This window comes from Bradyrhizobium sp. McL0616 (assembly GCF_049993385.1).
GTDB lineage: Bacteria > Pseudomonadota > Alphaproteobacteria > Rhizobiales > Xanthobacteraceae > Bradyrhizobium.
Genome location: NZ_CP188255.1, coordinates 8,465,280 through 8,636,646 on the forward strand (window position 1 = coordinate 8,465,280; position 171,367 = coordinate 8,636,646).

The following is a 171,367-nucleotide window of genomic DNA, read 5'->3' on the forward strand; positions in this document are numbered from 1 at the left end:
GCATCGCCCTCGCGGCAGATCGCCAGCACTTCGGAGAGGACGGCGCGGGTGTCGCGCGGATCGATCACGCCGTCGTCGAGCACGCGGGCGCTGGTGGAGAACACGTCCATCTGGCCGTCGAACACGCCGATGATCTGCGCCTTCATGGCGTCGAGTTTCTCCTTCTCGACCGGCTTGCCGCGGCGCGCCGCGGCGGCTTCGGTCACGATCGCCATCGTTTCGGCTGCTTGCTCGCCGCCCATCACGGCGGTCTTGGCGTTGGGCCAGGAGAAGCAGAAGCGCGGATGGAAGCCGCGCCCGCACATGCCGTAATTGCCGGCGCCGAACGAGGCGCCGCAATAGAGGGTGATCTGCGGCACCGTCGCCGAAGTGACCGCCTGGATCATCTTCGAGCCGTGCTTGATCATGCCGGCTTCTTCATAGGCCTTGCCGACCATGTAGCCGGTGGTGTTGTTGAGATACAGCAGAGGCGTGCGGGTCTGGCAGCAGGCCTGGATGAAATGCGTTGCCTTGTTGGCGCCGGCAGGATCGAGCGGGCCGTTGTTGGTGATGATGCCGATGGCCTGGCGCTCGATGCGGGCATGGCCGCAGACAGTGGCAGGCCCGTAGTTCGGCGCCATCTCGGTGAAATCGGAATCGTCGACGATGCGCGCGATCACCTGCTTCATGTCCACGGAGCGTTTGTGGTCCATCGGCATGATGCCGAGCAATTCGTCCTGATCGTAGCGCGGCGGCTTGAATTGATTGGCCGCCCTGCCCGGCCGCTCCCATTCCAGCGCCGCCATGATCTCGCGCGCGATACGCAGCGCGTCGCGGTCGTCCTCGGCAAGGTAGTCGCCGAGACCGGAAACCTGCGTGTGCATCTCGGCACCGCCGAGCTCTTCTTCGGTCGCGATCTCGCCGGTTGCGGCCTTCAGCAGCGGGGGACCGGCGAGGAAAGCACGGGTGCGGCCGCGCACCATGACGATGTAATCGGACAGGCCAGTCTGGTAGGCGCCGCCAGCCGTGGACGAGCCGTGCGTGACCGTGACCACCGGCAATCCCGCTGCCGAGAGACGCGCGAGATTGCGAAAAATGTTGCCGCCACGGACAAAGTCTTCGACGCGGTAGCGCAGGAGATTGGCGCCGGCGCTTTCGACGAGTTGCACATAAGGCAGCTTGTTCTCCAGCGCGAGCTCCTGCACCCGCAACGTCTTGTCGAGGCCGTAGGGCTGCAGCGCACCGGCATCGATGCCGGCATCGTTGGCGCTGACCATGCAGCGGATGCCCGAGACGAAGCCGATGCCGGCGATGACGCCGCCGCCCGGCACGCTCTTGTTCGCATCGGGAACATCGAACATGTAACCGGCGAGCGTCGACAGCTCGATGAAGGGCGCGCCGGGATCGAGCACCAGCGCGACGCGCTCGCGCGGCAGCAGCTGGCCGCGCTTGTGGAAGCGATCCTTTGCTGCGGCAGATGCCGCGCGCGTGCGCTCTTCCAGCGCGCGCATGCGGTCGATCAGACCGAGCATGCCGTCGCGATTGGCGTGGTAGGCGGCGCTGCCGGAGGAAACGGTGTTTTCAAGAATGGACATAATTTGATCCTGCCCGTCATTGCGAGGAGCAAAGCGACGAAGCAATCCAGTGTGCGTCTGCGGAGAGATTCTGGATTGCCTCGCTTCGCTCGCAATGACGATTGAGGCTGCGCTCAGCGATTCGTCCCAAAGATCTTCCGCGCCTCGGCGGGGCTCGCGATCTCGCGGCCGGCGCGACGGGCACAGGCGGCGATGGCCTCGATCAACTGGCCGTTCGACGTCACCTTCTTGCCGTCGGCAAGATAGAAGGCGTCCTCGAGACCGGTGCGTAAGTGACCACCGAGTTCGGCGCAGCGCTGATGCAGCGGCCAGATCTCTTCACGGCCGATAGCGGTGACCTGAAAATGCGCCTCGGGACGCTTCAGCTTGATCAGGATCGGCAGCAGGTCCGGGTCCGACGGCATGCCGGACGCCACGCCCATCACAAAATTATATTCGAGCGGGCCTTTGTACATGCCGACCTGGGTGTACATGCCGACGCAGCGCACGATACCGACGTCGAAGCATTCGAACTCGGGGATGGTGCCGACCGCGTTCATGACGTCGAGATAGTCCTTCACCTTCTCGACCGCATTGTCGAACATCATCGGCGGCCAGGCCCAGCTGTTGTCGGCCTTCACCTTCAGATAATTCAGCGAGCCGGCGTTGCAGGCCGCGATCTCCGGCTTCGTCTCGCGGATGCAGTCGAGCGCACCGCCGTAGTTCGGCCCGGAAACGCCCGAGGTGTGGTTGATGATCACGCCAGGACAGGCTTCGCGGATCGCCTGCTGGATCTCCTTGCTGACGGCGACCTCCCAGGACGGCAGATGCCCCTTGTTCGGCGCCTGCTGGCGCAGATGGATGTGCATGACGCTGGCGCCGGCGTCGAACGCGGCCCTGGCCTCACGCGCCATCTGCTCGGGCGTGACCGGCACGTTGTGCTGCTTCGGGTCGGTGAGCACGCCGTTCAGCGCGCAGGTGATGACGGCCTTGTCGCTCATGCGTCAGATGTCTCACAGGTTGATCATTCAACGCTTGCGATCATGTGACGCGCGGCATGCGGCTTCTTGCGCGGAGAAGCTGGAAAGCGAGATGCCGTAGGGCGGCTTAGCGAAGCGTAACCCGCCAACGTTTTTCACCGCGGATGCAGAATTGGTGGATTGCGCCTTCAGCTATCCACCCTACGAAGCGCGCTAGCTCGCTTCCGCGAGCCGCACCGTCTCGCTGCTGCGATAGATCGCCAGATCCCGCGAGCCGACGAAGATCGCGCGCGGCTTCAATCCGTAGAAGCGGCGGATCGAGTGGCTGAAATGGGTTGAATCGGGATAGCCGATGTCCTGCGCGAGATGAGCGAGGTTGAGATCCTGGTTGGCGAAGTGCAGCAGGTGTCGCGCACGCTTCCAGGCGCGGAAGGAGCGGAAGGAGATGCCGGTCTCTTCCTTGAATAGGTGCAGGAAGCGCGAGGCGGAAAGGCTGGCTTCGGTCGCGCACGTGTCCGCCGTCACCGGCTCGCCCGTGAAGCGCCCGATGCGGGCGACGGCACGCATCACGCGCGGATCGAGCACGCGGCGCGGCAGCGCTTCGCCAAAGCACGTCTCGTCGAATTCGGCGGTGGTGATGTCGCCATAGCGGTGCTGCCGCAGCAGCGCATAGGCGGCGAGGATCTTGCGGGCATAGACGGCTCTGTCGGGTCCTGTCAGCCGCTCGGCCAAGGCCTCGATCACGCCGTCCGGCATGCTTTCCGGCTCGAGCGTCACGCTGATTGCAGTGCGGTAGTCGCTGGCGATGGAGTGTCGCTGGTTCGGCAGGGTGACGAACAGCTCGCCGGTGGCTTGGGTTTCGTCGATTGTCAGATGCAAATTGCCCTTCACCGCGACATAGACGTGGCAGCAGCCGGGGGTCCGCTTGCGGGGGCGGCCGAGCAGGCCGGCATAGAACACCCGCTCCGGCGTGATCAGCATCAGATGGTCGGATTCGCGACCTTTATCTTCCATTGGGATCCTCCTCGCGCGGCTCTATGGCCGCTGCGGACGGAAGTCACCTTAGCGGAAATTGGGGCGCTGTCACGACGGGATAGCGCTGTCATCAGGCGCAAAAGATTACTATTCCGGGACGATCGCAAGACGAACCCGGAACCCGTCGTGTTGTCGACCCGGCGAAGGCCGGGACGACAACGGAAATTACGCCCTTACCCGCGGCGCAACATTCTGCTCTGACCCGGCCTTCTGTTCCGCGGCAACCGCCCGCTTGAACCCGTCACGCTGCTGCAAACGCGCCCAATAGGCTGCGACATTTGGCCCAAAATCCTTGGCGAGCCCGATATTGTCGGCGAGCCGAAGCGCGTAGCCGATCACGATATCGGCGGCGGTGAAGCGGCCGGCGCACAGGGTTTCAGTATTCGCGGTCGCAGCCTCAACAGCGCGCAGCCGTCCCAGGAACCATTTGGCGTAGTCGGTGGCGACCTGCGGATTGCGGCGCTCCTCCGGCTCGAGCTGGGTGTAGCGGAGCACCAGCGTCTGCGGGAAGGTTAACGTCGCGTCGCTGAAATACATCCAGTTCAGGAAGGCGCCATAAGCGGGATCTTCGGGCCCGACCATCAGCGGCGTCGGCCCGTGCTTGATGCCGAGATAATGGCAGATGCCCGAGGACTCCGTCATCTTCGTCTCGCCGTCGACCATGAAGGGAATCGTGCCGAGCGGATTGAGCGCGAGGTATTCCTTGGCGAAGACCCGCGGCGGGAATGGCAGCATCTTCAGCTCATAAGGCAGCCCCATCTCCTCCAGCATCCAGAGCGGACGAAACGAGCGCGCGGCGTCGCAATGATAGAGCGTGATCATCAGGAAGTTCCTTTGCTGCCGGGCAGCGTGCCCATCATCTTGCACAGGACCATCAGCATGACCTCGTCGGCGCCGCCGCCGATCGAGGTCAGGCGGCTGTCGCGATAGGCCCGGCTGACCGGCGTCTCGTTGGTAAAGCCCATTCCGCCCCAATATTGCAAGCAGGCGTCGGTGAGCTCTCGCCGAGCCGGCCGGCCTTCAGCTTGGCCATGGTCGCAAGCTTTGTGACGTCCTCGCCCGCGACAAGCGCCTCGGCGGCGCGATAGATCAATGCACGCAACAGCTCGACCTCGGTCTGCATCTCCGCGAGCTTGAAGTGCACGACCTGGTTGTCGAGGATCGACTTCCCAAACGCCTTTCGGTTGCGAGTGTATTCGATGGTCTCGTTGACGATGTATTCGTGTGCCTTCAGACACGCAGCGGCGCCCCAGAGCCGCTCCTCCTGGAACTGGATCATCTGGTAGGTGAAGCCCTTGCCCTCCTCGCCGATCCGGTTGCGCTTGGGCACGCGGACATTGTCGAAGAAGATTTGGGCGGTATCCGACGAGCGCATGCCCATCTTGTCGAGCTTTCGCGCGACCGTGACGCCCTTGCTCTTCATGGGAACACAGATCAGCGACTTGTTGCGATGAACGGGCCCGTCGCCGGTGTTGGCGAGCAGGCAAATCCAGTCGGCCTGGGTGCCGTTGGTGATCCACATCTTGCCGCCATCGATGACGTAGTCGTCGCCATCGGAACGCGCATGGGTCTTGATCGAGGCGACGTCCGAACCCGCGCCCGGCTCGGAAACGCCGATGCAGGCGACGAAGTCGCCGGCAATCGACGGGCTGAGGAATTCGCGCCGCACCTCGTCCGAGCCGAACCGCGCCAGCGCCGGCGTCGCCATGTCGGTCTGCACCCCGATCGCCATCGGCACGCCGCCGCAGGTGATGGCACCCAGTTCCTCCGCCATCATCAGCGCGTAGGAATAGTCGAGGCCCGAGCCGCCGAACTCGACCGGCTTGTTCAGCCCGAGGAAGCCGAGGCTGCCCATTTTCTTGAACAGTTCGTGCGCCGGGAAGATGTCAGCCTTCTCCCAGTCATCGACATGAGGATTGATCTCGTTGGCGATGAAGTTTTGCAAGGACCGGCGGATATCGTCGTGGTCGGCGGTGAACAGCATTTCTTTCCTCGTCACAACCCCATCTGCCGGCTGGCGAGATCCTTCATGATCTCCTCGGTGCCGCCGCCGATGGCATTGACCTTGACCTCGCGGTAGATGCGCTCGGCCTTGATGCCGCGCATGAAGCCGGCGCCACCAAAAATCTGCACGGCTTCCGAGGCGCAGAACGCCATGGTCTGGGTCGCCTGGTTCTTCATCATACAAATTTCTGCGACCGGGCTCTCGCCCTGCTCCAGCCGCCAGGCCAGCATTTCCAGCATCGCCTGGCTCGCAGCGACCTTCTGCGCCATGTCGACGATCTTGTGGCGGATCACCTGGTGCTGGGCGAGCGGCTTGCCAAACGTCTTGCGTTCCTTGGCATAGGCGACAGCCTCGTCGAGGCAGACGCGGGCAAAGGCGGTGCAGCCGGCCGCCATGCCCATGCGCTCGCTGTTGAAATTCTGCATGATGATTTTGAAGCCTTGGCCCTCCTCGCCGATCAAATTCCCAGCCGGTACGCGGCACTCGTCGAAATGCAAGGTCGCGGTGTCGGAGGCCCACCAGCCCATCTTCTTCAATTTTGTCCGCGACAAGCCCGGCGTATCGCCCTCGATCAGGAGCAGGCTGACGCCGCCGGCGCCTTCGCCGCCGGTGCGCACCGCAACGGTCAGATAATCGGCGCGGACACCGGAGGTGATGAAGGTCTTTTCCCCGCTCACGACGTAGTGATCGCCGTCACGGCGCGCCTTGGTGCGGAGACCCGCGACGTCGGAGCCGCCGCCCGGCTCGGTGATCGCGAGCGCGGAAATCTTCTCGCCTGCCAGCACCTGCGGCAGCACGCGTGCCTTGACCTCGGGGCGCGCCGCGCGCGCGATCGGCGGCGAGCCGATGGTGTGGCTCATCAGGCTGGCACTGATGCCGCCCGCGCCCGCCCGCGCCAGTTCCTGGCTGGCGACGATCTTCATGAACTGGTCGGCGGCGATCCCGCCATATTCCTCGGGGAATCCGAGCCCCAACAGTCCGATCTCCGCCGCCTTGCGATAGAGCGCACGGGGGAATTCGCCAGCCTCGTCCCATTCATGGGCGAACGGGGTGATCTCCTTCTCGACGAATCGCCGCATGACGTCGCGAAAGGCGTCGTGCTCGGCGGTGTAGAACGGGCTCTTCATTGCAATCTCGCCTTCGACGACTCCTGTCGTTCCACCATGGCGGGAACATGGGTGGCTCACTTGCGCGGAGTGGCTGGACGGGAACGCCGCCTCCGACAGGTCAAATGGCTAGCAACTCAACGCAAGACGATTTTCGTCCCTCGCAGGCCAACTCCAAATCAAAAAAGAGTTGCTGCACAAAACTCCGGCTGGCCTCCCAGGGCCACGCCGGGCATGGTGCACGGCAATATGAAGGCAGGCGGCACAAGACCGCCACGGGAGGGATTTTTGGCCGTTCGTTACTACGACTGGATCGCCCATCATGGCCGCCGCACGCCTGGCAAGGTCGCGGTCATCGACCTCGCGAGCGAGCGCCGCTTCAGCTATTCGCAGCTGGACGCCCGGGTCTCGCGCCTCGCCTCACTCCTCCGCGAAGCGCTGAAAATCTCGCGCGGCGACCGCGTCGCGGTGCTGGCGCTGAACACGACCGATACGCTGGAGGTGCAGTTCGCTTGCGGGCGGCTTGGCGCCGTCTTCGTGCCGCTGAACACCCGCCTCACCGTACCCGAGCTTCAGTTCATCACCAGCGATTGCGCGCCGAAGGTGATGATCCACGATGCGGATCTGGCCGAGACCGCACTGACAGTGGCGAAGCTCTGCGGTGTTACGTCGAGCCTGCTGCTTGGCCCCGGCGGCGCCTACGAGGCCGGCGTTGCCGCTGCAAAACCGCTTACGGCAATCGAGGAGGTCACGCTCGATGACGTCTCGACCATCATGTACACGTCGGGCACCACGGGACATCCGAAGGGTGCGACCATCACCCACGGCATGACCTTCTGGAATTGCGTCAATCTCGGCGGCCCCGCCTGTATCGGGCCGTCTTCGGTACTGCTCACCGTGCTGCCGCTGTTCCACACCGGCGGTCTGAATTGCTACACCAATCCGGTGCTGCATGCCGGCGGCACCGTGCAGATCATGCGCGCCTTCGATCCCGGCACGGCGCTCGGCCTGATCAACGATCCCGCGCAGGGCATCAACGTGTTCTTCGGTGTGCCCGCGATCTACCAGTTCATGGCGCAGCATCCGGCCTTCGCGACGACTGACCTTACCCGGCTGATCGTCGGCGGTGTCGGCGGCGCGCCGATGCCGGTGCCGCTGCTGAAGGTCTGGGAAGCCCGCGGTGTCGCGCTTCAGCAGGGCTACGGCATGACCGAGACCTCGCCGGCCGTACTGGTGCTCGACCGCGAAGATGCGGCGCGCAAGGCCGGTTCTGCCGGCAAGCCGGTGCTTCACACTGAGGTGCGGATCGTGCGCCCCGACGGCAGCGATGCCGCTACCGGCGAGCTCGGTGAGCTCTGGGTCAAGGGGCCGAACATCACGCCGGGCTACTGGAACAGGCCGGAGGCGAACAAATCCTCCTTCACCGACGGGTGGCTGCACACGGGCGATGCCACCCGCGTGGACGAGGAAGGCTTTTACTACATCGTCGACCGCTGGAAGGACATGTACATCTCCGGCGGCGAGAACGTCTATCCGGCCGAGGTCGAGAACGTCCTGCACCAACTCACGGCAATCGCGGAAGCTGCCGTGATCGGCATTGCCGATCCGCAATGGGGCGAGGTCGGCCTCGCCATCGTCGCGGTCAAGCCGGGCCAACGGCTGACCGAAACCGATGTCTTCGCGCATTGCGCCGCCAATCTCGCGCGGTTCAAATGCCCGCGCCAGGTCCGCTTCGTCGATGCACTGCCGCGCAACGCTACCGGGAAGATCCACAAGCCGACCTTGCGCAAGGAATTTTCTGTGACCTCGGAAGTCGACAAGAAAGTCGCCAACGCCTGATCCAAGCGCCCCTCGCGGGCGCTTTTGTTTTTCGACGTGCCTGTCTCCAACCAAGAAACCCAAGGAAATTTCATGACGAGGAACCTCTCCCTGCTTGCTGCTGCAGCGGCCATGACATTGCTCACGGCCCAGGGCGCCCAGGCACAGAAGAAATACGACACCGGCGCGACCGACACCGAGATCAAGATCGGCAATGTCGAGGCCTATTCCGGCCCCGCCTCCGCCTACGGCATCATCGGCAAGACCGAGGAAGCCTATTTCAAGATGATCAACGACCAGGGCGGCATCAACGGCCGCAAGATCAACTGGATCTCCTACGACGACGGCTATTCGCCGCCGAAGACCGTGGAGCAGATCCGCAAGCTGATCGAGAGCGACGAAGTGTTCCTGGTGTTCAACGCGCTGGGTACGCCGACCCAGACCGCCGTGCAGAAATATCACAACGCCAAGAAGGTGCCGCAGCTGTTCCTGGCGACCGGCGCGAGCAAGTGGAACGACCCGAAGGGCTTTCCCTGGACCATGGGTTTCCAGCCAAGCTACCGGGTCGAGGCACGGGTCTTCGCGAAGTACATTATGCAGGCGAAGCCCGATGCTAAGGTCGCGATCTTCTATGCCAATGACGATTTCGGCAAGGATTACGTCGCCGGTATCAAGGAGATCTTCGGCGACAAGGCGTCTTCGCTCATCGTCGCTGAGGAAAGCTACGAGACCACCGAGCCCTCGATCGATTCCCACATCGTCAAGCTGAAGGACACCGGCGCCACTGTGTTCGTGAACATCGCGACGCCGAAATTCGCGGCACAGGCGATCAAGAAGATCGCCGAGCTGGAATGGAAGCCGATGCAGGTGATGACCGACGTCTCGATCTCGATCGGCGCGGTCATGCAGCCTGCGGGCCTGCAGGCCTCCGAAGGCGTACTGTCGGCGACCTATCTCAAGGATGCATCCGACTCGCAATGGAAAGACGATGAGGGCATGAAGAAGTTCATGACCTTCATCGACAAATACATGCCGGGCGCCAATGTCTCCGACCTCAACCTCGTCTACGGCTACGCCGCCGCGCAGACCATGGTGCAGGTGCTGAAGCAATCGGGCGACGAACTGACCCGGGAGAACGTGATGAAACAGGCCGCAAGCCTGAAGGACTTCGCGCCCGACGTCATGATTCCCGGCATCAAGATCAACACGTCGCCCAACGACTTCGCCCCGATCGAGCAGCTCAAGATGATTCAGTTCAAGGGCGGCAAGTGGGACCTGTTCGGCGACGTCATCAGTGCCGAGACCGGCGGCTAACGCCGCTCGACGTATCCGTTTGAAGGCACCGAATAGCGGCCGAAGGGCCGCTATTCTTTTTCGTCCTGCTCCACCTCGATCGCCACGATGGACAGGCCCAGACGGCGCGCATCGCCGACGCCTCTGAGCACGGGACATGCCCAGGCAAGCGTAGCGATGCCTGAGCGCGGCAGGTCGAGGCTCAGAGTATAGCTGCCGCGGCCGATCGCGATCGCGGCGGGATCGACGCGCGCGCCGTCGAGATAGAAATGCGCACCGATCTTCTCCAGCGGCGCGCGGAGGGCGGGACTTTGGATGCAGACCGTGTTGCGTCCCGGAGCGCCCGTGATGCGGACCGCCGCCTGCGGCTCGCTCCAGCGAAATGTGCAGCCGACTGACGATTCCACGGCGTGGAAGCCGGCCTGCGCGACGACGTTGTCGCCGAGCAGTCCCGTGGCAGGTCCGCGAGCGCGACGGATGCAATCGAGCCGCTGAAGCCGGATCAGCGATGCGATGTAGCGCTTCATCCCTCCTGCGATGGCTTCGCTCGACCCGACCACTGTCAGTATGGCCAGGACCGTGTGCGCATGCGCGACGGCGAGGCGCGCCGTGGCGCGCGCACGGACATCGCCGCACAGCAAGACCTCCGTCCAACGCCAGAAGGCGCGCAGCTTCTCGCCGGGCCGCTTCCAGCCTCGGCCAGCGAGGCTGTAGCGCACGAGCGCATTCAACGCATCGTGGGCAAGCGATACATCGAAATTGCCTCGTGTGCTCCACTCGACGGGAATTTCGAGCAGCTCGCTGCCGGGGTCGTGGCGCGCCTCGCTGAGATAGCGGATCTCACCCTGCACGAAATCGAGTGTGAACGCTTTCAGCTCGCCGATCCGGCCGGTGTAGTAGTGGTGGAAACGCGCGTCTTCGAGATAACCGATGGAATAGCCCCGCGCAAAATATCCGGCGGCGAGCACCCATTCGGCGAAATGGCCGAGCTCGGCGCGCAAGCCGCCGCATTCCTCGTAGACATCGCGCCGCGTCACGAAGCACTGGTCCAGCACCTTGCGCCAGGGATGCTGCGTCATGCCGAACTCGATGTCGGCCTGGTACATCGCAGCCTCTGCTTCCGAGAGACGGTTTTGGCAGATCGGGACCGACCGGCAGGAAAAACCCGCCCAATCCGGATGCGCGTCGATCGCGCGGATGCAGAGCTCGATCACGTCGGGCTCAGGCCGGCAATGCGATTCCGTGAAGAACAGATATCTGCCGTGGGCTTTCGCGGCGCCGAATGCGCAGAGCCCGACGTCGTGATCGGAGTTGGTGAATTCGAGGCGCGCTCTGCCGCCGGCGAGCGCCGTCAGCTGCTCGCGCGCCGTGAAATCGGGTGGCACGACCAGGATGATCTCGTAGAGAGATTGATCCGCGATCTGCGATGTCCAGCCGAGCCAGGACTGCTCCCACTGCCCGCGGTGAAATTCAAGCGGGATGATGATGGAGAACAGCGGAGATTCACCGCCGGATTTTGCGGGTAGGTCCAGCATGATCGCCTTATAGACGGATGTGCGGCGGATGCTGGACTATTCTGTTCGGATAATTAACTATCCCGGCAGGAACAACGCAAACGGTTCTTCCACCGTGCGGCGCAGGTGGCTTCGATACAATGCGTAGTTGACGTTGCCGGGCGCAATTCGCCCAAGCGTCGGCTCCGGAACGTTTCCAATCGGCACATAGGCGATTGGCGCGGCGATCGGCGTCAGCTGCGAGCCGGGGCCGGCACGCAACGACGAGATGATGCCGTACATCTCGCCAGCCACCGTCGGCCGCGACACCGTGATCACGCGATGCTGGCCGTGCTTGTTGATGACGAGATAAATGAAGCCGGACTGATGCGGTACCGCAACCTCGCCGGTGTGCTCATAGGCCGCATCCGTCCGCTCGCCCTCGCGGAAGACCAGCGCGGAGACCTTCGGCTCCCAGACGATCTCGGTGCGATAGGCGAAGATCGCATCCTTGTCGCCGAACGACGGCCTCAGCGTGATGTAGACATCCTCGATCCACGTCACCGCGCGATGCGAATAGGAGCCGAGGCTGTCGGGAGCGACATCGTTTCCGGCCGCGGGCGTCGGCGCAACCATACTCTTGCGCAAGGACACACCCAGCGCCTGCTCCAGCCGGACCGTGGTTGCCAGCGTGAACGGACGGCGGCCGCCGAGCGCCTTCTCCAGGGTCGACAGGCTGAGCTTGGCCTGCTCGGCCAGCGCCTGCCGCGAGATCCGGCGTCTGGCAATCTCTTCGCGGATCGTCTCCGCGACCTCGCGGCTTTGCTCGTCTGAAAGCTGCCCGTCGTTAAGTTTATCCGGCGTCTGCATCGTTAGCCCTGCTCCACGGACGCCAGTCTAGCAGGGCGGACAAGTCAGCACAAAACCGGACGTGACCGCCCGGGCGGCGGCCCGCCCAGGCCAGCCACGGCGGAACATTGCCGATCATTCTGCTCGCGAAAGCGGCCCTTCCCGACGGATGCTCCGTGTCGTCAACCACCCTTCGGGAGCAGGCCAAATGGACAATTACGACGCGGTCGACAGCAGCGAGCACCCTCTGCTGGGCAGGCTGATCAAGCTCGGACTGTTTCTCCTGGTGCAGGGCGTTGCCGTTCTGCTGGTCAGCTTCGTGGCGCTGCTGGTCAGCTTTGAGCCGGGCTGGTCGGCGACGACGGAGCAGGCGAGCCTGCTCCAGCCTGGCGATGCCAAATCCGGTAGCCTCCTGCTGAAGGAGGACGGCGCCTACACCGAAGCGATCCGCCTCGGCATCGACGTCGACATCACGGTGTCCGGACCGACGCTGCGTACCCGCGTCACGCAGGTCTTCCGCAACCCGACCAAGGACTGGGTCGAGGCGACCTACGTCTATCCGCTTGCCACCGGCGGCGCGGTCGACACGCTGAAGATGGTGGTCGGCGACCGCGTCATCGTCGGCGACATCAAGGAGCGCCAGCAAGCGCGAATCATCTACGAGGAGGCCCGCCGCGCCGGACAGAAGGCCGCACTCACCGAGCAGAAGCGGCCCAACATCTTCACCAACTCCGTCGCCAATATTGGCCCCGGCGAAACGGTGCTGGTCCAGATCGAATATCAGGAGCCGGTGCATCAATCCGGCAACGAATATTCGCTGCGCGTGCCGCTCGTGGTCGCGCCACGCTACAATCCGGCGCCGATCGTGCAGAGCGTCGACTTCCGCCGCGACGGCTCCGGCTGGGGCGCCACCAATTCGGACCCGGTGCCGGATCGCAACCGCATCTCGCCGCCAGTGCTCGATCCCGCCAAGAATCCTCCAGTCAATCCGACCAGCATCACGGTGCACCTGAAGGCCGGCTTCGCGCTCGGCGAGGTGAAAAGCCACCATCACAACGTCGAGATCGAGAGCCCGGACAACGCGACGCGCGTCGTCACGCTCGCCGACGGCACCGTGCCCGCGGACCGCGATTTCGAGCTGACCTGGAAGCCTGTCGCAGAGAAGGCACCATCGGTCGGCCTGTTCCGCGAACATGTCGGCGACGCCGATTACCTACTCGCCTTCGTCACGCCGCCCGCCGCCGAGCAGGCGACGCAGAAGGCCTTGCCGCGCGAGGTCGTGTTCGTGATCGACAACTCGGGCTCGATGGGCGGCACCTCGATCGAGCAGGCCAAGGCGAGCCTGCTTTACGCGCTCGGCCGGCTCCAACCGAACGACCGCTTCAATGTCATCCGTTTTGACGACACCATGGACGTGCTGTTTCCGGCATCGGTGCCGGCCGACGCCGCGCATCTCGGCGAGGCGACCTCGTTCGTCAGCGCGTTGCAGGCGCGCGGGGGCACCGAGATGGTGCCGGCGATGCGCGCGGCGCTGACCGACAAGCTTGGCGAAACCGGCATGGTTCGCCAAATCGTATTCCTGACCGACGGCGCGATCGGCAACGAGCAACAATTGTTCGAAACGATCACGGCGATGCGCGGCCGCTCGCGCATCTTCATGGTCGGCATCGGATCAGCGCCCAACACCTATCTGATGACGCGTGCCTCCGAGCTCGGCCGCGGCGCCTTCACCCATATCGGCTCCGTCGAGCAGGTCGAGGAGCGCATGCGCGGCCTGTTCGCCAAGCTGGAGAACCCCGCGGTGACCGGCCTCACCGTAAAATTCTCCGAGGCCAAAGCCGACGTGACGCCCGCGATCATTCCCGACGTCTATCGCGACGAGCCGCTGGTGCTGGCGGCGAAACTCGACAAGCTCGCGGGTTCGCTGGAGATCAAGGGACGTGTCGGAGACCGCCCGTGGTCGGTGACGCTGCCGCTGCAAAATGCCGCCGAAGGCAAAGGCCTGTCAAAGCTCTGGGCCAAGCGCAAGATCGGCGATGCGGAAGTGGCACGCACCCTGCGCGAGATGACGCCGGAAGATACCGACAAGGCGATCCTCGCGCTGGCGCTCGACCACCAGATCGTCACGCGGCTGACCAGCCTCGTCGCGATCGACAAGACGCCGAGCCGCCCCGAAGGCGCGCCGCTCAAGCTCAGCGAGCTGCCGATCAACCTGCCGGCCGGCTGGGATTTCGAGAAGGTGTTTGGCGAACGGCCGCAGCAGGCACCGCAGCTGCGCGAACGCCGCGCTGATGCAGGCCAGCCCGCGACAAGGCGGCCGGCACCTGTCGCGCCCGACACGATCCGTCTGCCCAAGACCGCAACCTCGGCCGAGCTGAAGATGATCGCAGGCCTGATCCTGATCGTGCTCGCCCTGATCCTGTTCGTATTCAACCGGCGTCAGCCCTTGCTCACTGACGCCGCTTGAGAGAGGAGCCTCCCCGAACTCCTCTTCTTCAGCGCGCGCGGCTGCCCGTCCCCATCCAAACAGCCGCGCGCGCCTTTTTTGTTGTCATTGCGAGGAGCGAAGCGACGAAGCAATCCAGACTGCCGCCGCGGAGACAGTCTGGATTGCTTCGCTTCGCTCGCAATGACGGAAGACATCATGCCCCGCTTCATCTCTCCTCTCGCTCTCGCGCTCATCGGCACGATCCTGTTCGGCGACGGTGCTCATATTCACGCCAAGGCGTGGCTCGCGCAGGTGCTGCTAGAGCGCGCGTTCGACAGGAGCGTGGCGAGCGGCGAGGCGGTCAAGCCATGGTCCTGGGCCGATACATGGCCGATCGCGCGGATCGAGGTGAGGCGGATCGGTGCCAGCGCCATCGTGCTCGCGGGCACGAGCGGCCAGGCGCTTGCCTTCGGGCCCGGCCATATCGACCAAACGGTTGAAGCCGGCGAACGCGGAATTGCTGTATATGCCGCGCATCGCGACACGCACTTCCGTTTCTTGCGGGATGTTGCCATCGGCGACGTGATCGAGATCACACGCGCTGACGGCAAGCATTTTCGCTACCGCGCGGACGCCTCAAGCGTGGTCCGTTTCGACGCATCGGGCATTGACCCGGCAACGCCGAACTATGAACTGGTGTTAACAACCTGCTGGCCGTTCGATGCCGTCACGTCCGGTCCTGAGCGCTACATCCTTCATGCCACGCTGATTGGAACCGGCAGCTAAGTTGTCCGTCGCGTCTTATCAAATCGCGCACAAATGCCGACTACATTCCGCAGGAGACGATGTTCCGGCGCAAGCGCGTGTGGGACAGCATTGGACCGATCGACGAAAGCTTCCACTACGCGATGGACTGGGACTTCATCCTGCAGCATCCTGCGGCGCAGGCCGGCGGGTTCAAGTTCGTGCGGATGCCGCGGTTTCTGTCCTCCTTCCGAATCCATGACGCTCAGAAGACGGCAGCGACTTACGCGGTCGGTGTCAGAGAGATGGGCATCTTGCGGCGCCGCGTCCTCGGATTCGACCCGACGCAGATGCAGATCCGGCGCGCCATCGCGCCTTATCTCGTCCAGCAACTCGCCTATGGCTACAAGTGGGGCGTGTTGCGCTGCTGACAGGACAACGCGAGACGGAGATTGAATCCATCGATTGCGATCAGCGTGCATCGCTGCGCATTCCGCCATACGGCATGCAGCCGTGCTGGTTGCCACTCCACGCAACTCGCCATACAACCACGTGACGCACCACCAAGAAGAACAACAGGTGAGGTAACACCATGGAAGCCCAGGTCTCTGCCAAGTCCGCTTCTTCCCGCCCATGGTCTCCCCCGCCCGATGCCAGCGACATCGTCAAGGGCATTCACGCCATGCTGCATCCGCACAACATCGTGCTGGTGGGCGCGACCGACAAGCCCGGCAACTATGCCGAGCGCATCTGGAACAATCTGGTCAAATACGGTTTCGAGGGCGGGCTCTATCCGGTCAACGCCAAGCGCGAAACCATCTGGGGCGTGCCGTGCTTCAAGGATTTCGCCAGCCTCCCGGAAAAACCTGATCACGTTCTGGTGCTGGTGCCCGCGCGCTTCGCCGTGCAGGTGATTCGCGATGCGGCTGCGGCCGGCGCGCGATCCGCCACCATCGTCACCTCGGGCTTCAGCGAGTTGCAGGACGAGGCGAGCCAGAAGCTCGCCGCCGAGCTGCAACAGGCTGTGCGCGAGACGGGCCTCGCCGTCACCGGCCCGAACTGCCTCGGCAATCTAAGCGCCGGCGAAAAGCTTTTCACCAATATCGACGACCGCATCGTCACCATGGAACAGGGTGCCGTGGCGATCGCCGGGCAATCCGGGGCCATCGTCATGGCGATCCGCCAGGCGCTGGAGGATCGCGGCGTCGGTGTCGGATACATGGTGACGACCGGCAACGAGACCGGGCTCGAGACACCGGATCTGATGCGCTATTTCGCCGAGGATCCGAGCGTCAAGGTGATCGTGGTCTATCTCGAAGGCGTGCGCAACACCAAGGCGTTTCGCGATGCCTGCAAGGCGGCGCGTGCCGCGAGCAAGCCGGTAATTGCGCTCAAGCTCGGATCGTCCGAGGGCGGCCGCGCCGCCGCAATGGCGCATACCGGCGCGCTCGCAGGCTCGATCGAGACATTCGACGCGATCGCAACCCGCGAAGGCGTGATCCGTGTCGGCGGGCTCGATGAGCTGATCGAGACCACCGAATGCTTCGTCCACGCCGCGGTGCCCAAGGGCGACCGGCTTGCGGCGGTCACACTGTCCGGCGGCAAGCGCGGCATGCTGATCGACGCCTTCTACGCGGCGGGCCTCAACTTCGCGCCGCTGAGTCCGCATGTCAGCTCCGAGCTTGCAAAGATGCTCGGCCCGGGCTCGATCGTCGGCAACCCGCTCGACGCCGGCTTTGCCGCAGTGGTCGATCCCTCCGTCTACATGAAATCGATCGAGCTGATGATCGACGATCCCGACATCGACATCGTCATCGTCGATGCCGAGCTTCCGAAGGCGCCGCATGAGCTGCGCGAGCGCAATTTGCGCATCGTCGACGAGATGGCGAGCAAAGCCTCGAAGCCCGTGATCTATATCAGTGCGATGTCGATCGGCTTCACCGACTTCACCAAGGGCTTGCGCAAATCGCTGCCGCATCTCGCGGTGATGCAGGGTATGGACCGCGCGGTGACCGCGATCAAATCGCTGCTAGCCTATGCGAAGCTGCGTAAAGAGGTGCCCGACATCGCTTCGAGTTCGAAGCCCGCCGCCCGCGCCGTGCTGGAGAAAGCGCTGAAATCGGCGACTGGAGCCGCGCTCGACGAGGTCGCCTCGAAGAAACTCCTGAAGGCCTATGGCATCCCGGTCTCGAAGGAGGGAATCGCGCGGACGGCTGCGGAGGCGGTGACGATTGCCAAGCAGATCGGCTATCCGGTCGTGGCGAAAGTCGTCAGCGCCGAGATTTTGCACAAATCCGATATCGGCGGCGTGGTGCTGAACCTCAACAGCGCGACTGAGGTGAAGAAGGCATTTGCCGACATCACCGCGCGGGTGAACAAGCTGAAGGGTAAGCCAAAGCTCGACGGCATCCTGATCGCACAGCAGGTCAAGGCCGACCTCGAGCTCGTCGTCGGCGCCTCGCTCGATGCCGAGATGGGACCTGTGGTACTGTTCGGCACCGGCGGCATCGACATCGAGCTGATGAAGGACGTGGCGCTTGCCGGTGCGCCGCTGGACGAGGCCGAGGCGCGGCTCCTGATCGGCCGCACCAAGGCCGGCATCAAGATGCGCGGCTATCGCGGCAAGCCGGCGTTGCACGAGGCCTCTGCGGTGAAGGCGCTGGTCGGCCTGTCCAATTTGATCGCGGATGCCGGCGACCGGATCGCCTCGATCGACATCAATCCGTTCCTGATCAACGCCAGGACCGGTGTCGCCGTCGACGCGCTCATCGTGCTGAACAATGCTGCGGCAAAACGTGCCGCCGGTCATTGACGTCGCGCAGGGCTGATTGGCGCGGCGTGATCCGCACTACTTACCATTGCGAACTGCTTCCAACTTTCCCGCTTTGGTCGTAGAAACAGCCTGCATGGCACGCGCGAGCAATCTGGTGATTGGAACGGCGACGCTGGCGGTGATCGCCGTGGCGTTCGGCGGCCTGCTCGGCGTGCAGAAATGGCGCTCCATCCAGAGCCGCAGCCAGTTGCGCGTGGTGTTCGAAGGCGGTTCCGCGAGCGGCCTGCGCCGCGGCGGCCCGGTCAATTTCGACGGCGTGCCGGCCGGCCAGATCCTGTCGATCAAGCTGGACAATCCCCGCAAGGTCGTGGCGCTGGTGCTGCTCGACAATTCCGCGCCGATCCGCAAGGACACCGTGGCCGGCATCGAGTTCCAGGGCCTCACCGGCGTCGCCGCAGTTTCGCTGATCGGCGGCGCGCCCTCCGCGCCGCCGGTGCCGCTGGACGAGGATGGCATCCCCGTGCTGACCGCAGATCTCAGCGACGCCGAAACGATCGTCGACACCCTGCACAGCGTCGACCGCACGATCGTCAGCAACGCCCCCGCAATCAAGGACGGCCTGCGCACGTTCGAGGACTACACGGCCGACCTCCGGAGCAAGGGCGCCGAGATCGATTCCGTGATGGCCAAGGTCGACAGCGCGTTTGTAGGATTCGACAAGGCGGTCACGAAGATCGAGGGTGTGGTGCCCGGCTTCGTCGACGGCAAGGCCGACGAGCTGTTCGAAAAGATAAAGGGACTGCGCGAACTCGCCGACACCATGAAGAAGAAATCGGCGAGCTTCCTCGAAGACGGCCGCAAGACCCTGCTCGACCTCAGCGAGGCCGCCAACAAGATGAGTGGGACGCCCGCGCCCGCCGTAGCCCCGCGCCCGCCACGCAAGCCTGCGCAGCCGAAGCGGTAGGGCCTACCACGCGTAGCGCACGACGCCCTTGCCGGCATAGGAGCGGGTGACGTTCGAGAACTCGCCCTCGAAAGTCAGTGCCGTGGACCAACCGTTCATCCAGTTCATTTGCACTGACGCCGTGGTCAGCGCGGAATCGTGCGCCTGCGCCGCGCCGTTCACAACGAAGGCCGCACCCGGCAATGTCTGGAACACCGCGCCAACGCTGCGGTCCGGATTGAAATCATGCGCCCAGGCGACACGACCGCGCAGCGTCACCACGCCGCCGGCGGCCGCAAACGCCTTGTCGGCGCGCAGGCCGAGCTCGGTACGGGTGTCGGTGACACTCTTGGCGGCGTAATTGAGCGCGAAACTGTTGTTGCCGACCACAGCGAACTCCGAGTAGCTCGGCAGGCTGAACATGGTGGCCTGGAGCGCGGCGTAGGGCGTCAGCCCAATCCACTGCGTCGCCTGGCGATAACCGCCCTCGATGCGGCCGGAGACGGCGTTGGCATTGAACTGCGCCCGCAGCTGATCGATGCCGGCCGCCGTGACGATGCGGTTGGTGGTAACGTCCTGCCAGCCATAGGCCAGCGCCGCCGTGAGATAGGCAGGTCCCGCGTTGTGACGCACGAAGGCACCGGCCTGGAACAAATCCGAGCGGCCCCAGCCGAGCCCGTTGACGCCAAAGCCGGTGCCGCCGCCGGCAAGCGCAAAGCCCGCGATCGTCGACGGCGAGAAGCGATAGTCGAGACCGACCGCGGTGCCGTAGACGCTGCTGGTGGTGTTGTTCGAACCGAGCGCCGTATTGCCGTCGGTGGTCTGCGAGCCGCCGAAGCCGGCAGCCCAGACGTTCCAGCGCTGCTCGAATGTCGGCGGCGGCGCCTTGCGATAGATCGAGGCGAAAGCGTCGCTGGGGCGCTTGCCGGTCGCGGCATAGGCCGTTGCGCTCGTCTCGTCGGCATATGGCGTTGCGCCCGGTGTGCCGCTGCGACCCGCGCTGAAGACATCGGTCAACAAGCCGATGAACTGATTCATCGCATTGAACGTGGTCTGCTGCGATCCCGTCGCGGATTCGCCCGAGGCCTGTGTCAGGCCGGCGGGACCAAGACCCGCGAATTCGGCCGGCAGGACGCCCTTGGCGTTGAAGAAATTCTGCAGCGTCGTGGCAACGTTCTGCTGGTTGATGTTGAGCGCGTATTTCGCGCGATAGTTCAGCGTGAAGTCGAGAAGGACCTCGTTCGACCCGACGGTCGTCGTGCCGATAAGACCACCCGGCGCCGCAACGCCGGTAAAATTGCCGGTGGCGGTGCCGAAGAAGTCCATGATCGAGTAGTGCTTCATCACCATGCTGCCGGGATACAGCGAGACGCCGACCGTGCCGTTCAACGTGACATTGCCGGTGACGAGCGCGTGGCTCGTGCTGGATCCGCTGCCGACCTGCACAACATAGACCGAGCCGGGCTGAAGGGTGAGATCGCCCTGAACCTGCATGCTCGAGCCCGGCCCGCCGTCGCCGGGCGCGTAAATGCCGCCGTTGGCGATGAATGTGTCGCCGACGATGCCGGCGCCATACAGCGCGGCGCCCGCATTCACCGTGGTCAGGCTCGACTGGGAGATGTCGCCATCGACGCGGAGGATGCCGCCATTCACGGTCGTCGTGCCGGTGTAGGTGTTCGTGCCGGAGAGGACCAGCGTTCCGCTGCCGACCTTTTCAAGGGAGCCCGGTCCGGCGGGACCGCAACCGCAGGGATTGAAATCGCCGATGACGCCGCTGACTTCGGTCGACAGATTGTTGCCGCCGACGACCAGCGTGTTGCCGCCACCGATGTAATAGAAGCCGCTGCCTTGGATCGATCCGGCGGTGATGCGGCCGTCGCTGTTCAAGCCGATGCTGCTGCCGAAATCGACAACGCCCGTACCGCTGGTGATGAAGCGCGCGTTGCCGCCGGTAGAATTGTCGAAGAACGAGGTCTGGCCGCCGCTCTTGGTGATGATCGTGGCATTGCCGGCCGTCGAGAAGGCGCCGAAATCGGTAATGCCGTTGGCCTCGTTGATGATGGTTGCGTTGGCGGCGGTTGCGGTGCTTCCCGGCACTGCGCCGAAGGTCGTGCCGCCAAAGTCCTTGTTGACGATGGTCGCCGAGCCCGCCGAGGCTTGATCGATGAACGCGGTGGTGCCGCTGTTCTGGTTGGTGATGCTGGCCGAGCCCGCATTGGTCTGGGTAAAGAAGGCGATCAAGCCGCCGTCATTGGTGATGGTCGCGCGTCCGGCCGTCGCGGTGTCGGTCCCGCTCCCGGTCGGATCGCCGAAATACAACTGGCCATTGTTGGTGATCGCCATGGAGCCGGCGGAGGTCGCATTGAGGAACATTGTCACGCCGGAGAAACCGTTCGTGAGCGACGGGACACCCGACATGTCCGCGTTGACGATCTTGAAGAGACCCTCGTTGGTGACCGCGCCGATGATGCTGGCGGTATGGGTCGCGTCACCAAGCTGCAATGAGCCGCAGGTGCAGATGAAGGTGTCACCGGTATAGGTATTGGCGCCGAGCAAGGTCAGGAAACCGGGTCCCTGTACGGAGATGCCGCCGGTGCCGACGATGCGGGAAGAGATCACGGCCGAGGGATCCCCCGTGCCGGTCACATCGTTGGTGACGAACGTGGTGCCACCCGGGGCCAGCCTGAGGTCACCGCCCTGGATGGTGTAGATCGAGCCGTCGGCGGTGAGGTCGAAGCCCACGAGGCTGGTCAGCTGCACGCCGCCTGGCGTGACCGTCACAGTGCCGCCTGTCGCAGGCGTCGAGGGACCGCTGCTGCCGAACTGCGTGCCGGCTGACGCGGGATCGTAAGCCGTGCTGGTCGAGCCGAAGAAGTCTGTCCAGTTGGTCGTGGTGTTGTCCCAGACGCCGCCTCCACCGTTGACGGCGCCGTTAGGTGTGGTTTGCGATCCGTTGAAGACCTGCTGCGCGGCCGTGGGGCTCGTCACTGCGGCCGCGCTCAAGGCGAGGCCAAGCCAGAGAGCCGCGCGAACCGCGGCTACACTCCGGCGCGAGCAACCCTGCCCGCTCGATGGCGACCCAGCCCCCACACTCTGCCCCTTACCCACGGCGCTCTTAGCAGCGCCGGGCGGAACGTAAGTCATGAGGGCGGTCAGTAGAACTAAGGCCGGGCGAGAATCCGCCAATGAGGCTGCAACTTAGGCAGATTCAATGGCTTATGTTGCAACCGAGCCACGTTTCGACACGGTCGCCTCCCATTCCGCGCATGCGAGGATGCGTCAGAATGTCCGACCATACGGACGGCCATTCACATCGCCGGTCATCCGATGCTCCGCTGCCTGCTCCGCGCGCGGACGACCCTGCAGCATCCAAACTGACTCAGTAATTGCTGGCCGCAGCTTCATTCGGAATCCCGTCGATCGGGCACTCATCGGTCCCCGGGGTCGAGCGGGTCATCGCCTCGACCAAGTCGCGCGTTCCTTCCGGATCGGCGATCCAGTTCTTGTAGAAATCATAGGGACAGGCCGCGACGCCGCGCGGGCTCTCGCCGGAATTGATCATCCCGGTGTAGCCGCGATGGACCAGCTTGTAGAGATGGTTCTGCGACTGGCCATTGCGGCGCGCGTCGCGGATCAGATGTTTCGACAGCTGGGCGTACTGGATGCCGTAGTCCTCCTCGCCGCATTCGCCGAGCGTGCGGCCATCGAAGCCGATGATCGCGGAATGACCGAAATAGGAATAGACGCCGTCGAAGCCGGCGGCATTGGCGACTGCAACGTAGACGTTGTTGGCCCACGCCATCGCCTTGGAAATCAGGATCTGCTGCTCCTTGGCCGGATACATGTAGCCCTGGCAGCGCACGATCAGCTCGGCGCCCTTCATGGCGCAGTCGCGCCAGATCTCCGGAAAATTGCCGTCGTCGCAGATGATCAGGCTGACCTTCATCCCTTTCGGGCCTTCGGAGACATAGGTGCAATTGCCGGGATACCAGCCCTCGATCGGCACCCACGGCATGATCTTGCGGTACTTCTGCACGATCTCGCCCTTGTCGTTCATCAGGATCAGGGTGTTGTAGGGCGCCTTGTGCGGATGCTCCTCGTGGCGTTCGCCAGTGAGCGAGAACACGCCCCACACCTTCGCCTTGCGGCACGCCTCGGCGAAGATCGCGGTCTCTTCGCCGGGCACAGCGCAGGCGGTCTCGTACATCTCCTTGGAGTCGTACATGATGCCCTGGGTGGAGTATTCCGGGAATATCACCAGGTCCATACCGGGCAGGCCGGTCTTCATGCCCACCAGCATGTCGGCGATCTTGCGGGCGTTGTCGAGCACCTCGGCCTTGGTGTGCATGCGGGGCATCTTGTAGTTGACCACCGCGACGCCGACGGTGTCATTGCTGCTGGAAATGTCGCCGTGAAGCATTTGGGCCGCTCCTGTTTTATTCGTTTGATGTTGGCGCGTGGCGCTAGTGGCTGATCATCCAGGGCCGCGCGGTGGGAAAGCCCTTGGCGCCGCTCTTGGTCTTGGTCACCAGCCGCGCCGGCTTTTTCTTGTCCGACGCATTCTTTGAATTCTTGCCCGACGAGCAGCAGCCGCAGCCGGGGGCGTGCGAGGCCTTGTATTGCGCAACCGTCTGCGGCGCATGCGAGCTTCGCTCGTTGACGGCATGCGCCTTGCGCTTCTCCGCCGGCATGCAGAAGAAATTCGGCGCGGTGAGGATCACCCGCGGCGCCATGGTTTCGCAGTGCGGGCAGGATTGGGGATCATCGCATTCCGCCATCGGGCGCAGATCCTTGAACGGACCGCAATCGTCACAGAGATATTCATAGACCGGCATCGCATCATCCCTACGCTGTTGCCTGTGAGAGATTGTCGCGCGGCGGATGCGGGGCGGCAGATACGCGCCGTCCCGCATCCTGTCGCGCAGGGATCATTTGTCCGGCGAGATCGGCATCTGGATGTCGCCCTTGATGTGCTTGATCGGGCCGGCCGACGACGGCATCACGTCGAAGTCGAAGATCTCCGTCGGCAGCCATAACGTGGCGCAGGCGTTCGGCACGTCGACCACGCCTGAGATGTGGCCCTGAACCGGTGCGGTGCCAAGGATCGAATAGGCCTGGGCGCCGGAGTAGCCGAACTTCTTCAGATATTCGATCGCATTCAGGCAGGCTTGGCGATAGGCGATAGTGACGTCGAGATAGTGCTGTTTGCCGGCTTCGTCGACCGAGATGCCCTCGAAGATCAGATAGTCCTTGTAGTTCGGCGTGATCGGCGACGGCTTGAAGATCGGATTCTTGACACCGTACTTCGCCATGCCATCCTTGATCACCTCGACCTTGATATGCAGCCAGCCAGCCATCTCGATCGCGCCGCAGAAGGTGATCTCGCCGTCGCCCTGGCTGAAGTGCAGATCGCCCATCGAGAGACCCGCGCCCGGGACATAGACCGGGAAGTAGATCTTCGAGCCGCGCGACAGATCCTTGATGTCGCAATTGCCACCGTGTTCGCGGGGCGGCACGGTGCGCGCGCCTTCCGCGCCGATCTTGTCCTTGACGTCGCCCTTGGCGCGGCCGCCATGGGCGGTTGGCGCGAACGGCGGATTGGCGAGACCGGGCACGCGGGTCGGGTTGGTTGCGATCAGCTCGGCCTCACGCTTGTTCCAGGTGTCCAGCATCTTCGGATCGGGCAGACAGCCGATCAGGCCGGGATGGATAAGCCCCGCAAAGTTCACGCCGGGAATGTGGCGCGAAGAGGTGTAGAGACCCTTGATGTCCCAGATGGACTTCTGCGCCAGCGGGAAATGGTCGGTGAGGAAGCCGCCGCCATTTTGCTTGGAGAAGAAGCCGTTGAAGCCCCACAGGCTCTCCTTCAGCGGACCGACGTCGAGCAGGTCAACGACGAGAAGATCGCCGGGCTCGGCGCCCTTGACGCCGATCGGGCCGGAGAGGAAGTGCACGATCGACAGGTCGATGTCGCGCACGTCATCAGCGGAATCGTTGTTCTTGATGAAGCCGCCGGTCCAGTCATAGGTCTCGATGATGAAATCATCGCCGGGATTGACCCAGGACACGATCGGGATGTCGGGGTGCCAGCGGTTGTGCACCATGTCATTTTCGTAAGGCGACTTGGTGAGATCGACCTTGATCAGTGTCTCTGGCATCGAGAAGCTCCCCTTTTGCACGGTTGGTTAGACGGACAGATATTTCGAGACCTGCGCGGCATCGACGGCGTCACGCGGATCGTCGCGCACGATTTCGCCGTTCTCGATCACCAGCACGCGGTCGGCGATATCGAGCGCAAAACTCAGGACCTGCTCGGACACGACGATCGACAGCCCCTTTTCGTCACGGATGCGCTTCAAGGTGCGCGCCATCTCCTTGATGATCGACGGCTGGATGCCTTCGGTCGGTTCGTCGAGCAGCAAGACCTTTGGCTTGGTCGCGAGCGCGCGCGCGATGGCGAGCTGCTGCTGCTGGCCGCCGGAGAGATTGCCGCCGCGACGGCCCTTCATCTCCAGCAGCACCGGGAATAATTCGTAGATATCAGCCGGCACCTCGGTCCCGCCGGAGACGACGAGACCGGTCTCGATGTTCTCCTTCACCGTCATGGTCGAGAAGATCATGCGGCCCTGCGGCACATAAGCGAGGCCCTTGGCCACGCGCTCGTAGCTCGGCAGGCCGCCGAGCTCGGTACCGTTCATGCTCACCGAGCCGCTCTTCGTCGGCAGGATGCCCATCAGCGATTTCATCAGCGTGGTCTTGCCCATGCCGTTGCGGCCCATGATCGCAACGATCTCGTTCGGCGCGACCTTGACGTTGAGTCCGTGCAGCACCTCGCTCTGGCCGTAGGCGACGTGAAGATCTGAAATAGCCAGCATGCGAGGCTCCTTAATGGCCCAGGTAAACTTCGATGACCTTGGGGTCGTTCTTCACCTTCTCCATGGTGCCCTCGGAGAGGATCTGGCCCTGGTGAAGCACGGTGACCTTGTGCGCGATGTCCTCGACGAACTTCATGTCGTGCTCGATCACCAGCACGGAACGGTTCTTGATGATGCGGTTGAGCAGTTCGGCAGTCTTGGCGCGCTCTGAGACACTCATGCCGGCGACGGGTTCATCCAGCATCAAGAGGTCCGGGTCCTGGATCAGCAGCATGCCGATCTCGAGCCATTGCTTCTGGCCGTGGCTGAGCAGATCGGCGTTCACGTTCAGCCGGTCCTTCAGGAAGATCATTTCGGCCACTTCATGCACCCGGTCGCGCACGGCGGCGTCGCGGGTGAAAGTCAATGCGCCGAACACCGAGCGGCCGCGGGGGTAGGAAATCTCCAGATTCTCGAACACCGTGAGATCGTCGTAGATCGACGGGTTTTGGAACTTGCGGCCGACGCCAGTCTTGACGATCTCGTTTTCCTTCATCCGTGTCAGCTCCTTGCCGCGGAACTGGATCGAGCCGGACGTTGCTTTGGTCTTGCCGCAGATCAAATCGAGCACGGTGGTCTTGCCGGCGCCGTTCGGGCCGATGATAACGCGGATCTCGTTCTCGTCGACGTAGAAGGAGAGATCGTTGACGGCCTTAAATCCGTCGAACGACACCGTCAGCGCAGAGACCGCGAGCAGGAATTCCTTGGGCTGGTGACCTACGAGCATGATGATCTCCTCACTCCGCCGGGGCGCCGTCGGCGACCGAGCCGTCGGTCCAGCCTTCGGGTTTTGGTTTGCGCGACGAGATCAGGCGATCGATGCGCGGCTGCACGTAGTCGCCCCAGATCCCGGCCAGGCCGTTCGGGAAGGCCAGGACGACGGCGATGAACAGGCCGCCCAATCCGAACAGCCACAATTCAGGAAACGTCTCCGACAGGCTGGTCTTGGCGAAATTAACCAGCAGCGTGCCGTAGACCGCACCGAGGATCGACAGCCGGCCGCCGACCGCGGTGTAGATCACCATCTCGATCGACGGCACGATGCCGACGAAGGACGGAGACATGAAGCCGACATTGAGCGCGAACATGGCGCCGCCGATCGCGGCGAACACCGCGGCGATGCAGAAGGCGAAGATCTTGAAGTTCGCGACGCTGTAACCGGAGAACCGGACACGGTCCTCCTTCTCGCGCATCGCGACCAGGATGCGCCCGAGCTTGGAGTGCCGGACGAACTGCGCGATCATGATGCAGACGAACAGGCATCCGACCTCGAAGAAATATAGTACGATTTTGGCGTGATCGGGTCGGATGTCCCACCCCTTCAGCGTCCGCAAATCGGTCATGCCGTTGATGCCGCCGGTGTAGCCCTGCTGTCCCACGATCAGGATGGTGAGGATGGCCGCGACCGCCTGGGTGATGATGGCGAAGTAAGTGCCGCCGACCCGGCGCTTGAACATCGCCGTGCCGATGATCAGGGCGAAGATGCCGGGCACCAGAATAATGGCGGCGATGGTAAAGGTGAGGCTGTGAAATGGTTTCCAGAACAGCGGCAGCGAGGTGATCTGATTCCAGTCCATGAAATCCGGGATTCCCGGCGTCGACTGGATCTTGGTGTTCTCGACGCTGGAGGCTTCCAGCTTGAGGAACATCGCCATGCAGTAACCGCCGAGCCCGAAGAACACGCCCTGGCCGAGGCTTAAGATGCCGCCGTAACCCCAGCAGACCACCAGCCCCAGCGCGACGAAGGCATAGGTCAGATATTTGGCGACCAGATTGAGCCTGAAGACATCGAGCGTGAGCGGAAGGATCACCACCAGGAAGACCGCGAGCAACAGAATTCCGATCAACTCCGATCGATTGAAGAAGCGATTGTCGGTCATTGCATCAGCCTTCCGTTTCTCACTTACGGACCTTGAGGGCGAACAGCCCTTGCGGCCGCAGCATCAGGATTCCGACAACAGCGAGCAGCGTCAGCACCTTGGCCATCGAGCCCGACAGGAAGAACTCGAGGGTGGATTGCGTCTGCGAGATCGAGAAGGCCGAGGCGATGGTGCCGAGCAGGCTCGCGGCGCCGCCGAACACGACCACCAGGAATGTATCGACGATGTAGAGCTGTCCCGACGTCGGCCCGGTTGAGCCGATCATCGTGAAGGCGCTGCCGGCGATGCCGGCGATCCCGCAGCCGAGGCCGTAGGTATAGCGATCGACTTTTTCGGTGTTGATGCCGACGGCACCGGCCATAATGCGGTTCTGCACCACGGCGCGGACCTGGCGGCCCCAGCGCGATTTGTACATCACATAGGCAACGCCGACGGTGATCAACACAGTAAGGCACATCACGAAGACGCCGTTGATCGGCACTTCGATGCTGTCGGTGACGTGCAGCGACCCGAGCATCCACTGCGGCAGCTCGACGCCGACCTCGCGCGCCCCGAACACGGAGCGATAGGCCTGCTGCAAGATCAGGCTGAGTCCCCAGGTGGCGAGCAGCGTGTCGAGCGGGCGCTTGTAGAGATGCCGTATCAGCACCCATTCCACCAGCATTCCCAGCGCACCTGCTGCGACAAAGGCCAGGATCATCGCGAGGAAGAAGTAGCCGCTGAACAGGCTCGGCAAATAGGTCTGGAAGAGATTCGAGGTCATCCAGGTGACGTAGGCGCCGAGGATCATGAACTCGCCATGAGCCATGTTGATGACGCCCATCTGGCCGAAGATGATCGCAAGCCCCAGCGCCATCAGGACGTAGACCGAGAACAGGATCAGTCCTGCAAAACCCTGCATGACGAAGATGGAGCCAAGGTCACCAAGCGAATAGTCGCCGAACATCGATGTCCTCCGTCAGGGATAAGGGTCCCGCGTCGCGAGCAGGTTCGCGACGCGGGGGTCTTGGGCGTGGATTTGCTGTCCACGCCAGGGAGCGGCTTGGTTTCTAAGAAGATCGCGGCAGATGCCGCGACTTACTGGTAGCCCTTGGGGAACGGATCCGGCTCGACGAGATCGGCAGTCTCGAAGATCAGCTCGAACTGGCCATCGAGCTTGGCGCGTCCCACCCGGGTCTTCGACCAGAGGTGATGATTTTCGTGGATGCGCACATAGCCTTCCGGAGCGCCCTTGAACTCGACGCCGGGCGAAGCCGCCGCGATCTTGTCGACGTCGAAGGAGCCCGCCTTCTCCACCGTCAACTTCCACAGCCACGGGCCGAGATAGGCAGCCTGGGTGACGTCTCCGATGACGGTCTTTTCGCCCCACATCTTCTTGAACGCCGGCACGAACGCCTTGTTGTTCGGATTGTCGAGCGACTGGAAGTACTTCATGCAAGCATAGGCGCCCGCGATGTTCTCGCCGCCGATGCCGTCGATCTCGTCTTCGGTCACCGAGATCGTCAGCAGCGCCTGCTTGGAGAGGTCGATGCCGGCAGCCTTGAGCTGCTTGTAGAAGGCGACGTTGGAGCCACCAACGACGTCGGTGAAGATCACGTCGGGCTTGGTCAGCTTGATCTTGTTGATGACCGAGTTGAACTGGGTGTTGCCGAGCGGATAATACTCCTCGCCGACGACCTTGCCCTTCAGCACGTTCTCGACATGCTTGCGCGCGATCTTGTTCGAGGTGCGCGGCCAGATGTAGTCGGAGCCGACGAAGAAGAACGACTTCGCGCCCTTTTCCTTGGCGATCCAGTTCAGGCCGGCGAGAATCTGCTGGGTGGCTTCCTGGCCGGTGTAGATCACGTTCTTGGACTGCTCGAGGCCTTCGTAGAAGGTCGGGTAATAGAGCATGCCGTTGTACTGCTCGACCACCGGCAGCACCGCCTTGCGCGAGGCCGAGGTCCAGCAGCCCATGATCGCTGCGACCTTGTCGTTGACCAGCAGCTTCTTGGCTTTCTCCGCGAAGGTCGGCCAGTCGCTGGCGCCGTCTTCCTGGATGAACTTGATCTTGCGTCCGAGCACGCCGCCCATGGCGTTGATCTGCTCGATGGCGAGCTTTTCGGCTTCGATCGAGCCGGTCTCGGAGATGGCCATGGTGCCGGTCGCCGAATGCAGGATGCCGACCGTCACCTCGGTGTCGGTGACCGCCAGACCCGTGGTGTTGACCGTCGAGGTCGCCGGAGCCTGTGCAAAAGACGCCCGCGGCAGCATCGTGATAGCGGGCACGGCCGCCATTCCCATCAATAGTTTGCGCCGGAGCGGCGACAATAGGCCCTTGGTTTTTTCGTCTGACATGAGCACCCCACTTTTGTTCGAGGACACGCGTTTGGTCCCGTGAGGATGGCTCGAATTTGTGCACCGCAAGCATACGCAAGATCGCGTATACTGCACCGCAAAATACCGACGTAGGCTTTTGGTACGGGATTTGCGAGTTGGCGAGAGGTTCTGAAGAGTTCGGGAGTGGGGTTAAGTGGCAGGGCGGCAGCGAATAGACCGCGTCAGGCGCCAGTACAATCAATGGGTGGCCAACCAGACGCTGGAAGACTACGCGCTGCGCTTCACCGCCAAGAGCGCGCGCCGCTGGTCCGCCGCCCGAGTTGCCAACACGGCGCTGGGCGCGATCTCGTTCCTGGCGATGGAGGCGATCGGCGGCACCATCACCCTCAATTACGGTGTCACCAACGCCACCGCTGCGATCCTCGTGGTCTCGACCATCATCTTCTGCTGCGGCGTGCCGATTGCCTATTATGCAGCCAAATGCGGCATCGATATTGACCTACTCACCCGCGGCGCCGGCTTCGGCTATATCGGCTCGACCATCACCTCGTTGATCTACGCCTCCTTCACTTTCATCTTCTTTGCGATCGAAGCCGTGATCCTGGCCTCCGCGCTCGAGATGTGCTTCGGGATTCCGCGCCCCGTAGGCTATCTCATCAGCGCCGTCGTCATCATCCCGCTGGTGGCCTACGGCATCACGCTGATCAGCCGCTTCCAGCTCTGGACGCAGCCGCTCTGGATCATCCTGCACATCATGCCGTTCGCGGCGATCGCCTGGCACAACCCGCACTCGTTTACGGAGTGGCGCAAGTTCTCGGGCGAGCACGGCGATCTCAACGGACATTTCGATCTGTTGCTGTTCGGTGTGGCGGCCTCGGTGGTGTTCTCTCTGGTGGCGCAGATCGGCGAGCAGGTCGACTTCCTGCGATTCCTACCGCGCGACAGCCGCGCCTCCAAGGCGTCATGGTGGATCGCGCTGATGAGCGCGGGTCCCGGCTGGATCGTGCTTGGCGCGCTGAAATTGCTGGCCGGCTCGTTCCTCGCCTTCTTTGCGCTCAGCCACGGAGTGCCGCCCGAGGAGGCCGCCGAGCCGGCGCATATGTATCTCGAAGCATTCCGATACGTGCTGTCGCAGCCCGACCTCGCGCTGGCATTGACCGGCACGTTCGTGATCCTGTCGCAGGTGAAGATCAACGTCACCAATGCCTATGCCGGCTCGATCGCCTGGTCGAACTTCTTCTCGCGCTTGACGCACAGCCATCCCGGCCGCGTCGTCTGGCTGGTCTTCAACGTCATCGTGGCGCTGCTGTTGATGGAGATAGGCGTCTACAAGGCGCTGGAGCAGACGCTGGCGCTCTATTCCAACGTTGCGATTGCCTGGGTCGGCGCGCTCGTCGCCGATCTCGTCATCAACAAGCCGCTTGGATTGCGGCCGCAGCAGATCGAGTTCAAGCGCGCGCATCTCTACGACATCAACCCGGTCGGCGTCGGCGCGATGACGATCGCCACAATTGTCTCCATCAGCGCCTTCTACGGCCTGTTCGGACCCACTGCGAAGGCGCTGTCGGCGTTTATCGCGCTGGCGGCCGCCTTCATCGCCGCACCCCTGATTGCCTGGGCCACCGACGGCAAATATTACATCGCGCGCAAACCGAAGCGGAGCTGGCAGAACATCGAAGCGATCCAGTGCTGCATCTGCGAGCACTCGTTCGAACCGGAGGACATGGCCTCCTGCCCTGCTTACGCCGGACCGATCTGCTCCTTGTGCTGCTCGCTTGATGCGCGCTGCCACGATCTCTGCAAGCCACACGCGCGCATCCAGGCGCAATTCTCCGAGACGCTGGGCAAGATCCTGCCGCAGCCGATTTACGCGCGGATCAACTCGCAGCTCGGCCACTACCTCGGCGTGTTCGTCGTTTCCGCCGGCCTCGTCGCGCTGGTGCTCGGGCTGATCTATCTCCAGACCTCGGCGAGCGTGCATGGCGAGAACATGCTCGTCTCCAACGTGCTGTGGAAGGTGTTCTTCTCGCTCAGCATCATCATCGGCGTCGTCGCGTGGCTGTTCGTGCTGGCGCAGCAAAGCCGCCGTGCGGCCGAGGCCGAGACACGGCGGCAGACCACGCTGCTGATCCAGGAGATCGACGCCCACAAGCGCACCGACGCCGAGCTCCAGCGCGCCAAGGAGGTTGCCGAATCCGCCAACCTCGCCAAGAGCCGCTATGTGGTGGGCCTGAGCCACGAGCTGCGTTCGCCGCTGAACGCGATCAGCGGCTATGCCCAGCTCCTCGAACAGGATTCGACGCTGAACACCAAGCCCCGCGATCAGGTCCGCGTCGTCCGCCGCAGTGCCGATCACCTCTCCGGCTTGATCGACGGCATCCTGGATATTTCCAAGATCGAAGCGGGACGGCTGTATCTCTCTCGCGACGAGGTTCGTCTCAGCGAATTCCTCGATCAGCTCGTCGGCATGTTCCGCCTCCAGGCCAGCGCCAAAGGCATCGACTTCGTCTTCAGGCGTCCCGCGACATTGCCGACCGTGGTCTATGCCGACGAAAAGCGGCTGCGCCAGGTCCTGATCAATTTGCTCTCCAACGCCATCAAGTTCACCCAGACCGGCAGCTTGCAGTTTATCGTGCACTACCGCAGTCCCGTCGCCGAGTTCGAAGTGACCGATACCGGCCCCGGCATCCGGAGCGACGACCTCGAACGCATTTTCGCACCGTTCGAGCGCGGCGCGCTCGGGGTTTCGCAGCCGCAAACGGGTACCGGCCTGGGGCTCACAATCAGCCGGCTGCTCGCCGGCGTGATGGGCGGTGACATCAAGGTCACCAGCACGGTTGGCCGCGGCAGCACGTTCAAGGTCAAGATGCTGCTGTCTGAAGTCGCCAACCCCAGGCGCATCGCGCCGGTGGAGGCACCGGTCTCCGGCTATCACGGTGCACGCAAGACCATCCTCATCACCGACGACGACCCCGTGCATCGCGATCTCTTGCGCGAGGTGCTAACCCCGCTGGGATTCATCCTGCTCAGCGCCGCCGACGGACCGGGCTGCCTCGCGCTGGCGCAGCATTGCCGGCCCGATCTGTTCCTGCTCGATATCTCGATGCCGGGCATGGATGGCTGGACCGTCGCGGAGCAGCTGCGCGCAGACGGCCATCATCAGACGCGCATCCTGATGGTGTCGGCGAGCGCGCTGGAGGCGCATGGCACGCCGCTGGCACAGCCTTTCCACGACGGCTATTTGATGAAGCCGATCGACATCCCGCGGCTGCTGGAAACGATCCGTCAGCTTCTGAAGCTCGAGTGGCAATACGGCTCCGACGAGATCGTAGTACCGCTGTGGCAGCCCGAGAGCGGCTCGCGGCCGCCGGTCAGGCACGTCGAGGCGTTGATCGGGCTCGGTCAGATCGGCTACGTCAGGGGCATCCAGTTGAAGCTCGACGAGATCGGCAGCGAGCATCCCGAGCACGCCGACTTCGTCGCCGAAATGCGATCGCTGGTCGATCGCTTCGATCTCGACCAATACATGACCACATTGAAAACACTGCATGCTTATGAGCATTGAGACGAAAAAGCGCGACGTCGCGCTCGTTGTCGACGATTCCCCGGAGACGCTGCGGCTGCTGACAGACGCGCTCGACGGCGCAGGGATGACCGTGATGGTGGCGCTCGACGGCGCATCCGCAATGCGCATCGTCGAGCAGATCACGCCCGACATCGTGCTGCTCGACGCAGTGATGCCCGGGCTGGACGGGTTCGAGACCTGCCGTCGACTCAAGCGCGACGCCGGTCTCGCCAACGTCCCCGTGATCTTCATGACGGGCCTCGCCGAAACCGAGCACATCGTGCGCGGATTGGAAGCCGGCGGCGTCGACTATGTGACCAAGCCAATCGTGATCGAGGAGATGCTGGCGCGCATCCGCGTCCACCTTGGCAATGCCCGGCTGACCCAGAGCGCGCGCACAGCCCTAGATGTCTCCGGCCGTTTCCTGTTCTCGGTCAACCGCCAGGGCAACATCCTCTGGGCGACGCCGCAGGCGCAGAAATTGCTGAGCGATCATCACGGCGCGCAGGTCGACGACTTCGTCCTGCCGCCATCGCTGCTGCAATGGCTGGAGCAGGTTAAGGGCAAGGGCAGCTCGAAGTCTCAGGCGGCCTCCTTGCCCGACAATCCGCAACTCCGGTTCTACTACATGGGCGAAACCGGGCCGAACGAGTTCCTGCTGCGGCTCTCCAAGGAATCCGGCACCGCGCTGCCGCCCGAATTCACCAGCGAGCTCGGCCTCACCACCCGCGAGGGTGAAGTGCTGGCATGGCTCAGCAAGGGCAAGACCAACCGCGACATCGCGCAGATCCTGGGATTGAGCCCGCGCACGGTCGACAAGCATCTGGAGCAGATTTACGCAAAGCTCGGCGTGGAGAACCGGACGGCGGCAGCCGCGATTGCGACGAATGCGACGCGGCGGAATTCGTAGTCATGCGCGAAATGAATCGAGACATTGCCCACCCAATAAAAGGTGTCGTCCCGGCCAAGGCCGGGACCCATAACCACAAGACGTAGTTTGGCGAAGACCCGTTATCGTGGGACTACCACCGTCCGCGATCGATAGATTCCGCGGTATGGGTCCCGGCCTTCGCCGGGACGACATTGTAATATGCGGCTAGCGCTTATCGCCCCTCACCCATACACAAACGCCCCATCATCCAGATCCGTCTTCGGGATCTCGTCCTTCTCGGTCCAGTAATCCTGGCTGTGCTGCCATTCCGGCTTGTCGCCGCGCTTGGGCAACAGATTCATGTCGCGCATAATGTAGCCGGGGTTGAAGTTTTCGGGATCGATCCAGGGCAGGATCGGCATGTTGTGGTCCTCGGCGCGCAAGCTCACCTCGACCTTCTTCGTCCCCTTGGCTTTCATGTGGCCGAGCAGCCGGCAGACAAAATCCGCGACGAGGTCAACGCGCAGCGTCCAGCTCGCGCGGAAATATCCGAACACCCACACCATGTTCGGCACGCCCGTGAACATCATGCCGCGATAGGTCACGGTGTCGCCGAAGGCGAGCGGCTTGCCGTCGATCTCGAAGGCGATATCGCCAAGCGCGGCCAGGTTGAAGCCGGTCGCGGTGACGATGACATCGGCCTCTAACAGCTTGCCGGATTTGAGCTGGATGCCGTTCTCGACGAAGCATTCGATCTCGTCGGTGACCACGGAGGCCTTGCCGCTGGCGATACCCTTGAACAGATCGGCATCCGGCACGAAGGCAATGCGCTGCCGCCACGGCCGGTAGCTCGGCGTGAAGTGGGTCTCGACGTCGTAGTCCGGCCCGAGCACCGCGCTGATCTGGCCGATCAGCTCTTTCTTCACCTGCTCGGGCTTGGAGAGGCAGAGCTTCGTAAACGCATCCTGCTCGAACAGGATCTTGCGCCGCACGATCTCGTGGATCCAGGCCTCGTCGACCTGGAGCCGGCGTAGCTCCTCCGCGATCTCGATGGCGTTGCGGCCAAGTCGGAAATAGGTCGGCGAGCGCTGGAGCATGGTGACATGCGCGCATGTATCCGCGATGTTCGGCACCAATGTCGCCGCGGTTGCGCCCGAGCCGATCACGACGACCTTCTTGCCGGCAAGGTCGATATCATCCGGCCAGGTTTGCGGATGGACGATGCGGCCCTTGAAGCGGTCGGCGCCCTTCCATTCCGGCGTATACCCTTCCGAATGGCGATAATAGCCCTGGCACATCCAGAGGAAGTTCGCGGTGAAGGTCTTCGCTTCGCCGGTGTCCGTCGTCATCGCCTCGATGGTCCAGAGATTTTGCTCGCTCGACCAGCTCGCGGAATTGATCTTGTGCTTGTAGCGAATGTGCCGAGCGATATCGTTGTCGTCGATCACCTCGTTCATGTAGGCGAGGATTTCCTCGGCGGACGCGATCGGCGGGCCGACCCAGGGCTTGAAGCTGTAGCCGAAAGTATGGAGATCGCTGTCGGAACGAATGCCGGGATAGCGATGCGTGCTCCACGTTCCGCCGAACGTCGCTTGCGTTTCCAGGATGACGTAGCTCGTGCCCGGTAGCTGCTTTGTGACGTGATAAGCGCTGCCGATGCCGGAGATGCCGGCGCCGACGATCAGCACATCGAAATGTTCAGAAGCCCGTTTGGTCGTGGCGTGACTGCGAACAGCGACATTCATTGTTGCTTCTATGCCTTGTCTTTTTCAGGCCGCCCTTGATGGGCGGCGCGTTTCCTCCGCGACGGGCATGGTCGCCCATCGCGCTTCCGCTTTAAAATGACATAGATCAAGTCGCGATCAAATCACAGAGCCGCACCCCAGCTCCGCGCGGTCTGCAAGATCCAGTCGCGATAAAGCGTGAGCGGCGTGACGCCGGTCAATCCGCCGCAGCCGGCGGCGCCATTCGGCCCGGTCGACCAGCTGATCACCCCGACGAGCACGGCGCCATTGGGCTTGTCCTCGAACACCGGACCACCGGAATCGCCGGTGCAGGCGCCAATTCCGTCGCGAACACCGTTGGTTACGGGATCGACGAGGCGGATCTGAAGGGTGCCGGGCTGGCCGGTGGCGACGAGTGCGGCCACGCGCGTCGTGCCACCGCTCTTGCCATCACCGCGCACGGTGACGCCGATGCCGACGATGGTGAAGCGGCCTCCGACCTGAATTGGAATATTTGGTGCACCGACCGGCACCGCCGATTTTCCCTTGAGTGGAATATCGAGTTGCAGCAGCGCCACGTCGGCCGTGGCGCGATGCGCCTGCATGGCCTGCATGTTGAAGTTTGGATGGATCGCGACGGAGCGGACGTTCAGCAACTGTGGCTGACCGTCGGCACCGCGATCGACGATCTTGTAGTCCGCCCCCGGCTGCACGCAATGGGCGACCGTCAAAACCAGCTTGGGCGCGATCAGGCTGCCGGTGCAGAAATTGCCGCGCGAACCGACGATGGTGACGATAGCGCGCGCAACGCCGTCGGTCTGCGGCGTGCCGCCGCCGACGATGGCGTGAGCGGGTGTGGCGAGTAGCAGTGCGGCTGCGATGAGTGTCGCGGACTTCTTCATGGGAACATGTCTTTGCGGTCGAAACGGTCAGGCCTGAGATGGGCTGGCCCTTACCGATATCGCATGCTAGCCGTTTTGGGAAAGCATTGGCGAGGGCAGGACATTGGCGATCGAAGCTGTGATCTTTGATTTTGGCGGCGTGTTGACGAGCTCGCCTTTCGAGGCCTTTGCGCGGTTCGAGCGGGAGCGCGGCCTGCCGGTCGACATCATCCGGCGCACCAACGCCGCCAATCATCTTGAAAACGCCTGGGCGAAGTTCGAGCGCGCCGAAGTCGATATCGATGCCTTCGACAAGCTGTTCGCCGAGGAATCTCGCGCGCTCGGCGCGGAAGTGCGCGGCCGTGACGTGCTGCCGCTGCTTCAGGGCGACCTGCGCCCCGAAATGGTCGAGGCTTTGAAGCGCATCAAGGCGCAATTCAAGACCGGCTGCATCACCAACAATCTGCCCGCCAATGCGATCGGCAGCATGACAGGACGCTCCCTCTATGTCGCCGAGGTGATGGTGCTGTTCGACCACGTCATCGAATCCGCGAAGATCGGCCTGCGCAAGCCCGATCCGCGCATCTACCGCATGATGGTCGAGACACTGAAGGTCGATCCGAAGGCTTGCGTTTATCTCGACGATCTCGGCGTCAACCTGAAGCCCGCGCGCGAGATGGGCATGACCACGATCAAGGTCGCCAGCGGCGCCCAGGCGATCGCCGAGCTCGAGGCGGCGACGGGATTGAAGCTGGGGTAACGTCAGCTACTCCGCGGCGGCGGCGATCCGTTCGGGAAAGGCGGCGGCGAGTGAGGCGCGGTCGGGCTTGAGCACGCCGCGTTCGGTGATAAGGCCGGTGACGAGGCGCGCCGGGGTCACGTCGAACGCGTAGTTCGCGACCGGTGAGCCCTCAGGCACGATACGCACCGTCTCGAGCCGGCCATCCGCGGTGCGGCCTGTCATATCGGTGACTTCAGCGCCGCTACGTTGCTCGATCGGGATGTCGCGAATGCCGTCATCGACCGCGAAATCGATCGTCGGCGACGGCAGCGCGACGTAGAACGGCACGTTGTTGTCGTGCGCGGCGAGCGCCTTCAGATAGGTGCCGATCTTGTTGCAGACGTCGCCATTGGCGGCGACGCGGTCGGTGCCGACGATGGCGAGATCGACCATGCCGTGCTGCATCAGATGGCCGCCGGTGTTGTCGGGGATCACGGTGTGCGGCACGCCGTGATGGCCGAGCTCCCACGCCGTGAGCGAGGCGCCCTGATTGCGCGGGCGGGTCTCGTCGACCCAGACATGGATCTTGATTCCGCGCTCATGCGCGAGATAGATCGGCGCCGTCGCCGTGCCCCAATCAACAGTGGCGAGCCAGCCGGCGTTGCAATGGGTCAGCACGTTGACGACCTCGCCCGGCTTCTTCTTCGCCACGATCGCCTCGATCAGCAACAGGCCGTTGCTGGCGATACCGCGGTTGATCTCGACGTCCTGCTCGACGATCTCGTCGGCGCGGGCGTAGGCCGCTTCCGCCCGTTCGAGCGGATCGATCGGCGCGAGCGTCGCGCGCATCTCGTCCAGCGCCCATTTCAGATTGATCGCGGTCGGCCGTGCCACGACGAGCGTCTCGTAGGCGCGCTTCAGGCCATTATCGGAGGCATCCTCGCGCATCGCGAGCGCCATGCCGTAAGCGGCGGTCGCGCCGATCAGCGGCGCGCCGCGCACCAGCATATCGCGGATCGCCACGGCCGCATCTTCGCACGAGGTCAGCCGAGCGACCACAAACTCATGCGGCAGCCTGCGCTGGTCGATGGCGCCGACCGACCAGCCGTCGCGCTCGCGCCAGATGCTGCGAAAATGTTTGCCGTCGACCTTCATGGCGTTTGCCTTTCGTCTCAGGCGCGCAGGATACGGCCCGCCACGGCGTCGAGCTTCTTCAGGAGCTCCGGATCGCGTGCCTCGGGCGCGGTGATCAGCGCGGTATCGAGCGCACGGTCCGAGCCGATCGGGCACGGTTCATGCTCGCGCGGGAACTCCTTTGCCAGCCGTGCCACCAGCGCCTTGGCCTTGTCGGCGTTTGTGGTCAGCACACGGATGATATCCTGCACAGTGACCGCGTCGTGATCGGGATGCCAGCAATCGAAATCCGTCACCATCGCAACCGTGGCGTAGCAGATCTCCGCTTCGCGCGCGAGCTTGGCCTCGGGCATGTTGGTCATGCCGATCACGGAATAGCCCAGTGTCTTGTAGGTCATGCTCTCCGCATAGGTGGAGAATTGCGGCCCCTCCATGCAGACATAGGTGCCGCCGCGTGCGACCGCGATGCCCTCGGCTTCGGCTGCGGCAGCAAGATGGATGCGCAGCCGCGGCGAGACCGGATGCGCCATCGACACGTGCGCGACACAGCCTCTGCCGAAGAACGAGCTCTCGCGCTTGTGGGTGCGGTCGACGAACTGGTCGACGAGAACGAACGTTCCGGGCGGCATCTCCTCCTTGAAGGAACCGCAGGCCGACAGCGAGATCAGGTCGGTGACGCCGGCGCGCTTCAACACGTCGATATTGGCGCGATAATTGATGTCGGAGGGCGATAGCCGATGACCCTTGTCATGGCGCGGCAGGAACACGATCGGCAGGCCGGCGATGGTGCCACGCCGTACCGGCGCCGACGGCTCGCCCCAGGGACTGCTGATCACCTCTTCGCGCGCGCCCTCGAGTCCCGGCAAATCATAAATGCCGGAGCCGCCGATGATGCCCAATACCGCCTGCGTCATGCCTGCTCCACCCGTTCGCCACCTGCGACATGGTTAAGCTATGCCAGTTTTGCTGCGGTTTTGGAACTGGGGTGGTGGGCTGGATGGCGGTGTCGTGAAGAGCGCAAGGCACTTGCCACAACGTCGTCCCGGCGAAGCGCTTAATTAAGCCGCGGTCGCGGGCTGCAACTGGCTTGCGACCATCCGCTCCAGCGTCTCAACCGACTGGAAATTCTCCGGCGTGATCTCGGACTGCGGGATGGTGAAGTCGAACTCGGCTTCGACACCCAGCATTAGATTGACCATGTCCATCGAGGTCAGGCCGACGTCGACCAGCTTGGCCTGTGGCGCGACATTGGCCGAGAGCGAATTCTGCTCGAGGATGCCCTTCACCAGCTTGATGATGCGATTGCGCACGTCTGTATCGAAGGCCTGCATCGGCAAATTCCCATATGTCTATCAAGTTCGGACCGGACTGCCGGATACGATGGGCAGGGCGAGCCGATCCCGCAATGGGCTCGACCAATACTTCGCGCTTCTTAGTAAACGATGACTCACGTTGATTAAAATTAGCGGCACTGCCAAATCGCTAATCGGACAATCGGAGTTTGCGAGGTCGGAACAACCGGACCTTAACTGTCCATTTGGAATTGGGGCGCGTTTACCCTGAATTTAATCGACTAATTTGAGTCAAATCCCTAGCCTCGCTTCAAACGTAAATAGGGTCGGATGGTCGTAAACAGCATCAATGCCGATGCCTGACGATCTCGAACGGCGAACCGGAGGCGGACGAGTATGAACGTGCGTGAAGCAGCTCTCACTGTCGACGAAACGCAGGCGAGCCTTCTCGAACAGGGCCCCTTCTTGATCGAGCGCGCAGCCCGTACCGCCACCGTGGCGGCGGCCGACGCCGACGGGGTCGACCGCGACGCCCGCTTCCCTCACGAGGCTTTCGACGCTGCGCGCGAGCAGAAGCTACTCGGCGTCATGATCCCGGTCGAGTTCGGCGGGCTCGGTGCCTCGATCTACGACGTCACCGATATCTGCTACACGCTCGGACGCGCCTGCGCCTCGACCGCGATGATCTACGCGATGCATACGACCAAGGTGGCCTGCGTGATCCGCCATGGCCACGGCATTCCCTGGATGGAAACCATGATGCGCCGGGTCGCTCGCGACCAGTGGCTGCTCGCCTCCTCCACCACCGAGGGCCAGAACGGCGGCAACATCCGCGCCAGCGCCGCCGCCGTCGACAACGCCGGCGACACCGTTTCGCTCGTGCGCGACGCCACCGTGATCTCCTACGGCGCCGAGGCTGACGGCCTCGTCACCATCGCGCGCCGCGCCACCGACGCCGCCGCCTCCGACCAGGTGCTGCTGGCGCTCGCCAAGGACGACTATTCGCTGAAGCGGACGCTGGGCTGGGAAACGCTCGGCATGCGCGGCACCTGCTCGACCGGCTTCGAGCTCAGGGTCGACTGCCCCGCCGACCGCGTCTTCCCGGAATCCTACGACAAGATCCATTCGCAGACCATGACGCCGTTCGCGCATCTGTGCTGGTCCTCGGCCTGGGCCGGCATCGCTGCAGCCGCAGTGACCCGCGCGCAGGCCTTCATCCGCAAGGCAGCCCGGAGCTCCGGCGGGCAGATGCCGCCGGCGGCCGCGCATTTCACGGCCGCGAAAATGTCGCTGGCAAAGCTGCGCGCGCTGATATCGGCCAATCTCGACGCCTTTGCCCGCGCCGAGCATGACGAGCGCGCGCTGGGCTCGCTCGACTTTCAGTCCTCGATCACGCTGTTGAAGGTGCAGGCCTCGGAGCTCGCGGTCGAGACCGTGATGCATGCGATGCGCACCACCGGCCTCTCCGGCTACCGCAACGACGGCGAATTCACCATGGGCCGCCACCTGCGCGACGTGCTGTCGTCGCCGATCATGATCAACAACGACCGCATTCTGGCCAACGCCGCCACATCGACGCTGATGAGCGGCATTCCGGCAAGTCTTCGGGACTGAGAAGTCTTCGGGACGAACAAGCCTTCGAGCTAACAAGAACAATTGCCGATAACAGGAAGTCGAACATGAACATTGCTGTTCTCCCCGATTCGCCCGAGACCGCGCCGCAGGCTGCCGATCCGCTCGATCATCTCGCCGATACGCTGTTTCATCCCATGGGATCGGACGGCGTCTATGCACGCACCGCGCTTTATGAGGGAATCGTCGAGCGACTCGCCGCGCTGATCACAAGCAATCGCGAAGCCGGCACCGAAGTGATGCGCTTTCCGCCGGTGATGAGCCGCGCCCAGCTGGAAAAATCCGGCTATCTCAAGAGCTTTCCAAACCTGCTTGGTTGCGTCTGCGGCCTGCATGGCACTGAGCGCGAGATCAACGCCGCGGTGAGCCGCTTCGATGCCGGCGGCGACTGGACAACGTCGCTGTCGCCGGCCGATCTCGTGCTGTCGCCGGCCGCATGCTATCCCGTCTATCCGATCGCGGCGAGCCGCGGCCAGCTGCCGAAGGGCGGCCTGCGCTTCGATGTCGCCGCCGACTGTTTCCGCCGCGAGCCGTCAAAACAGCTCGACCGGCTGCAATCGTTCCGGATGCGCGAATATGTCTGCATCGGCACCCCCGGCGACGTCGCCGATTTCCGCGAACGCTGGATGGTGCGCGCGCAGGGGATCGCGACCGATCTCGGCCTGACCTTCCGCGTCGACTATGCCAGCGATCCCTTCTTCGGCCGCGTCGGCCAGATGAAGGCCGTGAGCCAGAAGCAGCAGCAGCTCAAGTTCGAGCTCCTGATCCCGCTGCGCTCGGCAGAGCAGCCGACCGCCTGCATGAGCTTCAACTATCACCGCGAGCATTTCGGCGTGACCTGGGGCATCCAGGACGCCAATGGAGAGCCCGCGCACACCGGCTGCGTCGCTTTCGGCATGGACCGGCTCGCGGTCGCGATGTTCCACACGCACGGCACCGATCTCTCCGCCTGGCCCGCCAAGGTGCGGGACATTCTGGGTATGCAGCCGCTAGCTCCGGCTGACGCCCACGGCGAAGGCTGGCGCTAAGGTAAGAGGTCGACCATTTCCACGGGTAAGACGAGCGTGATCCATACCAAGGTCCGATGCCGCGAGATTACCGAGTCCGATGTCGAAGCCATCGCGGACTTGCTGACGCGTGGCTTCGTCGGCCGCTCGCGCAATTACTGGATCCAGGGCCTGCGCCGACAGGCCTTCCGGCCGGTGCCGGAGGGTTATCCGCGCTTCGGCTACATGCTCGACAATGACGGCACGCCGGTCGGCGTGCTGCTGCTGATCTACACCACGCGCAAGGACGGCAGAGAGACCGCCATCCAGTGCAATCTGTCGAGCTGGTATGTCGAGCCGGCCTATCGCAACTACGCGCCGCTGCTGACCAAGATCGCGCAGCGGCACAAAGACGTGACCTATCTCAACATCAGCCCGGCGGTCTGGACCTGGCCGATCATCGAGACCCAGGGTTTTCGCGCCTATTGCCGCGGCCTGTTCTTCTCGGTGCCCGCGCTGTCGCGCGCCCCGCGCTGGAGCAAGATCGAGGTCATCTCGCAGCATACCAAGCAGATCGAAGGGCTTTCCGACGAAGAGACCGAGCTTTTGACGCGACATGCGCGCTACAATTGCCTGAGCCTGGTCTGCCGCACGCCGAAGGGCACCTTCCCCTTCATCCTGCAAGCGGTGCGCATCCGCCGCGGTTTCATCGCACCGCCAGCGATGCAGCTCATCTACTGCCGCAGCGCCGCCGAATACGCCGCTTGCGCCGGCCGCATCGGCCGGCTGCTGCTGCGGCTCGGCAAGATCTCGGTGATCGTCGATGCCAACGAACCGATCCCCGGCCTTGTCGGTATTTATACCGAGCGCCGCGGCCGCAAATATTTCAAGGGCCCGCATCGGCCGAAACTGGCCGATCTCACCGATACGGAATTGGTGCTGTACGGTCCTTGAGGGTCGACGCGCCGGGGCGGTCATCGCTCCCCTGCGGCAAGATCCTCGCAATCGCGGCAAATGACCGGCGGGCACAGACACGGCTCGCTCCGCCATCGCAGAGCAACAATTCATCCCGCAACAGCGAACGTTTTAATTTGCGCCCGTGAGACGAGAGCTGAAAACTCTTTCTCCTTGTCAAAGCGGCCGTCGCGGAGTCAGAGTTCCACCACACCGCGCAATATTCGGCCGGTTAAAACAAAACAATTATTGGGGCGGATGGATGAATAGACTGTCGATCGGCGGCTACGCCGCGCTATTTGGCTTGGCTTGTTTCCTGCCAGCCACCGCTTACGCACAACAGGAAGTGAAGCAGGACTCCGTCGGCCCGGTGGGCACGGCCAACGTCACGCCAGTGACGCAGGCGATGCTCAATGCCGCCGACAAGAACGCGACCAATTTCCTGCTGACCAACGGCAATTACGCGCAGACCCGGTTTCACCCGGCCAAGCAGATCAACCAGAAAAACGTGAAGAACCTGCACGTCGCCTGGATCTACCAGACCGACGTCAAGGAATCGCTGGAGACCTCGCCCATCGTGGTCGACGGCGTGATGTTCGTGACGACCTCCTACAGCCACGTCTATGCGCTCGACGCCAAGACCGGACGCGAGCTCTGGCACTACAATCACAAGATGGGACCGATCACGACCTATTGCTGCGGCCCGAACAACCGCGGCGTCCAGGTCCTGAACGACATGGTCTATCTCGCAACGCTTGATGCAAAGCTGATCGCGTTGAGCGCCAAGACCGGCGACGTGGTCTGGAAGACCGATATCGCCGATCCTGAGCTGGGCTACAGCGAGACGATGGCGCCGACGGTGGTGAAGGACAAGGTGCTGATCGGCACCAATGGCGGCGAGTACGGCATCCGCGGCTTTGTCCGCGCCTATGATGCCAAAACCGGCAAGCAGGTCTGGAGCTTCAACACCATTCCGGACAGCACGGTCGGCGTCTGGGCCACCAAGGATGCCACCGGCCGCGACATGCATCGCGACATCGCCGCGGAAAAGGACGCGCTCGCCAAGAACGGCGATCCCTTCGCAAAACTCGGCGGCGGCGTCTGGCAGAATCCGGCCGTCGATCTGGCCTCCAACCGGATCTATTTCGTGGTCGGCAATCCCTCGCCTGACCTCGACGGCTCGACTCGTCCCGGCGACAATCTCTACACGGACTCGCTCGTCGCGCTCGACCTCGATACCGGCAAGTATGTCTGCCACTTCCAGTATATCGCACACGACGTCTGGGATCTGGACGCGGTGAGCCCGCCGGTGCTGGTCGATGTGAAGGACAAGAGCGGCAAGACCGTCCCCGGCGTGCTCCATGCCGGCAAGACCGGGCACATCTATGTGCACGATCGCAAGGATTGCAGCCTGATCCGCTTCTCCGAGGCGATGGTGCCGCAGGAGAACATGTGGGTGCTGCCGACCAAGGATGGCGCCCGCATGCTGCCGGGTGCGAACGGCGGCGTCGAATGGTCGCCGATCGCGACCGATCCGAGCCAGTCGCTGGCTTATGCCATCAACCTGCATCAGCCGATGACCTATCGTGTCGAGAGCTCGCCCTATCCGAATGGCAAGCTGTGGCTCGGTGGCGCCTTCACTGCCATTCCCAGCGAAAAGCAGTCCGGCAACATCACCGCCGTGAACTACGACACCGGCAAGATCAAATGGCAGGTGAAGACGCCGGAGCCGATGATCGGCGGCATCCTGGCAACCGCGGGCGGGCTCGTCTTCACGGGTGAAGGCAACGGCAAGTTCGCCGCCTACAACTCCGCCGACGGCAAGGAGCTCTGGAGCTTCCGCGCCGGCGCAGGCGTCAACGCACCGCCGTCGAGCTACATGGTGGGCGGCAAGCAGTACATCGTGGTCGGCGCGGGCGGCAATACCCAAGTCAATTTCAAGCGCGGCAACAACATCATCGCCTTTACGCTTGATTGAGCCGACAGCAATCCTATCGTGAACCAGGCGGGGCCGCACGCGGCCCCGCTTTCGTTAGAGCATATGGATTTATGGATTGATGCCATGGCGATGAAATTGCGTTCGGTCATTCTGCTCGGACTAGCGCTCTGCGCAGGCGCCGCACCCGCGATGGCGGACAACATCGCCGAGAAAGTCGAGGTCTGCGCCGGCTGCCACGGCGCCGACGGCAAACCGATCGACAAGACGATTCCGGTGATCTGGGGCCAGCTGACCGGCTACGTCTATATCCAGCTTCGCGACTTCAAGCGCGGTGACCGCAAGAGCGAGATCATGCAGCCTATCGCATCAGCCTTCGAGAGGGACGACATGCTGGCGATCGCGGAATATTTTTCGCAGAAGAAGTGGCCGGACCTTGGGCAGCCCCGCGCGCCAAAGGACGTTTCGAAGAAGGCGACCGACGCCGAGCATTCGGTCGGCTGTACCGGCTGCCATCTCGAGCAATTCCAGGGCTCCAGCACCACGCCACGGCTGGCCGGCCAGAGCCGCGAATATCTCGAAAAGACCATGGCCGACTTCCGCACCCGCGCCCGCGGCAACAATCCCGGCATGTCGGACCTGATGATCGCGACGCCGGAGAGCGATCTCACGGCGCTGGCGGAGTTTCTGGCGGGGTTGTGAGAGGCCGCGCCTTCTCCCTCAATGCGTCAACAGGCGCTCGCGCAGCGCTGTCAGCGCGGTGAGATCGGCAGCGCGCTTGCCGGCGTTGTCGCGGAGCGACGGGTCGGCGCCCCGCGCGAGCAAAATTGTCACGACGTCAGCCCGGCCGCCCTCCGCAGCGATCATCAGCGCGGTGCGGCCGCGCGCGTCGCTGTCATCGATATGCGCGCCGCCGTCGAGCAGAAAGCTGACGACCTTCACCACCTCGGCCTGCTCGACCTTCTCGTCGGCTCCAGCCGCCCACATCAGCAGCGTCAACTCGTGCGGATAGCGTGCATTGACGTCGACGCTGCGCGCGAGCAGCCGCTTCACGATGTCGAGCCGACCGCCGGCCGCGGCATAGACGATCGGCGGCTTGCCTGTTTCGTCCGCGGCGCGCTCGTCGGCTCCGTGCGCGAGCAAAATCTCGACGGTCGCATCACTGCCGGCATAGGCCGCCGCAGCTATGGGAGAGATGCCGCTGCGGCCGGCGAGCTTGACGTCGGCGCCGCGCTCGATCAGGCGCGCCACCACCGCGGCATGGCCGCGTTCGGATGCGGCATAGAGCGCGGTCGCGCCGGCGAGATTGCGCGCGTCGATCGGCGCGCCACGCGCCAGAAGCAGGTCGACCACATCAAGGTTACCAAAGCGTGCCGCGTGGCCGAGCGGCCGAGCCCCCAGCCGGTCGCGCGCATCGACGGAGGCTCCGGCGTCGAGGAGTTCGGTCTCTAGCGTAAGGCACCCGGAATCGGCGGCCGAAAACAGCAACAGCGACACCTCGATGGCCGTGATCTGCGCTTTGGTGCTCTGAAACTGGCGGGTCAGCTCCTGACAGCGCACGGCATCAGCGGCAGCGGTCGGCGAAACGGCGGCGAAGGCGGCTATCACAACTCCCAGCAAGACGGCGCGGCGATACACGGCAGTCACCTCCCTTTAAGATATCCCGGGACGCAAACGTGACACGGTACCGGGCCACTGCCAAGTCATCGCAATGCCAGCGGCTGCGGTTTGGCTCGCCTCGCGCAGGCTGCAGTCACCCTCCGTAAACTACGGCGCTTAAGGGAATTTTCCCGCCTCTTCGCTACGCTCAGTGGCTGAATTACGTTGCGTTAAGTCTATTGCCCGCCGAGATCCACCGATCCCATGATGTCGACCGACGACAACGAGCCTGGTCCACGCCGCGAGCAGGGTCCGCAAGCCCTGGTCGCGCTGAGCCAGCTTGCGCTCGATCGGATGGAACAGGGCGTCTGCGTCTACGATGCAGACAACCGGATCGTGCTGGTCAATCAGCGCTACCTCACGCTGTTCAACATGTCGGCCGAGATCGTGCGGGTCGGCACGAGCTACCGCGACGTGCTCGCCCACAGCGTGGCGCTCGGTAACATCCCGGCCGGGGAAGTCGACGCGCTCTACGCCGCGCGCATGGCGCGGATCGCTGCTGGCCAGCCGTTCCGCACCGAACAGCTCGCGGGCGGCCTCGTGATGTCGCTCGAACTGAAGCCGCTTCCCGACGGCGGCTGGATGACGGTTTGCGACGATGTCAGCCGCCTCGCCCGGCTCGAAGCGGAGCTGCGCCTGCAGACCGAGCGCAGTCAGCACGCGCTCGCCCACATGTCGCACGGCCTCATCATGTACGACGCCGACAACCGCGTCGTCGTCTGCAACGAGCGCTTCCTGCACCTCTACAACCTCGACGCCAACATCGTGAAACCGGGCGTCACGCACAGCACGGCGATCGACCATTGGCTCTCGCGCGGTAATCGCGCGGACATGTCCGGGGAAGAATTTCGCGATGCCCGGATCGACGATGTCCGGACGAGGAGTCCGAAAACCGTCCACGTGACGCGCTACGACGGCCGCAAGGTCCAGGCGATCTCCCGGTTCATGCCCGACGGCGGTTGGGTGACGGTGCATGAGGACGTCACCGAGCGGCTGCAATATGAGGAAACGCTGAAGCAGCAGAACTTGATGCTGGACGCCGCGCTGGAGAACATGGCGCACGGGCTCGCCTTCTACGACGGCGACATGCGCCTGCGCGTCTGCAATACCACGTACCGGACGATCTACCGGCTGTCGCCGGATGAGAGCAAGCCCGGCACGCATCTCGGCGAGCTGATCGAGCGGTCGATGGCGAATGGCGCCTTCGCTTCGGAATACAGCCCGCAGCAGATCCTCGAATCCGCCCGCGCCCAGATCGCTCGCCGCGACTCCTCGCCTATGCGACGGAGCATGTCGAACAACACCGTGGTCTCGGTCCGCTACTGCGCGCTGCCCGAGGGTGGCTTCGTCGCCACCTACGAGGACATCAGCGAGCGCGAGCACGCGGTCGAGGAGCTGAGCGAACAGTATCGCCGCTTCGACGCCGCACTGAACAACATGAGCCAGGGCCTGTGCATGCTCGATTCGAGCCTGCACGTGATCGTCTGCAACCGCCGCTACATCGAGATGTACGGGCTATCACCCGACATCGTGAAGCCTGGCATCTCGATGCGCGAGATCATGGAGCATAGCTGCGACCTCGGCATCCATCCGAACACGACCGCGGCCAAGCTCTATGCCGACTATGTCGAACGGCTGCGCGAGGGCGAGCACACCCTGCACCGCCACTTAAGCGACGGCCGCATCATCAAGCTCAATCACAAACGGATGGAGCATGGCGACTGGGTCGTCACCTATGAGGACGTCACCGAGCGCCACAAGGCCCAGGCCCGCGTCGCACACATGGCGCGGCACGATTCGCTCACCGACCTGCCCAACCGCACGCTGTTCCGCGAGAAAATGAGTTTCAGCCGCAGGTGCGGCTCGACGCAACCGAGCTCACCGGCTTCGAGGCGCTGCTGCGCTGGAAGCATCCGTCGCGCGGCCTGGTTTCGCCGGCCGAGTTCATTCCGATCGCCGAAGAAACAGGCCTGATCGTTCCAATCGGCGAATGGGTGCTGCGCACCGCGTGCGCGACGGCGGCATCCTGGCCGGACCTCACGATCGCGGTCAACCTGTCGCCGGTGCAATTCCACTCCCGCGGACTGGTGGCGATGGTGACAAGCGCGCTTGCGGAGGCCGGCCTGCCGCCGCAACGGCTCGAGCTCGAGGTCACCGAGACGGCACTGCTCGACGACAGCGAGGCGACGATCGAAATCCTGCATCAGCTGCGTTCGCTCGGCGTGCGCGTCAGCCTCGACGATTTCGGCGTCGGCTATTCCTCGCTGAGCTATCTGCGCAAATTTCCGTTCGACCGCATCAAGATCGATCGCTCCTTCGTCGGCACGCTGGGCGAAAGCCCGGAAAGCATCGCGATCGTCCGAACGATCGCAAGCCTCGGCGCAGTGCTCGGCGTCGAGACCACGGCGGAGGGCGTCGAGACGATCGAACAGCTCGACTTCGTGCGCGAATGCGGCTGCACCGCGGTGCAGGGCTATTATTTCGGCAGACCATGCCCGGCGGCGGAGGTCGGTCCTACCATCGAGCGGCTGAGCGCGGTCCGCCGCGTGGCGTGAGGGATTTCCGCCCAGTTTCCTGAAAACAACCCCATGCAAAGTAGAACGGCGTTGATTTCAAAAGGAAAATCGCAGCGTTTGCGACGCTGCGCGCACCCCACTCAAGCGGCGACGAAGCTTTACCCCGCTGCCGGCAGCGCGCTATCCGGCGATGCGACCCAAGGGCGGTCGGCCGACGCTAGCCCGATCAACCTGCCCTGGATGTAGTCGCAGCCCCAGTCGCGCAGCATGTTGGCCGCTTCCTCGTCCTGCACCCATTCGGCGACGGTCTTGATGTCGAGGCGGCGGGCGAGGTCGATCAGGGTCTGCACGAAAGCGCGGTCGTCGGCGGAATGGGTGATGTTCTGCACGAAGGCGCCATCAATCTTCACGATGTCGACGCCGAGCTTGCGCAAATTGCGGAACGAAGTGTAGCCGGCGCCGAAATCATCGATGGCGATGCGGCTGCCGAAATGCTTGAGGCGGCCGACGAAGGCGCGAACGTCGTCGATGTCCTGGATGGCGACGGTCTCGGTGATCTCGACGATCAACCGTTCGGCGACGCCCGGATGCGCGTGCATCAGCGATTCGATTCCGGCCCACCAGTCCGGATCCATCGTCGTGTCCGGCGAGATGTTGAGGCTGAGGCGGATGTCGGGCGCAGCCGCAAGCTCAGCGACCACGAGCTCGAGCACGCGATGATCGACCAGGCGAATGAGGCCGAGCCGTTCTGCGACCGGCACGATGTCGGGCGCGAGCAGCACCTGGCCGCCGCCCTGGTCCATCCGCACCAGGCATTCATGGAATGCGCCCTCGCGCGATCCGGCCGCCACCACCGGCTCATAGGCGAGCTTGATGCGGCGCTCGTTCAACGCGGTGACGATCTCGTCGGTGACGCGGATGTTGACGCGGCGCTGCGCATCGCGCGCGGCGTCCGGGCGCCAGGCGGCGAACGAGCCAGAGCGGCGTTTCTTGGCGGCGTCCAGCGTTTCATGGGCGCGATTGACGGCTTCGTCGGTGTTGCGAGCATAGCGCGGCACGCTGACCGCGCCGATCGAGGCGGTGACCGAGACCGGGCCTGATTTGGTCGGCACCACCTCGTCGCGGATGCCGGCAAGGAAGCGCTCGGCGGCGACGTTCATATCGTCGACGGTGCAGTTCTTCAGGATCAGGCCGAACTTGTTGCCGGAGAAGCGGCCGAGCACGTCGCCGCCGCGCAGTCGCAGGCGGATGCGCTTGGCGACGTCGAGGATCACGGCGTCGGCAACGTCGAAGCCGAAAGCATCGTTGACGCGGGCAAGGTGATCGATACTGACCAGCATGAAAGCTGCGGTCGAGCGGAAGCGGGTCGTCTCCTCGATCGCCTCGGCGAGCGCCGCGATCAGGTGGGAGCGGTTGAGCTCGCCGGTCAGGGGATCGAGCCGGGCGAGCTTGGTCAGCTCCTCGTCGCGGGCGTGGCGCTCATTGTTGATGCGGACGGAGCCGATCGCGCGCACCGGGCGGCCGTCGGCGCCGGCGAACCAGCGGCCGGTTTCCTCGATCCAGACCACAGGGTCAGAGGCGCTCACGCGGACGCCGTACTCGACCCGGTAGGGCGTGCCATCAGCGCCGTGCACGGCGACGGTCTGCGCCAGCGCGGCGGTCCGCAGCGTCTGCGCGGGCTCGATCAGCTTGGCGAACTCAGCGCCGGTCGCAAGCCGCTCAGCGGGAATGCCGGGGAAGACGGCGCCGGCCTGCTCGCCCCAGACGATGGCGTCGCTGGCGATATCCCAGACGAAAACGGCCTGGCCGAGGGCGGCCAGGATTTCGGCAGCTTGCGGCAATGCGGGGGTCAAAATCGCCTCGTTTCGGGACAGTGAAGAGTCCTGAGCCGGCACAGAATACGGCCAGATTCGCCCCCGACCCTAGGCAAAGTTCATAAACAATTTGGAAACCACGTTCCGAAACCGCTCGGGAACCAAACCGGCTCGGCCGGCATAGACCTTGCGAGTACATGACACGCACCGGCGCCAGCGTCTCGAAACGCGACAGGCTCCGCCGGATCAACGGTGATTGCGATGTTGAGTACCGATCGATCGGACGAAGCGGAAAACGGCACAGGGACAGCCCTGGTGCCGATGCTGCCGACGCTTGCGTGGGCTCACAAGGCGCCGCTGCCGCGCCCCGATCCGAGCTTCGTCGCCCAGCTGATCGCCAATGCCGAGCACCTGCCCCAGGCAAGCCGGCTGCGCCGCGGGTCTTCCGAGGACGCGCGAATGGCCTATGGCGGCAAGCGCCCGCTGGGAAGCGTCACCGCGCGCACGCGGCAGGTGGCGTAAAACCCGATCAGCGCGGCTCTCCAGGCGAGGACGGCGTGCCGTTGCCCGGCTGCAGATGCGGCGAGGGAATTTCCGGCGACGGCGCGATGCTCTGCACGGGCTTCGGCGCTGGGTGATCCATCAGCACCGATTCGGCGACCGATTGCGCTGAGGGCGCAGGCGGGACCGGCCCGGGCGGCGGCATAGGGACGGGATCAAGCTTCGGCTCGAACATCGAATTTCCAGCCGGCGCCTCGGGCTGCCGCTTGGCCTTGCGCGGCACCGGCACGGTCTCGGCGGCGACATAAGCGATGCGGCGGCGTGCGCGTTGGGCGATGCCGCCGAGGAAATCGGCCATCGCGAGCAACACCAGCAGGAAATAGGTGGAATTGCCGAATTTGGGCCAGATCACGAATTCGGTGGCAGCCGCGCCGAACAGGATCAGCGACAGCAAATGATCCATCAGGAATTTCGCGCCGGGCCGTGCGCCCTTGACCACTTCGAGCAGCAGCAGCACCACGCCGAGCGCGAGCAGGAGGTCGGCGAGCGTCACCGGCCAGGTCTCGCCGGTGATCATCGGCACCTTGAACAGCACGTCCGAGAAGGACACGCTGGGCATTAGGAAGGCGATGATGTTGTAGACGGCAAGCGGAATCAGAAGCAGCGGGAAACCGACCATCGGTAAAGCGCCTTCTCGATCAAGATGTCCGGGCAAGACAATGCGACGGCGAAGCAGTCGCTCCGCCGCCGTCACCGTCATATCTCATGTATTGGCCGAAATCAGGCAGGTCACACCATCCTGATTGAGGATAAGCCTGCCCGACGAAAAGTCCTGACTCAGGACTCTTTCTTCTTCAGGACCTGACGGCCCTTGTACATGCCGGTCTTGAGGTCGAGATGGTGCGGACGGCGGAGCTCACCGGAGTCCTTGTCCTCGACATAGGTCGGCTTCTTGATGGCGTCTGCCGAGCGGCGCATGCCACGGCGCGACGGCGAGGTTTTTCTTCTCGGAACGGCCATTTCAATATCCTCTAGGGATTGGTGTTGTCCGGGCATCGTCCGCAGGACGGCTCAGCACCCAAACGGGGCGAGCGAAATGCCGATCAAGGCCGGGCTTATAGATGAAGGCTGGCCGCAAAGCTAGGGTTTTGGACCGGAAAATGCGCCCGGAAATGGTTCAAAATCCGCGATTTTCCCGCCAGCAGGTCGAAAGCGAGGGGGCCTGGGCCCGCGCCACATAGGTTCCGGCCAGCCGCCGGACGCCTGGCCCGGGGGTCCTGGCGCTGCGTTTGACCGGATTCGGCAGGATCGACGCCAGAAGTGCCGCCTCCCGGGGGGAGAGGTTCGCGGCCGATTTGCCGAAGGCAAAGGTGCTGCCCGCCTCCACCCCGAACTGGCCCTGGGGGCCGAGCTCGGCGATGTTGAGGTAAATTTCCAGGATCCGCGCCTTGGGCAGGACGAAGTCGAGCCACAGCGCCAGCGGGAATTCCAGCGCCTTGCGGACAAAATCCCGCCCCTGCCAGAGAAACAGGTTTTTGGCCACCTGCTGGGTGATGGTAGAGGCGCCACGAAACGGCGTGCCGTCCTCCTTAGCGTCGTCGATCGCCTCGCGCAGGGCACCCCAGTCGATGCCGTGATGCTTGCAGAAATGGGCGTCCTCGGCTGCCACGACTGCGCGCGGCAAATAGGGCGACATGGCCGTAAGATCGATCCATTCCCGCTGCATCGGCGCGCCGCGGAGCGAACGCCAGGCCATCAGCGTCGAAACAGGATGGCCGGTGCGGTAGAATGGCGCGATCACATAGGGCGCCAACAACGCCACCGCGAGCATCACCAGCAGGATTTTGACGATGCGCAAATCGACCTTTCCGGCGCAAACTGAAACACGGCCACGGGGCCGGCCATTAAGCCTGTGATAATTCGGGCATTTTCCAGCACTTTTTAGGCCTTCCAAACGATTGACTGAGGCGGGCTCATAAAGGATTGTCCCGCCGAATTTTAGTTCTGGAGCCTTTCTTGATGACCGGCACGTCCCCGTCCGATTTCGCCAAACGTCTGGACAAGACCGCTGATGACACCGAAGCCCTGCTCGGGCGCCTCCTGGCGGATGACATTCTGCCCGATGAGATCGCGCGGCCCAAGCGGCTCATGGACGCAATGCGCTATTCGAGCCTGAATGGCGGCAAGCGCCTGCGGCCGTTCCTGGTAGTCGAGAGCGCGGCCGTGTTCGGCGTGCCCCGCGAGGCGGCGCTGCTCGCGGGCGCCGCGCTGGAGTGCATCCACTGCTATTCGCTGATCCATGACGATCTGCCGGCGATGGACAATTCGGACCTGCGCCGCGGCCGCCCCACCCTGCACAAGAAGACCGATGATGCGACTGCCATCCTCGCCGGCGACGGCCTGCTGACGCTCGCCTTCGACATCATCACCCGTGACGAGATCCATCGCGACGCCAATGTGCGGCTGCTGCTGACGCGCGCGCTGGCACGCTGCGCCGGCATCGGCGGCATGGTCGGCGGCCAGATCCTCGATCTCGCAGGCGAAGGCCGCTTTGGCGACCGCGAGCCGGTGGACGTGGCGCGCCTCCAGCAGATGAAGACCGGCGCGCTGCTGCGCTATGGCTGCATCGCCGGAGCGATCCTGGGCCAGGCCTCGCAAAAGCAATATCAGGCGCTCGACGATTACGGCCGCGCGCTCGGCGAGGCCTTCCAGATCGCCGACGATCTGCTCGACGTCGAGGGCGATGCGGCGGCACTCGGCAAGCCCGCGGGCCAGGACGCAGCGATGGGCAAGACCACTTTCGTCACCCAGCTCGGCATCGAGGGCGCCAAGCAGCGCGTGCGCGATCTCCTGGCGCGGGCCGACAGCGCAGTGTCGATCTTCGGCGACCGCGCCGCCGTGCTGCAAGCCGCCGCGCGCTTCGTCGCCGAGCGGAAGAGCTGACGGTGCGATGACGGGGATCGACAAAGAAGATCCCGTCCTCGCGCGCTTCCAAAAAATGTCGCGGCCGATGCGGCTGCTTTATGCGCGGCCGCGGACGTTCATCTCGCTGGCGGCCGGAATCCTGGTCTGCCTGCTGTTGCCAGGCTCGCACCGGCTGGTGACACGGCTGCTGTTCGGCTGGGATGCGCTGATCGCGGTTTATCTCGTGCTGGTCTACAGCATGATGCTTTGCAACGACCATCAGCACATCCGCCGTAGCGCCGCGATGCAGGATGACGGCCGTTTCGTGATCCTGCTGGTGACGGCGATCGGCGCGTTCGCGAGCATCGCGGCGATCGTCTCCGAGCTCGGCGCTCATCGCGGCGCCGCGGACCTGACGATCGCAATCAGCACCATCGCGCTGTCCTGGGCCGCCGTGCACACCATCTTCGCGCTGCATTACGCCCATGATTATTATCGCCCCCCGGTGGGCGGATTGCAGTTTCCAAGCGGCGACAAGGCAGACCACGCCGACTATTGGGACTTCGTCTATTTCTCTTTCGTGATCGGCATGACCGCGCAGGTCTCCGACGTCGGCATCACCGACAAGACCATCCGCCGCACGGCGACCGCGCACGGCATCGTCTCGTTCATCTACAATACTGCGCTGCTGGCGCTGACGGTGAACATTGCGGCGAGTGCGATTGCTACTTGACCGCCGTCCCGGCGAAGGCCGGGATGGCCGCGCGGCCCTAGTAACAAACCTCGGCATTGGCATCGTTGCCGGGGCCGCCACCGCCGCGATATTCAAGATGGCAGCCGCGGTTGACTGGACGGCAGCCGGTGTTGTTGCAGTACATCTGCCCGCCGCCTGAGGCGCGACCCGCACGAGCGGCGATGCCGCCAATGCCGGCACCATAACCGCCCGCCGCGCCCGTCTGCGGACGTTGCCGGGCCGGACGGTCGTCGCTGTCGTCGCGCCGCGAGGTCGCGGGCTTCGAGGTCGCAGGCTTGGCGGCACGCTGCTTCTCGCATTCATTGTCGTCGTTGATCGCATAGCCGTCGCGGCAGACGATCTTGGTGCAGCTGCCACCGTCTGCCTTGAAGCCGTGATCGCAGACCAACGGGCAGACGCGCGACGGTTTCGACTTGACCGCATCGAGTGCGTCGCTGCTGGCGACCTTCACATCGAGCTTGGTGCCGGCATAGCGGTTGAACTGCGACAGCGACCGCTGCGAGGACGTATTCCAATTGCCGTCGGCAGAGCCGGAGAAGCAGCCGACGCGGCCGAGCTCGGTCTGCACCGAGCGGCTGAGATCGGCAGGCTGCGTCGCGGGCGTCAGCGCGGCGACGTTGGTGCCCGCTGGGCTCGCCGTGCTTGCCGGCGTTGCACTCGGCACTGCTGCGGCGAGGTTGACGCGCTGCTGCTCGGCGGCGGCAGCCTGCTGCTGCGCCTGTTCCTTGGCCTTCTGCGCGACGAGCTGCGCCTGCTCAGCGGCCTTTGCATCGGCCGCAGCCTTGGCTTGCGTGTCCTTTTGCGCGCCAAGCGCGGCGAGACGATCGCGTTCGGCATCGGCCTGCTTCGCTTTCTCGATCGCCGCCGCATGAACCTGCTCGGCCTGGATCTTGTCGAGCTGGAGCTTGGCGAGGTTCGCATAGAAGCCGTCCGGATGCTGGGCCAGGAAGGCTTCCCACGCCGGCCTGTTGCCGACCTGGAGCGCAAGCTCGTAGTCGCGGCGCATATCGACCTGGGGATTCGGCGCGGGAGCCGCCGCAGTCGCGGCCTTGACCGGCACCAGCGGCACATCCTCGCCGCCGAGCGAGCCATAGACGAACGGTTCCTGCTTGTTGCCGGTCGACTTCAGCACGTCGTCGCGCACGAAACCGAAGGCGCGGCGGACGTCGAGGCCCGGCGTCGTCAGATGCTTCGACAGCGCGATGGTGAACGGACTGTTGGCGCCGTCGCCGTCTTGCGCGGTAAAGCCGGCCTTGGCCGAATAAGCAATCAGCGTGTTGGAGCTGGCCGGCTCGACCTGGGCCAGACCACGGCCGATGCCACGCGAGGCAAGCGTGCGCTTCATGGTCCTGCCGAAAGGATTGTCACGACAGGCGTCGAGGATCACCAGGCGAAGCTGCTTCGCAGGCTCGACTGCGACCAGGACGCGATCGAGCGAGAGCGCCTCGTCATAGACATCGGTGTCGCGCTCGAGCTTGGCATCGACCGGGATCAAATAGTTGGAGCCTTCGACTTCGATGCCGTGGCCGGCGTAATAGACGACAGCGATGTCGGCATCGCGGGTTGAATCGGCGAACTCGCGCAGCACGCGTCGCGTATCGAGCGCGGTCAGATCGTGGCGGGATTCGACGACATCGAAGCCGGCATCCTTCAGCGTCTTCGCCATCACCGCACCGTCGTTGACGGGATTCGTGAGCTGCGGTGCGTTCTGATAGGCGGAATTGGCGAGCACCAGCGCGACGCGTTTTCCGGCAAAGGCGGGGTCCGCGCCGAACAGCAGCACGAGGGCAAGGAGAAGCGGGCAAAATCTGAACAAGTTGCGCATGACACGACTTCCAAGAGTTCGGGGCAGTTCACACCCTCTGGAATTGCCTTAGCAAGATCCGCCGTCCGGGCTTGTGATGGAGGTCACGAAGACCGCGCCGACCACATGCCAAGCAACCCCATTTGTTAGTCGCGCCAGAGCGTTGGCGGTTCGCTGGCAACGGCTTGCTAGCCGGATTCCCCCTAGCCATCCCCGATGTGCCCCCGATACTGCGGCAGATTGTCCGTGATCTCGTGCCAAGGGGCCTTGGAGCCGACGAAAATATGGGCGCTCGGCCGGATCGAGGGGGCATCGACCAGGGTTCCCATGGCGACATGGACCCATTTTCCGTCGCGGACCCGGGAGTAGAGAAGCGAGCCGCAACGGGCGCAGTGCGCGTCATGGGTGACATCGTCGCCGAAAACGATCCGCTGGTCCTCGCCTCTGACGAGGCGGAGCTTGCTGTATTCGATGCCGGCGAACGGCTTGAAGGCGGCGCCGGTGGTGCGGCGGCAGTTCGAGCAATGGCAATTCATCGCATAGGAGAATGCGTCCGCCACCTCGTAGCGAACCGCGCGGCAGTAGCATTCGCCGGCAAGGATACGAGCGTTCGATTGTTGTGAACCTGTCATGACGCCGACCTCGCGCAAATGGCGGAGACAGCCATAGCGCAATTTGATGTCTACGACTAAGTTCGTTGTGCGCCATCGTTCAAAAGGATGACCCATGAGCCAGAATCGTTCGAGCGTCGAAGCCGTCGTGCAATCCTATTTTGACGGGCTCTACGAGGGCGACGCCGAAAAGCTGGGCGCCATCTTCCATCCCTCCGCCGATTTGCGCTGGATCGAGAAGGGCGAATTGCAGGTGCTGACCGTGCCGGACTGGCTCGACCGCGTGCGCAAGCGCGCCTCCGCCAAGGCCGAAGGCAAGCCGCGCGAGGATTTCATCGTCACTATCGACCGTTCCGATGACAAGACCGCCTTCATCAAGGTCAGATGCCAACTGCCGCCGCGCTTCTTCACAGACTATCTGGTCGCGATGAAGCTCAGCGACGGCTGGCAGATCGTGTCGAAATCATACCGGTATGACCTGAAGGAGTGAGGGGGCGCGTCTCGACCCCCTGCTGCCCGAAATTGAGCGCACTCGCCACCCACTCTCCGTCATTGCGAGCGTAGCGAAGCAATCCAGAATCTTTCCGCGGAGGCAGACCGGATTGCTCCGTCGCTTCGCTCCTCGCAATGACGATGCGAATGGGGCACGCCTCCATTCCGTCGACTCCCGCCCAAAGGCCCCCCATGCATCTCGATCGCCGTTCCCTGCTCGCTTCGCTGTGCTGGATTGCCGCTTCTCCCGCGCTCGCCGCAGACGCGCGGCCCGAGCTCGAATCCTATGAGCGCGAGAGTGGCGGGCGGATCGGGGTCTATGCGGAAAATCTCGCGACCGGCGCCAAGCTCAGCTGGCGGGCCGACGAACGCTTCGTCATGTGCTCGACATTCAAGGCCTCGCTGGCGGCCTGTGTGCTGGCGCGGGTCGACCGCGGCGAGGAGCAGCTTGCGGCGATGATCCCTTACGGCCAGACCGATCTGCTGCAATACGCGCCGGTCGCGAAGCAGAATCTTGCCGCCGGCGCGATGTCGGTCACCGACATGTGCAAGGCGATCGTCGAGCTCAGCGACAACACCTGCGCCAATTTGCTGCTGGCGCGGATCGGCGGGCCCGCCACACTCACCGCGTTCTGGCGGACGCTCGGAGACACCACCTCACGGCTCGACCACAATGAGCCCGAGCTCAACCGCTCACCGCCCGGCGATCCCCATGACACCACGACGCCGGCCGCGATGGCGAACAATCTGCGGCGGCTGGTGACAGGCGAGGCATTGTCGCAAGCCTCGCGCGCGCAGCTCACCGGCTGGATGGTGGACTGCAAGACCGGCGCGAACCGGTTGCGCGGTGGCCTGCCGGGACATTGGAAGATCGGCGACAAGACCGGCAACAACGGCAAGGACGCATCGGGCGATATCGCGGTCGTCTGGGCCAAGCCCGATACGCCGATCCTGATCGCGGCCTACACCCAGGGCGGCACGCCGACGGCCGCGCAGATCGAGGCGGTGTTCGCGCGCATCGGGCGCATGGTGACTGAACGGCTGGCGTGAGCCGTCGCGCATTGACCTGTTGGCCGCTTCCGGGCCAAGACAGGTCATGATCGAAGCGAAATTTCAGACCTTTCTCATCCTGCTCGCGGTGCTGGCCGGCACGGCGCTGGCCGCGCGCCGTCTGAATGTCGCGCCAGCCATTCTCCTGATGCTGGCCGGCGTCGGCCTCGCCTTCGTGCCGGGCATGCCGCCGGTGGAACTGCCGCCGGAGCTGGTGCTGCTGATGGTGCTGCCGCCGCTGATCTATTCGGCGAGCGTTGCGATGAGCTGGCGCGAGTTCAAGAACAGTCTGCGCCCCATCGTGCTGCTCGCGGTCGGCGCGGTGATCTTCACTGCGGCGCTGGTGGCGGCCGCCACCCACTACCTGATCGGCCTGCCCTGGACCATCGGCTTCCTGCTAGGCGCCATCGTCGCGCCGCCCGACGTGGTGGCGCCGCTCGCGATCGCACGCCGGCTGAACATACCGCGACGGATCCTGATCGTCCTCGAAGGCGAAGGGCTCGCCAATGACGCGACCGCGTTGATCCTCTACCGCTTCGCGCTCGGCGCGATCATGGTCGGCCATTTCTCGCTGCCGATGGCGGCCGGCGAATTTTCCCTCATCGTCGCCGGCGAGATCGCATTTGGCATCGGCGTCGGCTGGCTCTCCCTGCGCGCACGCAAATGGGCTCACGATCCGCAGGTCGAGCTGACGCTGTCGCTGATCACGCCCTACGTCTCCTATTGGCTGCCCGAGCATTTGGGCGGCTCCGGCGTGATCGCCACCGTGGCCTGCGGCCTCTATGTGAGCTGGAACGGTCCGCTGTGGATCTCCTCATCGACGCGGCTGCAAGGCATCTTCTTCTGGGACCTCATCATCTACCTGATCGAGGGTCTCTTGTTCCTGCTCACCGGCTTCCAGATGCGCGCGCTCTACGAGAAGTCGAAGGCGTTTCCGCTCGACGACATCATGATCGCGACCGCCATCGTGATGGTGATCATCGTCATCGCACGCTTCGCCTGGCTCTATCCCGCGGTCTATCTGCCGCGGATATTGAGCAAGTCGCTGCGTGCGCGCGATCCGGCGCCGCCCTGGCAATGGGCGTTCGCGCTCGCCTTCACCGGAGTACGCGGCGCGGTGTCGCTTGCGGCGGCGCTGGCGCTGCCGTTCACGCTGCCGGGCGGCGAAGCCTTTCCATATCGTGACCTGATCCTGTTCGTCGCCTTCGGCGTCATTTTCATCACGCTGGTTGGCATCGGCCTCACGCTGCCGCCGGTGGTGCGCTGGCTCGGCATCGCGGAAGCCGGCCGCAACGAACATATCGCCGAGCACGAGGCCGAGATCGCGGCACGGCGCCAGGCTCTCGACGCCGCGTTGAGGTCGCTGGACGCGCTGACCGAGAAGAAAGACGTATCCGATGAGGTGGTGAGCCTGCTGCGCGCGCGCCACGAGATCCGCACTAACCAGCTTCCGGACTCGCTCGACCCAGGCCGCCACGACGTCTCCGCCGCTGGCACCGCATTGACCCGCAACCTGATCTCCGCCGAGCGAAAATTCATCCACGACCTCCTGCGCGATGGCCAGATCACCGACGAGACGCGGCGCCGGATCGAGCGCGATCTGGATCTGGAGGAGGCGAGCTTGGCGAACAGGGAGTATCGGGGGGTGCCGTTGTAGCCCCGTCGTCATTGCGAGCGCAGCGACGGTTGTTGAAACGGCGGAGCAGACTACCGCCTCTCGCAGAACTCCCGCATCGCGGCCGTCACAGCCGTCGCAATCAGCTCCTGCCGCCGCGGCGAGTTCATCGCCATCTCTTCGTCGCGGTTGATGATGGAGCCGGCCTCGAGCAGGACCGCAGCGCTATTGGTCTGCGAGAGAACGACGAGCCCGTCATAGCGGTAGATTCCGACATCCTTGTCGAGCAATTGGTGCCGGTAGCGACCCATCAGCGGCAACGTGTATTGGCTGGCATATTGCAGGCCGCGGTCCTTCAGCTCCCTGCCCAGCAGCCGGGCGAAGGCGAGGCTTGTGCCGAAGTGCGGATTGCGCTCGGACACGAACAGCGAGTGGCCGCCAAAACGATCGCTGAAATAGCTCTTGGCACCTTCGAACTCCCATGGCTCGAGCATCTTGTCCGGCACGGAATCGTGGTGGATCGACAGGAAGAAATCGGCATGGGCAGCATTGGCGGTGCCGACGCGCTTGAGCAAGCTTGCTCTCGCCTTGCCTTCGGTCACGAGCACGCGGGTTGCGGCAAAGCCTGCGGACTTCAACCTCTCGCCGACGAGCCGCGCCAGGTGCAGGTTGAAGCCGAATTCCACGTCGTTACGCGCGCTCGTCGCGCCCTGCGATTCAGAGGTGTGTCCGACATCTAGGATGATCCGGAATTTGCGCGGCTCGCATATCTCCGGCGCCGGTGGCTTCGGCCTTGTTTTCGCGACCTTGCGGGCCGGCACGGCGCGGCCCGCGTCGACCCGCGCGAGCGATGATGCGACAAGCGACACCACAAGAGTTGCGACGATGCCCCGTGCCAGTGACAAGCCCTACTCCGCCGCTGCAATCCGGGGACGGCCGACGAAGCCCGCGGTATCGCCAAAGCGTTCCAGCATCACCGCGGGCAGATCCTTGATCTTGCTGGTGACGCAGGCGCCGGAGCGCACGGCGTAACGATCCTGATGCGCGGCTTGCGGCGGCGGCTCGCCTTGCTGAAGCGCGCGCGCCAGATCCATCACGACTTTTCGAAAATGCATGATGCCGAGATCGGTCGGGCCGAGATGCTCGCGGGTGCGGTCGGCGATCGGACCCTGGCTGTCCTGCACGGCGGCGTCCTGCTCGGATACGCCCTTGATGCCGGTGTAGCTTTTGGTCCTCTGGAGCTTGCGGTCGATCAGATAGTCGTTGCCCTTGTGACGCAGCGGCACGTAATTGTCGTCAACCTCCGCGATCACGCCGTTGCCGCGGTCGTAGGCGTCGCGCTCTCCCTGCTTCAGCGGCCGCTCGGGATTCCAGGCATAGGTATAGATCCAGCAATTGGTGTCGGTCACAGGCACGAAAGTCTGGCCGAAGATGTTTTCGCCCGGCATCGCGCTCGGCGCATAAGCGTGGAACGGCATCAGGAACTGCGCGATGCGCCAGTAGATGCTGTCGCTGCCGCTGAGCCGGCCGCCAGCTATGGTCAGCCCCGCCTCGTGCGGGGCGATCTTGATGACCGGCCGCGGGTCCTCGGCGATCCAGCGCATGTGGTCGCTCGACATCCGCGCGATCGGATTCACAAAATGCTTCTTGATGTCCAGAATCTCGTTCTCCTCCTTGTCGAAGGAGAGATGCGCGAAGGTGAAATGGGCGGTGTCGATCGAGCCTTCCAGCGCCTGCACCCAGTTGCAGTCCTGCCATTTCTTGCTGACGTAGCGGTGCGAGGCCGGCAGCAGCGCCATTTCGAGATCGGGCAGTTCGGGCATGACGTCCGCCGGACCCATATAGGCCCAGATCATCTCGCCCCATTCGCGCACCGGGTAGGACTTGATCCGGATGAGGTCTTTGGCGTCGAGATCGGGATAGGAGGTCGGCATGTCGACGCACCGGCCGTCGGTATCGAACTTCCAGCCGTGATAGACGCAGCGGATGCCGCATTCCTCAACGCGCCCAAGCCAGAGATTGGCGCCGCGATGCGGGCAGTACTGATCGATGATTCCGACCACGCCGCGGGAGTCGCGGAAGGCGAGCAGCTCTTCGCCGAGAACTGTGATCTTCTTGGGCTCGCCGTCGGGCTCGGGCAACTCTTCGGAGAGGGCCACGGGAATCCAGAAGCGCCGCAAGAGTTCACCCATGCCCGTTCCGGGGCCCGACTCGGTCAGGAATTTGTTGTCCTCGGCGCGGAGCATGCCAGATCCTCCCGATTTGTTTTTGGGAAGATTGGCGCGGGCGAAGGAGGACGTCAACGCAGGACAACCGCGAGATCTTGCCCTGGCGGTCCGTAACCCTCCCCCGCGGCCGGCCGGGGAGCCCACGGTCGATTTTCGGACACTGTTGCGAACGGGTGACGGAAGAGGGCCGCGACCGAGGCTAAAATCACGGTGGAAGTTATTGCCGTCGCAGACAATTTTTAATGGATTGCAAATGAGCAGACTCGCTCTGTTGGGAATCGCCGTCTCCTTGATGGGTGCAAGCTCGGCGTCCGCAGCCGACCTGGCTGCGCGGCCCTACACCAAGGCGCCGCCTCCGGTGGTTGCTGTTTATGACTGGACCGGCTTCTACATCGGCGGTCATCTGGGCGGCTCCTGGACCAATGAGCGGTGGATCAACACCGCGGACACCACCGCGTTCGGCGATCTCGCGCCGGGACAGGGCTTCGCGCAGCGCGGATCTGGCGTGATCGGCGGCGGCCAGCTTGGCTACAACTGGCAGGTCAGGAACTTCGTGCTCGGCCTGGAAGGCACGGTCTCCGGCATGAGCAACAGGGGCAGCGTGCTCAATACCGTATTCGGCGCCGGTCTCGACGACGTATTCAGCTGGCGGACGAATTGGATGGCGACCGTGGTTGGCCGCGCCGGCGTCGCCTTCAACAACAACCTGTTCTATGTGAAGGGCGGCTATGCCGGCGTGAACAACAAGCTGTCGGTCTCCGACACCGTTCCCCCCAATGTCGGCTCCGGCTCTCAGGCCACATGGCACAACGGCTGGACCGTCGGCGCCGGCTGGGAATACGGTATCACGCGTAACTGGATCGTCGGCTTGGAATACGATTACTCAGCCTTCGAGACCAAGAGCTATCAGCTCGCCGGCGCCGCTGCGCCCGCGGTCTATACGTTCGACGTGAAGCCGAAGGATATCCAGTCTGTGGTCGCCCGGGTGAGCTACAAGTTCGGCGGCCCGGTCGTCGCCAAGTATTGATCGAGCACTGACCGCACAAAAAAGCCCCCGGCATTGCCGGAGCCTTTTTCTTGGCCATCAAGGGCCGTGCCTAGACCGGCCGCTCCCCCTTCACGGTCACCCGCGTGCCCGAGCGCGTATGCGGCCAGTAGTCCCACATCGCGCGGTGCTGGGCGCAGCGGTTGTCCCAGAACGCGATGGCGTTTTCGGTCCAGCGGAAACGGCACTGGAACAGCGGGTTTTCGGCGTGCTGGTAGAGATAGGCCAGCATCGCATCGCTCTCGTCGCGCGGGATGCCGTTGATGTGACGGGTGAAGCCGCGGTTGACGTAGAGCGCCTTCTTGCCCGTGACCGGATGCGTGCGCACCACGGGATGCTCGGCGTTCGGATAGGACGGACGGTCGGCAACGCCGTAGTTCGCATAGAGCCCGCGATAGATCGGCTCGCCGTCATGCTGCGCGGTGAGGCCGTCGAGATAGGCCTTCATACGGTCGGACAGCGCCTCATAGGCCGCATACATGTTGGCGAACAGCGTATCGCCACCGCGCGGCGGGCACTGCTTGATGTAGAGGATCGAACCCATCGGCGGCTCGAGGTCGCAGGACACATCGGAATGCCAGCCTTCGCCATTGGCTCGCGGTGAGTTCGCATCCGCGTAGATCTTCATCAGCGCCGGGTCTTCATCCTCGTGGGGAGCCGCGGGATGAAAATGCAGCTCGCCGAACTTGCGGCCGAAGGCGAGATGCTGCTGCGGCGTGATGTGCTGGTCGCGGAAGAAGATGACGAGGTTTTCGGCGAGCGCGCGGTGGACCTCGTCCATCTGGCGATTGGAGCGCGCATCGTCGGAGACGAGCTTGCCGATGTCGACGCCGGAGATCTCGGCGCCGATGATCGGCGTCAACTTTTCGACCGCGATGGTCTCGTAAGGCGCGCCGTCCTCAGCCGTGTGGCGATAGCGCGGGCCCTGCTTGCCGGCGAGTGAGCTCATGGCATGTCTCCCGATCATTCTGATTAGGAGCATCGTAGCAATGTAGGGCGGCTTAGCGAAGCGTAACCCGCCACTTCGCGCACGCAAAAAAATAAGGCGGGTTACGCTACGCTAACCCGCCCTTCGATTTCAATGTTTGGAGACGCTTACTCCGCCGCGGTCACCGGCACCTTGGCGCCCTGGCCGTAGCGCTGGTCGATGTAGTCGATCACCAGCGCCTTGAAGTCGGCGGAGATGGTCGGGCCGCGCAGGGTGCGGAACTTCTTGCCGTCGACGAACACCGGCGCGGCGGGGGCTTCGCCGGTGCCGGGCAAGGAGATACCGATATTGGCGTGCTTGGACTCGCCGGGGCCGTTGACGATGCAGCCCATCACCGCGACGTTGAGCTCTTCGACGCCGGGATACTTCGTCTTCCAGTTCGGCATCTCGTCTCGGATGAAACCCTGGATCGATTGGGCCAGCTCCTGGAACGTGGTCGAGGTGGTGCGGCCGCAGCCGGGGCAGGCCGCAACCAGCGGCACGAAGGTGCGGAAGCCCATGGTCTGAAGCAGCTCCTGGCCGACCTGCACTTCGCGGGTACGGTCGCCACCGGGCTCCGGCGTCAGCGAGATGCGGATGGTGTCGCCGATGCCCTGCTGAAGCAGGATGCCGAGCGCGGCAGACGACGCCACGATGCCCTTGGTGCCCATGCCGGCCTCGGTGAGGCCGAGATGGATGGCGTAATCGGAACGGCTGGCGAGAACCTCATAGACCGCGATCAGATCCTGCACCGCCGAGACCTTGGCCGACAGGATGATGCGGTCCTTGGGCATGCCGAGCTCTTCGGCGCGCGCCGCCGAGAGCAGCGCCGACTGCACCATGGCTTCGCGCATCACCGCGCGCGCATCGCGCGGATTGGACGAGGCGGTGTTCTCATCCATCAGCCTGGTCAGCAGCTCCTGGTCGAGCGAGCCCCAATTGGCGCCGATGCGCACCGGCTTGTTGTTCTTGTTGGCGATCTCGATGATGTCGGCGAACTGCGTATCGCGCTTGTCCTTGAAGCCGACGTTGCCGGGATTGATGCGGTACTTGGCGAGCGCTTCGGCACAGGCCGGATAGGCCGCGAGCAGCTTGTGGCCAATATAGTGGAAGTCGCCGATCAGGGGCGTGGTGAGACCGAGCTTGAGCAGGCCGTCTCGGATGTGCGGAACGGCGGCTGCCGCCTCCTCGCGATCGACGGTGATGCGGACCAGCTCGGAGCCGGCGCGCGCGAGCGCTGCGACCTGGGCGATGGTGCCGTCGATATCGGCGGTGTCGGTGTTGGTCATCGACTGCACGACGATCGGCGCACCGCCGCCGACGGCGACGTCGCCGACCTTGACCTGGGTGGTGTGATGGCGCGGCGCAGGCCCCGCGATGTCGGAATCGATGGTGGTTTCGGGCTTGTTCATGGGGTCCAAATATCAGGTTTTGGTGACGTTCAGCAATGCATCACGCGGCGCCGCAGCCACTTGGCTCGGACGGTTAACCAGAAAAAGCCCAGCGATTACAAGGACCGCAGCAGCCCCGAAAGCCAGGCTCAGGCTGTCGTGCATGATGAAATAGCTACCCACCACGCCAAACAAAGGGGTGATGAAGGTAAAAGCGGACAATTTGCTGGCCGAATGGGCCTTCACCAGCGCGAACCAAAGCGTGAACGTGGTTCCCACCACCCAGATCGCCTGGAAGGCCATCAGGCCGAGCGACAGGGGCGACGGCGTGTGGGTGATGGTCTCCCCACACAGCCAGGCGGCCGTGCCCAGGATCGGGATCGAGGTCGCGACCTGATAGCCCAGCGCTTTCTCGGGCGCGGCGAAGCGCAGCCGCGTGCCTTTGGCGACCAGCGTCGTCGCCGCCCAGAGCGAAGCGCCGGCGACGATCATGAGGTCACCGAGCAGGACGTGCGAGTCGACATTGGCCTGCGGCACGCCGATCGCGAGGGCGACGCCGGCAAAGCTGATCGCCAAGCCCAGCCATTGCGTGCTGCCAAGGCGCTCGCCGAGCACCTGATAGGAGCCGAGCGCGACGAAGAACGGCGCGGTGTAGAGAAACACCACCGCGCGCGACGCGGAGGTCAGGCGCAGGCCCTGGAAGATCAGCACGAATTCGATGCCGAACATCAGCCCTGCAATAAGGCCCGGCTTCCACGTGCCGTCACGGTCGAAGAATTTGACGCCGCGCACGGTGCCGATGATGAACAGCACCGGCAGCGCGCCCATCGACCGGATCATCGCCTGGAGCATCGGCGGGACATCCGGCAGGACCAGCTTTATCGCGATCTGGTTGAAGGCCCAGGTTAGGCACAGCATGAGCATCAGGGCGATGGCGCCGGCGCTGAGGGGACGCCCGGCAGAGGGTATGGCTTGAGGTGAGGACATGTCTTCCCGAAATCCGGCTTCGCGCCGTTGTTGCTTCAAGACGTCTTCTGACAATGGGTGCAGATGCCCGTGATCTCGACCACGGACAGTTTCGGCGCAAAGCCGGAGTTGCGCGCCGCGGCGTTGAGGTCCTTGGCAAAGGACCCCGACGGGATCTCGCCGACCAGGCCGCAGCGCTCGCAGATCAGGAACGCCACCGCGGAGGTCGCGTCATGGTCGTGGGCGGCGCAGGCGAGATAGGCGTTGCGGCTTTCGATGCGGTGCACGAGGCCGTTCGTCATCAAAAAATCGAGGGCACGGTAGACCGTGATCGGCGCCGGCCGTGGCATCGATTTGGCGAGCTCGTCGATCACCTCATAGGCGCCGAGCGGGCGGTGGCTCGCGAGCAGCGCCGCCAACACCTGGCGGCGAATCGGCGTGAATTTCTGCGCCCGTTGCTGGCAAACCGCCTCGGCATGCGACAGCGCGTCCGCGGTGCAGCGGCCGTGATCATGGTCAGGCGTCGGAAATGCCGGCTTGGCGAGGGTCATGTCGCCTGCCTTCTAGCATTTCGGCCAGGGAACCCAAAGCACGACCGGGGCGGTGGCGGTCAGCCATGCTTTTGCTGCGGGACAGCATCGCGCTAACCCGCCATGAAATAATCATAAGCTTGCTTATTATAGCCAAGCTTATTGGAGACAACGTTTATGACCCGCGGGTCCGTCGACCAGAACTTCCTGTTCACGCTCGGTGAGCTCTACCGCCTCTTGCGCGTCCATGCCGACAAGGAGGCATCGCGCTTCGGCATCACCCGCGCGCAATGGGCGGTGCTGGCCAAGGTCGAGCGCAGCGAGGGCATGAAACAATCGGAACTTGCCGAGCTCTTGGAGATGCAGCCGATCACGCTGACCCGCCTGATCGACAAGCTCTGCCACAGCGACTGGATCGAGCGCCGCAATGACGCCTCGGACCGCCGTGTCAAACGCCTGCATCTGAAGAAGGCCGGCCGTGCACTGCTCGGTAAAATGAGCGGCCTTAAGTCGGAACTCACGGCGAACGCGCTCGACGGCATCAGCCCGGCGGACGCCCACCGTCTCCTCACCCAACTCGAATCCATCAAAGAAAACGTGCGTAACGCGATCCAGAGTAGCGGAGCGGAACAAGCGCGTAAGGAGCAGCGCTATGGCTGATCAGGTTCTCAAATTCCAGCCCGAACAGAAGATCGACAGCGGCAAGCCGACCAAGAAAGCCGGCACTAACCCGCGTCGCCGCCTGGTCGCGGGCCTGCGGCGCTATCGCCGCTTCCTGCTCATGGTCGTGCTGCCGATCGTCGTCGCGATCGTCGGCTTCACCTTCTATCTCAATGGCGGCCGCTATGTCGGCACTGACGATGCCTATGTCGGCGCGCAGAAGGTGCTGGTGACGCCCGACATCTCCGGCAAGATCGAGAAGATCGTCGTGAAAGAGGGCCAGATCGTCAAGCAGGGCGACGAACTGTTCGAGATCGACCCCGTGCCGTTCCGCCTCGCGGTGGACGAGGCCAAGGCGCAGGTCATGCAGGCGCAGTCGACCTATGACAACCTCCGCGCCAACATCAAGATTTATGGCGACATGCTTGGCCTCGCCCAGCAGGGCGTCGATTTGAAGCAGCGCGACGTCGAACGCAAGCAGTCGCTGGTGAAGAACAGCTACGGCTCGCAGCTCGACCTCGACAACGCGTCGAACGCACTGGTAACGTCCGGCTCTATCGCGCAATACGTCAAGCAGCAGATTTCGACGGCCAAGACGCAACTGCTCGGCGACACCGATCTGCCGCTGGAGAAATTCCCGCCTTACGCGCAGGCCAAGTCCAGGCTCGACAACGCCGAGCGCAATCTCGACCACGCCGTGGTGCGCGCGCCGATGAGCGGCGTGGCGACGCAGGTCGAGCAGATCCAGCTCGGCCGCTACGTCTCCGCCGGCATGGCGGTGTTCTCCATCATCGACGTCGCCCATCCCTGGGTCGACGCCAATCCGAAGGAGAGCGACCTCACCCACGTCACCGAAGGCCAGCCGGTCACACTCGAGGTCGACGCGTTCCCGAACCATGTCTTCAAGGGCAAGATCGGCTCGCTCTCGCCCGGCACAGGCGCGCAATTCGCGATCCTGCCGCCGCAGAACGCCACCGGCAATTTCGTCAAGGTGGTGCAGCGCGTGCCGGTCCGCATCTATTTCGACGAGACCGACAAATACGTGAAGAGGCTAAAGGCCGGCATGAGCGTCTATGCCACCATCGACACCGGCCACCAGCGCTCGCTCGCCGGCCTGTTCGGATTGTCGGCCACCGCGAACCAAGACAAAGACTGAGACAAGGACTGATCCGATGTCCAGTCCCAATGCCAGCCTGATGGTCCCCGGCCTGCGCCGGAACATGGTGACGATCTGCGCCATGACTGCGACCATCATGCAAGCGCTGGACACCACCATCGCCAACGTCGCGCTGCCCTACATGCAGGGCACGCTGTCGGCCTCGCAGGACCAGATCAACTGGGTCTTGACCTCCTACATCGTCGCCGCCGCGATCATGACGGCGCCGGTGGGCTGGATCTCCAACCGCTTCGGCCGCAAGCGCATCTTCATCATCTGCGCGGGCGGCTTCACCTTCGCGTCCGTGCTGTGCGGCCTCGCGCAGGACATCAACCAGATGGTGCTGTTCCGCCTGCTGCAAGGCGTGTTCGGCGCGGCGCTGGTGCCGCTGTCGCAATCGGTGATGCTCGACTATTATACGCTCCAGGAACGCGCCAAGGCGATGTCGATCTGGGGCATGGGCGTGATGATGGGGCCGATCATGGGCCCCTCGCTCGGTGCCTGGCTGACCGAGACCTATTCCTGGCACTGGGTGTTCTTCGTCAATTTGCCGTTCGGTGCGATCACCGTGCTCGGGCTACTCGTCTTCATGGACGAGACCAAAAAGGATCTCAGCCTCAGATTCGACTGGCTCGGCTTCGCGGCGCTGGCGGTGGGGATCGGCGCGCTCCAGCTCGCGCTCGACCGCGGCGAGCAGCTCGACTGGTTCGAATCGGTCGAAATCCTGACCGAGTTTGCCGTCTCCGCCGTCGCCTTCTACTATTTCTTCGCACACTCCCTGACGACCTCGCGGCCGTTTATCCAGTTCGCACTGTTCAAAGACCGCAACTTCCTCACCGGCTGCATCTTCATGACAGTGATGGGGCTCGTGCTGTACTCGACCATGGCGCTTGCCTCGCCCTACCTTCAGAACGTCATCGGCTATCCCATCATGACCGCGGGCGGGCTGCTTGCGAGCCGCGGCTTCGGGACTTTCTTCGCCATGATGATGGTCGGCCGCATCATGCGCTTCATCGAAGCGCGCACGCTGATCATCTCCGGACTGACGCTGACGGCGGCGTCGCTGTTCCAGATGACCGGCTGGACCGACCAGACCCAGGTGCCGGAAATCGTCGTCGTCAGCGTGATCCAGGGCTTTGGCTTCGGCTTGGTATTTGTGCCGCTCTCGACGGTGGCGTTCATGACGCTGCCGAACCATTTGCGTACCGACGGCACCTCGATGCTGACGCTGTTCCGCAACGTCGCGAGCTCGGTCGGTATCTCCATCGTCATCGCCCAGCTGACCCAGGGCACGCGCAAGACCTATGCGATCCTGTCCGAGCACATCAACCCGTTCAATCACGCGCTCCAGATGCCTGATGTCAGCGGCATGCTCAACCTCTCCACCGACGCCGGCCGCGCCATGGCCGACCGAATGGTCAGCATCCAGTCGCAGATCATCGCCTTTGCGCACGACTACCAGCTCGTGATGTTCTTCATCCTCTGCACCATTCCGCTGGCGCTGATGATCGGCTCGACCAAGGCCATGCTGCGCAAGCAGTCGGCGGGGCCGGAACATGCGGTGATGGAGTAGGACGAACAACGCGGCGGCGCCTCATACTCCTCCGTCGTCCCGGACAAGCGAAGCGCCGATCCGGGACCCATACGCCGCAGCAATAGTTTTGCGAAGATTCGGAGTTACCAGCTCGCCCCACAACCATGCCCTGTGGTTATGGGTCCCGGCCTTCGCCGGGACGACACTGAATTTGCTGCGCGAGCTGCTACAACAACTCCTCGCAGCCCAAATCCTCAACCGCCATCATCACGCGCTCCAGATTATTCCACCAGATCAGCGGCGGGATGTTGATGCTCCACTGCCAGACTGGCCTCGTGATCTGCCAGAGCACCGACCAGCGATAGTCGCGATCGAGCGCGCCGCGCGTGTAGTTGGTGATCCCGATGTCGAGCAACGTGTCGTGGTAGAGATTGAGCAGCGGCCGTTCGAGCGCCTGCCTTCGCTCCGGGTACCACATCATCGCCATCATGTAGGCGAGGTCGTTGGTCGGCACATTGATGCCCCAGAGATCGAAATCGAAGACGCGCACGGTATCGGTGACACCGGCGCGCGGCAGCAGGAAATTCCAGGTGTGGGCGTCGCCATGGGTGATGCTGAGATGACGGCGCGAATGATAGCGTTCGGATAGTCGAGCCGACTGATCGATGAGGCGGCGATAGAGGATGCGCCGTTCCTCGCTGAGGCGATCACCGAGCAGATCGGCAAAGCGGTCGTAATGACCGGCAAAGGTCTCCATGTGCTGCGCGCTGTCCTCGGCGCTTGCCCAGGTCCCGACGGTGTCGCCAAGATCCGGATGGTCCCACCATGCTGCGTGCCAGCGCGCGAGCGTCGTGACGATCGCCGCCGTCTCCGAACGCGACGGGGGCAGCGGCCATTGCGTCGCGACCGCATGGCTGTCGGTGAGATCCTCGAGCAGGAGATGCCAGGTTTGGCTATCCTCGTCGAAATGCCCGTCGAAGCAGCGCGGCACGAGTCCGGGCGGCATCCTCGGCGACAGCTGCGTGTAGTAGGCCACCTCGTGCCGGCCGCCGTTGGCAAGCGTCTCTGCAAACGCGGCATTCGCAGTCTTGAGGATCAGCGTCTGCGGCGCACCGGCGGATTCGCCGACATAGCGCAGGCGAAGGCGAATGATGTGCGACACGACGGTGTCGCGCTGATGCAGCACCTTCACCTCGCGCACGGCGCCAGCGTCGAGCACGCCGCCCCTGCGCAGTGCAGCCGTCAGTCGGGCGGGCTCAACGACCGCCGGCAGTTGTAGAGGTGTCATTAAGCGCCCCGGGTGCCGCGCGCATTCTGCACGATCACACCCGGCAGCGCCAGCCGCACTCCGCCGCCTTCACAGGAAGGCGGCGGCTGACGTCACACGTCGAAGAACACCGTCTCGTCGCCGCCCTGCAAACGCAGGTCGAGTCGATAGACCGTCTTACCCGCCTCGCGCACCGCGATCAGCGTCGCGCGGCGATCCGCCGGCACCAGTGCCAAGACGGGATCGGCGGCATTGCCGGCCTCGTCGCTGAAATAGATGCGGGTATAGAGATGCCGCAGCATGCCGCGCCCGAACACCGCCAAAACAATGTGCGGCGCCTGCGGCTTGCCATCGGGATCCGGCACCGCGCCCGGCTTGATGGTGTCGAAGGAATAATGTCCGTCCTTGTCGGTGCCGCAGCGGGCAAAGCCGCGGAAGCTGGCATTCGGCAACGCGCGCTTGTCCTGCGGATCGGAGAAGCGGCCCTGCGCGTCCGCCTGCCAGATCTCCAGCATGGCATCGGGCACAACGGCGCCGTCGCCGTCGAACACACGGCCCTCAATGTGGACGCGATCACCGGAGACGTCGGGCGTCAGCGTCGAGTTGGTGAACGCGTCGTTCCAGGCGTAGTCGCCGGTCGGCGTCAGGCCGTATTTGAAGAACGGACCGACGGTCTGCGATGGGGTGATACCGTTGTCCTGCACCTTAATGGTTCTCCATAGGGGTGGCGTTCTTGCCGCGTAGCACGATGTCGAAGCGGTAGCACAGCGCCCATTCGGGCTTGGTATTCTCCAAGTCGAACGACGACACCATCCGCATCCGCGCCTTCTCATCCGGCACCGAGTTGAAGATCGGGTCGAACGGGAACAGCGGGTCGTTCGGGAAATACATCTGCGTCACCAGCCGCGTGACGAAGGAATGGCCGAACACCGAGAGATGGATGTGCGCCGGACGCCAGGCATTGTGATGATTGCCCCACGGATAGGCGCCGGGCTTGATGGTGACGAAGCGGTAGTAGCCGGACGCGTCGCTTTGCGTGCGGCCCGCGCCGGTAAAATTCGGATCGAGCGGTGCCGGATGCTGGTCGCGGACATGGACGTAGCGGCCGCAGGAATTGGCCTGCCAGATCTCGACCAGCGAATTCGGCACGCCGCGGCCGTCCTCGTCACGAACATGGCCGTGCACGATGATGCGCTCGCCGATAGGCTCGCCTGTGTGCTGGGTGGTAAGGTCGTCGTCGCCATCGCGCACGGTCTCGTGGCCGTAGACCGGGCCGGTCAATTCCGACAGCGTATGGTGCATCGGGATCAAGGGCTTGTTCGGCGCGCGCTTGATCGAGCTCTTGTATTCGGGCGACAGCGGCAGCGGATGCGCCTTGTTGCTGTCGACGGGATAGATCAGTGTCATGGGCGAACTCCTCCCCGGCCATTTTGGTCAGCCGGTCAACGCTTCAGCCAATCATTATAGAATATAACTAATCTAGGGAAGCGGGTTTAGCGGGTCTCCTGCGCCCGACGCTATTTGATCGGCGGCCGCGGCAGCACGGCCTCTCCGGCCGCCAGCCGGTAGGTGTGGTCGAGTGAATACCAGGGCGTCGCGACGTCGGCCGCGCTCGGATGCGGCGAGTCGTGGCGCAGGAACTTGCCGATCAGCGCTTGTGTCACGCCGAATTGCACGTCGCTGTCGATGTGCGGATCGGCGGGGTCGTAGACCTGCGAGATCAGCACCTTGAATCCGGGCTTGAAGAACAGCGCGTGCAGATGCGCGGGACGATAGGGATGCCGGCTCTGCGCGTTCAGCAGGCGGCCGACCACGCCATCGGTCGGAATCGGATAGCCAATCATCATCACCGAGCGGAAGGCGAAGCGCCCATCCTGGTCGGTCGTGAATTTGCCGCGCAGGTTCATGTCGGCCTGCTCGGGATCCTGGTTCTCATAGAGACCGACCGGCGAAGCGTGCCAGACGTCGACCTCCGCGCCGGCGACCGGGCGGCCGTCCTTGTCCACGACGCGGCCACTGACGAACAACGGCGCCCCCCGCGTCTCGGAGCGGACGATCGATCCGCCATTCTCCATCAGCGGCGAGTTCAGGCGCCAGAACGGTCCGAGCAGCGACTGATCCGTTTCCGTGTTGCCCTGATCGCCATTGTTGAGCAGGCACACCAGCGGGGAGACGCCGAGCGAGCCAGCCATCAGCACGACTTCATTATGCGTGTCGGTCGAAAGCTTGCCGAGTTCGGCCACGATCGCGGTCGCATCGCGGAACTCCGCCTCGGTCAGGCGAACATCGCGGACGAAGGCGTGCAGGTGCTTGACCAGGGAGACCATGATCTGGCGCAGCCGCGGATCGGACGTCCGCTCCATCACCGCCAATGCCGCGGCCGTGACGTCCTGCTCGCGCTCGATGATCATGAGATGATCCCTGAAAGCCCTCTCCCCGCGAGCGGGGAGAGGGCGAGAGCTTAGTTCAGCTTCTCGATCGCAACCGCAACACCCTGGCCGACGCCGACGCACATGGTGGCGAGCGCGAGCTTGCCGCCGCGCTTTTCCATGCCGTGTACGGCGGTCAGTGCGAGGCGCGCGCCGCTCATGCCGAGCGGATGGCCGAGGGCGATCGCGCCGCCATGCGGATTGACGAAATCAGCATCGTCGGCGACGCCGAGCTGGCGCATACAGGCGATGCCCTGCGAAGCGAAGGCTTCGTTCAGCTCGATCAGGTCAAAATCGCTGATCTTCTTGCCGAGGCGCTCCATCAGCTTGCGGGTCGCGGGCACGGGCCCGATGCCCATGATGCGCGGCGGCACGCCGGCCGAGGCGAGACCGAGGATGCGCGCGCGGGGCGTGAGGCCGTGCTTCTTCACGGCAGCCTCGGACGCCAGGATCATCGCGGCCGCACCGTCATTGACGCCGGAGGCGTTGCCGGCGGTGACCGTGCCGGGATTGCGCACGATCGGCTTCAGTTTGGTGAGGGCTTCGAGCGTGGTCTCGGGACGCGGATGCTCGTCCTTGTCGACCGTGATCGGCCCGGCCTTGCCGCCGGGAATGATGATCGGCGTGATCTCCTCGGCGAAATAGCCAGCGGCAATCGCGGCGCCTGCGCGCTGCTGCGAGCGGATCGCAAAGGCATCCTGGTCGGCGCGCGAGACCTGGAATTCCTCGGCGACGTTCTCGCCGGTCTCCGGCATCGCGTCGACGCCGTATTGCGCCTTGAGCAGCGGATTGATGAAGCGCCAGCCGATGGTGGTGTCGAAAATCTCGGCGGAGCGCGAGAACGCTTCCTGCGCCTTGCCCATCACGAAGGGCGCGCGGGTCATGGATTCGACGCCGCCCGCGATCGCAAGCTCGATCTCGCCGGAGCGGATGGCGCGGCCCGCCGCACCGACCGCATCGAGGCCGGACGCGCAGAGCCGGTTCAGGGTCTGGCCGGGAACCGAATCCGGGAGCCCTGCGAGCAGCAGCGCCATGCGTGCGACGTTACGGTTGTCCTCGCCAGCCTGGTTGGCACAGCCGAAGAAAACTTCGTCCACCTGCGCCCAATCAAGGCTCGGGTGCTTCGCCATCAGCGCCTTGATCGGGGCAGCCGCCAGGTCATCGGCGCGCACCTTGGCAAGTGAACCGCCGAAGCGGCCGATCGGGGTCCGCACGGCATCGCAGATAAAGACGTCACGCATCGTTGTTCTCCCTGAATGCCGCGGTCCGGCCAAATTTCTTCAATTCCGGCGGAGTTTTAGGAGCGCGCCCGCGGCAGGTCAATTGACGGTTTCGCGCGCGATTTGCAGGGGACCGGCGTCCGCAACGCATGCCGCGGTGCGGACAACGTGGAAAACCTCCCCTCGCCGGCCAAAGCGATAGGAGCGAGGTGCGAAATTTTGTAGGTTGCGCCGCCTATGACCATGCAACAGCCCATTCCCGCGCCAGACCCCGAACCCACGGCCGCGCCGCAGGCGGACGCCGCCGCGCGCGTCACGCCGATGATGGAACAGTACCTCGAAATCAAGGCGGCGCATCAAGGCCTGTTGCTGTTCTACCGGATGGGCGATTTCTACGAGCTGTTCTTCGAGGATGCCGAGATCGCCTCGAAGACGGTCGGTATCGTGCTGACCAAGCGCGGCAAGCATCAGGGCGCGGATATCCCGATGTGCGGCGTGCCGGTCGAGCGCTCCGAGGATTATCTGCACCGCTTGATCAGCGCCGGCCACCGGGTCGCGGTGTGCGAGCAGACCGAGGACCCTGCCGCGGCCAAGGCGCGCGGCAACAAGAGCGTCGTGCGGCGCGGCGTGGTGCGGCTGGTGACGCCGGGCACGCTGACCGAGGACAACCTGCTCGACGCGCGCGCCAACAATTACCTGCTGGCGATTGCGCGTGCGCGTTCGTCTACCGGTGGTGATCGCTTTGGTCTCGCCTGGATCGACATCTCGACCGCCGAATTCATGGTGCTGGAATGTTCGGGCGGCGAGCTCGCCGCAACGCTGGCACGCATCAACCCGAACGAGGCGATCGTCGCCGACGCGCTCTACAACGACAGCGAGCTCGGGCAAACCTTGCGCGAACTGCCGGCGGTGACGCCGCTGACCCGCGACGTCTTCGACGGCGCCACCGCCGAGAAGCGCCTGTGCGATTATTTTGCCGTTGCGACCATGGACGGGCTGGCGCAGTTGTCGCGGCTCGAAGCCACGGCTGCCGCCGCTGCCGTCACCTATGTCGACCGCACCCAGGTCGGCAAGCATCCGCCGCTGTCGCCGCCGGCGCGCGAAGCCTCCGGCGCGACCATGGCGATCGATCCGGCGACGCGCGCCAATCTCGAACTGACGCGGACACTCGCGGGCGAACGCCGCGGCTCGCTGCTCGACGCCATCGACTGCACGGTGACGTCGGCCGGCTCGCGTCTGCTGGCGCAGCGGCTCGCCGCGCCGCTGACGGATGCAATAGCAATCGCCCGGCGGCTCGACGCCGTCAGCGCCTTCGTTGCCGATTCTGCGGCCCGCGAGGACATCCGCAGCATCCTGCGCGGCGCACCCGACATGTCGCGCGCGCTGGCGCGGCTCTCGGTCGGCCGCGGCGGCCCGCGCGATCTCGCCGGCCTGCGCGATGGCATCATCGCCGCCGACCAGACGCTGGCGCGGCTCGGCGAACTCGACCAGCCACCGCAGGAACTCGTAGCCGTGATGGCCGCACTGCAACGTCCGTCGCGCGAGCTCGCGGCAGAATTTGCCAGCGCGCTCGACGAGCAGCTGCCGCTGATCAAGCGCGACGGCGGCTTCGTTCGCCAGGGCTACGAGCCCGCGCTCGACGAAACACGAAACCTGCGCGACGCATCGCGCCTGGTCGTGGCCTCGATGCAGGCGCGCTACGCCGACAACACGGGCGTCAAGGGCCTCAAGATCCGGCACAACAACGTGCTCGGCTATTTCGTCGAGGTCACCGCGCAGCATGGCGACAAGCTGATGTCGCCGCCGCTGAATGCGACCTTCATCCATCGCCAGACGCTGGCAGGTCAGGTGCGCTTCACCACCTCGGAGCTGGGCGAGACCGAGGCCAAGATCGCCAACGCTGGCGACCGCGCGCTCGGGCTCGAGCTCGAAATCTTCGACCGGCTCTGCGCGAAGGCTCTGGCGATCAGCGATGATTTGCGCGCCGCTGCCCATGCCTTTGCGCTGCTCGATGTCGCGACCTCGCTCGCCAAGCTCGCCGTCGACGACAATTACGTGCGGCCCGAGGTGGATTCCTCCCTCGGTTTTGCGATCGAGGCTGGCCGCCATCCCGTGGTCGAGCAAGCGCTCAAGCGCAATGGCGAGCCATTCATCGCCAATGCCTGCGATCTCTCGCCAGGACCTGCGCAAAAGTCCGGCCAGCTCTGGCTGCTCACCGGCCCCAACATGGCCGGCAAATCGACCTTCCTGCGCCAAAACGCGCTGATTGCGCTGCTCGCCCAGATCGGCAGCTTCGTGCCCGCCACGCGCGCGCGGATCGGCATCATCGACCGCCTATTCTCGCGCGTCGGCGCCGCCGACGATCTCGCCCGCGGTCGATCCACCTTCATGGTGGAGATGGTCGAGACCGCGGCGATCCTCAACCAGGCCGGCGAGCGCGCGCTCGTGATCCTCGACGAGATCGGCCGCGGCACCGCCACCTTCGATGGCCTCTCGATCGCCTGGGCCGCGATCGAGCATCTGCACGAGAGCAATCGCTGCCGCACGCTGTTCGCGACGCATTATCACGAGCTGACCGCGCTCTCGGCCAAACTGCCGCGGATGTTCAACGCCACGGTGCGGGTGAAGGAGTGGCAGGGCAATGTCGTGTTCCTGCATGAGGTGCTGCCGGGCTCGGCCGACCGCTCCTACGGCATTCAAGTGGCCAAGCTCGCAGGCCTGCCGCCGGCCGTGATCACGCGCGCCAAATCCGTGCTGGCCAAGTTAGAGGCGCAAGATCGCGGCCAGACCGCACGCGCGCTCGCCGACGATCTGCCGCTGTTCGCCGTGCCCTCGCGCGCCGCAGCCGAAGCTGCGCCGCCGAGCGAGGCCGAACTTCTGATGGACGCAGTGAAAGCGCTGCACCCCGACGAGATGTCCCCGCGCGAAGCGCTCGAGGCGCTCTATGCGCTGAAGGCCAAGCTGCCGAAGCCGTAGCCCGAACCGGATGATCGTGCAGAAAGCGCGACACGGATTCCGCGAGTTCCATGTAAGTCAGCGATGCTGTCTAGTGGGTGGCTCGCGAGCGACAGTGGCCCGCCATAATCAATAGGCCGCGCTGTTTCCATATTTGCGGCGGTTTGCGCCTTGATCGTTGCCCTCGGCTCGCGATTCGATTGCGTGACCGACTGTAGGTGAACGTGCGCAAGCTTGGTGCAGCTCTTCAAAGTCTCGCGCCGCTCTTCTCTGGGCTTCGCCGTCTGCGTGTCGGCATACTGACGATTATGATCTGCGGGATGCTTGTCGGTGCCCCGCCAACTGTCCGCGCGCAATGCACCACATCACCCTCGAACGGCGGCATTGCGCAAAATGGCGGCGCGCCATGCACGGTCAGCACTCCGGTAACCGTCGGCTTCGGAACAGCCGTAGCCGCGACGAACAGCGCCGCCGTCACGACAAATGCCGCGGTCACAGCCCACGGATTCGGAACGGGGATCAGCGCGGCAACCAACTCTGTCGTCACCGTCAATGGACCCGTGACGGCGAGCGGCCTCGGATTGGGAGCCGCGAGCGGCGCCCGCATCGTCGCCAACGGCATCCTGCTTCAGAACGATGGCGGAGGCGGCGCGATCGCCATGAGCGCCAACAACGCCACAATCATAGCGAACGGCATCACTGTGGTCTGGCCCAATGGTGGCGGCCAGAGTCTGGTGCAGGCGCTGGCGGGCGGGCTTATCCAGTTCACACCCGGTTCCTCACTCACCGTGGCCTTTGGCGGGATTCCCTCCGCACTGCTCGCCAGCGGTACAGGAAGCCGCATCATTGCCGATGGCTTGACCCTTTCGATGGGTGGCTCGGGCGGTATTACCGCGGTCAGCGCCCAGTCGGGCGGCAATATCCAACTCACCGGGGGTAGCATCACATTCTCGGGTGGTGGTGGGAACACCGGCTTGTCGGCAACAGGTGCCAACAGTGCGATCTCCGCGACCGGCGTCAGCATCTTGGTAGGCACGGGCGGCGGCGATGTCGGCGCCAACGCCGCTTCAGGCGGCCAGGTGACGCTGATGGGCGGCAGCGTATCAGTTCTGGGTGGCGGTGGTGGCGAGACGGGACTTCGAGCAACTGGAGCAGGAAGTGCGGTCATCGCAAGCGACGTTGCGGTCACCGTCACAGGGAGCGGTGGAGATGCGGGGGTTGGCGCGGCAAATGGTGGTGCCGTCATCACAACAGGCGGCTCGGTATCCGTCGAGAACGGTGCGGGCGGGCTGTTGCAGAACGGTGGTACTGCAACAATGGCCGGCACGAACGTGACGGCTTCGGGCAACGGCGGCTACGGCTTTCTGTTCAACAACGGCGGGAGTGCCAATGCATTGCTGTACAGCAACGCGACAATCGTGGCGAGCGCCGCCTCCTTCTCGGTTCAGGGCGCCACGGCCAACATCAGCCTTAACAACGCGGTCGCGATCAAAAACAATAACACTCTGCTCGAAGCGGTATCGGGAAGCGCCACGACATTCAACGCGCAGGGATCGACCTTGGGCGGAGTGATCTCGACCCAGAGCGGCAGCACCAGCACGATCAATCTTGCGCTGCAGACCCGCTGGAGGATGACCGGCAATTCGACCGCAACCAACCTCACCAACGACAACAGCACGATTAACTTCACCCCGCCAACCGGCGACCCGACACAACTGTCGAGCTACAAGACGCTGACCGTGACCAATTACACCGGCGCGAACGGTCGGATCGGACTGAATACGTTCCTTGGCACTGACGGCTCGCCCTCGGACATGCTCGTCATCAACGGCGGCAATGCTTCGGGCACATCGCGGCTCAAAATCACCAACACCACCGGTCCCGGCGCCGAGACGACCGGGAACGGCATCCAGGTGGTTCAGGTGATAAACGGCGGCAAGACCGCAGCCGGCGCGTTCGCGCTCGCTGGCGAAGTGCGTGGCGGCGCCTTCGACTATTTTCTTTTCCGTGGAGGCCCCGTTGCCGGCACCGATCCCAATGACTGGTTCCTGCGCTCAACGTTCACGACCGGGGGAGGCGGAGGCGATGGAGGCGGTGGAGTCCTGCCTCCCGACCCGCCAGGACCTATTCTGCCGCCCGGCACCCACCCAATCATCGGGCCCGAACTTGCGACCTATGGATCCGTTCAACCGATGGCGCGCCAAATAGGTCTGACAACACTTGGCACGCTCAACCAGCGGATCGGCGACACCATGACCCTGTTCAACGCGGGCACCGATCCCAATGGTTGGGACCGCTCGGACTGGGCGCGAATGTTCGGTCAGCAGATCAATGGCCATTCTCGAGCCTTTGCCGATCCGCGCGCCAGCGGCTGGCTGGCTGGCTTCCAAGGCGGCGTTGATCTCTGGCGCGGCAGTACGATTCCGGGTCATCGCGACTCCGCCGGTCTCTACTTTGCCTATACCCAAGCGTCGGCCAACGTGACAGGGCTCGTCACCAACCCGACCGTCACCGGCTACATGCTGACACCCACGGGGACCAACGATATCGAGGCCTATTCGGCCGGCGGCTATTGGACGCATTACGGACCGACCGGCTGGTATCTCGACGCGATCCTGCAAGTAACGCTCTATCGCGGCAACGCCACCACGCAATTCTCGCAATTGCCGATCAAGGGCACCGGCTTGGCTGCCTCGCTGGAAACGGGCTATCCGATCCCGCTGCCGCTCGGCGCGGGCTTCACGCTCGAGCCGCAGGTCCAGATTATCTGGCAGCGGGTCGCATTCGACGATGCCAATGACGGATTAGGCCAGGTCGGGATGGGCACCACCTCGGGCCCGATCGGTCGACTCGGCCTGCGCGGCCAGTGGAATTTCCAAGCCAGCAACGGGACGCTCTGGCAGCCTTACGTCGGCGTAAACTATTGGCGCGGCTGGGGCGCGGACGCGACCACCAATTTTGGCGTCGACCAGGTGCAATTGAAGGAGAACATGCAGACAGTCGAGGCGTTCGTCGGCTGCACCGGGAAGTTCGGCAGGAGCTTCAGCGTCTACGCCCAGGGCGGCTATCAGTTCGGCGTCGGCAGCACGATCAATGCCGGTCCCCGGGGCGCTAAGGCCACCGCAGGTGTTCGATATAGCTGGTGAGTTGATCTCCGGCGCATCAGACGCGTGCGCTCCGCATGGTATGCACTTCAGCGCTTCTTGCGTCGTCCATTCCACCACAGCGTCAAATTCCACACGATACAGGTCGTGAGCGCGAGGCTGAGCCCGATCGCCGAGCCGAAATTGGCGGCGCCGACATGCAACACCGCGATCGCCATGCCGAATCCGAGCAGGCCCCAGGCGGAATTCGCAAGCACGGCGGCGGTCGGCGGACCGCCGATGCGCGGGTGCAGGATCACCATCATGCTGGAGAACACCACCGGATAGAGCGCGATGATGCCGCTGATGCGCGGGCCGACCCAGCCCGAGGTCGAGACCACGATGGCAACGAGGGTCGCGACCAGCGCCGCCCGCATCGGAATGTCGTACCAGCGGCGCGTCACCAGCGGCATCTTCACATGACGATAGCCCGCGAGCAGCGGAATGCAGATGCCGAACGCGATCAGATTGACGGCGAGCCCGGCGGTGAGCGACCAGTCGAACTGCTTGATGATCGAGGCGAGCACGATCCAGACCGCGACCGCGCTTCCGCAACTCACCAGCAGGCTGCGCCGCTGCGCCAGCACGACATAGGTGAGGCCCATGAAGATCGTTGCCGCGTTGACCGGAAGGCTCGACAGCGCACCCTGGGCGATGAAAGCGGCGTCATGATCGAGCGCGAGGAAGACGTAGGACGGACCGGCGGAGACCGGCAGGGTCGCAACCAGTGCGCCGATCACCGGCCCCGAGCGCTCGGTGATAGCAGAAGCCGACACGACGAACGCCGCCGCGATCGCCATGCGCAAGAAGAGGAGGAGGATGAGCTGGAGGTCGAGGGACATTTTTTTCTTGTTACCCTCCCCTGAAGGGGGAGGGTAAGAGACTCACATCCGCTGCATCGACACCGAAACCTTCGGGCCGTTCTTGATGGTCTGATAGACCACGCAATAGCGCTCGGTGAGCTTGAGCAAGAGATCGAGCTTGTCCTGCGGCGCCGGCGTGTCGACCTCGAAGCGCAGGCGAATCTCGGCGAAGCCGACCGGGGTCTCCTTGTCGACGCCGAGCGTGCCGCGGAAATCCAGATCGCCCTCGGCATAGACGTTAGCGGTCTTGAGCGGAACCTCGATCGCGGTCGCGACCGATTTCAGCGTAACGCCGGCGCAGGCGACCAGCGCCTCGAGCAGCATGTCGCCGGAGCAAAGCTCGAGGCCGGAGCCGCCGGTCGCGGGATGCAGACCTGCCATCGCGATGGCGCGGCCGGTCTCGACCTTGCAGGCGATGCCTTCGCCATCCGTTGAGCCCTTAGCCTTCAACGTGATCAGCGCGGTCTTGGGGTCAGTCTTGTAGCGTTCCTTGATCGGGGCCTGCATCTGGCGCAGTTCTGCGGCGTCCATCTTGTTCTCTCCCGGAAAATACGCCTCTCAACGTACCCTTGCGATGTACCGGCTTAGGGAGAGAATGTCACCACCACATGGCCTGACCGGGACCCTGGGTTGCGTCACGGTCGGGGACGTTGCGGTCGAGCGAACGGTCGAGTGACGTCAGCACACTTCGTTTGAAATTCTCGAACAGCGCCGAATTGCGGTCGCGCGGGCGTCCCAGATTGATCTCGATCTGGTCGAACATACGGCCCGGCCGCGGCCGCATCACTAGCACACGATCGGCCAGCACCACGGCTTCGTCGACGTCATGTGTGACGAGGATCAAGGTCGGCCGCGTGTCGGCCCAGAGATCGAGCAGATGATCCTGAAGGTCGCGGCGGGTGAAGGCGTCGAGCGCGGAGAAGGGCTCGTCGAGCAAGAGCACTTCGGGCTGCGGCACCAGCGCGCGGGCGATCGCGACGCGCTGGGCCTGCCCGCCCGAGAGCTCGCGCGGCCATGCCTGCGCCTTGTCGGCGAGGCCGACGCGGGCGAGCGCACGCGCCACTTTTTCACGCCGCTCGGCGGCGGGCAAATCGGCAAGTCCAAAACCGATATTGTCGGCGACGCTGAGCCAGGGCAAAAGCCGCGGCTCCTGGAAGATGATGCCGATCTTGGCATGGGGCGCTGCGATCGCCTCGCTGTCGAGCGTCACGGTGCCTGAGCTTGCCCGATCGAGGCCGGCGATGGCGCGGAGCAGCGTGGACTTGCCGCAGCCGGAGCCGCCGATGATGGCGACGATCTCGCCCTGCTTGATGTCGGCCGAGAAGCGCGCCAGCGCATGCACGCCGTTGGGATAGGTCTTGCTGACCCGGTCGAGCGCCAGCATCGCGTCAGGTTCCCTTCGCGCGGCCGAAGGCGTCCTGCCAGCGCAGGAACGGCGCGGCCCCGACTTCGATCAGCCAGTCCGTGAGCTTGCCGAGGATGGCGAAGATCACGATCGCAGCCAGGATCTGCGCGGGCTTGCCGAGCTGCTGACCGTCGAGCAGGAGATAGCCGAGGCCTTCGGAGGCGCCGATCAATTCGGCCGCCACCACGAACATCCATCCCAGACCCAGGCCGACACGCAGGGACACGACATAGGCCGGCAGCACCGCCGGCAGCAGGATGCGGCGGATCATGGCGGGACCGGAGAGACGGAAGGTGCGTCCGACTTCGACGATCTTGCGATCGACCGTCAAGATCGCGCCCATCACACCGAGATAGACCGGGAAAAAGACACCAACCGCGATCAGCGCGATCTTCGACGTTTCGAAGATGCCGAGCCAGAGGATGAACAGCGGCACCCAGGCGAGCGAGGGGATCGCGCGCAGCGCCTGCACGGTTGGATCGAGCAGCCGGCGCGCCAGCGACCAGTAGCCGGAGATGGAGCCAAGCAAAGTGCCCGCGGCGACGCCGAACGCGAAGCCGAGACCGACGCGCCACAACGTTGCGGCGATGTGGCGGATCAGTTCGCCGGAGCGGGCGAGATCAGCGATGGTGGCAAAGACCCGCGAGGGCGGCGGCACCAGCCGTCCGTTCGACCAGCCAAGCCAGACGATGAGTTCCCAGCCAAGCGCGAGGATCAATGGCAGCAGCAGTGACAGCATCGGCCGCGCATAGCGCGACAGCTGCGAGGGCGCGGCGGCGCTCTCGGCCGGTTCCGAAGATTGCTGCAGGACTGGCGCGTCGGAGCTCATGGCCGGTAGGAAGCGCGTCTTGTTAGGGAATGCAAGGGCGCCTCTTGCCCTCCCCTGGAGGGCAGGGGAGGGTAACGATCAATTCGTCGGCAGCGGGACCTGGTCGTCGATCAGGGCGTCCAGCGTCGCCTTCACGTCGACCTTGGCGTCGACGACGCCCGCCTGCTGCAAGGCAAGACCCGCAGCGAGGATCGAGTCGCGCTGGGGCGCGCCGATGCGGCTGTGGGTGAGTTCGGTGCGCTCCTTGAGCTGCTTGTCGACGACGGCCTCGGGAAGCTTCGTCACGGCGATGAAGGTCTTCTTGAGATCATCGTAATTCGCCAGCGAATACTTTCGCGCGTCCTCGTAAACCGCGAGCACACGGCGGGCGGCGTCCGGATAGTCCTTCAAGAACTGCTCGCGCACATTGAGGATGCCCCAGGTGTTGGCGTCGGCCTTGCGGTAGAAGAGTTCCGCGCCCTCCTCGACCTCGGCCTGCGCCATCATCGGATCGAGGCCGGCCCAGGCATCGACATCGCCGCGGATCAGCGCAGTCTTGCCGTCGGCGTGCTGGAGCAGCACCGGCGTGATGTCCTTTTCGGTGAGGCCCGTACCTAACAGCGCGCGCACCAGGAAGATGTGCGGATCAGTGCCGCGCGTCACCGCGACGCGCTTGCCCTTGAGGTCGGCGACACTTGCGATCTTGGAGTCCTTGCCCGTCACCAGCGCCGTCCATTCGGGACGCGAGTAGACATAGATCGACTTGATCGGGTTGCCGTTGATGCGGGCGACCAGCGCCGCCGAGCCCGCGGTCGAGCCGAAATCGATCGAGCCGGCATTGAGGAATTCGAGCGCCTTGTTCGAACCGGCCGACTGCACCCAGGTAATGGTGATGCCGTCCTTGGCGAACTCCTTCTCCAGAAGCCCCTTCTGCTTCAGCACCAGCGACACCGGATTGTAGGTCGCCCAGTCGATGCGGATTTCCTTGAGCGGATCCGCAGCCCTTGCCCCGGGGGCCACAGCGAGCGCCACGGCTCCCGCCAACAGAATGCGTCGTGAAATCCTGATCATGCCCGGCCTCCTCCGAATTTCATTGTTTTTCAATGAGTTATATCTAGAGGTCAACCAGAAAATCCCACCTTGAAAGCGCATCGACCGAGAACAACTTTGCCCAAAGCGGGCGTTTTTAAGCATGGAACGACTATTGCCAGAGAATGGCGGGTGACAGCGCCTGCCACCTCTTATATCCGGTGAGACATGGACAGCGTCACGACTGAGCACAAGGCTGAGGTGGATGATCGCTTCGACACCGCGCGGATCACCGCCGCGGTCGATGCGCTTGCCGAAAAGCACCAGGGGCGCGAGGACGCCTTCCGCACCGCGACCGCGCAATTGCTCAAGGCCGAACTGATGGCGGCGCGCGCGGCAGCGCAAACGATCCTGCTGAAGGACCGTCACGGAAGGCGCTGCGCCGAGCGGCTGTGCCACGTCCAGGACGAGATCATCCGCATCCTCTATTCGGCGGCGACCCGTCATCTCTACCGCTCGCCGATCCCGAGCGGCGCCGAACGCATGGCGGTGGTCGCGACCGGCGGCTATGGCCGCGGCCTGATGGCGCCGGAATCCGACATCGATCTGCTCTTCATCCTTCCCTACAAGCAGACCGCATGGGGCGAGCAGGTGGCTGAGGCGATCCTCTATTGTCTTTGGGACATGGGGTTGAAGGTCGGTCACGCCACGCGCTCGGTCGATGAATCGATCCGCCAGGCACGCGGCGACATGACCATCCGCACCGCGATCCTGGAGACGCGCTTCCTCACGGGCGACCAGCCGCTCTATGACGAGCTGGTCGCGCGCTTCGACAAGGAAGTGGTGCAGGGCACAGCGTCCGAATTCGTCACCGCAAAACTCGCCGAGCGTGAAGAACGTCATCGCCGCGGCGGCCAGTCACGCTATCTGGTCGAGCCGAACGTCAAGGACGGCAAGGGTGCCTTGCGCGACCTGCACACGCTGTTCTGGATTGCCAAATACGTCTATCGCGTGCGCGACACCGACGAGCTGGCCGAGCGCGGCGTGTTCGACGCGCAGGAGTACCGTACCTTCCGCCGCTGCGCCGACTTCCTCTGGTCAGTGCGTTGCAATCTGCATTTCTACTCTGGCCGCGCCGAGGAGCGCCTGTCCTTCGACCTCCAGCGCGAGATCGCGGTCCGCCTCGGCTACACCTCGCATCCCGGCATGCAGGACGTCGAGCGCTTCATGAAGCACTACTTCCTGGTCGCCAAGGAAGTCGGCAACCTCACCGCGATCCTCTGCGCCAAGCTCGAGGACCAGCAGGCCAAGCCCGCGCCGGTGCTGAGCCGGATGATGGCGCGGCTGCGCCCCACCCCCGTGAAGCGGCGCGTTCCCGACAGCGACGACTTCATCGTCGACAACAACCGCATCAACGTCGCCGCGCCCGATGTCTTCAAGCACGATCCGGTCAATCTGATCCGCATCTTCCGCCTGGCGCAGAAGAACAACCTCGCCTTCCACCCGGATGCGATGCGCGACGTGACGCGCTCGCTCGGCCTGATCAACGCTCAGATGCGCGAAAACCCCGAAGCCAACCGGCTGTTCATGGAGATCCTGACCTCCGACAACGCCGAGATCGTGCTGCGCCGGATGAACGAGACCGGCGTGCTCGGCCATTTCATCCGCGCCTTCGGCAAGATCGTCTCGATGATGCAGTTCAACATGTATCATCACTACACCGTCGACGAGCATCTGATCCGCTGCGTCGGCTTTCTTCAGGATATCGAGCGCGGCGGCATCGAGGAGTTCACCTTCGCCAGCGACCTCATGCGCAAGATCCGCCCCGAGCATCGTTCGGTGATCTACATCGTGACGCTGCTGCACGACATCGCCAAGGGAAGGCCGGAGGATCACTCGATTGCAGGCGCCAAAGTCGCGCGCCGGCTCTGCCCGCGGCTCGGCTTCAGCGCGGCCGACACCGAGCTCGTGGCCTGGTTGATCGAGGAACATCTGACCATGTCCACGGTCGCGCAGTCGCGCGACCTCTCCGATCGCAAGACCATCGAGAATTTTGCGGCCGTGGTGCAGTCGGTCGAGCAGATGAAGCTGCTCACGATCCTCACCACCGCCGACATCCGCGGCGTCGGCCCCGGCGTGTGGAACGGCTGGAAGGCACAGCTCTTGCGCTCTCTTTACTACGAGACCGAGCCGGTGTTGACCGGTGGCTTCTCGGAAGTCGACCGCGGAAAACGCCTCATCGCCGCACATGCCGAGTTCCGCATGGCTTTCGCCGAATGGCCGAGTGACGAGCTCGATGCCTATATCGGCCGGCACTATCCGGCCTATTGGCTCAAGGTCGAGCTGGCGCGAAAGATCCGCCACGCGCGCTTCGTGCGTTCGAGCGAACAGGCCGGCCACAAGCTCGCAATCAATGTCGGCTTCGACGAAGTCCGCGGCGTCACCGAATTGACGATCTTCGCCGCCGACCATCCCTGGCTGCTCTCGATCATCGCTGGCGCCTGCGCCTCGGCCGGCGCCAACATCGTCGACGCCCAGATCTACACCACGACCGACGGCCGCGCGCTGGACACCATCTCGATCTCCAGGGAATACGACCGCGACGAGGACGAGGGCCGGCGCGCCACCCGCATCGGCGAGATGATCGAGGACGTGCTCGAAGGCAAGCTCCGCCTGCCGGAGGTGGTGGCGCGGCGCACCGTGCGCAGCAAGGCGCGCCCCTTCGTGATCGAGCCGGAAGTGACCATCAACAACCAATGGTCCGACCGCTACACCGTGATCGAGGTGTCCGGCCTCGACCGCCCGGGCCTGCTCTACGAACTGACGACTGCGATCTCGAAGCTCAACCTCAACATTGCATCCGCCCATGTCGCGACCTTCGGCGAGCGCGCCCGCGACGTGTTCTACGTCACCGACCTGCTCGGCGCGCAGATCAACGCGCCGACCCGCCAGGCCGCGATCAAGAGCGCGCTGACCCATGTGATGGCGGGCGACAAGGCGGATCAGCCGGCGGCGTGAGGTAGCGGCGCGCCGCGCCGCTAAACCTCCACTCCCTCATGCCTGAGCAGCCAGCGTTTGCGCTCGAGACCGCCGCCATATTTCACCAGCGAACCATCCGCGCCGATCAGGCGGTGACAGGGCAGCACCACGCTGATCGGGTTGGAGCCGTTGGCGTGGCCGACCGCGCGAATGGCTTTGGGCATCTCGATCTTTGCAGCGAGCGTGCCATAGCTCAGTGTCGTGCCGACAGGGATTTGCGCAAGCGCGGTCCAGACCTTTTGCTGGAACGGTGTGCCGGCGATGCGCCACGCGATCGATGAGAGCTGCGCAAGGTCGCCCTGAAAGTAATCCGACAGTGCAGCCTTCATCGCAGCCGGCGCGGCCTGCTCGCGCAGATCCACCGCGCCGTAATGCAGCCGCAGCAATTCGCGCATCCGGTGCTCGTAGTCGTCCCAGTCGAGCGCGCGCAGCGCGCCCTCGGCATCGGTCACGAGCAGCGCGGTACCGATCGGCGTCGCCAGTCGATCGAGGCCAAAGCTTTCGGGAGCACGCGCTGATCGGCCGGCCATTGCGACACCTTTGCATCGAAACACACGTCGCACTTGCCACGCCGTCCATGCTAACGTCCACCCGAAAGCTGAGGCTTTTGGGGGGCTCAACTTGATTCTGATCGCCAATGTCCTGGTGGCGCTGGTCGCCGCACTGCACGCCTACTTCCTGATCCTCGAGATGTTTCTCTGGGACAAGCCGCTGGGCTTGAAGACATTCCACAACACGCCGGAGAAGGCCGAGATCACGAAAGTGCTGGCCGCCAATCAGGGCCTCTATAACGGCTTCCTGGCCGCCGGCCTGATCTGGGGCCTCGTGGACGGCAATCCGGCCTTCGCGTTCCAGATCAAGGCGTTTTTCCTGCTCTGCGTGATCGTGGCCGGCGCCTATGGTGCCATGACCGTCAGCACACGCATCCTGATCGTGCAGGCGCTGCCGGCTGCAATCGCGCTGATTGTCTTGTTCCTGGCCTGAGACGCTACGGCGCAGCGCCGCGATCCTTGCGCGCGGCCTGCCCTTCCTCCACACTCTTCGGCAGCGATGGCGACCGTTGGCAACCAACGGGAAAAGATCATCGACCGGAAAATTCCGTCAGGAGGAACAACCCAACATGAGCAATCGCAGAGCCTTCCTAGCTGCTACGGCGGCGCTCGCCTTCGCGTTCTCCGCCAGCCAGGCCCTCGCCCAGAAGAAATACGACATCGGCGCGAGCGACACTGAGATCAAGATCGGCCAGACCGTACCGTTCTCCGGCCCCTATTCCGTCTATGCCAATATCGGCAAGACCCAGGCCGCCTACTTCAAGATGATCAACGATCAGGGCGGCATCAACGGCCGCAAGATCAACCTGATCCAGTATGACGACGCCTATTCGCCGCCGAAGACGGTCGAGCAGGTCCGCAAGCTCGTCGAAGGCGACGAGGTGCTGTTCACCTTCCAGATCATCGGCACGGCCGCGAACGCTGCCGTTCAGAAATATCTCAACGGCAAGAAAGTGCCGCAGCTGCTGGCGTCCACCGGCGCGGCACGCTTCAACGATCCGCAGAACTATCCCTGGACCATCGCCTACAATCCCAACTATTTGTCCGAGGGACGCATCTACGCGAAGTACATTCTCAAGGAGCATCCGAACGCCAAGATCGGCGTGCTCTACCAGAACGACGACATGGGCCGCGACTATCTCGCGGGCCTCAAGAGCGGCCTCGGCGACAAGGCCGCCAGCATGATCGTCGGCGAGGTCTCCTACGAGGTGACCGATCCGACGGTGGACTCGCAGGTGGTCAAGCTGAAGTCGATGGGCGTCGACCTGTTCTATGATGCCTCGACGCCGAAATTCGCGGCGCAGGCGATCAAGAAGCTCGCCGACCTTGGCTGGACGCCGGTGCATATCGTCGACATCAATGCGAGCCCGATCTCGGCGACGCTGAAGCCAGCCGGCCTCGACATCTCCAAGGGCATCATCTCGACCCAATATGGCAAGGAGCCGGGCGATCCGCAGTGGAAGGACGATCCGGGCGTGAAGGCCTTCTTCGCCTTCATGGACAAGTATTTCCCCGACGGTGACAAGCTCAACACCGTCAACACCTACGCCTATTCGGTGGCCGAGCTGCTGGTCCAGGTGCTGAAGCAATGCGGCGACGACCTGTCGCGCGAGAACATCATGAAGCAGGTCGCCAACATCAAGGACTTCACCCCGAGCTTCGCGCTGCCCGGCATCAATATCAACACCGGGCCGAACGATTATCGCGTCAACAAGCAGATGCAGATGATGAAGTTCAACGGCGAACGCTGGGAGCTGTTCGGCCCGATCATCGAGGATTCGGGGCCGGCGGGTTAGTCGCTCGGACGAGAGCGTAGGGTGGGTTCGCGAAGCGTAACCCACCCTACGAATTACGGGCGCTTCCCCACCTTGCGTTGCAACAACACCTCCTCCACACTCCCGCACAGCGACGGCGTCGGGCGCGCAACAGCGCGTGCGGCAGACCATCGGCAATAACAAATCGAGGAAATTGCGAATGAGGAATGGAATTCTGCATCTGGCCACGGGTACGGCGCTGGCTTTGGCGCTGTCATTCTCAGCGACCAATGCCCAGAAGAAATATGATCCGGGCGCTAGCGACACCGAGATCAAGGTCGGCCAGACCATGCCGTTTTCGGGACCGGCGTCGGCCTATTCGTCGATCGGCAAGACCCAGGCTGCCTATTTCAAGATGATCAACGACCAGGGCGGCATCAATGGTCGCAAGATCAATCTGATCCAGTATGACGACGCCTATTCGCCGCCGAAAGCCGTGGAGCAGATCCGCAAGCTCGTCGAGAGCGACGAGGTGCTCCTGACCTTCCAGATCATCGGCACGCCCGTGAATGCGGCCGTCCAGAAATATCTCAATTCAAAGAAGGTGCCGCAGCTGTTCGCGGCGACCGGCGCCTCGAGGTTCACCGACCCGAAGAACTTCCCGTGGACGATGGGCTTCAATCCCAACTACTTCGTCGAGGGCCGCATCTACGGCCAGTACATCCTGAAGGAATACCCGAACGCCAAGATCGGCGTGCTCTACCAGAACGACGACCTAGGCAAGGACTATCTGAATGGCCTCAAGGCCGGCCTCGGCGACAAGGCCGCCAAGATGATCATAACCGAAGCGTCCTACGAAGTGTCCGACCCCACCGTCGACTCGCAGATCCTCAAGGTCAAGGACGCCGGCGCAGACCTGTTCTTCAGTGCGACGACACCGAAGCAGGCAGCGCAGGCGATCAAGAAGATCGCCGAAATGGGCTGGCATCCAGTGCAGATCGTCGACATCAACGCCACCTCGGTCGGTGCGGTGCTAAAGCCCGCAGGCCTTGATGCCGCCAAAGGCCTGATCAGCGTCAACTACGGCAAGGAACCGCTCGATCCGACGTGGAAGGACGACGCCGGCCTGAAGAGGTATTTCGACTTCATGGCCAAGTACTATCCGGACGGCGACAAGGATTCGAACTTCAACACCTATGGCTACAGCACGGCGCAGCTCCTGGTCCATGTGCTGAAGCAGTGCGGCGACGACCTGACGCGCGAGAACGTCATGAAGCAGGCCACGTCGCTGAAGGACGTCGCCAGTGACACCGCGCTGCCCGGCATCAAGGCCAACACCTCGCCGACCGACTACCGCGTCAACAAGCAGCTTCAGATGATGAAGTTCAACGGCGAACGCTGGGAGCTGTTCGGCCCGATCCTGGAGGATGCGGGTCCTGCGGGTTAGTGGTTGCCCGAATTCTGAAATGCGATCGGCGGCCTCCCGGCCGCCGATTTTTTTTGATCTTTGCTCAATCCATCACCGTCACCCCGAGGTGGCCGCCTCTTCCGCGGCCCTCGAAGGGCGATAGCCTGCTGGTGGCCGTGCATCCTTCGAGGCTCGCACGCAAGAGCTCGCACCTCCAGCGACAACGGCTTCGCCGTTGCGCGGGGATGACGGAGAAACAGGTCGCCGATTGCACCTACGCCGGTATCTCCCCAAAGTTCTTCCCCACCGGCAACACCGCATGCCGGATCAGCCGCGAATCCTCCACTGCCGCCTGTCGATGCTTCACCGCTTCGCGATAGACGGGGTCGCGGATCATCTCGACGAAGGCGTTAACGCTTGGGTATTCGGCGATGAAGCAATGGTCCCAGCGCTCGGTCTCGGGGCCGATCAGCATCAGCTCGAACCTGCCTTGCCAGATGATGCGGCCGCCGAGGCGTTCGAACACCGGGCCGCTCTCGCGACCATAGGCCGCATAGGCTTCCGCGCCGGAAGCTTTCCGTCCTTCCGGATAGGCTGCCTCTTTGCGCAAGCGCACCAGATTGAGCATGTGGATCGGGCCCGGGCGGGCGGTCTCCCGGAATTGCGCGAAAATCTCCTTGGTCGGATCGATATGGCCCATGCGAGCTCCCTCTTTTTTATGCCGGCGATCCTAGCTCCGGCGTCAAACGAGGGGAACTGCGGCCAGCGAATGCCGCACCTCCTAATCACGCGTTAAGCTCTGGGTAACCGGGCCTTAAACAGCCACCGCTAGCGTGCGGCGGGGCGGGCTGACCGGGCGTTTTGCGTATGGGGTTGGGAAAGAAAAAGGGTAAGCGGAAGGAGCCGTTGTTCGGCTTGCCCGCGGCGCTCGCCGATCTGCGCCTGACGGTCGCCGACCGCATCCCCAACGCCGAGGACAAGCCGAAAAAATCCGCGAAATCATCCGCCAAGCGTCGAAGCGAGGATTCCGGCGACGAGCCGCCGCGCGAGCCCAAAGCGCCGGCAAGTCGCAGCGGCGCCAGGCGAAGATCGAAATCGCGCATCAGCGCCGGGCTCGGCCGCCTGGTCTATTGGGGCGCGGTGCTGAGTCTGTGGGGCGTGATCGCCGTGGTCGGCGTCGTGGTCTGGGTTGGCGCCCATTTGCCGCCGATCCAGTCGCTGGAGATCCCCAAGCGGCCGCCGACGATCCAGATCGTCGGCATGGACGGCAGCATGCTGGCACAGCGCGGCGAGATGGCCGGCGCCAACGTGTCGCTGAAGGACCTGCCGCCTTATCTGCCGAAGGCGTTCATCGCCATCGAGGACCGCCGCTTCTATTCGCATTTCGGCATCGACCCGATCGGCATCTTGCGCGCGGCGGTGACCAACGTGCTCCATCGCGGCGTGTCGCAGGGCGGCTCGACGCTGACGCAGCAGCTCGCGAAAAACCTGTTCCTGACCCAGGAGCGCACCATGCAGCGCAAGCTGCAGGAGGCCGAGCTCGCGATCTGGCTGGAGCGCAAGCATTCCAAGAACGAGATTTTGGAGCTCTATCTCAACCGCGTCTATTTCGGCTCCGGCGCCTATGGCGTCGAAGCCGCCGCACAGAAATATTTCGGCAAGCCGGCGAAGAACGTCACGGTTGCCGAAGCCGCGATGCTGGCTGGCCTCGTCAAATCGCCCTCGCGGCTCGCGCCGAACCGCAATCCGGAAGGCGCGGAAGCGCGCGCTCAAATCGTGCTCACGGCAATGGCGGATGCAAAGTTCATCACCGATGCACAGGCGCAGGCCTCGATCGGCCATCCTTCCTACAATGTGAAGCCGGTCGGCGCCGGCACCGTCAACTATGTCGCCGACTGGATCGGCGAAGTCCTGGACGACCTCGTCGGCCAGATCGACCAGAGCATCACGGTCGAGACCACGATCGATCCAAAGCTCCAGAGCGTGGCGGAAGCCGCCATCATCGACGAGCTCGCGGCCAAGAGCGTGAAGTTCAATGTCAGCCAGGGCGCGCTGGTGGCGATGACGCCGGACGGCGCGGTGCGCGCCATGGTCGGCGGCCGAAACTATGCCGACAGCCAATACAATCGCGCGGTGACCGCGAAGCGCCAGCCGGGCTCCTCGTTCAAGCCGTTCGTGTACCTGACCGCGCTCGAACAGGGGCTGACGCCTGACAGCGTCCGCCAGGACGCGCCGATCGAGGTCAAGGGCTGGAAGCCCGAAAATTACACCCATGAATACTTTGGTTCGGTGACGCTGACCCAGGCGCTGGCGATGTCGCTCAACACGGTCGCCATTCGCCTCGGCCTCGAGGTCGGGCCGAAGAACGTGGTGCGCACCGCGCACCGGCTCGGCATCTCCTCGAAGCTCGAGCCCAACGCCTCGATCGCGCTCGGCACTTCCGAAGTTTCCGTGGTCGAGATGGTCGGCGCCTATGCACCCTTCGCCAATGGCGGCTACATTGCCGCGCCGCATGTGGTGACGCGGATCAAGACGCTCGACGGCAAGCTGCTCTACATGCGCCAGGCGGACGAGCACAACCAGGTGATCGAGCCGCGCTACGTGGCGATGATGAACGCGATGATGCGGGAGACGCTGATCTCCGGCACCGCCAAGAAGGCCGAGATCCCGGGCTGGCAGGCGGCCGGCAAGACCGGCACCAGCCAGGATTATCGCGACGCCTGGTTCATCGGCTACACCGCCAACCTCGTCACCGGCGTCTGGCTCGGCAATGACGACAATACGCCGACCAGGAAGGCGACCGGCGGCGGCCTGCCGGTGGAAGTCTGGTCCCGCTTCATGAAGACAGCGCACGAGGGCGTGCCGGTGGCAGCCCTGCCGAACTCGCAAGGCAATTGGGGGCCGGCGAACCTCGTGCAGATATCATCGCAGGTGTCGGCGCCGACACCGACAGCTGCACCGCCGGGACCGGCGCCGGCTCCGGTCAGCAATGGCGGCTATCACCCGCCGCCGACCCGCGCCAACGTACGGCCGCAAGCAGCGGCAGGGCTCGACGGCTGGCTGATGGACCGGCTGTTCGGCGGGAATCGATAGCTGCGGCTGGCCGTCTTTGCGACCTCACAACAAAAACCGCGAAAACAACCCCATGCACAGTAGACGGTGAGTGCTGGCGGGGTGCGCGGTGGATTGTTCGAAGGGTTTGGTGTGGCGGGGGAAATCGGGTGTACCGGGCAATCGTCCCGGCACATGCGAGAGTCGCGCGAAATACGCTGCACTCACCTCATCCTCGGTGTCGTCCCGGCGTAGGCCCGGCCTTCGCCGGGACGACACCGAGTATGTCTGACGAGCGAGGCCCTAATCCTCGACCCCGTACCGGTGCAGATCATTCCCGTGCGTATCGAGCCACTTCTTGGCGCGCTCCATCGACGGGCAGGCTTTTCCGCACACGCGCCAGAACCGCGCCGAGTGGTTCATCTCGACGAGATGGGCGACCTCGTGCGCGGCGAGATAGTCGAGCACGTAGGGCGGCGCGAGGATCAGGCGCCAGGAGAACGACAGCGAGCCCGCCGAGGTGCAGGAGCCCCAACGGCTGGACTGATCGCGGATCGACAGACGCTTGACCTTGACGCCGAGCTCGACGGCGTAGGCCTCCGCCGAGCGCTGGAGATCGCTGCGCGCCTCGCGCTTGAGGAAGTCATGGACGCGGCGGTCGGCATGTTCGACGCCGCCCGCGACGCAGATGATGCGTTCGCCGCTATCGCGCACCTCCGTCCACACCGTGCCGCGCGTCCCGGCGCGATGAACGATGCGGTGGGGAACGCCGCGGAGCGGTATCACTGTGCCAGGCTGGAACGGTGCGGCCTTCGGCAAACGACCGAGACGTGCCGCGATCCAGGCGCCGTGACGCTGCGCGAAGTCCTTTGCTTCGGCCAGCGTGCCGCGCGGCGGCATGGTGAGGATGGCTTCACGATCACTCGGATGAATTCTGAGCGTATAACGCCGCGCGCGGCGATGGCGGCGCAGCCTTATCGCGAAAAATTGCGACCCATGGGTGATCAGAAGGGTCTTTGGTTCGTGGGGCCGACGATAGAGGAGTGCGCGTGTGGCCATGTCTGTCAGTCCGGGGAGCAAGAGTTCGCCCGGATTCTGCCATAACCGCCGCCAGGGAAAGCGCTCGGCGCAAAAACAAATCATTTGCCCAATATACAGGGGTCTGGCGTCCGGGAGACCCTACAGACTGGGGTTGGAACCCGGTTTTTTCGCCCCCGCTGGACGCATGCGGCTCCCCCAAGGGGTGAGGGAGGACTCACTCCTATAAAGCTACCTAAATACCGCGAATCTGGCGAGAACCAGACCCTCCCACAGCCTCTGGCAAGGTCGGAATTCACAGCGGGAAAGCCGAAAAATGCAGTTATTCAGCCGCAAGCGCCTGGGTTACGTTCAGATTCGCTGCGGAGACCATGAAATCATGAATTCGCGGCACGATTTCCGACTTGAAGCGCGAGCCGTTGAACACGCCGTAATGTCCGACGCCCTTCTGGACGTAATGAACACGGCGATGATCCGGAATCGAGCTGCACAATCCGTGCGTTGCTTCGGTCTGACCGATGCCCGAGATGTCGTCGTTCTCGCCTTCGACCGTCATCAACGCCACGCGCGTGACCTTGGAGGGATCGACCCGAGTTCCACGATGGGTCATCTCGCCCTTCGGCAGTGAATGCTTCACGAACACGGTGTCGACCGTTTGCAGATAATATTCGGCGGAGAGATCCATCACCGCCAGATACTCGTCGTAGAAGTCGCGATGCTTGTCGACGAGATCGCCGTCGCCCTTCACCAGATTGGCGAAGAGCTGCTTGTGGGCGTCCATGTGCCGATCGAGATTCATGCTGATGAAGCCGTTGAGCTGCAAGAATCCCGGATAGACGTCGCGCATCATGCCCGGATGCGGAAACGGCACCTTGGTGATGACGTTGTTGCGGAACCAGTCGATGCCGCGCTCCTGCGCGAGGTTGTTCACGCCGGTCGGATTGCGGCGCGTGTCGATCGGACCGCCCATCAGCGTCATCGAGGTCGGCACGAACGGATCGCGCCGCGCTTCCATGATCGAGACGGCGGCGACGACGGGAACGGAGGGCTGGCACACCGCGATCACATGGGTGTTGCCGCCAAGGACGTGCAGCATCTCGATGACGTAGTCGATGTAATCGTCGAGATCGAAACGGCCTTCGCTGAGCGGCACCATGCGCGCATCGGCCCAATCGGTGATGTAGACTTCATGCGCCGGCAGGAAGGCCTCGACCGTGCCACGCAGCAGCGTCGCGTAATGGCCGGACATCGGCGCCACGATCAGCACGCGCGGCTGCGGGCTGCGCAGTGGACGGGTGAACTTGCGATCGAAGTAGAGCAGCTTGCAGAACGGCTTTTCCCAGACCGGGCGGACCTCGACGGGGACGCGGATGCCGTTGACCTCGGTGTCGTTGAGACCCCATTCCGGCTTGCCATAGCGGCGCGTGGTGCGCTCGAACAATTCGCAGGCAGCTGCCACCGACTTGCCGACTTCGGTGCGCGCCCAGGGATTCAGGGGATTCTGAAACAGCAGCTTGGTTGCGTCAGTGACGGCGCGCGCCGGATTGAGAGAGGCCTGTGCCATCTCGTACATCCAGTACATCGGCGTGGTCAGGACCGGACTGCCTTCAACCGCCAAAGGCGGCGCGCCGCCAAACTCACCAATAGGCATGATCAAATCCCTCTTCGCATCGCAGCATACTGCAGAATGCGTAATATTGCGTCAATGCATGGTTCCGTACATCTACGTGGCCAAAGTGGTTAAACCAGCCTGAATCCACGGGAAAGTGAGCTATTCGCCGCCCGCTAGCAGCGAGCCGTGCTTTTTGGCGCTGCGCAAAAGGGCAAGGAATGCCCAAAAAGAAGCAACCAGAAGCACCGCATTGATGGCTAACGCAGCCAGCATCAGATCGGTCCTGAAGATTTGCTCGATCAAGAGGGCCCGCATGCCCTCGAACACGTAAGTCGGCGGCAGCGACCAGGCGACATATTGCAGCCACCCCGGCAGAACGCTGACGGGATAGTAGATGCAGGCGAGCGGCATGATCGCGAACATCAGGGTCCAGACGATACTCTCGGCGCCCAGCCCGTTTCGCAATACCAGACCCGACACGAAGATGCCGACCGACCAGCTCGTGAAGATCAGATTGCAGAAGAAGGCAATCAGCGGCAGGCCGAGGCTGTAGATATTGAAGTGAAAGAACACCAGCGCCAGCAGCGTCATCGGGATGACGCCGATCGCGAGCCGGATCATGCTCATCACCATCAGCGACAGCAGAAACTCGATCGGCTTCAGCGGACTCATCATGAGGTTGCCGAGGTTGCGCGCCCACATCTCCTCCAAAAACGAGATGGAGAAGCCGAGCTGCCCGCGGAACAGGATGTCCCAGAGGATGACGGCGCCGATCAGCGTGCCGCCGGCGCGCGCGAAGAAATTGGCGTTCTGGGCGATGTAATGCTGAAGGAAGCCCCAGGTAATGATCTGGAGCGCCGGCCAGTACAGCAGCTCGAGCAGCCGTGGCCAGGACGACATCAGCAGATACCAATAGCGCAGGATCATCGCACCGATGCGCTGTACGGAGATGCCGCGGTGGAGGACGAGCTCGCTCATCGCGCGGCCTTCTGCGCACCGTTCCCCCGGCCGCGCGCGACGTCCAGGAAGACCTCCTCGAGTGTGGTGCGGTTGTAGCGGGCCATGATGGACTCGGGCGTGTCGTCGTCCTCGACGCGGCCGCGCTTCATGATGATGACGCGGTCGCAGAGCCGCTCGACCTCGAGCATATTGTGCGAGGCCAGCAGGATCGTGGCGTTGTTGTCGCGTCGATAGCGCTCCAGATGCGCCCGCACCCAATCGGCGGTGTCGGGATCGAGCGAGGCGGTCGGCTCGTCCAGCAGCAGCAGCTCCGGCTGGTTGATCAGCGCCTTGGCCAGTGCGACGCGGGTCTTCTGCCCGGCCGAGAGCTTGCCGTTGGCGCGGTCGATGAATTCGGTGAGATCAAGCTCGCCGGCCAGTTTTGTAATACGGTCGGCGAGATTCTTCACCGCATAGAGCTTGCCGAAGATGGTGAGATTCTGCCGCACCGTCAGCCGCATCGGCATGTCGACATAGGGGCTCTCGAAATTCATCCGCCCCAGCACCGCGGCACTTTCCTCCGGCATCCGATGGCCGAGGACCTGCACACGGCCGGAGGTCGGCAACACCAGGCCCATGATCATCGCGATGGTGGTGGTCTTGCCGGCGCCGTTGCCGCCCAAAAGCCCGGTGATGCTGCCACGGGGAAGCGAGAAGGAGATGCCGTCGACCGCGCGGGTCTGCTTGTAGAGCTTGACGAGGCGGTCGACCTCGATGGCCGCGGACGAAGTGCCATCCGCGACAGTCGGCCGACTTGAAGCATTGTCGTTCTCAGTCATGCTGGGGCGTTCTTCCGCCATTGCGCCGTCCAGCGCAAGACCTGAGGTAACAAGACCTGAAGTCACAAGGGTTGATGCCGGGGACTCCTGCCCCCATGGAACGTGTGGGCCAGCGTGTTTGTGATCGGACACGCGCACCGCTAGATTGGTTGAGATGACCGAGACTGCCGCTTCCGACTTCCGTCCCTCGCAGCGACACATCCGCCTGGACACCATCCTGCGGCTGCGCTGGCTCGCGGTGCTGGGCCAGCTCGCCGCGATCTTCATCGTGGCGCAGGGGCTGGAGTTCAACGTCGAGATCATTCCCTGCGTCAGCATCATCGGCCTGTCGGCGGCGCTCAATCTAGCGCTGCAAGCCGTGACCAACCCGATGCAGCGGCTGGGGCCGATCCAGGCGGCCGGGCTGCTGGCACTGAACATCGTCGAACTGGCGGGGCTGCTGTTCTTCACCGGCGGATTGCAGAACCCGTTCTCGTTCCTGTTCCTCGCCCCCGTGCTGATCTCGGCGACCGCCTTGCCGGCCCGGCTGACTTTCGCGCTCGGGCTTCTGGCCGTGGCCTGCGCCTCGATCCTGTTTTTCTTTCATCTGCCGCTGCCCTGGGATTCCGAAGATCCCGTGGTGCTGCCGCCGATCTACCTCGTCGGCGTCTGGCTCTCGATCGTGCTCGCGATCGGGGTCACCAGCCTCTACTCGTTCCAGGTGACCGAAGAAGCGCGCAAGCTTGCCGACGCGCTGGCCGCGACCGAACTGGTGCTGACGCGCGAGCAGCACCTGACCCAGCTCGACGGATTGGCCGCGGCTGCCGCGCACGAGCTCGGCACGCCGCTCGCGACCATCTTCCTGATTTCGCGCGAGCTGGAAAAGACCGTGAAGGAGCCGGTCTTCGCTGCCGATCTGAAAACCCTGCGCGAGCAGACCCAGCGCTGCCGCGACATTTTGAGCAAGATCACCCAGCTCTCCTCCACCGGCGCGCCGTTCGACCGCATGAAGCTGTCCGAGCTGATCGAGGAGGTGGTGGCGCCGCATCGCGATTTCGGCGTCGACATCAAGGTGCGGATCGCGATCGCCGCTGTGGCCGAACCGGTCGGGTCGCGCAATCCGGCTGTGCTTTACGGTGTCGGCAACATCGTCGAAAACGCGGTCGATTTCGCCCGCACCACGGTCGAGGTCAACGCCTGGTGGAACAATGAGACGATCGAGATCGTGATCTCCGACGACGGCCCGGGCATTCCGCCCGATCTCATGAAGCGAATCGGCGAGCCGTATCTGTCGCGGCGGCACACCCAGGATGCGGGCGGCGGCCTCGGGCTCGGCGTGTTCATCGCGCGTACGCTGCTCGAACGCACCGGCGCCAAGGTCTCGTTTACCAATCGGACCTTTCCGGAACACGGTGCAGTGGTACAGATCGCGTGGCCGCGGGAGCGTTTTGAGACTATCGAGACCTTTGAAGAAACAATAGGATAGGCCGCGACCTTGCGTCGCACGTGAGGCCCGATCGACTATTGGCGGCCTTGGCACCGCCTGATTGCGACGCCATATGTAGATGTGCAGGATAGAGGACAAAACCTTGAACGCCATCGCCGAACTGAACGAACAGACCGACCGCTCGCTCCTCATCGTGGAGGACGACAAGCCGTTCCTGGAGCGCTTGTCGCGCGCCATGGAGACACGCGGCTTTTCGGTGACGTCATGCGATACTGTTTCGGATGGTCTCGCCCAGATCGGCAAGTCCGCCCCCGCATTCGCAGTGGTCGATTTGCGGCTTGGCGACGGCAATGGTCTCGATGTCGTCTCCGCGCTGAAGAAGAAGCGCCCCGAAGCCCGCGCCATCGTGCTGACCGGCTATGGCAACATCGCCACTGCCGTTACCGCAGTGAAGATGGGCGCGATCGATTATCTCTCGAAGCCCGCGGATGCCGACGACGTCGTCGCCGCACTGCTTTCGACCGGCGCGGACAAGTCCGACCTGCCGGCGAACCCGATGTCGGCCGACCGCGTACGCTGGGAACATATCCAGCGCATCTACGAGATGTGCAACCGCAACGTCTCGGAAACGGCGCGGCGGCTGAACATGCACCGGCGTACGCTGCAGCGCATTTTGGCCAAGCGCGCGCCGCGGTAAGTTCGGCAATCGCAACTTTCTCCGCGTCACCCTGAGGTGGCCGCTTCTTCAGCGGCCCTCGAAGGGCGACGGCCCGGCTGCATCTCGGCCGTTCTTCCTTCGAGGCTCGCTACGCGAGCACCTCAGGATGACGGGGAAGCACCTTTCCGCTATTCCCAAAACTCCGCATGCCCCTGTGGATCAACCAGCCGGTTGATCCGCAAGGCCGCCGCCATCGCGAAGCGCACCGTCATCTGCTTGCGCGTTGCGGCCGCGAGCTTGTGCTCGGGCGCCTCGCAATGCAGATGCGCGCCATAGGCATCCGCGATGATCAGGCCGGTGTCTTGCGGAAAAATCTCGCACGGCAGGTCCTGCGTGAAGGCGAAGAACAGCCGGTCGCAATGGGCGCGGTATTCGTGCCATTTCTGGTCGGCGCGCAGATCCTCGACCGATGATTTGATCTCGACGATCCAGATCTCGCCGCGCTCGTTCAATGCCACGAGATCAGCGCGGCGGCCCGACGGCAGTGGCAATTCGCTGATGCAGGTGAAGCCGAGCGAGCGGAGCAGCCGCGCCGTGCCGCGCGCGATCGCGAGCGCCGTTTCGGATTGACGCCGATCCGGCGGCGGCACCAGGGCGATGCGGGCGGGGTTGTCCATGGGGGAGAGATTAGCCGATTCCATTGCGCCCGTCATTCCGGGGCGCGCCACTTGGCGCGAGCCCGGAATCCATAGCCACGAAAAGCAGTTGCGGCGCGAGACTGGTCACCACGAGTCTTCGCCAAACCCAATCCTGTGGTTATGGGTCCCGGGCTCGCGCTTCGCGCGCCCCGGGACGACAAGCGGGAACCTCCCCTTCCCCTCGCACTTATCACGCAGCCGCCGACGATCGCGGGCGGACCGAACAGGACTGCCCCGCTATGATCGACGATCTGTGGTACAAGAACGCCGTCATCTATTGCCTCTCCGTCGGCACCTATATGGACGCCAACGGCGACGGCGTCGGCGACTTCAAGGGCCTGTTGCGCCGGCTCGACTATCTCCATGGCCTCGGCGTCACGGCGATCTGGCTGATGCCGTTCCAGATGTCGCCCGGCCGCGACGACGGCTACGACGTGGCCGACCATTACAGCGTCGATCCGCGCTACGGCACGCTCGGCGATTTCGTCGAATTCACCCATGGCTGCAAGCAGCGCGGCATTCGCGTCATCATCGATCTCGTCGTCAACCACACCTCGGATCAGCATCACTGGTTCAAGGAGGCGCGGCGCGACAAGAACTCGCCCTATCGCGACTGGTATGTGTGGTCGGACAAGAAGCCGGCCAACGCCAACAAGGGCATGGTGTTTCCCGGCGTGCAGAAATCGACCTGGACGCGCGACAAGGAAGCCAGTGCCTGGTTCTTCCACCGCTTCTACGATTTCCAGCCCGATCTCAACACCTCGAACCCGCACGTCCAGGCGGAAATCCTGAAGATCATGGGTTTCTGGATCCAGCTCGGCGTGTCCGGCTTCCGGATGGACGCGGTGCCTTTCGTGATCGCGACCAAGGGCGCGAAGGTGAAGAAGCCGGTCGAACAATACGACATGCTGCGCACGTTCCGCGAATTCCTGCAATGGCGGCAGGGCGACGCCATCATCCTCGCCGAAGCCAATGTGCTGCCGGATACCGACATGGAATATTTCGGTGGCGATGGCGACCGCATGCACATGATGTTCAATTTCCAGGTCAACCAGCACCTGTTCTACGCACTGGCCTCCGGCGACTCGGGTCCGCTGGCAAAGGCGCTGAAGGCGACCAAGCCGCGGCCGGCCGCCGCGCAATGGGGCCTGTTCCTGCGCAATCACGACGAGCTCGATCTCGGCCGCCTGACCAAGGCGCAGCGCGATACCGTGTTCGAGCGCTTCGGTCCGGACAAGAACATGCAGCTCTACGACCGCGGCATCCGCCGCCGCCTCGCGCCGATGCTGGGCGGCGACCGCCGGCGGCTCGAGCTTGCCTACAGCCTGATGTGCACGCTGCCGGGAACGCCTGTCATCCGCTACGGCGACGAGATCGCGATGGGCGATGATCTCTCGCTGCCCGAGCGCAATTGCGCGCGGACGCCGATGCAATGGTCGACCGAGCCGCAGGGTGGCTTTACCAAAAGCGAAAAGCCAGCATCCCCCGTCATCGACAAGGGCCCTTACGGCTTCGAGCACGTCAACGTCGCCAAACAGCGGCGCGATCCCAACTCCATGCTGAACTGGACCGAGCGCATCGTCCGCATGCGCAAGGAAGTCCCCGAGATCGGCTGGGGCGATTTCGCTGTCATCGCGACGCGCGATCCCGCCGTGTTCATCATGCGCTACGACTGGCGCAACAATTCCGTGCTGTTCGTGCACAATCTCGACGAGAAGCCGCGCGAGATCGCGTTCTCGGCAGGGCTGCGCGACGATGCCGGCGAGCACCTGATCAATCTGCTCGCGGAGGACCACAGCCACGCCGACAAGCGCGGCCAGCATCGCATCGTGCTGGAGCCGTACGGCTATCGCTGGTACCGCGTTGGCGGGCTGGATTATTTGCTGAAGCGGAGTGACATCGACCAGAGCAACGCGCATCCGGGGTAGCCCGGCACTCTCCCCGTCGTCGCCCCGGCCTAGGGCGCAATTGCGCCCTAGGTGTGGAGCCTCAAGAGGTTGTCCCCGGTCAAACCGAGCCTGCTGATCGGCGTTTGAGATTTTATACCACCGTGGGGTCGGTGCCAGTTGTATTGGTGCAGCCAGATCGGCAGCTGTTGGGCGCGCCGATCTGATGTTGGATACGCTTTGGCGTAAGCCCATTCCCGAAGTGCGGTCTGGATGAAGCGCTCGGCCTTGCCGTTTGTTCTCGGCGTGTAAGGCTTGGTGCGGATGTGCTTGATGCCCAGGTCCCCGCAAGCATCGCGGAAGGCGAAGGACTGATAGCAACTGCCATTGTCGGTCATGACGCGCGTAACGGTGACGCCGAGGCTTTTGTAATAGGCCACAGCTGCCTTGAGAAAGGGAACAGCGCTGTCCGCCGTCTCGTCAGGCTTGATCTCGGAGAAGGCGACGCGGGAATGGTCGTCAATGCAGACGTGGACGAAATCCCAGCCGGCGCCGCGGCTCTTGTTCGGACCACTCGGATCGCCGGTGATGCGGTGGCCGACACGCTGGAAACGCCCGAGCTTTTTGATGTCGATGTGAATGATCTCGCCCGGGGTCTCGCGCTCGTAGCGGCGTTCCGGCTCGGCCGGCTGCAGATCCCGTATCCGGTTCAAGCCCAAACGGCGCAGGACACGGCTGACGGTGGCCGGCGACACCTCGACCTCGGCTGCGATCTGCTTCCCGGTGTGGCGCTGCCGGCGCAAGGCCTCGATGACCGTGCACGTGGCTGGCGGGGTTTGGCTCGGCGATGAATGGGGTCTGGAGGAGCGATCACGCAACCCTTCCACACCTTCTGCGCGGAAGCGCTTGACCCACTTGGCGACGGTCTTCGGTGTCGTGTTGAACAGGTCAGCTGCGTCGGCCTGGCTCAGCCCGCCCTCCACCACGCTTCGAACCATCGCCTCTCGACCTTTGGGTGTCAAAGGCGCATTCTTGTGGACGTTCATCTGGTCTCTCCTTGGAACACTGAAGCTTCGCAACCTCAGCTTCCTCGGTTCAGACCAGATGGACAACCTCCTGAAAGACCACACCTAGGCCGGGACGACGGCTAGGCCGGCGGCGCGATGATCACGCCCTCATTGCCACGCAGATCCAGCACGCCCTCCAACTGCTCTCCCTCGCGGTCCAGGAACGTCGACAGCAATATCTCGCTGCCGAAGCGGATCGCGCTAATGGTCACCGCGATCGGTTCAGGGCCGAGATTGAGCACGACAAGCACCGCCCTGCCCTCGGCCTCACGGCGATAGATCAGGAGATCGCCCTGCGCCGCGATCGGGTGATAGTCGCCCGTGACCAGCGGCGGGCAGGCCTTCCGGAAGGCGATCAGACGCTTGTAAAGCGTGAGGATCGAGCGCGTGTCGGCTTCGAGATTGACGACGTTCTCGTGGATGTGATCCTCCGGCAGCGGCAGCCACGGCCTGACCTCCGAGAAGCCGCCGAAGTTCGACGAGTCCCACTGCATCGGCGTGCGGCAGCCGTCGCGACCGACGCCGATGCCGGGCACGTTCTTCTCGAAGGGATCGCGGACGTCCTCGGGGGAGATCGCGAGCTGATGCATGCCGATCTCGTCGCCATAATACAGCGTCGGTGTGCCGCGCAAGGTCAGCAGCAGCATGGCCGCGACGCGGGCCTGCTCCGGGCCGACGCGGCTTGCCACGCGCGGGCGATCGTGATTGCCGAGCACCCAGTTTGGCCAGGCGCCTTTCGGCAGCGCCTTCTCGTAGTCATCGATGATTGTCTCGATCGAGCGCGCGCTCCAGAAGGTCGAGAGCAGCGCGAAATTGAACGGCATCTGCGCGCCGGTGAGATCGTTGCCGTAATAGGCCATCAGCCGGTGCAGCGGCAGATAGACCTCGCCGATCAGCACGCGGGCGCCAAAGGCATCGGTAACGCGCCGCATCTCGGCGATGACGTCAAACACCTCCGGCTGGTCGGTGGAATATTGCGTCAGGATCTTTTCGTTTGGCGGGCGGCCTTCGACGTAAAGAGGATTGGGCGGGTTGTCGCGAAACTCGGCGTCCTTGATCAGGTGCCAGATCACGTCGACGCGGAAGCCATCGACGCCCTTTTCCAGCCAGAACCGCATCACGTCGTAGATCGCGGCGCGGACGTCCCGGTTGCGCCAGTTGAGGTCCGGCTGCTGGGCGAGGAAGGCGTGGTAGTAATATTGCCCCGTGGTCTCGTCGAATTGCCAGGCGCTGCCGCCGAATTCGGACAACCAATTGTTCGGCGCGCCGCCATCCGGCGCCGGATCGCGCCAGATGTACCAATCGCGTTTGGGATTGTCGCGCGAGGACCGGCTCTCGACGAACCAGGGATGCTGATCCGAAGTGTGGTTGGGCACGAGGTCGAGGATCAGTCTCAGGCCGTTGTCATGGGCGGCCGCGAGCAGCGCATCAAAATCGCCCATCGTGCCGAATAGCGGATCGACGCCGGTATAGTCGGAGATGTCGTAGCCGAAATCGGCCATTGGCGACGGGAAGATCGGCGACAGCCAGATCGCGTCGACGCCGAGCGATTTCACGTAAGGCAGCCGCCGCAAAATGCCGGCGAGATCGCCGACGCCGTTGCCGTCGCTGTCCTGAAACGAGCGCGGGTAGATCTGATAGAAGATGCCCTCGCGCCACCAGTTCTCGCCGCCCTGAGCCATCGGAAAACCACCCTGAAATCTGCGTCCCGCGCAGAAAACGCGGAAGCAACGTCCCGGTTCAAACCAGCAAGCGAATTGGGACGGCGGTGTGACGGTCGAAGCGGCTGTTCCCCGGCGCCGACACGACTATTTTGCTTGGCGGCGCAGCAAAAATCGGCATTGTGACGCCATGACCGAGCAAACCGACACCCAACAAGCCAAGGCCGGCGCGATCATCGTTCCCGTGACCGCGTTCGAGCAGAACTGCACCATCATCTGGGACGAGCCCGGCAAGAAGGCCGTGGTGATCGATCCCGGCGGCGACGTGCCGAAGATTCTGGAAGCGATCAAGCAGACCGGTGTCACCGTGGAGAAGATCTGGCTGACCCACGGACATATCGACCATGTCGGCGGCGCGGCCGAATTGCGCGATGCGCTGAAGGTGCCGATCGAGGGCCCGCACCTCGCCGACAAATACCTGCTCGACAACGTGGTCGAGAGCGGCGCGCGCTTCGGCATGACCGGCGGGCGCAACTTTGCGCCGGACCGCTGGCTCGACGAAGGCGACACCGTGTCGATCGGCGGCTTGCAGTTCGACATTTTGCACTGCCCCGGCCACTCGCCGGGCAGCGTGGTGTTCTTCAACAAGGAGTTACGTTTCGCCCATGTCGGCGACGTCTTGTTCGCAGGCTCGGTCGGGCGCACCGACCTGCCCGGCGGCAGTCATGAAACGCTGATCGAGTCGATCAAGACCAAGCTGTTACCGCTCGGCGACGATGTCGGCTTCATCTGCGGCCATGGCGCCGGCTCGAGCATCGGCCAGGAACGGATGACCAATCCGTTCATCACCGGCGAGATGTGAGTTTTATTCGGCGGCGTCTGCAAGCGCCGCCGTCGCATCGAGATTGCGCTCGCCCCATTCGCGGATCGCGGCGACGACCGGCACAAAACTCTTGCCCTTGCGGGTCAGGCGATACTCGACCTTCGGCGGCACCTCGCCAAAATCCTTGCGGTCGATCAGGCCGCTTTGCGTCAGCGCCTTCAATTCGCGGCTGAGCACGCGCGGGGTGATCTCGGCGCTACCGGATATGCCGCGCAACAGGCCGCTGCGGATCTCGCCATAGCGACGCGGACCGTCCTTGAGGTCCCAGACGATGCGCAGCTTGTATTTGCCGCTGATCATCTTTTGAAACGCCGCGACCGGGCAGCTGCGCGCCGGGATCGCTCTCGCTTTCGCCATGTCGTCTCCTCCATGCGTTAGCCGAACTTGAGCTGAGGATAGGAGCGGCGCCGAAAAAGTCCATACTATCAATTTTGTCCATACTTGCAGGACCGCTCCCAAGGCGCAGATGATGGCGCACATGACGAACAGGGAGCGTCACATGAAGCACTTCATGATCCGATACGAGTTCAAGCATGGCACGACGGAAGCATGGCACCAGGAGATCGGCCGCTTCATCAAGGCGATCAACGATGATCCGGAGCTGAGGGGGCGGCTCAGCTATCGCTGCCTGAAGAACCGCGACGACGGCCATTACTTCCATCTCGCGAGCGTCACGGATGATGCCGTGCAAAAAACGCTGCAATCGCGCGAGTTCTTCAAGCACTATACGGAGATGACACGGAAGGTCGCCGCCGGCGGCGAGGTGACGGTGACGCCGATCGAAATCATCGACGCGACCGCCTGAGCTACTTCATCAGTCCCGCGGCGGTCAGCGCGCGCGTGATGATTTCGTTGAGATCGAAGCGGCGAGATTTCTCCGGCTTCGGCTCGTGCGGCGGCTCGTCGGCGACCGCAGAGCGAATCGAGCGCGCAAGATGCGGCGCGGGCGACAGCTTCGGCGTCGGCGCAACAGTGGACTTTGCGTCCGCCTTCTTCGCCGCATCCGGAATCCAGCCGGTCAGGCCGAAGAATTTTGCGATGTGATAGGACGAGGAGATGCCGGCCTCGATCAAAAACGCACCTTCGACGCCGTAGCGCTGATCGTTGTCGGCGAGGCCGAGCGGCGTGCCGTGCGCCATGTCGGTGATGGCGTAGGACTCGACCAGGGTCTCGCCGTCCTTGTTCCACCAGGCCTGGCGCGGATAGCCGTCGACATTGGTCTCGGCCATCGGCACGGCCGGCAGATCATGCAGGTCGAGCCACTGCTTGACGATCTCGTTGGCGTTGCCGGGATTGACGGTACGATCGGCGCTGCCGTGCCACACCGAAATCTTCGGCCAGGGACCGCGATGGTTCGAGGCGCGCCGCACGAAATCGCCGAGCTCACGTTCGGGCCGCACGGGGGAATGAAACATGCCGTCGAGCGCCTCGCGCAGGTTCGACGCGATGCCGTAAGGCAAGCCGGCGATGATCGCGCCGGCGGAAAACACTTCGGGATAGGTCGCAAGCATCACCGACGTCATGCCGCCGCCGGCGGAGAGACCGGTGATGAAGATGCGCCTGGGATCGATGCGGTGCGTCTCGACCATGTGCGCGATCATCTCGCGGATCGACTGCGGCTCGCCGCTGCCCCGCGCGATGTCTTCCGGATTGAACCAGTTGAAGCAGGTGTTGCCGTTGTTGGCGCGCTGCTGCTCGGGCATCAACAGCGCAAAGCCGTAGTGCCGCGCCAGCGTCGACCATCCCGCGCCGAGATCGTAAGCCGCTGCGGTCTGGCCGCAACCATGGAGCACGACGACGAGCGCCCGCGGCTTCTGCAGTTGCGCCGGCACGAACGCGAACATGCGCAAGGCGCCGGGATTGCCGCCGAAGTCCGTGACCTCCTCCAGCGGGCTGGAGGCATCGGCGCTCTGCCCGAGATCGGGAAAGCGCAAACCGTCCAGCCGCAAACCGTCCAGCTTTGGCAGACGTCTTAAGAGTTCGACATTTCTGGTTAACGACACCGGCAGCTCCTGGTGGGGCGACTTTCAACGTCACCCAAACCAGATAGTTGCTGCACTGCAAAATAAAAAGTGTGTGTGCTCTACATTACCAGAAATACACGGGGAATCCGCACGTACTAACCGCACTGCCTCAACTTGGTGCAGCTGCGCGGCGCATCCACGCCAGAAATGCGGCGCTGATCATGATTAATGTCACAAACAGTGCGAGCGAGACGACGAAGCCCGCGCGCACTGATTGCAGAGCTTCGATCGCGAAGAATACCGCGCCGATTGCGGCCACTCCGGCCGCATTCCCGATCTGCGCCGTCGTGCCGTACATGCCGGAGGCTGAGCCCGCCGCGGCGGGCTTCACGGTCGAGAGCACCGCGCCGGAGAGCGGCGCCATCACCATCCCCTGCCCGTAACCGAAGATGATCATGACGAGTGCAAGTGCGATCGGTGTCGGCGCATCGACATAGCTCACAATGAGCGCGAGTGCTGCAAGGCCCACAATCTGCAATGCGCAGCCCTCGATCAACACTTTGGTGCCGCGATGCCGCGCCCGCGCTCCGCTGTGGCGCGACGCCACGACGAAAGCGAGCGCGAGCGGAATAAAGGCCAGGCCGGCTGCGAGCGGCGGAATTTTGAGGCCTCGCTGCATGAACAGCGTCATGACCAGATAGAACGAGAGATTGGCGACGAAGAAAAACAACGCCGCGCCCAAACCGCGCAGGAAGACCGCGTCCGCCAGCAGTGTCAGATCGATCAGCGGCATGCCGCCGGCGCGCGCGACCGCATGCTCCAGCTTGAAGAATGCCGCGAGGATCGCACCACCGGTCGCCATCACCGCCCACAGCCACGGCGCCCAGCCGACATCATGGCCGAACAGCAGCGGCCCGATAAGGCATAACAATCCCGCGAACAGCACGACGCTGCCCTTGATGTCGAGCCGCGTGCCCGCCCGGCGCGGCACCGAGGGCATGATGCGCCACGCGGCCATCGCGATGACGAGGCCGCAGGGCACGTTGACGAAGAACACCGAGCGCCAGCCGGTGCCGGCGAGATCGATCGTCACCAGGAGACCGCCGAGCAGGAAGCCGGCGGCGCCCGCAAGCCCGAGCACGATGCCGTAGATGGCAAAGGCGCGGCCGCGCGACCCATCGGTGAACAGCAGATGCAGCGTCGCCAGCACCTGCGGCACCATCAGCGCGGCGGTCGCGCCCTGCGCCAGCCGCGCGACAATCAGCTCCGCGCCGGAGTGCGCCAGCCCGCACCACAGCGAGGTCGCGGTGAAGCCGAGCACGCCAGCCAGAAATACGGTCCTGGTGCCGTGGATGTCGCCGAGGCGGCCACCAGTGACGACCAGCGTCGCATAGGCGATCAAATAGATCGCGATGACGGATTGGATCTGCGCCGGCGTCGCGTGCAGGTCGACCGCGATGGTGGGAATGGCGACATTCACCACGAAGGCGTCGACGCCGAACATGAACTGGGCGGCGACGACGATCGCCAGCACCCACCAGCGGCGGGACGAATCGATTTGCTTTGTGACGGTTTGATGCATCGGCCCGCGAACCTTCCGGCATTTATTTGCGCCCGATGCTCTCAGATCGGCGTCATTCGCGCGATTACCTCAGAGGTAGGACTTGTCCCCTTGGCCCGATTGCTGCATGTCGGTTCCCGCTGGTCTCGTGGGGTTCGGACGTCTTCCGATGTACGATTACGACATGGTGGTGATCGGCTCGGGCCCATCGGGGCGCCGGGCCGCGGTGCAGTGTGCCAAGCTCGGCAAGGCCGTGATGGTGGTGGAGAAGGGCCGGCGGGTCGGCGGCGTCTCCGTTCACACCGGCACGATTCCCTCAAAGACCCTGCGCGAAACAGTGCTGAATCTCTCCGGTTGGCGCGAGCGCGGCTTCTACGGCCGCTCCTACCGGGTGAAACAGGACATCGCGGCGAGCGATCTGATGACCCGGCTCCAGAAGACGCTCGACCACGAAGTCGAGGTTTTGGAACATCAATTCAGCCGCAATCTGGTGCGGACCGCCAATGGCGAGGCGCGGCTGGTCTCGCCGCACGAGGTCGAGATCACCAGCCCCATCGGCGAGATCAAGGTGGTGTCGGCCGCCTTCATCCTGATCGCCTGCGGCACGCGGCCGTTCCGGCCCGATTACGTGCCGTTCGACGGAGCGACCGTGCTCGACAGCGACGAGATCATCGAGCTGCCAAAGCTGCCGCGCAGCCTGGCCGTGATCGGCGCCGGCGTGATCGGCGTCGAATACGCCACCATCTTCAGCGCGCTCGACGTGCCCGTGACGCTGATCGAGCCGCGGCCGACCTTCCTCGACTTCATCGACAAGGAATTGATCGACGAGTTCATGCACGAATTGCGCGACCGCAACGTCGCGCTGCGGCTCGGCGCCAAGGTCAACTCGATCGAGAAGACCGCGCAGGGCAGCATCGTCACGCACTTGTCCGACGGGCGCCACGTCACCACGGAAATGCTGCTGTTTGCGGCGGGGCGCGTCGGCGCCACCGACCGCCTGAACCTCGAGGCGGCCGGCATCGTCGTCGATCATCGCGGGCGGATCTCGGTCGATCCCGTGACCTTGCAGACCAGCGTGCCGCATATTTACGCCGCCGGCGATGTGATCGGCTTTCCCAGCCTTGCTTCCACCTCGATGGAGCAGGGCCGCGTCGCGGCCTGTCACGCACTCGGCATGGAGCCGATGGCGCCGCCGGAATTCTTTCCCTACGGCATCTATTCGGTGCCGGAGATCTCGACCGCCGGCCTCACCGAGGAAGAGGTGCGGACGCGCGGCATTCCCTACGAGGTCGGCATCGCGCGCTTCCGCGAGACCTCGCGCGGCCACATCATGGGCCTGAACAGCGGCATGATGAAGATGATCTTCTCGACCAAGACCCGCCGCCTGCTCGGCGTGCACATCCTCGGCGAAGGCGCCACCGAGCTGATCCATATCGGCCAGGCCGTGCTCAATCTCAAAGGCACGATCGACTATTTCATCCAGAACACGTTCAACTATCCGACGCTGGCGGAAGCGTACAAGATCGCCGGCCTCGACGCGTGGAACAGGATGACGCGGTGAATCTCCACCTCGCCCCGCCCAGTTCTCGTCATGCCCGGGCTTGTCCCGGGCATCCACGTTCTTCGTAGCGCGACAAAGGTCGTGGATGGCCGGGACAAGCCCGGCCATGACGCCGTGGAAGCGTCTGCACGCAAGAACGAAGAGACCAGAATTGAGCGCATGCCTGCATTCCGCCATGCGGGACATCGCGCGATTGCGTTCAGTGCCATCAGCACGTAGCCTTGCCGCCTCAACAAACAAAAAATCCAGCCGGAGAAAACGTCATGGCGCGCCTGAAATTCGGAGCTTTCCTTGCCCCGCATCATCCGATCGGGGAGCATCCGATGCTCCAGTTCCGGCGCGATCTCGACCTGGTCGAGCAGTTGGATAGCCTCGGCTATGACGAGTTCTGGTGCGGCGAACATCACTCGTCAGGCTGGGAGATGATCGCCTCGCCCGAGATGTTCCTCGCCGCGGCCGGCGAGCGCACCAAGCGCATCAAGCTCGGCACCGGCGTGGTGTCGCTGCCCTATCATCATCCCTACAACGTCGCGCAGCGCATGGTGCAGCTCGACCACATGACCGGCGGCCGCGCCATCTTCGGCTCCGGTCCTGGTGCACTTGCATCTGACGCGCACACGCTCGGCATCGACCCGATGACGCAGCGTGACCGCCAGGACGAGGCGATCGGCGTGATCCGCCGGCTCTTCAACGGCGAGCGCGTCACCGCCAAGAGCGACTGGTTCACCATGAACGACGCCGCACTCCAGATCCTGCCGTTGCAGGAAGAGATGCCGTTCGTGGTGGCGTCGCAGATCTCTCCTTCCGGCATGACGCTCGCCGGCAAATATGGCATCGGCATCATCTCGCTCGGTTCGATGACGACGCAGGGCCTGATGTCGCTGCAACAGCAATGGCAGTTCGCCGAGGATGCCGCCAAGAAGCACGGCACCAAGGTCGATCGCGCGAACTGGCGCGTGCTGCTGACCTGGCATGTTGCCGAAACGCGCGAACAGGCCCGCCGTGAGGCCGGCGCCGGACTGATGCGCTGGCACAACGAATATAATGTCGGCACGTTGCAGCGGCCGGGGCTGACCGCATTCGCCTCGCCCGACGAGGCCGTGGACAAGACCGCTTTCGTCGAGGGCGCGGCCTCAGTCATCGGCACCCCCGACGATCTCGTCAAAATGATCAAGAAGGTGATGCAGGTGTCGGGCGGCGTCGGCGCGGTCATCGGTTTCGTGCACGACTGGGCCAATCCGGAAGCCACGCGCCGGAGCTGGGACATGGTGGCGCGCTATGTCGTGCCGGAGATCAACGGCTACATCGATGGGCTGCGCAAGTCGCAAAAATTCGTGATCGAGAACCGCGCGATCTTCGAGCGCGCGGGGCAAGCCGTGATGGCCAAGATCATGGAGAACGACAAGGCCGCCGAAGCGTTGAAGGTGACCGGCCCCGGCCGCGTCGCGATTCCAGCCGTCAACGCGCCCGATTTGCAGAAGGAAGCGGCGAAGCGGTAGGCCCCATTGTCGTTAGGCTTGTAGCGACGTTCACAAGCAGCATATATCGGCCTGTGCTATGCTGACCTCATCAGCCCGGCGCGGGCCGTCATCAATACCGCCGTCGCGCGCCTGTTCGGTCAGCTAACCGGAGCATTCGTCATGTCGATGCAGAATGCGGCCTCGCCCGCGCTCAGCTTCACGGCGCCCAAGCGCAACGAGCTGACGCATATCCCCGGCGACGAGGGCTGGCCGATCATCGGCAAGACTTTTCAAGTGCTGGCCGATCCAAAGGGGCATATTGAAAAGAGCGGCGCCAGATACGGCCCGGTTTACCGTACCCATCTCTTCGGCGAGACCAATGTCGTGCTGCTCGGGCCCGAGGCCAACGAGCTCGTGCTGTTCGACCAGCAAAAGCTGTTCTCCTCGACCCATGGCTGGAACAAGGTGCTCGGGCTGCTGTTTCCGCGCGGCCTGATGCTGCTCGATTTCGACGAGCACCGGCTGCACCGCAAGGCGCTGTCGGTCGCATTCAAGTCCGGGCCGATGAAATCCTATCTCAGCGATCTCGATCGCGGCATCGCCGCGCGGGTGGCTCAGTGGAAGGCGAAGCCCGGCCTGATGCAGCTTTATCCGGCGATGAAGCAGCTCACGCTCGATCTCGCCGCAACATCCTTCCTCGGCGCCGACATCGGACCGGAGGTCGACGAGATCAACCGCGCCTTCGTCGATATGGTCGCGGCTGCCGTCGCCCCGATCCGCCGCCCCCTGCCCGGCACGCAGATGGCGCGCGGCGTGAACGGGCGCAAGCGCATCGTCGCCTATTTCAGCGAGCAGATCCCGCTCCGCCGCGGCAATCACGGCGGCGATGATCTGTTCTCTCACCTCTGCCGCGCCACCCATGAGGACGGCGCGCTGCTTTCCGAGCAGGATATCGTCGATCATATTAGCTTTCTGATGATGGCGGCGCACGACACGCTGACCTCGTCGCTGACCTCCTTCATCGGCGAGCTCGCGGCGAACCCCGACTGGCAGGGCAAGCTGCGCGATGAAGTTTTCGCGCTCGGGCTTGCGGCCGATGCGCCAACCGGGTTTGACGATCTCGAAAAAATGACGCTGTCGGAGATGGCGTTCAAGGAGGCGCTGCGGATCAAGCCGCCGGTGCCGTCGATGCCGCGCCGTGCGATGCGCGATTTCAGCTTCAAGGGATTCATGATTCCCGCCGGCACCGCGATCGGCGTCAATCCGCTCTACACGCATCACATGAAGGACGTCTGGCCGGAGCCCGATCGGTTCGATCCCTCGCGCTTCACCGAGGAAGCCCAGCGCAACCGCCACCGCTTCGCCTGGGTGCCGTTCGGCGGCGGTGCGCATATGTGCCTCGGCCTGCACTTCGCCTACATGCAGGCCAAGTGCTTCGCACGGCACTTTTTGCAGAACATCGAGGTGTCGCTGGAGCCCGGCTACAAGCCGGATTGGCAGATGTGGCCGATTCCGAAGCCGCGGGATGGGCTAAGGGTGAATGTGAAGGCGGTGTAGCCCAAGCCGTCATTGCGAGCGCAAGCGAAGCAATCCAGACTGCCTCTGCGGAAACAGCCTGGATTGCTTCGTCGCATCTGCGCAAAATTGCTTCGCAATTTTGTCGCGAGCTCACTCGCAATGACGAGACTTACCCCGCCCCTTGATCGAATGCCTTGCGCAAGGCCACATAGCCCTGCTGCTGCTGGCTCCAGTTGCGGCCGCCGGTGATGGCGCCGTCGATGACGAGATCGTGGCCGTTGATGAAGCTGGATTCGTCGCTGGCCAGGAACACCGCGGCATGCGCGATGTCGTCAGGGATGCCGGCGCGCGGAATCGGCTGCGCGGTCTTGTAGACCTCGCGCATCACCGCCGGCGTCTTCTCCGCCGCATCGGTCGACAGCCCCAGCGCCTTGCCAAAGATGCCGGTCGCGATCGCGCCGGGCGAGATCGAGTTGACACGCACGTTGGACTCGCCGAGCTCCATCGCCACGCATTTGGTGAGATGGATCACGGCCGCCTTGGCCGCGCCGTAGACGACCGACGAGGAGAAGCCCGCAAGTCGGCCTGCGATGCTGCCATTGTTGATGATGCTGCCGGCCCCCTGCTTCTTCATATAGGGCGCGGCGTGCTTCATTCCGAGCATGACGCTGCGCACCAGCGTCGCCATCGCGGCGTCGAAGCGCTCGACCTCGAGGCCTTCGATGCCGCCGGTCTGTGCCGGGCCACCGGCATTGTTGAACAGGCAATCGATCCGGCCGAATTTCTCGACTGCTAGCGCAATCAGCGCCTGCATCTGCCCTTCGACGGTCACATCCGTCTGGCGGAAAACACAGTTGTCGCCGAGTTGCTTGGCCAGTGCCTCGCCTTCCGGTATGCGCCGGCCTGCGATCACAATTTTGGCACCTTCGGCAACGAAGACTTCTGCGGTACGCAATCCGATCCCGCTCGTCGCACCCGTAATCACCGCAACCTTGCCGTCCAGCCTGCCCATGGAATGTCCCTGTTTTCGAACGATTTGATGTCAAATGGCGAGCGCCAACCGATGACGTCGCCGCGACAGTCGGCACCGCGACAGTCACTATTCCTTCCGGCCGCCGACAAGGCAAGCTTTGCTTGCGCGAGCGACATGCGTAACATCTTCACCTGCCACTCGATTTCTAGACGCATATCGCAACTGGGCTACGCATGGGGAAGCTGATCGATGAATTCCGCAAGGGCTGGCAGGGCGTGGCGCCGCCAACGCTCGGTCTGAGCATCGCCTTTGCGGTGGCCTGCGTGCTGATGGCGACCCTGGCCCGCTGGGGGCTCGCGCATGTGCGCCCCGACGTCTACTTCACGCCGTACTTCCCGGCCGTGTTCTTTGCCGCCGCGTTCGGGGGCTTGCGGATCGGCATCATCACGGCGCTGGTCGGCGGCGTGCTCGGCGTCGTCGTGAATTTCGGCGATGCATTGGCCGATCGGTCCCGGTTCGCCCTGCTGACGCTCTATTGGGGCGTCTCTGCACTCACCATCTGGGGCGTCGAGCATTATCGCACGATGCTGACGGAGCAGCGCCGGATCTCCAAGCGCCTGATCGAGGAAGAGGACTATCGCAAGCTCCTGGTCGACGAGCTCCAGCACCGGCTGAAGAACAAGCTGTCGACCGTGCACGCCGTGCTGCACCAGGTGCTGCACGACGAGCCGCAGGTCTGGACCCGGATCGATCCGCGGCTGCGCTCGCTGGCCGCGACCGACGATCTGATCTCGCGGATCGACAAGGCCGGCTGCGACATCCGCGATCTCCTGATCTCTGAGCTCGGCCCCTACGGCCATGTCCGCTTCACCCTCAACGGCGACCGGTTGTTCCTGCCGCCGAAGCTCGCGGTCACGCTGTCGCTGATGTTTCACGAGCTCGCCACCAATGCCGGCAAGTACGGCGCGTTCTCGGCCCCGCGGGGATTGTTGCAGGTGTCATGGACCGTGAACGACGACCGCCTGACCATCACCTGGGACGAAACCGAGGGGCCGATCATTGACAAAATCTCGGACCCCGGCTTCGGCACCAAGCTGCTAAAGTCCGCGCTATCCGCATTCGACGGCAAGGCCGAGGTCTCGTACCTGAAGACCGGGCTGCATTGCATCATGCAATGCCGCATCCCCAAGAGTGAATAGCCGGCGATAGCCTCGCTGCAACCGAAAGCAGATCGCGCGCGTCGCTTGCTTTCGCAAGCGCCGTTGACCTTCTGTTAATGACGATCGCCAGCGCGCGTCGCAACGCCGCAAATTTCCGCCGGAACACACCCGTATTTCTGCGAACCCCTTAACCAAACCTAAGAGGGAACCGCGCAAGATCGCGCTCATTGCAAGGCGCGCTGAAACAACAAGATTCATGACTTCTATGAACGACAGTAAACATTCCGGCGCGAGCGAGACCGAGCTCGGATTTCTCAAGGAAATCGTTAAATTGCTGCCGGCCGGCCTGACCGTGCAGGACGCGCAAGGCAAGCTCCTTCTGGTTAACGATGTCGCAGCGACCCAGCTCGGCATGGACGGCCGCCGACCGTCACCCGATCTCGCGCAGCGACGGGACGCCTGCCAGCGGGCGCTCACGGCCGGCCAGGCCGTCGTCACCGAGGAAGCGCTCCACGACGGCTCCGCGCGCCAGGTGCTGCTCACCACCCATCGCCCGGTCCGCTTCGCCGGCCGCGACCTCTTGATCTCGACCTCCGCAGACATCACCGAGCAGAAGAATTTCGAGGACCGGCTGTTCCGCTCGGCCTATTTCGACGAGCTGACCGAACTGCCCTCGCGGCGCGTGATTGAACATCGCGTCAACAATTTGCTGGCGCGCGATCGCGCCGGCGAGCGTTTCGCGCTCGCCTTTCTCGACATCGACAATTTCAAGCACATCAACGACTATTACGGCCACACGGTCGGCGATGCGCTGCTGGTCGAGCTGTCGAAGCGGCTCGGCCGCGATTTGCGCGATTCCGACATGCTGTCGCGCATCTCCGGCGACGAGTTCCTGCTGCTGCTCTCGCCGATCCAGAGCCAGCAGGAAGTCGCCGAATTCATGCAATCGATCCTGGCGCGGCTGACCGCGCCGTTCTTCATCGACAGTTCGGAGATTTTTGCCTCCACCTCGGTCGGCGTCAGCCTCTATCCGGATCACGGCCGCAGCTTCGAGATTCTGCGCCAGAATGCCGACATCGCGATGTACCGCATCAAGAACAGCGGCAAGGGATCCGCGGCGTTCTTCGATGCCGGCATGGAGCGCGAAGCGCTCGCGCGCATGAAGATCGAGCAGTCGTTGCGGCTCGCCATCCTCGACAAACGCTTTTGCTGCGCGTTCCAGTCCAAGGTCGACATCCGCACGCAGGCGGTAACGGGCATCGAGGCGCTGGTGCGGCTGCGCGACGACGAAGGCGTGATCCAGGCGCCGGGCTCGTTCATCAACCTCGCCGTCGAGCTCGGCCTGATCGACGAGCTCACCCATCTCGTGCTCGCCGAGATCGTCAAATCGATCGACCTGATCAACGACACGTTCGGCGCGGAAGCGACCATCAGCATCAACGTCGCGGCCAAGCAGGCCGGCAACCTCGAATTCATGCGGAATTTTGCCAAGGCGCTGGAAGAGACCGGCTTTCCCAAGCGCTTCATGATCGAGGTGACGGAGGACGCGTTCGTCGCCACGAACCACTTCCAGTCGGAAATCCTGCCGATGTTCCGCAAGCTCGGCGTCGGCATCTCCATCGACGATTTCGGCACCGGCTTTTCGTCGCTCTCGGCGCTCGCCGACATCACCGCCGACGAGATCAAGATCGACCGATCCTTCATCACCGACATCCATAAGCGCCCGCGCAGCCAGGGCATCTTGCGCGCGATCGAGTCCTTGAGCGAAGCGCTCGGCATGACCGTGATCGCCGAGGGCCTCGAATCCTACGAGGAGCTCGCCTACCTCCAGGCCGCGACCAAGATCCGCTACGCCCAGGGCTATTATTTCGCGCGCCCGATCTTCCTGGAGGAGTTGAAGCTCGCCACGCCGGCTTCCAGCGAGGCACGGGCCAACGTCGCCAACCGCCCGATGCAGCAGAACCGCCAGGGCTATTCGCGCGCGAACGGGTATCGGCGCTGATGGCCTCCCGCAGCCTGACCTTGTGTGACCCGAGCAACCCGATCCAGGGGTGACGGTTCAGGCCAGCGCGTCTCGCGCCTGCCGATTTTTGCGGCAGCCGCGATCCGTTGCGATCGCGTCAAGCCATTGTCATCTGCGTCCCCCACGCAAGGCCACCGTAAGGTGGAATTGCAATGTTCGCACCGTTGTGCAAATCGCTATCGCCAAGGCATTTCGATAAGGAGGGACCATCGTGCGTCTATCATTCATCATAACAACAACCATTGTCGCCCTCGCCGCGGTCACCTCCGCGCGCGCAGACGATCTCAAGGTCGCGCTGATCTACGGCAAGACCGGTCCGCTGGAAGCCTATGCCAAGCAGACCGAGACCGGCCTGCAGATGGGTTTTGAATATGCCACCAAGGGCACAATGACGCTCGACGGCCGCAAGATCGTCGTCATCACCAAGGACGACCAGGGCAAGCCGGACCTCTCCAAGGCCGCACTCGCCGAGGCCTATCAGGACGACAAGGCCGACATCGCGATCGGCACGACCTCGTCGGCCGCGGCACTCGCCATTCTCCCCGTCGCCGAGGAGAACAAGAAGATCTTGATCGTCGAGCCGGCGGTCGCGGACCAGATTACCGGCGAGAAATGGAATCGCTACATCTTCCGCACCGGGCGCAATTCGTCGCAGGACGCGATCTCGAACGCGGTTGCGATCGGCAAGCAGGGCGTCACCGTGGCGACGCTGGCGCAGGACTACGCCTTCGGCCGCGACGGCGTCGCCGCCTTCAAGGAGGCGCTCGCCAAGACCGGCGCGACGCTCGCCGCGGAAGAATATGCTCCGACCTCGACCACCGACTTCACCGCGGTCGGCCAGCGCCTGTTTGATGCGCTGAAAGATAAGCCGGGCCGCAAGGTGATCTGGGTGATCTGGGCCGGTGCCGGCAATCCGCTGGCCAAGCTTCAGGACATGGACCCGAAGCGCTACGGCATCGAGCTCTCCACCGGCGGCAACATCCTGCCGGCACTCGCCGCCTACAAGGGCCTGCCGGGCATGGAAGGCGCGACCTATTACTACTATGACATCCCGAAGAACCCGGTGAACGACTGGTTCGTCGCCGAGCACCAGAAGCGCTTCAACGCGCCGCCGGACTTCTTCACTGCCGGTGGCTTTGCCGCCGCGATGTCCGTTGTCGCCGCCGTCACCAAGGCGAAGTCGACCGATACCGAGAAGCTCATCACGGCGATGGAAGGCCTGGAGTTCGACACGCCGAAGGGCAAGATGGTGTTCCGCAAGGAAGACCATCAGGCGCTCCAGAGCATGTATCACTTCAAGGTCAAGGTCGATCCGAACGTCGCCTGGGCCGTGCTCGAGCCGGTGCGCGAGCTGAAGATCGAGGATATGGACGTTCCGATCCGCAACAAGCGCTGAGTTCAAATTTCCTCTCCCCACGCGTGCGGGGAGAGGATCCTTCCCAAATCCAGAGTTATCCCGATGGCCCTGACGTTAGAGACCCGCGACCTCACCATCCGCTTCGGCGGCCATGTCGCAGTCAACAACGTCACCTGCAGCTTTCGCCCCGGCGAGCTCACCGCCATCGTCGGCCCGAACGGCGCCGGCAAGACCACCTATTTCAACCTGATCTCGGGCCAGCTGCGCGCATCGAGCGGCAGCATCCTGTTCGATGGCACCGACATCACCCAGCACTCCGCACCGCTGCGGACCCGGGCAGGCCTGGGGCGCGCCTTCCAACTGACAAACCTCTTTCCGAATCTGACGGTGGAGGAGAATGTTCGTCTCGCCGTGCAGGCGGCTGATGGCATCCATTACGACATGTTGCGGCCCTGGATGGTCCGCCGCGATTTGATCGCGCGTGCCGATGCCATTCTTGACCAGGTCGCGCTCGGCAACCGCCGCGGTGTGGCCGCGACGGCGCTGTCGCATGGCGACCAGCGAAAGCTCGAGGTTGCCCTCATGATCGCGCTGGAGCCGAAGGTCTTCATGTTCGACGAGCCGACCGCCGGCATGAGCATCGACGAGGTACCGGTCGTCCTCAACCTGATCGCGCAGCTCAAGCAGGACAGGAGCAAGATCATCCTGCTGGTCGAGCACAAGATGGACGTGGTGCGCTCGCTCGCCGATCGCATCATCGTGCTGCATAACGGGCAACTCGTCGCCGACGGCCCGCCGGCCGAGGTGATTGCTTCGCCGATCGTGCAGGAAGCCTATCTCGGCGTCGCCCCCAAGAAAGCTGCAGGGAGTGCCGCATGAGCGACCTTCTCAAGCTTTCTGGCGTGCACACCCATATCGGCCGCTACCACATCCTCCAGGGCATCGACCTCGCGGTTGCGCAGGGGCAGACCACGATGCTGCTCGGCCGCAACGGCGCCGGCAAGACCACGACATTGCGCACCATCATGGGCCTCTGGCAGGCCTCAAGCGGCGAGATCAGCCTCGCCGGCGAACGCATCGAGAGCCGTGCCACGCCCGATATCGCGCGTCTCGGCGTCGGCTATGTGCCCGAAAGCATGGCAGTGTTTTCCGATCTCACGGTGAAGGAAAACCTGGTGCTGGCGGCCCGCGACGGGCCGCTCGACGACACCCAACTCGAGTGGATCTTTGGCTTCTTCCCGGCGCTGCGCCGGTTCTGGCTGTCGCGCGCGGGCAGCCTCTCCGGAGGACAGAAGCAGATGCTGTCGATCGCGCGCGCCATCATCGAGCCGCGCAGGCTCTTGCTGATCGACGAGCCGACCAAGGGGCTGGCGCCTGCGATCGTGATGGCGCTGATCGAGTGCCTGAAGGAGATCAAGCGCAAGGGCGCGACGATCCTGCTGGTCGAGCAGAATTTCTTTGCCGCCCGCGAACTCGGCGACGCCGTGCTGGTGATGGACAACGGCACCATCGTCCATCGCGGCGAGATGGCGGCCTTGGCCTCCGACGTGCCGCTGCAGGAGCGGCTGCTGGGCCTGAGCCTGGAGGCGCATCAGTGACTGAACTTGCCGCAAACGATCCGCTGCCGAAGCCGAAGCGCGACATCGCGCCGATCCTGGTGCCGATCGCGCTCGCCCTCGTGACCATCCCGCTGATCGGCTCGCCCAGCACCTGGCTGACATTGACCGCCGCGAGCCTTGCCATGGGCATGATGATCTTCATCATGGCCTCCGGCCTGACGCTGGTGTTCGGCCTGATGGACGTGCTCAATTTCGGCCACGGCGCCTTCATCGCGGTCGGCGCCTATGTCGCAACGCTGGTGTTCGCGCCGTTCGCGGCCTCGGTGCAGGCCGACTCGCTTTGGATCAATCTCGCGGTGCTGGCGCCGGCGGCGCTGCTCTCGATGGCCGTGTCCGGCGCACTCGGTCTGGTCGTCGAACGCGTGCTGATCCTCCCCGTTTACGGCCAGCACCTGAAGCAGATCCTGATGACGACGGGTGGCCTGATCGTCGCCGAGCAGACGCTCTATGCGCTGTGGGGACCGCAGATCATTCCGATGCCATTGCCGACGTCGCTGCGCGGCTCCTTCATCTTCGGCGACGTCGCGATTGCCAAATACCGCGTGCTGGCGATGCTGATCGGGCTTGCCGTCTTCATCGCGATCCAGCTCGTCCTCAACCGCACCAAGCTCGGGCTTCTGATCCGCGCAGGCGTCGAGAACCGCGAGATGGTCGAGGCGCTCGGCTATCGCATCCGCCGGCTGTTCCTCGGCGTGTTCATGACGGGATCGGCGCTCGCCGGCCTTGGCGGCGTGATGTGGGCGCTCTATCGCGAGCAGGTCCACGCCTCCATGAGCGACGAGCTCACGGTGCTGATCTTCGTGGTCGTCATCATCGGCGGCCTCGGCTCGATCGGCGGCTGCTTCATCGGTGCGATCCTGGTGGCGATGGTCGCAAATTACGGCGGCTTCCTGGTGCCAAAACTCGCGCTCGTGTCCAACATCCTGCTGATGGTCGCCATTCTGATGTGGCGGCCGCGCGGCCTCTATGCGGTGACCAGCCGATGATGATCCTGTCAGGCGATCCGCCGCGCAGCCGAATCCTGACGCTCGTTCTCGTCGTCATCATCCTGGCGCTGGCGGCTACGCCGTTCCTGTTCCCGGGCGCCAAGGCGCTGAACGTCGCAGCCAAGATCTGCGTCTTCGCCGCGCTGGTCGCCTCCTACGACCTGCTGCTCGGCTATACCGGCTCGGTGTCGTTCGCCCACACCATGTTCTACGGCATCGGCAGCTACGCGGTCGCGATCGCACTGTACGGGATGGGTCCGAATTGGGCCGCGGTGGCAACCGGCATCATCGTCGGCTTGCCGCTCGCAGCGCTGCTGGCACTCGCCATCGGCCTGTTCTCATTGCGGGTCGCTGCGATCTTCTTCGCCATGATCACGCTCGCGGTCGCCTCAGCCTTCCAGGTGCTCGCCTCGCAGCTGTCCTGGCTGACCGGGGGCGAGGACGGGCGCAGCTTTCAGCTGCCGGAGCTGCTGCGCCCCGGCACGGTGCTGGTCTCCAAGAACCTGATGGGATTCGAGATCAACGGCCGGATCCTGACTTTCTATCTGGTGTTCGCCGTCTCGGCCCTGATGATCCTCGCCTTGCTGCGCGTCGTGAACTCGCCGTTCGGTCGCGTGCTCCAGGCGATCCGCGAGAACCGTTTCCGCGCCGAGGCGCTCGGCTTCCGCACCGTCTTCCATCTCACCTATGCCAACTGCCTCGCCGCGCTGGTCGCCGCCAGCGCCGGCATTTTGAACGCGCTGTGGCTGCGTTATGCCGGCCCCGACACCTCGCTCAGCTTCTCGATCATGCTGGACATTCTGCTGATGGTGGTGATCGGCGGCATGGGCACGATCTACGGCGCCATCATCGGCGCCACCATCTTCATCCTCGCCCAGAACTATCTGCAATCGCTGATGGGCGTCGCCTCAAAGGCGGCGTCGGAAGCGGGTCTGCCGCTGCTGCCTGGATTGCTGCATCCGGACCGCTGGTTGCTCTGGCTCGGATTGCTGTTCATTGCCAGCGTCTATTTCTTCCCGACCGGCGTGGTCGGACGGCTGCGCAATGGCGGCAACGACAAGAGCGCGGGCGCCTCGCATTAAGCAGCGATTCATGATGCAGCGCAGCGGTTGTTGTCCACTCTGTGCAACCGCGAAGCGATTCACGCTGCGCGCGACGCCGAGGCAACTCCGCAACCGGATTAATCGTTAGGTAACTGGCTTTCCTAAGCTTTACGCCATTTGTGCGGTGTATCCCTGTCCCTCCAGGGGGAGGAAATGCGCGACGTCGTTTCAGGGATGGCAGCCACATTGTCGCTAGCCGCGAAGGGCGGCTGGGACGCTGCCATGCGGCGCGGCCCCGTGCTGTGGCTGACACTATCGGGCGCATTGCTGGTCGCCGGCATCTTCGCCGCCACCACCATGGTGATCGGCGACTTCCGCGAGCGCGCGCTCATCAACAACGAACGCGAGCTGGAAAACACGGTCCTGCTGTTGACCCGCCACTTCGATCAGCAGTTCGAGGATTCCGAAGCCGTCGCCGCCGATCTGATCACGCAGATGAACCTGCCGGACATCGGCTCGCCCGAGATGTTCCGCGAGCGCATGTCGGGCGACGACGCGCACCGCATGCTCGCGAACAGGATCAGCGCCGTGAACTATCTCGGCGACATCGTGATCTACGACGTCAACGGGGACATCATCAACTGGTCGCGAAACGAGCCGCTGCCGAACATCAACGTCTCGTCGCGAGCCTACTTCCAGACCTTCAAATCCAACCCCCAATCCGACCCGGTGCTGCTGGAGACGGTGCGGAGCTTTCTCATCGGCAAGTGGACCACGGTAGTGGCGCGCCGGCTGACGAGCCCGGCAGGCGAACTCCTCGGCATTATGGTGCGGCGGATCGATCCTGGGAGCTATCAGAAATATTTCTCCTCGCTGGCACTCGGAAGCGGCGCCGCTATCTCGCTGTTCGACCGCCGCGGGACGATGCTGGCGCGGCACCCTCACGTCGAGGAACTGATCGGCACGAGCTATGCCAATGGGCCATTGCTGCAAAAGATCGTGGCCGAGGGTGAGCGGCAGACGCTGCGGATCGAGCACAGCCCGATCGATGGCCAGGGGCGCCTGGGCGCAGGCGCGCCACTTCGGCGTTTCCCGATCATCGTCATCGCAACCAATACGGTGGAATCGGCCCTTGCGGATTGGCGCGAGCAAACCCGGTTCATGATCACCTCGGCCACGCTGGCGGCAATCATCATCGCGTTGATCCTGTTCCTGATCATCCGCCAGATCAACCGGCAGAACCGCGAGGCCCAGCAGCGGATTGAATCGGAACGGCGACGGCTCGACACCGCCTTGAACAACATGTCGCAAGGGCTGATCCTGTACGACGCCGCCGGATACATCGTCACCTGCAACCGCCGTTATGCCGACATGTTCGGCCTGTCCACGGACGTCATCAAGCCCGGCTGCCATATTCATGAGGCGATGCATCACCGCAAGGAACGCGGGGCGTTCAGTGGCGACGTCGAGACATTTTGCGCCGAAGTCATGAGGGTCGTCGCCGAAGGCAGGGTCTCGACACGGACCCACGAGCTGCCGAACGGCCGCGCCTTCCAGGTCATCAACACCCCGCTCGCACAGGGCGGATGGGTCGCCACGATCGAGGAGATCACCGAGCGGCGCGATCTGGAGCAGGAGCGCGACCGCAACTACACATTTCTTCGCGAGATCATCGACCACATCCCGTCGCAGATCACGGTGAAGGACGCCCAAACCCGGCAATATCTGCTGGTCAACAGCACCGCCGCGGAGCAATTCGGCCAATCGCGCGAAGCCATCGTTGGCAAGACCCCCTTCGACATATACCCGGATGACACTGCCAGGGTCGTCACCGAGGAGGACAGCAGGGCGTTGCAGGCGGCCACGGGATTGTGCAAGGACGAACATCCCTGGCCGAGCCAGACCCGGGGGCTGCGTTACATCACCTCGACCCGGATCGGCATCCGCGACAAGTCCGGCGAGCCGCGCTACCTCATCAATGTCGTCGAGGATGTCACCGAACGGCGGAGCGCCCACGACAAGATCGCGCATATGGCGCATTTCGACGCGCTGACCGACCTGCCGAACCGCACACTGTTCCGCGATCAGATCGAACGGGAACTGAGGAAGGTCGCCGGCGGCGATCAGTTCGCGCTGCTCTATATCGACGTCGACGAGTTCAAGGGCATCAACGATTCGCTCGGCCACCATGTCGGCGACGAGCTGTTGAAGGCGATTGCTGGCCGCATCCGGGCCTGCCTCAAGCCGGGCGATCTGATCGCGCGGCTCGGCGGCGACGAATTCGCCGTGATCCAGACCAAGATCGAATCATCCGCAGACGTGCTGTCCTTCGTGACGCGGATCCATGAAGCGATCCGCCGCCCCTATCACTGCCTCGGCCATCAGCTCGCCACCGACGCCAGCATCGGCATTGCGCTGGCGCCGCAGGACGGCACCGATCTCGACCAGCTCATCAAGAACGCCGACCTCGCGATGTACGGCGCCAAGGCGGAAGGGCGGCGCACCTACCGCTTCTTCGTGCCGGAGATGGATGCGAGCGCCAAGGCCCGCCTCACCATGGAGCAGGATCTGCGCCAGGCCCTGGTCGACGGCGCCTTCGAGATCCACTACCAGCCGCTGGTCAATCTGCACTCGGGCGCGGTCTCCGGCTGCGAGGCGCTGCTGCGCTGGCGCCATCCCGAGCGCGGCATGATATCGCCGGCCGAATTCATTCCGATCGCCGAGGATACCGGCCTGATCAACGAGCTCGGCGACTGGGTGCTGCGCACGGCCTGCAACGAGGCCGCGACCTGGCCTTCCCATGTGCGGCTCGCGGTCAACGTCTCGCCGGTTCAGCTCAAATGCGACACCCTCGCGCTGAAGATCGCCGGCGCCCTCGCCGCCTCCGGACTCGAGCCGCGGCGGCTCGAGCTCGAGATCACCGAGGCCGTGCTGATCCGCGACGACGAGGCGGCGCTTTCGATCCTGCACCAGCTCCGCTCGATCGGCGTGCGCATCGCGCTCGACGATTTCGGCACCGGCTATTCGTCGCTGAGCTATCTGAAGCGCTTCCCGTTCGACAAGATCAAGATCGACCGCTGCTTCGTCGCCGACATCGCCGATTCCGGCGGCTCGCCCGTGATCGTGCAGGCGGTGGTGAACATCGCCGCCGCCAGCAACATGACCACGGTCGCCGAAGGCGTCGAGACCGAGGCCCAGCGCGAGATGCTGCGCGCGCTCGGCTGCACGGAGATGCAGGGCTATCTGTTCAGCAGGCCGAAGCCGGCGGCCGAGGTGCGCAAGCTGTTCGGCACCAGTGCCGCCATGCCTGTGGCCGCGGTGGCCTGAGATGGCAAAATCCTCCAAAACCATCGACGTGGCGCATTCCTACGCGGTGCGGCTGATGCAGCATTTGGTGGTCCCGACCTTCGTGATCGACCCGAAGCGCCGTGTCGTGATCTGGAACAGGGCTTGCGAGCGGCTGACCGGCGTCGCCGCGTCCGAGGTGATCGGCACCAACAAGCACTGGCAGGCCTTCTACGAGACCAAGCGCCCTTGCCTCGCCGATCTGGTCGCGCTCGACCGCCCCGAGCAGCTGCCGGAATTCTATTCGGAATATGCCGCACGCGGCCACAATGGCCTCGGCTTCAGCGCGGAGAACTGGTGCGTGATGCCGAAGCTCGGCAGCCAGCTCTATCTCGCGATCGACGCCGGTCCCATCCACGACGAGGCCGGCAATCTGATCGCGGTGGTCGAGACGCTGCGCGACCTCACCGACCAGAAGCGCGCCGAGATGGCGCTGAAGGAGCTCGCCACCAAGGACGGGCTGACCGGGCTCTCCAACCGCCGTTCCTTCGACCAGATGTTGCTGACCGAATGGGCGCGCGCCCAGCGAACGCAAAAGCCAATGGCGCTGCTGTTCGTCGACGTCGATCATTTCAAGCTGTTCAACGACCAGCACGGCCACCAGAGCGGCGACGAATGCCTGCGCGCGGTCGCGGCGGTCGTCAGCCGGCATGCGGTGCGCCCGCTCGACCTCGCCAGCCGCTATGGCGGCGAGGAATTCGCGCTGATCCTGCCCGATACGAGTAGCGATGGCGCCTGCACCATCGCGGAGGAGATCCGCGGCGCGGTCATGGCCTTGCGGATCGTCCATGGCGCCGACGGCGCAGGCGACCACGTCACCCTCAGCGTCGGCGTTGCAAGCGACATCCCCGGCGAGACCGACGGCGGCCCCGACCGGCTGTTAGGTGCGGCCGACCAGGCGCTTTATGCCGCAAAGCGGCTCGGCCGCAACCGCGTCATCTGCGCCGATGGCGTTTTGGCCGAATTTGCAGGCCTTGGCCGGGACAGCGTGACGGTTAGCGGTCAGGTTCCTGGCTCGCCGTCCCGCAAATCAGCCTGATCGGCGCGGCCAGAAGCGGTTGCCCGCCCCTCGCCAATCGGCTAAATGAGGCCCCACTGCACCCGTAGCTCAGCTGGATAGAGCGTTGCCCTCCGAAGGCAAAGGTCACACGTTCGAATCGTGTCGGGTGCGCCAGTAGAATAAGGCGTTTCCTACAATCCCCTCTGTCTGAAGAATCTCCCGGGTAAGCACTAGGTAAGCGACATCACCGCATTTGCGGCTGCTGCTCGGCAGCATGGACGTGCCGCTGAGCGTTGGGTCGATTTTTTTGGTCAATATGGCCACTTTCGGCGAACCGGCTTCTTTCTCGAATCTGCAAAAGGGCTATTTTGCGGGCTGACCGATCGAGCGATATATCGCCCAACCGGAGCGCCAACGTGAGTCCACCGAAGAGGCTGAAGAAGCAAGAGGCCCGCGAAGCTCTGCCCGAAGAACTACGCGGCACCTTCGACATGGATGCAAATTTTTTTGACTGGGGGCTAGGTTGGCCAGACACCACATACTTTCTACGCCTAAGCCCTGGGTGGCTTCAAAAAAGACCCACCCTGATCGGGAGGTCATGGCTGCAGAGATTGGGTATGGCAGGCGAGCGCATCGCGCTGAGTCTACTTAGGGAGCGGCGGCGCGGGCAGGCAGTTGCGGCCATCGTTGCCGTGGGCGAGGTAGCACCTCATCCACGCCTTGCGAGCCGCGGTGATCGCAGGATCCTCTGGCTGCTTGGTGCCGGCCTGGAAGAGGCCATGGCGGCGAAGGCCAGGTAGATCATGAAGCCTGCGATGAGGAGCTTGGCTGGCAGCCACATCCCGACCCGGTACTGACCGGCGCGGCGTGATTTGAGAATGCAACGGTCCCGGAAGGGCAAGCCTGTTAGACATCCTCGCAGAAAATGCAAACGCGGCGAGCACTTCGCACTGATTATTGACAGCCAGTCTGCGCACAATCCAATGTGATGGCTTACTTGATTGCAATTTTCAGGGTGGATGGGCAATGAGGTTTTTAGGCCTGCTTTTTCTCTGTGTGCTAGGACTGTCCGCTCATATCGTCTGGTTTGCAAACAACCACAAAGGGTCAGATCCGAAGATCGAGTACTGGCCACCATACTGCACCCTTGCTCCCATCACGATCGATGGGTGCGGTGTCGTCCTCAGCCTCGCCAACTATTTCGGACAATACCCCTACTACTTTGCTTATCTGGAGACCGGCAGTCGCGCTCGTATCAGGGTAGACGCCTACGGCATCAGATACGCGCTTCCAGTGACCCCTGGCAGTCTCGCCGACCCCGATAGCAACGCAGCAAAGGCAGCGGTAGCAGCTGATAAGGCGGCAAGACAGGCGTCAGAACAGACGGCGAGGTCGGCTGAACTGGCTCGCAGGGAGAAGGCGTGGCCAGGCGACTTCCAGCGTGCCGTCAAGCAGTGCTTCCATTTCATCTATCGAGGGCGCGACGCCGATCAGTATGAGGTCGACATCGACATCGAGTTGGCTATCGACGGCTCCCTCGCATCTGAGCCTGCGGTCGTTGCTATACGAGGACCGTCACAGCATGTCGCACAGTATGTTGCCGACAGCGCCAAGCGCGCCGTCATCGAATGCAGGCCCTACAGGTTGCCACAGGAACTATACGAAAATTGGAAGCACATTCCGATGACGTTCGGCCTGAAAGATCTGACATAGGTCACTGAAGGGCAACCAGCGTGCGTGTGGTGCTGTCGTTCAAATGCAAATCGGGTCAGTTTTGCTAATTGATCGGGGGTGACCGCGCCGTTGATGACCACGACGGCCGGGCGCTGCGCGCCAACCTCATCACCGAGCGCCGGGTCGGACAGGGCGGCGTTGAGCAGCACGGAAAACTTTGACTGAACGCGACTGGGGAGGGGCATATGACAGAAGACGAGGCCGAGGAGGCTTTTTCCAGGATCAATTCTACGCTGAGGGAGAATGGCCTAGCGTGGCTGGCAGACCAGATTGCCGGCGAGGCCGCAGAAGGCCGAGCGAGCACGAAGATTTTGTCCGTCCAAGAGTATGCAGAGTTGGCACTCGACGGTCCGGTCGCCAAGCCAAAGAAACGAAAAACTGAGTTTACTCATGTCCGGCCTTTAACATCGAAAGAGAAGCTTAGCGTCTCTATCACGGCTCTTCGAGCAATACTCGTCTCGTCCGGCAAGATACTTCCAGCGGTTTCCGACACGTTGGGCGCGACCAACATAGCCACGTTTTCATTCGCGTCTGATGCAGATACCAGTTCGACCAGTTTACTTGCCGCTCAAAGGCCACGCATTTCAGCGGCCGCCATCGTGCTGGATGAACGCCTTCAGGCGTTGATGCACGAGGTCGACCATGACGCTTGATCCGAACCTCATCGCATCCATCGAGCAGTCCATAAAGGACGCGGTCTCTCCTCTGCTAACTTCGCCGTCGAAAGGGGCAGACTTATACGAGCTATATATTTGGTCATTGATCATCGAAGCGGCGCGAGCGGAAGGAGCAACCGTCGCTTTCTACGATGTAAGCGGCTCGCTGGTGACTTCAAATTTCGTCTTTCGGACATCTCCAGGCCGGATCTTCTCAACGATTCAACCTTACACTCACGCCCATATAGCATTTCCTGGTTGCCCGGCCTTGGAAGCTCATATCGGAATCTTTGTTTCAGGGAAGTCCAAGGTCATCCACGAATGCGACGTCGCGGTGTTATACGCCGATGCCGCTGCTACCTGTAGAGCTGAAGAGGTCCACCCCAAAAGCACTCAGTTGCTTCTGTCAGCCGAATGCAAGTTCTACGTTCAGAGCAGCATGGGCGTTGGGCTCGCGCGCTCCTATTTGGGCCTCGTCTCTGAGGTTAAACACACCTATCGCTCCTGCTATTTTGTAGCGGTTAGCGAATCGAACAGCGTTCAACGGCTTTTTGCGCATCACCAGAAGGATTGGGAGACTGGGGTCACGCCCGACGATCCGAAGGGCAGACCACAGCGCCTTCGTGCCTCCTTCGAGAAGACGTTTCGGGACTTCCAGTTGAGAGAGCGCTAATTTGAGAGATTACCCACTTCACGAGCCAAGCATATGCTGACTTGGCGGAGCTCGACCGGTTGCGTAACTACCTGATCTTCAAGCGCCGCGCCCACGGCGCCGACGCCGGGAAGCTGCGGAGCGCGATCGATGACTATGTCGAGCAACTAACCGGGGACCGGACCAGCTACACACCCAGAACCACAAGTGCGGATGACCTGGTCCCGCGAGTACATCACTGCATTGCTTCTTCCGCTCGTGTTAACCCATTCGACATAAGCCGCAAGAACTGCCGGCGCATATAGACGTGATGGATAATCGAGCCCAGTCTGTCCTTGGGACTGGGCCGCTGGGGGGACCGACGCGGCCTTGTACTTGGGGCGAAGGCCCGCCAGCCAGCCCCGGCGGGCCTTTCCCTCAATCAAGGGAACCTAACAGTCGCGTGAACCGGCGGCCTTGTAAGGTTAATCAACCAATCCCATTTGAACCCCGCATCGTTCGGTCTACACAAACGTGTATCCGGGATTTTTGTTAGTTCCATCTCGGGGCTGGAATGAACACCGCCGTCGGGACAATGTATTTGAGCCCGGCGGCGTAATTATTTAAGGGCTAGCGTCTCGTTCTTCACCTCGCTCATGCCATCACCGTATGCGTCCAGTCCCGATAGCCAGAGCGCACCGCCTTACAAAAAATGAACCTGACTAAGGGGCTTCGGGCAGAACAATTGCATCCAGCTGGTAAGCAGACTATTGGGCTGGATCGAGAAGCAAGCTGACGGCAGCACCTATTGCATTACCGCTGCGGGCGACGAAGCATTGAAGGCCGTTATTCCCACGAAGCGCTGAGCGTGAATAGAAGGCTATCACCGCAGAAGGTCATGGAATGTCGTTTCGACGGTGGATGATCTTCCTGCTGGTTTCCGTGATGATGATTTGCTCGATCGTCGTGGGAGCTCGGTACTTCCTAAGCCGGTGCCATGGCATGGACGCGTGCGCGGCCGCCGAAGCTGAAAGCCATGAGCGAGATAAGCCAAGCGAGCCACAGTAGTTTTAGGTGGAAGACGTCAGGTGCGAAAAGCGCGGCCTGAGTCGCAGCGGGTCAAGGACCGACCGGCTCAATCCACTTCCTGTTGCACCGCGATCCTTACCCTCCGTATTTTTACCGCTTAGACGAGCGGCCTATTGATCTCGCGCACCGGTTGAGCTTGGATGGACTTTTTAGGAATTGGCCGGGGGGCACATTCATGCGCATTTTGGGAATCGTGGCGCTCGGCGCCGCGTTGGGTGGCTGTGCGTCCGCTTCGTCCGACATCACGCCTATGTACGTCTCGCCTGTAGCCTACCAGTCCTACACATGCCAACAATTGGCTTTGGAGGCTCAAGGCATCTCCGCGCGTGCTGCCACCCTTTCCGGTGCGCAAGACAGTCAGCGCACCAAGGACGGGCTTGCTACGGCCGCCGCCATCGTCGTGTTTTGGCCGGCGGCGTTTTTTGTCGGCGGAGACAAGCAGACCGCCGCGGAACTCGCGAACATGAAAGGCCAAATGGTCGCGATCGAGCAGGCGAGCATTCAGAAGAAGTGCAACATTCAATTCCAGGGCAAGCCGCCGGCCTAACGGCTCCCGATTTGCTAAAAGGGGCCTTTCCACGCTGTGCAGTCAGACGGAAAATCCGGGCAAACTCACGCACCCCATAAAAGGGCGAATTATTTTGCGCCGAAAATGCAGAATACCTCTGTTTTCATAGGTCGAAAAATCATCTCGAAAATCGCAATTAAGCGAATTTTCGGTCTCGCGTTTGGTTTTCGAATTGAGGGATCGAGGCGCAGGTGCTGGTCTCTCTTGACCGATATATCCGCGACCATAGTGATGCTTTATTCCTTCAAAAGCGGAATCAGTCCGTATTTGAGAATGATCTGCTGGACCGTTTGAAAATCGGATAGCCCGTCCGGGTCGCTGAACGGCGATACCGTATATAGCCCTAGCCGGGCGGCAGAGCGCCTGACATGCTCAGCCGAACCTAACTGCCAAACCAATTCGGCCCAATGAGCTGCTTCCTGCTTCGAGCCGGGAACTGCCTGCAAAATTTCGCCAGTTGACTTCACACAACTGGAAAAAGTGCTTTGCAGGATAAATCGAGCATTCTCCTCAGAATTGTCTAGCCGGTCCATGCGGGCCTGCGATGCGCCCGGCCCAATAACGCCGTCTAGCGTTTCCTTTTGCACCCACGCATCTTCCGTCGGAGTGTTGTGCGGCACTTTAGCCGCCATGTGCGCGCAAAAAGTTCGCAGGCTGCTCGCGTAATTTGCGCGCCATTTTGCGCCCGTGAGGTCGGAGGTAAGGGCCTTTAATAGAGCCAAAGCCTCAGGACTTTGAGCGCGAGCTGCGAGCGGCTGAAAAACCATCGTAGCCAGTAGCAAAATAATCAAAACACGCATTTTGATCCCCTAGTGATGTTGAGGCTGCTGAGGCCGGCCCTTCAACGACCGAGATTTGGACGAAGACGCCCTTGCCGTCTTTGTCCGGCTGAATAATAACCCTCCGGGTTGAACCGCTTCACGGTACAGCACCGCATGACCTTTGAAGGCGAGACGCGTAAGTCCGTCCGCCACCCAGCGATCGATGGTCGCTTGGCACGGTGACAGATCACAAGTCGGCCCTCAAGGCCGCCGCGACGGAAGCGGACCGCTGTTCTTTGCTTCCCAAAAGCGCGCTTGGACGATGCTGAGAAAGCTCTAGGAGCGCCTCCGTATCACCATGAAGGACTGCGCGGTCCGTCAAGACCTTCCGGCGCTCGATGGACAGTCCCGCCCGCCGCTTCCGCTGAGCTGCCTCTTCAAGCCGAATGATGCGAGCTTCGATTGCTGCCATCAGTGCGCCAAAGGCTTGCCGGTCAGGCACAGAAACCCATCCCGGTCCCCGGTCGCGCCGGCAGTAACTAGGATAGCCATCTGCTGGTTTGCATTATTCGCGGTGATGATGTGCACGCGCCTGGCCGCGTTGCCCCGGCGGGCTTCCAACAGTTCCAGACGGCGGCAGAAGGCGGCCTTCATGTCGGCACCCCGAGCAGTACATGGATCAGATCGGTGTCGCTCATCCGTTTCATGCATTCCTCGTTGGAGGCTGGGAAGCACGCAAAGCCGGCCTTGTTGCATTCCCCTTCCGCTCGCTGGGCGATGCGATCGATCGTGCGATAGAGTTGCTCATGTTCGTCCGGAGGCATCGCTTTGCTTATTCGATCCCCATAGCGGCGCGGCTCCGGCATCGGGCTTCCGTCCTCGAACCATTCGGCGCAGATCACCTTATCGCCCTTGGCAAAGGTGACGCCTCTCAATGCCTCGCCTACGTCTCCATCGGGACGTCGCCACACCACCAATAGCTCATCCGGCCGGGCCCTTCTGGTCTCCAGTTTGACAATCCGCGAGGCCAGATTGCGTCCGATCATTGCAGCACCTCGGGACTGGTGTAGATCGCCAACCACTCCTCGACTGTCGCACATGGCCAAGGCGCAAGCACGAAGCAATGCCCAGCCGCCTCAATCGCTGCAAGCTCCGCCTCGGTGGCGGGCTCACTCACATGATAGACGTAGGGAGGTCGCGGTTCTGCATTCCGCAGCTCTTCCAGCTTGGTGACACGAGACTTCAGATTTCGTCCCATCATTGCGACGTCATCCTCTCCAGGCGTTCCAATCGCTCAGCAAGTTCAGCCGTTTCGAAAGCCTTCACATAAGCCTCAATGAGCTTCGAGATTTCCCCTGCATCGGCCGGTGTCAACTCGCCTGCCGCCACCGCGGTAAGCACGGCAGAGACGGTCTTGGCAGCATCCTGGGCGCTGTTGATCTCGGGAAGCGCAAACGTGACAGGCCGATCTTTCCGAGGTGGCAGGATTCGATCCAGACAGAGACGAAGTGCCGGAATGTCGCCGGTCAGGGCAAGGTCGATCGCCTTCTGCGTCAATGCCTCAGCCTGCCCATCCAGGAGGTTTTCGAGAGCAATGGTCGTGACATTGCGGGAGCCGCGAGGCCGACCACTGGGATTGCCGGACTGCCCCTTTTTAAACGGCTTACCGCGCTGCTTTCCGGCTGTTTTTTCAGTATCAGCCATCAATTCAGCGACCCTACGTATCATAGTAGGACTTCGGGATATTTCCAAAAGCCTCCCCCATTTTGGGATCGGTCTTGCCGCTGTTAGCGATCAGCGCTTCGACAGAGGATTGGTTCTCGGCCATTCGGGCTCCTCTAGGAAAGACCGAAGCGATCGAACAGTCCTGCGTCCGCGCCATAGTCATCCTTCGACAATCCAGGGAGCGGGCTGGAGGCAGTACCTCCGTCGGCACTACCGCTTAATGCGCCGAACAAACTGCTTCCTAGGCCTCCTCCGAGCGCGCCGGAAACCGCTCCCGCCGCGCCCATCAATCCATTCCACAGGTTTGCGCTAGTGTTGTAGTTATTAAGCGTCGCGGCCGCGTTCGTACTGCCGATTGCTGATTGCGTTGTGTTCGCCGCGTTGCCCTAATTGGTGTAGGACGTGTTAAAAGCATTGCCGAGCCCTGCACTCACGCCCGCCGCTCCGGACACGGCATTATTGTTCGCGCCAAGATAGGGATGTCGTGAGCGCATTCCGACCTTGGCCGTAAAGATTCGAAAGCTGATCGTAGCCCTGCTGAAGGCCCTGATTGCGCTGTGCCGCGGCCTGCTCGGCATCGTCGTTACTGAAAATGCTGAATAAACCCATCAGGCCGCTCCCGCCAGTTGAGTGGGATCGACGCCGTCCGCCTCCAACCGTACGATTACCGACTGGCGCAAGTATTCAGATTTCGATTGGCACTTTCGCCGAGCCGCGGCGTCGATCGCGACTGACAAGCTAATCGGCGCACGAAACTGCACCAACTGTTCAAACTTAAAGGGACCGTCCATCTCTCGTCCTCAATCTGCATGAGGCTGTCAGTACGAGAGCAGGACGCGAGCCGCCATGTTAAAGCTGCGGAGGTTGCGCGTTTGGCGGACCCTGCGGATTTTGTTGGCCGCCGGCGGGACACGGGTGCAAAGGAGCCAGAGTTCAAGGACCAGCGTCCCGAAGGGCGGGTCGGGAGCTAAAGTTGCCTCTCACCTCGGCCGGGCAATAGAGGCAAACCCAATTCGCGGGCACGTCGCCTAACGGATGCGATGTGACGTCCAATCTCTCGCGCCATCGCTGGCACTCTTTCCTTACGTTGCGCGAGTTCGATCAGCAGCTTGGTCTCTTCTTCGGTCCATTTGCGGGGTTTTGCGGGCTCCATTGCTGTTCCTGCTCCACGAATCGAAACCGTCATCAGTCTGTGACTGCGATTCTGGCCCGATGAAGGCGATCACGTTCGCCGTCGTCGGGCCAGTACATTGGTACAATGATGGTCTCCGGCCGGTCGCCCTGTGGCTCACCTTCGACGTCGCGCGTCAGGAATCTAGGCCGCCGGTTAACCCTGTTGGCAAACACCCCGTAAGTGGAATGTGAGCCGCCGCCATGTTGCCTCATTGGATCGATGAATTTTCACCGCACTATTTTAAGGTGGAGAAGCATCATGCTGAGAATGGTGTTGTTGGGTCTCCTCATCCTATTGGGTGTTGGATTTCTGGTGTCGATGGAACTCAGAAATCGGGCGCGAAGTACTGTAGTGGTCGTCCAGCCCCTTGCCGAAACGACAGTAGGCCTTTCCGATTCACATGGTGCGTTGGCGAAAGCTGATCGACTAGAAATTGCCGCTGCGAGTAGCGAAACTCCAGCGCAGCCTTCTCTGGTCGAGGAACGCATTTCTCCGTCGGAAGGCACGGGTATCGATTCTTCGGAACTCCCCAAGGTGATTGACCACCATCGGCGCGACCCCAAATCAAAGAAGGTTGCCGCTGCCCTTCCTAAGTCGAAGTCAAAGGAAACCGAAGTCAAGCGAACTACCATTTCCGAGCATTCAAAGGCTGCCGGCGACACCGAGCCCTGTCGGCTAAGCGCGTTTGGTGGTTTGCGTAAGGCTTTGAACTCAATCGACTGCGAGATCTGAATAGGGAGCTGTGCGATGGCACTCGCGGTCGCTCCCTATGCGGCCAACCCCGGCAAAGATACACCGACCCGCTTAAAGTACTCCTTCACCAGTGAGCTTGAACGATCCCCGGCCAGGTAAGCGGCAAGGGCCCGCCGATCTCCATCAAGAAACATCGCAAGCGCGACCTTGCTGACGACCCAGACGCCACCTCCGACACGCCGACCCAGCCCATGCTGCACACACCAATTGCGCAGCGTGCTCTCGGATTTACTGGCTCGGGCCGCCGCCTCCCTAAGGCTGATCCCCTCGCGCGGATCGTACGGCGTGAGAACCTTCAAATAGGAATCCTCAGGCGCTCTCATGTTCAACCGTCCTTAACAGCGTCGCCAAGGGGCCAGCAGAGCCACCTGACCTCGCCAAAGCATGCTGAATGGTCTCAACCGAGCAGCCATGCTGAAGGGCCAAGGATGCGACAATCGCCGCGTCCTGGGCGTTGGTCTCGGCAGCCGTGCCGACCTTCGTCCCGTTGATGAACACCTCAGCAATCCGACCATCCTCGAACCGGCCGATGCCTCCGGTATAGGACTGGCCGTCGCATTCAAACCGGAAGAGCCAATGGGCTCTCCGGTCCTCCAGGCGAGTTCGGAGACCCCTCATTGCGGACCTCCAGCATCTCCATGGGCGCCCAAATCATCCATAGGCGCCCCTGTTTGGGAGGGGGCGCCCATGGGGTTTCCGGGCGCCCATGATGCGTCCGGCAGCTCGAGCACGTAGTGGGAGCCGGGCCCAAAACCGGCTCGGTTGGACTTGATGCCAAGCTCGGTTCGGGCGTCACGAAAGGCCTTACTCTTGCTGAGCCGCTTGTCGTCTTCCAGCAATGCCGCCGCCCGGGCTTGGCGTTCGACCTCTAGAACGTCCACCGGACCAGCCGACAAGATGTCCCGGAGGAACTGAACGACGTCCTCCTTGCCACCACCCGATTGCCCCTTCTTGGCGCCTCGGTTTTCGGAGGCGGTCAGCGCTTCGTCGATCGACTCGCTGACATGGTCGCCCTCGAACATGACGTTCGATGACATCACGTCGTCCCCGACCAAGCGTTGCTCCAGACGGAAAGCCAGACCCGGGCACTTCTTACCCAGGTTGTTCTTTGCCTGAAGCAGGAACCGCCGCTCGTCGTCCTCCGGATCTTCGATCACGGCGAACGCGGCACGGGCCGCAGCCACGAACGCGATCGAGCCGGCAAACCGGTTCAAAGCGCTCTGATTGCCACCACCGCCACCTTTATTGAGGTGCGTCACGGCAACCACGGCGATGCGCAGACGGTTGGCCATGTCGGCCAGCGGCTCCAGGACTTCCCTCGTCTCCACGTTCCCGTTGCCGTCGCTGCCGCCCATGTAGGCCGAGATCGGATCGACGATGATCAGCCTGACGGTGCCGATTTTCCTCGCCATTTCTTCCAGGAGATCGACGTCCGTCTTCAGGCTGAACGTTTTCCGGCCCGTTCCGTCCGGCTTGGTCGCGGCCGAGACGATGTGAACACGGTCACGGTCGGCGCCTGCCGCCATGAGGCGCGGGATGATGGTGTCCTGAACGCCATCCTCTGCAGACATGAAGATGACGTCGCCCGGGAGCGTCGAACCCTCGCCACACGGCCAGTGACCGCCGTTCGAGACGGTCGCCGACATGTAGGCGGTCAATTGGCTTTTGCCGAGACCCGGCGGCCCACCCAGCAGGACGAGCTTGCCCTCCGGGATGCGACCCGGCCAGACCCACACCAATTTCTCCGGCTCGAGGTCGCTGGCGCGATGCGCGATCAGCCGCCGCTTCGCCGGCTTCGAACCGGACGACGCTTGATCCGGCTTCTGCGTCGGCGTGGAGGCCCTTTCGGCATATTGACCGATCAGATCTTCGATCTCATGTTGATCACGACCGAAGTACCCGTGTGCGACAGCGATTTCAGACAAGCGATCGACCATCACGGCTTTGGGCACCCACTGGCTCGCCACGGCATCCGCCAGCGTTGCTGCCGCTTCCGTGAAAACGGCGAGCTTGGCGTCCTGAGACGCCAATGCCACGCTGCGCTTTACCTCGCGCAATATTTTTGCGGCCGTGGGTCCATATTGCCGCTCATCGCTGGGGGCCGTATCGGCAGCTTCGTCCCCGGGACGGCTCTGCGCATGGTCAGAGGGTTGGGCGTTCGCTGACAGAGCTTCGGCGCGGCGCTTCAACTCATCTGCGGTCAGGGGTGCGCGTGATTGATGAAAATTCATTACGCGGCCTCTGCAACAACGATGACGGGGGTTTCGAGCCGGTAGCGACCGTGCGTTCCCGGAAACGATCCGCGATGCGGCTCATACTCTGTGCTGATGGTCAGGCCAGCACGGCGCAGTTTGAAGATGTAGTGCGACCAGCGCGGCGCCGGATAGTCGATCGTGGTCACCCCTCGGGATCCGGCCTCGATCAGGCGCCGCAACGTCCAGGCTTCGCGACCGGTGAAGGTCAGGCATGAGCCGCTTGGGAGACGGATGGTGATGCTGCTCATTGCCCCATCTCCGATCCGATGCCGGCGAGGCTTGCGATCAGATCGGCTACTGCCGGGTTGACGCGATATCGACGACAGACAAAGTGACCAGCGGACGTAGCTGGCCTGCGGACGACCACCCGCCATGAGAAGAGCGGTAGGTCGGAAACCGGTTTGATTTTGGGTTGTGGTTTGCTATAGGTCTTCATCTCGACTGTCTTTCTGAGAAGCTCGGTGCACGTCTGTCCCGCCACAGGATTGGGACGTGCCACCGGGCTTTTTCGTTGGGGGGTTAGGCAACGCGCCGGGTTTCAGATGTCGACCGGACCAAGGGTCCAATCTTCTTCTGCGCCCAGGCATCGAGACCGGAGATGGGATAGAGGGGAAAGCGCCCCGCAAGCCGAAAGGGCGGACCCTCCGAACTCACGCAAGCAAGCTTTGCCAACGTCTTGGGTGAGCAGGGGACGTTGTAGGTCTCGACAACGTACTTGGCCGCTTGAGCACGCCGCAGCAGGCGGTCGGGGTTTATTTCAGCGTTCTCTTTCATCGGGTCTCTCATCAACCGAGGGGAATCCTCTTCGTCGACGTGAAACCTCTCGCATAGTCGCGAGCCCGAAAGCCGCTCAGAACCCGCCCATAACTGATCATAACCCCTGACTGGAGGTTATGATCAGAGGTCCTTTAGCCAAGCCTTGATGTAGCGACGAACGGTTGACTCGGCCAAATCGACACCTTTCTTGGCCCACTCGTTCATAACCGCCTCGGCGATCTGACTCTTGCTCGGCAGGCGCTTATTCGCACGACCTGGTCGACCGCGTTGCTTCACCAAGCCGAGGGCATATTCCTTGATTGCATCCCAATCATACTCAAGGGGGCGGCCGCCCCTGTCGCGCTCGATGGCTTCGACGTTGGCCATTGGACCCGCAGCCGAATAATACCAATCCGAAAACGAATCTTTCTCAATCAGAATGGACGCCCAAACCCCATTCGGGGCGTTGGCGAAATTCACGTCGTCTGATGCGCCAGGGATGTAGGGCGGCAAGAGGATACGATGTGTCCCGCCTGTCAGAACATAAATCTGGCCATCGTCAAACCAGTTCGTGGCGTTGACCTGTGCCCATGCCTCGGGCGGCTGCTCGCTGCGCTCTCCCGTTTCAGCAAACTGAAGATAGGAACGTAACTCGCCAGCATTCAACGCTGCTCGGAGGAGCTGTTGGCTTTCCTGATAGGCATTGAAGCGCTTTTCGATCGAGTCGTCGGGTAGCTCGCCAGTCTTGCGATCCCGAAGACTTAGCTCGATGTCTTCCAACGTTCGCCGGAGATCCTTATAGTGCGAGGTTTCTCCCAGCCTCTCATAAGCGTTTATCTCCGAGAGGGTCATCTTGGCATGGTCCCAGAGGCGCTCGTCCAGCTCCCGCGCTATCAACAACACAGCCCTTTCGAGCGCGTAGAATCCCTTTGGGACAAAGTCCGCCATTGCACTTCCGCTTGTGCTCCGCATGTGGACGACGCGGCAGGCTGGTGCGGACCAGCTTTTCGTGAGCTACCCTAGCCGCGCCGATTGATCAGGCCTTCCGAAGCTGGACGACCTTGCCTTGTTTCTTTCCCGTCATGGCATCGTCAATATGTCTGGCGATCCGATCGGCAGCTGCCAGGAGTGCCGAATCGATCTTGTGAATATACCCTTCCGTGACGCTCGCTCTGGAGTGCCCGATCAGTGCCTTGATGGTCGGGATCGAATAGCCAAGGTCCTCGGCCGTCGAGCTGAACGAGTGCCGCAGGCCATGACTGGTGATTCCCGGCACTTCCTTCGCCGACACCCTCTGCAGCCATCGCGTCAAGCCGGTATGGTGTTTCGCCTCGATGGTGATGGCAGGGAACACATACTTCGACCTGGACTTGGCCATCGCAACCTTCAGCACCGCGATGACGGCCGGTCCCACTGGGCGGATGCTTTTTCCGGTCTTGCTGTCCCCGAGACGAAGCGCCATCCCAGCTGGGTCAACCTCGGTCTTTAGCAGGCCCTCCACCTCATCCAGGCGGCAACCCGTCATCGCGGACGTCCTGCTCGCGAGGACGCGCTGCCAGTGCTCGCCATTTGCCTCAGCCGTGGCGAGGCACTTACCGAGACGGCGATACCCAGCATCATCCAGGCGCCACTCCCTGGTTTGGTCCTTTGGGCGCCTAATGCCGCTCACCGGGTTATCGGCCCGATAGCCCTCGTCGACGGCGTAGCTGAAGATCCCGCCTAGAAGACCCATCGTTCGGGCGGCGGTGCCCTTCCCGCCCTTCACAATCGCCCTACCCCGGGTTTTCGTCTTCACGTCCACGGCGGACTTGCCAGCGATAACGTCGCGCTGAAAGCCCTTGGCATCGGTGGACGTGAAGCCCTTCACGGTCTTCTTCCCCACCAACTTAATGATGTGCCGCTCGATGCGCCCCTTGTCGCTGTACAGGGTCGTTTTGCTCTTCGTCTCACCCCGACGTGTGAGGATTAGGCCGCGCTGCGCCTTGTCCAAGTACTCCCTGCACAGCTCCTCAACGGTCATTGCGCCCCGGGCGAGCTTCTTGCTCTCAACTGGATCTGCACCCCTCACGGCATCCGCCAGGGCCAGCTTAGCGTCTTTGCGGGCCTCCTCCGGCGTCAGGATGCCATAGCGGCCCAAGGTCAGCCGGCGGCTGCGCCCGTTGGCGTTCCGGTACTGGACCAGGAAGGACTTGGCACCGCTCTTCTTCACCCGCAGGCCAAACCCGGGGAGCTCGTCATCCCAAAGGAAGACGTCGGGACCCCTGGTCTCGGCCGCATCGACCATGCGTTTCGTGAGCTTCGGCAATTTTCCCCCAGGTAAGCACCGGGTAAGCAGGCGCCGGAAAACGAGGGAAATTCGGAGTAACGACCGTAGCCCCCAAATCAGGCTGGTTTCAGCCTATATCTGCAAGTGATCAATTCCAAGGGATTTCAGGTAAGCAAGGGTAATCTATTCACCCTTGCCCTCCGAAGGCAAAGGTCACACGTTCGAATCGTGTCGGGTGCGCCAGCCAAATCCGCAATCTATTGATGATGCGGCAGTGTTTAGCCGCTCACGTCGAACCGACGCCTCGATTGTTGATGCGAGAGCGATCCCGTGGGCAACCTGCAAACCTGGAAGATGAAAGTCTGCCGTCTAATTCCCTTTGGGCCCGGGCGGTCCTATCGGGCCTACAGGACCGGCCGGCCCTGGCGGACCCGCTGGTCCGGGGAGGCCGCAGTTTTGTATCACCGCGTCTCTCGTATCCGGTCCGGACGTGATCTTTACGATACAAGTGGACGGAAACTCCGGTCCAATCCACCGAAACCCTCCGGTCGAAGTGCTCTCGACTTTCACGGTTTTGGTGGGACTGATCTTGATCTCCACGCTGGGCTCGCGCGGCCGTCTTACTCTTCCGACGATGACCAACTCGCCCTGCGATATGGTGGCGGTTGTTATGAATATTTCCGCATGTGCGCTTTCAGTCCACGCAATCGCAAAGCCAGCCATAAGAACTCCAACGGTGCCAAAGGGCTTTGCGAGCATCATGGCCTCCTTGCTTCCCTCACCGCCTCGAAGCGCGTGGCGCACCGACGGGCTAAGTGACCAGCTTGGTACGAAGTCGCCCGTACTCGGTATCGGTTATGGATCCCGACTTCTTGAGCTGGTCGAGCTTGGCAAGTTCGTCTGCGGCACTGAAGCCGACGATCTGCCGCAATTCCTCGCGAGCCCGTTGAGCCTGCTCAGCGTTACGTTCGGCCATGCCTCTGCCTTGGGTGATAAGATACGCAAAGATGCCGAAATAGGAGGTCAGAACCAGCGCGAGCACCCACAGTGCCTTGCCCCATCCGGAGATGTCGTGGCGCCTGAACAGATCGCCGTAGATGACGATGAGCAGCCAGAACCAGACGACAAATGCGAATATCGCAATCATGTCCATCAGGAAATTTCGATAGGTGAATCCCTCTTGTGCGAAGAACATTGTGATCCCCTTGTTGCGTTGCCGTTCCCGACCTTTGTCGCGATCAAGCCTTCCGACCCACCACGCGCTCGTCTAGACGCGCACTCAGCGGCAGTACCGATGTGACACGCGGTGCGACCTTCCGCTTTGCGTGCGATGCCAGCAGCTGCCGTTTCTCCAATAATATCTGTGCCAATGGTGATGCCGGCGGTGGGCACCGGCGACGGCTCCGGCTGTAGCTCCTATTGCGGCGCCGCGACGACCGCCGATGGCACCGCCGATGACCGCGCCGCGAAGCGCACTCTGGCCAAAGGATTCGCTGGAAGGGAGCATTCCTGCGAGCGAGAGCAGAATGACCAATAGCGAAAGCTTTCGCATCTGGTGTTCCCTTCTTCGACTGATCGCTTCGCGCGGGTCGACGCGTTCGCTGGTAGCCAGAACCGGAATATCACTGGCCAGCCAATCGATAAATCCGAACAATCCCATTCGTACCTGAGGGTTTTATCGGATTAACCCCCTGGATTATCCGTGCCTGGGGCGTCAGTGGCGCGGAAACAGCTAGCGCCGTGGCGATGCGGCGTAACGCGGATTGATGCCGCAATAAGCGCTCGTGCCCGAGGCGGCGGCCGTGCATTGCGCGCGGGTGGCAAACTGGCAATTGCCGGGAAAGCCGGCGTGGCGACCGCGCAGGCAATATCGATCTGCCGCGGCAGCCTCGGCTGAACCTGAGAAGACCAGAACCACAAGCATGGTGAGCGATGCCAGCACTGGAACAGTGAGATGCATTGCAACCTCCTTCTGAATGGAGGCGAGTATACTGGCGACGCCAGGGTGCGACCGTCAGTAAAACCCCTCACTGGACCCGGGTTGTTTGTTGAGAGGACCCTCTGAGAGAAGAGCGCTCACGGTATGGTGACAATCGCAAGCTCTCGATGACCCGGACCCGCGAGGCTCCTCCCCCCGCGGCTTTGCTCCCGGACCAGCGGCACGCTGAAAAAGCGGCCGAGGCCAACGCCCGTCAGTGTAGGCTGTGGTCGAACACCACGATAATGCCGGTTGGCTCGGGCTCGTGGGCCGTCAGTTTTGTCAGCTCTGTGTCGTCCCAATCGGCAAGGCTCACGACTTCACCCGTCTCCCGGTCCGCGGCCAGAGATGGCGTGGGCTCGAGGACCTTGAGCCCAATCTCGTCGACGAAGAAGGTGTGGTCGCCGAACATGCTGTTGAGCTGGGGCATGGCGGGATGCTCGTCGGGAAGCACCTGGGCGCCGAGTTGCGTGATGGTCTGCTTCACTTGTGCGGATGTTAGCTTCACGAGCTCGCTCCGTTATGTTCGTGTCCGGTTTGGGCGGCTGGGGCCAAGGCAGGAGTTCCCTGCGCCCTGGCTCGCTTGGCTCAAGTTTCCGAACGGGTGCTGCGCGCAAATGTTCCGGCAAAATGCATCTCGTGATCGTGAGTTGCATCCGCCGTACTGGCGGCGTGCGATCGCCACATCTTGCACATCATTTGGCGCTCCGGGCGCGCCCTATTGTTTGAGCATGATCTTTCCGGAAAACCGCTGCACACTTTTCCTGATCATGCTCTAAAGATCGAAATTCGTAGGCAGCATGACGACGTCGCGAATCGTCATGCCGCGCGGTCGCGTCAGCATGAACATCACGACCTCGGCCACGTCGCTGGCCTCCAGCAGGCTGCCGGAATCTCTCGCCTCCTTCAGCTTCTCAGGCGGCCAGTCCGCGAGCAGTGCGGTGATGACCGGACCAGGCGACACCGATCCCACGCGGATGCCGTGCTTGAACACCTGGCGCCGCACCGTCTGGACGAAGCAATCAATCGCCCATTTCGACGACGCATAGACGGGCTCCCACGGCGTCGGAAAATGGGCCGCGAGCGAGCTCGTGACAATGATGTCGCCGCTCCGGCGTTCGATCATGTGAGGAAGCGCGTCGCGCACGTTCTTCATCACGACGTTGATGTTCAGGTTCAGCATCCGGTCGATCGCGCCATGATCGGCATCTATGAGGTCGCCGCCGACATAGGCGCCCGCATTGGCGTGCAGGATGTCGAGCTGGCCGGTTCGCTCCAGGACCCGCGGCAGCAGCGTGGCGCAGTCTTTGGCGTCGAGCAGATCGATCACGAGCGGGATCAAGGCATCGCCGTGCTTGTCGCGAAGCGCCTTCAGTGCGGCAGCGTCGCGGTCGACCGTCACCACGCGCGCGCCTGCGGCCAGCATCGCTTCGGTGCTGGCCAATCCGATGCCCGATGCGGCCCCCGTCACGACGGCAACCTTGCCTTCCAGTTCGCCTGTCATGGGTTACTCCCGATCGCATGACGCCAAACGGCGCCGCACGCCCCTACTCGCTCCGGTTCTCGCCGACCGACAGCGCGCAGATGCGCGACAGATGTGTGTAGGGCAGGCCGGTCTCCTCGGCCCAGGCGTTGAACTGCGCCTGCACCTTGGCGAGATCACCCTTCGACTTCACCTCTTCGGCGATGTCGAGGCCGGCATCGCGCAAGGACGCAACGACGTCCCTGGATGTGACAAAGCCGTCCCAGCCGACGAAGCGCAGCAGCATCTGGCCGGTGTTGCCGCCTAACCGGCTGCCACGCTTGACCAGGAGATTGAGCAGGCCGATCTCGTCGGACGACGGCCATTTCGCCAGAAACTTGCCAAAACCGCCGTGCTCTTTTGCGATCTCCTGCACGAAGGCCGCGTTGTCGCGCACCGACATGATCTTGGCGCCGTTGCGCACGATGCGCGTGTCGCGCAGCAACGCTTCCCAATAGTCTTCCGGCTGGAAAATGAGCTTGGCCGGCGCGAAGCCCAGGAAGGCGTCTTCAAAGCCGTCCCATTTCGTCTCGATCACGCTCCAGGCAAAGCCCGCGCAAAACACCCGCCTGGTCATCTCGGCGAGGATGCGATCGTCGCCGAGCCTGGCCAGCCGCTTCAGATCGGGCTTGTCCGGCATCAGCCTGTCCAGCGCCTTGGGCCCGCCCTTGCGCTTCTCGGCACGGGCACGAATGGTCTTGAACGAGGTCATGCGGTCACCGCGTTGAGAGCGCGCCACGACATCAGAATTCGACGATCTGGTCCAGCCCTGCGACGCACCGCCACTTGCGCCCGCGACGACGCCGCAGCATGCTTCGTTCGGCCGATCGATTTGCGGCCGTGCTGGTCTGCTTCTTGCTTCATAACGATTTGGAATTCCCGGATATTTTCAATCTCTCGCGGACGGATTTTCAATGCGCTGCCTGGTCGTGGCCGACCTGCACTATTCGCTGCCGCAGTTCGACTGGCTGGTCGGCGCGGCTCCCCAATTCGACCTGGTGATCTTCGCCGGCGATGCGCTGGACATCGGCTCGATGGTGGATTTCCGCGCCCAGATCGTGGTCGTGAAGAAGTACCTTGCGCTGCTCGCGGCCCGGACCAAGGTCATCCTCTGCTCCGGCAATCACGACCTCGACGAGCGCAATGCGGAGGGCGAGAAGGTCTCACGCTGGATCTCGGAGGTGCGCGAACTCGGGATTGCCTGCGACGGCGACGGCCTGACCATCGGCGACACGCTGTTCACGGTGTGCCCGTGGTGGGATGGACCACTGGTCAAGCAGCGCATCACCGAGCAGCTGCGCGATGCCTCCGTGAACCGTCCGCAGCGATGGATCTGGGCGCATCATGCGCCGCCGGCCAATTCACCGACCAGTTGGGGCGGCAAGCGCTTCTTCGGCGATGTCGAACTGGTGCAGTGGATCATGCAGTACCAGCCGTCGATGGTGATCTCGGGCCATGTGCATCAATCGCCCTTCATCACGGACGGCTCGTGGTTCGACCGGCTGGGCCAGACCTGGGTCTTCAACGCCGGCCTGCAACCGGGACGGCCGCCGACGCATATCGTGCTGGACCTCGACGCCAACAAGGCGTTCTGGCTTGCGGCAGGCCAGGCCCAATGGATCGATCTCGGCGCACCGCTGAAGCGGCCGGCCGCTGACGTCGAGGATCCGCCGGACTGGCTTACATCCTTGGGTCGGATTGCCGATCCGATCCTGGCGATACCTCGAGCGGCGGCAGGTTGATCATGCTCTGGAGCACTTCGCCGACCATCGCCAGATGCGTTCCGTGGCCGGCATACTGCCGCTTGAGATCGGCGAGATAGGTGTTGGCGACGTTGAGCCGCTGGGCCAGCGTGCGCGCAAGCAGCAGCGCCACCTCCGGCTTTTGTATGAGGAATGACGCCGCATCCTCGAACTCATAGATGACCGAATCCGAGCTGGCCCGCACCGTTGCGGTATGCGGCAGCCCGAGCAGGACGGACATCTCGCCGAACACCGCTCCGGGCTCGGCGATGGTGGCGACCACCGTATCGCTCTTGAGCACCTCGAGCTTGCCCTCCAGGAGCACGTAGAGGTGACCGCTGCTGGTGCCGCCCTCGGTAACGACGGGCGTGCCGGCCGCAACCTGCCGCTCCGTTCCGCCGGTGCAATGATCCAAAACTGCGCGCATCGTCGAAAGCTCCCATCGCTGGGGATATCCGGACGATACTAGAGCACGATCCGTGCCACGCGGCAAATCAACGCGCGTCCGGCTAGCGAGACGGCCGCTTCGCGAGATGGACCGACTTCCAGTCTCCAAGGCCGGTGTCGCTAAACCCCGCCTTCTTCGCAAGGCCGCGCATTTCGGCATTCGTTCGCGTCGTCTCGCCTGCGATCATGGCGTGGCCGAGATCGATCGCGTGCGATTCCATCGCCGTCATCATCTGCAAGCCGAGGCCCGTGCGCTGGAAAGCATCGGCGACCGACCGGCTCCGCCGGCTCAACAATGGCACCTGGAAATATCTGTGACATGCGCAGCGCTCTCGGCAGGTGGCGTGGACTGCACACCTAGCCGAGACCGCATACTGGCCGCTTGGACATTGCCGGCAATCATGCGGCTGAAAACGAACAGCACGCTGCTCCGCTTCGGCGTCACACACGGGAGAGTGAAGGCACCTCCTCCGGCATGATCGCTTGGAGGCCGCCGAAGCGCCGCTCGCGGCCATGGAAGGACGCCAAGGCCGCGGCGAGATCGCTCGCCTCGAATTCGGGCCACATCCGCTCGGTGAAGTGCAGCTCCGCATAGGCGCCTTCCCACAGCAGGAAGTCCGACAGTCGCTTCTCGCCGCTGGTGCGGATGATGAGATCGACGTCGCGCAAGCCGGCCTCTCCGGTGACGAGCTGCGAGAACGCTTCGCGGGTGAGACTCGTGAGCGCAGCTGCCTTTGCCGCGGCGTTGAGGATGGCGTCGCGCGCGGAATAGTCGACCGCGATGCGCAGATGCAGCGTACCACCATGAGCGGTAGCCGCTTCGGCGCGCGCGATCGCATTGGCGATGCCGTCGGGCAGACGATCTCGACGACCGATCACGGAGAGCCGCACGCCGTTCTTCACCAGGCTCTGCACTTCGTTGGCGAGATAGAAGCGCAACAGCGTCATCAGCGCGGCGACCTCGGCCTTGGGCCGGCGCCAGTTGTCGGTGGAGAACGCGTAGAGCGTCAGCGTGCCGATACCCTGCTTGGGCGCGGCCTCGACGATGCGGCGGATCGCCTCGACGCCGGCCTCGTGGCCGCGCACGCGCGACAGACCGCGCCGTGTGGCCCATCGGCCGTTGCCGTCCATGATGATGCCGACATGAAGCTTCTCGTTTTGGGACGTGACGTCACTTTGCATCGCAAAGTCTCCAGTCAAAAAAGGGGGACGATCAGGTCGAAAGCATGCCGAGGCGCCCGAGCGGCGGCGCCTCGCGGCCGGCCGCTCTGGCGGCGTCGCGTACGAGACGCTCGAGCACGGCGAGATAGTCGAGGAAGCGACGCCGGCCACTCTTGGTCAGGCGGCAGCTGGTGTGCGGGCGGTTGCCCTCATAGCCCTTGGTCACCTCGACGAGGCCGGCTTCCTGGAGCACGGCGAGGTGTCGGCTGAGATTGCCGTCAGTCAGGCCGCAGAGCTGCTTGAGATCGGCGAACGCCAAACCCTTGGGATGCGCCATCAGCGAGGTCAGGAGCCCGAGCCTCGCCTTCTCGTGGATCACGCGGTCGAGCCCTTCATAGGAGAAAGGCGCGCTGTCAATCTTCGACATCATTGTCTCCGGACGCGAAATGCAGAATGGCCGCCATCACCGACTGGCCGATCACGAAGGGCAGTCCCATGGTCCATGGCGACAGCGCGTGGGTCCCGCTCGCCAGCACCACCACCGCAAAGCCCGAGATGAAGTACCAGGCCCCGGCAAACGCCACACTGCGCGGCAACGAGCGGACCGACGCAAAAATCCCAAGTGACACCAGGATCTGCCACAGCCCCGGCAGGAGCCACAACGTCTCGGCTGCGAACTTCCACATCACCACCGCAAGCAGGACGCCGGCGACGCCTGCCGGAAGGAATTGCTCGACCGCCTGGTGGATCATGGCGTCTGCAAGGCCCGAATGATGACGGCGCGAGCGCCCGCGCATCTCGATCCAGATCATCAGGCCCGACAGCGCAGCAGCGATGAACCAGCCGAAGAAGAAGCCGAGCGGCTCGCTCGTGGGATCGCCGAGCAGCCAGAATTGCAGGATCGCGGTAACAAGCGCGATCGCCCCGGTCGCAGCCATCGTCGCCGGACCATAGCCCCGGAACGCCGTGCCGGCCGCAATCTGGTTGCGGATCGCCACGATGTCGGCCAGCGCCTTGTCGAGATCGCGCATCGGCAACGCCAAAACCCCGCTCCACCCGTGATTCCGGGATCATTAGTCCCCGTTACTTTGTACCGCAAAGTATACAGCACCGCAAAGCAAAGGCAAGCCGGAAAGGCGCCGCGAGGAGATCGGATCCGAATGAACAACTGTTGGTTGCGTCGTACCGCCTCCAACAGATAAGATAGGTTCAAAAGCATTCCGGGGGAGGAAGTATGTGGCTTAAGTCGTTTGTCGTTGCGTCTCTGCTGCAGGTGAGCGTCGCCGGCATCGCGCATGCGAAAGGACCATTCGGCAGCGTCAATGTCGGCAACTGGATCGGCGGCGCCTTCAGCAATGACGAGACGGGCGCCTTCTCCCATTGTGCGGCGACGACACCTTATGCGAACGGCGTCATCCTCGTCGTGAGCCAAAATGCTGCCGGCACATGGTCGCTCGCCTTTGCGAGTCCCAGCTACCGCTTCAACAAGGGCGAGAACGCCGCGATCGACGTGACCTTTGACGGGCAGGAGCAAGCCAGACTCTTCGCCACGGCGTATCAGCCCAACATGCTCACGGCCATCATGCCGCTCAATGTTGTGCGTACGTTTCAGAAGGCGAGCCTGATGGTGGCGACAGCCGGCCGCGCCGTCCTGAATTTCGATCTGACCTCAACCGGGCCGGTGATCGCCGCATTGGCCAATTGCGTGACCAAGGTGAAAGCCGACGGGCTCGACAAGGCCGGCGATTTCACCAAGATCGCCGCCAAACCGCAGCCCGCGCCGGACAAGCAGGCGCCACCGGCCGGCAGCAAAGCTGCCGGGGCCAAGAGCGGCACCGGATTCGTGGTCAGCGCGAACGGCCACATCGTCACCAACAACCATGTAATCGACGGCTGCGTCGGCGACATCAAGGGCAACCTCACCGGCGAGGCCTCGATGGTGCTGCGCGTCGTGTCGAGCGATGCAAACAACGATCTCGCTCTCTTGCAGGCGCCGTCGACAGCGACATTCAAGGAGTTTGCCCGGATTCGCGACCGCTCGTTCCACTCCGGCGATTCCGTCGTCGCGATCGGCTTTCCCTACCATGGCTTGCTCACGTCGGACTTCACCGTGACGACCGGTATCGTGAGCTCGCTCAGCGGTATGCGCAACGACACGCGTTTCCTGCAAATCAGCGCGCCCGTGCAGCCCGGCAATAGCGGCGGCCCGCTGTTCGACACCACCGGTCAGATCGTGGGCGTGGTCACCGCAAAGATCCCCGTCCTGCGCATCGCCGCTGCGACCGGCAACATCCCCGAAAACATCAACTTCGCCATCAAGACCGGCGCGCTGCGCGACTTCCTCGACAATTCCGTGGTGCCGTACCAGACCGCGGAGCCGAAGGGCGAGCTCAAGACCACCGACATCGCCGGCAACGCGCGCGCCTACACGATGCTGATCTCGTGCAACGGCACCGAGCAGGCGGATGCGAAGAAGTAGGGAAACGAGAGGCGCGCGCTGCCGCGCCATTCCCCGCTGTCATTCCCCGCGAAAGCGGGGAATCCAGTACGCCGCAGCCTCTCGATTCTAGCACTTCCGTCTCGGAGCCCTGGATCGCCCGATCAAGTCGGGCGATGACAGTTGAGCGTTTGGCGCACAGCGTGCCCCCCTCACTCGTGGCAACACGACCCCTTCGCCACCTGCGGCTCGTACTGGTCGCGCAGCCGCACCCAGTCCATCGGATAGGGCAGGCCGTCCTCGTGACGGCCGAGCGGAGTGAGGTCGAGATATTGATAGGCCGCGTTCATCATGTCGAGGCCGCGGGCAAAGCAGGAATAGGTGTGAAAGATCTCGCCGGCCTCGTTGCGGAAGAACACGCTGATGCCGGGCAGCTCGGGCCCATAGAACGGCGTGGTACCAAAATTGTATCTTGGTACGCCGTTGTCGATCTGCTCGGGCGTGAACGAGACTTCGTAGTCGGTGTTGAAGTCGTTGCCGCCTGAGGAGACCCAGTCGAAGCTCCAGCCCATCCGCGTCTTGAACGCCTCGAGCTTTGCGCTAGGGGCCAGCGAGATCGCGACCATCGTGGTGTCGCGCGCGGCCAGATGCGGCACCATGTGCTCGAAACCGTCGGCCCAGAATGAGCAGCTCTTGCAGGCGGCCTCCCAATCGGGCGCGAACATCACGTGCTGGACGACGAGTTGCGGGCGTCCCTTGAAGAGATCGGCGAGTGTAACCTTGCCGTTCGCGCCTTCGAACACGTAGCTCTTGTCGACCTTTACCCATGGCAGCGCGCGACGCTCCTCGGCAAGCCGTTCGCGGGCCTGGGAGAGTTCCTTCTCATGCGTCAGATGGGTTTTGCGAGCCGCGATCCATTGTTCGCGCGAGACGATCTGATGTTGCTGCATGGTATCCTCCGTTGGGTCAGGCGCCGAACGCGTCGAGCTTGTCGAAGAACGAGCTCCAGCCGCGCTGATGGTTGTCGCGTGCGGTCTCGTCGAAGAACTGGGCGTGATGGAAGATCATCAGCGTGCCTGCGTTGTCCGGCTTCAGCGTGATCGTCACCAGCGATTCGCGTTCCGGCGTCGAATGCCAGGCCCAGGTGAAGACCAGCCGTTCATTCGGCACAACCTCGCGATAGATACCGCTGGCCTCGAAATACTCGCCATCGTCGCGCGTGAAGCTGATGCGGTAATGGCCGCCGGTGCGGACATCGAGTTCGGCGTTCAGCGTGGCCGGCTTCATGTTCGGCGGCCCGAACCACTGCACTAGCTGCTCGGCTTGCGTCCAGGCGGCGTAGATTTTTTCTGGCCGCGCGCGGAGCCGGCGCGTGAGCGTGAGGCTTGGACGTTCCGTGGTGCGGGGATCAGCGTTGACGGCTGCGTTGGCCATGGGTCTTTCTCCACAAAGGCGGCAAGGCGATCGAGATTGTCGGACCAGAATTGCGCGTAGCGATTGAGCCAGTTCATCGCCTGCTCCATCGGTTGCGCGGTGAGCCGGCAGGCGACCGTGCGCCCGCTCTTCTCGCGAACGATCAGACCGGCATCCGTGAGCACGTCGAGATGCTTCATGACCGCCGGCAGCGAGATCGGAAACGGCGCGGCCAGCTCGCTCACCGACAGCGTGTCCTGCTCGCCGAGGCGTGCGAGCAATGCACGCCGCGTCGGGTCGGACAAAGCTGCAAAAGTGCGGTCCAGCGTCTCGTCTTGATACTTAACCATAAGGTTTAGTATAGGCGCGAACGCGACAACGTCAAGCGGCAACCTTGGCGCAGCTAGTTCGGCGAAACGCGCCGCCGGCGTGGCGCGGGCTGTTGCGGTGAGCTTTCAACGATGAAGCGAGGATTTTCGCTGCAATATCCCTTGCGGCCCGACACGCTCAGCAGACACTGCTGACGGGTTTGATACGAGCAGTCGCCGGGATAGCCGTATTCAGAATCAGTGATGCACCACGGATAGTCATAATCGGCCCGTGCCGGACACGTACCGGCGACCCCTGCCAGGATTATGACACCCAGCGCCAAGTGCGTCTTGCGCATGACCTGACCTCCCATGCTTGTCGCGCGAGATACGCCCTCGCATAGAGTCAGGTTTCGGCAGGCCGGTTTATTCCAGAGCCGCTTCATAGAAATCGAGGCGGCGGTCGCTGGCCGCGTACCCCGGCCCTGTCGGTACGGCCGGCTTCATCAGCGTCAGTACGGCACGGGACGCCGGATCTTCCGCCGAGAGTGCGGTTGGGGCTGCTGCACTTGCCCATAGGCGACCAGCGGATTGGGACCGCAGTACAAGAGGCGGCCGGAGACGCTGGCCTGGCATTGTTCATAGGTGCTGTAGGCGCATTCACCGGGATAGTCGTACTCCCCGCCCTGGGCGCACCAGGGATAGTCGCGCGCCGTTGCGGGCTTGACCGTGGCGAAGCCGGAAAGGACCGTCGCGCCAAGCGCCAGCAGTGCCAATTGCATCTTGCGCATGATCCCAACTCCTTTGTTCCTGCCGAAAGATACGGCGCCATCCATGATGAGGTTTCGTCTCGCCGGTTTATTCCAGGTCGACCGAACTAAGGTATGCAAGAAAAAGCCCCGCCATGCGGCGGGGCTCCATGTCCGGTCATCACAAGATCGCTACTCGACCTTGAGGCCGGCGAACTCGACGACTTTTTTCCACTTCGCGGTCTCGGCCTCGATCTCCGTGCCGAACGCCTCCGGAGTCTGCACCAGCGGATCGCCGCCGAGCTCGACCAGGCGCTTGGTCATGTCGGGCTCCTTCATGAGCGTGTTGATTTCAGTGTTGAGCTTGGCGATCAGGTCCTTGGGCATGTTCTTGGGCGCACCCATGCCGAACAGCGCGCTTGCCTCGTAGTCCTTCACGGTCTCGCCGATCGCAGGCACGTCGGGCAGCTGCGGCGAGCGCTGAGCGGTGGTGACGCCGAGCGCGCGAAGCGAGCCGGAACGGATGTGCTGGATGATCGAGGGCATGTTGTCGAAAATTACCTGCACCTGGCCGCCGAGCATGTCGGTGATCGCGGGTGCCGCACCGCGATAGGGCACGTGCTGCATCTTGCAGCCGGTCATCGACATGAACATCTCGCCGGACAGATGCACCGAGGTGCCGTTGCCGGACGAAGCCATGTTCACCTTGCCGGGATTGGCCTTCACGTACTCGATGAACTCGGCGACGTTCTGGGCTGGCACGTCCTTGTTGACGGTCATCACATTCGGCGTGCGCTGGAACGAGGCGATCGGTGCGATGTCGCGCACGAAGTTGAACTTGAGGTTGGCGTAGAGCGTCGCGTTGATAAAGTTCGCGGGATTGACCAGCAGCACGGTATAGCCGTCGGGCTCGGCGTTGATGACGGATTCGGTGCCGATATTGTTGCCGGCGCCCGGCTTGTTCTCGATCACGAATTGCTGGCCGAGCCGTTCCGACAGCCGCTGGCCGATCAGCCGCGCCAAAATGTCGGTGGCGCCGCCCGGCGGATAGCCGACCACGAACTTCACCGGCCGGGTCGGATAATCCGCGGCAAAGGCCTTCGACAGCGGGCTGGCTGCAAGCGGACTGGCGGCGAGCAGGCCCAGCGCGGTACGGCGAGTGATCATCTCAAGGATTCTCCCAACGTGTTGTTCTTGAAAGCCAGATGTCTTGAAAGTGGCGTCAGCGGCGTTGTAACAAAGCGCGCCGCACGCGGAAAGTGCGCAACACACATGGCGACGAAAGGATAAGGCATGCCGGTCAAGGTAGAAGCCCTCGATCATCTCGTGATCAATGTCGCCGACGTCGCAGTGACCACCGAGTGGTACCGCAAAATTCTCGGCATGGAAGTCAAGGTGTTCGACCCCGGCGGCGGCAAAGCGCCGCGGACTTCGCTGCAATTTGGTCAACAGAAGATCAATGTCAGGCCGCGCAATGCCGACAAGGTGGAGTGGTTCACCGCCGACCATCAGACCGCCGGCAGCGAAGATTTATGCTTCCTCACCTCCGCGACGCCGGACGAGGTGGTGGCGCATTTGCAAGCACATGGCGTCGCGATCGCAGAAGGCCCGGTTCCCAAGCAAGGCGCCCGCGGCACGCTGCGTTCGGTCTATTGCCGGGACCCGGATGGCAGCCTGATCGAGATTTCGTCGTACGAGGATTGAGGCGCGGCCAGCGCATTTGCTCCACGCGCCATCCGATGGCAGAAAGACTCCCGATAACGAAAGCAGCCGCCTCGAAGCAGGCTGCACGGGAGGATGCATGCCAGTTCAACAGACCCCAGCCGGAATCGTAGGACCGTTCGCCGGCCTCGACGTGCCCTGGCTGCTCAGGATGCGCGCCGAGGTGCGCAGCTCACATCCGTTCCTGATCTGGGCGCCGTTCGACGCGCCGGCGCGGCGCTGGAGTTATGGCGAGTTTCACGAGCGGGTCGGCGCGCTCACCGCGGGGCTGGCAAAGCGCGGCATCAAGCCGGGCGAATATGTGCTCATCCATCTGGACAATTGCATCGAGGCGATGCTGGCCTGGTTCGCCTGCGTCGAGCTTGGCGCTATCGCGGTGACCACCAACACCCGCTCGGCACCGGCCGAGATCGAATATTTCGCGGACCATTGCGGCGCGGTCGCCGCCATCACGCAGCCTGCCTATGCGGAGATCGTCGCGCAGAACTGCCGTAATTTGCGCTGGATGGCCGTCACTTCGCACGATGCAGGCGCGGCACCTGCGCAAACTGTCTCACGCAGCGACAGCTTTGAGTCGCTGTTCGCCGACAGCGCCGATCGTCCCCGGCGCGCTACCGATCCGCTCGCGCCGTGCAGCGTGCAATACACCTCGGGCACGACATCGCGCCCCAAGGCGGTGCTCTGGACTCACGCCAACGCGCTGTGGGGCGCCAAGATCAACGCCGCGCATGAGGACCTGCATACGAGTGACGTGCACCAAGCCTATCTGCCGCTGTTCCACACCAACGCGCTGGCTTATTCCATGCTGGCGACGCTGTGGGTCGGCGCATCTTGCGTGATCCAGCCGCGCTTCTCCGCCAGCCGGTTCTGGCACGTCGCGCGCGAGCACGGATCGACCTGGACCTCGACGATACCGTTCTGCATGAAGGCGCTGCTCGAGCAGGAGATCCCGAGGGACCACAAATTCCGCCTGTGGGGCACCGCGATCAACGAGCCGCCGGCGTTCGCCGCGTTCGGCGTCAAGATGATCGGCTGGTGGGGCATGACCGAGACCATCACCCATGGCATCGTCGGCGAGGTCGACCAGCCCAACATCCCGATGTCGATCGGTCGCGCCGCGCCGGAATACGAGATCCGCATCACCGATGATGACGGCCGGCCGACCGAAATCGGCGACACCGGCAATCTCTCGATCAAGGGCATTGTCGGCCTGTCGCTGTTCGCCGAATACCTCCACAACGAGACCGCGACACGCGAGAGCTTTGACGAACACGGCTTCTTCATCACCGGCGACCGCGTCACGCTGCTGGAGAATGGCTTCATCAAGTTCGGCGACCGCGCCAAGGACATGCTGAAGGTCGGCGGCGAGAACGTCGCGGCCTCCGAGATCGAGCAAGTGATCGCAGTGGTCCCCGGCGTGCGCGAGGCGGCCGTGGTGGCCAAGAAGCATCCGATGCTGGACGAGGTGCCGGTCGTCTTCATCATCCCGCACGGCGGCGTCGCGGCTGCGCCACCCGACCTGCACGACTGCGTGATGGCCGCCTGCCGCAAAGGCCTCGCCGACTTCAAGGTGCCGCGCGAGATCAGGCTGGTCGACGACATGCCGCGCTCGACGCTGGAGAAGGTGGCGAAGGCGGAGCTGCGGAAGATGGTGGAGTAGCAGCAAAGCCGTCAGAACGACCCCAGCGCGACGGGCCGGAACGCCTGCAACAGCTGCTGATCGAGCTTGCCGCCCATGCCTTCCATCATCGTGAAGGCGCGCGAGTGGGTGAAGGGCATGCGGTAGGCGCGCTTCTCCACCAGCGCGGCGTAGATGTCGACGATGGTGGTGACCCGCACGATATCGCTGATCTGGTTCGACGAGAGGCCGTTGGGATAGCCGGTGCCGTCGAGAAATTCGTGATGATGCAGAACCACATCCAGCATCTCCGGCGGGAAGCCGCCTTGTGCTGCGAGCGCGTCATAGCCGCGGCGCGGATGCTCGCGAAGCTCGGCCATTTCCTCGTCGGTGAGCTTGCCGGGCTTGTCGAGCAGCGAGGCGGGAACGAAGGCCTTGCCGACGTCGTGCAGCAGCGCGGCGCGGGTCAGCCGGCGCTGATCGTCCTCGCGCATGCCGAGATGCTGGGCGAAGGAGACTGCAAAGCCGGTGACGAACAGACAGTGACGATAGCTGCCGACATGGTGACAGCCGACGGTGGTGAGCCATTCGCGCAGCGAGGAATGCTTGATCGCCTTGAGGATCTTGCTTTCGGCGGCGACAATGTCGTCGAAGGTCAGGGGAATGCCGAGCGGCAGTTTCTCGAACATCTTCCGGAGTACCGCATGCGCCGCCTCGACGCCGCGGTTGAGCGTCTTGCCGCGATCAGTCTCGTCATAGATCGTGGTGTCGGGAAACGCCGCGCGGATGCGCTGCAGGATCGCGTCGGGCTGAAGCGGGCGCGAGATGGTGTCGGTGGCGCCGAGCGCCCAGGCCTGCATGGTGCCGTGATGAAGCGCGTCAGCGAGCACAAACAGCCGCGGCATCGAGCGATAGGCATCGCCGCGCAGCTTGTTGCGCACCCGCTGCACGCTCTCGGGCGAACGCAGATTGATGTCGACCACAAGGCCGGAGAGATCGCGTGACGGCTGCTCGGGAATGGCCTGGGTCGTCACCGTCGAGACATCGCCGACCGCCTTCAGGATGCCGGCGAGCTCGTTGCTCTCGTCGCTCCGGTCGGAGGCGAGCAAAAGCCGGCGTTTGGCGGCTGGTTTGGCTGACGCGTTCATGGCTTCCCCAAAAGCACGGGACTGGATTTGGCGTCAGCCTAAGCCGGATTAGGTTCTCCGGCCCTTAAGAGGCGTGCTCAATGGGACCCTGCGGAATTGGGTGCAATTTTAGGGATTTCGGCCGGGCCGGCGGGGTCCCGACAAAAAACCGCGAAAACAACCCCATGCACAGTAGACAGGCCATTGGAAGGACTTAGCTTTTTGGAACGAAAAATCCGCCGGAGGCTGCCCTCCGGCGGATCGTCTCAAGCAGCCTTGGACCGCCTTACGCCTTCATGCCCGCCTTCACGGCCTCGGCCGTGATCGGCAGCGCACGCACGCGGGCGCCGGAGGCGTTGAAGATGGCGTTGCCTATGGCCGGGGCAATCACCGTCACCGCAGGCTCGCCGACGCCGGTGGCCTTTTCGCCGTTGGCAATCACGGCGATTGCGACCTCGGGCACCTGGCTCATGCGCAAGGGCGTATAGCCATCGAAGTTGGTCTGCTCGATGCCACCGTCCTTCAGCGTCGCCTTTTCGTACATCGCCAGCGACAGGCCCCACATCGCCGCACCCTCGACCTGGGCGCGGATGTTGTCGGGATGCACTTGCGTGCCGACATCGGTTGCGACCGTGAGCTTCTTCACGGTCACCTCGCCCGAGGGCGCCACAGCAACGTGGGCGACGCAGGCCGTCCAGCTTGCGGTCGCGCGTTCCTGCGACGAGACGCAGGCGACGCCCATGCCCTCGCCTTTCGGCAGTTGCTTGGTGCCATAACCGGCAAGGCCCATCGCGGCCAGCAGCGTGTTGCGCAGCCGCTGCGCGCCGCCGTCGTTCTTGCCAGCGCCGTCGAGCAGCGAGATACGGAACTGGGCCGGATCCTTGCCGGTCGCAACCGCGATCTCGTCGATCATGCATTCGACCGCCCAGAACGTCCAGCCCGGCGCCACCGAGCGGAGCTGACCGGACGGGGTGGCGTTGTGCGCCATCTCGTTCTTGATCGCCCGCACAGTATGGTTGGGGACGGTGTAGAAGAAGTCCGACCCGTTCACCGTGAAGGCGTCGAGCGGACCTTTCTTGTCGACCGAGGGCGACAGGAAGTCCGGGATGCCCCAGCGCTGAGTCGGCCAGGCCGAGACCACGTCGTGGCTGAGCGCGACCAGCTTGCCGTCGCCGTCCACGCCGGCCTTCACCTTCTGGAAGGTGAGCGGACGCGAGAAATCCATCGTCATGTCGTTCTCGCGCGTGTAGATCACCTTCACCGGCTTGCCGATGGCCTTTGCCGCCTGCACGGCCGGCACCATCATGTCGGCATCCAGCCTGCGGCCAAAGCCGCCGCCGAGCCACATCTGGTGCATGACCACGAATTTCGGATCGATCCCGGCCGCACCCGCGGCGATCGCGCCGGAGCGCGTCGCGAACTGGTTGCCGGAATAGATGTGCAGGATGTCGCCCTTGAACTCCGCGGTGGCGTTCATCGGCTCCATCGGCGCGTGGATGTTGATGCTGGTGGTGTACTCCGCCTCCAGCACCTTTGCGGCCGTGCCAAACGCCGCCGCCGGATCGCCGTCCTTGACGAAGAACTGGCCGGAATCCTCCAGCTTTTGAAGCCGCTTTGCTTCGTCGAGCAGCGACTGGCTCGACACCTTCGCGTTCGGACCGCCGTCATAGGCGATCTTCAACGCCGCAGCGGCCTTCTTCGCCTGCGCATAAGTGTTGGCCACCGCCACCACCCAGCCGGTCGTCGTTTGGGTCTTGTCGTCGAGGGTCACGGCCTTGATGAAGCCCGGTACCTTCTTGGCATCGCTGTCATCGACCGATTTCACCGTGGCGCCGAAGCGCACCGGCGGCGTGACGACGGCACCATAGGCCATGCCCGGCAGCATCACGTCGATGCCATACTTGGCCGTGCCGTTGGTCTTGGAGGGGATGTCGAGCTGCGGCACCGACACGCCGATCATGCTGTACTGATCCGGCGTCTTCAGCTTGATCGCCTTGAGCTCATCCGGCGTGAAGGTTTTCGTCGCCTTGCCGCTCTTGACGACATCGGCGAACGACATCTGCTTCTTCGACTTCGGATGCGCGATCACGGAATCGCGCACCACGAGCTCTGACGCCGGCACGCCCATGGAAGCGGCCGCACCTTCGGTCAAGGCCATCCGTCCGGCGGCGCCGGCCCGGCTCATCGCGTCGAAATTCATCATGGTCGACCAGCTGCCGCCGGTGATCTGCGCCCCCAGCACGGGGTCGTTGAATTTCGGATCGTTGGAGGCAAGATTAACCCGCATGTCGCTCCATTTCGCACCGAGCTCCTCAGCTACGATCTGCGCCATGGTGGAGGCGATGTGCTGGCCCATGTCGGCCTTGCCGCAGGTCACGGTGACCAAACCATCGGGCGCGATCGCATACCAGACGCTCGGCTCGAAGTTGGACGGCGCGGCGAGCGCCTCACCGATTCCGGGTACGCCGGCATAGCCGAGCACGAGGCCGGTCGCGGCGGTGCCGACCAGGAAGGAGCGGCGGCTGAGATCGGTCGCCTCGGGGGTGACGTTCTTCACGTGCTTATTCATGTGGGCCTCCGCTCGTTGCCGGCAGCGGATGCGGTGCGCATTTCGGTAGCCGCGCGCATGATCGCCTTCTGGATCCGCGAATAGGTCATGCAACGGCAGAGATTGCCGTCCATATGCGCCACGACCTCTTCCTTGGTCGGATTGGAATTCTTCGCCAGCAGCGACGCTGCCTGCATGATCTGCCCGGACTGACAGTAGCCGCATTGCGGCACCTGCTCGGCGATCCACGCCTTCTGCAGGGGATGATCACCCTTGGCGGAGAGGCCTTCGATGGTGGTGATCTTCTTGCCGGCGACATCACTGAGCATGGTCTGGCACGAGCGGACGGCTTCGCCGTTGACGTGCACGGTGCAGGCACCGCACAGGCCGGCACCGCAGCCGAATTTCGTGCCGGTCATCTGCAATTGTTCGCGGATAGCCCAAAGGAGCGGCGTGTCGTTTGCCGCATCCACGGACAGACTCCGCCCGTTGATGGTGAGCGTTGGCATAGGCGTCTTCCCCTGCCGGTGCATGAAGCCGCTTACGGCGGCAACTTGTGTAGCGGACGCCCACCGGGTCGGCGGCCGCCTTGACCGCAAGAATGATCGGGTTCGAAGCCAGAGGCAAATGCAATTTGGAATCGATCGAAACTATCTCGACACCTACTTGTTGTGCGTTGCGACAACGGCAGCGGCGCAGCGACTCAACGCAACAGATGGCGCACCAGACATGCTTGCCATCGCGACCGCGACGGTTTCCTCCAAGTAACCCTGCGGGCTAGGATGGGGAGCAAGCACAACAATAAGGGTGGGTGGAATGCCAAGGATCGATCGGGACGGCGTCGATATCTATTATGAAGTCCATGGCGAAGGACCTCCGCTGCTGCTTACGCACGGCTATTCATCGACCTCGGCGATGTGGCACGGGCAAGTCGATGCACTCGCCAAGGACCACAGGCTCGTGCTGTGGGACATGCGCGGCCACGGCCAGTCCGATTATCCCGATGATCCCGGCGCCTACAGCGAAGCGCTCACGGTCGGCGACATGGCGGCGATCCTCGACGCGATCGGCGCGGAGCGCGCCATCATCGGTGGATTGTCGCTCGGCGGCTACATGTCGCTCGCCTTCTATCGCGCCCATCCAGAGCGCGCCCGCGCGCTGCTGATCGTCGACACCGGTCCCGGCTTCAAGAAAGACGACGCGCGCGAGGCCTGGAATGCGCGGGCGCTCGGCACGGCCGACAAGCTCGACCGCGAAGGTCTCGAGATGCTGAAGGCGGCGACCCGGGAACGCGCCACCGCCAGCCATCGCAATGCCAAGGGACTGGCGCTGGCCGCGCGCGGCATGCTGACCCAGCGCGATGCGCGGGTGATCGAGCTGTTACCGGACATCAAGGTGCCGTCGCTGATCGTGGTCGGCGCCGACGACACGCCGTTCCTCGCGGCGTCCGACTACATGGCCAACAAAATCCCCGGCGCACAAAAAACCGTGATCCCCGCGGCCGGACACGCCGTCAACATCGATCAGCCGCAGGCTTTTGTTGACGCGGTGGTGCCTTTCCTGAAGAACTTGCCGGGATAGGCGATCAGACGGAGACGCAGACGATGAAGCGAGCGATGCTGGCTGCGAGCGCAGTGGCGACACTCATCGCAACATCGGTGCAAGCCGAGCCGTTCGGTGGGACGCCGCCGCGCCTGCCTTTCGTCGCGACCTTGTCGAACACCACGCCGCTGGCGTTCGGGATGGACGCGGGGCAGACCGCGCAAGCGCTGGGGCAACCCTTGCAATATGTCCGCGGCCGCCCCGGCAACGAGATCTACCTCGCTCTGCGCAACCTCGGCGGAAGTGGACTGATCCCCTACCGCCACCGCCTGTTCCTGCAATTCCGTCATGGACGGCTGGCGGGATGGAAGGAGGATTACGGCGAGAACTGGATGTGGGAGTGACGTGCCACCTCTCATGGCGCGGGGCAATCGTATATGGCGGCAGCGCTATTGTGCGCTGAAGTTTGCCACACCGTCATGGCCGGGCTTGTCCCGGCCATCCACGTGCTTCTGACTCGGAAACGAAGACGTGGATGCCCGGGACAAGCCCGGGCATGACGAGTTTGTGGAGCGAGCGGAATTCCAGATCGACAATCAACCAAGAAGGACAACCCGCGTGGGACAAGACATCATACTGACGGCCTCCGACAATTTCCAGCTTGGCGCCTATCGCGCTGACCCTGCCAGCGCGCCGAAGGGCGCGGTGGTGGTGATCCAGGAAATTTTCGGGGTCAATCATCACATCCGCTCGGTCTGCGATCGCCTCGCCAAGGAAGGCTATGTCGCGATCGCGCCGTCGATCTTCGATCGCACGTCGCCCGGCTTCCAGTCCGGCTACACGCCCGATGAGATCGCAGAGGCGCGCAAGTTCGTCGCTAGTCCAGACTGGGAGGCGATGCTGCGCGACACCCAGGCCGCGATCGACGCGGTGAAGAGCGTTGGCCCCGTGGGCATCATCGGCTTTTGTCTCGGCGGCAGCATCGCCTTTGTCGCGGCGACGCGGCTGTCGGGCCTCAAGGCCGCGGTCGGCTACTACGGCGGCGCGGTCGTGCGCTTTGCCGACGAGACACCGAAGGCGCCGACACAACTGCATTTCGGCGCGAAGGATGCCGGCATTCCCCTGACCGACGTCGAAACCGTCAAGACGAAGCGGCCGGACGTGGAAGTCTTCATCTATCCGGGCGCCCAGCACGGTTTTCATTGCGACGAGCGCGCGAGCTACGACAAGGCCAGCGCCGACATCGCCTGGCCGCGCAGCCTGGAGTTTTTCGCGAAGCATTTGAAATAGCCTCCGTCATTCCGGGATGCGCCGCGAAGCGGTGCAGGCCCGGAATCCATCGTGCGTCAGAAACGGCGGCGCAATGGATTCCGGGCTCGCGCTACGCGCGCCCCGGAATGACGAGAGGAGAGAGTCTTCTTAGAACCAGCGCTCGCCGACGAACACGGTGTCGCCGGGGCTGACGGGCGTGCCGAGCGGGACGATGGCGCGCATCGAGCCGCCGGCTTCGGTGTGGGTGACGGTGACCACGTCGCGCTTGGCGCGAGGCGAAAAGCCGCCGGCGATCGCGACGGCGCTTTCGACGGTCATGTTCGGCACGTAAGGATATTGGCCGGGGGCGGAGACTTCGCCGAGAATGAAGAACGGGCGATAGGCTTCGATCTCGACGGCAACCGAGGGCTCGCGGATAAAGCCGTTGCGCAAGCGTGCGGCGATCTCGCCGGCGAGACCCGCCGGGGTGCGGCCGCGCGCCGGCACTCCACCGATCAGCGGCATGGTAATGGAGCCGCCGGCATCGATGGCGTAGCTGTTGGTGAGACCTTCCTGGCCGTAGACCACGACGCGCAGCCTGTCGCCGGCATCGAGATGATAGGAGGAGTCGTAGCGGACCGGCGCCGCCATCGGCACGGCGTAGCCGACCGGCATGGGTGCAGGGCCAGAGGCAAAGGAATTGCTCAGCGCCGCGATGGCACCACCGCCGTCGGCAACGACGACAGGCTGCGGCGCGCTGTAGGGCTGGCCATAGGCCATGGAGTCGAGATCGGCGCGCGGCTGCACGTATGCGACGGGACCGGCGGTCTGCATGCAGCCGCCAAGGGTCAGCGCGGCGGACGCTGCCAAGATCGACCATGTAAACGCGCGCGCAACCGGCACCGGAGCCATCCCTGAAAACGAGACCGGTCCAGTGATGCACTGGTTATGGTTAACAAAGCATTGAGGATAGGGATGTGGAGCGGCGCTGCGAGCGCGGTGCGCTCCCTCGCCCGCTTGCGGGAGAGGGTTGGGGAGAGGGTGCTTCCGCGGAGGGGCTCCCAATGAGGAGAGAGCCCTCACCCGCATTGCATCTCTCGATGCAACGCGACCTCTCCCGCTAGCGGGAGAGGTGAACCGAGTTTGTGGCTGGGCCTACGCGCTCACACCAACGCCGATCTGACAGGACACGCCGGTGCCGCCCAAGCCGCAATAGCCGGCGGGATTCTTGGCCAGATATTGCTGATGATAGTCCTCGGCGAAGTAGAACGCGCCGGCGGGCGCGACCTCGGTGGTGATGGCGCCGAGACCCTTGGCAGCAAGCGCCTTCTGGTAGAGCGCCTTCGACTCGTCGGCCGCTGTCTTCTGCGCGTCGTTGAACGTGTAGATCGCGCTTCGGTACTGCGTGCCGACGTCGTTGCCCTGGCGCATGCCCTGTGTCGGGTTGTGACTCTCCCAGAACGTCTTCAGGAGCTTCTCGTAGGAGATCCTCTTCGGATCGAACACGACCAGCACCACTTCGGTGTGCCCGGTGCGCCCCGAACAGGTCTCTTCATAGGTCGGGTTCGGCGTGTGACCGCCGGCATAGCCGACAGCGGTGGCGTAAACGCCATCGCCGAGCTCCCAGAACTTGCGCTCGGCACCCCAGAAGCAGCCGAGCCCGAACACGGCCTGCTCGAGGCCGGCGGGATAAGGCGGTGCCAGCTTCGCGCCGTTGACGAAATGAGTGGTTGCGGTCGGAATGGCTTGCGCACGGCCCGGCAGCGCTTCGGTGGCGCTCGGCAATGCGGTGGTCTTGCGCATGAACAACATGATTGGGTCTCCGCGAACGAGCTGTCCGTCGCTTGAGCCAATTCAAGAGGCCAAGGGCTCAGGCGGCGTGCTCGCGATCAGGTGGGAATATAGGTCTTTACGCGCAAAGGGGCAGCCCCGTTACGCGGCCCCTCATCTGCGGCACTCAGTCCCGGGAATAGCCGATCAGCGGCTTGCGCGGCCGGAACAGGATCATCAGCAGGATGCCCAGAATGCCGAGCACGGCGAAAACCGGCTGATCCAGCACCAGGCGGATCACCGAGGTCCAGAGCCAGGGCGCCTTGGCTTCGACCCAGGTCCGGAACGCCGTCTGGCTGGCCTGATTGATGTCGTTCCAGAACTGGCCGAACCGGGTGAATTTCAGGGTCTGGTCGGCTACCCAGCGGGCGCCGTCATAGACCATGAAGATGAACCCGCCGGCCAACAGCAACAGCCCAATCAGTCGGAAAAAGCCGCGGATCATGCCTCACCCTTTATGGTCGTCCGACCGGACGACCTTGGAAACGCCGCCAGCCAATAGCCGGGAGGCGGCAGAAATTCAACCTCTTCAGGGCGTTACGGCCCGCTTTGGAACGCTCAAGGACCGGTTTTCCAGCCCCGGAAAGCGTTGACGGTGCCAAAGACCCCCTCTATAAGGGCGCCAACTGGCGGTGGGCGCAATCCTGCCGCCGCTGTTCTTTGAGCACCTGTAGATGACGCCGCAAGGCCGTCGCTCATGTTCCGGGAATAGCCTTAGCAACCGAACACCCTAAATCCGAGCGTCGATTACGCGGTCAAGCAGCCGGCGCTACCCGACCAAGACGCGACCGGTACCGCAAAGGATATTGAGACCATGGCCAACACCACTTCCGCCAAGAAAGCGACGCGCAAGATCGCCCGCCGCACCGCCGTCAACAAGTCGCGCCGCACCCAGATGCGCGGTGCCGTGCGTACCGTCGAAGAAGCCATCAAGAGCGGCGACCGCGCCGCCGCCGTCAAGGCGCTGGCGAGTGCCGAGCCCGCGCTGATGCGCGCAGCGCAGCGCAACATCGTTCACAAGAACAACGCCAGCCGCAAAGTCTCGCGCCTCACCGCGCAGATCGCCAAGCTCGCCAAGTAGACTTACCAAGTAAACTTGCCAGCCAAGTTCGCGAAGCAAGTTCGTCGCGCAATCCGGTCGCCTCATTCGATCGGTTGAACCAATCGAACATCGCGCTCGTCAACAGCCCGGCTTCGTGCCGGGCTTTTTGTTGCCTGTCACAATTCACGCTTGCGGTCGTCGGGCGACCAATCTGCGTTGGAAGACTTTTGTCGTATCCACCAGGCTGCGCCCGCAATTTTACCTGTCGGTGTTTTTGCAACAGCGGAAACTTTCACTGCGGTGCAAAAAACCCCTGCGGGGCGGGGCTAACTCACATCTGCACGCGTGCGCGTTCTGCACACCGTAGTTTCCCCGGAACATGTTTCGCATCGGGTTACCCTGTGAAACGAGACTCAAAAAACGATGTCTCGCTAATCACTTATCGACATAGTGGTGCCAAGCATTTGAAAAAATCCCCCGCACGGCACGCGCGTGACGCTTTTGTAAAAAATTTTTGGCGGTGGCGGAGAATTGTCACATGACGCGCCGCATTTTCGAATCTGTGCACGAATCCAGAAACTTGCTCTCGAGCCTGTGAACAACTCGCGCGCGGCGTTAACGCTGGTCAAGATTTTTAACGGCTCAAGTCTGAATCAATTTCATTGCGAGTCTTTCCGCTTGGTGTATTCCTTAAGTCGTCCGCAGCGCCCACGATCTTGAGACCAGCGCGGTTTTGGAAACGGGGCGAGCGTGCAAATCGGCGGCGGTGTGCACGTAGGCGACGCTTCAACAAGCGATTGTCGGTTCAAAACCTACAGCAATGTGGGAACGGTAGCTCTTTGCCTGAATGTCTCCAAGCGGGATCTTAATCGATCTCGCTCGCGCCAAGCGCTTGTGAGAGACGTCGTGAAGCTACCCCGACACGCCTGATGGCGAAGCCGAGCGGACGACACGAACAGACGGGCGGGACATCCGCGACTTTTGACGCGGTTGTCTTCAAGACACGCAGGACCTTGTCGTGAGCGATCACGGCAGGATGGGGAGGTATCATGTCTTACGGACGCAACGCGGTATTCAAACACGTTTCCTATTCCCACAATGCCGTTCTGGATCCGTCGGACGCCCAGCCCTCCGCGTGTGACGGGGCGCCGAGTACGCGCTGACCTCGCGAACCCTCCATCTCTGACATCGCTGATCTGACCGCGGCGTTCGCGCCGAACGGCAGAGCTATGCCTGATGATGGACTCGCTTGAGGTCGCGCCATTTTAGAGATCCTGGCAGGAACTCTGCATGGCGCTCACAACGCAACTTTACCTCTCAGTAGAAGTTTTCAAACG

The 171,367-nt window shown here is 63.3% G+C and carries 151 protein-coding genes, 1 tRNA gene and 4 pseudogenes (1 of these 156 running past the window's edge); 65 read left to right on the plus strand and 91 right to left on the minus strand.

From position 1 onward, the window contains the following. The 6 genes and pseudogenes from ACPPVR_RS40830 to ACPPVR_RS40855 all read right to left on the minus strand — a co-directional run. Positions 1–1,574, minus strand: the 5' portion of a protein-coding gene (locus ACPPVR_RS40830) for an acyl-CoA carboxylase subunit beta (RefSeq protein WP_426612129.1). The gene continues 43 nt to the left of window position 1, outside the view; the window shows 1,574 of its 1,617 coding nt (coding positions 1–1,574); it begins with the start codon at positions 1,572–1,574; the stop codon falls past the left edge of the window. 113 nt (positions 1,575–1,687) lie between these two features. Continuing rightward, positions 1,688–2,554: a 3-keto-5-aminohexanoate cleavage protein gene (locus ACPPVR_RS40835; protein WP_426612130.1), complete on the minus strand. Its 867-nt coding sequence runs from the start codon at positions 2,552–2,554 to the stop codon at positions 1,688–1,690. 192 nt (positions 2,555–2,746) lie between these two features. Next, entirely contained in the window at positions 2,747–3,547 is an 801-nt protein-coding gene (locus ACPPVR_RS40840) for a helix-turn-helix domain-containing protein (protein ID WP_426612131.1), read from the minus strand. 186 nt (positions 3,548–3,733) lie between these two features. After that, entirely contained in the window at positions 3,734–4,390 is a 657-nt protein-coding gene (locus ACPPVR_RS40845) for a glutathione S-transferase family protein (RefSeq protein WP_426612132.1), read from the minus strand. Then, positions 4,390–5,552 (minus strand): annotated as a pseudogene (locus tag ACPPVR_RS40850) (acyl-CoA dehydrogenase family protein). The gene ACPPVR_RS40845 and the pseudogene ACPPVR_RS40850 overlap by 1 nt, the downstream one beginning before the upstream one ends. Before the next feature lie 11 nt (positions 5,553–5,563). Continuing rightward, positions 5,564–6,700: an acyl-CoA dehydrogenase family protein gene (locus ACPPVR_RS40855; protein ID WP_426612133.1), complete on the minus strand. Its 1,137-nt coding sequence runs from the start codon at positions 6,698–6,700 to the stop codon at positions 5,564–5,566. Positions 6,701–6,967: 267 nt separating this feature from the next. Here ACPPVR_RS40855 and ACPPVR_RS40860 point away from each other — a divergent pair, with 267 nt between their 5' ends. Together ACPPVR_RS40860 and ACPPVR_RS40865 are read left to right on the plus strand one after the other, a co-directional pair. Beyond that, positions 6,968–8,518, plus strand: a complete 1,551-nt coding sequence (locus tag ACPPVR_RS40860) for an acyl-CoA synthetase (protein ID WP_426612134.1) — start codon at positions 6,968–6,970, stop codon at positions 8,516–8,518. Positions 8,519–8,590: 72 nt separating this feature from the next. Beyond that, positions 8,591–9,811 carry an ABC transporter substrate-binding protein gene (locus ACPPVR_RS40865; protein ID WP_426612135.1) on the plus strand — a complete coding sequence of 407 codons (1,221 nt, stop codon included), beginning with the start codon at positions 8,591–8,593 and terminating at the stop codon, positions 9,809–9,811. 50 nt (positions 9,812–9,861) lie between these two features. On the opposite strand, the gene ACPPVR_RS40870 is transcribed toward ACPPVR_RS40865, so the two are convergent. Together ACPPVR_RS40870 and ACPPVR_RS40875 are read right to left on the minus strand one after the other, a co-directional pair. Continuing rightward, positions 9,862–11,325, minus strand: coding sequence for a glycosyltransferase family 2 protein (locus ACPPVR_RS40870; protein ID WP_426612136.1), 1,464 nt, complete (start codon positions 11,323–11,325; stop codon positions 9,862–9,864). Between the two features lie 57 nt (positions 11,326–11,382). Next, entirely contained in the window at positions 11,383–12,153 is a 771-nt protein-coding gene (locus ACPPVR_RS40875) for a helix-turn-helix domain-containing protein (protein WP_426612137.1), read from the minus strand. A 187-nt stretch (positions 12,154–12,340) separates the two neighbouring features. Here ACPPVR_RS40875 and ACPPVR_RS40880 point away from each other — a divergent pair, with 187 nt between their 5' ends. From ACPPVR_RS40880 to ACPPVR_RS40900, 5 genes and pseudogenes are all read left to right on the plus strand, one after another. Then, positions 12,341–14,599, plus strand: a complete 2,259-nt coding sequence (locus ACPPVR_RS40880; protein WP_426612138.1) for a marine proteobacterial sortase target protein — start codon at positions 12,341–12,343, stop codon at positions 14,597–14,599. Positions 14,600–14,776: 177 nt separating this feature from the next. After that, positions 14,777–15,346: a class GN sortase gene (locus tag ACPPVR_RS40885; RefSeq protein ID WP_426612139.1), complete on the plus strand. Its 570-nt coding sequence runs from the start codon at positions 14,777–14,779 to the stop codon at positions 15,344–15,346. A gap of 35 nt (positions 15,347–15,381) precedes the next feature. Beyond that, a pseudogene (locus ACPPVR_RS40890) lies at positions 15,382–15,735 on the plus strand (glycosyltransferase); the annotation flags it as partial. 161 nt (positions 15,736–15,896) lie between these two features. Then, the gene (locus ACPPVR_RS40895; protein WP_426612140.1) at positions 15,897–18,116 is read left to right on the plus strand and encodes an acetate--CoA ligase family protein; all 2,220 of its coding nucleotides are present in this window, start codon (positions 15,897–15,899) and stop codon (positions 18,114–18,116) included. 94 nt (positions 18,117–18,210) lie between these two features. Further along, the gene (locus ACPPVR_RS40900; RefSeq protein WP_426612141.1) at positions 18,211–19,041 is read left to right on the plus strand and encodes an MlaD family protein; all 831 of its coding nucleotides are present in this window, start codon (positions 18,211–18,213) and stop codon (positions 19,039–19,041) included. Positions 19,042–19,044: 3 nt separating this feature from the next. Here ACPPVR_RS40900 and ACPPVR_RS40905 read toward each other — a convergent pair whose 3' ends face one another. The 9 genes from ACPPVR_RS40905 to urtA form a co-directional block, all read right to left on the minus strand. After that, positions 19,045–22,008, minus strand: a complete 2,964-nt coding sequence (locus ACPPVR_RS40905; protein WP_426612142.1) for an autotransporter outer membrane beta-barrel domain-containing protein — start codon at positions 22,006–22,008, stop codon at positions 19,045–19,047. Positions 22,009–22,399: 391 nt separating this feature from the next. Beyond that, positions 22,400–23,440, minus strand: coding sequence for an aliphatic amidase (locus tag ACPPVR_RS40910; RefSeq protein ID WP_426612143.1), 1,041 nt, complete (start codon positions 23,438–23,440; stop codon positions 22,400–22,402). 43 nt (positions 23,441–23,483) lie between these two features. Continuing rightward, entirely contained in the window at positions 23,484–23,855 is a 372-nt protein-coding gene (locus ACPPVR_RS40915) for an FmdB family zinc ribbon protein (RefSeq protein WP_426612144.1), read from the minus strand. 93 nt (positions 23,856–23,948) lie between these two features. After that, positions 23,949–25,178 carry a formamidase gene (gene fmdA, locus ACPPVR_RS40920; protein WP_426612145.1) on the minus strand — a complete coding sequence of 410 codons (1,230 nt, stop codon included), beginning with the start codon at positions 25,176–25,178 and terminating at the stop codon, positions 23,949–23,951. Between the two features lie 27 nt (positions 25,179–25,205). Further along, a complete protein-coding gene (gene urtE / locus ACPPVR_RS40925; protein ID WP_426612146.1) occupies positions 25,206–25,895 on the minus strand; it encodes an urea ABC transporter ATP-binding subunit UrtE in 690 nt (229 codons plus the stop codon). 10 nt (positions 25,896–25,905) lie between these two features. Continuing rightward, the gene (gene urtD, locus ACPPVR_RS40930) at positions 25,906–26,661 is read right to left on the minus strand and encodes an urea ABC transporter ATP-binding protein UrtD (RefSeq protein ID WP_426612147.1); all 756 of its coding nucleotides are present in this window, start codon (positions 26,659–26,661) and stop codon (positions 25,906–25,908) included. 10 nt (positions 26,662–26,671) lie between these two features. After that, complete coding sequence (gene urtC, locus ACPPVR_RS40935) at positions 26,672–27,814, minus strand: urea ABC transporter permease subunit UrtC (RefSeq protein ID WP_426612148.1); 1,143 nt, start codon at positions 27,812–27,814, stop codon at positions 26,672–26,674. A gap of 19 nt (positions 27,815–27,833) precedes the next feature. Then, positions 27,834–28,760: an urea ABC transporter permease subunit UrtB gene (gene urtB, locus ACPPVR_RS40940; protein ID WP_426612149.1), complete on the minus strand. Its 927-nt coding sequence runs from the start codon at positions 28,758–28,760 to the stop codon at positions 27,834–27,836. 131 nt (positions 28,761–28,891) lie between these two features. After that, a complete protein-coding gene (urtA, locus tag ACPPVR_RS40945; RefSeq protein ID WP_426612150.1) occupies positions 28,892–30,151 on the minus strand; it encodes an urea ABC transporter substrate-binding protein in 1,260 nt (419 codons plus the stop codon). 175 nt (positions 30,152–30,326) lie between these two features. Between urtA and ACPPVR_RS40950 the strand changes: the two genes are divergently transcribed. Together ACPPVR_RS40950 and ACPPVR_RS40955 are read left to right on the plus strand one after the other, a co-directional pair. After that, positions 30,327–33,698: a hybrid sensor histidine kinase/response regulator gene (locus ACPPVR_RS40950; RefSeq protein WP_426612151.1), complete on the plus strand. Its 3,372-nt coding sequence runs from the start codon at positions 30,327–30,329 to the stop codon at positions 33,696–33,698. Further along, positions 33,688–34,608 carry a response regulator gene (locus ACPPVR_RS40955; protein WP_426616288.1) on the plus strand — a complete coding sequence of 307 codons (921 nt, stop codon included), beginning with the start codon at positions 33,688–33,690 and terminating at the stop codon, positions 34,606–34,608. Before ACPPVR_RS40950 ends, ACPPVR_RS40955 begins: the two co-directional genes overlap by 11 nt. A 203-nt stretch (positions 34,609–34,811) precedes the next feature. On the opposite strand, the gene ACPPVR_RS40960 is transcribed toward ACPPVR_RS40955, so the two are convergent. Beyond that, complete coding sequence (locus tag ACPPVR_RS40960; RefSeq protein ID WP_426612152.1) at positions 34,812–36,314, minus strand: flavin-containing monooxygenase; 1,503 nt, start codon at positions 36,312–36,314, stop codon at positions 34,812–34,814. 122 nt (positions 36,315–36,436) lie between these two features. Beyond that, complete coding sequence (locus ACPPVR_RS40965) at positions 36,437–37,195, minus strand: S1 family peptidase (RefSeq protein ID WP_426612153.1); 759 nt, start codon at positions 37,193–37,195, stop codon at positions 36,437–36,439. Between the two features lie 103 nt (positions 37,196–37,298). Here ACPPVR_RS40965 and ACPPVR_RS40970 point away from each other — a divergent pair, with 103 nt between their 5' ends. Next, a complete protein-coding gene (locus ACPPVR_RS40970) occupies positions 37,299–37,934 on the plus strand; it encodes an HAD-IA family hydrolase (RefSeq protein WP_426612154.1) in 636 nt (211 codons plus the stop codon). A 6-nt stretch (positions 37,935–37,940) separates the two neighbouring features. Here the strand turns inward: ACPPVR_RS40970 and mtnA are convergent, their stop codons facing one another. From mtnA to ACPPVR_RS40985, 3 genes are all read right to left on the minus strand, one after another. Further along, a complete protein-coding gene (mtnA, locus tag ACPPVR_RS40975) occupies positions 37,941–39,050 on the minus strand; it encodes an S-methyl-5-thioribose-1-phosphate isomerase (protein ID WP_426612155.1) in 1,110 nt (369 codons plus the stop codon). Positions 39,051–39,067: 17 nt separating this feature from the next. Next, complete coding sequence (locus ACPPVR_RS40980) at positions 39,068–39,943, minus strand: S-methyl-5'-thioadenosine phosphorylase (RefSeq protein ID WP_426612156.1); 876 nt, start codon at positions 39,941–39,943, stop codon at positions 39,068–39,070. A gap of 144 nt (positions 39,944–40,087) precedes the next feature. Beyond that, the gene (locus ACPPVR_RS40985; protein WP_426612157.1) at positions 40,088–40,360 is read right to left on the minus strand and encodes a phosphopantetheine-binding protein; all 273 of its coding nucleotides are present in this window, start codon (positions 40,358–40,360) and stop codon (positions 40,088–40,090) included. A gap of 357 nt (positions 40,361–40,717) precedes the next feature. On the opposite strand from ACPPVR_RS40985, the gene ACPPVR_RS40990 reads away from it, so the two are divergent. From ACPPVR_RS40990 to ACPPVR_RS41010, 5 genes are all read left to right on the plus strand, one after another. Then, positions 40,718–41,935: an acyl-CoA dehydrogenase family protein gene (locus ACPPVR_RS40990; protein WP_426612158.1), complete on the plus strand. Its 1,218-nt coding sequence runs from the start codon at positions 40,718–40,720 to the stop codon at positions 41,933–41,935. Between the two features lie 65 nt (positions 41,936–42,000). After that, the gene (locus tag ACPPVR_RS40995) at positions 42,001–42,981 is read left to right on the plus strand and encodes an amino acid--[acyl-carrier-protein] ligase (RefSeq protein ID WP_426612159.1); all 981 of its coding nucleotides are present in this window, start codon (positions 42,001–42,003) and stop codon (positions 42,979–42,981) included. Positions 42,982–43,017: 36 nt separating this feature from the next. Beyond that, complete coding sequence (locus tag ACPPVR_RS41000) at positions 43,018–43,893, plus strand: acyl-CoA acyltransferase (protein ID WP_426612160.1); 876 nt, start codon at positions 43,018–43,020, stop codon at positions 43,891–43,893. A gap of 262 nt (positions 43,894–44,155) precedes the next feature. Continuing rightward, positions 44,156–45,871: a pyrroloquinoline quinone-dependent dehydrogenase gene (locus tag ACPPVR_RS41005; RefSeq protein ID WP_426612161.1), complete on the plus strand. Its 1,716-nt coding sequence runs from the start codon at positions 44,156–44,158 to the stop codon at positions 45,869–45,871. Positions 45,872–45,955: 84 nt separating this feature from the next. Then, positions 45,956–46,531, plus strand: a complete 576-nt coding sequence (locus tag ACPPVR_RS41010; RefSeq protein ID WP_426612162.1) for a c-type cytochrome — start codon at positions 45,956–45,958, stop codon at positions 46,529–46,531. Between the two features lie 18 nt (positions 46,532–46,549). Here ACPPVR_RS41010 and ACPPVR_RS41015 read toward each other — a convergent pair whose 3' ends face one another. Beyond that, positions 46,550–47,467, minus strand: coding sequence for an ankyrin repeat domain-containing protein (locus ACPPVR_RS41015; protein ID WP_426612163.1), 918 nt, complete (start codon positions 47,465–47,467; stop codon positions 46,550–46,552). Positions 47,468–47,692: 225 nt separating this feature from the next. On the opposite strand from ACPPVR_RS41015, the pseudogene ACPPVR_RS41020 reads away from it, so the two are divergent. Next, positions 47,693–50,043, plus strand: a pseudogene (locus tag ACPPVR_RS41020) (PAS-domain containing protein). Positions 50,044–50,162: 119 nt separating this feature from the next. On the opposite strand, the gene ACPPVR_RS41025 reads toward ACPPVR_RS41020, so the two are convergent. Next, the gene (locus ACPPVR_RS41025; RefSeq protein ID WP_426612164.1) at positions 50,163–51,857 is read right to left on the minus strand and encodes an EAL domain-containing protein; all 1,695 of its coding nucleotides are present in this window, start codon (positions 51,855–51,857) and stop codon (positions 50,163–50,165) included. A gap of 222 nt (positions 51,858–52,079) precedes the next feature. Here ACPPVR_RS41025 and ACPPVR_RS41030 point away from each other — a divergent pair, with 222 nt between their 5' ends. After that, on the plus strand, positions 52,080–52,340 hold the full coding sequence (locus tag ACPPVR_RS41030) for a hypothetical protein (RefSeq protein ID WP_426612165.1): 261 nt from the start codon (positions 52,080–52,082) through the stop codon (positions 52,338–52,340). Positions 52,341–52,347: 7 nt separating this feature from the next. Here the strand turns inward: ACPPVR_RS41030 and ACPPVR_RS41035 are convergent, their stop codons facing one another. The 3 genes from ACPPVR_RS41035 to mtgA form a co-directional block, all read right to left on the minus strand. Then, positions 52,348–52,998: a hypothetical protein gene (locus ACPPVR_RS41035; RefSeq protein ID WP_426612166.1), complete on the minus strand. Its 651-nt coding sequence runs from the start codon at positions 52,996–52,998 to the stop codon at positions 52,348–52,350. Between the two features lie 158 nt (positions 52,999–53,156). After that, on the minus strand, positions 53,157–53,339 hold the full coding sequence (rpmF, locus tag ACPPVR_RS41040; RefSeq protein ID WP_007598106.1) for a 50S ribosomal protein L32: 183 nt from the start codon (positions 53,337–53,339) through the stop codon (positions 53,157–53,159). Positions 53,340–53,496: 157 nt separating this feature from the next. Beyond that, entirely contained in the window at positions 53,497–54,177 is a 681-nt protein-coding gene (gene mtgA / locus ACPPVR_RS41045; protein WP_426612167.1) for a monofunctional biosynthetic peptidoglycan transglycosylase, read from the minus strand. A gap of 161 nt (positions 54,178–54,338) precedes the next feature. Between mtgA and ACPPVR_RS41050 the strand changes: the two genes are divergently transcribed. After that, the gene (locus tag ACPPVR_RS41050; protein ID WP_426612168.1) at positions 54,339–55,262 is read left to right on the plus strand and encodes a polyprenyl synthetase family protein; all 924 of its coding nucleotides are present in this window, start codon (positions 54,339–54,341) and stop codon (positions 55,260–55,262) included. 7 nt (positions 55,263–55,269) lie between these two features. Next, positions 55,270–55,956 carry a DUF1345 domain-containing protein gene (locus tag ACPPVR_RS41055; protein ID WP_426612169.1) on the plus strand — a complete coding sequence of 229 codons (687 nt, stop codon included), beginning with the start codon at positions 55,270–55,272 and terminating at the stop codon, positions 55,954–55,956. Positions 55,957–55,993: 37 nt separating this feature from the next. On the opposite strand, the gene ACPPVR_RS41060 is transcribed toward ACPPVR_RS41055, so the two are convergent. Next, entirely contained in the window at positions 55,994–57,802 is a 1,809-nt protein-coding gene (locus ACPPVR_RS41060) for a caspase family protein (RefSeq protein ID WP_426612170.1), read from the minus strand. Positions 57,803–57,984: 182 nt separating this feature from the next. After that, positions 57,985–58,413 (minus strand): GFA family protein, encoded by a 429-nt coding sequence (locus ACPPVR_RS41065; protein ID WP_426612171.1) that lies wholly within the window; start codon positions 58,411–58,413, stop codon positions 57,985–57,987. 94 nt (positions 58,414–58,507) lie between these two features. Here ACPPVR_RS41065 and ACPPVR_RS41070 point away from each other — a divergent pair, with 94 nt between their 5' ends. The 3 genes from ACPPVR_RS41070 to ACPPVR_RS41080 all read left to right on the plus strand — a co-directional run bounded on the left by ACPPVR_RS41070 (position 58,508) and on the right by ACPPVR_RS41080 (position 61,591). Further along, on the plus strand, positions 58,508–58,882 hold the full coding sequence (locus tag ACPPVR_RS41070) for a nuclear transport factor 2 family protein (protein WP_426612172.1): 375 nt from the start codon (positions 58,508–58,510) through the stop codon (positions 58,880–58,882). 194 nt (positions 58,883–59,076) lie between these two features. Continuing rightward, positions 59,077–59,934 (plus strand): class A beta-lactamase, encoded by an 858-nt coding sequence (bla, locus tag ACPPVR_RS41075; protein ID WP_426612173.1) that lies wholly within the window; start codon positions 59,077–59,079, stop codon positions 59,932–59,934. A gap of 46 nt (positions 59,935–59,980) precedes the next feature. Beyond that, on the plus strand, positions 59,981–61,591 hold the full coding sequence (locus ACPPVR_RS41080; protein ID WP_426612174.1) for a Na+/H+ antiporter: 1,611 nt from the start codon (positions 59,981–59,983) through the stop codon (positions 61,589–61,591). A 50-nt stretch (positions 61,592–61,641) separates the two neighbouring features. On the opposite strand, the gene ACPPVR_RS41085 is transcribed toward ACPPVR_RS41080, so the two are convergent. Together ACPPVR_RS41085 and ACPPVR_RS41090 are read right to left on the minus strand one after the other, a co-directional pair. Beyond that, positions 61,642–62,454, minus strand: coding sequence for an N-acetylmuramoyl-L-alanine amidase (locus ACPPVR_RS41085; protein WP_426612175.1), 813 nt, complete (start codon positions 62,452–62,454; stop codon positions 61,642–61,644). A gap of 3 nt (positions 62,455–62,457) precedes the next feature. After that, positions 62,458–63,795: a Rieske 2Fe-2S domain-containing protein gene (locus tag ACPPVR_RS41090; RefSeq protein WP_426612176.1), complete on the minus strand. Its 1,338-nt coding sequence runs from the start codon at positions 63,793–63,795 to the stop codon at positions 62,458–62,460. 235 nt (positions 63,796–64,030) lie between these two features. On the opposite strand from ACPPVR_RS41090, the gene ACPPVR_RS41095 reads away from it, so the two are divergent. Continuing rightward, positions 64,031–64,804 (plus strand): outer membrane protein, encoded by a 774-nt coding sequence (locus ACPPVR_RS41095; RefSeq protein ID WP_426612177.1) that lies wholly within the window; start codon positions 64,031–64,033, stop codon positions 64,802–64,804. A 70-nt stretch (positions 64,805–64,874) separates the two neighbouring features. Here the strand turns inward: ACPPVR_RS41095 and ACPPVR_RS41100 are convergent, their stop codons facing one another. The 4 genes from ACPPVR_RS41100 to ACPPVR_RS41115 form a co-directional block, all read right to left on the minus strand. Next, entirely contained in the window at positions 64,875–65,771 is an 897-nt protein-coding gene (locus ACPPVR_RS41100) for a TauD/TfdA dioxygenase family protein (RefSeq protein ID WP_426612178.1), read from the minus strand. Positions 65,772–65,917: 146 nt separating this feature from the next. Continuing rightward, positions 65,918–67,201, minus strand: coding sequence for a flavodoxin-dependent (E)-4-hydroxy-3-methylbut-2-enyl-diphosphate synthase (gene ispG, locus ACPPVR_RS41105; protein WP_426612179.1), 1,284 nt, complete (start codon positions 67,199–67,201; stop codon positions 65,918–65,920). A 12-nt stretch (positions 67,202–67,213) separates the two neighbouring features. Continuing rightward, on the minus strand, positions 67,214–68,167 hold the full coding sequence (locus ACPPVR_RS41110) for a DMT family transporter (protein WP_426612180.1): 954 nt from the start codon (positions 68,165–68,167) through the stop codon (positions 67,214–67,216). A 35-nt stretch (positions 68,168–68,202) separates the two neighbouring features. Then, entirely contained in the window at positions 68,203–68,697 is a 495-nt protein-coding gene (locus tag ACPPVR_RS41115) for a Fur family transcriptional regulator (RefSeq protein ID WP_426612181.1), read from the minus strand. A 156-nt stretch (positions 68,698–68,853) separates the two neighbouring features. Here ACPPVR_RS41115 and ACPPVR_RS41120 point away from each other — a divergent pair, with 156 nt between their 5' ends. From ACPPVR_RS41120 to ACPPVR_RS41130, 3 genes are read left to right on the plus strand one after another with little or no spacing between them, the layout of a single operon-like run. Then, entirely contained in the window at positions 68,854–69,336 is a 483-nt protein-coding gene (locus ACPPVR_RS41120; protein WP_426612182.1) for a MarR family winged helix-turn-helix transcriptional regulator, read from the plus strand. Continuing rightward, positions 69,329–70,492 (plus strand): HlyD family secretion protein, encoded by a 1,164-nt coding sequence (locus ACPPVR_RS41125; protein ID WP_426612183.1) that lies wholly within the window; start codon positions 69,329–69,331, stop codon positions 70,490–70,492. Before ACPPVR_RS41120 ends, ACPPVR_RS41125 begins: the two co-directional genes overlap by 8 nt. A 16-nt stretch (positions 70,493–70,508) precedes the next feature. Next, positions 70,509–72,065: an MDR family MFS transporter gene (locus ACPPVR_RS41130; protein ID WP_426612184.1), complete on the plus strand. Its 1,557-nt coding sequence runs from the start codon at positions 70,509–70,511 to the stop codon at positions 72,063–72,065. Between the two features lie 187 nt (positions 72,066–72,252). On the opposite strand, the gene ACPPVR_RS41135 is transcribed toward ACPPVR_RS41130, so the two are convergent. The 5 genes from ACPPVR_RS41135 to pcaF form a co-directional block, all read right to left on the minus strand. Beyond that, on the minus strand, positions 72,253–73,314 hold the full coding sequence (locus ACPPVR_RS41135) for a phosphotransferase (protein ID WP_426612185.1): 1,062 nt from the start codon (positions 73,312–73,314) through the stop codon (positions 72,253–72,255). Positions 73,315–73,406: 92 nt separating this feature from the next. Next, on the minus strand, positions 73,407–73,997 hold the full coding sequence (pcaG, locus tag ACPPVR_RS41140; protein ID WP_426612186.1) for a protocatechuate 3,4-dioxygenase subunit alpha: 591 nt from the start codon (positions 73,995–73,997) through the stop codon (positions 73,407–73,409). A gap of 1 nt (position 73,998) precedes the next feature. Beyond that, positions 73,999–74,700, minus strand: a complete 702-nt coding sequence (gene pcaH / locus ACPPVR_RS41145) for a protocatechuate 3,4-dioxygenase subunit beta (RefSeq protein WP_426612187.1) — start codon at positions 74,698–74,700, stop codon at positions 73,999–74,001. A gap of 110 nt (positions 74,701–74,810) precedes the next feature. Then, a complete protein-coding gene (locus tag ACPPVR_RS41150) occupies positions 74,811–75,704 on the minus strand; it encodes a dioxygenase (RefSeq protein WP_426612188.1) in 894 nt (297 codons plus the stop codon). Positions 75,705–75,754: 50 nt separating this feature from the next. Next, a complete protein-coding gene (gene pcaF / locus ACPPVR_RS41155) occupies positions 75,755–76,963 on the minus strand; it encodes a 3-oxoadipyl-CoA thiolase (protein WP_426612189.1) in 1,209 nt (402 codons plus the stop codon). A 216-nt stretch (positions 76,964–77,179) separates the two neighbouring features. Here pcaF and mutS point away from each other — a divergent pair, with 216 nt between their 5' ends. Further along, positions 77,180–79,918: a DNA mismatch repair protein MutS gene (gene mutS, locus ACPPVR_RS41160; protein ID WP_426612190.1), complete on the plus strand. Its 2,739-nt coding sequence runs from the start codon at positions 77,180–77,182 to the stop codon at positions 79,916–79,918. 299 nt (positions 79,919–80,217) lie between these two features. Beyond that, complete coding sequence (locus ACPPVR_RS41165; protein WP_426612191.1) at positions 80,218–83,043, plus strand: autotransporter outer membrane beta-barrel domain-containing protein; 2,826 nt, start codon at positions 80,218–80,220, stop codon at positions 83,041–83,043. Positions 83,044–83,090: 47 nt separating this feature from the next. Here the strand turns inward: ACPPVR_RS41165 and ACPPVR_RS41170 are convergent, their stop codons facing one another. From ACPPVR_RS41170 to ACPPVR_RS41190, 5 genes are all read right to left on the minus strand, one after another. Beyond that, a complete protein-coding gene (locus ACPPVR_RS41170; RefSeq protein ID WP_426612192.1) occupies positions 83,091–83,882 on the minus strand; it encodes a hypothetical protein in 792 nt (263 codons plus the stop codon). A gap of 42 nt (positions 83,883–83,924) precedes the next feature. After that, positions 83,925–84,434, minus strand: coding sequence for an OsmC family protein (locus ACPPVR_RS41175; protein WP_426612193.1), 510 nt, complete (start codon positions 84,432–84,434; stop codon positions 83,925–83,927). Between the two features lie 67 nt (positions 84,435–84,501). Next, on the minus strand, positions 84,502–85,287 hold the full coding sequence (locus ACPPVR_RS41180) for an ABC transporter ATP-binding protein (RefSeq protein ID WP_426612194.1): 786 nt from the start codon (positions 85,285–85,287) through the stop codon (positions 84,502–84,504). Positions 85,288–85,291: 4 nt separating this feature from the next. Further along, positions 85,292–86,137 carry an ABC transporter permease gene (locus ACPPVR_RS41185; RefSeq protein ID WP_426612195.1) on the minus strand — a complete coding sequence of 282 codons (846 nt, stop codon included), beginning with the start codon at positions 86,135–86,137 and terminating at the stop codon, positions 85,292–85,294. A 78-nt stretch (positions 86,138–86,215) separates the two neighbouring features. After that, positions 86,216–87,187 (minus strand): aliphatic sulfonate ABC transporter substrate-binding protein, encoded by a 972-nt coding sequence (locus tag ACPPVR_RS41190; RefSeq protein WP_426612196.1) that lies wholly within the window; start codon positions 87,185–87,187, stop codon positions 86,216–86,218. Positions 87,188–87,373: 186 nt separating this feature from the next. Here ACPPVR_RS41190 and ACPPVR_RS41195 point away from each other — a divergent pair, with 186 nt between their 5' ends. Next, positions 87,374–90,163 (plus strand): [protein-PII] uridylyltransferase, encoded by a 2,790-nt coding sequence (locus ACPPVR_RS41195; RefSeq protein ID WP_426612197.1) that lies wholly within the window; start codon positions 87,374–87,376, stop codon positions 90,161–90,163. A gap of 20 nt (positions 90,164–90,183) precedes the next feature. Here the strand turns inward: ACPPVR_RS41195 and ACPPVR_RS41200 are convergent, their stop codons facing one another. Then, a complete protein-coding gene (locus ACPPVR_RS41200) occupies positions 90,184–90,714 on the minus strand; it encodes a methylated-DNA--[protein]-cysteine S-methyltransferase (protein ID WP_426612198.1) in 531 nt (176 codons plus the stop codon). Between the two features lie 97 nt (positions 90,715–90,811). On the opposite strand from ACPPVR_RS41200, the gene ACPPVR_RS41205 reads away from it, so the two are divergent. The 3 genes from ACPPVR_RS41205 (at position 90,812) to ACPPVR_RS41215 (ending at position 93,936) form a co-directional block, all read left to right on the plus strand. After that, positions 90,812–91,168: a DUF1304 domain-containing protein gene (locus ACPPVR_RS41205; protein ID WP_426616289.1), complete on the plus strand. Its 357-nt coding sequence runs from the start codon at positions 90,812–90,814 to the stop codon at positions 91,166–91,168. A gap of 136 nt (positions 91,169–91,304) precedes the next feature. Further along, complete coding sequence (locus tag ACPPVR_RS41210; protein WP_426612199.1) at positions 91,305–92,531, plus strand: ABC transporter substrate-binding protein; 1,227 nt, start codon at positions 91,305–91,307, stop codon at positions 92,529–92,531. Between the two features lie 178 nt (positions 92,532–92,709). Beyond that, a complete protein-coding gene (locus ACPPVR_RS41215) occupies positions 92,710–93,936 on the plus strand; it encodes an ABC transporter substrate-binding protein (RefSeq protein ID WP_426612200.1) in 1,227 nt (408 codons plus the stop codon). A gap of 235 nt (positions 93,937–94,171) precedes the next feature. Here ACPPVR_RS41215 and ACPPVR_RS41220 read toward each other — a convergent pair whose 3' ends face one another. After that, on the minus strand, positions 94,172–94,597 hold the full coding sequence (locus ACPPVR_RS41220) for a DUF1330 domain-containing protein (protein WP_426612201.1): 426 nt from the start codon (positions 94,595–94,597) through the stop codon (positions 94,172–94,174). 167 nt (positions 94,598–94,764) lie between these two features. Between ACPPVR_RS41220 and ACPPVR_RS41225 the strand changes: the two genes are divergently transcribed. Continuing rightward, positions 94,765–96,990 carry a transglycosylase domain-containing protein gene (locus ACPPVR_RS41225; RefSeq protein WP_426612202.1) on the plus strand — a complete coding sequence of 742 codons (2,226 nt, stop codon included), beginning with the start codon at positions 94,765–94,767 and terminating at the stop codon, positions 96,988–96,990. A gap of 261 nt (positions 96,991–97,251) precedes the next feature. On the opposite strand, the gene ACPPVR_RS41230 is transcribed toward ACPPVR_RS41225, so the two are convergent. The 4 genes from ACPPVR_RS41230 to ACPPVR_RS41245 form a co-directional block, all read right to left on the minus strand. Continuing rightward, positions 97,252–98,091 (minus strand): M48 family metallopeptidase, encoded by an 840-nt coding sequence (locus ACPPVR_RS41230; RefSeq protein ID WP_426612203.1) that lies wholly within the window; start codon positions 98,089–98,091, stop codon positions 97,252–97,254. A gap of 217 nt (positions 98,092–98,308) precedes the next feature. After that, entirely contained in the window at positions 98,309–99,637 is a 1,329-nt protein-coding gene (locus ACPPVR_RS41235) for a polyhydroxyalkanoate depolymerase (protein ID WP_426612204.1), read from the minus strand. 120 nt (positions 99,638–99,757) lie between these two features. After that, positions 99,758–100,576 (minus strand): ABC transporter permease, encoded by an 819-nt coding sequence (locus ACPPVR_RS41240; protein ID WP_426612205.1) that lies wholly within the window; start codon positions 100,574–100,576, stop codon positions 99,758–99,760. Beyond that, positions 100,573–101,376, minus strand: a complete 804-nt coding sequence (locus ACPPVR_RS41245) for an ABC transporter ATP-binding protein (RefSeq protein ID WP_426616290.1) — start codon at positions 101,374–101,376, stop codon at positions 100,573–100,575. Before ACPPVR_RS41245 ends, ACPPVR_RS41240 begins: the two co-directional genes overlap by 4 nt. A gap of 154 nt (positions 101,377–101,530) precedes the next feature. On the opposite strand from ACPPVR_RS41245, the gene ACPPVR_RS41250 reads away from it, so the two are divergent. Further along, a complete protein-coding gene (locus ACPPVR_RS41250; RefSeq protein WP_426612206.1) occupies positions 101,531–102,841 on the plus strand; it encodes an ActS/PrrB/RegB family redox-sensitive histidine kinase in 1,311 nt (436 codons plus the stop codon). A gap of 103 nt (positions 102,842–102,944) precedes the next feature. Further along, a complete protein-coding gene (locus ACPPVR_RS41255; protein ID WP_426612207.1) occupies positions 102,945–103,499 on the plus strand; it encodes an ActR/PrrA/RegA family redox response regulator transcription factor in 555 nt (184 codons plus the stop codon). Between the two features lie 149 nt (positions 103,500–103,648). Here ACPPVR_RS41255 and ACPPVR_RS41260 read toward each other — a convergent pair whose 3' ends face one another. Further along, positions 103,649–104,137, minus strand: coding sequence for an MmcB family DNA repair protein (locus ACPPVR_RS41260; RefSeq protein WP_426616291.1), 489 nt, complete (start codon positions 104,135–104,137; stop codon positions 103,649–103,651). 260 nt (positions 104,138–104,397) lie between these two features. Here ACPPVR_RS41260 and ACPPVR_RS41265 point away from each other — a divergent pair, with 260 nt between their 5' ends. Next, positions 104,398–106,086 (plus strand): alpha-amylase family protein, encoded by a 1,689-nt coding sequence (locus tag ACPPVR_RS41265; RefSeq protein WP_426612208.1) that lies wholly within the window; start codon positions 104,398–104,400, stop codon positions 106,084–106,086. A gap of 47 nt (positions 106,087–106,133) precedes the next feature. On the opposite strand, the gene ACPPVR_RS41270 is transcribed toward ACPPVR_RS41265, so the two are convergent. Next, positions 106,134–107,090 (minus strand): IS481 family transposase, encoded by a 957-nt coding sequence (locus ACPPVR_RS41270; protein WP_426612209.1) that lies wholly within the window; start codon positions 107,088–107,090, stop codon positions 106,134–106,136. A 101-nt stretch (positions 107,091–107,191) separates the two neighbouring features. After that, positions 107,192–108,793, minus strand: a complete 1,602-nt coding sequence (locus tag ACPPVR_RS41275; RefSeq protein WP_426612210.1) for an alpha-amylase family glycosyl hydrolase — start codon at positions 108,791–108,793, stop codon at positions 107,192–107,194. 169 nt (positions 108,794–108,962) lie between these two features. Between ACPPVR_RS41275 and ACPPVR_RS41280 the strand changes: the two genes are divergently transcribed. Then, positions 108,963–109,634: an MBL fold metallo-hydrolase gene (locus tag ACPPVR_RS41280; RefSeq protein WP_426612211.1), complete on the plus strand. Its 672-nt coding sequence runs from the start codon at positions 108,963–108,965 to the stop codon at positions 109,632–109,634. Between the two features lie 3 nt (positions 109,635–109,637). Here ACPPVR_RS41280 and ACPPVR_RS41285 read toward each other — a convergent pair whose 3' ends face one another. Then, positions 109,638–110,012, minus strand: a complete 375-nt coding sequence (locus ACPPVR_RS41285) for a winged helix-turn-helix transcriptional regulator (protein ID WP_426612212.1) — start codon at positions 110,010–110,012, stop codon at positions 109,638–109,640. Positions 110,013–110,154: 142 nt separating this feature from the next. On the opposite strand from ACPPVR_RS41285, the gene ACPPVR_RS41290 reads away from it, so the two are divergent. Beyond that, positions 110,155–110,460, plus strand: a complete 306-nt coding sequence (locus tag ACPPVR_RS41290) for a hypothetical protein (protein ID WP_426612213.1) — start codon at positions 110,155–110,157, stop codon at positions 110,458–110,460. Position 110,461: 1 nt separating this feature from the next. Here the strand turns inward: ACPPVR_RS41290 and ACPPVR_RS41295 are convergent, their stop codons facing one another. Then, a complete protein-coding gene (locus tag ACPPVR_RS41295) occupies positions 110,462–111,658 on the minus strand; it encodes an extracellular catalytic domain type 1 short-chain-length polyhydroxyalkanoate depolymerase (RefSeq protein WP_426612214.1) in 1,197 nt (398 codons plus the stop codon). Positions 111,659–111,788: 130 nt separating this feature from the next. Next, positions 111,789–113,201 carry an MFS transporter gene (locus ACPPVR_RS41300; protein ID WP_426612215.1) on the minus strand — a complete coding sequence of 471 codons (1,413 nt, stop codon included), beginning with the start codon at positions 113,199–113,201 and terminating at the stop codon, positions 111,789–111,791. A 148-nt stretch (positions 113,202–113,349) separates the two neighbouring features. On the opposite strand from ACPPVR_RS41300, the gene sthA reads away from it, so the two are divergent. The 3 genes from sthA to ACPPVR_RS41315 all read left to right on the plus strand — a co-directional run bounded on the left by sthA (position 113,350) and on the right by ACPPVR_RS41315 (position 117,758). After that, the gene (sthA, locus tag ACPPVR_RS41305) at positions 113,350–114,741 is read left to right on the plus strand and encodes a Si-specific NAD(P)(+) transhydrogenase (RefSeq protein WP_426616292.1); all 1,392 of its coding nucleotides are present in this window, start codon (positions 113,350–113,352) and stop codon (positions 114,739–114,741) included. A gap of 263 nt (positions 114,742–115,004) precedes the next feature. Further along, positions 115,005–116,240: an LLM class flavin-dependent oxidoreductase gene (locus ACPPVR_RS41310; RefSeq protein ID WP_426612216.1), complete on the plus strand. Its 1,236-nt coding sequence runs from the start codon at positions 115,005–115,007 to the stop codon at positions 116,238–116,240. A 141-nt stretch (positions 116,241–116,381) separates the two neighbouring features. Beyond that, entirely contained in the window at positions 116,382–117,758 is a 1,377-nt protein-coding gene (locus ACPPVR_RS41315; protein ID WP_426612217.1) for a cytochrome P450, read from the plus strand. Between the two features lie 130 nt (positions 117,759–117,888). Here ACPPVR_RS41315 and ACPPVR_RS41320 read toward each other — a convergent pair whose 3' ends face one another. Then, complete coding sequence (locus tag ACPPVR_RS41320) at positions 117,889–118,731, minus strand: SDR family NAD(P)-dependent oxidoreductase (protein WP_426612218.1); 843 nt, start codon at positions 118,729–118,731, stop codon at positions 117,889–117,891. 194 nt (positions 118,732–118,925) lie between these two features. Between ACPPVR_RS41320 and ACPPVR_RS41325 the strand changes: the two genes are divergently transcribed. The 15 genes from ACPPVR_RS41325 (at position 118,926) to ACPPVR_RS41395 (ending at position 135,882) form a co-directional block, all read left to right on the plus strand. Then, positions 118,926–119,891, plus strand: a complete 966-nt coding sequence (locus ACPPVR_RS41325; protein ID WP_426612219.1) for a sensor histidine kinase — start codon at positions 118,926–118,928, stop codon at positions 119,889–119,891. A 226-nt stretch (positions 119,892–120,117) separates the two neighbouring features. Continuing rightward, positions 120,118–121,854: a putative bifunctional diguanylate cyclase/phosphodiesterase gene (locus tag ACPPVR_RS41330; protein WP_426612220.1), complete on the plus strand. Its 1,737-nt coding sequence runs from the start codon at positions 120,118–120,120 to the stop codon at positions 121,852–121,854. A gap of 232 nt (positions 121,855–122,086) precedes the next feature. Then, entirely contained in the window at positions 122,087–123,271 is a 1,185-nt protein-coding gene (locus ACPPVR_RS41335; protein WP_426612221.1) for a substrate-binding domain-containing protein, read from the plus strand. A gap of 63 nt (positions 123,272–123,334) precedes the next feature. Further along, on the plus strand, positions 123,335–124,111 hold the full coding sequence (locus tag ACPPVR_RS41340; RefSeq protein ID WP_426612222.1) for an ABC transporter ATP-binding protein: 777 nt from the start codon (positions 123,335–123,337) through the stop codon (positions 124,109–124,111). Then, a complete protein-coding gene (locus ACPPVR_RS41345; protein ID WP_426612223.1) occupies positions 124,108–124,830 on the plus strand; it encodes an ABC transporter ATP-binding protein in 723 nt (240 codons plus the stop codon). The genes ACPPVR_RS41340 and ACPPVR_RS41345 overlap by 4 nt, the downstream gene beginning before the upstream one ends. Beyond that, positions 124,827–125,837, plus strand: coding sequence for a branched-chain amino acid ABC transporter permease (locus ACPPVR_RS41350; protein WP_426612224.1), 1,011 nt, complete (start codon positions 124,827–124,829; stop codon positions 125,835–125,837). The genes ACPPVR_RS41345 and ACPPVR_RS41350 overlap by 4 nt, the downstream gene beginning before the upstream one ends. Further along, complete coding sequence (locus ACPPVR_RS41355; RefSeq protein ID WP_426612225.1) at positions 125,834–126,919, plus strand: branched-chain amino acid ABC transporter permease; 1,086 nt, start codon at positions 125,834–125,836, stop codon at positions 126,917–126,919. Before ACPPVR_RS41350 ends, ACPPVR_RS41355 begins: the two co-directional genes overlap by 4 nt. 174 nt (positions 126,920–127,093) lie before the next feature. Then, on the plus strand, positions 127,094–130,207 hold the full coding sequence (locus tag ACPPVR_RS41360; protein WP_426612226.1) for a bifunctional diguanylate cyclase/phosphodiesterase: 3,114 nt from the start codon (positions 127,094–127,096) through the stop codon (positions 130,205–130,207). Position 130,208: 1 nt separating this feature from the next. Then, positions 130,209–131,264 carry a sensor domain-containing diguanylate cyclase gene (locus ACPPVR_RS41365; protein WP_426612227.1) on the plus strand — a complete coding sequence of 352 codons (1,056 nt, stop codon included), beginning with the start codon at positions 130,209–130,211 and terminating at the stop codon, positions 131,262–131,264. 58 nt (positions 131,265–131,322) lie between these two features. Continuing rightward, positions 131,323–131,399, plus strand: a tRNA-Arg gene (locus tag ACPPVR_RS41370). Positions 131,400–131,478: 79 nt separating this feature from the next. Continuing rightward, positions 131,479–131,604, plus strand: coding sequence for a hypothetical protein (locus ACPPVR_RS41375; protein ID WP_426612228.1), 126 nt, complete (start codon positions 131,479–131,481; stop codon positions 131,602–131,604). A 647-nt stretch (positions 131,605–132,251) separates the two neighbouring features. After that, the gene (locus tag ACPPVR_RS41380) at positions 132,252–132,938 is read left to right on the plus strand and encodes a hypothetical protein (protein ID WP_426612229.1); all 687 of its coding nucleotides are present in this window, start codon (positions 132,252–132,254) and stop codon (positions 132,936–132,938) included. Positions 132,939–133,144: 206 nt separating this feature from the next. Next, complete coding sequence (locus ACPPVR_RS41385) at positions 133,145–133,612, plus strand: hypothetical protein (RefSeq protein WP_426612230.1); 468 nt, start codon at positions 133,145–133,147, stop codon at positions 133,610–133,612. Continuing rightward, positions 133,602–134,288: a hypothetical protein gene (locus ACPPVR_RS41390; RefSeq protein WP_426612231.1), complete on the plus strand. Its 687-nt coding sequence runs from the start codon at positions 133,602–133,604 to the stop codon at positions 134,286–134,288. Before ACPPVR_RS41385 ends, ACPPVR_RS41390 begins: the two co-directional genes overlap by 11 nt. A gap of 1,222 nt (positions 134,289–135,510) precedes the next feature. After that, entirely contained in the window at positions 135,511–135,882 is a 372-nt protein-coding gene (locus ACPPVR_RS41395; RefSeq protein WP_426612232.1) for a hypothetical protein, read from the plus strand. A 257-nt stretch (positions 135,883–136,139) separates the two neighbouring features. On the opposite strand, the gene ACPPVR_RS41400 is transcribed toward ACPPVR_RS41395, so the two are convergent. The 6 genes from ACPPVR_RS41400 to ACPPVR_RS41425 all read right to left on the minus strand — a co-directional run bounded on the left by ACPPVR_RS41400 (position 136,140) and on the right by ACPPVR_RS41425 (position 138,998). After that, positions 136,140–136,703, minus strand: a complete 564-nt coding sequence (locus tag ACPPVR_RS41400; protein WP_426612233.1) for a hypothetical protein — start codon at positions 136,701–136,703, stop codon at positions 136,140–136,142. 432 nt (positions 136,704–137,135) lie between these two features. Further along, a complete protein-coding gene (locus tag ACPPVR_RS41405) occupies positions 137,136–137,318 on the minus strand; it encodes a hypothetical protein (protein ID WP_426612234.1) in 183 nt (60 codons plus the stop codon). Next, positions 137,315–137,710, minus strand: coding sequence for a hypothetical protein (locus tag ACPPVR_RS41410; protein WP_426612235.1), 396 nt, complete (start codon positions 137,708–137,710; stop codon positions 137,315–137,317). Before ACPPVR_RS41410 ends, ACPPVR_RS41405 begins: the two co-directional genes overlap by 4 nt. After that, on the minus strand, positions 137,707–137,925 hold the full coding sequence (locus tag ACPPVR_RS41415; RefSeq protein WP_426612236.1) for a hypothetical protein: 219 nt from the start codon (positions 137,923–137,925) through the stop codon (positions 137,707–137,709). Before ACPPVR_RS41415 ends, ACPPVR_RS41410 begins: the two co-directional genes overlap by 4 nt. Further along, entirely contained in the window at positions 137,922–138,368 is a 447-nt protein-coding gene (locus ACPPVR_RS41420) for a DUF5681 domain-containing protein (RefSeq protein ID WP_426612237.1), read from the minus strand. The genes ACPPVR_RS41415 and ACPPVR_RS41420 overlap by 4 nt, the downstream gene beginning before the upstream one ends. Before the next feature lie 477 nt (positions 138,369–138,845). Further along, entirely contained in the window at positions 138,846–138,998 is a 153-nt protein-coding gene (locus ACPPVR_RS41425; RefSeq protein WP_426612238.1) for a hypothetical protein, read from the minus strand. A gap of 823 nt (positions 138,999–139,821) precedes the next feature. On the opposite strand from ACPPVR_RS41425, the gene ACPPVR_RS41430 reads away from it, so the two are divergent. Then, positions 139,822–140,295 (plus strand): hypothetical protein, encoded by a 474-nt coding sequence (locus tag ACPPVR_RS41430; RefSeq protein WP_426612239.1) that lies wholly within the window; start codon positions 139,822–139,824, stop codon positions 140,293–140,295. 635 nt (positions 140,296–140,930) lie between these two features. Here ACPPVR_RS41430 and ACPPVR_RS41435 read toward each other — a convergent pair. From ACPPVR_RS41435 to ACPPVR_RS41480, 10 genes are all read right to left on the minus strand, one after another. Beyond that, positions 140,931–142,547, minus strand: a complete 1,617-nt coding sequence (locus ACPPVR_RS41435; protein ID WP_426612240.1) for an AAA family ATPase — start codon at positions 142,545–142,547, stop codon at positions 140,931–140,933. Further along, positions 142,547–142,819 (minus strand): winged helix domain-containing protein, encoded by a 273-nt coding sequence (locus ACPPVR_RS41440; protein ID WP_426612241.1) that lies wholly within the window; start codon positions 142,817–142,819, stop codon positions 142,547–142,549. Before ACPPVR_RS41440 ends, ACPPVR_RS41435 begins: the two co-directional genes overlap by 1 nt. A gap of 271 nt (positions 142,820–143,090) precedes the next feature. Continuing rightward, positions 143,091–143,345 (minus strand): hypothetical protein, encoded by a 255-nt coding sequence (locus ACPPVR_RS41445; RefSeq protein ID WP_426612242.1) that lies wholly within the window; start codon positions 143,343–143,345, stop codon positions 143,091–143,093. A 123-nt stretch (positions 143,346–143,468) separates the two neighbouring features. Beyond that, complete coding sequence (locus tag ACPPVR_RS41450; RefSeq protein ID WP_426612243.1) at positions 143,469–144,275, minus strand: hypothetical protein; 807 nt, start codon at positions 144,273–144,275, stop codon at positions 143,469–143,471. 88 nt (positions 144,276–144,363) lie between these two features. Next, positions 144,364–145,632: a tyrosine-type recombinase/integrase gene (locus ACPPVR_RS41455; RefSeq protein ID WP_426612244.1), complete on the minus strand. Its 1,269-nt coding sequence runs from the start codon at positions 145,630–145,632 to the stop codon at positions 144,364–144,366. Positions 145,633–146,404: 772 nt separating this feature from the next. Next, positions 146,405–146,788, minus strand: a complete 384-nt coding sequence (locus ACPPVR_RS41460; RefSeq protein ID WP_426612245.1) for a PLD nuclease N-terminal domain-containing protein — start codon at positions 146,786–146,788, stop codon at positions 146,405–146,407. Between the two features lie 537 nt (positions 146,789–147,325). Beyond that, positions 147,326–147,553 (minus strand): DUF3551 domain-containing protein, encoded by a 228-nt coding sequence (locus ACPPVR_RS41465; RefSeq protein WP_426612246.1) that lies wholly within the window; start codon positions 147,551–147,553, stop codon positions 147,326–147,328. Positions 147,554–147,785: 232 nt separating this feature from the next. Further along, positions 147,786–148,079: a hypothetical protein gene (locus tag ACPPVR_RS41470; RefSeq protein WP_426612247.1), complete on the minus strand. Its 294-nt coding sequence runs from the start codon at positions 148,077–148,079 to the stop codon at positions 147,786–147,788. Between the two features lie 267 nt (positions 148,080–148,346). Next, the gene (locus ACPPVR_RS41475; RefSeq protein ID WP_426612248.1) at positions 148,347–149,075 is read right to left on the minus strand and encodes an SDR family oxidoreductase; all 729 of its coding nucleotides are present in this window, start codon (positions 149,073–149,075) and stop codon (positions 148,347–148,349) included. 43 nt (positions 149,076–149,118) lie between these two features. Beyond that, positions 149,119–149,805 (minus strand): DNA-3-methyladenine glycosylase I, encoded by a 687-nt coding sequence (locus ACPPVR_RS41480; protein WP_426612249.1) that lies wholly within the window; start codon positions 149,803–149,805, stop codon positions 149,119–149,121. 202 nt (positions 149,806–150,007) lie between these two features. On the opposite strand from ACPPVR_RS41480, the gene ACPPVR_RS41485 reads away from it, so the two are divergent. Beyond that, the gene (locus ACPPVR_RS41485) at positions 150,008–150,835 is read left to right on the plus strand and encodes a metallophosphoesterase family protein (RefSeq protein WP_426612250.1); all 828 of its coding nucleotides are present in this window, start codon (positions 150,008–150,010) and stop codon (positions 150,833–150,835) included. Here ACPPVR_RS41485 and ACPPVR_RS41490 read toward each other — a convergent pair. The 5 genes and pseudogenes from ACPPVR_RS41490 to ACPPVR_RS41510 all read right to left on the minus strand — a co-directional run bounded on the left by ACPPVR_RS41490 (position 150,774) and on the right by ACPPVR_RS41510 (position 153,474). After that, positions 150,774–151,262, minus strand: a complete 489-nt coding sequence (locus ACPPVR_RS41490; protein WP_426612251.1) for a Crp/Fnr family transcriptional regulator — start codon at positions 151,260–151,262, stop codon at positions 150,774–150,776. The two genes, ACPPVR_RS41485 and ACPPVR_RS41490, sit on opposite strands and share 62 nt — an antisense overlap. 82 nt (positions 151,263–151,344) lie before the next feature. Next, a pseudogene (locus ACPPVR_RS41495) lies at positions 151,345–151,557 on the minus strand (N-acetyltransferase family protein); the annotation flags it as partial. A gap of 166 nt (positions 151,558–151,723) precedes the next feature. Continuing rightward, on the minus strand, positions 151,724–152,464 hold the full coding sequence (locus tag ACPPVR_RS41500) for a di-trans,poly-cis-decaprenylcistransferase (protein ID WP_426612252.1): 741 nt from the start codon (positions 152,462–152,464) through the stop codon (positions 151,724–151,726). A 31-nt stretch (positions 152,465–152,495) separates the two neighbouring features. Continuing rightward, complete coding sequence (locus ACPPVR_RS41505) at positions 152,496–152,870, minus strand: transcriptional regulator (RefSeq protein ID WP_426612253.1); 375 nt, start codon at positions 152,868–152,870, stop codon at positions 152,496–152,498. Beyond that, on the minus strand, positions 152,857–153,474 hold the full coding sequence (locus ACPPVR_RS41510) for a hypothetical protein (RefSeq protein WP_426612254.1): 618 nt from the start codon (positions 153,472–153,474) through the stop codon (positions 152,857–152,859). The genes ACPPVR_RS41505 and ACPPVR_RS41510 overlap by 14 nt, the downstream gene beginning before the upstream one ends. Before the next feature lie 203 nt (positions 153,475–153,677). Here ACPPVR_RS41510 and ACPPVR_RS41515 point away from each other — a divergent pair, with 203 nt between their 5' ends. Further along, the gene (locus ACPPVR_RS41515; protein ID WP_426612255.1) at positions 153,678–154,922 is read left to right on the plus strand and encodes a S1C family serine protease; all 1,245 of its coding nucleotides are present in this window, start codon (positions 153,678–153,680) and stop codon (positions 154,920–154,922) included. Between the two features lie 170 nt (positions 154,923–155,092). On the opposite strand, the gene ACPPVR_RS41520 is transcribed toward ACPPVR_RS41515, so the two are convergent. The 6 genes from ACPPVR_RS41520 to ACPPVR_RS41545 all read right to left on the minus strand — a co-directional run bounded on the left by ACPPVR_RS41520 (position 155,093) and on the right by ACPPVR_RS41545 (position 158,517). Further along, positions 155,093–155,830, minus strand: coding sequence for a DUF899 domain-containing protein (locus ACPPVR_RS41520; RefSeq protein ID WP_426612256.1), 738 nt, complete (start codon positions 155,828–155,830; stop codon positions 155,093–155,095). Positions 155,831–155,846: 16 nt separating this feature from the next. Next, positions 155,847–156,191 (minus strand): SRPBCC family protein, encoded by a 345-nt coding sequence (locus ACPPVR_RS41525; RefSeq protein WP_426612257.1) that lies wholly within the window; start codon positions 156,189–156,191, stop codon positions 155,847–155,849. Beyond that, positions 156,191–156,643: an ArsR/SmtB family transcription factor gene (locus ACPPVR_RS41530; RefSeq protein WP_426612258.1), complete on the minus strand. Its 453-nt coding sequence runs from the start codon at positions 156,641–156,643 to the stop codon at positions 156,191–156,193. Before ACPPVR_RS41530 ends, ACPPVR_RS41525 begins: the two co-directional genes overlap by 1 nt. Positions 156,644–156,696: 53 nt before the next feature. Beyond that, positions 156,697–156,960, minus strand: coding sequence for a DUF3551 domain-containing protein (locus ACPPVR_RS41535; RefSeq protein ID WP_426612259.1), 264 nt, complete (start codon positions 156,958–156,960; stop codon positions 156,697–156,699). A gap of 153 nt (positions 156,961–157,113) precedes the next feature. Beyond that, positions 157,114–157,392 (minus strand): DUF3551 domain-containing protein, encoded by a 279-nt coding sequence (locus tag ACPPVR_RS41540; protein WP_426612260.1) that lies wholly within the window; start codon positions 157,390–157,392, stop codon positions 157,114–157,116. A gap of 150 nt (positions 157,393–157,542) precedes the next feature. After that, on the minus strand, positions 157,543–158,517 hold the full coding sequence (locus ACPPVR_RS41545) for a Bug family tripartite tricarboxylate transporter substrate binding protein (RefSeq protein ID WP_426612261.1): 975 nt from the start codon (positions 158,515–158,517) through the stop codon (positions 157,543–157,545). Positions 158,518–158,643: 126 nt separating this feature from the next. On the opposite strand from ACPPVR_RS41545, the gene ACPPVR_RS41550 reads away from it, so the two are divergent. Both ACPPVR_RS41550 and ACPPVR_RS41555 read left to right on the plus strand, forming a co-directional pair. Next, positions 158,644–159,054, plus strand: a complete 411-nt coding sequence (locus ACPPVR_RS41550) for a VOC family protein (RefSeq protein ID WP_426612262.1) — start codon at positions 158,644–158,646, stop codon at positions 159,052–159,054. 97 nt (positions 159,055–159,151) lie between these two features. Further along, entirely contained in the window at positions 159,152–160,732 is a 1,581-nt protein-coding gene (locus ACPPVR_RS41555; RefSeq protein ID WP_426612263.1) for an AMP-binding protein, read from the plus strand. Positions 160,733–160,743: 11 nt separating this feature from the next. On the opposite strand, the gene ACPPVR_RS41560 is transcribed toward ACPPVR_RS41555, so the two are convergent. The 3 genes from ACPPVR_RS41560 to ACPPVR_RS41570 all read right to left on the minus strand — a co-directional run bounded on the left by ACPPVR_RS41560 (position 160,744) and on the right by ACPPVR_RS41570 (position 164,874). After that, positions 160,744–161,838: an HD-GYP domain-containing protein gene (locus tag ACPPVR_RS41560; protein WP_426612264.1), complete on the minus strand. Its 1,095-nt coding sequence runs from the start codon at positions 161,836–161,838 to the stop codon at positions 160,744–160,746. Between the two features lie 265 nt (positions 161,839–162,103). Then, positions 162,104–164,386: a molybdopterin cofactor-binding domain-containing protein gene (locus ACPPVR_RS41565; protein WP_426612265.1), complete on the minus strand. Its 2,283-nt coding sequence runs from the start codon at positions 164,384–164,386 to the stop codon at positions 162,104–162,106. Continuing rightward, positions 164,383–164,874, minus strand: a complete 492-nt coding sequence (locus ACPPVR_RS41570; protein WP_426612266.1) for a (2Fe-2S)-binding protein — start codon at positions 164,872–164,874, stop codon at positions 164,383–164,385. The genes ACPPVR_RS41565 and ACPPVR_RS41570 overlap by 4 nt, the downstream gene beginning before the upstream one ends. 307 nt (positions 164,875–165,181) lie before the next feature. Here ACPPVR_RS41570 and ACPPVR_RS41575 point away from each other — a divergent pair, with 307 nt between their 5' ends. The 3 genes from ACPPVR_RS41575 (at position 165,182) to ACPPVR_RS41585 (ending at position 167,197) form a co-directional block, all read left to right on the plus strand. After that, positions 165,182–165,946 carry an alpha/beta fold hydrolase gene (locus ACPPVR_RS41575; RefSeq protein WP_426612267.1) on the plus strand — a complete coding sequence of 255 codons (765 nt, stop codon included), beginning with the start codon at positions 165,182–165,184 and terminating at the stop codon, positions 165,944–165,946. 23 nt (positions 165,947–165,969) lie between these two features. After that, positions 165,970–166,311 carry a hypothetical protein gene (locus tag ACPPVR_RS41580; protein ID WP_426612268.1) on the plus strand — a complete coding sequence of 114 codons (342 nt, stop codon included), beginning with the start codon at positions 165,970–165,972 and terminating at the stop codon, positions 166,309–166,311. Positions 166,312–166,525: 214 nt separating this feature from the next. Next, a complete protein-coding gene (locus ACPPVR_RS41585) occupies positions 166,526–167,197 on the plus strand; it encodes a dienelactone hydrolase family protein (RefSeq protein ID WP_426612269.1) in 672 nt (223 codons plus the stop codon). Between the two features lie 129 nt (positions 167,198–167,326). Here the strand turns inward: ACPPVR_RS41585 and ACPPVR_RS41590 are convergent, their stop codons facing one another. The 3 genes from ACPPVR_RS41590 to ACPPVR_RS41600 form a co-directional block, all read right to left on the minus strand. After that, positions 167,327–168,061, minus strand: a complete 735-nt coding sequence (locus ACPPVR_RS41590; RefSeq protein WP_426612270.1) for a polysaccharide biosynthesis/export family protein — start codon at positions 168,059–168,061, stop codon at positions 167,327–167,329. 252 nt (positions 168,062–168,313) lie between these two features. After that, the gene (gene msrA / locus ACPPVR_RS41595) at positions 168,314–168,970 is read right to left on the minus strand and encodes a peptide-methionine (S)-S-oxide reductase MsrA (protein WP_426612271.1); all 657 of its coding nucleotides are present in this window, start codon (positions 168,968–168,970) and stop codon (positions 168,314–168,316) included. A 145-nt stretch (positions 168,971–169,115) separates the two neighbouring features. Beyond that, positions 169,116–169,433, minus strand: coding sequence for a hypothetical protein (locus ACPPVR_RS41600; protein WP_091898220.1), 318 nt, complete (start codon positions 169,431–169,433; stop codon positions 169,116–169,118). A gap of 369 nt (positions 169,434–169,802) precedes the next feature. On the opposite strand from ACPPVR_RS41600, the gene rpsT reads away from it, so the two are divergent. Further along, a complete protein-coding gene (gene rpsT, locus ACPPVR_RS41605; protein WP_426612272.1) occupies positions 169,803–170,069 on the plus strand; it encodes a 30S ribosomal protein S20 in 267 nt (88 codons plus the stop codon). The last annotated feature ends 1,298 nt before the right edge of the window (positions 170,070–171,367 follow it).

Excerpts from the sequence above, each read along its gene's own strand:
- ACPPVR_RS41315 (WP_426612217.1), top strand. The coding sequence starts at position 116,382 with ATGTCGATGCAGAATGCGGCCTCGCCCGCGCTCAGCTTCACGGCGCCC.
- ACPPVR_RS41185 (WP_426612195.1), bottom strand. The coding sequence starts at position 86,137 with ATGAGCTCCGACGCGCCAGTCCTGCAGCAATCTTCGGAACCGGCCGAG.
- ACPPVR_RS41365 (WP_426612227.1), top strand. The coding sequence starts at position 130,209 with ATGGCAAAATCCTCCAAAACCATCGACGTGGCGCATTCCTACGCGGTG.
- ACPPVR_RS41090 (WP_426612176.1), bottom strand. The coding sequence starts at position 63,795 with ATGCTCCGCGCCGAGGACAACAAATTCCTGACCGAGTCGGGCCCCGGA.
- ACPPVR_RS41390 (WP_426612231.1), top strand. The coding sequence starts at position 133,602 with ATGACGCTTGATCCGAACCTCATCGCATCCATCGAGCAGTCCATAAAG.
- ACPPVR_RS41220 (WP_426612201.1), bottom strand. The coding sequence starts at position 94,597 with ATGGGCCATATCGATCCGACCAAGGAGATTTTCGCGCAATTCCGGGAG.
- ACPPVR_RS41550 (WP_426612262.1), top strand. The coding sequence starts at position 158,644 with ATGCCGGTCAAGGTAGAAGCCCTCGATCATCTCGTGATCAATGTCGCC.
- ACPPVR_RS40865 (WP_426612135.1), top strand. The coding sequence starts at position 8,591 with ATGACGAGGAACCTCTCCCTGCTTGCTGCTGCAGCGGCCATGACATTG.
- ACPPVR_RS41460 (WP_426612245.1), bottom strand. The coding sequence starts at position 146,788 with ATGTTCTTCGCACAAGAGGGATTCACCTATCGAAATTTCCTGATGGAC.
- ACPPVR_RS40990 (WP_426612158.1), top strand. The coding sequence starts at position 40,718 with ATGAACGTGCGTGAAGCAGCTCTCACTGTCGACGAAACGCAGGCGAGC.
- urtD (WP_426612147.1), bottom strand. The coding sequence starts at position 26,661 with ATGCTCGTAGGTCACCAGCCCAAGGAATTCCTGCTCGCGGTCTCTGCG.
- msrA (WP_426612271.1), bottom strand. The coding sequence starts at position 168,970 with ATGTTGTTCATGCGCAAGACCACCGCATTGCCGAGCGCCACCGAAGCG.
- ACPPVR_RS41245 (WP_426616290.1), bottom strand. The coding sequence starts at position 101,376 with ATGACTGAGAACGACAATGCTTCAAGTCGGCCGACTGTCGCGGATGGC.
- ACPPVR_RS41320 (WP_426612218.1), bottom strand. The coding sequence starts at position 118,731 with ATGGGCAGGCTGGACGGCAAGGTTGCGGTGATTACGGGTGCGACGAGC.
- ACPPVR_RS41430 (WP_426612239.1), top strand. The coding sequence starts at position 139,822 with ATGCTGAGAATGGTGTTGTTGGGTCTCCTCATCCTATTGGGTGTTGGA.
- ACPPVR_RS41445 (WP_426612242.1), bottom strand. The coding sequence starts at position 143,345 with ATGAAAGAGAACGCTGAAATAAACCCCGACCGCCTGCTGCGGCGTGCT.
- ACPPVR_RS41480 (WP_426612249.1), bottom strand. The coding sequence starts at position 149,805 with ATGACCTCGTTCAAGACCATTCGTGCCCGTGCCGAGAAGCGCAAGGGC.
- ACPPVR_RS40960 (WP_426612152.1), bottom strand. The coding sequence starts at position 36,314 with ATGAATGTCGCTGTTCGCAGTCACGCCACGACCAAACGGGCTTCTGAA.
- urtB (WP_426612149.1), bottom strand. The coding sequence starts at position 28,760 with ATGTTCGGCGACTATTCGCTTGGTGACCTTGGCTCCATCTTCGTCATG.
- ACPPVR_RS41545 (WP_426612261.1), bottom strand. The coding sequence starts at position 158,517 with ATGATCACTCGCCGTACCGCGCTGGGCCTGCTCGCCGCCAGTCCGCTT.
- ACPPVR_RS41180 (WP_426612194.1), bottom strand. The coding sequence starts at position 85,287 with ATGCTGGCGCTCGACCGGGTCAGCAAGACCTATCCCAACGGCGTGCAT.
- ACPPVR_RS41310 (WP_426612216.1), top strand. The coding sequence starts at position 115,005 with ATGGCGCGCCTGAAATTCGGAGCTTTCCTTGCCCCGCATCATCCGATC.
- ispG (WP_426612179.1), bottom strand. The coding sequence starts at position 67,201 with ATGAACAAGCCCGAAACCACCATCGATTCCGACATCGCGGGGCCTGCG.
- fmdA (WP_426612145.1), bottom strand. The coding sequence starts at position 25,178 with ATGCCAGAGACACTGATCAAGGTCGATCTCACCAAGTCGCCTTACGAA.
- ACPPVR_RS41240 (WP_426612205.1), bottom strand. The coding sequence starts at position 100,576 with ATGAGCGAGCTCGTCCTCCACCGCGGCATCTCCGTACAGCGCATCGGT.
- ACPPVR_RS41405 (WP_426612234.1), bottom strand. The coding sequence starts at position 137,318 with ATGAAGGCCGCCTTCTGCCGCCGTCTGGAACTGTTGGAAGCCCGCCGG.
- ACPPVR_RS41500 (WP_426612252.1), bottom strand. The coding sequence starts at position 152,464 with ATGCAAAGTGACGTCACGTCCCAAAACGAGAAGCTTCATGTCGGCATC.
- ACPPVR_RS41565 (WP_426612265.1), bottom strand. The coding sequence starts at position 164,386 with ATGAATAAGCACGTGAAGAACGTCACCCCCGAGGCGACCGATCTCAGC.
- ACPPVR_RS40840 (WP_426612131.1), bottom strand. The coding sequence starts at position 3,547 with ATGGAAGATAAAGGTCGCGAATCCGACCATCTGATGCTGATCACGCCG.
- ACPPVR_RS41485 (WP_426612250.1), top strand. The coding sequence starts at position 150,008 with ATGCGCTGCCTGGTCGTGGCCGACCTGCACTATTCGCTGCCGCAGTTC.
- ACPPVR_RS40995 (WP_426612159.1), top strand. The coding sequence starts at position 42,001 with ATGAACATTGCTGTTCTCCCCGATTCGCCCGAGACCGCGCCGCAGGCT.
- ACPPVR_RS40875 (WP_426612137.1), bottom strand. The coding sequence starts at position 12,153 with ATGCAGACGCCGGATAAACTTAACGACGGGCAGCTTTCAGACGAGCAA.
- ACPPVR_RS41050 (WP_426612168.1), top strand. The coding sequence starts at position 54,339 with ATGACCGGCACGTCCCCGTCCGATTTCGCCAAACGTCTGGACAAGACC.
- ACPPVR_RS41200 (WP_426612198.1), bottom strand. The coding sequence starts at position 90,714 with ATGGCCGGCCGATCAGCGCGTGCTCCCGAAAGCTTTGGCCTCGATCGA.
- ACPPVR_RS41415 (WP_426612236.1), bottom strand. The coding sequence starts at position 137,925 with ATGATGGGACGAAATCTGAAGTCTCGTGTCACCAAGCTGGAAGAGCTG.
- ACPPVR_RS41465 (WP_426612246.1), bottom strand. The coding sequence starts at position 147,553 with ATGCATCTCACTGTTCCAGTGCTGGCATCGCTCACCATGCTTGTGGTT.
- ACPPVR_RS40985 (WP_426612157.1), bottom strand. The coding sequence starts at position 40,360 with ATGCAGGCCTTCGATACAGACGTGCGCAATCGCATCATCAAGCTGGTG.
- ACPPVR_RS41235 (WP_426612204.1), bottom strand. The coding sequence starts at position 99,637 with ATGCCTATTGGTGAGTTTGGCGGCGCGCCGCCTTTGGCGGTTGAAGGC.
- ACPPVR_RS41575 (WP_426612267.1), top strand. The coding sequence starts at position 165,182 with ATGCCAAGGATCGATCGGGACGGCGTCGATATCTATTATGAAGTCCAT.
- ACPPVR_RS41120 (WP_426612182.1), top strand. The coding sequence starts at position 68,854 with ATGACCCGCGGGTCCGTCGACCAGAACTTCCTGTTCACGCTCGGTGAG.
- ACPPVR_RS41510 (WP_426612254.1), bottom strand. The coding sequence starts at position 153,474 with ATGCGCGATCTCGACAAGGCGCTGGCCGACATCGTGGCGATCCGCAAC.
- ACPPVR_RS41345 (WP_426612223.1), top strand. The coding sequence starts at position 124,108 with ATGAGCGACCTTCTCAAGCTTTCTGGCGTGCACACCCATATCGGCCGC.
- rpmF (WP_007598106.1), bottom strand. The coding sequence starts at position 53,339 with ATGGCCGTTCCGAGAAGAAAAACCTCGCCGTCGCGCCGTGGCATGCGC.
- ACPPVR_RS40910 (WP_426612143.1), bottom strand. The coding sequence starts at position 23,440 with ATGCTTCACGGCGACATTTCCAGCAGCAATGACACCGTCGGCGTCGCG.
- ACPPVR_RS41280 (WP_426612211.1), top strand. The coding sequence starts at position 108,963 with ATGACCGAGCAAACCGACACCCAACAAGCCAAGGCCGGCGCGATCATC.
- ACPPVR_RS41450 (WP_426612243.1), bottom strand. The coding sequence starts at position 144,275 with ATGGCGGACTTTGTCCCAAAGGGATTCTACGCGCTCGAAAGGGCTGTG.
- ACPPVR_RS41100 (WP_426612178.1), bottom strand. The coding sequence starts at position 65,771 with ATGAGCTCACTCGCCGGCAAGCAGGGCCCGCGCTATCGCCACACGGCT.
- ACPPVR_RS41580 (WP_426612268.1), top strand. The coding sequence starts at position 165,970 with ATGAAGCGAGCGATGCTGGCTGCGAGCGCAGTGGCGACACTCATCGCA.
- ACPPVR_RS41275 (WP_426612210.1), bottom strand. The coding sequence starts at position 108,793 with ATGGCTCAGGGCGGCGAGAACTGGTGGCGCGAGGGCATCTTCTATCAG.
- ACPPVR_RS41325 (WP_426612219.1), top strand. The coding sequence starts at position 118,926 with ATGGGGAAGCTGATCGATGAATTCCGCAAGGGCTGGCAGGGCGTGGCG.
- ACPPVR_RS41410 (WP_426612235.1), bottom strand. The coding sequence starts at position 137,710 with ATGATCGGACGCAATCTGGCCTCGCGGATTGTCAAACTGGAGACCAGA.
- sthA (WP_426616292.1), top strand. The coding sequence starts at position 113,350 with ATGTACGATTACGACATGGTGGTGATCGGCTCGGGCCCATCGGGGCGC.
- ACPPVR_RS41135 (WP_426612185.1), bottom strand. The coding sequence starts at position 73,314 with ATGACACCTCTACAACTGCCGGCGGTCGTTGAGCCCGCCCGACTGACG.
- mtnA (WP_426612155.1), bottom strand. The coding sequence starts at position 39,050 with ATGAAGGTCGACGGCAAACATTTTCGCAGCATCTGGCGCGAGCGCGAC.
- ACPPVR_RS41150 (WP_426612188.1), bottom strand. The coding sequence starts at position 75,704 with ATGATCATCGAGCGCGAGCAGGACGTCACGGCCGCGGCATTGGCGGTG.
- ACPPVR_RS40845 (WP_426612132.1), bottom strand. The coding sequence starts at position 4,390 with ATGATCACGCTCTATCATTGCGACGCCGCGCGCTCGTTTCGTCCGCTC.
- urtC (WP_426612148.1), bottom strand. The coding sequence starts at position 27,814 with ATGACCGACAATCGCTTCTTCAATCGATCGGAGTTGATCGGAATTCTG.
- ACPPVR_RS41215 (WP_426612200.1), top strand. The coding sequence starts at position 92,710 with ATGAGGAATGGAATTCTGCATCTGGCCACGGGTACGGCGCTGGCTTTG.
- ACPPVR_RS41130 (WP_426612184.1), top strand. The coding sequence starts at position 70,509 with ATGTCCAGTCCCAATGCCAGCCTGATGGTCCCCGGCCTGCGCCGGAAC.
- ACPPVR_RS41070 (WP_426612172.1), top strand. The coding sequence starts at position 58,508 with ATGAGCCAGAATCGTTCGAGCGTCGAAGCCGTCGTGCAATCCTATTTT.
- ACPPVR_RS41425 (WP_426612238.1), bottom strand. The coding sequence starts at position 138,998 with ATGGGTTTATTCAGCATTTTCAGTAACGACGATGCCGAGCAGGCCGCG.
- ACPPVR_RS41490 (WP_426612251.1), bottom strand. The coding sequence starts at position 151,262 with ATGCGCGCAGTTTTGGATCATTGCACCGGCGGAACGGAGCGGCAGGTT.
- ACPPVR_RS41560 (WP_426612264.1), bottom strand. The coding sequence starts at position 161,838 with ATGAACGCGTCAGCCAAACCAGCCGCCAAACGCCGGCTTTTGCTCGCC.
- rpsT (WP_426612272.1), top strand. The coding sequence starts at position 169,803 with ATGGCCAACACCACTTCCGCCAAGAAAGCGACGCGCAAGATCGCCCGC.
- ACPPVR_RS41435 (WP_426612240.1), bottom strand. The coding sequence starts at position 142,547 with ATGAATTTTCATCAATCACGCGCACCCCTGACCGCAGATGAGTTGAAG.
- ACPPVR_RS41115 (WP_426612181.1), bottom strand. The coding sequence starts at position 68,697 with ATGACCCTCGCCAAGCCGGCATTTCCGACGCCTGACCATGATCACGGC.
- ACPPVR_RS41535 (WP_426612259.1), bottom strand. The coding sequence starts at position 156,960 with ATGCGCAAGACGCACTTGGCGCTGGGTGTCATAATCCTGGCAGGGGTC.
- ACPPVR_RS41055 (WP_426612169.1), top strand. The coding sequence starts at position 55,270 with ATGACGGGGATCGACAAAGAAGATCCCGTCCTCGCGCGCTTCCAAAAA.
- ACPPVR_RS41010 (WP_426612162.1), top strand. The coding sequence starts at position 45,956 with ATGGCGATGAAATTGCGTTCGGTCATTCTGCTCGGACTAGCGCTCTGC.
- ACPPVR_RS41385 (WP_426612230.1), top strand. The coding sequence starts at position 133,145 with ATGACAGAAGACGAGGCCGAGGAGGCTTTTTCCAGGATCAATTCTACG.
- ACPPVR_RS41175 (WP_426612193.1), bottom strand. The coding sequence starts at position 84,434 with ATGGACGCCGCAGAACTGCGCCAGATGCAGGCCCCGATCAAGGAACGC.
- ACPPVR_RS41285 (WP_426612212.1), bottom strand. The coding sequence starts at position 110,012 with ATGGCGAAAGCGAGAGCGATCCCGGCGCGCAGCTGCCCGGTCGCGGCG.
- ACPPVR_RS41005 (WP_426612161.1), top strand. The coding sequence starts at position 44,156 with ATGAATAGACTGTCGATCGGCGGCTACGCCGCGCTATTTGGCTTGGCT.
- ACPPVR_RS41505 (WP_426612253.1), bottom strand. The coding sequence starts at position 152,870 with ATGTCGAAGATTGACAGCGCGCCTTTCTCCTATGAAGGGCTCGACCGC.
- ACPPVR_RS41330 (WP_426612220.1), top strand. The coding sequence starts at position 120,118 with ATGAACGACAGTAAACATTCCGGCGCGAGCGAGACCGAGCTCGGATTT.
- ACPPVR_RS41210 (WP_426612199.1), top strand. The coding sequence starts at position 91,305 with ATGAGCAATCGCAGAGCCTTCCTAGCTGCTACGGCGGCGCTCGCCTTC.
- ACPPVR_RS41230 (WP_426612203.1), bottom strand. The coding sequence starts at position 98,091 with ATGATTTGTTTTTGCGCCGAGCGCTTTCCCTGGCGGCGGTTATGGCAG.
- ACPPVR_RS41030 (WP_426612165.1), top strand. The coding sequence starts at position 52,080 with ATGTTGAGTACCGATCGATCGGACGAAGCGGAAAACGGCACAGGGACA.
- ACPPVR_RS40955 (WP_426616288.1), top strand. The coding sequence starts at position 33,688 with ATGAGCATTGAGACGAAAAAGCGCGACGTCGCGCTCGTTGTCGACGAT.
- ACPPVR_RS41065 (WP_426612171.1), bottom strand. The coding sequence starts at position 58,413 with ATGACAGGTTCACAACAATCGAACGCTCGTATCCTTGCCGGCGAATGC.
- ACPPVR_RS41225 (WP_426612202.1), top strand. The coding sequence starts at position 94,765 with ATGGGGTTGGGAAAGAAAAAGGGTAAGCGGAAGGAGCCGTTGTTCGGC.
- ACPPVR_RS41440 (WP_426612241.1), bottom strand. The coding sequence starts at position 142,819 with ATGAGCAGCATCACCATCCGTCTCCCAAGCGGCTCATGCCTGACCTTC.
- ACPPVR_RS41250 (WP_426612206.1), top strand. The coding sequence starts at position 101,531 with ATGACCGAGACTGCCGCTTCCGACTTCCGTCCCTCGCAGCGACACATC.
- ACPPVR_RS40900 (WP_426612141.1), top strand. The coding sequence starts at position 18,211 with ATGGCACGCGCGAGCAATCTGGTGATTGGAACGGCGACGCTGGCGGTG.
- ACPPVR_RS41080 (WP_426612174.1), top strand. The coding sequence starts at position 59,981 with ATGATCGAAGCGAAATTTCAGACCTTTCTCATCCTGCTCGCGGTGCTG.
- ACPPVR_RS41060 (WP_426612170.1), bottom strand. The coding sequence starts at position 57,802 with ATGCGCAACTTGTTCAGATTTTGCCCGCTTCTCCTTGCCCTCGTGCTG.
- ACPPVR_RS41520 (WP_426612256.1), bottom strand. The coding sequence starts at position 155,830 with ATGCAGCAACATCAGATCGTCTCGCGCGAACAATGGATCGCGGCTCGC.
- ACPPVR_RS41380 (WP_426612229.1), top strand. The coding sequence starts at position 132,252 with ATGAGGTTTTTAGGCCTGCTTTTTCTCTGTGTGCTAGGACTGTCCGCT.
- ACPPVR_RS41340 (WP_426612222.1), top strand. The coding sequence starts at position 123,335 with ATGGCCCTGACGTTAGAGACCCGCGACCTCACCATCCGCTTCGGCGGC.
- ACPPVR_RS41035 (WP_426612166.1), bottom strand. The coding sequence starts at position 52,998 with ATGGTCGGTTTCCCGCTGCTTCTGATTCCGCTTGCCGTCTACAACATC.
- ACPPVR_RS41095 (WP_426612177.1), top strand. The coding sequence starts at position 64,031 with ATGAGCAGACTCGCTCTGTTGGGAATCGCCGTCTCCTTGATGGGTGCA.
- ACPPVR_RS41190 (WP_426612196.1), bottom strand. The coding sequence starts at position 87,187 with ATGATCAGGATTTCACGACGCATTCTGTTGGCGGGAGCCGTGGCGCTC.
- ACPPVR_RS41260 (WP_426616291.1), bottom strand. The coding sequence starts at position 104,137 with ATGGACAACCCCGCCCGCATCGCCCTGGTGCCGCCGCCGGATCGGCGT.
- ACPPVR_RS41540 (WP_426612260.1), bottom strand. The coding sequence starts at position 157,392 with ATGCGCAAGATGCAATTGGCACTGCTGGCGCTTGGCGCGACGGTCCTT.
- ACPPVR_RS41170 (WP_426612192.1), bottom strand. The coding sequence starts at position 83,882 with ATGTCCCTCGACCTCCAGCTCATCCTCCTCCTCTTCTTGCGCATGGCG.
- ACPPVR_RS40965 (WP_426612153.1), bottom strand. The coding sequence starts at position 37,195 with ATGAAGAAGTCCGCGACACTCATCGCAGCCGCACTGCTACTCGCCACA.
- ACPPVR_RS40870 (WP_426612136.1), bottom strand. The coding sequence starts at position 11,325 with ATGCTGGACCTACCCGCAAAATCCGGCGGTGAATCTCCGCTGTTCTCC.
- ACPPVR_RS40885 (WP_426612139.1), top strand. The coding sequence starts at position 14,777 with ATGCCCCGCTTCATCTCTCCTCTCGCTCTCGCGCTCATCGGCACGATC.
- ACPPVR_RS41165 (WP_426612191.1), top strand. The coding sequence starts at position 80,218 with ATGCTTGTCGGTGCCCCGCCAACTGTCCGCGCGCAATGCACCACATCA.
- ACPPVR_RS41300 (WP_426612215.1), bottom strand. The coding sequence starts at position 113,201 with ATGCATCAAACCGTCACAAAGCAAATCGATTCGTCCCGCCGCTGGTGG.
- urtA (WP_426612150.1), bottom strand. The coding sequence starts at position 30,151 with ATGTCAGACGAAAAAACCAAGGGCCTATTGTCGCCGCTCCGGCGCAAA.
- ACPPVR_RS41355 (WP_426612225.1), top strand. The coding sequence starts at position 125,834 with ATGATGATCCTGTCAGGCGATCCGCCGCGCAGCCGAATCCTGACGCTC.
- ACPPVR_RS40915 (WP_426612144.1), bottom strand. The coding sequence starts at position 23,855 with ATGCCGGTCTATGAATATCTCTGTGACGATTGCGGTCCGTTCAAGGAT.
- ACPPVR_RS41530 (WP_426612258.1), bottom strand. The coding sequence starts at position 156,643 with ATGGTTAAGTATCAAGACGAGACGCTGGACCGCACTTTTGCAGCTTTG.
- ACPPVR_RS40880 (WP_426612138.1), top strand. The coding sequence starts at position 12,341 with ATGGACAATTACGACGCGGTCGACAGCAGCGAGCACCCTCTGCTGGGC.
- ACPPVR_RS41125 (WP_426612183.1), top strand. The coding sequence starts at position 69,329 with ATGGCTGATCAGGTTCTCAAATTCCAGCCCGAACAGAAGATCGACAGC.
- ACPPVR_RS41270 (WP_426612209.1), bottom strand. The coding sequence starts at position 107,090 with ATGAACGTCCACAAGAATGCGCCTTTGACACCCAAAGGTCGAGAGGCG.
- ACPPVR_RS41475 (WP_426612248.1), bottom strand. The coding sequence starts at position 149,075 with ATGACAGGCGAACTGGAAGGCAAGGTTGCCGTCGTGACGGGGGCCGCA.
- ACPPVR_RS41420 (WP_426612237.1), bottom strand. The coding sequence starts at position 138,368 with ATGGCTGATACTGAAAAAACAGCCGGAAAGCAGCGCGGTAAGCCGTTT.
- ACPPVR_RS41515 (WP_426612255.1), top strand. The coding sequence starts at position 153,678 with ATGTGGCTTAAGTCGTTTGTCGTTGCGTCTCTGCTGCAGGTGAGCGTC.
- ACPPVR_RS41600 (WP_091898220.1), bottom strand. The coding sequence starts at position 169,433 with ATGATCCGCGGCTTTTTCCGACTGATTGGGCTGTTGCTGTTGGCCGGC.
- ACPPVR_RS40895 (WP_426612140.1), top strand. The coding sequence starts at position 15,897 with ATGGAAGCCCAGGTCTCTGCCAAGTCCGCTTCTTCCCGCCCATGGTCT.
- ACPPVR_RS41395 (WP_426612232.1), top strand. The coding sequence starts at position 135,511 with ATGCGCATTTTGGGAATCGTGGCGCTCGGCGCCGCGTTGGGTGGCTGT.
- ACPPVR_RS41195 (WP_426612197.1), top strand. The coding sequence starts at position 87,374 with ATGGACAGCGTCACGACTGAGCACAAGGCTGAGGTGGATGATCGCTTC.
- ACPPVR_RS41290 (WP_426612213.1), top strand. The coding sequence starts at position 110,155 with ATGAAGCACTTCATGATCCGATACGAGTTCAAGCATGGCACGACGGAA.
- ACPPVR_RS41400 (WP_426612233.1), bottom strand. The coding sequence starts at position 136,703 with ATGCGTGTTTTGATTATTTTGCTACTGGCTACGATGGTTTTTCAGCCG.
- mutS (WP_426612190.1), top strand. The coding sequence starts at position 77,180 with ATGACCATGCAACAGCCCATTCCCGCGCCAGACCCCGAACCCACGGCC.
- ACPPVR_RS41265 (WP_426612208.1), top strand. The coding sequence starts at position 104,398 with ATGATCGACGATCTGTGGTACAAGAACGCCGTCATCTATTGCCTCTCC.
- urtE (WP_426612146.1), bottom strand. The coding sequence starts at position 25,895 with ATGCTGGCTATTTCAGATCTTCACGTCGCCTACGGCCAGAGCGAGGTG.
- ACPPVR_RS40855 (WP_426612133.1), bottom strand. The coding sequence starts at position 6,700 with ATGAAGAGCCCGTTCTACACCGCCGAGCACGACGCCTTTCGCGACGTC.
- ACPPVR_RS41570 (WP_426612266.1), bottom strand. The coding sequence starts at position 164,874 with ATGCCAACGCTCACCATCAACGGGCGGAGTCTGTCCGTGGATGCGGCA.
- ACPPVR_RS41360 (WP_426612226.1), top strand. The coding sequence starts at position 127,094 with ATGCGCGACGTCGTTTCAGGGATGGCAGCCACATTGTCGCTAGCCGCG.
- ACPPVR_RS40835 (WP_426612130.1), bottom strand. The coding sequence starts at position 2,554 with ATGAGCGACAAGGCCGTCATCACCTGCGCGCTGAACGGCGTGCTCACC.
- ACPPVR_RS41110 (WP_426612180.1), bottom strand. The coding sequence starts at position 68,167 with ATGTCCTCACCTCAAGCCATACCCTCTGCCGGGCGTCCCCTCAGCGCC.
- pcaF (WP_426612189.1), bottom strand. The coding sequence starts at position 76,963 with ATGCGTGACGTCTTTATCTGCGATGCCGTGCGGACCCCGATCGGCCGC.
- bla (WP_426612173.1), top strand. The coding sequence starts at position 59,077 with ATGCATCTCGATCGCCGTTCCCTGCTCGCTTCGCTGTGCTGGATTGCC.
- ACPPVR_RS41555 (WP_426612263.1), top strand. The coding sequence starts at position 159,152 with ATGCCAGTTCAACAGACCCCAGCCGGAATCGTAGGACCGTTCGCCGGC.
- ACPPVR_RS40980 (WP_426612156.1), bottom strand. The coding sequence starts at position 39,943 with ATGACGCAGGCGGTATTGGGCATCATCGGCGGCTCCGGCATTTATGAT.
- pcaH (WP_426612187.1), bottom strand. The coding sequence starts at position 74,700 with ATGACACTGATCTATCCCGTCGACAGCAACAAGGCGCATCCGCTGCCG.